General features: G+C 63.3%; 220 protein-coding genes, 6 tRNA genes and 1 pseudogene (1 of these 227 only partly in view). 147 read left to right on the forward strand and 80 right to left on the reverse strand.

What is annotated here, in order from left to right; genetic code table 11:
• Positions 1 to 244 precede the first annotated feature (244 nt).
• A tRNA-Asp gene (locus tag AC1RRJ_RS06505) sits at positions 245 to 321 on the forward strand.
• A gap of 113 nt (positions 322 to 434) precedes the next feature.
• On the opposite strand, the gene AC1RRJ_RS06510 is transcribed toward AC1RRJ_RS06505, so the two are convergent.
• The 4 genes from AC1RRJ_RS06510 to AC1RRJ_RS06525 all read right to left on the reverse strand — a co-directional run bounded on the left by AC1RRJ_RS06510 (position 435) and on the right by AC1RRJ_RS06525 (position 2131).
• Positions 435 to 665 (reverse strand): DUF2842 domain-containing protein, encoded by a 231-nt coding sequence (locus AC1RRJ_RS06510; RefSeq protein ID WP_493120944.1) that lies wholly within the window; start codon positions 663 to 665, stop codon positions 435 to 437.
• Positions 662 to 1255 carry a 5-formyltetrahydrofolate cyclo-ligase gene (locus AC1RRJ_RS06515; protein ID WP_493120945.1) on the reverse strand — a complete coding sequence of 198 codons (594 nt, stop codon included), beginning with the start codon at positions 1253 to 1255 and terminating at the stop codon, positions 662 to 664. Before AC1RRJ_RS06515 ends, AC1RRJ_RS06510 begins: the two co-directional genes overlap by 4 nt.
• A 230-nt stretch (positions 1256 to 1485) precedes the next feature.
• Positions 1486 to 1932, reverse strand: a complete 447-nt coding sequence (locus AC1RRJ_RS06520) for a cell division protein ZapA (RefSeq protein WP_493120946.1) — start codon at positions 1930 to 1932, stop codon at positions 1486 to 1488.
• Positions 1925 to 2131, reverse strand: a complete 207-nt coding sequence (locus AC1RRJ_RS06525; RefSeq protein WP_493120947.1) for a hypothetical protein — start codon at positions 2129 to 2131, stop codon at positions 1925 to 1927. The genes AC1RRJ_RS06520 and AC1RRJ_RS06525 overlap by 8 nt, the downstream gene beginning before the upstream one ends.
• A 180-nt stretch (positions 2132 to 2311) precedes the next feature.
• On the opposite strand from AC1RRJ_RS06525, the gene tkt reads away from it, so the two are divergent.
• The 5 genes from tkt (at position 2312) to AC1RRJ_RS06550 (ending at position 8163) form a co-directional block, all read left to right on the forward strand.
• Complete coding sequence (gene tkt, locus AC1RRJ_RS06530; RefSeq protein WP_493120948.1) at positions 2312 to 4279, forward strand: transketolase; 1968 nt, start codon at positions 2312 to 2314, stop codon at positions 4277 to 4279.
• 36 nt (positions 4280 to 4315) lie between these two features.
• Entirely contained in the window at positions 4316 to 5323 is a 1008-nt protein-coding gene (gap, locus tag AC1RRJ_RS06535) for a type I glyceraldehyde-3-phosphate dehydrogenase (RefSeq protein WP_493120949.1), read from the forward strand.
• 18 nt (positions 5324 to 5341) lie between these two features.
• The gene (locus AC1RRJ_RS06540) at positions 5342 to 6538 is read left to right on the forward strand and encodes a phosphoglycerate kinase (RefSeq protein ID WP_493120950.1); all 1197 of its coding nucleotides are present in this window, start codon (positions 5342 to 5344) and stop codon (positions 6536 to 6538) included.
• Between the two features lie 78 nt (positions 6539 to 6616).
• On the forward strand, positions 6617 to 7507 hold the full coding sequence (locus tag AC1RRJ_RS06545) for a fructose bisphosphate aldolase (protein ID WP_493120951.1): 891 nt from the start codon (positions 6617 to 6619) through the stop codon (positions 7505 to 7507).
• Positions 7507 to 8163, forward strand: coding sequence for an O-methyltransferase (locus AC1RRJ_RS06550; protein ID WP_493120952.1), 657 nt, complete (start codon positions 7507 to 7509; stop codon positions 8161 to 8163). Before AC1RRJ_RS06545 ends, AC1RRJ_RS06550 begins: the two co-directional genes overlap by 1 nt.
• 1 nt (position 8164) lies before the next feature.
• On the opposite strand, the gene AC1RRJ_RS06555 is transcribed toward AC1RRJ_RS06550, so the two are convergent.
• A complete protein-coding gene (locus AC1RRJ_RS06555) occupies positions 8165 to 8569 on the reverse strand; it encodes a hypothetical protein (RefSeq protein ID WP_493120953.1) in 405 nt (134 codons plus the stop codon).
• A 35-nt stretch (positions 8570 to 8604) separates the two neighbouring features.
• On the opposite strand from AC1RRJ_RS06555, the gene thiE reads away from it, so the two are divergent.
• On the forward strand, positions 8605 to 9243 hold the full coding sequence (thiE, locus tag AC1RRJ_RS06560) for a thiamine phosphate synthase (protein WP_493120954.1): 639 nt from the start codon (positions 8605 to 8607) through the stop codon (positions 9241 to 9243).
• Here the strand turns inward: thiE and AC1RRJ_RS06565 are convergent.
• Complete coding sequence (locus AC1RRJ_RS06565) at positions 9228 to 9401, reverse strand: hypothetical protein (protein WP_493120955.1); 174 nt, start codon at positions 9399 to 9401, stop codon at positions 9228 to 9230. The genes thiE and AC1RRJ_RS06565 overlap by 16 nt on opposite strands.
• Before the next feature lie 125 nt (positions 9402 to 9526).
• Here AC1RRJ_RS06565 and AC1RRJ_RS06570 point away from each other — a divergent pair, with 125 nt between their 5' ends.
• The 4 genes from AC1RRJ_RS06570 (at position 9527) to AC1RRJ_RS06585 (ending at position 13441) form a co-directional block, all read left to right on the forward strand.
• Entirely contained in the window at positions 9527 to 11485 is a 1959-nt protein-coding gene (locus tag AC1RRJ_RS06570) for an OPT family oligopeptide transporter (RefSeq protein WP_493120956.1), read from the forward strand.
• A gap of 109 nt (positions 11486 to 11594) precedes the next feature.
• Positions 11595 to 12158: an elongation factor P gene (gene efp, locus AC1RRJ_RS06575; RefSeq protein WP_493120957.1), complete on the forward strand. Its 564-nt coding sequence runs from the start codon at positions 11595 to 11597 to the stop codon at positions 12156 to 12158.
• A gap of 3 nt (positions 12159 to 12161) precedes the next feature.
• Entirely contained in the window at positions 12162 to 12620 is a 459-nt protein-coding gene (locus tag AC1RRJ_RS06580; protein WP_493120958.1) for a GNAT family N-acetyltransferase, read from the forward strand.
• Positions 12621 to 12622: 2 nt separating this feature from the next.
• A complete protein-coding gene (locus tag AC1RRJ_RS06585) occupies positions 12623 to 13441 on the forward strand; it encodes an inositol monophosphatase family protein (RefSeq protein WP_493120959.1) in 819 nt (272 codons plus the stop codon).
• 40 nt (positions 13442 to 13481) lie between these two features.
• Here AC1RRJ_RS06585 and AC1RRJ_RS06590 read toward each other — a convergent pair whose 3' ends face one another.
• Complete coding sequence (locus AC1RRJ_RS06590; RefSeq protein ID WP_493120960.1) at positions 13482 to 13973, reverse strand: YbjN domain-containing protein; 492 nt, start codon at positions 13971 to 13973, stop codon at positions 13482 to 13484.
• A 217-nt stretch (positions 13974 to 14190) separates the two neighbouring features.
• Between AC1RRJ_RS06590 and ndhC the strand changes: the two genes are divergently transcribed.
• From ndhC to AC1RRJ_RS06690, 20 genes are all read left to right on the forward strand, one after another.
• The gene (gene ndhC / locus AC1RRJ_RS06595; protein ID WP_493120961.1) at positions 14191 to 14565 is read left to right on the forward strand and encodes an NADH-quinone oxidoreductase subunit A; all 375 of its coding nucleotides are present in this window, start codon (positions 14191 to 14193) and stop codon (positions 14563 to 14565) included.
• A gap of 29 nt (positions 14566 to 14594) precedes the next feature.
• A complete protein-coding gene (locus tag AC1RRJ_RS06600; RefSeq protein ID WP_493121787.1) occupies positions 14595 to 15149 on the forward strand; it encodes a NuoB/complex I 20 kDa subunit family protein in 555 nt (184 codons plus the stop codon).
• Positions 15149 to 16000, forward strand: a complete 852-nt coding sequence (locus AC1RRJ_RS06605; RefSeq protein ID WP_493120962.1) for an NADH-quinone oxidoreductase subunit C — start codon at positions 15149 to 15151, stop codon at positions 15998 to 16000. Before AC1RRJ_RS06600 ends, AC1RRJ_RS06605 begins: the two co-directional genes overlap by 1 nt.
• 35 nt (positions 16001 to 16035) lie before the next feature.
• Complete coding sequence (locus tag AC1RRJ_RS06610; protein WP_493121789.1) at positions 16036 to 17253, forward strand: NADH-quinone oxidoreductase subunit D; 1218 nt, start codon at positions 16036 to 16038, stop codon at positions 17251 to 17253.
• Between the two features lie 177 nt (positions 17254 to 17430).
• Complete coding sequence (locus AC1RRJ_RS06615; RefSeq protein WP_493120963.1) at positions 17431 to 18099, forward strand: complex I 24 kDa subunit family protein; 669 nt, start codon at positions 17431 to 17433, stop codon at positions 18097 to 18099.
• A 3-nt stretch (positions 18100 to 18102) separates the two neighbouring features.
• Positions 18103 to 19392 (forward strand): NADH-quinone oxidoreductase subunit NuoF, encoded by a 1290-nt coding sequence (gene nuoF / locus AC1RRJ_RS06620; protein ID WP_493120964.1) that lies wholly within the window; start codon positions 18103 to 18105, stop codon positions 19390 to 19392.
• A complete protein-coding gene (gene nuoG / locus AC1RRJ_RS06625) occupies positions 19392 to 21404 on the forward strand; it encodes an NADH-quinone oxidoreductase subunit NuoG (RefSeq protein WP_493120965.1) in 2013 nt (670 codons plus the stop codon). The genes nuoF and nuoG overlap by 1 nt, the downstream gene beginning before the upstream one ends.
• Positions 21401 to 21538: a hypothetical protein gene (locus AC1RRJ_RS06630; protein WP_493120966.1), complete on the forward strand. Its 138-nt coding sequence runs from the start codon at positions 21401 to 21403 to the stop codon at positions 21536 to 21538. Before nuoG ends, AC1RRJ_RS06630 begins: the two co-directional genes overlap by 4 nt.
• The gene (gene nuoH / locus AC1RRJ_RS06635) at positions 21535 to 22578 is read left to right on the forward strand and encodes an NADH-quinone oxidoreductase subunit NuoH (RefSeq protein ID WP_493120967.1); all 1044 of its coding nucleotides are present in this window, start codon (positions 21535 to 21537) and stop codon (positions 22576 to 22578) included. Before AC1RRJ_RS06630 ends, nuoH begins: the two co-directional genes overlap by 4 nt.
• Positions 22575 to 23057 (forward strand): hypothetical protein, encoded by a 483-nt coding sequence (locus tag AC1RRJ_RS06640; RefSeq protein ID WP_493120968.1) that lies wholly within the window; start codon positions 22575 to 22577, stop codon positions 23055 to 23057. Before nuoH ends, AC1RRJ_RS06640 begins: the two co-directional genes overlap by 4 nt.
• Entirely contained in the window at positions 23054 to 23542 is a 489-nt protein-coding gene (nuoI, locus tag AC1RRJ_RS06645) for an NADH-quinone oxidoreductase subunit NuoI (RefSeq protein ID WP_493120969.1), read from the forward strand. The genes AC1RRJ_RS06640 and nuoI overlap by 4 nt, the downstream gene beginning before the upstream one ends.
• Before the next feature lie 12 nt (positions 23543 to 23554).
• The gene (locus tag AC1RRJ_RS06650; protein ID WP_088470722.1) at positions 23555 to 24166 is read left to right on the forward strand and encodes an NADH-quinone oxidoreductase subunit J; all 612 of its coding nucleotides are present in this window, start codon (positions 23555 to 23557) and stop codon (positions 24164 to 24166) included.
• Positions 24163 to 24468: an NADH-quinone oxidoreductase subunit NuoK gene (gene nuoK / locus AC1RRJ_RS06655; RefSeq protein ID WP_088470721.1), complete on the forward strand. Its 306-nt coding sequence runs from the start codon at positions 24163 to 24165 to the stop codon at positions 24466 to 24468. The genes AC1RRJ_RS06650 and nuoK overlap by 4 nt, the downstream gene beginning before the upstream one ends.
• A 4-nt stretch (positions 24469 to 24472) precedes the next feature.
• Positions 24473 to 26524 carry an NADH-quinone oxidoreductase subunit L gene (gene nuoL, locus AC1RRJ_RS06660; RefSeq protein WP_493120970.1) on the forward strand — a complete coding sequence of 684 codons (2052 nt, stop codon included), beginning with the start codon at positions 24473 to 24475 and terminating at the stop codon, positions 26522 to 26524.
• 26 nt (positions 26525 to 26550) lie between these two features.
• Positions 26551 to 28068, forward strand: a complete 1518-nt coding sequence (locus tag AC1RRJ_RS06665) for an NADH-quinone oxidoreductase subunit M (protein ID WP_493120971.1) — start codon at positions 26551 to 26553, stop codon at positions 28066 to 28068.
• Positions 28065 to 29495, forward strand: coding sequence for an NADH-quinone oxidoreductase subunit NuoN (gene nuoN / locus AC1RRJ_RS06670; RefSeq protein WP_493120972.1), 1431 nt, complete (start codon positions 28065 to 28067; stop codon positions 29493 to 29495). The genes AC1RRJ_RS06665 and nuoN overlap by 4 nt, the downstream gene beginning before the upstream one ends.
• Positions 29417 to 30220: a biotin--[acetyl-CoA-carboxylase] ligase gene (locus AC1RRJ_RS06675; RefSeq protein WP_493120973.1), complete on the forward strand. Its 804-nt coding sequence runs from the start codon at positions 29417 to 29419 to the stop codon at positions 30218 to 30220. The genes nuoN and AC1RRJ_RS06675 overlap by 79 nt, the downstream gene beginning before the upstream one ends.
• A 2-nt stretch (positions 30221 to 30222) precedes the next feature.
• Entirely contained in the window at positions 30223 to 31008 is a 786-nt protein-coding gene (locus AC1RRJ_RS06680; RefSeq protein ID WP_493120974.1) for a type III pantothenate kinase, read from the forward strand.
• Positions 31005 to 32639, forward strand: coding sequence for a ribonuclease J (locus AC1RRJ_RS06685; RefSeq protein WP_493120975.1), 1635 nt, complete (start codon positions 31005 to 31007; stop codon positions 32637 to 32639). The genes AC1RRJ_RS06680 and AC1RRJ_RS06685 overlap by 4 nt, the downstream gene beginning before the upstream one ends.
• An 11-nt stretch (positions 32640 to 32650) precedes the next feature.
• Complete coding sequence (locus tag AC1RRJ_RS06690; protein WP_493120976.1) at positions 32651 to 32911, forward strand: DUF1467 family protein; 261 nt, start codon at positions 32651 to 32653, stop codon at positions 32909 to 32911.
• 53 nt (positions 32912 to 32964) lie between these two features.
• Here AC1RRJ_RS06690 and AC1RRJ_RS06695 read toward each other — a convergent pair whose 3' ends face one another.
• A complete protein-coding gene (locus AC1RRJ_RS06695; protein ID WP_493120977.1) occupies positions 32965 to 35331 on the reverse strand; it encodes a coiled-coil domain-containing protein in 2367 nt (788 codons plus the stop codon).
• Between the two features lie 68 nt (positions 35332 to 35399).
• Between AC1RRJ_RS06695 and AC1RRJ_RS06700 the strand changes: the two genes are divergently transcribed.
• Positions 35400 to 35696 (forward strand): Hpt domain-containing protein, encoded by a 297-nt coding sequence (locus AC1RRJ_RS06700; RefSeq protein WP_493120978.1) that lies wholly within the window; start codon positions 35400 to 35402, stop codon positions 35694 to 35696.
• A gap of 165 nt (positions 35697 to 35861) precedes the next feature.
• Complete coding sequence (locus AC1RRJ_RS06705; RefSeq protein WP_493120979.1) at positions 35862 to 37148, forward strand: tetratricopeptide repeat protein; 1287 nt, start codon at positions 35862 to 35864, stop codon at positions 37146 to 37148.
• Positions 37149 to 37232: 84 nt separating this feature from the next.
• Here AC1RRJ_RS06705 and AC1RRJ_RS06710 read toward each other — a convergent pair whose 3' ends face one another.
• Positions 37233 to 37706 (reverse strand): Lrp/AsnC family transcriptional regulator, encoded by a 474-nt coding sequence (locus AC1RRJ_RS06710; RefSeq protein WP_088470710.1) that lies wholly within the window; start codon positions 37704 to 37706, stop codon positions 37233 to 37235.
• A gap of 183 nt (positions 37707 to 37889) precedes the next feature.
• Here AC1RRJ_RS06710 and AC1RRJ_RS06715 point away from each other — a divergent pair, with 183 nt between their 5' ends.
• The 4 genes from AC1RRJ_RS06715 to AC1RRJ_RS06730 all read left to right on the forward strand — a co-directional run bounded on the left by AC1RRJ_RS06715 (position 37890) and on the right by AC1RRJ_RS06730 (position 41993).
• Positions 37890 to 39551: a histidine kinase dimerization/phospho-acceptor domain-containing protein gene (locus AC1RRJ_RS06715; RefSeq protein ID WP_493120980.1), complete on the forward strand. Its 1662-nt coding sequence runs from the start codon at positions 37890 to 37892 to the stop codon at positions 39549 to 39551.
• An 18-nt stretch (positions 39552 to 39569) separates the two neighbouring features.
• Positions 39570 to 40616: a polysaccharide deacetylase family protein gene (locus tag AC1RRJ_RS06720; protein ID WP_493120981.1), complete on the forward strand. Its 1047-nt coding sequence runs from the start codon at positions 39570 to 39572 to the stop codon at positions 40614 to 40616.
• 55 nt (positions 40617 to 40671) lie between these two features.
• Positions 40672 to 40747: transfer RNA gene (locus AC1RRJ_RS06725), tRNA-Ile, on the forward strand.
• Between the two features lie 793 nt (positions 40748 to 41540).
• Complete coding sequence (locus AC1RRJ_RS06730) at positions 41541 to 41993, forward strand: ASCH domain-containing protein (RefSeq protein ID WP_493120982.1); 453 nt, start codon at positions 41541 to 41543, stop codon at positions 41991 to 41993.
• A gap of 263 nt (positions 41994 to 42256) precedes the next feature.
• Here AC1RRJ_RS06730 and AC1RRJ_RS06735 read toward each other — a convergent pair whose 3' ends face one another.
• A complete protein-coding gene (locus AC1RRJ_RS06735; RefSeq protein ID WP_493121791.1) occupies positions 42257 to 42610 on the reverse strand; it encodes a winged helix-turn-helix transcriptional regulator in 354 nt (117 codons plus the stop codon).
• Positions 42611 to 42741: 131 nt separating this feature from the next.
• Here AC1RRJ_RS06735 and AC1RRJ_RS06740 point away from each other — a divergent pair, with 131 nt between their 5' ends.
• Positions 42742 to 43350 carry an NAD(P)-dependent oxidoreductase gene (locus AC1RRJ_RS06740; RefSeq protein ID WP_493120983.1) on the forward strand — a complete coding sequence of 203 codons (609 nt, stop codon included), beginning with the start codon at positions 42742 to 42744 and terminating at the stop codon, positions 43348 to 43350.
• Between the two features lie 77 nt (positions 43351 to 43427).
• On the opposite strand, the gene AC1RRJ_RS06745 is transcribed toward AC1RRJ_RS06740, so the two are convergent.
• Positions 43428 to 43955, reverse strand: a complete 528-nt coding sequence (locus tag AC1RRJ_RS06745) for a winged helix-turn-helix transcriptional regulator (protein ID WP_493120984.1) — start codon at positions 43953 to 43955, stop codon at positions 43428 to 43430.
• 105 nt (positions 43956 to 44060) lie between these two features.
• On the opposite strand from AC1RRJ_RS06745, the gene AC1RRJ_RS06750 reads away from it, so the two are divergent.
• The 21 genes from AC1RRJ_RS06750 to AC1RRJ_RS06850 all read left to right on the forward strand — a co-directional run bounded on the left by AC1RRJ_RS06750 (position 44061) and on the right by AC1RRJ_RS06850 (position 66838).
• A complete protein-coding gene (locus AC1RRJ_RS06750) occupies positions 44061 to 45152 on the forward strand; it encodes an NmrA family NAD(P)-binding protein (RefSeq protein ID WP_493120985.1) in 1092 nt (363 codons plus the stop codon).
• A gap of 82 nt (positions 45153 to 45234) precedes the next feature.
• Positions 45235 to 45372, forward strand: a complete 138-nt coding sequence (locus AC1RRJ_RS06755) for a hypothetical protein (RefSeq protein ID WP_493120986.1) — start codon at positions 45235 to 45237, stop codon at positions 45370 to 45372.
• Entirely contained in the window at positions 45369 to 45866 is a 498-nt protein-coding gene (locus AC1RRJ_RS06760) for a DUF3617 domain-containing protein (RefSeq protein WP_493120987.1), read from the forward strand. The genes AC1RRJ_RS06755 and AC1RRJ_RS06760 overlap by 4 nt, the downstream gene beginning before the upstream one ends.
• 323 nt (positions 45867 to 46189) lie before the next feature.
• Positions 46190 to 46690 (forward strand): RNA polymerase sigma factor, encoded by a 501-nt coding sequence (locus AC1RRJ_RS06765; protein ID WP_493120988.1) that lies wholly within the window; start codon positions 46190 to 46192, stop codon positions 46688 to 46690.
• A gap of 65 nt (positions 46691 to 46755) precedes the next feature.
• Positions 46756 to 47676: a FecR family protein gene (locus tag AC1RRJ_RS06770; RefSeq protein WP_493120989.1), complete on the forward strand. Its 921-nt coding sequence runs from the start codon at positions 46756 to 46758 to the stop codon at positions 47674 to 47676.
• A 108-nt stretch (positions 47677 to 47784) separates the two neighbouring features.
• On the forward strand, positions 47785 to 51141 hold the full coding sequence (locus AC1RRJ_RS06775) for a TonB-dependent receptor domain-containing protein (RefSeq protein WP_493120990.1): 3357 nt from the start codon (positions 47785 to 47787) through the stop codon (positions 51139 to 51141).
• A gap of 57 nt (positions 51142 to 51198) precedes the next feature.
• A complete protein-coding gene (locus AC1RRJ_RS06780) occupies positions 51199 to 51804 on the forward strand; it encodes a biliverdin-producing heme oxygenase (protein WP_493120991.1) in 606 nt (201 codons plus the stop codon).
• Complete coding sequence (locus AC1RRJ_RS06785; protein WP_493120992.1) at positions 51788 to 52207, forward strand: YbaN family protein; 420 nt, start codon at positions 51788 to 51790, stop codon at positions 52205 to 52207. Before AC1RRJ_RS06780 ends, AC1RRJ_RS06785 begins: the two co-directional genes overlap by 17 nt.
• A 14-nt stretch (positions 52208 to 52221) precedes the next feature.
• On the forward strand, positions 52222 to 53016 hold the full coding sequence (locus tag AC1RRJ_RS06790; protein ID WP_493120993.1) for an energy transducer TonB family protein: 795 nt from the start codon (positions 52222 to 52224) through the stop codon (positions 53014 to 53016).
• Positions 53017 to 53866: 850 nt separating this feature from the next.
• On the forward strand, positions 53867 to 54568 hold the full coding sequence (locus AC1RRJ_RS06795) for an autoinducer binding domain-containing protein (RefSeq protein WP_493120994.1): 702 nt from the start codon (positions 53867 to 53869) through the stop codon (positions 54566 to 54568).
• Positions 54569 to 54792: 224 nt separating this feature from the next.
• A complete protein-coding gene (locus AC1RRJ_RS06800) occupies positions 54793 to 56151 on the forward strand; it encodes a TolC family protein (RefSeq protein ID WP_493120995.1) in 1359 nt (452 codons plus the stop codon).
• Positions 56151 to 57878 carry an efflux RND transporter permease subunit gene (locus tag AC1RRJ_RS06805; RefSeq protein ID WP_493120996.1) on the forward strand — a complete coding sequence of 576 codons (1728 nt, stop codon included), beginning with the start codon at positions 56151 to 56153 and terminating at the stop codon, positions 57876 to 57878. The genes AC1RRJ_RS06800 and AC1RRJ_RS06805 overlap by 1 nt, the downstream gene beginning before the upstream one ends.
• Before the next feature lie 63 nt (positions 57879 to 57941).
• Positions 57942 to 58115, forward strand: a complete 174-nt coding sequence (locus tag AC1RRJ_RS06810; protein ID WP_493120997.1) for a hypothetical protein — start codon at positions 57942 to 57944, stop codon at positions 58113 to 58115.
• A gap of 319 nt (positions 58116 to 58434) precedes the next feature.
• Positions 58435 to 60183, forward strand: coding sequence for a PAS domain-containing sensor histidine kinase (locus AC1RRJ_RS06815; RefSeq protein WP_493120998.1), 1749 nt, complete (start codon positions 58435 to 58437; stop codon positions 60181 to 60183).
• Complete coding sequence (locus AC1RRJ_RS06820) at positions 60180 to 60794, forward strand: response regulator transcription factor (protein ID WP_493120999.1); 615 nt, start codon at positions 60180 to 60182, stop codon at positions 60792 to 60794. Before AC1RRJ_RS06815 ends, AC1RRJ_RS06820 begins: the two co-directional genes overlap by 4 nt.
• 200 nt (positions 60795 to 60994) lie before the next feature.
• Entirely contained in the window at positions 60995 to 61594 is a 600-nt protein-coding gene (locus AC1RRJ_RS06825) for a helix-turn-helix transcriptional regulator (protein WP_493121000.1), read from the forward strand.
• A 108-nt stretch (positions 61595 to 61702) separates the two neighbouring features.
• Positions 61703 to 62167 (forward strand): hypothetical protein, encoded by a 465-nt coding sequence (locus tag AC1RRJ_RS06830; protein ID WP_493121001.1) that lies wholly within the window; start codon positions 61703 to 61705, stop codon positions 62165 to 62167.
• Between the two features lie 90 nt (positions 62168 to 62257).
• Complete coding sequence (locus AC1RRJ_RS06835) at positions 62258 to 63007, forward strand: fimbrial biogenesis chaperone (RefSeq protein WP_493121002.1); 750 nt, start codon at positions 62258 to 62260, stop codon at positions 63005 to 63007.
• A 58-nt stretch (positions 63008 to 63065) separates the two neighbouring features.
• On the forward strand, positions 63066 to 65549 hold the full coding sequence (locus AC1RRJ_RS06840; RefSeq protein WP_493121003.1) for a fimbria/pilus outer membrane usher protein: 2484 nt from the start codon (positions 63066 to 63068) through the stop codon (positions 65547 to 65549).
• Entirely contained in the window at positions 65518 to 66399 is an 882-nt protein-coding gene (locus AC1RRJ_RS06845) for a hypothetical protein (protein ID WP_493121004.1), read from the forward strand. Before AC1RRJ_RS06840 ends, AC1RRJ_RS06845 begins: the two co-directional genes overlap by 32 nt.
• Positions 66400 to 66604: 205 nt before the next feature.
• Positions 66605 to 66838, forward strand: a complete 234-nt coding sequence (locus tag AC1RRJ_RS06850; protein ID WP_493121005.1) for a hypothetical protein — start codon at positions 66605 to 66607, stop codon at positions 66836 to 66838.
• 309 nt (positions 66839 to 67147) lie between these two features.
• Here AC1RRJ_RS06850 and AC1RRJ_RS06855 read toward each other — a convergent pair whose 3' ends face one another.
• Positions 67148 to 68230: a sphingomyelin phosphodiesterase gene (locus AC1RRJ_RS06855; RefSeq protein ID WP_493121006.1), complete on the reverse strand. Its 1083-nt coding sequence runs from the start codon at positions 68228 to 68230 to the stop codon at positions 67148 to 67150.
• A 185-nt stretch (positions 68231 to 68415) separates the two neighbouring features.
• Between AC1RRJ_RS06855 and AC1RRJ_RS06860 the strand changes: the two genes are divergently transcribed.
• The 11 genes and pseudogenes from AC1RRJ_RS06860 to AC1RRJ_RS06910 all read left to right on the forward strand — a co-directional run.
• A complete protein-coding gene (locus AC1RRJ_RS06860) occupies positions 68416 to 69141 on the forward strand; it encodes a hypothetical protein (RefSeq protein ID WP_493121007.1) in 726 nt (241 codons plus the stop codon).
• 2 nt (positions 69142 to 69143) lie between these two features.
• Positions 69144 to 70250: a glycosyltransferase gene (locus AC1RRJ_RS06865; protein WP_493121008.1), complete on the forward strand. Its 1107-nt coding sequence runs from the start codon at positions 69144 to 69146 to the stop codon at positions 70248 to 70250.
• Positions 70247 to 70990: a DUF2334 domain-containing protein gene (locus tag AC1RRJ_RS06870; protein WP_493121009.1), complete on the forward strand. Its 744-nt coding sequence runs from the start codon at positions 70247 to 70249 to the stop codon at positions 70988 to 70990. Before AC1RRJ_RS06865 ends, AC1RRJ_RS06870 begins: the two co-directional genes overlap by 4 nt.
• Before the next feature lie 76 nt (positions 70991 to 71066).
• Entirely contained in the window at positions 71067 to 71987 is a 921-nt protein-coding gene (locus AC1RRJ_RS06875; protein ID WP_493121010.1) for a hypothetical protein, read from the forward strand.
• A complete protein-coding gene (locus AC1RRJ_RS06880; protein WP_493121011.1) occupies positions 71984 to 72505 on the forward strand; it encodes a DUF2141 domain-containing protein in 522 nt (173 codons plus the stop codon). The genes AC1RRJ_RS06875 and AC1RRJ_RS06880 overlap by 4 nt, the downstream gene beginning before the upstream one ends.
• Positions 72502 to 73677: a glycosyltransferase gene (locus AC1RRJ_RS06885; RefSeq protein WP_493121012.1), complete on the forward strand. Its 1176-nt coding sequence runs from the start codon at positions 72502 to 72504 to the stop codon at positions 73675 to 73677. The genes AC1RRJ_RS06880 and AC1RRJ_RS06885 overlap by 4 nt, the downstream gene beginning before the upstream one ends.
• Positions 73677 to 74876 (forward strand): LptF/LptG family permease, encoded by a 1200-nt coding sequence (locus AC1RRJ_RS06890; RefSeq protein ID WP_493121013.1) that lies wholly within the window; start codon positions 73677 to 73679, stop codon positions 74874 to 74876. The genes AC1RRJ_RS06885 and AC1RRJ_RS06890 overlap by 1 nt, the downstream gene beginning before the upstream one ends.
• A 348-nt stretch (positions 74877 to 75224) precedes the next feature.
• The gene (locus AC1RRJ_RS06895) at positions 75225 to 75803 is read left to right on the forward strand and encodes an RNA polymerase sigma factor (protein WP_493121014.1); all 579 of its coding nucleotides are present in this window, start codon (positions 75225 to 75227) and stop codon (positions 75801 to 75803) included.
• Positions 75787 to 76746: a FecR family protein gene (locus tag AC1RRJ_RS06900; protein ID WP_493121015.1), complete on the forward strand. Its 960-nt coding sequence runs from the start codon at positions 75787 to 75789 to the stop codon at positions 76744 to 76746. Before AC1RRJ_RS06895 ends, AC1RRJ_RS06900 begins: the two co-directional genes overlap by 17 nt.
• A 4-nt stretch (positions 76747 to 76750) precedes the next feature.
• Complete coding sequence (locus AC1RRJ_RS06905; protein ID WP_493121016.1) at positions 76751 to 79132, forward strand: TonB-dependent receptor; 2382 nt, start codon at positions 76751 to 76753, stop codon at positions 79130 to 79132.
• A gap of 126 nt (positions 79133 to 79258) precedes the next feature.
• A pseudogene (locus tag AC1RRJ_RS06910) lies at positions 79259 to 79375 on the forward strand (acyl-CoA dehydrogenase family protein); the annotation flags it as partial.
• Positions 79376 to 79481: 106 nt separating this feature from the next.
• Here the strand turns inward: AC1RRJ_RS06910 and AC1RRJ_RS06915 are convergent.
• The gene (locus tag AC1RRJ_RS06915; RefSeq protein WP_493121017.1) at positions 79482 to 80465 is read right to left on the reverse strand and encodes a DUF2726 domain-containing protein; all 984 of its coding nucleotides are present in this window, start codon (positions 80463 to 80465) and stop codon (positions 79482 to 79484) included.
• Complete coding sequence (locus tag AC1RRJ_RS06920) at positions 80431 to 81336, reverse strand: 3'-5' exonuclease (protein WP_493121018.1); 906 nt, start codon at positions 81334 to 81336, stop codon at positions 80431 to 80433. Before AC1RRJ_RS06920 ends, AC1RRJ_RS06915 begins: the two co-directional genes overlap by 35 nt.
• On the opposite strand from AC1RRJ_RS06920, the gene AC1RRJ_RS06925 reads away from it, so the two are divergent.
• Together AC1RRJ_RS06925 and AC1RRJ_RS06930 are read left to right on the forward strand one after the other, a co-directional pair.
• On the forward strand, positions 81336 to 81563 hold the full coding sequence (locus AC1RRJ_RS06925) for a DUF2274 domain-containing protein (protein ID WP_493121019.1): 228 nt from the start codon (positions 81336 to 81338) through the stop codon (positions 81561 to 81563). The genes AC1RRJ_RS06920 and AC1RRJ_RS06925 overlap by 1 nt on opposite strands.
• An 84-nt stretch (positions 81564 to 81647) precedes the next feature.
• Positions 81648 to 81818 carry a helix-turn-helix transcriptional regulator gene (locus AC1RRJ_RS06930; RefSeq protein ID WP_493121793.1) on the forward strand — a complete coding sequence of 57 codons (171 nt, stop codon included), beginning with the start codon at positions 81648 to 81650 and terminating at the stop codon, positions 81816 to 81818.
• Positions 81819 to 81829: 11 nt separating this feature from the next.
• Here the strand turns inward: AC1RRJ_RS06930 and AC1RRJ_RS06935 are convergent, their stop codons facing one another.
• A complete protein-coding gene (locus tag AC1RRJ_RS06935; protein ID WP_493121020.1) occupies positions 81830 to 82960 on the reverse strand; it encodes a tyrosine-type recombinase/integrase in 1131 nt (376 codons plus the stop codon).
• A gap of 168 nt (positions 82961 to 83128) precedes the next feature.
• Positions 83129 to 83218: transfer RNA gene (locus tag AC1RRJ_RS06940), tRNA-Ser, on the reverse strand.
• 212 nt (positions 83219 to 83430) lie between these two features.
• Between AC1RRJ_RS06940 and AC1RRJ_RS06945 the strand changes: the two genes are divergently transcribed.
• From AC1RRJ_RS06945 to mazG, 10 genes are all read left to right on the forward strand, one after another.
• The gene (locus AC1RRJ_RS06945) at positions 83431 to 84426 is read left to right on the forward strand and encodes a lytic murein transglycosylase (RefSeq protein WP_493121795.1); all 996 of its coding nucleotides are present in this window, start codon (positions 83431 to 83433) and stop codon (positions 84424 to 84426) included.
• A gap of 13 nt (positions 84427 to 84439) precedes the next feature.
• Positions 84440 to 85375 carry a septal ring lytic transglycosylase RlpA family protein gene (locus AC1RRJ_RS06950; RefSeq protein ID WP_493121021.1) on the forward strand — a complete coding sequence of 312 codons (936 nt, stop codon included), beginning with the start codon at positions 84440 to 84442 and terminating at the stop codon, positions 85373 to 85375.
• 11 nt (positions 85376 to 85386) lie between these two features.
• Complete coding sequence (locus AC1RRJ_RS06955) at positions 85387 to 86610, forward strand: D-alanyl-D-alanine carboxypeptidase family protein (RefSeq protein WP_493121022.1); 1224 nt, start codon at positions 85387 to 85389, stop codon at positions 86608 to 86610.
• Entirely contained in the window at positions 86607 to 87233 is a 627-nt protein-coding gene (gene tmk, locus AC1RRJ_RS06960) for a dTMP kinase (protein ID WP_493121023.1), read from the forward strand. The genes AC1RRJ_RS06955 and tmk overlap by 4 nt, the downstream gene beginning before the upstream one ends.
• A complete protein-coding gene (locus tag AC1RRJ_RS06965; protein ID WP_493121024.1) occupies positions 87230 to 88207 on the forward strand; it encodes a DNA polymerase III subunit delta' in 978 nt (325 codons plus the stop codon). The genes tmk and AC1RRJ_RS06965 overlap by 4 nt, the downstream gene beginning before the upstream one ends.
• 122 nt (positions 88208 to 88329) lie before the next feature.
• On the forward strand, positions 88330 to 89904 hold the full coding sequence (gene metG / locus AC1RRJ_RS06970; RefSeq protein ID WP_493121025.1) for a methionine--tRNA ligase: 1575 nt from the start codon (positions 88330 to 88332) through the stop codon (positions 89902 to 89904).
• Positions 89904 to 90680, forward strand: a complete 777-nt coding sequence (locus tag AC1RRJ_RS06975) for a TatD family hydrolase (protein ID WP_493121026.1) — start codon at positions 89904 to 89906, stop codon at positions 90678 to 90680. The genes metG and AC1RRJ_RS06975 overlap by 1 nt, the downstream gene beginning before the upstream one ends.
• Before the next feature lie 13 nt (positions 90681 to 90693).
• Entirely contained in the window at positions 90694 to 91458 is a 765-nt protein-coding gene (locus AC1RRJ_RS06980; protein ID WP_493121027.1) for an MBL fold metallo-hydrolase, read from the forward strand.
• On the forward strand, positions 91455 to 91631 hold the full coding sequence (locus AC1RRJ_RS06985) for a hypothetical protein (protein WP_493121028.1): 177 nt from the start codon (positions 91455 to 91457) through the stop codon (positions 91629 to 91631). Before AC1RRJ_RS06980 ends, AC1RRJ_RS06985 begins: the two co-directional genes overlap by 4 nt.
• Before the next feature lie 66 nt (positions 91632 to 91697).
• On the forward strand, positions 91698 to 92471 hold the full coding sequence (gene mazG, locus AC1RRJ_RS06990) for a nucleoside triphosphate pyrophosphohydrolase (protein WP_493121029.1): 774 nt from the start codon (positions 91698 to 91700) through the stop codon (positions 92469 to 92471).
• Here the strand turns inward: mazG and hflX are convergent.
• From hflX to dusB, 7 genes are all read right to left on the reverse strand, one after another.
• Positions 92449 to 93795, reverse strand: coding sequence for a GTPase HflX (hflX, locus tag AC1RRJ_RS06995; protein ID WP_493121030.1), 1347 nt, complete (start codon positions 93793 to 93795; stop codon positions 92449 to 92451). The two genes, mazG and hflX, sit on opposite strands and share 23 nt — an antisense overlap.
• Before the next feature lie 20 nt (positions 93796 to 93815).
• Positions 93816 to 94352, reverse strand: a complete 537-nt coding sequence (hfq, locus tag AC1RRJ_RS07000) for an RNA chaperone Hfq (RefSeq protein ID WP_493121031.1) — start codon at positions 94350 to 94352, stop codon at positions 93816 to 93818.
• An 87-nt stretch (positions 94353 to 94439) separates the two neighbouring features.
• Positions 94440 to 95819: a nitrogen assimilation response regulator NtrX gene (ntrX, locus tag AC1RRJ_RS07005; RefSeq protein ID WP_493121032.1), complete on the reverse strand. Its 1380-nt coding sequence runs from the start codon at positions 95817 to 95819 to the stop codon at positions 94440 to 94442.
• The gene (locus AC1RRJ_RS07010) at positions 95809 to 98100 is read right to left on the reverse strand and encodes a sensor histidine kinase (protein WP_493121033.1); all 2292 of its coding nucleotides are present in this window, start codon (positions 98098 to 98100) and stop codon (positions 95809 to 95811) included. Before AC1RRJ_RS07010 ends, ntrX begins: the two co-directional genes overlap by 11 nt.
• 103 nt (positions 98101 to 98203) lie before the next feature.
• Entirely contained in the window at positions 98204 to 99625 is a 1422-nt protein-coding gene (locus AC1RRJ_RS07015) for a sigma 54-interacting transcriptional regulator (protein ID WP_493121034.1), read from the reverse strand.
• Positions 99626 to 99630: 5 nt separating this feature from the next.
• Positions 99631 to 100725 (reverse strand): two-component system sensor histidine kinase NtrB, encoded by a 1095-nt coding sequence (locus tag AC1RRJ_RS07020; protein ID WP_493121035.1) that lies wholly within the window; start codon positions 100723 to 100725, stop codon positions 99631 to 99633.
• Positions 100722 to 101720, reverse strand: coding sequence for a tRNA dihydrouridine synthase DusB (gene dusB, locus AC1RRJ_RS07025; protein WP_493121036.1), 999 nt, complete (start codon positions 101718 to 101720; stop codon positions 100722 to 100724). The genes AC1RRJ_RS07020 and dusB overlap by 4 nt, the downstream gene beginning before the upstream one ends.
• Before the next feature lie 98 nt (positions 101721 to 101818).
• Between dusB and AC1RRJ_RS07030 the strand changes: the two genes are divergently transcribed.
• Both AC1RRJ_RS07030 and AC1RRJ_RS07035 read left to right on the forward strand, forming a co-directional pair.
• A complete protein-coding gene (locus tag AC1RRJ_RS07030) occupies positions 101819 to 103000 on the forward strand; it encodes a bifunctional 2-C-methyl-D-erythritol 4-phosphate cytidylyltransferase/2-C-methyl-D-erythritol 2,4-cyclodiphosphate synthase (protein WP_493121037.1) in 1182 nt (393 codons plus the stop codon).
• 51 nt (positions 103001 to 103051) lie between these two features.
• A complete protein-coding gene (locus tag AC1RRJ_RS07035) occupies positions 103052 to 103561 on the forward strand; it encodes a CinA family protein (protein WP_493121798.1) in 510 nt (169 codons plus the stop codon).
• Here the strand turns inward: AC1RRJ_RS07035 and AC1RRJ_RS07040 are convergent.
• On the reverse strand, positions 103504 to 103983 hold the full coding sequence (locus AC1RRJ_RS07040) for a type II toxin-antitoxin system RatA family toxin (RefSeq protein WP_493121038.1): 480 nt from the start codon (positions 103981 to 103983) through the stop codon (positions 103504 to 103506). The two genes, AC1RRJ_RS07035 and AC1RRJ_RS07040, sit on opposite strands and share 58 nt — an antisense overlap.
• An 8-nt stretch (positions 103984 to 103991) precedes the next feature.
• Positions 103992 to 104939 (reverse strand): lipoyl synthase, encoded by a 948-nt coding sequence (gene lipA, locus AC1RRJ_RS07045; protein WP_493121039.1) that lies wholly within the window; start codon positions 104937 to 104939, stop codon positions 103992 to 103994.
• 62 nt (positions 104940 to 105001) lie between these two features.
• On the opposite strand from lipA, the gene AC1RRJ_RS07050 reads away from it, so the two are divergent.
• The 3 genes from AC1RRJ_RS07050 to AC1RRJ_RS07060 all read left to right on the forward strand — a co-directional run bounded on the left by AC1RRJ_RS07050 (position 105002) and on the right by AC1RRJ_RS07060 (position 107040).
• Positions 105002 to 105643 (forward strand): carbonic anhydrase, encoded by a 642-nt coding sequence (locus AC1RRJ_RS07050; RefSeq protein ID WP_493121040.1) that lies wholly within the window; start codon positions 105002 to 105004, stop codon positions 105641 to 105643.
• Positions 105644 to 105656: 13 nt separating this feature from the next.
• Positions 105657 to 106238, forward strand: coding sequence for a DUF2846 domain-containing protein (locus AC1RRJ_RS07055; RefSeq protein WP_493121041.1), 582 nt, complete (start codon positions 105657 to 105659; stop codon positions 106236 to 106238).
• 100 nt (positions 106239 to 106338) lie between these two features.
• Positions 106339 to 107040, forward strand: coding sequence for a DUF899 family protein (locus AC1RRJ_RS07060; RefSeq protein WP_493121042.1), 702 nt, complete (start codon positions 106339 to 106341; stop codon positions 107038 to 107040).
• Here AC1RRJ_RS07060 and AC1RRJ_RS07065 read toward each other — a convergent pair.
• Both AC1RRJ_RS07065 and ettA read right to left on the reverse strand, forming a co-directional pair.
• On the reverse strand, positions 107037 to 107483 hold the full coding sequence (locus tag AC1RRJ_RS07065) for a PaaI family thioesterase (protein WP_493121043.1): 447 nt from the start codon (positions 107481 to 107483) through the stop codon (positions 107037 to 107039). The two genes, AC1RRJ_RS07060 and AC1RRJ_RS07065, sit on opposite strands and share 4 nt — an antisense overlap.
• Positions 107484 to 107488: 5 nt before the next feature.
• Complete coding sequence (gene ettA, locus AC1RRJ_RS07070) at positions 107489 to 109168, reverse strand: energy-dependent translational throttle protein EttA (RefSeq protein WP_493121044.1); 1680 nt, start codon at positions 109166 to 109168, stop codon at positions 107489 to 107491.
• Positions 109169 to 109683: 515 nt separating this feature from the next.
• Here ettA and AC1RRJ_RS07075 point away from each other — a divergent pair.
• Together AC1RRJ_RS07075 and AC1RRJ_RS07080 are read left to right on the forward strand one after the other, a co-directional pair.
• On the forward strand, positions 109684 to 109944 hold the full coding sequence (locus tag AC1RRJ_RS07075) for a hypothetical protein (protein WP_493121045.1): 261 nt from the start codon (positions 109684 to 109686) through the stop codon (positions 109942 to 109944).
• Between the two features lie 131 nt (positions 109945 to 110075).
• A tRNA-Pro gene (locus AC1RRJ_RS07080) sits at positions 110076 to 110152 on the forward strand.
• Positions 110153 to 110215: 63 nt separating this feature from the next.
• Here AC1RRJ_RS07080 and AC1RRJ_RS07085 read toward each other — a convergent pair.
• Positions 110216 to 111691, reverse strand: coding sequence for a M20 family peptidase (locus AC1RRJ_RS07085; protein WP_493121046.1), 1476 nt, complete (start codon positions 111689 to 111691; stop codon positions 110216 to 110218).
• Positions 111692 to 112253: 562 nt separating this feature from the next.
• Between AC1RRJ_RS07085 and AC1RRJ_RS07090 the strand changes: the two genes are divergently transcribed.
• The 5 genes from AC1RRJ_RS07090 (at position 112254) to AC1RRJ_RS07110 (ending at position 120058) form a co-directional block, all read left to right on the forward strand.
• Complete coding sequence (locus AC1RRJ_RS07090) at positions 112254 to 112559, forward strand: sigma factor-like helix-turn-helix DNA-binding protein (protein WP_493121800.1); 306 nt, start codon at positions 112254 to 112256, stop codon at positions 112557 to 112559.
• 124 nt (positions 112560 to 112683) lie between these two features.
• Positions 112684 to 115896, forward strand: coding sequence for an autotransporter outer membrane beta-barrel domain-containing protein (locus tag AC1RRJ_RS07095; protein ID WP_493121047.1), 3213 nt, complete (start codon positions 112684 to 112686; stop codon positions 115894 to 115896).
• Positions 115897 to 116128: 232 nt separating this feature from the next.
• Positions 116129 to 116647 carry an RNA polymerase sigma factor gene (locus AC1RRJ_RS07100; protein WP_493121048.1) on the forward strand — a complete coding sequence of 173 codons (519 nt, stop codon included), beginning with the start codon at positions 116129 to 116131 and terminating at the stop codon, positions 116645 to 116647.
• Positions 116640 to 117575 (forward strand): FecR family protein, encoded by a 936-nt coding sequence (locus AC1RRJ_RS07105; protein WP_493121049.1) that lies wholly within the window; start codon positions 116640 to 116642, stop codon positions 117573 to 117575. Before AC1RRJ_RS07100 ends, AC1RRJ_RS07105 begins: the two co-directional genes overlap by 8 nt.
• 2 nt (positions 117576 to 117577) lie before the next feature.
• Entirely contained in the window at positions 117578 to 120058 is a 2481-nt protein-coding gene (locus AC1RRJ_RS07110; RefSeq protein WP_493121050.1) for a TonB-dependent receptor, read from the forward strand.
• A gap of 96 nt (positions 120059 to 120154) precedes the next feature.
• On the opposite strand, the gene AC1RRJ_RS07115 is transcribed toward AC1RRJ_RS07110, so the two are convergent.
• Complete coding sequence (locus AC1RRJ_RS07115) at positions 120155 to 121294, reverse strand: acyl-CoA dehydrogenase family protein (RefSeq protein ID WP_493121051.1); 1140 nt, start codon at positions 121292 to 121294, stop codon at positions 120155 to 120157.
• 109 nt (positions 121295 to 121403) lie between these two features.
• The gene (locus AC1RRJ_RS07120) at positions 121404 to 122597 is read right to left on the reverse strand and encodes an acyl-CoA dehydrogenase family protein (protein WP_493121052.1); all 1194 of its coding nucleotides are present in this window, start codon (positions 122595 to 122597) and stop codon (positions 121404 to 121406) included.
• A gap of 171 nt (positions 122598 to 122768) precedes the next feature.
• Between AC1RRJ_RS07120 and AC1RRJ_RS07125 the strand changes: the two genes are divergently transcribed.
• Positions 122769 to 123845: an MBL fold metallo-hydrolase gene (locus tag AC1RRJ_RS07125; RefSeq protein ID WP_493121053.1), complete on the forward strand. Its 1077-nt coding sequence runs from the start codon at positions 122769 to 122771 to the stop codon at positions 123843 to 123845.
• Between the two features lie 22 nt (positions 123846 to 123867).
• Here the strand turns inward: AC1RRJ_RS07125 and yghU are convergent, their stop codons facing one another.
• Together yghU and AC1RRJ_RS07135 are read right to left on the reverse strand one after the other, a co-directional pair.
• Entirely contained in the window at positions 123868 to 124743 is an 876-nt protein-coding gene (yghU, locus tag AC1RRJ_RS07130; RefSeq protein WP_493121054.1) for a glutathione-dependent disulfide-bond oxidoreductase, read from the reverse strand.
• A 75-nt stretch (positions 124744 to 124818) separates the two neighbouring features.
• Positions 124819 to 125997 (reverse strand): CaiB/BaiF CoA transferase family protein, encoded by a 1179-nt coding sequence (locus AC1RRJ_RS07135; protein ID WP_493121055.1) that lies wholly within the window; start codon positions 125995 to 125997, stop codon positions 124819 to 124821.
• 224 nt (positions 125998 to 126221) lie between these two features.
• On the opposite strand from AC1RRJ_RS07135, the gene AC1RRJ_RS07140 reads away from it, so the two are divergent.
• Positions 126222 to 129452 carry an amidohydrolase family protein gene (locus AC1RRJ_RS07140; protein WP_493121056.1) on the forward strand — a complete coding sequence of 1077 codons (3231 nt, stop codon included), beginning with the start codon at positions 126222 to 126224 and terminating at the stop codon, positions 129450 to 129452.
• A gap of 91 nt (positions 129453 to 129543) precedes the next feature.
• Positions 129544 to 129633 (forward strand) — tRNA-Ser (locus AC1RRJ_RS07145).
• 69 nt (positions 129634 to 129702) lie between these two features.
• Here the strand turns inward: AC1RRJ_RS07145 and AC1RRJ_RS07150 are convergent.
• Positions 129703 to 130329 carry a Yip1 family protein gene (locus AC1RRJ_RS07150; protein ID WP_493121057.1) on the reverse strand — a complete coding sequence of 209 codons (627 nt, stop codon included), beginning with the start codon at positions 130327 to 130329 and terminating at the stop codon, positions 129703 to 129705.
• Positions 130330 to 130519: 190 nt separating this feature from the next.
• Between AC1RRJ_RS07150 and hspQ the strand changes: the two genes are divergently transcribed.
• Positions 130520 to 130909, forward strand: coding sequence for a heat shock protein HspQ (hspQ, locus tag AC1RRJ_RS07155; RefSeq protein ID WP_493121058.1), 390 nt, complete (start codon positions 130520 to 130522; stop codon positions 130907 to 130909).
• A 76-nt stretch (positions 130910 to 130985) separates the two neighbouring features.
• On the opposite strand, the gene AC1RRJ_RS07160 is transcribed toward hspQ, so the two are convergent.
• Complete coding sequence (locus AC1RRJ_RS07160) at positions 130986 to 131858, reverse strand: ABC transporter permease (RefSeq protein WP_493121059.1); 873 nt, start codon at positions 131856 to 131858, stop codon at positions 130986 to 130988.
• A gap of 124 nt (positions 131859 to 131982) precedes the next feature.
• Here AC1RRJ_RS07160 and AC1RRJ_RS07165 point away from each other — a divergent pair, with 124 nt between their 5' ends.
• Both AC1RRJ_RS07165 and AC1RRJ_RS07170 read left to right on the forward strand, forming a co-directional pair.
• Positions 131983 to 132678, forward strand: coding sequence for a GcrA family cell cycle regulator (locus AC1RRJ_RS07165; RefSeq protein WP_493121060.1), 696 nt, complete (start codon positions 131983 to 131985; stop codon positions 132676 to 132678).
• Positions 132675 to 133073 (forward strand): PaaI family thioesterase, encoded by a 399-nt coding sequence (locus tag AC1RRJ_RS07170; RefSeq protein ID WP_493121061.1) that lies wholly within the window; start codon positions 132675 to 132677, stop codon positions 133071 to 133073. The genes AC1RRJ_RS07165 and AC1RRJ_RS07170 overlap by 4 nt, the downstream gene beginning before the upstream one ends.
• Before the next feature lie 59 nt (positions 133074 to 133132).
• Here AC1RRJ_RS07170 and AC1RRJ_RS07175 read toward each other — a convergent pair whose 3' ends face one another.
• Positions 133133 to 133966, reverse strand: coding sequence for an outer membrane protein (locus AC1RRJ_RS07175; protein ID WP_493121062.1), 834 nt, complete (start codon positions 133964 to 133966; stop codon positions 133133 to 133135).
• 169 nt (positions 133967 to 134135) lie between these two features.
• Between AC1RRJ_RS07175 and parE the strand changes: the two genes are divergently transcribed.
• From parE to AC1RRJ_RS07190, 3 genes are read left to right on the forward strand one after another with little or no spacing between them, the layout of a single operon-like run.
• Entirely contained in the window at positions 134136 to 136115 is a 1980-nt protein-coding gene (parE, locus tag AC1RRJ_RS07180) for a DNA topoisomerase IV subunit B (protein WP_493121063.1), read from the forward strand.
• 30 nt (positions 136116 to 136145) lie between these two features.
• Positions 136146 to 136568: a GFA family protein gene (locus AC1RRJ_RS07185; RefSeq protein ID WP_493121064.1), complete on the forward strand. Its 423-nt coding sequence runs from the start codon at positions 136146 to 136148 to the stop codon at positions 136566 to 136568.
• Positions 136569 to 136578: 10 nt separating this feature from the next.
• A complete protein-coding gene (locus tag AC1RRJ_RS07190) occupies positions 136579 to 137892 on the forward strand; it encodes a serine hydrolase (RefSeq protein ID WP_493121065.1) in 1314 nt (437 codons plus the stop codon).
• A 44-nt stretch (positions 137893 to 137936) separates the two neighbouring features.
• Here AC1RRJ_RS07190 and AC1RRJ_RS07195 read toward each other — a convergent pair whose 3' ends face one another.
• The 7 genes from AC1RRJ_RS07195 to uvrC all read right to left on the reverse strand — a co-directional run bounded on the left by AC1RRJ_RS07195 (position 137937) and on the right by uvrC (position 144661).
• The gene (locus tag AC1RRJ_RS07195) at positions 137937 to 138728 is read right to left on the reverse strand and encodes a LysR family transcriptional regulator (RefSeq protein WP_493121066.1); all 792 of its coding nucleotides are present in this window, start codon (positions 138726 to 138728) and stop codon (positions 137937 to 137939) included.
• Positions 138725 to 139126, reverse strand: a complete 402-nt coding sequence (gene apaG / locus AC1RRJ_RS07200) for a Co2+/Mg2+ efflux protein ApaG (protein ID WP_493121803.1) — start codon at positions 139124 to 139126, stop codon at positions 138725 to 138727. The genes AC1RRJ_RS07195 and apaG overlap by 4 nt, the downstream gene beginning before the upstream one ends.
• Before the next feature lie 17 nt (positions 139127 to 139143).
• Positions 139144 to 140352 carry a trans-sulfuration enzyme family protein gene (locus AC1RRJ_RS07205; protein ID WP_493121067.1) on the reverse strand — a complete coding sequence of 403 codons (1209 nt, stop codon included), beginning with the start codon at positions 140350 to 140352 and terminating at the stop codon, positions 139144 to 139146.
• 4 nt (positions 140353 to 140356) lie between these two features.
• Entirely contained in the window at positions 140357 to 141403 is a 1047-nt protein-coding gene (gene leuB, locus AC1RRJ_RS07210) for a 3-isopropylmalate dehydrogenase (RefSeq protein WP_493121068.1), read from the reverse strand.
• Positions 141404 to 141594: 191 nt separating this feature from the next.
• Positions 141595 to 142332: a DNA repair protein RecO gene (gene recO / locus AC1RRJ_RS07215; protein ID WP_493121069.1), complete on the reverse strand. Its 738-nt coding sequence runs from the start codon at positions 142330 to 142332 to the stop codon at positions 141595 to 141597.
• Positions 142320 to 142712, reverse strand: a complete 393-nt coding sequence (locus AC1RRJ_RS07220) for a PaaI family thioesterase (RefSeq protein WP_493121070.1) — start codon at positions 142710 to 142712, stop codon at positions 142320 to 142322. The genes recO and AC1RRJ_RS07220 overlap by 13 nt, the downstream gene beginning before the upstream one ends.
• Before the next feature lie 14 nt (positions 142713 to 142726).
• Positions 142727 to 144661, reverse strand: coding sequence for an excinuclease ABC subunit UvrC (uvrC, locus tag AC1RRJ_RS07225; protein WP_493121071.1), 1935 nt, complete (start codon positions 144659 to 144661; stop codon positions 142727 to 142729).
• A gap of 72 nt (positions 144662 to 144733) precedes the next feature.
• On the opposite strand from uvrC, the gene AC1RRJ_RS07230 reads away from it, so the two are divergent.
• Together AC1RRJ_RS07230 and AC1RRJ_RS07235 are read left to right on the forward strand one after the other, a co-directional pair.
• A complete protein-coding gene (locus AC1RRJ_RS07230; protein WP_493121072.1) occupies positions 144734 to 145453 on the forward strand; it encodes an SDR family oxidoreductase in 720 nt (239 codons plus the stop codon).
• A 98-nt stretch (positions 145454 to 145551) separates the two neighbouring features.
• Positions 145552 to 145851 carry a GIY-YIG nuclease family protein gene (locus AC1RRJ_RS07235; protein WP_493121073.1) on the forward strand — a complete coding sequence of 100 codons (300 nt, stop codon included), beginning with the start codon at positions 145552 to 145554 and terminating at the stop codon, positions 145849 to 145851.
• 180 nt (positions 145852 to 146031) lie between these two features.
• Here the strand turns inward: AC1RRJ_RS07235 and AC1RRJ_RS07240 are convergent, their stop codons facing one another.
• The 8 genes from AC1RRJ_RS07240 to AC1RRJ_RS07275 form a co-directional block, all read right to left on the reverse strand.
• On the reverse strand, positions 146032 to 146574 hold the full coding sequence (locus AC1RRJ_RS07240) for a F0F1 ATP synthase subunit B family protein (RefSeq protein WP_493121074.1): 543 nt from the start codon (positions 146572 to 146574) through the stop codon (positions 146032 to 146034).
• Complete coding sequence (locus tag AC1RRJ_RS07245) at positions 146567 to 147067, reverse strand: F0F1 ATP synthase subunit B family protein (protein ID WP_493121075.1); 501 nt, start codon at positions 147065 to 147067, stop codon at positions 146567 to 146569. The genes AC1RRJ_RS07240 and AC1RRJ_RS07245 overlap by 8 nt, the downstream gene beginning before the upstream one ends.
• A gap of 85 nt (positions 147068 to 147152) precedes the next feature.
• The gene (locus AC1RRJ_RS07250) at positions 147153 to 147380 is read right to left on the reverse strand and encodes a F0F1 ATP synthase subunit C (protein WP_003044110.1); all 228 of its coding nucleotides are present in this window, start codon (positions 147378 to 147380) and stop codon (positions 147153 to 147155) included.
• A gap of 40 nt (positions 147381 to 147420) precedes the next feature.
• Positions 147421 to 148206 (reverse strand): F0F1 ATP synthase subunit A, encoded by a 786-nt coding sequence (locus AC1RRJ_RS07255; RefSeq protein ID WP_493121076.1) that lies wholly within the window; start codon positions 148204 to 148206, stop codon positions 147421 to 147423.
• A 69-nt stretch (positions 148207 to 148275) separates the two neighbouring features.
• Positions 148276 to 148596, reverse strand: a complete 321-nt coding sequence (locus AC1RRJ_RS07260) for an AtpZ/AtpI family protein (RefSeq protein ID WP_493121077.1) — start codon at positions 148594 to 148596, stop codon at positions 148276 to 148278.
• 222 nt (positions 148597 to 148818) lie between these two features.
• Positions 148819 to 149220 (reverse strand): YdbL family probable chaperone protein, encoded by a 402-nt coding sequence (locus tag AC1RRJ_RS07265; RefSeq protein ID WP_493121078.1) that lies wholly within the window; start codon positions 149218 to 149220, stop codon positions 148819 to 148821.
• A 17-nt stretch (positions 149221 to 149237) separates the two neighbouring features.
• Positions 149238 to 149453 carry a YnbE family lipoprotein gene (locus tag AC1RRJ_RS07270; protein ID WP_493121079.1) on the reverse strand — a complete coding sequence of 72 codons (216 nt, stop codon included), beginning with the start codon at positions 149451 to 149453 and terminating at the stop codon, positions 149238 to 149240.
• Positions 149450 to 152569, reverse strand: coding sequence for an intermembrane phospholipid transport YdbH family protein (locus AC1RRJ_RS07275; RefSeq protein ID WP_493121080.1), 3120 nt, complete (start codon positions 152567 to 152569; stop codon positions 149450 to 149452). Before AC1RRJ_RS07275 ends, AC1RRJ_RS07270 begins: the two co-directional genes overlap by 4 nt.
• Positions 152570 to 152819: 250 nt before the next feature.
• Between AC1RRJ_RS07275 and radC the strand changes: the two genes are divergently transcribed.
• Together radC and rnk are read left to right on the forward strand one after the other, a co-directional pair.
• Positions 152820 to 153497: a RadC family protein gene (radC, locus tag AC1RRJ_RS07280; protein ID WP_493121081.1), complete on the forward strand. Its 678-nt coding sequence runs from the start codon at positions 152820 to 152822 to the stop codon at positions 153495 to 153497.
• 367 nt (positions 153498 to 153864) lie between these two features.
• Positions 153865 to 154269, forward strand: coding sequence for a nucleoside diphosphate kinase regulator (rnk, locus tag AC1RRJ_RS07285; protein WP_493121082.1), 405 nt, complete (start codon positions 153865 to 153867; stop codon positions 154267 to 154269).
• 182 nt (positions 154270 to 154451) lie between these two features.
• Here rnk and AC1RRJ_RS07290 read toward each other — a convergent pair whose 3' ends face one another.
• Together AC1RRJ_RS07290 and AC1RRJ_RS07295 are read right to left on the reverse strand one after the other, a co-directional pair.
• Positions 154452 to 154889, reverse strand: a complete 438-nt coding sequence (locus AC1RRJ_RS07290) for an EF-hand domain-containing protein (RefSeq protein ID WP_493121083.1) — start codon at positions 154887 to 154889, stop codon at positions 154452 to 154454.
• A gap of 1 nt (position 154890) precedes the next feature.
• Entirely contained in the window at positions 154891 to 155157 is a 267-nt protein-coding gene (locus AC1RRJ_RS07295; protein WP_493121084.1) for a hypothetical protein, read from the reverse strand.
• 197 nt (positions 155158 to 155354) lie between these two features.
• Here AC1RRJ_RS07295 and purB point away from each other — a divergent pair, with 197 nt between their 5' ends.
• The 9 genes from purB to AC1RRJ_RS07340 all read left to right on the forward strand — a co-directional run bounded on the left by purB (position 155355) and on the right by AC1RRJ_RS07340 (position 163177).
• Positions 155355 to 156671, forward strand: coding sequence for an adenylosuccinate lyase (purB, locus tag AC1RRJ_RS07300; protein WP_493121085.1), 1317 nt, complete (start codon positions 155355 to 155357; stop codon positions 156669 to 156671).
• Positions 156672 to 156890: 219 nt separating this feature from the next.
• Positions 156891 to 157235, forward strand: a complete 345-nt coding sequence (locus AC1RRJ_RS07305; protein WP_493121086.1) for a lipopolysaccharide assembly protein LapA domain-containing protein — start codon at positions 156891 to 156893, stop codon at positions 157233 to 157235.
• Positions 157232 to 157906, forward strand: coding sequence for an orotidine-5'-phosphate decarboxylase (gene pyrF / locus AC1RRJ_RS07310; RefSeq protein WP_493121087.1), 675 nt, complete (start codon positions 157232 to 157234; stop codon positions 157904 to 157906). The genes AC1RRJ_RS07305 and pyrF overlap by 4 nt, the downstream gene beginning before the upstream one ends.
• Positions 157907 to 158017: 111 nt before the next feature.
• Positions 158018 to 158647 (forward strand): phosphoribosylanthranilate isomerase, encoded by a 630-nt coding sequence (locus AC1RRJ_RS07315; protein WP_493121088.1) that lies wholly within the window; start codon positions 158018 to 158020, stop codon positions 158645 to 158647.
• Positions 158644 to 159855, forward strand: coding sequence for a tryptophan synthase subunit beta (gene trpB, locus AC1RRJ_RS07320; RefSeq protein ID WP_493121089.1), 1212 nt, complete (start codon positions 158644 to 158646; stop codon positions 159853 to 159855). Before AC1RRJ_RS07315 ends, trpB begins: the two co-directional genes overlap by 4 nt.
• Positions 159852 to 160031 carry a hypothetical protein gene (locus AC1RRJ_RS07325; RefSeq protein WP_493121090.1) on the forward strand — a complete coding sequence of 60 codons (180 nt, stop codon included), beginning with the start codon at positions 159852 to 159854 and terminating at the stop codon, positions 160029 to 160031. The genes trpB and AC1RRJ_RS07325 overlap by 4 nt, the downstream gene beginning before the upstream one ends.
• A complete protein-coding gene (gene trpA, locus AC1RRJ_RS07330; protein WP_493121091.1) occupies positions 160024 to 160827 on the forward strand; it encodes a tryptophan synthase subunit alpha in 804 nt (267 codons plus the stop codon). Before AC1RRJ_RS07325 ends, trpA begins: the two co-directional genes overlap by 8 nt.
• Positions 160824 to 161675, forward strand: a complete 852-nt coding sequence (accD, locus tag AC1RRJ_RS07335) for an acetyl-CoA carboxylase, carboxyltransferase subunit beta (protein WP_493121092.1) — start codon at positions 160824 to 160826, stop codon at positions 161673 to 161675. Before trpA ends, accD begins: the two co-directional genes overlap by 4 nt.
• Positions 161676 to 161830: 155 nt before the next feature.
• Positions 161831 to 163177 carry a bifunctional folylpolyglutamate synthase/dihydrofolate synthase gene (locus AC1RRJ_RS07340; protein ID WP_493121093.1) on the forward strand — a complete coding sequence of 449 codons (1347 nt, stop codon included), beginning with the start codon at positions 161831 to 161833 and terminating at the stop codon, positions 163175 to 163177.
• Positions 163178 to 163234: 57 nt separating this feature from the next.
• On the opposite strand, the gene AC1RRJ_RS07345 is transcribed toward AC1RRJ_RS07340, so the two are convergent.
• Both AC1RRJ_RS07345 and AC1RRJ_RS07350 read right to left on the reverse strand, forming a co-directional pair.
• Positions 163235 to 164791: an AmpG family muropeptide MFS transporter gene (locus AC1RRJ_RS07345; RefSeq protein ID WP_493121094.1), complete on the reverse strand. Its 1557-nt coding sequence runs from the start codon at positions 164789 to 164791 to the stop codon at positions 163235 to 163237.
• Between the two features lie 142 nt (positions 164792 to 164933).
• Positions 164934 to 165371, reverse strand: coding sequence for a response regulator (locus tag AC1RRJ_RS07350; RefSeq protein WP_493121095.1), 438 nt, complete (start codon positions 165369 to 165371; stop codon positions 164934 to 164936).
• 155 nt (positions 165372 to 165526) lie between these two features.
• On the opposite strand from AC1RRJ_RS07350, the gene AC1RRJ_RS07355 reads away from it, so the two are divergent.
• Positions 165527 to 166378: a pseudouridine synthase gene (locus tag AC1RRJ_RS07355; protein ID WP_493121096.1), complete on the forward strand. Its 852-nt coding sequence runs from the start codon at positions 165527 to 165529 to the stop codon at positions 166376 to 166378.
• 5 nt (positions 166379 to 166383) lie between these two features.
• Positions 166384 to 166926 carry a 16S rRNA (guanine(966)-N(2))-methyltransferase RsmD gene (gene rsmD / locus AC1RRJ_RS07360; RefSeq protein WP_493121805.1) on the forward strand — a complete coding sequence of 181 codons (543 nt, stop codon included), beginning with the start codon at positions 166384 to 166386 and terminating at the stop codon, positions 166924 to 166926.
• Positions 166927 to 167032: 106 nt separating this feature from the next.
• Here rsmD and AC1RRJ_RS07365 read toward each other — a convergent pair whose 3' ends face one another.
• Positions 167033 to 168304, reverse strand: coding sequence for an MFS transporter (locus AC1RRJ_RS07365; RefSeq protein ID WP_493121097.1), 1272 nt, complete (start codon positions 168302 to 168304; stop codon positions 167033 to 167035).
• Positions 168305 to 168459: 155 nt separating this feature from the next.
• On the opposite strand from AC1RRJ_RS07365, the gene AC1RRJ_RS07370 reads away from it, so the two are divergent.
• Positions 168460 to 170265 carry a sensor domain-containing diguanylate cyclase gene (locus tag AC1RRJ_RS07370; protein ID WP_493121098.1) on the forward strand — a complete coding sequence of 602 codons (1806 nt, stop codon included), beginning with the start codon at positions 168460 to 168462 and terminating at the stop codon, positions 170263 to 170265.
• Positions 170266 to 170386: 121 nt separating this feature from the next.
• On the forward strand, positions 170387 to 172699 hold the full coding sequence (locus tag AC1RRJ_RS07375) for an ATP-dependent helicase (protein WP_493121099.1): 2313 nt from the start codon (positions 170387 to 170389) through the stop codon (positions 172697 to 172699).
• 16 nt (positions 172700 to 172715) lie between these two features.
• Here the strand turns inward: AC1RRJ_RS07375 and AC1RRJ_RS07380 are convergent, their stop codons facing one another.
• Positions 172716 to 173843: a DUF819 family protein gene (locus AC1RRJ_RS07380; protein ID WP_493121100.1), complete on the reverse strand. Its 1128-nt coding sequence runs from the start codon at positions 173841 to 173843 to the stop codon at positions 172716 to 172718.
• A gap of 31 nt (positions 173844 to 173874) precedes the next feature.
• Positions 173875 to 174594 carry an SDR family NAD(P)-dependent oxidoreductase gene (locus AC1RRJ_RS07385; RefSeq protein ID WP_493121101.1) on the reverse strand — a complete coding sequence of 240 codons (720 nt, stop codon included), beginning with the start codon at positions 174592 to 174594 and terminating at the stop codon, positions 173875 to 173877.
• 184 nt (positions 174595 to 174778) lie between these two features.
• On the opposite strand from AC1RRJ_RS07385, the gene AC1RRJ_RS07390 reads away from it, so the two are divergent.
• The 3 genes from AC1RRJ_RS07390 to AC1RRJ_RS07400 are packed head-to-tail and all read left to right on the forward strand — an operon-like array spanning position 174779 to position 177840.
• Positions 174779 to 176359 carry a phytoene desaturase family protein gene (locus tag AC1RRJ_RS07390; RefSeq protein WP_493121102.1) on the forward strand — a complete coding sequence of 527 codons (1581 nt, stop codon included), beginning with the start codon at positions 174779 to 174781 and terminating at the stop codon, positions 176357 to 176359.
• A gap of 24 nt (positions 176360 to 176383) precedes the next feature.
• On the forward strand, positions 176384 to 177541 hold the full coding sequence (locus AC1RRJ_RS07395; protein ID WP_493121103.1) for a nitrilase-related carbon-nitrogen hydrolase: 1158 nt from the start codon (positions 176384 to 176386) through the stop codon (positions 177539 to 177541).
• Positions 177542 to 177555: 14 nt separating this feature from the next.
• On the forward strand, positions 177556 to 177840 hold the full coding sequence (locus AC1RRJ_RS07400; RefSeq protein WP_493121104.1) for a hypothetical protein: 285 nt from the start codon (positions 177556 to 177558) through the stop codon (positions 177838 to 177840).
• A gap of 95 nt (positions 177841 to 177935) precedes the next feature.
• Here the strand turns inward: AC1RRJ_RS07400 and AC1RRJ_RS07405 are convergent, their stop codons facing one another.
• Both AC1RRJ_RS07405 and manD read right to left on the reverse strand, forming a co-directional pair.
• Positions 177936 to 179204 (reverse strand): MFS transporter, encoded by a 1269-nt coding sequence (locus AC1RRJ_RS07405; RefSeq protein WP_493121105.1) that lies wholly within the window; start codon positions 179202 to 179204, stop codon positions 177936 to 177938.
• A 31-nt stretch (positions 179205 to 179235) separates the two neighbouring features.
• Positions 179236 to 180444 carry a D-mannonate dehydratase ManD gene (manD, locus tag AC1RRJ_RS07410; protein WP_493121106.1) on the reverse strand — a complete coding sequence of 403 codons (1209 nt, stop codon included), beginning with the start codon at positions 180442 to 180444 and terminating at the stop codon, positions 179236 to 179238.
• Positions 180445 to 180543: 99 nt separating this feature from the next.
• Between manD and gcvA the strand changes: the two genes are divergently transcribed.
• Positions 180544 to 181476 (forward strand): transcriptional regulator GcvA, encoded by a 933-nt coding sequence (gcvA, locus tag AC1RRJ_RS07415; RefSeq protein WP_493121107.1) that lies wholly within the window; start codon positions 180544 to 180546, stop codon positions 181474 to 181476.
• On the opposite strand, the gene AC1RRJ_RS07420 is transcribed toward gcvA, so the two are convergent.
• The 10 genes from AC1RRJ_RS07420 to AC1RRJ_RS07465 form a co-directional block, all read right to left on the reverse strand.
• Positions 181460 to 182938, reverse strand: coding sequence for an aldehyde dehydrogenase family protein (locus AC1RRJ_RS07420; protein ID WP_493121108.1), 1479 nt, complete (start codon positions 182936 to 182938; stop codon positions 181460 to 181462). The genes gcvA and AC1RRJ_RS07420 overlap by 17 nt on opposite strands.
• Positions 182939 to 182944: 6 nt before the next feature.
• A complete protein-coding gene (locus tag AC1RRJ_RS07425; protein ID WP_493121109.1) occupies positions 182945 to 184054 on the reverse strand; it encodes a pyridoxal phosphate-dependent aminotransferase in 1110 nt (369 codons plus the stop codon).
• A gap of 7 nt (positions 184055 to 184061) precedes the next feature.
• The gene (locus tag AC1RRJ_RS07430) at positions 184062 to 185699 is read right to left on the reverse strand and encodes a thiamine pyrophosphate-dependent enzyme (RefSeq protein WP_493121110.1); all 1638 of its coding nucleotides are present in this window, start codon (positions 185697 to 185699) and stop codon (positions 184062 to 184064) included.
• A gap of 158 nt (positions 185700 to 185857) precedes the next feature.
• Positions 185858 to 186361 (reverse strand): flavin reductase family protein, encoded by a 504-nt coding sequence (locus AC1RRJ_RS07435; protein ID WP_493121111.1) that lies wholly within the window; start codon positions 186359 to 186361, stop codon positions 185858 to 185860.
• The gene (gene pcaD, locus AC1RRJ_RS07440; protein WP_493121112.1) at positions 186358 to 187149 is read right to left on the reverse strand and encodes a 3-oxoadipate enol-lactonase; all 792 of its coding nucleotides are present in this window, start codon (positions 187147 to 187149) and stop codon (positions 186358 to 186360) included. The genes AC1RRJ_RS07435 and pcaD overlap by 4 nt, the downstream gene beginning before the upstream one ends.
• Entirely contained in the window at positions 187146 to 187850 is a 705-nt protein-coding gene (locus tag AC1RRJ_RS07445) for a CoA transferase subunit A (RefSeq protein ID WP_493121113.1), read from the reverse strand. The genes pcaD and AC1RRJ_RS07445 overlap by 4 nt, the downstream gene beginning before the upstream one ends.
• Positions 187847 to 188752 (reverse strand): dioxygenase family protein, encoded by a 906-nt coding sequence (locus AC1RRJ_RS07450; protein ID WP_493121114.1) that lies wholly within the window; start codon positions 188750 to 188752, stop codon positions 187847 to 187849. Before AC1RRJ_RS07450 ends, AC1RRJ_RS07445 begins: the two co-directional genes overlap by 4 nt.
• Positions 188753 to 188778: 26 nt before the next feature.
• Positions 188779 to 189063 (reverse strand): muconolactone Delta-isomerase, encoded by a 285-nt coding sequence (catC, locus tag AC1RRJ_RS07455; protein WP_493121115.1) that lies wholly within the window; start codon positions 189061 to 189063, stop codon positions 188779 to 188781.
• 17 nt (positions 189064 to 189080) lie between these two features.
• A complete protein-coding gene (locus AC1RRJ_RS07460; protein ID WP_493121116.1) occupies positions 189081 to 190196 on the reverse strand; it encodes a muconate/chloromuconate family cycloisomerase in 1116 nt (371 codons plus the stop codon).
• Positions 190197 to 190377: 181 nt separating this feature from the next.
• The gene (locus AC1RRJ_RS07465) at positions 190378 to 192873 is read right to left on the reverse strand and encodes a TonB-dependent receptor (protein ID WP_493121117.1); all 2496 of its coding nucleotides are present in this window, start codon (positions 192871 to 192873) and stop codon (positions 190378 to 190380) included.
• Between the two features lie 439 nt (positions 192874 to 193312).
• Between AC1RRJ_RS07465 and AC1RRJ_RS07470 the strand changes: the two genes are divergently transcribed.
• The 10 genes from AC1RRJ_RS07470 to AC1RRJ_RS07515 are packed head-to-tail and all read left to right on the forward strand — an operon-like array spanning position 193313 to position 204175.
• Complete coding sequence (locus AC1RRJ_RS07470) at positions 193313 to 196510, forward strand: S41 family peptidase (protein WP_493121118.1); 3198 nt, start codon at positions 193313 to 193315, stop codon at positions 196508 to 196510.
• Positions 196511 to 196512: 2 nt separating this feature from the next.
• Positions 196513 to 197874 carry an amidohydrolase family protein gene (locus tag AC1RRJ_RS07475; protein WP_493121119.1) on the forward strand — a complete coding sequence of 454 codons (1362 nt, stop codon included), beginning with the start codon at positions 196513 to 196515 and terminating at the stop codon, positions 197872 to 197874.
• Between the two features lie 2 nt (positions 197875 to 197876).
• Complete coding sequence (locus AC1RRJ_RS07480) at positions 197877 to 199007, forward strand: amidase (protein ID WP_493121120.1); 1131 nt, start codon at positions 197877 to 197879, stop codon at positions 199005 to 199007.
• Positions 199004 to 200146 carry an acyl-CoA dehydrogenase family protein gene (locus AC1RRJ_RS07485; protein ID WP_493121121.1) on the forward strand — a complete coding sequence of 381 codons (1143 nt, stop codon included), beginning with the start codon at positions 199004 to 199006 and terminating at the stop codon, positions 200144 to 200146. The genes AC1RRJ_RS07480 and AC1RRJ_RS07485 overlap by 4 nt, the downstream gene beginning before the upstream one ends.
• A gap of 24 nt (positions 200147 to 200170) precedes the next feature.
• On the forward strand, positions 200171 to 200530 hold the full coding sequence (locus AC1RRJ_RS07490) for a hypothetical protein (protein WP_493121122.1): 360 nt from the start codon (positions 200171 to 200173) through the stop codon (positions 200528 to 200530).
• Positions 200527 to 201054, forward strand: coding sequence for a nuclear transport factor 2 family protein (locus tag AC1RRJ_RS07495; RefSeq protein ID WP_493121123.1), 528 nt, complete (start codon positions 200527 to 200529; stop codon positions 201052 to 201054). Before AC1RRJ_RS07490 ends, AC1RRJ_RS07495 begins: the two co-directional genes overlap by 4 nt.
• Positions 201051 to 202286 carry an aromatic ring-hydroxylating oxygenase subunit alpha gene (locus tag AC1RRJ_RS07500; protein ID WP_493121124.1) on the forward strand — a complete coding sequence of 412 codons (1236 nt, stop codon included), beginning with the start codon at positions 201051 to 201053 and terminating at the stop codon, positions 202284 to 202286. Before AC1RRJ_RS07495 ends, AC1RRJ_RS07500 begins: the two co-directional genes overlap by 4 nt.
• On the forward strand, positions 202283 to 202774 hold the full coding sequence (locus AC1RRJ_RS07505; RefSeq protein WP_493121125.1) for an aromatic-ring-hydroxylating dioxygenase subunit beta: 492 nt from the start codon (positions 202283 to 202285) through the stop codon (positions 202772 to 202774). The genes AC1RRJ_RS07500 and AC1RRJ_RS07505 overlap by 4 nt, the downstream gene beginning before the upstream one ends.
• The gene (locus AC1RRJ_RS07510) at positions 202771 to 203517 is read left to right on the forward strand and encodes an SDR family NAD(P)-dependent oxidoreductase (RefSeq protein WP_493121126.1); all 747 of its coding nucleotides are present in this window, start codon (positions 202771 to 202773) and stop codon (positions 203515 to 203517) included. The genes AC1RRJ_RS07505 and AC1RRJ_RS07510 overlap by 4 nt, the downstream gene beginning before the upstream one ends.
• A gap of 13 nt (positions 203518 to 203530) precedes the next feature.
• Complete coding sequence (locus AC1RRJ_RS07515) at positions 203531 to 204175, forward strand: CoA transferase subunit B (protein ID WP_493121127.1); 645 nt, start codon at positions 203531 to 203533, stop codon at positions 204173 to 204175.
• A gap of 11 nt (positions 204176 to 204186) precedes the next feature.
• Here AC1RRJ_RS07515 and AC1RRJ_RS07520 read toward each other — a convergent pair whose 3' ends face one another.
• Positions 204187 to 204408 carry a hypothetical protein gene (locus AC1RRJ_RS07520; RefSeq protein ID WP_493121128.1) on the reverse strand — a complete coding sequence of 74 codons (222 nt, stop codon included), beginning with the start codon at positions 204406 to 204408 and terminating at the stop codon, positions 204187 to 204189.
• Positions 204409 to 204468: 60 nt separating this feature from the next.
• Between AC1RRJ_RS07520 and AC1RRJ_RS07525 the strand changes: the two genes are divergently transcribed.
• Entirely contained in the window at positions 204469 to 204735 is a 267-nt protein-coding gene (locus AC1RRJ_RS07525; protein ID WP_493121129.1) for a hypothetical protein, read from the forward strand.
• A 48-nt stretch (positions 204736 to 204783) separates the two neighbouring features.
• Here AC1RRJ_RS07525 and AC1RRJ_RS07530 read toward each other — a convergent pair.
• Positions 204784 to 204859, reverse strand: a tRNA-Ala gene (locus tag AC1RRJ_RS07530).
• Positions 204860 to 204960: 101 nt separating this feature from the next.
• On the opposite strand from AC1RRJ_RS07530, the gene AC1RRJ_RS07535 reads away from it, so the two are divergent.
• The gene (locus tag AC1RRJ_RS07535) at positions 204961 to 205977 is read left to right on the forward strand and encodes an NADP-dependent oxidoreductase (RefSeq protein ID WP_493121130.1); all 1017 of its coding nucleotides are present in this window, start codon (positions 204961 to 204963) and stop codon (positions 205975 to 205977) included.
• 15 nt (positions 205978 to 205992) lie between these two features.
• Here AC1RRJ_RS07535 and AC1RRJ_RS07540 read toward each other — a convergent pair whose 3' ends face one another.
• Both AC1RRJ_RS07540 and AC1RRJ_RS07545 read right to left on the reverse strand, forming a co-directional pair.
• Complete coding sequence (locus AC1RRJ_RS07540; RefSeq protein ID WP_493121131.1) at positions 205993 to 207372, reverse strand: DEAD/DEAH box helicase; 1380 nt, start codon at positions 207370 to 207372, stop codon at positions 205993 to 205995.
• A gap of 130 nt (positions 207373 to 207502) precedes the next feature.
• Positions 207503 to 208012, reverse strand: coding sequence for a hypothetical protein (locus AC1RRJ_RS07545; protein ID WP_493121132.1), 510 nt, complete (start codon positions 208010 to 208012; stop codon positions 207503 to 207505).
• Positions 208013 to 208221: 209 nt separating this feature from the next.
• Here AC1RRJ_RS07545 and AC1RRJ_RS07550 point away from each other — a divergent pair, with 209 nt between their 5' ends.
• The 3 genes from AC1RRJ_RS07550 (at position 208222) to AC1RRJ_RS07560 (ending at position 211111) form a co-directional block, all read left to right on the forward strand.
• Positions 208222 to 209646 carry an FAD-binding oxidoreductase gene (locus AC1RRJ_RS07550; protein ID WP_493121133.1) on the forward strand — a complete coding sequence of 475 codons (1425 nt, stop codon included), beginning with the start codon at positions 208222 to 208224 and terminating at the stop codon, positions 209644 to 209646.
• Positions 209647 to 209757: 111 nt separating this feature from the next.
• Positions 209758 to 210537, forward strand: a complete 780-nt coding sequence (locus AC1RRJ_RS07555) for a SapC family protein (protein WP_493121134.1) — start codon at positions 209758 to 209760, stop codon at positions 210535 to 210537.
• 13 nt (positions 210538 to 210550) lie between these two features.
• Complete coding sequence (locus AC1RRJ_RS07560) at positions 210551 to 211111, forward strand: cytochrome b (RefSeq protein ID WP_493121135.1); 561 nt, start codon at positions 210551 to 210553, stop codon at positions 211109 to 211111.
• Between the two features lie 20 nt (positions 211112 to 211131).
• Here AC1RRJ_RS07560 and AC1RRJ_RS07565 read toward each other — a convergent pair whose 3' ends face one another.
• Positions 211132 to 211341, reverse strand: coding sequence for a DUF1674 domain-containing protein (locus tag AC1RRJ_RS07565; RefSeq protein ID WP_493121136.1), 210 nt, complete (start codon positions 211339 to 211341; stop codon positions 211132 to 211134).
• A gap of 92 nt (positions 211342 to 211433) precedes the next feature.
• Between AC1RRJ_RS07565 and AC1RRJ_RS07570 the strand changes: the two genes are divergently transcribed.
• Positions 211434 to 212690: an RsmB/NOP family class I SAM-dependent RNA methyltransferase gene (locus AC1RRJ_RS07570; protein ID WP_493121137.1), complete on the forward strand. Its 1257-nt coding sequence runs from the start codon at positions 211434 to 211436 to the stop codon at positions 212688 to 212690.
• A 57-nt stretch (positions 212691 to 212747) separates the two neighbouring features.
• Here the strand turns inward: AC1RRJ_RS07570 and AC1RRJ_RS07575 are convergent, their stop codons facing one another.
• Entirely contained in the window at positions 212748 to 214469 is a 1722-nt protein-coding gene (locus AC1RRJ_RS07575; protein WP_493121138.1) for a DUF885 domain-containing protein, read from the reverse strand.
• A gap of 128 nt (positions 214470 to 214597) precedes the next feature.
• Between AC1RRJ_RS07575 and AC1RRJ_RS07580 the strand changes: the two genes are divergently transcribed.
• The 4 genes from AC1RRJ_RS07580 (at position 214598) to AC1RRJ_RS07595 (ending at position 218804) form a co-directional block, all read left to right on the forward strand.
• Positions 214598 to 215902, forward strand: coding sequence for an MFS transporter (locus AC1RRJ_RS07580; RefSeq protein ID WP_493121139.1), 1305 nt, complete (start codon positions 214598 to 214600; stop codon positions 215900 to 215902).
• A gap of 152 nt (positions 215903 to 216054) precedes the next feature.
• On the forward strand, positions 216055 to 216726 hold the full coding sequence (locus AC1RRJ_RS07585; protein ID WP_493121140.1) for an RBBP9/YdeN family alpha/beta hydrolase: 672 nt from the start codon (positions 216055 to 216057) through the stop codon (positions 216724 to 216726).
• Positions 216723 to 217643 carry a cysteine synthase A gene (gene cysK / locus AC1RRJ_RS07590; protein ID WP_493121141.1) on the forward strand — a complete coding sequence of 307 codons (921 nt, stop codon included), beginning with the start codon at positions 216723 to 216725 and terminating at the stop codon, positions 217641 to 217643. The genes AC1RRJ_RS07585 and cysK overlap by 4 nt, the downstream gene beginning before the upstream one ends.
• Before the next feature lie 9 nt (positions 217644 to 217652).
• The gene (locus AC1RRJ_RS07595) at positions 217653 to 218804 is read left to right on the forward strand and encodes a cell wall hydrolase (RefSeq protein WP_493121807.1); all 1152 of its coding nucleotides are present in this window, start codon (positions 217653 to 217655) and stop codon (positions 218802 to 218804) included.
• 492 nt (positions 218805 to 219296) lie between these two features.
• Here AC1RRJ_RS07595 and AC1RRJ_RS07600 read toward each other — a convergent pair whose 3' ends face one another.
• The 5 genes from AC1RRJ_RS07600 to AC1RRJ_RS07620 form a co-directional block, all read right to left on the reverse strand.
• Entirely contained in the window at positions 219297 to 220436 is a 1140-nt protein-coding gene (locus AC1RRJ_RS07600) for a zinc-binding dehydrogenase (protein WP_493121142.1), read from the reverse strand.
• 183 nt (positions 220437 to 220619) lie between these two features.
• Positions 220620 to 221363 carry a 3'(2'),5'-bisphosphate nucleotidase CysQ gene (locus AC1RRJ_RS07605; RefSeq protein ID WP_493121143.1) on the reverse strand — a complete coding sequence of 248 codons (744 nt, stop codon included), beginning with the start codon at positions 221361 to 221363 and terminating at the stop codon, positions 220620 to 220622.
• Between the two features lies 1 nt (position 221364).
• Positions 221365 to 223281: a sulfate adenylyltransferase subunit CysN gene (cysN, locus tag AC1RRJ_RS07610; RefSeq protein WP_493121144.1), complete on the reverse strand. Its 1917-nt coding sequence runs from the start codon at positions 223279 to 223281 to the stop codon at positions 221365 to 221367.
• Positions 223281 to 224186 (reverse strand): sulfate adenylyltransferase subunit CysD, encoded by a 906-nt coding sequence (gene cysD / locus AC1RRJ_RS07615; protein ID WP_088471155.1) that lies wholly within the window; start codon positions 224184 to 224186, stop codon positions 223281 to 223283. The genes cysN and cysD overlap by 1 nt, the downstream gene beginning before the upstream one ends.
• Positions 224187 to 224269: 83 nt before the next feature.
• Complete coding sequence (locus AC1RRJ_RS07620) at positions 224270 to 225172, reverse strand: LysR family transcriptional regulator (RefSeq protein WP_493121145.1); 903 nt, start codon at positions 225170 to 225172, stop codon at positions 224270 to 224272.
• A gap of 100 nt (positions 225173 to 225272) precedes the next feature.
• On the opposite strand from AC1RRJ_RS07620, the gene AC1RRJ_RS07625 reads away from it, so the two are divergent.
• The 3 genes in view from AC1RRJ_RS07625 to AC1RRJ_RS07635 are tightly spaced (each overlapping or abutting the next) and all read left to right on the forward strand, a layout consistent with a single transcriptional unit that may run on beyond the window.
• Entirely contained in the window at positions 225273 to 226442 is a 1170-nt protein-coding gene (locus AC1RRJ_RS07625) for an isovaleryl-CoA dehydrogenase (RefSeq protein ID WP_493121146.1), read from the forward strand.
• Complete coding sequence (locus AC1RRJ_RS07630) at positions 226439 to 226789, forward strand: hypothetical protein (protein WP_493121147.1); 351 nt, start codon at positions 226439 to 226441, stop codon at positions 226787 to 226789. The genes AC1RRJ_RS07625 and AC1RRJ_RS07630 overlap by 4 nt, the downstream gene beginning before the upstream one ends.
• Positions 226786 to 226817: the start of a VOC family protein gene (locus AC1RRJ_RS07635; RefSeq protein WP_493121148.1), read on the forward strand. Its footprint extends 394 nt past the window's final position; 32 of the gene's 426 nt are visible here — the first part of the coding sequence; its start codon is at positions 226786 to 226788; the stop codon falls past the right edge of the window. Before AC1RRJ_RS07630 ends, AC1RRJ_RS07635 begins: the two co-directional genes overlap by 4 nt.

Below are 226817 nucleotides of genomic sequence, written 5' to 3' on the forward strand. Positions count from 1 at the left end.
GTGTAGCTCAGTTGGTTAGAGCGCCGGCCTGTCACGCCGGAGGTCGCGGGTTCGAGCCCCGTCACTCGCGCCATTCCCTGCCGAATTCGGCCGGAATGGGGCAACCTCTCTTCTAAAATTTGATATCGCAAGCACTTGGGTGCGCCCGTTGGCGCGCGCGCATTGCAACACATGTGCGATCCGCATCATGGCCTCGCTTGACAGGTCGGGGCAGGGGTCATATTGGCGCGGCTCCCAAGCGCAAGCGGGTGTAGCTCAGTTGGTTAGAGCGCCGGCCTGTCACGCCGGAGGTCGCGGGTTCGAGCCCCGTCACTCGCGCCATTCCCTGTCGATTCTGACCGGAATGGCGCAGCCTCTCTTCTAAATATTCGATATCGCAAGCACTTGGGTGCGCCCTTCGGCGCGTGCTTTGGCACGCTGGGCGATTCCGATTCCTAGTCGCGCCAGGTCCCCAATTCCATCCAGCGGAGCAGGGGCTTCAGCGGCATGATCCAGATCACCCCGGTCACCAGATAGAAGACGCCCTGCAACAGCACGTGCCAGGTGCCGACCCATGGTGACAAGCTGACGATGATGACCGCCCACACAGTGATCAGCAGCAGGATCAGGAACATGCCCGCGGGCTTGCGCCAGGTCGGCTGAGGGTTGGCGGGTTCATTGCTCACAGACGGTCTCCACAGATGACGAGTTCTTGTTCGGTCAGCACCGCGTCGAGTGCGATGTCGGTTGATTCGGATGGCACCGCGTCTACTTCCTGCACCGACCAGGCGATGCCGATCCGCAACGCGGCGGGGTGCGCGGCGAAATAGCGGTCATAGTGACCGCCTCCCTGACCAATCCGTCCCCCGTGGCGGTCGAATCCGACCAGCGGGCAGAGAATCAGGCCGGGGAGGGTCGCTTCGGCTGTGTCGGCGGGCTGGTGGGTGCCCCACGGCCCTTTCACCACTTCTGCGCCGCTTTGCCAGCGGCGGAAGGTCATGGTGTCGATGCGGCCAGCATGATGCGGCAGGGCGATGCGGCCTTCGTCGGTCCATTGCGCCAGCATCGGCAATATGTCGGGCTCGCCGTCGCATCCGGCATAGGCGCCGATGCTGTTATGTGCGTTCAACAGGTCGGCGAGCAGTGCCGGCGGCGCGCGGAACGCCAGAAGCTGCGTTATCTCGTCGAGATTCGCGGCGAAGTGGCGTCGGCGAAAGCGCAATTTCTCGCGCAATTTCTGCTTTTGCAGAGCGAGGTCGGCGGACAGGTCGGGCATCGCCTTCTCCGGGCCTCCTCACGACAGTTCAGAATCGGTTGGCGGGACCGCCGAGGTCGTTTGCTGGAAGATCCTCTGACGCCAGTAACGTCAGGTGGGAACCATGTGCGTCGGACCAGGGTCCGGGCAGGGACAGCTCCCTAGGATGATGTATCGCCTCAGGGATTTTCGCAAAAGCTCGTGCCGGGCAGTACCCGCCACCCCCTATGTAGGCGCGCAGGCGCGTCGGCTCAAGGGAGTTGCTCAACCTTTGTGGCCAGCGCCTCGATCCGGTCGGCGATTTGCAGCAGCGCGCGCTCATGCGCGGGGCGGACCTGCGCAGGCGCCGCCGATGCCGATTGCCTTACGGCTTCCAGTTCCTTCAGCGCCGCCTGTTCGCGCTCGATCGCCGAGCGCAGTTCGTCGCGTGCTGTGGCCTCGCGACTTTCGGCGAGGGCGACCGCGGCGCGGAGCGAGTCGGACTGGGGTTCGGCTTTTGCGATCTTGCCCTTGGTTTCCTGCGCTTCGTCGGCGAGCATCAGCGCCGCGAACAGCAGCTGGCGTACTTCGGTTCCGCCCTGAATGCCGCGCGCCTTCTCATCGACGACCGATGCCAGCTGGACCAGCTGTTGCTCCTGTCCGTCGGCGCAATGGACGTCATAAGGGCGCCCGGCGATAGTCAGTTTGACATCAGCCACGGTCAGCCTCCGCAATCAATCGGTCGAGTTCGCCGATGACGGCGACGACTTCGGCTTTCAGCGCCGATTGGTCGTCCACTTGAGCCGCTTGGGAGAGCGCGGGGCGGTTCGCCCGCTCGGTCAAAGCCCTTTCAATACGGCTGAGCGCGCGTTCGATCCGGCCAATGGCCAAGCTGGATTCGTCGAGATCGAGTTCCATATGCATGGGTTAGCAGCGCGGCGAAGCGCGTGCAATTGTCCAGTCGGTCCAAAATACGTCGATTTTCTGCCGCCAGCGGTTGACTCCTGACCCCCGCGCCGCAAAGGGCTGTGCGCATCCGATCCGGACGCCCAGAGTCTATTTGGGCCCGGGCGCTTACCCATCCATTCCGGGGGAATAATGACACAGCCCGAACGTCAGCTCGCCAATGCCATCCGCGCACTCGCGATGGACGCCGTACAGGCCGCAAACAGCGGTCATCCGGGGATGCCCATGGGCATGGCCGACGTCGCGACGGTCCTTTATTCGGACTATCTGAAATTTGATCCGACCGACCCGCATTGGGCCGATCGCGACCGATTCGTCCTGTCGGCGGGCCATGGTTCGATGCTCGCTTATGCGACGCTTCACCTCGCGGGCTATGCGCAGCCGACGATCGACGACATTCGCAATTTCCGCCAGCTGCACAGCCCGTGCGCTGGACATCCCGAGAATTTCGAGCTCGCGGGCGTCGAAACGACGACCGGCCCGCTGGGGCAGGGCCTTGCGACCTCGGTCGGTATGGCGATTGCCGAACGCCATCTGAACGCGCTTTACGGCGACGATCTGGTCGACCACCGTACTTGGGTGATCGCTGGCGACGGCTGCCTGATGGAAGGCATCAACCACGAAGCCATCGGGCTTGCCGGGCATCTCGGCCTCGGCCGCCTGACCGTGCTGTGGGATGACAACAAGATCACCATCGACGGATCGATCGACCTGTCGAGCAGCGAAGATATTGCGGCGCGTTATGTGGCGACCGGCTGGCACGTCGAAAGCTGCGACGGCCATGATCCCGCCGACATTCGCCGTGCGATCGACGCCACACTTGCCGACCCGCGCCCGTCGCTGATCGCGTGCCGCACGATCATCGGTTTCGGCGCGCCGAACAAGCAGGGCACGTCGGCCACCCACGGCTCGCCGCTGGGCTCCGACGAGATTGCCGCTGCGCGCAAGGAACTCGGCTGGACGTCCGAACCCTTCGTCATTCCGGCCGATATTGCCGCGACCTGGGCCGGCTTTGGCGCACGCGGCAAGGCGCTTCATTCCGAATGGAATGATCGCCTCGCAAGCAACGAAAAGAAAACGGAATTTTCTGACCGGATCGCCGGCAAGATCGTTCCGGGCGATGCGTTCAAGGCCTATCTCGACGGCCTCGTCGCCGAGCCGCCGAAGGTCGCGACCCGCAAGGCGTCGGAAAACACGCTCGGCGCGCTGACCGCCGATATCGCGGCACTGATCGGCGGCAGCGCCGATCTCACCGGTTCGAACAACACCAAAACTTCATCGACCAAGCCGCTGACAAAAGACGATTATTCGGGTCGCTATATCTATTATGGCATCCGCGAATTCGGCATGGCCGCCGCGATGAACGGCATGGCGCTGCACGGCGGCGTAGTGCCTTACGGCGGCACCTTCCTCGTCTTTGCCGACTATTGCCGCGGCGCGATCCGCCTGTCGGCGTTGCAGCAGCAGCGCGTCGTCTATGTGATGACCCACGACAGCATCGGGCTGGGCGAAGACGGCCCGACCCACCAGCCGATCGAGCATCTGCAATCGCTCCGCGCGATGCCGAACCTGCTCGTCATGCGCCCTGCCGACGCGGTCGAAACCGCCGAATGCTGGGCGCTCGCGCTGGCACAGGCTGATCGTCCGTCGCTGCTTGCGCTGACGCGTCAGAATCTTCCGGCGCTGCGTCATGACGTCAGCGAAAATCTTTGCGCGAAAGGCGGTTACCGCCTGCGCGGCGCGACCGCGGCCCGCAAGGTCGTCCTTGTCGCAACGGGTTCGGAAGTGTCGCTGGCGCTCGAAATCGCTGACAAGCTCGAGGCCGCAGGCCATGGCGCCGACGTTGTCTCGATGGTCTCGACCGAATTGTTCGACGAACAGACCGCCGCCTATCAGGCTGATATCCTGCCGGCGGGCGTGCTGACCGTTTCGATCGAAGCGGGCACGACCTTTGGCTGGGAACGCTACACCGGCCGCGACGGCCTGCGTTTCGGCATCGACAGCTTCGGCGCCTCGGCACCGATCGACGATCTTTACGATCATTTCGGCCTGACGGTCGAGAAGATCACCCCCCGGATCCTGGCCCGGCTCGGCGCATAAGCCGACCGATACTCTCTTCAGAAAGGATTTTTCGATATGGCAGTGAAAGTCGCAATCAACGGTTTCGGACGCATCGGCCGCAACGTGGCGCGCGCCATTCTGGAGCGTACCGACCATGATCTCGAACTGGTGTCGATCAACGATCTGGGCGATGCCAAGGCGAATGCCCGTCTGCTCCGCAATGACTCGGTGCATGGCGCGTTCAACGGGACCGTCGAAGTCGACGGCAACGACCTGATCATCAATGGCAAGCGCATCCAGGTGACCGCCGAGCGCGATCCCGCCGCTCTGCCGCATGCCGCAAACGGCATCGACATTGTGATGGAATGCACCGGATTCTTCACCAACAAGGCCGGCGGCCAGAAGCATCTCGATGCCGGCGCGAAGCGCGTGTTGATTTCGGCGCCCGCCAAGGAAGTCGATCTGACCGTCGTTTACGGCGTCAACGACGACAAGATCACCGCCGATCATCTGATCATCTCGAACGCGTCGTGCACCACCAACTGCCTCGCGCCTTTTGCCAAGGTGCTGCATGAGGCGATCGGTATCGAGCGCGGCCTGATGACGACGATCCACGCCTATACCAACGACCAGAAGATCCTCGACCAGATCCACGATGATCCGCGTCGTGCCCGCGCGGCCGCGATGTCGATGATCCCGACCTCGACCGGTGCGGCGGTTGCCGTTGGTCTGGTTCTGCCCGAACTCAAGGGCAAGCTCGACGGTTCGTCGATCCGCGTCCCGACCCCGAATGTCTCGGTCGTCGACCTCACCTTCACGCCGTCGCGCGAGACCACGAAGGAGGAAGTCAACGCACTGCTCAAGGCCGCCGCAGAAGGCCCGCTCAAGGGCGTGCTGGGCTATACCGAGGAGCCGCTGGTTTCGATCGACTTCAACCATAATGCCGACAGCTCGACCATCGACGCCCTCGAGACCGCGGTGATCGACGGCAAGCTGGTGCGCGTGCTCAGCTGGTATGACAATGAGTGGGGCTTCTCGAACCGCATGATCGACACCGCGGGCGTGGTCGCGAAGTTCCTCTGAGCTACGGAGTATAAGTCGATGACCGCGTTCAAGACCCTCGATGATATCGGCGACGTCACCGGCAAGCGCGTGCTTGTCCGTGTCGACCTGAATGTTCCGATGTTCGAAGGCGCGGTCAGCGACGCAACGCGGATACAGGCCGCCGTGCCGACGATCCGCGAGCTGTCCGAAAAGGGCGCGATCGTCCTTCTGCTCGCCCATTTCGGGCGGCCGAAGGGCGCGAAAAACCCGACGCAATCCTTGAGCCTCGTCATGGGCGGGCTCGAGGATGTGCTGGGCCATTCGGTGATGTTCATCCCCGATTGCGTCGGCGAGGGCGCGAAAGCAGGCCTCACCGTGCTCGCCGCCGGTGATGTCGCGGTGCTCGAAAACACCCGATTCCATGCGGGTGAGGAAAAGAACGATCCGGCGTTCGCCGACGCGCTCGCTGAAATCGGCGATCTCTACGTCAACGACGCCTTCTCGGCCGCGCACCGCGCGCATGGCTCGACCGAGGGCATTGCGCGCCGTCTGCCTGCTTATGCGGGCCGCGCGATGGAGGCCGAACTCAAGGCGCTCGACGCCGCGCTCGGCAATCCGGCGCATCCGGTTGCCGCCGTCGTCGGCGGCGCGAAAGTGTCGTCGAAGATCGACGTGCTGCGCAATCTCGTCGGCAAGGTCGATCATCTGATCATCGGTGGCGGCATGGCGAACACCTTCCTCGCCGCACGCGGGGTCAATGTCGGCAAGTCGCTTTGCGAGCATGATCTGGTCGATACCGCCAACGCGATCTTCGACGCCGCCGACAAGGCCGGATGCACGATCCATCTTCCCTATGACGTCGTGGTGGCAAAGGAGTTCGCCCCGAACCCGCCGACGCGGACCGTCAATGTCCATGAAGTCGCCGCCGACGAAATGATCCTCGATGTCGGCCCCGCCGCCGTCGAGGCGCTCGCCGACGTCCTCAAAAATTGCCGCACTCTCGTGTGGAACGGCCCGCTCGGCGCGTTCGAGACGCCGCCGTTCGACATGGCGACGGTTGCGCTGGCCAAGACCGCTGCGGCACTGACCCGCGAAGGCAGCCTGGTGTCGGTCGCCGGCGGCGGCGATACCGTCGCGGCGCTCAACCATGCCGGGGTCGGGCAGGATTTTACCTTTGTTTCAACGGCTGGCGGCGCCTTCCTCGAATGGATGGAAGGCAAGCCGCTGCCCGGGGTCGACGCCCTCAAAGCCTGAGTTTCGCGCGCATTTGCATCCCGTCGACGGGATGGCTATGCGCGCTGCCACATACGTATGCAAACCATCGGAGATGTTATGACCACCGCCAACGCCGCCATGCTCGAACAGATTAAATCGGGTCAGGGCTTTATCGCCGCACTCGACCAGAGCGGCGGATCGACGCCCAAGGCGTTGAAGGGCTATGGCATCGAAGAGGATGCTTTCTCGAACGACGAAGAAATGTTCGGTCTGATCCACGCGATGCGCAGCCGCATCGTCACCGCGCCCTGCTTCAACGGCGACAAGGTGATCGGTGCGATCCTGTTTGAACGCACGATGGACGGCGAAGCGGGCGGCAAGCCGGTTCCGGCGCTGCTTTGGGAGCGCGGCGTTGTGCCGTTCCTGAAGGTCGACAAGGGCCTCGAAGACGAAGCCGACGGTGTCCAGTTGATGAAGGCGAACCCCGAACTCGACGCGCTGTGCGAGCGTGCGGTCGCCAAGGGCGTGTTCGGCACCAAGATGCGCAGCGTCGTCAATCTCGCCAATGCCGCGGGCATCAAGGCGATTGTCGAACAGCAGTTCGCGGAAGCGAAGCGCATCGCGGCGCACGGTCTGATGCCGATGATCGAGCCCGAAGTGAACATCAAGAGTGCCGAACGCGACGGCGCCGACCGCCTGTTGCTGACCGAAATCCTGACCGCGCTCGAAAACTGGGACGGCGCACCCGTGATGCTGAAGCTTTCGCTGCCGACCGAGGCCGGTCTGTTCCAGCCGCTGGTCGATCATCCCAAGGTCTTGCGCGTCGTCGCGCTGTCGGGCGGCTTTGCGCGCCCCGAAGCCTGCGTAGAACTCGCCAAGAACCCCGGCATCATCGCCAGCTTCAGCCGCGCGCTGCTCGCTGACCTGCGCCACCAGATGAGCGACGACGAATTCGACGCCTCGCTTGGCGGTGCGATCGACGAGATTCACGCCGCATCGGTCGCCTGATGGCAGACGGCTGGCGCGCCGTTGACGATTATATCGCCGGGAAATTGCTCGGCGACGACGACGCGCTGGCCGCCGCACTGGCCCATAATGCCGCTGAGGGACTGCCGCCGATCGACGTGTCGGCGACGCAGGGCAAGATGCTGTCCCTGCTCGCGCAGATCAGCGGTGCGCGGCGCATATTGGAGATCGGCACGCTCGGAGGTTATTCGGCGATCTGGCTGGCGCGCGCGCTGCCCGAGGGCGGACAGCTTATGACGCTGGAACTCGAACCGCATCACGCAAAGGTCGCCCGCGAAAATCTCGAACGGGCAGGCGTGTCGACAAAGGTCGACATCCGCGTCGGCCCGGCGAGCGAAAGTCTTGCCGCGATGACGGGCGAAACGCCCTTCGACTTCATCTTCATCGACGCCGACAAGCAGAACAACGCCCATTATGTCGCCGAGGCGATCCGGCTCGGCCGTTCGGGTACGACGATTATCGTCGACAATGTCGTGCGCGAAGGCGGGATCATCGACGCCGACAGCGAAGATGAACGCATCGTCGGCACGCGCACACTGTTCGACATGCTGGCCGCCGATCCGCGACTCGACGCGACTGCGGTGCAGACGGTCGGTGCGAAGAAATGGGACGGCTTCGTCCTCGCGCGGGTGCTTTAACTCAATAACCGCCGTCGAAGCGGAAATCGAAGCGATAGTCGGCGGGTTTGATGACCTTGGCGGCACCTGATCGCTCCGGGGTGACGCGTTCGAGCAGGATCGATCCGTCGGCGAGCGGAGTGCGCTGCCCCAGCGTTACTTCAAATTCCTGCTGGCGGCCGCCCGAGCGAATCCACAGCATTTTGACCCGAACCCGTCCGGCCCAGACGCAGGCGACATTTGCGGGACAGCGGCTGTCCTCCAGCACTTCGACCGGCTGGACGATGGGGCCGTCGGCATAGGCCTGCTGACCGAGCGCGACATTCCTGGCCTCGGGAAGCGGCGTTTGCGACGTCGTGGTGGCGCAGGCGGAGAGGGCCAGCGCGGCGGCGGCCCCAGAAAGGGCGAGGCGGGGAGCGTTCTGCATTTGCTCGTATCTGACGGCGTCGCTATGAACCCGCCATGACCATACCCGATTGCCAGCTTTATCTGATCTCGCCGCTCGACGTCGGCGGCGATTTTCCCGCCCGTCTGGAAGAGGCGTTGAGCGCCGCGCCGGTCGCCGCCTTTCAGTTTCGCGTCAAGGACATGGACCAGCACGAGGCCGCGCGGCTCGCCGAACCATTGCAGGCGATCTGCGCGACGCATGACGTCGCCTTCATCGTCAACGACGATATAGCGCTCGCCAAGCGACTCGGCGCCGACGGCCTGCATCTGGGGCAGGATGATGGCGACCTGAAGGAAGCGCGCCAACTGCTTGGACCCGAAGCGCAAATCGGCGTAACCTGCCACAACAGCCGCCATTTCGCGATGGAAGCGGGCGAAGCGGGCGCAGACTATGTCGCGTTCGGCGCCTTTTTTCCGACGACGACCAAGACGGTCGAGCATCATGCTGACCCCGAAATCCTCGAATGGTGGCAGGGCATGTTTGAACTGCCGTGCGTCGCGATTGGCGGGATTACGCCCGAGAATGCGCCGGCTCTGATTGAAGCGGGGGCCGATTTCCTCGCCGTGTCGTCGGCGGTATGGGCGCATCCCGAAGGACCGGGGGCCGCCGTGCGCGCATTCGATGCGCTGCTGTCGCCTCAATCGGCCAGATAGTTGCGGTCGGACGGCTTCTCTGTCCGATCTTCCGCGCCCGAAGGCGCCTGGTCCTTGCGCCAGCCGAACAGGCCAGCGCAGGGGATCGGACGGCGGGGGGCGGCGTTCACCTTGCGGCGGGGCAGGGGCGTCAATTCTGGAAGATCGATGCTCATCATGGGGCCTCTAATGGCAGCGGTACCAGCGAACATATTGGATCGATGCGTCAAATCGGCTTCGCTTCGTCGCCTTTTGATTTGTGGAAAATGCGGCGTGTCGCAGCACCGCCGCCGGGGAAATATTTATGACTGACACCAGCACATCGGGCGCCAAGGTGCGTGAACTGACGCTGCGCGCGATCCTGCTCGGCGGCGTTCTGACGCTGATGTTCACCGCGGCGAACGTCTATCTGGGGCTGAAGGTCGGATTGACCTTCGCGACCTCGATCCCCGCGGCGGTGATCTCGATGGCGCTGCTGCGGCTGATGTCGGGCGGCACGATCCTCGAGAATAATATCGTCCAGACGATCGCCAGCGCGGCGGGAACGCTCGCGGCGATCATCTTCGTTTTGCCGGGGCTGGTGATGGTCGGCTATTGGCAGGGTTTCCCGATGGTTACGACCACCGCGATCACGATGCTTGGCGGAATATTGGGGGTGCTCTTTTCGGTGCCTCTGCGCCGCGCGCTCGTTGTCGATTCGGATCTTCCCTATCCCGAAGGCCGTGCCGCTGCCGAAGTGTTGCAGGTCGGTGCGGGGAGCGCCGAGGGTGCGGCCGAGAATCGCGCCGGATTGTCGGCGCTGCTGTGGAACAGCATCGTTGCGGCGGGCTTTACCCTGCTCACCCAGATGAAGCTGGCGGGTGCCGAAGTCGCGCGCTGGTTCGCCGTTGGCACCGGTGCAACGGGGGTTGCGGGCGGGCTTGCCTTTGCCCTGTTCGGGGTCGGCCATCTGGTCGGCCTGTCGGTCGGCATGGCGCAGCTTGTCGGCCTCATTACCGGCTGGTGGGTGTTGCTGCCGATCCTGACGCAGGGCGGCGTTGGCGATCCCGAGACGCTGGCGAACACGGTGTTCCGCGCCGATGTGCGCTTTTTTGGCGCGGGCGTGATTGCGATCGCCGCAATCTGGACCTTGATGAAGATTGCGGGGCCGGTGCTTGGCGGTATCCGTTCGGCGATGGCCGCATCGCGCGCGCGACAGGGCGGTCATGCGCTGGCCATAGAAGAACAGGATATGCCGATCGGCTGGGTGTTCGGCGGATCGGTGGCCTTGATGCTGCCGATCGGCTGGTTGCTCTGGTCGGTGCTGGCGGGCGGACCGCTCGCCGGATCGTCGATGACTTTGATTGCGGGCGCGATCCTGTTCATTATCGTCGTGGGTCTCATGATCGCGTCGGTCACCGGCTATATGGCGGGCCTGATCGGCGCGTCGAATTCGCCGGTGTCGGGGATCGGCATCCTCGCGATCATCGCTTCGTCGCTTCTTCTTCTCGGCCTGCTCGGCCGTGCCGGCGGTGAGGAAGAGATTAACGCGATGGTCGCCTATGCGCTGATCGTCACGGGTCTCGTGTTCGGGATCGCGACGATTTCCAACGACAATCTTCAGGACCTCAAGACCGGCCAGCTCGTCGGCGCGACGCCGTGGAAACAGCAGGTCGCGCTGATTATCGGCGTGATCTTTGGCTCGCTGGTCGTCCCGCCGGTGCTCAATGTGCTCAACGAGACATTGGGCTTTGTCGGCGCGCCGGGGGCGGGGCCGAACGCGCTTGCCGCGCCGCAGGCGGGATTGATCTCTTCGCTTGCGCAGGGCGTGCTCGGTGGCAATCTCAACTGGACGATGCTCGGCTATGGCGCGTTGGCGGGTGTCGGCTTCATCATCGTCGACGAACTGCTCGGCCGCGCGGGCAAGCTGCGGCTTCCGCCGCTCGCCATCGGTATCGGAATTTATCTGCCGATGTCGGTGATTCTGCCGGTGATCATCGGTGCGGTTGGCGGCTGGTTCTACGACCGCTGGGCATCGAAGCGGTCGAACGCGGGCTTTGCGCACCGCATGGGCGTGCTGACCGCAACGGGGATGATCGTCGGCGAAAGCCTGTTCGGCGTTCTTTATGCCGGGATCGTCGCGGGGAGCGGCAGCGATGCGCCGCTCGCCGTGGTCGGCGAGGGCTATGCGCCTTATGCGCCGTGGGTCGGATTGCTGCTGTTCGTCGGTCTCGTCTGGCACAGCTATCGCCGCACGCGGCGCATGGTCGTCGCGACGCCGTGATGCGGCACCTTGCCCTTCGGCGTCTGCGCGGCTAAAGGCGCGCACCTGATAGCTGCGCCCGAAGGGGCGCTGCTCTGCTCTTTCCATCCTTGTCTAGTGAGTGTGCGCGATGAAAATCACCGGTGTTGAAATCCGTCCCGGCAATATTATCGAATATGAAAAGGGGATCTGGAAGGTCACCAAGATCCAGCACACCCAGCCGGGCAAGGGCGGCGCCTATATGCAGGTGGAAGCCAAGAACCTCATCGACGGGCGCAAGCTCAACAACCGCTTCCGTAGCGCGGATACGGTGGAAAAGGTCCGTCTCGACACCAAGGATTTCCAGTTCCTTTACGCCGAGGGCGACGATCTGGTGTTCATGGACAAGGACACGTTCGAACAGATCAATATCTCGAAGGATGTCGTCGGCGACGCGCATGAATTCCTGCAGGACGGCATGGACGTCGTTCTCGAGCTTTGGGAAGAGCGCCCGATCTCGGTCGAACTGCCCGAAACGATCGAAGCGACGATCGTTGAGGCCGATGCGGTGGTGAAGGGGCAGACCGCATCGTCGTCGTACAAGCCCGCGATTCTCGACAATGGTGTGCGCGTGATGGTGCCGCCGCACATCACCGCCGGCACGCGCATCGTGGTGCATGTCTATGACCGCGAATATGTCCGTCGCGCAGAGTAAGTCGTGACCGATATACCGGACATACGAAAGGCGGCGCTGAGCGACCTTGAAAGCGTCGCGCCGCTTTTCGATCTGTACCGGCAATTTTACGGACGTGCCGCCGACCCGACCGGGAGCGCGGGCTTTATCAAGGCCCGGCTGACTCGGGGCGACTCGGTCATATTGCTCGCGGAGTGGCAAGGTCGGGCGGCTGGGTTCACCCAGCTGTTCCCGAGCTTCACCTCGGTTGGCATGGCTCCGATCTGTATTCTGAACGACCTGTACGTCGCGGACGAAGCGCGCGGCAGCAAGGTCGGGAAGGCATTGATCGACGCAGCGGTCGAACATGCACGGGGGCAGGGCGCCGTCAGGCTGACCCTGTCGACGCAAACGACCAACATACGCGCGCAGCATGTCTATGAAACGGGCGGCTGGCAGCGCGAAGCCGATTTTTATACATATAACCTCAAACTAGTGGATTGATCATGGCCATATCCGGCATCATCACCGTCATGGAACGCGCCGCACGCAAGGCCGGCACCAAGCTCCGCCGCGATTTTGGCGAAATCGAGCATCTGCAGGTCTCGCAAAAGGGGCCCGCCGATTTCGTGTCGAAGGCCGACCAGGCTGCCGAGCGCACACTCTATGAAGAATTGAGCTATGCGCGCCCCGGCTGGGGCTTCCTGATGGAAGAGGCCGGCGAGATTGAAGGCGATCCGGGCAAGCCGCGCTTCATCGTCGATCCGCTCGACGGCACCTCGAACTTCCTCCACGCCATCCCGCATTTCGCGATTTCGATCGCGGTGCAGGAACCGAAGATCGGCGGCGGCTGGGGTGATGTCACCGCGGCGCTGGTGTATCAGCCCGTCACCGACGAAAGCTATTGGGCCGAGCGTGGCCGCGGCGCATGGCTTCACGACCGTCGCCTGCGCGTTGCGTCGCGCCGTTACCTCAACGAATGTCTGATCTCTACCGGCATCCCCTATATGGGCCACGGCAATATGGGTCAGTGGAGTCGCATTTTCGGCGCCGTCGCGCCCGAAGTCGCCGGCATCCGCCGCTTCGGCGCCGCCAGCCTCGACCTCGCATGGGTCGCCGCGGGCCGCTACGACGGTTTCTGGGAAAGCGATCTTCAGATTTGGGATGTCGCCGCGGGCATGCTGCTCGTGCGCGAAGCCGGCGGCTTTGTCAGCGATTTCCGTGGTGGCGATCGTGCGATCGAACGCAGTGAATATATCGCCGGCAGCGCCGCGGTGCATTCGAAGCTGCAAAAGCTGGTGGCGGGCGCGCTGCGTAACGCCTGACGACTGGCCCCTCCCTCGATGAGGGAGGGGCGGTCTGTTCCTATTCTTCTTCTTTTCCGAAGACATACTCGCGATAGCTGTCCATCAGCGAGGCCCAGGTGTTGAGCGTTTCGCCGACATTTTCACGCGGGATGCCCGCAAAGTCGAGATCGACGTCCATTTCGAGCACCGGATCGCCCGCATCGTCGCGATATGCGCGGGCAAAGCGCTTGTCCTTGTTCCACTGATTCAGCTTTTCGATCGTGACGTCCTTCGCGTCGCTGAATCCCATATAATATTGCAGCGTCTTGCAGTTCTTGTTGTCCTCGCAGTTCATGAACAGGACGAGGAATTTCAGGCCGTTGCGATTGCTTTCGATATAGGGGTCGTCGTCCGCCTTGGTGATCAAGGTCGCGGGCCAGCCCTGCGACTCGACGATCTCCTTGATTTTCGCCGGGTTCTTGGCGTTGATCAGTTCGGCCTGAGCCGGCGCTGCTGCGAAAATGACGGCTGCGCCCAATGCGAAAGCAGCGCGAGAAATATATGATTTCATGGAAACTCCTCAATTCGAAGCGGCGCCGAAAATGCGCAGCGAACCGACCCACTTTGGCCCGCGTATCACAGGCTTGGGGCCTGTCACCAGCTTTTGGCCATCGGGGGCCGAAATTTCCTGCCCGCAATGCTTGCGAGGCGCGGCGCGCTGGCCTAAAGCGCCCGCAACAAGGGTGCCAAGACACTCCGTTTATGAACAACTGAACTGCGAGCCCCCCATGGTCGATCTGACGCAATATCTGCCGATCCTGATCTTTCTTGCGATCGCGCTCCTTCTGTCCTCCGCCTTCGTCTTTTTGCCGATGGGTGTGGCGAGGCTGACGGGCGCGCACCAGCCTGATCCGGCGAAGCTGACCGAATATGAATGCGGCTTCCCGGCGTTCGAGGATGCGCGCAGCCAGTTCGATGTCCGCTTCTATCTTGTCGCCATCCTCTTCATCATCTTCGATCTTGAAGCGGCCTATCTGTTCCCGTGGGCGGTCAGCCTCGAGAATATCGGCTGGGCCGGTTGGGCCACGATGATGATTTTCCTCGCCGAGCTTTCACTCGGCCTTGTCTATGCCTGGAAGAAAGGGGCTTTGGATTGGGAATGAGCAATTCGAGCATCCTGATGCCCGGCCAGATGCCGGTGGCCGCGGGGACCAACCCCGGATTGATGCCAGTGGCGCCGGGGACAAACCCCGACGCCGGCTTTTTTGACGACCTCAACAGCGAAGTCGGCGACAAGGGCTTCCTTGTCACCTCGACCGAGGATCTGTTCAACTGGGCGCGCACCGGCTCGCTCTGGTGGATGACCTTTGGTCTCGCTTGCTGCGCGGTCGAGATGATCCACGTCAACATGCCGCGCTATGACATGGAGCGTTTCGGCGCTGCGCCGCGTGCCTCGCCGCGCCAGTCGGACGTGATGATCGTCGCGGGCACACTGTGCAACAAAATGGCCCCGGCGCTGCGCCGCGTGTACGACCAGATGTCGAACCCGAAATATGTGATTTCGATGGGCAGCTGCGCCAATGGCGGCGGCTATTATCATTACAGCTATTCGGTGGTGCGCGGTTGCGACCGGATCGTGCCCGTGGATATTTATGTCCCCGGATGCCCGCCGACCGCCGAAGCCTTGCTTTATGGCGTGATGCAGTTGCAGCGGAAGATTCGCCGCACCGGGACGATCGAACGCTGATGGCTCACAATGCTCCCCTCGTCGCACCCCGTTCGGGGCTTGGCGACGCGATCAAGGCTGCGCTTGGCGCCGACCTGCTCGTCCATGTTTTCGCTGCCGATGAAGACAGCATCACCGTCGAACGCGAAGCGATCGCCGGGGTGATGATCGCGCTGCGCGACAAGCTCGAATATCAGCAGCTGATGGAAATCGCGGGCGTGGATTATCCCGACCGCGCCAACCGCTTCGAAGTCGTCTATCACCTGCTCAGCGTCACCAAGAACCATCGCCTGCGCGTCCGGGTCTGCACCGACGAAGCGACTCCGGTGCCGAGCATCGTGCCGGTGTGGCCGGTCGCCGGCTGGCTCGAGCGCGAAGTGTTCGACATGTATGGCGTGATGTTCGCGGGCAATCCCGATCTGCGTCGCATCCTGACCGACTATGGTTTTCAGGGGCATCCGCAGCGCAAGGACTTCCCGCTGACCGGCTATACCGAGCTGCGCTACAGCGAAGAAGACAAGCGCGTCGTTTACGAACCCGTGCGGCTGGCGCAGGATTTCCGCAACTTCGACTTTATGTCGCCGTGGGAAGGCGCCGATTATGTGCTGCCGGGCGACGAAAAGGCCGGCGGAACGGGCGAAGCGCCGGGGAAGGGCGCACCGACCCCGATGACCGCAGCGCAGGTGAAGGCCGCCGACGACAAGGCGAAGGCTCCGCCGCCGCCGACCCCGAAAACCACCGAAAGCCCCGCGCAAACCGGTGCCGGCGCCAAGGTCGATAAGGCCGCGGCCAAGCCGAGCAAGGATGGCGCGAAGGTCAAAGCTCCGGCCAAGCCGCGCGCTCCGCGCAAGCCCAAGGGAGATAAGGCATGACCGAGTCCCCGAACATCAAACATTACGGCGGCGACATGTTCGAAGGTTATCCGGTCGATACGGCCGATACTGCGGGCGATCAGGCCGTCACCAATTACACGATCAACTTCGGCCCGCAGCATCCGGCGGCACACGGCGTGCTGCGTCTGGTGCTCGAACTCGATGGCGAGATCATCGAGCGCGTCGATCCGCACGTCGGGCTGCTCCACCGCGGCACCGAAAAGCTGATCGAGTATAAGACCTATTTGCAGGCTCTGCCCTATTTCGACCGGCTCGATTATTGCTCGCCGCTCGCGATGGAGCATAGCTATGTCCTCGCGATCGAGAAGCTGCTCAACCTCGAAGTTCCGGCGCGCGGCCAATATCTGCGCGTGCTGTTCGCCGAGCTGACGCGCATCTGCAACCACATGCTCAACATCGGGTCGCACGTCATGGACGTCGGCGCGATGACCCCGAACCTGTGGGTGTTCGAACTGCGCGAGGATTGCCTCAACTTCTTCGAACGCGCCTCGGGCGCGCGGATGCACAGCGCTTATTTCCGTCCCGGCGGCGTCCATCAGGATGTGCCCGAACGGCTGCTCTACGACATCGGCGAATGGGTCGAAAAGCGCCTGCCGAAGCTGTTCGGCGACGCGATGAGCCTGGTCATCGACAACCGCATCTTCAAACAGCGCAACGTCGATATCGCGACGGTGAGCAAGGAAGATGCGCTGGCCTGGGGCTTCTCCGGCCCGCTGATCCGCGGCAGCGGGATCGCATGGGATTTGCGCAAGTCGCAGCCCTATGACGCCTATGCCAGGATGGAATTCGACATTCCCGTCGGCACCCGCGGCGATTGCTATGATCGCTTCATGGTCCGCGTCGAGGAAGTTTATCAGTCGGCGAAGATCATCAAGCAGTGCCTGCGCGACATGCCCACCGGCCCCGTCGCCAGCCTCGACCGCAAGGTCGTGCCGCCAAAGCGCGGCGAGATGAAGCAGTCGATGGAATCGCTGATCCATCACTTTAAACTCTATACCGAGGGTTTCCACGTTCCCGCGGGCGAAGTCTATGTCGCGACCGAAAGTCCCAAGGGCGAATTCGGCGTCTATCTGGTCAGCGACGGCACCAACAAGCCGTATCGCTGCAAGATCCGCCCGACGGCATTCTCGCATCTGCAAGCGATGGAAATGATGTCGAAGGGCCATATGCTCGCCGATACCACCGCGATCATCGGCGCCATTGATGTGGTGTTCGGGGAGTGCGATCGGTGATGCGCCGGTTCAAGTCTCAAAATTCGGCACGCATGCTTGGCGCCATGGGCGTTTTTGCGGCAGGGCGGCTTTTGGCTTTGGTAGAGCCACTCGCCGGAGAATTTGTTAGCGCTATTGGAGCTGCTGCGGCTGTCTGGTTCGCCGCTCTAGCGATGCGCGATTTTCGGAAATTGAGTAATGGCTGACGCACCCCAAATCCCCGACGAAACCGAAGTCCGCGCGCGCTGGGGCGCTTTTGCATGGACGGCGGAAAATGCCGAAAAGGCAAAGGCGATCATCGCGCGCTATCCCGCAGGGCGTCAGCGCTCGGCGGTGATGCCGCTGCTCGACCTCGCGCAGCGCCAGGTCGGTGCCGAAACGCAGACACAGGGTTGGTTGCCTGTGCCGGTGATCGAATATGTCGCGGCGCAGCTCGATATGCCGTACATGCGCGCCTATGAGGTCGTGACCTTCTATACGATGTACAACCTCGTGCCGGTCGGCCGTTATCATGTGCAGGTGTGCGGCACGACGCCGTGCCTGCTGCGCGGGTCGGACGATGTCATGGCGGCGTGCAAGAACCGCGGCATGACCAAGGGCAAGACGACGCCCGACGGGCTGTTCACGCTGACCGAGGTCGAGTGCATGGGCACCTGCACCAACGCGCCGATGGTCCAGATCAACGACGATAATTTCGAAGATCTTGATTATGACAGCATGACGCGCATCCTCGAAGCGCTGGCGGCGGGCGAACAGCCCAAGACCGGCACGCAGAATCCGAAGCGCCTGACGAGCGATCCCGAAGGCGGCCCGACGTCGCTCAAGGATATGGTGTCGGCCAACCACGACTATCGGAAGGAGTGGTAAGCGATGCTCGCCGATAAGGACCGCATCTTCACCAACCTCTATGGCTATCAGCCGTGGAATCTGAAATCTGCGCAGGCGCGTGGTGACTGGGACAATACCAAGGCGCTGATCCAGCGCGGCCAGGACGCGATCATCGAAGAGATCAAGGCGTCGGGTCTGCGCGGCCGCGGCGGCGCGGGCTTTCCCACCGGCCTGAAATGGTCGTTCATGCCGAAGGAGCCGCGCGCCGATCGCCCGAGCTTCCTCGTCATCAACGCCGACGAATCCGAACCCGGTTCGTGCAAGGACCGCGAGATCATCCGACACGATCCGCACAAGCTGATCGAAGGCGCGCTGATCGCGGGTTTTGCGATGCGCGCGCGTGCGGCGTACATCTATATTCGCGGCGAGTTCATCCGCGAGGCCGAGACGCTCTTCGCCGCGGTGCAGGAGGCGTATGACGCCGGCCTGCTCGGCAAGAATGCCGCGAAATCGGGCTATGATTTCGACGTCTTCGTCCACCGCGGCGCCGGCGCCTATATCTGCGGCGAAGAAACCGCGATGATCGAAAGCCTCGAAGGCAAAAAAGGCCAGCCGCGCCTGAAGCCTCCGTTCCCGGCGGGCGCAGGCCTTTATGGCTGCCCGACGACGGTGAACAATGTCGAGAGCATCGCGGTCGTTCCGACGATCCTGCGGCGCGGCGCGACCTGGTTCTCCGGTTTCGGGCGGGAAAATAACAAGGGCACCAAACTCTTCCAAATCAGCGGCCATGTGAACACGCCGTGCGTCGTCGAGGAAGAGATGAGCATCACCTTCCGCGAACTGATCGACAAGCATTGCGGCGGCATTCGTGGCGGCTGGGATAATTTGCTCGCGGTGATCCCCGGCGGTTCATCGGTTCCGCTGGTTCCGGCAGCCGAAATCATGGATTGTCCGATGGATTTCGACGGCCTCAAAGCCGTTGGATCAGGTCTCGGCACTGCCGCCGCGATCGTCATGGATAAATCCACCGACGTTGTTCAGGCGATCAGCCGGATCAGCTATTTCTACAAGCATGAAAGCTGCGGTCAGTGCACCCCGTGCCGCGAAGGCACAGGCTGGATGTGGCGCGTGATGGAACGGCTGCGCACCGGCGACGCCGACATCAGCGAAATCGACACGTTGTTTGACGTCACCAAGCAGGTCGAAGGCCACACCATCTGCGCGCTCGGCGACGCGGCGGCGTGGCCGATCCAGGGTCTGATCAAGCATTTCCGTCCCGAGATCGAACGCCGCATTCGCGAGAATGGCGGCGCTCTGGAGGCAGCCGAATAATGCCTAAAGTTACCGTAGATGGCGTAGAACTCGAAGTTCCGCAGGGCGCAACCGTTCTGCAGGCGTGCGAGCTGGCGGGGAAAGAAATTCCGCGTTTTTGCTATCATGAGCGCCTGAGCATCGCCGGCAATTGCCGTATGTGCCTCGTCGAAGTGTCGCCGGGACCGCCGAAGCCGCAGGCTTCGTGCGCGCTGCCGACCGCCGAGGGGCAGGTGATCAAGACCGACAGCCCGATGGTGAAGAAGGCCCGCGAAGGGGTGATGGAGTTTCTGCTCATCAATCACCCGCTCGACTGCCCGATCTGCGATCAGGGCGGCGAATGCGATTTGCAGGACCAGTCGGTCGCCTATGGTCGCGGCGCGACGCGCTATGACGAGAATAAGCGCGCCGTCACCGAGAAATATATGGGCCCCATCGTCAAGACGGTGATGACCCGCTGCATCCAGTGCACGCGCTGTGTCCGCTTTGCGGAGGAAGTTGCGGGCGTCGAAGACATCGGCGCGATCGGTCGCGGCGAGAATATGCAGATCACGTCCTACCTCGAGCGCGCGGTTGCGAGCGAGTTGTCGGGCAATGTCATCGATCTGTGCCCCGTCGGCGCGCTGACGTCGAAGCCCTATGCTTTCGAAGCGCGGCCGTGGGAACTCACCAAGACGCTCGGCATCGACATGATGGATGCCGTCGGCACCAACGTCCGCATCGATGCGCGCGGCCGTCAGGTCCTGCGCGTGCTGCCGCGGGTCAACGACGACGTGAACGAGGAATGGGCGAGCGACAAGACGCGCCACCATGTCGACGGCCTGATCCGCCGCCGCCTCGACCAGCCCTATGTCCGCAAGGACGGCGCGCTCCAGCCCGCAACATGGGCCGAAGCGTTCGAAGCGATCAAGGCTGCGAACGCCGGAGCTTCGGTCGCCGCGATCGCGGGCGACATGGCCGATTGCGAAACGATGTTCGCCGCCAAGGCGCTGGTCAACGCGCTCGGCGGCAACCTGCTCGAAGGTCGTCAAACCGGGCTCGACTATGACGTCACCAGCCTGGCGGCGGTCAATTTCAACACGACGATCGCCGAGGCGGAAAATGCCGATGTGATCCTGCTCGTCGGCACGAATCTGCGCTGGGAAGCACCGCTCATCAACACGCGCGTCCGCAAGGCGGCGTGGAAGAAGGGCGCAAAAGTGTTCGGCATCGGTGCTGAAACCGACCTGACCTATAAGGTCGAATGGCTGGGCAACGACGCTTCGCTGGTCGCCAAGCTGCCCAAGGCCGCGCTCGATGCGCTCAAGAGCGCCGAGCGGCCGATGCTGATCTTCGGCGGCGGCGCGCTGTCGGTGCCCGGCGTTCATGGCGCAGCGCTCGACCTCGCGAAGTCGGTCGGCGCGATCAAGGACGGCTGGAACGGTTTTAACGTCGTGCATTTCTCGGCCGCGCGCATGGGTTCGCTGATGCTCGGTTACGGGCTGCCCGGCGGGATCAAGGATGTGGTTGCGGCCAAGCCGAAGCTCGCCTTCTTCCTTGGCGCCGACGAAGTCGACTTCACGAACTTCGCCGACACGCTGAAAGTCTATGTCGGCCATCATGGCGACAAAGGCGCGCATGCCGCCGATGTCATCCTGCCGGCAGCGGCATGGACCGAAAAGGACTTCACGACGGTCAACACCGAAGGCCGCGTCCAGCGCAGCGACAAGGCGGTGTTCGCACCGGGTGACGCACGCGAGGATTGGAGCATTTTCCGGGCGCTCGCCGATACGCTGGGCGTGGCGGTCGGCTTCGACAGCTTCGACGCGTGCCGCGCGGCGATGGTTGCCGCGGTGCCGGCGCTCGGCGTCGAAGGGCTCGCCGATTATGGCTGGGCGCCGCCGAAGCTTCCCGCCAAACCCGAGGCGCGCGAAATTCCGTCGCCGATCAAGGATTTCTACCTCACCAACGCCATCTGCCGCGCGTCGCCGACGATGAACCGCTGCTCGGAGGAAATCCTCCATGGCGCCGACTATGCGGAGGCCGCAGAATGACCCCGGTACATGCCATCGCCACCATCCTGCTTTCGGGCATGGGCTATGCCGTCTGGCGCGGGTTTAACCCGCGCAAATCGGAGAAGCCCGGCCCGCATAATGGCTGGCGGAACCAGGACGGGGCAGGGAAATGACCGAATTTTTCCAAAGCCTTGGCATGCCCTATGAATGGGCGTGGGGCGTTGCGACCGTTGCGGGCATCTTGCTGATCGCGCTGCCGCTGATGCTCAGCGTGGCGATGATCATCTATGCCGACCGCAAGATCTGGGCGGCGATCGCGCTGCGCCGTGGTCCGAACGTCGTCGGTCCCTTCGGCCTGCTGCAGAGCTTCGCCGACGGCCTGAAAGTCTTCCTTCAGGAAACGATCATTCCGAGCGGCGCCAACAGGGGCCTGTTCCTGATCGCGCCGATCATCACCTTCACCGTGGCATTGCTCGCATGGGCGGTGATCCCGTTCAATTCGGGCGCGGTGCTCGCCGATATCAACGTCGGGCTGCTCTACATCCTCGCGATTTCGTCGCTGGGCGTGTACGGCGTGATCCTGTCGGGCTGGGCGTCGAACTCCAAGTACCCCTTCTTCTCGGCGATGCGCGCTTCGGCGCAGATGATCAGCTACGAAGTCTCGATCGGGTTCATTCTCGTCGGTGTCGTGCTCTTCGCCGACAGCTTCAACATGAACGAGATTGTCAAGGCGCAGCAGGGCCACGGGCTCGGCATCGTCAACGCCTTCGGCTTCAACCTGCTGCTCTTCCCGCTCGCGGTGATGTTCCTGATCTCGTCGCTCGCCGAAACCGCGCGCGCGCCGTTCGATCTGACCGAAGCGGAAAGCGAACTCGTCGCGGGCTATCAGACCGAATATTCGTCGATGGCCTTCGCGCTCTTCTGGCTCGGCGAATATGCCAACGTCCTGCTGATGTGCACGCTCAACGCGGTGCTCTTCTGGGGCGGCTGGCTGCCCCCGATCGACTGGGCGCCGCTCTATGCGGTTCCGGGCGTCGTCTGGCTGTTCGCAAAGATCCTGTTCTTCTTCTTCGTCTTCAGCTGGGTCAAGGCAACCGTCCCGCGCTATCGCTATGACCAGCTGATGCGGCTGGGCTGGAAGGTTTTCCTGCCGATTTCGCTTTTCTGGATCTTCCTGATCTCCGGCTATCTGATGCTGACGAGGTACGGGTGAGTACGCTGGCTGTTCTTGCAGCGGCTGTTGCCGCTAACGGGGGCCCGCCCGTAGCGAACCTGCTGCTGGCGCGTCCGTTGGAGTCCTTCACTTGTCGTCTGCACGACATGGAAGGCCAAGTTTATCCCTTTGCCTTTCGGGTAACAGGTGGGCGGGGGATATTGTCTCGGGACGGATTGCAGGGCTGGACACCGCGCCGGATTGAGGTCACCGAGGATCCGAAGAACCTCGCCGGGAACTATCCTGAACAATATCAGGATCGGGCGGGCATCGATCGGGGCGAAGGGCAGCAGAGCCTTGGCTGGATCGAAAACGGCGAATTCCGTCAAGGACTGCATATCGAAGCAAGGAAGATTGGAAACGGGGACGTTTCCGTGGCCGTTTATGGCGGTTTTTCTGACAAATTCTCCGCGATCGGCCTCTGCAAGCATAGCTCTGTCGATCAGAAGCCCATCGAAAAAGAATCGAACGACCAATGAGCACCATCGCCCATCTCGTCAAAAGCTTCACCTTGTGGGAGTTTGTGAAGGCACACGCCCTCACGCTGCAATATTTCTTCAAGCCGAAGGCGACGATCAACTATCCCTTCGAAAAGAACCCGCTGTCACCGCGTTTCCGCGGCGAGCATGCGCTGCGTCGCTATCCGAACGGCGAGGAACGCTGCATCGCGTGCAAGCTGTGCGAAGCGGTGTGCCCGGCGCAGGCGATCACGATCGAGGCCGAACCGCGCGATGACGGCTCGCGCCGCACGACGCGCTACGACATCGACATGACCAAGTGCATCTATTGCGGCTTTTGCCAGGAAGCATGCCCGGTCGATGCGGTGGTCGAGGGGCCGAATTTCGAATTCGCGACCGAAACGCGCGAAGAACTGCTTTATGACAAGGCTAAACTGCTCGCCAATGGCGACAAATGGGAACGCGCGATCGCGGCGAATCTTGCCGCCGACGCGCCCTACCGCTAGGGGGCGGCGCATATGATTCAGCTAGCTGCCTTTTATCTCTTCGCGACGCTTGTGATCGCGTCGGCCGCGATGGTTATCTTCGCGCGCAACCCGGTCCACAGCGTCATGTGGTTGATCCTCGCCTTCTTCAACGCGGCGGGGCTGATGCTCCTCGCGGGGGCCGAGTTCATCGCGATGCTTCTGATCATCGTCTATGTCGGCGCGGTCGCGGTGTTATTCCTGTTCGTCGTGATGATGCTCAACATCGATTTCGCCGAACTGCGCGCCGGTTTCGTCCGCTATCTGCCGCTGGGCGCGCTCGTCGCGATCATCTTGGTGGCGGAGCTGATCTTTGCGCTGGGCGCGTGGAGCGCGGGCGGGATCGACCTTGCGTCGCGTGCCGCTCCGGTGGTGACCGACAAGAGCAATATCGAGCAGGTCGGTGAGCTTCTTTATACGCGCTATATCTTCCTGTTCGAGGCGGCGGGTATCGTCCTTCTCGTCGCGATGATCGGCGCGATCGTGCTGACGCATCGCCAACGCGGCGGGGCGCGCACCCAGAATATCTCGGCGCAGAATCGCCGCCGCCCGCAGGATGCGACGCGGCTGGTCGATCCGGGCGTCGGGCAGGGGATGGAATTGTGATTTCGGTCGGCCATTATCTCGCCGTTTCGGCGGTGCTGTTCACGCTGGGCGTGCTGGGCATCTTCATCAACCGCAAGAATATCATCGTCATTCTGATGGCGATCGAACTCATCCTGCTGGCGGTGAACATCAACCTTGTCGCGTTCAGCGCCGCGCTCGGCGATCTTGTCGGGCAGGTCTTCTCGATGTTCGTGCTGACGGTGGCCGCTGGTGAAGCGGCGATCGGGCTCGCCATCATCGTCATTTACTTCCGCGGCCGCGGCACGATTGCCGTCGACGATGCCAACCGGATGAAGGGATAAGCCGGTGATTCAGGCGATCGTTTTCCTGCCGCTGCTCGCGGCACTTGTCGCAGGGCTTGGCCAACGTGCCATCGGCCCCTTTGCGTCGAAACTCATCACGACGGGCGCGCTGTTCACCAGCTGCGCCCTGAGCTGGCCAATTTTCCTGTCGTTCGTGACGGGCAGCGGCGAAGCGACGGTGACCCCGGTGCTCCATTGGGTGTCGTCGGGCGCGCTCCAGTTCAACTGGGAATTGCGCGTCGACACGCTGACCGCGGTGATGCTCGTCGTCATCACGACCGTCTCGGCGCTCGTCCATCTGTATAGCTGGGGCTATATGGAGGAAGACCCGGACCAGCCGCGTTTCTTCGCTTATCTCTCGCTCTTCACCTTCGCGATGCTGATGCTCGTGACCGCGAACAATCTGGTCCAGATGTTCTTCGGCTGGGAAGGCGTCGGCCTCGCATCCTATCTGCTCATCGGCTTCTGGTATAAAAAGCCCAGCGCCAATGCCGCCGCGATCAAGGCGTTCGTCGTCAACCGCGTCGGCGATCTGGGCTTCATGCTCGGCATCTTCGGCACGTTCCTCGTGTTCGGCACCGTCTCGATCCCCGAGATTCTGGCTGCCGCACCGGGCATGGCGGGTTCGACGATCAGCTTCCTTGGCATGCGTCTCGACACGATGACGATCCTCTGCCTGCTGCTGTTCATCGGCGCGATGGGCAAGTCGGCGCAGCTTGGCCTGCACACCTGGCTTCCCGACGCGATGGAAGGCCCGACCCCCGTGTCGGCGCTGATCCACGCCGCGACGATGGTTACTGCGGGCGTGTTCATGGTTTGCCGTCTGTCGCCGATGTTCGAAACCTCGGACGTCGCGCAGGGCGTCGTGATGTTCGTTGGTGCTGCAACCTGCCTCTTCGCCGCGACCGTCGCGACGACGCAGTGGGACATCAAGCGCGTTATCGCTTATTCGACCTGTTCGCAGCTAGGTTACATGTTCTTCGCTGCGGGCGCGGGTGCTTATGGCGCGGCAATGTTCCACCTGTTCACGCACGCTTTCTTCAAGGCATTGCTGTTCCTTGGTGCCGGTTCGGTCATCCATGCTATGCACCACGAACAGGACATGCGTTATTACGGCAATCTGCGGAAGCAGATCCCGATCACCTTCTGGGCGATGATGCTTGGTACGCTGGCGATCACCGGCGTCGGTATCGCCGGCGTTGCAGGCTTTGCGGGATTCTATTCGAAGGATGGCATCCTCGAGGCCGCTTTTGCAAGCGGCGGCGGCGGGGTAGCGGCTTTCTGGGTCGGCATTTTCGTCGCCTTCCTCACCAGCTTCTATTCGTGGCGCCTCGTATTCCTGACCTTCTATGGCAAAGCGCGCTGGGAACAGAGCGAGCATATCCAGCACGCGGTTCATGACGATCACGGCCACGGCCATGACGATCATGCCCATGCTGCGCACGGTGATCACCATCATCACGACGCGCACAGCGACGGCACGGCGGGCTATCACCCGCACGAAAGCCCGATCAGCATGCTGATCCCGTTGGTCCTGTTGTCGGTCGGCGCTGTGTTTGCAGGCATCGCCTTCCACCACCAGTTCATCTATCCCGAAGAGGGGATGGCGTTCTGGAAGGGCAGCATGCTGGCGTTCGACGAACATCTGATGCACGCCGCGCACGAAGTGCCTTTGTGGGTTAAATGGACGCCGTTCACGGTGATGGCGATCGGCCTTTTCCTCGCGTGGAACAGCTATATTCGCAACACCACGCTGCCGGCGCGTTTCGTCGCGCAATTCGGACTGCTCCACAAATTCCTGTTCAACAAATGGTATTTTGACGAGCTGTACAACATCATTTTCGTCAAGCCGGCGTTCGCGATCGGCCGCTTCTTCTGGAAGCGCGGCGATGAACAGACGATCGACCGCTTCGGCCCAGACGGCGCCGCGGCGCTCGTCCAGGGCGGAACGCGGCTCGCGGTGCGGCTGCAATCGGGTTATGTTTATGGATATGCGTTCGTGATGCTGCTGGGTCTTGTCGGGCTCGCCAGCTGGGCCATGGTGAATTTCCTGTGAGCGGCGGGGTGGGAATCCTTTCGCTGATGCTGGCGGTCCCCGCGGCCGCCGCCATCGCCTGCCTGTTCGTCGGCGACAAGTCGGCGCGCTGGGTCGCACTCGGCGCGACATTGATCGACCTTGCACTGGGCATTGCCCTGTGGGCGCAGTTCGACATCGGAGGCGCACAGTGGCAGTTTGTCGAGCGTATCGACCTGTTCGGCCGCTTCCAGTGGGCGCTCGGCATCGACGGCATGGCGCTCATGCTGATCATGCTCAGCGTCTTTCTGATGCCGCTGTGCATCCTCGCCAGCTGGGAATCGATCAAGAAGCGCGTCGGCCTCTACATGGCGATGTTCCTGATCGTGGAAGTCGTCATGATCGGCGTCTTCATGGCGCAGGATTTGCTGCTCTTTTACATCTTCTTCGAAGCCGGCCTGATCCCGATGTATTTCATCATCGGCATCTGGGGCGGTGCGAACCGCAAATATGCGGCGTTCAAATTCTTCCTCTACACGCTGCTCGGATCGGTTCTGATGCTGATCGCGATCATTGCGATGATCGCAGAAGCAGGCACGACCGATATTCCGACGCTGCTGAACTATGATTTCCCGGTTCAGATGCAGACGTGGCTGTGGCTTGCCTTCTTCGCCAGCCTTGCGGTCAAGATGCCGATGTGGCCCGTCCACACCTGGCTTCCCGACGCGCACGTGCAGGCGCCGACTGCAGGCTCGATGATCCTCGCGGGCGTGTTGCTCAAGCTTGGCGCATACGGCTTCATCCGCTTCATGATGCCGATGTTCCCCGACGCGTCGGCGCAGTTGATGTGGGTTGTCTTTGGCCTTTCGATGATCGCGGTGGTCTATACGAGCCTCGTCGCGCTGGTGCAGAGCGACATGAAGAAGCTGATCGCTTACTCGTCGGTCGCCCACATGGCGATCGTCACCGCTGGCCTGTTCGCCTTCAACCAGCAGGGCATCGAAGGCGCGCTGATCATCATGCTCAGCCATGGTGTCGTCTCGGCTGCGCTCTTCTTCTGCGTCGGCGTCATCTATGACCGGCTCCACACGCGCGAGATTGACCGTTACGGCGGACTTGCGGTGAACATGCCTGCCTATGCGCTGTTTTTCATGCTGTTCACCATGGCGTCGATCGGCTTGCCAGGCACCAGCGGTTTCGTTGGCGAATTCCTGAGCCTCGCGGGCATTTACGAAGCCTCGAGCTGGGTTGCCTTCGTCTGCACCACCGGGATCATCCTGGGGGCCGCCTATATGCTCTATCTCTACCGCCGGATCATATTCGGCGAACTGACCAAGGACGATGTGAAGGCGATGCCCGATCTCAACCCCCGCGAATGGGCGATCCTGGCGCCGCTGGCCGCCGTGGCGCTGTGGATGGGTGTCTATCCCGAAAGCTTCCTCGCGCCGATGCGCGGTGATGTGACCACGGTCGTCGCGCGCCTCGCGCCTGCGAAGCCTGCGGGTGACGCGCATCTGGCCGCTGGCAAACCCAAGGCTGCGGAAGCCCCTCACGGCGAAGCGCATCATGCGGGAGGCGTCCAATGACCGCCGATCTCATGCTCATCTGGCCAGAACTGATCCTGACGATCGGCGGGCTTGTCACGCTGATGCTTGGCACCTTCATGGGTGACCGTCAGGTCGGTATCTATCAGCTCAGCGCCTTGCTGACGCTGGCCGCCGCTGCGGCTGCCGTCGTCGCGCTGTTCGGGGTCGAAACCTCGGTCTTTTCGGGCACGCTGTCGGTCGACAACTTCGGCGGTTTCACCAAGTTGCTCATCTATGCTGCGAGCTTCGTGTCAATCCTGATCGCCCCGCGCTTCTTTGCCAGCGGGATGCGCGCCGAATATCCGGCGCTGATCCTGTTCGCGACGCTGGGCATGGGCATCATGGCGTCCTCGCGCGACCTGATGACGCTTTATGTCGGGCTCGAGCTCAACAGCCTTGCCGCCTATGTCCTCGCCAGCTTCATGCGCAACGACGAGCGGTCGAGCGAAGCGGGCCTTAAGTATTTCATCCTCGGCGCGCTCGCATCGGGCATGCTGCTTTACGGCATTTCGCTGCTCTACGGCTTTTCGGGCACAACCGCTTTTGCCGGTATCGCAAAAGCGATGGGTGGCGAGCTCAACATCGGGCTGATCTTTGGCATCGTCTTCGTGCTTGCGGGCCTCGGCTTCAAGGTCAGCGCCGTGCCGTTCCATATGTGGACGCCCGACGTTTATGAAGGAGCGCCGACCCCGGTGACAACCTTCTTCGCCAGCGCGCCCAAGGTTGCTGCCATGGCGCTGATGACCCGCGTCGTGATCGAGGCGATGGGCCCTGCGATCGGCGCGTGGCAACAGATCGTCATCTTCCTTGCGCTCGCATCGATCATTCTCGGCGCGGTCGGCGCGATCGGACAGAAGAATATCAAGCGCCTGCTTGCCTATTCGTCGATCAACAATGTCGGCTTCATCCTCATCGGCCTTGCTGCGGGAACGCAGGCGGGCGTGCAGGCGGTGCTGACCTATTTGCTCGTCTATGTCGTGACGACGATCGGTTCGTTCCTCGTCGTGCTGCAATTGCGCGATGCTCAGGGCAACCAGATCGAAAGCATACCGGCGCTTGCGGGGCTGTCCGAATATCGTCCCGGGCTTGCCGCGGCGATGGCGGTGTTCCTGCTCAGCCTCGCAGGCATCCCCCCGCTCTTCGGTTTCTGGCCGAAGTATCTGGTGTTCGAGGCAGCGGTGAATGCGAACCTCGTCCCGCTGGCGGTCGCAGGTATCGTCGCCTCGGTGATCGGTGCTTTCTATTATATCGCGATCATCAAAACGATGTACTTCGATGACCGGTCGGACGTCGAAGTCACCGGCGGCGGCAATGCCGTCGAGGGCGCCATCGTCGGCGCGAGCGCGATGTGGCTGTCGGTCATCGGCTATTTGTTCATCCCTGTGCTGGCGGTGATTTCGGCCAGCGCCGCGTCGGTGCTCTTCTGATCCCGCCGATAGAGCGGATCGCGCAGACAGGTTCGACCAACGCCGACCTGCTGGCGCGGCTGGCAGGCGGAGAGCATGTCGGGGAAGGGCATTGGCTGGTCGCCGACCGCCAGACCGCCGGGCGCGGCCGTCTAGGCCGCGCATGGGGCGACGGGCTCGGCAATTTCATGGGATCGACAGTGGTTCATCTGACCGCGGGCGATCCGTCGCCGGCGGGGCTATCGCTCGTCGCCGGTGTCGCGCTGGCGAAGGCGGTCGCCACATTGGCCCCCGACGTCGATGCAAAGCTCAAATGGCCGAACGATCTGCTGATCGAAGGCGTCAAATGCACCGGCATCCTGCTCGAGCGGGTCGGCGACAGCATCGTCATCGGCATGGGCGTCAATCTGGTGTCGTCACCCGAACTGCCCGATCGTCCGACTGTCTGCTTCGCCGACAAGGGCGTGACGATCGACCGCGACCGCTTTGCCGAAGTGCTGGCCATTGCGCTGACCGATGCGCTGTGGACGTGGCGGAACGCGGGAATTGATCGTATCGTCGCAACGTGGACCACGCAGGCACACCCGATCGGGACTCCGCTGCGCGTGTCCGAACAGGGTATCGACGGCACATTCGATGGCCTCGCGCCCGACGGGGCGCTGCGCTTGCGCCGCGCGGGCGGAGAGGTCATGTTGATCCATGCGGGTGATGTCGAATTGCAACGACCCGTGTCGGGAAGGAATTGACGATGCTTCTCGCGATCGATGTCGGAAACACCAACGCCAAATTCGCACTGTTCGAGGGCGCAGAGATGCTTGCCCGCTGGCGCATTGCAACCGACGACCGCCGCACCGCCGACGAATATGCGGTCTGGCTCGACCAGTTGCTGCGGATCGAGGGTTATGAGCGCGGCGATGTCGATGCGGTGATCATCTCGACCGTCGTGCCGCGCGCACTGCACAACCTCCAGCTGCTGTCGGTCAAATATTTTGGCGTCGACGCGCTTGTCGCCGGGCGCGCGCCAGTGACCTGGGGGATCGCGCTCAAGGTCGACGAGCCGCAGTCGGTCGGCGCTGACCGCGCGGTCAACGCGATCTCGGCGCAGGCTGCCGCGCCGGGAACCGACAAGCTTGTCATCAGTTTCGGCACCGCGACGACGCTCGACCATATCGGCCCCGACGGCGCCTATATGGGCGGGATCATCGCGCCCGGGGTCAATTTGTCACTCGAGGCGCTCGTTGCTGCCGCGGCCAAGCTGCCGCGCATCGCAATTGAAGCGCCTGCCACGAATAGCGTTATCGGTCGCACTACCGAGAGTCAGATGCTCATTGGCGTCTATTGGGGTTATGTATCGATGATGGAAGGGCTGATTGGCCGTTTGAAGGCCGAGATCGGCAAGCCGCTCACCGTCATTGCGACGGGTGGCCTGGCGACCCTGTTCCAGGAACAGGCGCATTTGTTCGACCGGATCGAACCCGATCTGACGCTGAACGGATTGATGCACCTCTACGCACAGCGGGGGGCCGCAGTATGACCGTTCCCGGCAAAGAACTTCTTTTCCTCGCGCTCGGCGGATCGGGCGAGATCGGGATGAACGCCAATCTTTATGGCTGCGACGGCAAATGGATCATGCTCGACCTCGGTGTGACCTTTGGCACCCATGATTATCCCGGCATCGACATCATCATGCCCGACCTCGAATTCATTGAGGATCGCAAGAAGGATCTGCTCGGTATCATCCTGACCCACGGGCATGAGGATCACATCGGGGCCTTGCCCTATCTTGCAGCCGACCTCGGAGTACCGCTTTACGCCAACCGCTTCACTGCGGGGCTGATCGCGCACAAGCTCGCCGAAGAAGGGCTGGAGAAAGAGGTCAAGATCCACACCGTCGACATCGACGCGCAGTTCCAGCTTGGTCCGTTCGGCATCCGCCTAATGCCGCTCGCCCACTCGATCCTCGAGATGAGCGCGGCGGTGATCGACACCCCTTATGGCCGCGTGTTCCACACGGGCGACTGGAAACTCGACGCCGATCCGGTGCTCGGCACCCCGTCGAGCGCTGCGGCGCTGACCGCGATCGGTGATGAGGGCGTCGACGTTCTCGTCTGCGATTCGACCAACGCGTTCAACGCCGAAGCGTCGGGCAGCGAGGGCGACCTCCACGACGGTCTGCTGAAAGCGGTGGGCGAGGCGCGCGGGCGCGTCATCGTCACCACCTTCGCCTCCAACGCCGCGCGACTGGCAACGCTGGGCCGGGTCGCGGTCGAAACCGGGCGTACGCTGTGCGTCGCGGGGCGTTCGCTCGACCGCATCCTCGGCGTCGCGCGCTCGGCTGGCTATTTGAAGGATTTCCCGCCGACGGTCGATTTCGACGACGCGATGCGGCTGCCGCGCGACAAGTTGATGGTTATCGCGACAGGCGGGCAGGGTGAAACCCGCGCGGCACTCGGTCGCATGGCGTCCGACGGGCACCAGATCAAGCTTCAGGCCGGCGACACGGTGATCTTCTCTTCGAAGCAGATCCCCGGCAACGAGGTCGCGATCGGACGGATCATGAACCAGCTCGCCGCCAAGGACGTGCTGACCGTGACCGAGAAACAGGCGCATATTCATGTCAGCGGCCATCCGGGCCAACCCGAACTGGCGGCGCTCTATGGCTGGCTGCGTCCGAAGCTGGTGCTGCCGGTGCATGGCGAGATCCGCCACATGCACGAACAGGCGCGCTTCGCGCTCGAACGGGGCGTACCCGGCATGCTGGTGCAGGAAAATGGCGATCTGTGCCGCCTGTCGCCCGGCCCGGTGAAGATCATCGAGCGCGTCCGCTCGGGTCGCCTGATCCTCGACGGCGACGTGATCATGCCGGCCGATGGCGAGACGATCAACGAACGCCGCAAGATCGCGCTGCACGGCCATATTGCGGTTGCCGCGATCTTCTCCAAGAAGCGCTTCGTCGAAAGCTCGGTCAGCTACCGCGGCGTTCCGGTCGAGGATGAGCGCGAAGCCTTCATCGACGAAATGCGCGAAGCGGTGCAGAAGGCCGCAACCGCGCCGGCGAAGGAGCGCGACCGGCTGCGCGAGGCAGTCCGGCTGGCGGTGCGCCGCGTCGCGACCGACTGGACGGGCAAGAAACCCATTGTCGACGTGATGCTCGTCGATATCTGAGGACAGACGCAATGAATGTGACTTCGGCGTTCGCCATCTATCTGCTCTTCTGGGCGCTCAGCGCGTTTCTCGTGCTGCCTTTTCACGGCCGCCGCGCGAGCGATGACAATCAGCCGATGGTGAGCGGACAGGATGCGGGCGCGCCCGCAATCTTTCGTCCGGGGCGCGTCCTGCTCCAGATCACGATCGTCGCGACAGGCCTTTTTGTGGTCTATTATATCGCCTTCACGAATGGCTGGGCCGATCCAGACGTGTTCAGCGGACGGACGTAAAGCTACTCCTCGTTGCGACCCCGGGGAAAGCCGGGTCGCAACGAGGGAGTTGACTATCCCCGCAGGCGGTCGATCGCCTGCGCCAGCGCGACATACAGCTTGCCGATATCCGACGACAGCAAGGTGACGCTGATCGCAGACCCGTCGCGCGCGCCGATCAGCACGCGCAGCATCGCTTCGAAATCATGAATGAACTGGTTGACCGCGGCGTGGAAACCCTCGTCGCCTTGGTACAGGCGCAGGACTTCCTTCGCCTCGCCATTTTCGATCAGCTTGACCGCACGCCGGGCAAAAATGCCGCGGTCGCCCTTCAGATAGGCATCCCAGGCGGCATCGCTGACTTCGCGCGACAGGATCTTGGTGACATCGATCGCGGTCGATTTCAGCGCTTCGGTCAGCAGGCCGACCTGTTTCGCCAGTGAATCGCGGTCGGACGCCGCGATCGCCTGTTCGGCCTCGGCGACGCGTGCCTCGACGCTCGCGCTCGTGTCCATCACCGTGATCAGCTGGCGCATCAGCCGGTCGGCGGCGGCATTCGCGGCGGCGACCGCACGCTGCGAGGCCTCCTCGATCGCGGTGAGCTGCGCCATGATTTCGGTCTTGAACGCGGCATCGACAGCTTCTCTTGCAGTTGCTTCCATCGTGTCGCGCGCGCCGGTGACGAGCCGGTCGAGCGTCTGGCGCGCCTCGTCGGCGGCCGCCTCTGCGGTCGAGCGAACCTCGTCCAGCGTCGCGATCATCCGGGCGCCACTCTGGTCGGAGAAGTCGTCAGCTCCGCTGCGCAGCTTTGCCAGTGCATCATCGGCGTTGGCCAGTGACGCGTTGATCCGTTCGACCAGTGCTTGCTGGCTGGTGGCCTGATCGCTCATCTGCGCTTCGTTCGTCTGAAGCGTCGCGTGTACCGCATTGACGTGCGACAGCGTCGATTGCGCGACCAGTTCGGATGCGTCGAGCAGCGGACGCAGTTGCGACAATGCGGTCTGCGTCGTCGTACCGTGCGCGGTGATGCGATCGAGCGCATGTGGCAGGGTTTCGTCGATCTCGCGGGTCACGGCATCAAGCGCAAGCAACAGCGATTCGGCATGAGTGATCAGCTGATGCGCCGATGCATTTCCGCTCTGGACCTCGCCCGTGAAGGCGGTGAGCTGCGTCCTGGTATCTTCGATCGCGCGGCCGATCACGCCGGTGCTTGCCGAAACGCTGACGTCGAGAACTTCGAGCTGCTGTTCGACCTGCTTGACATGCGCCGCGATGCGCGATGCCAGCGCCTCGCTGGCGTCGCCATGCGCCGCGAGCTGGGCGCTCATCGCATCGCCGGCTTCGCGCGCGGTGGCCAGACGGGCGTCCATTAACGTGGCGGCGTCGTCCACGCCTTCGCGGAACTGCTGCCAGGTCGTGCCCATCTGTCCGGTCAGCGTCGCGACCGTCGCGTTCATATCGTCGCGTGCCGAAGCGGCGAGCTTCGTCATCTGTGCCAGCGCCGCGCCATGCGCGCCGGTAACCTGTGCCGATGCGGTGAGCAGCCCGGTTTCGGCCAGCTTGGCTTGTTCCTCAAGGGCATACATGGCTTCGTGCAGGCTCGCCGCCGATGCTTCGCCGGTCTCTGCCGTCTTTGCGGCTTCCTCGGCGAGCGATGCCAGCTTGGCTTCGAGATTCGCGCCCTGCTGATGCGCAACGAGCCCGGCTTCGCGGAAATTGACCGCCAGCCGCTGCGCGACATCGTCAATGCGCGGCAATCCGGCGAGCAGGCCGTCCATCCGTTGCAACGCCACATCGCCCGATCGCGCGAGCTGGTCATGGGCATTGGCAATGACCGAGGCGTTGCCGGCAAGCTTGTCGCTGCTTTCGTTGAGCCGCGCGACGGTATCGAGCCCCATATTCTGGATGAGCCTTGCCTGTTCGCCAAGCTGGCGTTGGGCATCGACCAAGTGGAGACCCAGCGAATGCATCGACTGGTTGAGCGCCATATTCTCGTTGCGCAGGGCCTTTGCGACACGGGCGAACCGCGCCTGCTCGGAGCGACTCGAGCGCAACAAAGCCATCCACAGCACCGTGAGCAACGTCAGCGGCATCGCGATGACCGCGAGCAGCCCGGGCCATTCGGAAAATGCAGGACTCCGCGCGAAATTTCCGGTCGAGGCCGCCAGCGCAAAACCGGTCCAGCCTATACCGAGCATCAGCAGCAGCGCGGGTGCGGTGCGATCGCGCCATTGCGATGGCGCCGCTGTCTCTTCGGATGCGTCCGCGGCGTCGGTTTCGGCGAGGGCCGACATGTCGAGCCAGTCGCGATCGGCAGGTGCGGGGGCGTCGGGTGCCGACACGGATTCGGGCGCCGCGGCCTCCGCCGGCGCCTGCATGTCGGCTTCCTGGCTTGCCGCGGATTCCCGCCACAATCCGACGATTTTCTTTTCTCCGGTCATCGTGCCATTCTAGCATCAAATGCTTTGCGCGAAACGGAAACTTAACTGCACAATGTCAATCCTGTGGAATGTCGTTCGATAGCGGGCCCCTTGACCGGTATTTGGCCGCCGCGATCGGGGACGATCCGGCGATGGCGATGGATTTGCGTGCCGTATTTGCAGCGAGCGCACGCGATCTTGCCGACCTGATGCGCCGAGCCCGCTGCGACGCCAACTGGAACGTTGCTGCGCTGCGTCTGAAGGGGCTCGCTGCCACCTTTGGCATCATATCGCTGATCGAACTTGCCGAAGAGGCGATGGCGGGCGCACCGGGCGATCCCGCCGTGCTTCGCCAGATCAACGCGGCGATCGATGCCATCGCCTGAACCCGCCGATACGGGTTCAATTGCCGTTCAGCCGCTCGGTAACAGGGAAATATCAACAACCGCTGTCTTGCCATGGCAACGCGACGCGTTTAGCCGCGTTTAGGAACCGCGGCCGAACCCGTAACTGCGTTCAGGCGAGGCGGCCGATACAAAGGAGAGTTTTCGATGTTCAACCGTTTCCGCCTGATGCCCGCGACGGCGATGGCCGCTGTGCTCGGCCTCGCGCTGATGGCGCCCGCAACCCCCGCCGCCGCAAAAGAAAAGCCGAAGAAGCAAGAGACCAAAAAGGGCGGAATGAGCGCCAGCAAGGAGTTCTCGCCTGCGGTCAAGAAGATGATGGACGCGACGGCGGCGAAAGACGCCGCTGCGTTGCAGGCGGCGCTGACCGAAGGCCAGTCGACGGCCACGACTCCGGAAGACAAATATCTGCTCGCCAATTATCAGTTGCAGCTCGGCATTTTGAACAAGGACCAGACGCTGCAGGCGCAGGGTCTCGACGCCATGATCGATTCCGGACTTACGCCGCCGGAAAGCGTGGCCGTCTATAACTTCTTCTCGGGCAATTTTGCCTATGGCGCCAAAAATTATGCAAAGGCGATCCAGCGGCTGGAGGCGGCGCGCACTGCCGGTTCCACCGAGGCGGGCCTGTCGGCCATGTTGATGGACAGCTATCTCAACGCCGGACAGGTCGATCAGGGCTGGGCGATCGCCAAGGCTGCGATCGAGGCCGATCGTGCAGCGGGCAAGCGTCCGTCGGAAGAATTGTTCGTCCGCCCGGCGCAGGCTTTCCAGAAGGCCAAGCGGACGAATGACATGATCGACGCGCTGACGATGCGTGTTCAGGATTACCCGGCCCCCGCAACGTGGCGGAATCTGCTCTATATCATGTTGCAGCAGGCAGGCGGCGACAAGGATCTCAACCTCGACGTTCTGCGCCTGATGCGCGCCACCGACTCCATGACCGACCGGCCTGAATATGCCGAATATGCAGCGCTTGCGATCGATGCCGGCTATCCGAGCGAAGTGGTTGCTGTCGTGAAGCAGGGGCAGGCCAAAGGCGTTATCCCGAAGAGCGATACCCATTTTACCGGTATCCTGAGCTCGCAGGAACCCCGCGCGGCAAGCGATGCCGCTGCGGTGACCGCCGACGCCGGCAAGCCTGCAACTCTCAGCAATCCGAAGGCAGCGCGTGCCACTGCCGATGCTTTGGTTGGCAATGGTCAGGCGGCGAAGGCCATCCCGCTCTATGAAGCGGCGCTGAAAGCGAGCGGCGGGTCCGACCCGCTGGTCCTGTATCGCCTTGGCGTCGCCCAGGCGCTCGCGGGCCAGAATGACGCGGCGCTCGCCAGTTTTGCCAAGGTACAGGGGCCCCGACAGCGGCTCGCCCAGCTGTGGACGATCCACGTCAAGACCAAGGGCGCTCCGGCGGCCGCACCGGCAACGGGCGGCTGAGCCCACTTCGTTTCGGCAGAAAAATGAAAAGGGCGCCGCTCCCGATGGAGCAGCGCCCTTTTCTTTGGTGTCAACGCCGTGCGGTTATGATTCGACGGGAATTCCGGCGAGTTGCTTCGCGGTGCGAATCGTCAGCGATGTCTTCACGCTGGTGACGTTGGGCGCCGACGTCAGATGTGCGGTCAGGAAAGACTGGAAACTCTGAAGGTCGCGCGCGACGACTTTCAGCAGAAAGTCGATTTCGCCGTTGAGCATATAGCATTCGCGCACCTCGGCGAGTTCGCCGACATAATCTTCGAACGCTTTCAGATCGGCTTCGGCTTGGCTGCGCAGGCTGACCATCGCAAAGACAGTGATGCCATAGCCCAGCTTCGCCGCGTCGAGGTCGGCATGATAGGATCGGATCACTCCCGATTCTTCCAGCGCCCGCACCCGGCGCAGGCAGGGCGGGGCAGTCAAACCGACCATCTGGGCCAGCTCGACGTTCGTCATTCGTCCGTTCTTCTGGAGTTCGCCGAGTATCTGTAAATCGATCTGGTCGAATTTCTGGCTTGCCATCTTTGAAACATCCGCTTTCTAAAACTGCGGTGACCATAATATTATTTCAGCCGATTGCAATTGTCCCACAATGTGACGCGCAGGGCGAAGGCACTTTCACGACTGGCGGATTCACGCTAGCCGCTAATTTTACGCTAACCAACGTTAAGAGTGTGGGGCCGACTTTGCGTGACTGCTGACACGATGATCGCGACTATCTTGCGCCAGGCGCCAGCGGATCGACGCGCCAGCATTGCTGTGTGGCGCCAATTAACCGATATTCTCGCACAGCGCGGCAATCAACTGGGTGATGATGATATTCGCCGCAGTTTCCATGCGCTCTCGGCTTTGCGCCCCCAGGTTCCCGAAAATATTCGCCGGGATTGCGCGCAGGCGGTTTCGCGCCACGGCCGTTTCGCGCCGCTTGTTGCCTTTTATGCAAATGATGTGCCCGCCGTTTCGGCCGCGATGCTGCGCCAGGCACGACTCTCCGATGCTGACTGGACGGCGCTTCTGCCGGCAACGGGGGCGATGGCGCGCTCGATTCTCGCGGGGCGCAACGACCTGTCCGACGCCGTACGACGCGCGCTGGTCAGCCTGGGTGCAGGATCGGTCGCGCTGCCGCAGGCGGAGGAGGCGAGCGAGGTCGCGCCGCCCGTCACACAGGCCGTTGCAGCCGCGGTACCGGTCGACACCGGGCCGAGTCAGATCAGCGAGCTGGTCCGTCGCATCGATAAATATCAATCAACGCGCAGCCAGCCGTCGATGCGGACCTCAAGCGCTTCGCAGGAGCAGCAAGTCCCACGTGCGGCCTTTCTGTTTGAAACCGGCCCCGACGGAGTCATCAACTGGATCGACGGAATCATGCGCGGTGCGGCGATCGGCCTGTCGATCGCCGAGGCGGCATTCGGCGATGAGCCGGGCACCGATGGCGTCGCCGCGGGCGCTTTTCGGCATCGCGCCGAAATCATCAGCGCACGCATGGTGCTGGAGGGCGCGGCTGCCGAATCGGGCGAATGGCGTTTTTCGGCCTTGCCGTGGTTCGATCCGGCGACCGGGCAATTCCGCGGCTATCGAGGAAGCGCGCGACGCCCGCGCGGTAATGAAATTCCCTATGGTCGGCCCGCTTCGGTCGATTCTGTCGACCCGGGCGATTCGATCCGTCAGCTGATCCATGAACTTCGTAGCCCGCTCAATGCGATATCGGGCTTTGCGCAAATTATCTCGAGCCAGATGTTCGGGCCGGTGAGTGGCACCTATCGTGCGATGGCCGAAACGATCGTCGCCGACTCTGCCTCGGTCGAGGCGATCATCGATGACCTCCACACTGCGACCCGTACCGGTCAGGAGGCGCCCGGCGCCCCGGCGACGGACGAAACGATCGATATCGGCATGGTCATGGCACATGTCGAAAGCGACCTTGCGCCCTTGTTGGCTGAACAGCACATCGACCTTAGTATTTCGCGCGTTGGAGGCCCCTTTCTTGCCCGGTCGGACGACGCCAATTCGCGGCGGATGATCGGTCGCCTGTTGACGGCGCTTGTCGACATTTCCGAACCGGGAACTGTCCTGGTCGGGCAATTGGTGACGGAACCCGGGCATGACGACATGCTGCAATTGCGCATCGTCCGTCCCGTCGCGATTCGTTTTGCAACGGCTGCGGATCTGCTCGATCCAGGGTTCAGTCCCGACGGCGAAGCACCGGGCGCCGCCATTCTCAGCCTCGGCTTCTCGCTGCGGCTCGTCGACAGCCTCGCGCGCAGCGCGGGCGGACGGCTCGACATTGGGCATAACGCCTTGACCTTGCATCTGCCCTCAGCCAACCCGGGCGGCAGTGTCGAGCTGGATGTCAAGCTGGGTGAATAGCGCTGGCCGGGGGCGGCGGTGCAAAAGGGGGGAGGCGCGGTGGAATCGGCGGGCAGTTTCTTTGCATATCCGGCCGCGCGCGATCGCGTCGTGTTGGCCGATGGCGAACGGCCGCGTTTCTGGGTTACCATAGACACCGAAGAGGATTTCGACTGGGACGCCCCCTTCGCGCGCACCGGCTATCGCCTTGATTCGGTCCCGGCGCTCGCCGAATGTCAGGCTTATTTCGACCGTGCTACGGTCCGGCCCATTTATCTCGTCGATTGGCCGATCGTTGCTGACGACCGCGCGGTGGAGATTCTGGGCGGCGCGCGAGCCGCAGGCCGCTGCGAAATCGGGGCGCAGCTTCATCCGTGGGTGACACCACCATATGATGAGGATGTGAACGCCTATAACAGCTACACCGGCAACCTTCCGGTGGATTTGCAGCGCGCGAAAATGGCGGTGCTGCATGGTGCAATCCGCGATCGTTTCGGAGCCGCTCCGACCGTCTATCGTGCCGGGCGTTACGGGCTGGGCCCTGACACGGCCGAAATGCTCGCCGAACTCGGTTTCCGCTGTGACACGTCGGTGCGCGCGGGCTTTGATTATCGCGGTGGCCATGGCCCCGACTATCGCGCGGCGTCGCTTCATCCGTGGCGAGTCCGGACAAATCGGGCTGCAGTGCTCGAAGTGCCCGTGACGACATTGTTCGGCGGCCTGCTCGGCCGCGTGGGGCCGGGGCTCTATCACCGCTTTGCTCGGCCAGGATCGCGTGCCGGGGCCGCGTTTGCCCGCTTTGGCCTCGTCGAGCGGATCGCGCTGACCCCTGAAGGCATACCGGCCGAGCGGGCATGCCGGGCGATCGACATCGCGATCGACCTGCGCCTGCCTGTCCTGACCTTCTCCTTTCATTCGCCGTCGCTGCAACCCGGCAATACGCCCTATGTCCGCAGCCCCGCCGATCTCGACCGTTTCTATCGCTGGTGGGACGTTGTGCTCGATCATCTCGCCCGCCGGGGCGTAGAAACGACGACGGCGGCGGAGATTTTGGCCATGGCCGACGCCAAAGCGGCGCCCGCCTGATCGTTGCGCTTGCCAATGCGCCATACGCTCCGCTATCGCCCGCTCATCCCCACGGGGGCCTGTAGCTCAACGGTTAGAGCTGGCCGCTCATAACGGCTAGGTTGCGGGTTCGAGTCCTGCCGGGCCCACCATTTTCTAAAAATTCAATGAAATAAATATTTATAGTGATTCGATTGGGCTAGGCTCAAGGTGATCGTGAAAACTACAACCTTTGTTTTCAATATCATAAGTGAGATTTCCTGGTTTTTCTGACGCAGTTTGGGGGTATTCGCGGCGATTTCGAGAAGCCCTGCGTTTCGGTTGTACGTAATAGAACGATGAAGCTCCAAGAGCGCCGGTTCATTCCATAAACTCCATGAGAAGATGCATCGGCGACACGCTCGATCTACAGCTGCTTTGCGCCCGATCTTGGCCGCAACCGGCGCCGGGACTTGCGCCCGAAAGCCCCCATTCGTTGCACGCGAGATGCGCTCTGCGCCCGCATTTGTAGGCCCGTAACCTTGTCAAGGGTGGGGGCGAGGGCTCGAATCCCTCGCCTTCTCAAGTATTTCTATTAAAAATCAGTTCCTTGCGCACATTTTGATCGGCTCGGCTCGGCTCGGCTCGGTCTTGGCTTTCGTCGTCAGGCAGGCAGCATCGAACTGCGTGAAATGGCGGTGTAGCGACGGCGGCTATATTCTCTTCGTCGGACATCTTGTGAACCTCCACAACCGGTCGTTAGCCGCCAAAGCAAAGCAGCGCATCACGAACGCCCGCTTCTCCCAATTTCCCGCCAAAAGCTGCCAGTCCGCAAGCGGCCAGTTTCTGCGTTAGGATAGGGGTCGGAGGGATGGTGATGCGTGGTTGATCCACACCGCATGATTATGGTGCGGGCATTATTGTTACCCAATTGAATATGAATGTGAGCGCCGCTACACGACATCAATGCACCCTTCCGTCATCGAACTTTGGAATGTTTATCGTGCAGCGAATCCCGCTGCGCCTGCTGATTGCCCGATCAGTTTCCACTTCTGCGACAATCAGGCTGACGCCGATCTCTGTGCCGAGTTGGTCGTAACGGAACGCAAGCGCGCGACCGCCATCTCTCTTGCCGAACTGGCGGGAGATCCGATACCTCGCCCCGGCGACTACGCCATTGTCACGAACTGGGCCGGCGAAGCGAAAGCAATTATTCGCACCATATCGGTTGAAATCAGGCGATTTTGTGAGGTCGATGCCGCTTTTGCCCAGGATGAGGGCGAGGGGGATCTCACCCTTGAATGGTGGCGGACGGCACATGAAGCATATTATCGGCGAGTGCTGGCTGGCAGTGCCTACATCGTCAACGACGACCTCGAAATTGCTTGCGAACGATTCGAACTGCTGCTGTCACGATAAAACGTCGACCTTCCCGGCGCGTTGTCGGTGTTTCTCGTGGGCGTCGGCTTCCAAGGCTCGATAACGGAACTGTCCGGTCGATTCCGATCATCGCCGGAGCATTGTGCGGAATGTCGGCTATCTTGATCTCCGGCTGGAGCTGTCTGACCGCAATCGGCCAACATCAGCGGTAAGTGCTCCGCCAGCAAGGGCGCGGGGTTGAGGGCTTGGGCGGGCGCCGTGAAGGGAAAGCCGCCTGCGGCCCATGGCCGGGCACTCCTGTCTCAGGCCGCTTGAGCGGCGCTGCGTGCAGCCTTGATCTGCGGATGATGGGTATCGGCCCAGACAACGAGCGCCTGCATCGGTTCCATAAAGGAACGGCCAAGATCAGTCAGCGCATACTCCACCCGGGGCGGCACTTCGGGGTAAAGGGTGCGCGTGATGAACCCGTCTTCCTCCAGCCGCTTCAGCGTTTTCGACAACATCTGCCGCGAAATATCGCCTATGGCGCGCAGAAGTTCGTTGAAACGCATCATCTTCTCGCCAAGCATGTTGAGCACGAGAAAGCTCCACTGGTCTCCGACCCGGTCGAGAACGCCCCGGATCGGGCAGACTTCTCTCAGATTCCTTACGTTCATCGACACCACACCTGCCGCGTCCCTTCCAAGGTCACTCCAAAGTGACTCCTTGTGACAATCATTTGACGATCATATCTGGGCACTGGTCCAGATTATGGACCTGATATAGAATGAAGACCAAGGAGTTTCAAATGGCCAATATTGCTTTGATCGGTGCGTCGGGACGCGGAGGATCACGGATATTGAAAGAGCTTTCCGATCGCGGACACCAGGTCACCGCTATCGCCCGCAACCCGGACCGGATTTCCGCACTGCCCGGTGTAAACGCGGTCAAGGGCGACGTATTCGACGAGGCCGGCCTAACCGGCCTGCTGCGGGGACACGACGCCGTGGTCAGCGCTGTGCACTTTACCGCAAGCGACGCGAATACCTTGATCGGCGCCGTGCGCGCATCGGGCGTGCGGCGCTATGTCGTCATGGGCGGCGCCGGAAGCCTGCTCGCCGGTGGTAACCCACTGATCGATTCGCCGGATTTCCCGGAAGCCTATAAGGCCGAAGCATCCAAGGGTGCGGAGTTCCTGGAACTACTGAAGCGCACGGACGATCTCGACTGGAGCTTTTTGTCGCCGTCCGCGGAAATTTTCGAAGGCGAGCGCACGGGCACTTTCCGTCTTGGCAAGGACGAGCTTCTCGTGGGCCCGGACGGTAGCCGCATTTCGTTCGAGGATTTCGCGGTGGCGTTCGTCGACGAGATCGAAAAGTCCGGGCACATTCGCCAGCGTTTCACCGTCGGCTATTGACGGCGCGCGATCACGAGACCTGTAAGTTCCGTCCCGCTAGTAGCCAGAACAGCCTTTGTCCGCCAGTCGTGTCGCTTTTATCGCTTCGTCTCTCCGACAGGCCGTTGGTCCGTAGTTTCGGCGCTGCGGGCGAGGCGCCATATCATGACCTCGTCCGCGCCGGGTCCCGGCGCGGCGGCGATTTGCGGGGACCTGATCAAGTCACCGGTTTCGGCGTTGATCACCGCGAGTTTCGTACCTTGGCCCGATCGGGCATCGATGAAGCGCAGCGGAGGCGCCTCTCCGCTCGCGCGCTTCCACCCGTCGCCAATCTGGACCATCGCCTGCATCAGCAAGCCGATGTCATATCCCTTTCTGGTAGGCACATATTCGAAGCGTTCGGGCCGCGTCTGATACCGCTGGCGGTCGACGAGGCCGTTCTCGGTGAGCTGTTTCAGCCGGTCAGACAGGGTTGCGTGCGTCGCACCCGTCGAACGCTGAAGATCATCATATCGTTTCAGCCCGAGCAGGATATCGCGCATGACGAGTATCCCCCAGCGATCGCCGAGGGCGCCCATGACGTCTGCGATCGAGCAGACCATACCGTCAAAACCTTTGGAGCGCATTCTGTCAGCCTTCGCATGAGGGATGATAGTAACTCTTATTATTGTAGCTTGTATGCTCCTATTATAAGAGTTACGTTCGCCGACATCAACTGCTGGAGTCGGCTCATGTCATCTCACAATGTCTCGAAAATTTTCGTCATCGGCGCGACGGGCGCGCAAGGGCTGCCCGTCGTGCGCGGGCTGGTCGGCGACGGCCGCTATTCTGTGCTGGCGCTCAGCCGCGATCCGGGGTCTGCGCGTGCCCGCGCGCTTCTCGAAATGGGCAATGTGGAAATCCTCGAAGGCACCTTCGCCGACGAAGAAACGCTGCGACAGGGGTTTCGCGCTTGCGACGGCGCTTATGTCAACATCGACGGCTTCAACACCGGTGAGAAGACCGAAATCTATTGGGCGATCCGCGCGTATGAGATCGCCCTAGAGGAGGGCGTCAAATTCTTCGTCTACGGCAACCTCGACTATACCCTGAAGAAGGCGGGATATGACTCGAAATTCCGCACCGGTCATTATGACGGCAAGGGCCGGATCGGCGAATGGGTCTTGATGCAGAATGAGGCCAACCATGAACGGATGGGCGCTGCGCTGTTCACCACCGGGCCCTATATGGAAATGGCCATTTCGAACGGCACGCCAATGACACCGCGGATTGAGGACGGTGTCGTGACGTGGCGGGTACCGCTCGGCGATGGCGCCGTGGTCCATGTCGCCCTTGAGGACTGCGCCTATTATGCGCGGTGGCTTTTCGATAATCCCGGGCGTGCGAACGGCATGAATCTCGAAGTCGCGATCGAGCCCGTCAAATATGCCGAACTCGCCGCTGCCTTCGAACGTGTGACCGGCCGGCCGGCGCGGTTCATCGATACCGATATCGCGGACTATTTCGGTGGCCCGCTCAAGGCGGCGGCCGACCTGCCGGCAGGATATAATGCCGACCCCGACGACAAGAGCACGATGACGTTCCGCGACAATTTCACCGGCTTCTGGAACCAGTGGAAATATGATGTCATCCAGCGCGACTATGCGCTGCTCGACGAAATCCATCCCGACCGGATCAGAAGCGCCGAGCAGTGGCTGCAACGCGAAGAAGAGCGTGGGCGCGAAGATGGCCGCGGTGGGCTTTGGGAAAGGCTGCAACCGGAAAATATCCGGAAGACTTCGGTTCTCAAGGTCAGTGAGGACCAGCGTCGCGGCAGGCTGTAGCGGCCGGGTCGTCGCATTCGGACAGAGCCGGGCGCTCCTCGTCTGGCAGCAGATCGCCTGAGCGCTCGAAAGGGCGAATGGTTTGATCGGCAACGACAAGTCGGGAAAGCGCGGCATCATCGACCGGAGGGAATCATTGACAAAAATGTCGGCGCTTGCCTTTGGCGCTCGCCTGTCGGAATTTTTTCGCAGCAAAAACATCGGCATGGAGAATGTATGAGTTTCTTTGATATCGGCCCGACGACCCGTTTTGCCGCCACGGGCTACTCGATCATGCTCATTTTTCTCGCTGTGCCCGCTGTCGTTTCTGCGCAGGCGCTGCAGCCCGGGGCTTGGAATATCAAGGGAACTGTCGTCGAACTCGTCTCGCCAGGCACGCCGGGTCTTTTGCTGAAAATGGCGCGCGGCCAATCGAAGACCGAGCGTATGTGCCTCGCGGCGGCCGACGCGAAGACCGGCGTGGCGGCGCTGCTGAGGCCCAAGCCCGAGATGAAATGCACGATCGTGAAGTCGGTAGTCGCAGGCGGTCGGATCGACGATATCATGTCGTGCCAAACCAAGAAAAGCGGGGCGGTTAGCATCGCCCGGACGGGTACCTACAATGCGTCAGGCTTCAGTCTGCGGCTGACCATGACCGGTCGGAATGAGAAGGGCGCAACGCGCGTGGTAGCCGATCAGGTCGCGAAATTTGGCGGCGCGTCATGCCGGAAATAGCCATCGCCGGCAGCTCGACAGATCGCACCGCAATGGGCGGCATCGATTTGCCGTCCAGATAACGGACTATTTGAAGGCGCATCCGACACGAAAATCAGCTTTTCCCGTATAATGCGGTGGTCGAGGGCGTTTCAGATTTCTCCCCCCCAAAAGAGAACAGTCTCAAAATGGCCAAAATGGTGCATTGTAGATGCGGTGTTCGCATCGCGGTTGTAGCATAATTTCCTTATTGCGATTAATTCGCAATACAGCTAGCTCGCAGGCATGCGTTCCTCCAGTCATCTTGTCGGGTTGTCCTGACCGATCGTCGCATCACCGGCGCGGTGCGCGAGCATCAGCGGGGGCTGGTGGCAAGCGTCGAGGCGCGCGTCCGCTCGCGCACCGATGCCGAGGATATCGTCCAGGAAGCGTGGATTCGCGCACTGGCGCAGGTGGCGGCCGAGGATGAGGCGCGGACGCCGATCCGCAGCCTGAAGGCCTATCTGCACCGCATCGCCGCCAATCTCACGATCGACCATCTGCGCCGCCGCAAGGTCCGCGCGCATCTCGAAGCGGCATCGATTGACGATGCCGCGCTTCAGGTGGCTTCCGACGCGCCGCTCGCCGACGCGATGCTGATCGAGGCCGAACGGCAGCGGAGATATGAAGCGGTGCTCCGCCGTCTTCCAGCGCGCGCGCGGCAGGTTCTGCTGCTCAGCCGGGTGGAAGGATGGACCTACCCCCGGATCGCGGCAAAGCTCGGCATCTCGGTGCGCACGGTCTCGAACGACCTTGAGCGCGCCATCGCGCAATGCCTGACCATGCTGGTCGAGGACGAGCTGTGACCCGCGTTGCAGGATCGGGGGTGCCAGTGCGTCTGGGAATAAAGAAACAAGCGCGCGAGGAGAGCATGGGGTCAGCGCCGACATTGTCCGAAGTCGATCAGGCGGCGCTTGGCTGGTTCGTTGCGGCACGCGGCGGCAATGTCGACGCGGCCGCGCTGGCCTCCTGGCGTTCTGCGGATTCGCAACATGAACAGGCCTACGCGCGGATCGAGCGCTTATGGGGCTCGGTCGCTTTCGCCGGGGCCGTGAAGCGTGCGCGGCCGCGTACGAGGCGGACGGTGGCTGGCGCGGCGGCGATGGCGCTCTGTCTTACAATTGCCACTGCAGGATCGCTCCGGTTGTCGGGCACGACGCTGGCCTGGCCGGCGGATCATTCGGCGCCGGTTGGTGAGATCGCTGCGATGCGGCTCGACGATGGCACGCGGCTGATCCTCGATAGCGGCTCGGCGATCGACGTATCGATCGACCGTGATCGCCGCGACATCCGGCTGCTGCGAGGCCGCGTGTCGATCGCGGTTGCCGACGACGAACGCCCCTTGCGGCTTTTGAGCGGAGACGCCGTCATTCGCGACATTGGGACCCGCTTTTCCGTTTCGCGCGATGAAGATGGCGAGCATGTTGCCGTCGCAGAGGGCATTGTCGACATGCGGGTCAGCGGCGAAAACCCTGCGCTGATCCTCGGGGCAGGCGAGGGCGGCGCGTTGAAGAACGGCCATCTCGGATCGGTGCAACGGATCAATGAGCTTGAAACCTTTGGCTGGACCGATGGGCGACTTTATTTCTCGAACCGGCCGCTGGGCGAAGTGGTCGAGGAACTGCGCCGCTATCATCGCGGCTGGATCGTCGTGACGAATGATCGCGCTGCCTCGCTTCGTGTCAGTGGGGGGCTCAGCCTTGATGATCCCGTGATCGCGATGAAAGAATTGGCGCGCCTTTCGGGCACGCGGCTGTCGCGCGTAACCGACCGCCTTTTGATCCTCCGCTGAAAAATTCGGAAAAAATTGCAGGATCACCCATCTTCCCGCGTCTCTTTTATGAGACTGACTTGCATTAGCATTGCCGAAGGGGCGATGCGGTCCGTCAAGGGGAAGATCATGATCGCGTCGCATGTCCGTCTGGCCGCTGCATTGCTGGCTGGCGTCGCACCTGTCGCGGTGCCGCTCGCGCACGCCCAGGCCCAGCGGAGCATCGCCATTGCCGCACAGCCGCTCGACACGGCCGTCCAGCAACTGATGGCCCAAACTGGCCTCCTGATCAGCTATCCCAGCAGCCTTTCCGTGGGCAAAAGATCGTCCGCGATTTCCGGCGAAACCTCGGCAGTAGCAGCTCTGTCGCGGTTGCTCGCTGGCACGGGGCTGACCTATCGCAAGACGGGCCAGAACAACTTCACGCTCGAGCCCGCACCGCAGGCGAGCGAAGGGTCGATCCAGCTTGGCACGCTGCGCGTTGAAGGGAGCGCGGACGCAAGCGCCGGGGGCGCCGGCAGCCGTGCGGGCTCCTCGCGCGAAACCGCCGCGATTGAGCCCTACCGCACGCCCGGCAGCGCCGCACATGTCAGCCGTGAGCAGATCGACCGCGTCCCGCCGAGTTCGACCGGCGACATTTTCCTGAGCACACCGGGGATCGCGTCCGCCGGCAATCGCAACGGCCAGTCGCTCGATCTCAACATCCGCGGGCTTCAGGGCATGGGCCGCGTCGCGACGCTGATCGACGGCGCTATGCAACAAACCAGCACCTATCGCGGCTATGGCGGCACCAGCAGCCGTACCTTCATCGATCCCGATCTGATCGGTGGTATCGATATCAGCAAGGGGCCCTCGGACGGCGCCTATGGTGCAGGTGCGATGGGCGGCGTGGTCAATATGCGGACGATCGTCGCGCATGACCTTGTCGGCGAGGACAACAAATTCGGTGTGCGCCTCAAGGCGGGGATCGGCGACAACAGCCTCGAACCGCCGGCCACGGGCACACGCGTGCAGCGCTTCGAGCGCGGCGGCTTCACGACCGATGCAAGAAACCTCAGCATCGCGGCCGCTTATCGCGGCGAGAATTTCGAACTGGTGGGAGCCTTCGTCGAACGGCGCAACGGCAACTACACCGCGGGCACCAAAGGCAATGATCGAACCGAGCTGGTGAGCCGCACCGGCGTCGTCACGGAGCATCCGATCTCGCTCTACAAGAAGGGCGGAGAGGTGTTCAACACCTCTCGCGACACGCAGGCCGCCCTGCTTAAGGCGACCGCCCGCTTCGGCGACGGTCATGCGATCGAGCTTGGATATATTCGCTACGACAGCAAGCACGGCGAGGAATATCCCGACGCCAACAATCCGTTCAGTCAGTGGTCGTGGATCGAGCAAGCGCCGCTCAGCGACGTTCTTTCCAATGTCTACACCGCCAAATATCGCTGGAAGCCCGCCGACAACGAACTGATCGACTTGCGCGCCGAGGCATGGGTCAGCGATGTGAATGACTATTGGGGCGCTTACAATCTGAGGTCGGAAAGCGTCACCAAGGGCGTAGATATCTGGAACCTGTCGCTGATCGGAACGCCACTCGGCGAACTGGCGCTTAAATATGGCGGGCAATATTCGGTTGAAAACAGCTCGAACCGGACCGAGCCGGTCCCCCCTTGGGGCGACAACCTCTTCTTTGATGGAACTCGCAAGCTCGGGCGCGTTCATGCCAATGCCGATCTCGACCTCACCGACTGGGCCCGACTCTCGGGCGGGCTCAGCTACGAATGGTTCCGGACGAGCGGCGTCAACTGGCGCGGCGATGACGAACTGAGGCTGAAGGGCGACAGGGTGAACCCGCGTGCGGCTTTCACCGTCACGCCGTCGGACGGCATCCAGCTGTTCGTGACCTATGCCCAAGGCTGGCGTCCGGCCACCTTGCGCGAAACCTTGCTCGACATGGATTCGCTGATCCGGCCCAACCCGCTGCTGCGCCCCGAAAAGTCGCGCAACATCGAACTCGGTATCAATGTTCTGCGCGACGGCGTGTTCGGTGATGATCGATTGAAGACCAAGCTGGTCTATTTCGACAATCATTACTCTGACTTCATCATGCGCGAATATGGCACCGCTTTCGGGCTGCCGACCAATTACCGCACTTACACCAACATTCCCGAGGTGAAGTTCCGCGGGATCGAGGCGTCGGTCGATTATAACTGGCGGGGCCTGTTTCTGCAGGGGCAGTTCAACTATTACACCGACGTCCAGTTCTGCAATCCGACCGGCGAGAACAGCTATCTGCCGTGCGGCCATTTCACCAGCGGCGAAGATTACAAGTCCGAGGCGGTGCCCGCGAAATATTCGGGAGCGGTCACGCTGGGCGGCCGTTTACTGTCGGATCGCCTGACGCTGGGCGCGCGCACCGTGTTCGCCGGCAAGCGCGCCGTCGGTCGCCGGGCTCTCTACAATGGCAGCAGCGTCGCGTCGGAATGGTCGCCCTATGCGGTGTTTGATTTGTTCGGTAATTTCGATATCGGCGAGCATCTGACGCTCGGCGCGAGCGTCGAGAATATCGGCAATCGCTATTATCTCGATGCATTGAGCCGTGCGCGCACGCCCTCGCCGGGCCGCCTCGTTCGTCTGAGCGTGACGGGCCGCTTCGGCGGGCCGCAGCGCTCGAACGAACGCGACGCCTTGCCGCACCAGTCGCGGCTGGAGGCTTTCGACGGCGACTGGTCCGGCCTCTATGTGGGCGCCGTTTCGGGCTATGCCGATGTCGATGCGAGTTCGGTTGTGGTGCGAGAAAATGGTGCTGCCTCGCCCGAGAGCGGGCGTTTCGACGATGGCGGCCTGACCTTCGGCGGAGTCGCCGGCTACAACTGGCAACTCGCGAGTGGTCTCGTTTTCGGCCTGGAAGGCGACTTTGGCAAAGGCACCTCGAAGGGCAGCAATAATTATCTCGCTGCCGAGAGCAGCATCCTTGCCAACTTCAACAATGTCGAGGCGGTCTACCGGGGCAGCAACGTCTGGCATGGAAGTCTGCGGGCCCGCGTCGGGCAGTCGTTGGGCCGGATTCTTCTATACGGAACCGCAGGCCTGACCTGGCGGCGCGATGCGGTCGAGCGCCAACAATTCGTCGGCGCCACAGCAGTCCAGAATCCGAGCCGCACCATTCTCAGCTTCGCCGAAGAAGATCGCAGAACCCATATGGGCTGGGTCGGCGGTCTTGGCGGTGAGCTCGCGCTCAGCGATCGCTGGTCGGTGCGCGCCGAATATCTGCGCAGCGATTTCGGCCGCAAGGAATATCGTTTCGATGACGCGCGGGCGGGGGTGATGCCGAACTATATCCAGCGGCAGACGGTCGTCGACCCCGTGACCGGTGTTCGCACCGTCGTCGAAACAACGGTCACCCGGTCCGCCTCGGTTGTTGATGGCCGACGCGCCAGCCGGGATCCCGTCAGCCAGTCGGTCCGCGTCGGCATTGCCTATCGCTTTTGAGGTGGCGGCCTTCCTGTCGAAGGCCGCACCCATCGTCTCCATCAGAAGGCTGTTTTCATGATTCTTGTTTCCACTCTCGACATATCGTCCGAGCTGCCACGCTCAAAGCGGCTGAAGGCGCAGACCCATCAAATGCACGACCGGCTCGACCGCTCGATCATGGCGGCGGCGGCGTTCGACAGCCTTGAGGGCTATGCACGCTTCGTCGAGGTCCAGTTTCTGTTCCACCGCGATATCGAGGCGCTTTATGACGATGGCGCGTTGCAGGCGCTTCTCCCCGGTCTGGAGACCCGCCGCCGTCTTGCCCTGATTGCCGCCGATCTTGCCGATTTGGAGCGTGCCGTCCCGGCGGAAGACTCCGAACCCGCATTCAGGCCGGGGAGCATCGACCCGGCAACCGCCCTCGGCTGGCTCTATGTCGCGGAAGGATCGAATATGGGCGCCGCCCTGCTGCGCAAGGAGGTCGCCAAAATCGGCTTGTCCGATCAGTATGGCGCGCGCCATCTTGCCCCGGCGCCCGAAGGTCCGGCAGCGCACTGGCGGGCGTTCACCGCGGGTCTCGATGCGACGAGCCTGACGCCCGACGAGGAAGCGCGCGCGGTGGCCGGCGCCAATGCGGCGTTCGCGCGCGTGCAGGCGCTCGCCGATGTCCGTCTCCGTTAAGCCCGGTGCCGGCGCCGTGCGGCGAGGACGCGCGGCACGACTGGCCTGGCTGACTCTTGGCCTGCTGCTCGTGGGCGTGGGCTTCGTCGGAATGGTCGTGCCCTTGCTTCCGACGGTTGACTTCATGCTGCTCGCGCTGCCCTGCTTTGCAAAGTCGTCACCACGCCTGGAAGCGTGGCTCCTCGGCCATCCGCGTTTCGGACCCGGCCTGCGCGCGTGGCGCGAGCGCCGGGCGGTGCCGCGCCGCGCCAAGATTTTGGCCAGCCTCGGCATGGCTGCGGGCTTCGCGATTTTCTGGCTGCACGTCCGGCCCGGCTGGGCTGTCTCGTGCGCGATTGGCATCTTTCTTCTCTTCTGGGCGGTCTGGATCGCGCGGCGGCCCGAACCGGTCGCTGTGTCGTGAGGAGTGCGGCGTTGTTGGACGAAGGGACCCGTGCGAGCCCGGTGGCTGCTTCGCCCCGGCCCGACGCGGACATTGGCGGGATCGTCGATACTGCTGGCATTGTGGCGGTTCGAGGCCGGCCCATGGATCACGTCTATCAAGCTGCAGATTGGCGTTCGCGGCTTGCAGGGACAGGTGGCACCGCCGCGGTCTTGCTCACATTCGTTGCCGCGGCCTTTCTGAGCCTGCCTCGCGTTCCCGCGATGGTTGCCGCGACCCAACCCTTGACCGTCGTGAACCTCGAACGCCTCGAGGCGCCTGCCGAACCTGTCCGTGAGGTTCCTGAGGGACCCGAACAGATACAGCGCGTCGCAAGCCCGCCAAAATCGCAGGACAAGCTGCCGCAACCCGATACACCGCTGCTTCCCGTGCCCGGCAATTCCGCGCGGCAACCGTCCGAGCAGGCAAGAGCCGTCGAGCCTGTCACCGAGACGACGGCGCCCAAATCGGTGCCCGCGCCTCCGGCCAGCCGCGCCGCCACAAATGTGAAGTCGACGTGGCAGGCGTTGTTGCTTGCCCATCTCGAAAAATTTCGCCGTTATCCGGCGGCGGCCCGCGCGCGCGGTCAGCAGGGCGTGGCGCAGGTGAGGTTCCGGATGAACCGGCAGGGCCGTCTGCTATCGAGCCGCTTAAGCCGGTCTTCCGGCTCGGCCATGCTCGATCGCGCGGCCATCGACACGCTCAAGCGCGCGCAACCTCTTCCTGCCATTCCGGATGACATGCCGGCGGAAATCGAACTGAGCGTCGACATTGAATTCTTCACGCATTGACGAGCATAAAAATCTGCCCCTTTGGACGAGCGTCCTTCTAGCCTGTTCGGCAAGAGAGTAGTGACTGACAACAAGTCAGTTCGCCGCAGACGCCCTAGTGCGATACTCCTGATCCGCCGTGTTGAGGAACCGAAGCCGACAAACCCGAGCAAACGGCGCTCCGAAAGCGCAGGAGGTCCGAGCGGCACCGTCCCGATCGAACAGCCTGACGGGAGGGCCGAGGCGCTCGGCCTCTTGATGCCCGCCTGGCTTCTGCGTTGGCGAGCTTGGCCACTCGGGCGGCCAGGACCGCGCGACAAAATGCGGGTGCAATATCGATTCCCAGAGCCCGCCTGCCGCGAGAGAGATCCAGCAGCATTGAGCCGATACAGGAGGGCAGTGCGTCCATCCATCTGGTGACGCGTTTCACCGCAGATACAGTTAGTTTCCTCATGGCTGATTCTCTCCCGCATCTCGTCCCGATGTACAAATCGACCAGCCGGGGTCCCGGGGCGTGCGTGGGGGCCAGAGTGCCGAATAACCCTTTAGGATAAGGGCTATTTATTGAACGGCTCAGGATGTGTTGAGACAGGCATTTGGCGGACAGGGTGGGTTTCGAATTTCAAACCCATGTAATTGTAATGCTTTTACAATTACATATCCGCGAGACGTTGTCCCACACATCTGCAAGAGCGTGATCCAGACTGCCCTGTTTGCATGCCATTAATGCCGAAATTTGTCGATCCTTTTCTACCATCCGGTTGCGGCGGCAGCGGGAAGCAGTTCTCGACCGGGCGATGGCGAAGCAGTCGGTTAGCTGATGTCATAAAGTAGTAACAATCCCCAGTCTGGTTCTATTCGCTGAATATATTTGAAATATATCAAAGCCATTTGCATCATCGCGCGGCTAATCGATCGTCTGGACCAGCGGCGATCACCGTCGCTGGCGGGTCGCCTGGTTGAGAGGGCTGGCCCGTCGGCATCGACGAGGGGCAGTGCGGGCCGCTGGCTTGGCGACACCGGCCTCGCACTGCCATGGGTCGCAATGCCGACGATCGATGCCGCGCACGCTTTCGCGCATGCGGTTATGCGGGTGAAAGATCAGGCCGGTCTGAATGACCTGCTGCAAGACGCTTGCGCGCGCGTCGGCTGCTCCTGGTTTGCGCTATCGCATCATATCGATTTTCTCGCGGCGCCCGAGCGGGGCATCCGCATCCACAATTACCCCGAGGAATGGGCGCGCTGGTTCGACGAGCGGCGGCTCGGTCTGTCCGATCCCGTTCATCGCGCGAGCCAGAGGAGCTTGTCCGGCTTCTATTGGCACGATCTCTCGCGCTACACCGCGCCGCGGCCTGACGATGATGAAATATTGTCCGAGGCGCGCCGGCACGGGATCGGCGACGGGCTGACCGTTCCAGCCCATATTCCCGGCGAGGCGCATGGTTCGGTCTCCTTTGCCTCGGCGCCGAAAGCCGCACTGCGCCCCGAAGCGCTGCACTTCATCCAGATGATCAAGCGCGCGCATCGTCGCGCGCGTTGTTCGGGGTCCAGTTCCTCGCGGAGAGTCGGTTGATCCGGGCCTGGCTGGGGGGTGGCCTGATCACCGCTGGCGACGTGCTCATTGCGATTGCCCGCATGATAGGGGAAACAGGGCGTCCGCCGTTGTCTTCCGCGGTGCGGGTCTCGTGTTCTGGCGGCGTCAACGCCCCAATGTCGAAACGGGACATTCTCATATATCCGAATGATGGTGAGCTGTTATGGGTGAGTTGCTAGACACGAAGGGGGTATCGTTCGAGCATGACCAAGCGGTTCTGGACCTCGACGGCGCTGTTGCTGTTCTTGCCACTGGCGGCATGTGCTCACTATGAGCCGCGGCCACTCCTCGCCAACCCTCTTGCTGCGCCGTCGCTTCAGGCGCCGCTGAACGATATTGTGTCGCGCGATGCGGCGACCATTGTGCGACCTTATCTGAAGCCGGTCGCGCTCGATTTGTCGGCGCCACTCGATCCCAACGGCGTTGCAATCCTTGCGGTGATCGCCAATCCCGATCTCAAAGCGCAGCGCTCCCGTGCCGGGGTGAGCGACGCACAGGTCTTTGCTGCCGGACTTCTTCCGGACCCCAGCTTCAGCTTTGGCGTCGATCATATATTGTCGGGCCCTGACCCGCTCGACAATATCACGGGGGCGCTGGGCTTTAGCCTCAGTGCGCTCCGCACGAAAAAAGTGCAGCGCGCCCAAGCCGTCGCCGAGGCGCGGCAGGTCCGGCTGGACTTGGCCTGGTCCGAATGGCAGACCGCGTGCAATGCGCGGCTGCAGGCGGTGCGCGTACTCGCGCTCGAGCAGGCGCTCGCCAATAGCGCGACCAGCGCCGATGCCAGTGAAGCGCTGTTCGAACGCTATTTGAGGGCGGCCGGCCGCGGGGATATTTCGCCCGATCAGGCCCAGTCATCGCGTATCGCCGCGCTCGATGCCCAGAGCAATTATCGCAGCGCCCAGACCAATCTCGCGGCCGCGCGTTCCGAGCTTCATCTCCTGCTTGGCTTGCCGCCGGATTATGCACTGCGGCTGGCACCTGCACCGATGCCGGCGGACGTGCCCGATGCCGATCGCCTCTTTGCGATCGCTCTTGCAGATCGCAGCGACCTCGCCGCATTGCGCGCGGGCTATGATGCACAGGAAGCGGCGGTCCGCCGGGCGATCCTCGATCAGTTTCCGAACCTCGATCTCACGATAAACGGCGCGCGCGATACCGGCGGCAACAAATTGTTCGGGCCCTCGATCGGTTTCACCCTCCCGCTCTGGAACCGCAATCGCGGCGGCATCGCAGTCGCTGAGTCGACGCGACAGGCGCTGCATCAGGAATATGATGCGCGCCTGTTCCAGACCCGCGCCAATATCGCCGCTGTCGTGTCTGGTCTCGCGATCGCGCGCGGGCAATATGAATCGCTGCTAACGAGCATGCCCGCCATCCAAGCCTTTGCGCTCGCGAGCCGGCGCGCGGCGGAGCGCGGCGATCTGGCGCTTGCGACCGCGGAGGTCGCCGAGCAGAGTCTTCGCGACCGCCAGTTGCTCCTCCTCCAGTCCGAACAGGCGATCGCCGAACAGACCATCGCGCTCGAATTGCTCGTCGGCGCCCCGCAGGAATCCTGGACTTGATGATCAACCGGAAATCGCTCACCCTGACGCTCGCCTGCGGTCTCCTTGTGAGCGGTTGCCAGTCGCCCAGCGACAGCAATGCGACCGCCGATCCGGTTGCGACGATCGATGTCGCGCCTGTGACCACGGGTGATATCGACGAGAAGGTCACGCTTTACGGCGCGGCGGAGGCCAATGGCGCGGGCAAATATACGCTGTCGGCGCCGATCGAAGCGCTGGTCCAGTCGGTGGACGCGCCGATCGGAAGCCGTGTCGCACGCGGTCAGGTGCTGGTGCGGTTGAATCCGAGTCCGGCCGCGCGGCTTGATCTTGTCACGGCCACGGCGAACGCCAACGCTGCCGACCTTGCGCACGCCAGGGCGCGGCGGCTCCGCGCCGACGGCTTGGTGAGCGATGCAGAGGTCGAAACGGCGCGCGCCGCCAAACAGGCCGCCGATGCCTCCCGCGCTAGCCTCTCGCGGCGCACCGGGCTCCAGCTTGGCGGGGGACTGACCGAAGCCGACGAGGGCGATTATTTCATTCGCCTCAAGGGCGGCTCGCGGCGCGATATTGAAGCGGTAATGACCGACATGCGCGACAAGATCGCGGCCGAAGTGCCGGGTCTCGAAGTCGAGCTGATCCAGCTTATGGAAGATCTGATCGGCGACCTGACTGCCGTTCCGCAACCAATCGAAGTCAAATTGTTCGGCGACGATACAGCCGCGCTTGAAGTGGCGGCAAAAGCGATCGGAGAGCGCATCGGCAAGATATCGGGCGTCGTCGAAATGATTGATGGCCTGCGTGTGGCCGGCGATGCGATCAGCATCGCGGTCGATCCCGGCGCCGCGGCGCAATATGGCCTCGATCCCGACAGCATCGCCTCGCAGCTCGAGACCGCGGTCGGCGGCGCGCCGGCGACGCAGCTGCGCATCGGCGCCCGACTCATCGATGTGCGCGTGCGCGCGCCGCAGGATTTGCGCAGCGACGTCGCACGCATCGAAAACCTGCCGCTCGTCGCGCCCGATGGGAGCGGCATCCGGCTTGCCGCGGTTGCAACCGTGTCGGTCCAGGCCGGGCAGAAGCAGCTCACCCGCGAGAATCTTGCTCCCTACATCGCCGTGACGGCGCGGCTTGACGGGCGCGATCTCGGATCGGCGATGACCGAGATCAAGGGCGCGGTCAGCCAGCTGAAGCTGCCCGCCTCGGTCCGCGTCGATTATGGCGGACTTTATGCGGAACAGCAGAAGAGCTTCGCCGATCTCTCGCTGGTATTTGCCGCCGCCTTGCTGCTCAGCGCCTTGCTTATCACCCTGTTGTTCGAGCGGGCCAGCTGGACGGTCGCGGCAATTGCCACGGTGCTGCTCACGGCGGCGAGCGTGATAATCGGGCTGTGGATCATTGGGATCGAACTCAACATTTCGGCGCTGATGGGTCTCACCATGGTCGTCGGCATGGTCGCCGAGCTCGTCATCTTCTTTCTCGCCGAGATCGATCGCGACCAGCCCGTGACAGCCGTGACCTTGCTTGAGGCCGGCAAGAAACGGCTGCGTCCGATCCTGATGTCGGCCCTGATCGCCGTCCTCACTCTTGCGCCATTGGCGCTTGGGCTCAGCCGCGGCGCCGGCCTTCAGCAACCGCTTGCGACGGCGATCATCTTTGGTCTGATCGCTGCGGTGCCGCTGGTGCTACTTTTTCTTCCCGCGGTGCTGCTGGCGCTCACGCGGCGCGAACCGAGGCCGGTCGGATGACGCCGGCGTTCAGATGCGCTTTCCGGCTTTGGAAGGCCGCTCGCGTTCACACAGGATAATCCCTTGCTGCTCGCGCCGCCAAGGGGGGGGGGCAGCTACCGCGAGCCGGCCTTGAACCGCGATGCCCTCGCCAAGCTCTATCATGATATCCGGATGGTGCTCGATGAGGCAGACGCTGTGATCGACCTGGATCAGGCGGCACGTACCGTCGCATCGCCGCCCACATCGGCAATTTGAGGGTTGTGCCGATCGCGAAGGTCTCCTGTGGTCGGCGACCCGGCGTCGAGCCCAGCATTTGACGGACCGTGGCGGCAGTCGGTCGTTTTCCTGATTTCTCACCATATCGCTCGTTGCCAGGTGAAGCTATGATGCTGGTCTCGGACGGGCTGGTGTAGGGGCAAGCCATGCATGCGTTCGGGGGGAGGCCGCGCTGACTATGCTGTCATTGCACCGATCCTTTCCTGTCCGGCTTGCCTTGGCTCTCGCCATGGTCGGTGCGGCAGCATTGTTTCGTTATGCGCTTGACCCCTGGCTCGGCGGCGCGGCGCCCTACATAATGTTTACATTGGCTATCCTTGGCGCGGCGGTCGCGACGGGCCCGGCAGCGTCCTCCATTGCCCTCGTCCCGGCATCGTTGTTCGGGCTCTATTTTGCGGGCGTTCGGGACACAGAAGCGGTCAACATCGTGGAAGCCGCGGTCTTCCTGGCGTCGGCCATTGCGATCATCTGGCTGGCCGCGACGATGCAACGCTCGCAAACACGCGTTGCAGATAGCGATCGCCGCGCCGCGCGTCACGCGGCCCAGGCCGATGTCGTGACGGAAGAACTCAACCTCCTGATCGACGGGGTTCAGGGCTATGCGATTTACCTGCTCGATGCGGATGGCCGGGTCACCATTTGGAACGAAGGGGCGGAGCGCCTTACCGGATGGTCAGAGGCTGAAGTCATCGGACAGAATGCCGCGATCTTTTATCCTGCGGACGCGGTGCGGGACGGCAAGCCCGAGAGAGATTGCGCTCGCGCGGTGGAGCAGGGGCGCGTCGAGGAGGAGGATTGGCGGGTCCGCAAGGACGGAACTGAGTTTCTCGCGGCGATTTCGATCACGGCGTTGCTCGGGAGCTGGGGAGAGCTGCGCGGCTTTGCCAAAATCGTGTCCGATATTACCGACCGGAAAGCGGCCGAGGAGGCGATCCGTTCGCAGGAAAGCCACCTCCGCTCGATCCTGTCGACCGTTCCCGACGCGATGGTTGTGATCGATCACGAAGGCCATATTCTGTCGTTCAGCGCCGCGGCCGAGCGATTGTTCGGCTATCGCGAGGCCGAACTGCTCGGCATCAATGTCAGCCAGTTGATGCCGTCGCCCGATCGCGAGCGGCACGATGCTTATATCAGGCGCTATCTCGAAACCGGGGAAAAGCGCATCATCGGCGTTGGCCGCGTCGTCTTTGCCCAGCGCAAGGATGGCTCGACCTTTCCCATGGAGTTGTCGATCGGCGAAACGACGGGCGGCGTTCAGCGCCTCTTTACGGGTTTCGTTCGCGACCTGACCGAACGGCGCCGGACGGAGGAACGGCTTGAAGCCTTGCAATCCGAGCTTCTTCACGTGTCGCGGGTCAGTGCGATGGGGACGATGGCATCGACTTTGGCCCATGAACTCAACCAGCCGCTGACCGCAGTGACCAATTATGTCGAGGCCATACGCGACCTTCTGGTGCAGCCGAGCCAGGATGACCTGCCGATGATCCGAGGGGCGCTGGACGAAACGGCAAAAGAGGCATTGCGAGCGGGCCATATCGTTCGCCACCTGCGCGATTTTGTCGCGCGCGGCGAAGTCGAAAAGACGATTGAAAACTTGCCCGCGCTCATCAACGAATCCGCACTGATGGGATTGGTCGCTGCGCGCGAAAAGGGAAGCGAACCCCGCTTCGACCTTGATCCCCGTGCGTCGCCGGTTCTTGTCGACAGAATCCAGATCCAGCAGGTGGTGATCAATCTGGTGCGCAACGCCGTCGAGGCGATGGCCGACAGCCCGGTCCGCCAGTTGACCGTGTCGAGTCGCCCCGACCAGCCAGGCTTTGTCCGTGTTATCATTGCCGATACGGGACCGGGCATCGCCCGGGGGATGAATGGGCAGCTTTTTACCGCATTTGTCAGCACCAAGAGCGACGGAATGGGCCTCGGCCTTTCTATCTGTCGTACGATCATCGAAGCCAATGGCGGCCGCATCTGGATGCAGGCCGGCGCTGGGGGGGGCTCCGAATTTCATTTCACGCTGGCGCGCGCCGAGATGGAGGATCGCGAATGACACCCCAAGAACTCGTTCACATCGTCGATGACGAAGATGCGATCCGTCGCTCGGTCGGTTTCATGCTCAAAACGGCGGGATATGCGGTCCAGACATGGCCGACGGGCGTCGCGTTCCTCAAGGACATCCGAAATATTTCGCCGGGGTGCGTTCTTCTCGACGTTCGCATGCCCGAACTGGATGGTCTCGAGGTCCAGAAAATTCTGTCCGATCGCGGAGTCGCGATGCCGGTCATCGTTCTGACCGGTCATGGCGATATTGCGATCGCAGTGCGGGCGATGAAGGATGGCGCGGTCGACTTTCTGGAAAAGCCCTTTGAAAGGGTCGCGCTTCTGGGCGCGATCAAGGCGGCTTTCGAGCGGATGGAGGTCGCCGACGGCGCCGTGGCCCGGACGACGCAGGCCCAGACTCAATTGGGGGTGTTGACGCTCCGCGAGCGCGAGGTTCTTGACGGGCTGGCACGGGGGCTGCCGAACAAGACGATCGCCTATGATCTGGGTATTTCGCCGCGAACCGTCGAAGTGCATCGCGCCAATCTTATGTCCAAGCTCGACGCGCGCAGCTTGTCGGAGGCGCTGCGCCTCGCGTTCGCGGCCGGCATTGGCGGTTGATCATAGACCTTATCGGGTTACGCCCCGGGCGCCTGCAGGCATCAACATTTGGCGTCATCGAAATTAACTACGTATCTGTACGAATATCCCGGCATCGAGGTCGGCGGTACTCGGGCGTCCTGATTTGGGTCGTGTAATCGGATTGCACCGCGTCAGGTTCCGGAAAGGGCCGACGCCAATGCGGAACAAGAGGGTAACCGATGAGTAGCGCCATCCGAATGGATTCCGGGGGGATCCCCGCGATCAGTGACTATGCAGCGTGGTATGACAATGACCACACGGCGCGTTTCGTCGCTGATGTGGACAAGACCGTTCTGGCAATGAACGATGCGGCCCATGTTCTGAAGAGCGACGGCCATATTCAGATTGATGGTCAGCGACGCCTGCATCTGCCGCCGCTCCGGCGAAGGGCAAATGATCCTATTCAGCAAGGGGTGATGGGCCGGGAGGGGCGGCATATCTATCGAATCGCTCCGGAATTTGTTCTGGCGGTGGTCGTCGAGCCGATCCGGCAGGAGCAATTGGCGCTCCATATTTCCGCCGCCAAAGTGGAATTGAATCGACCGGTCGATCTTGCCTCGATCGTTGACGATTTCGGGATCACCGAATGCGAAGGACTCGTCCTCAACGGCTTGGCGCAAGCCGTATGTCCGAAGGAAATATCACGATCCTTGGGGCTCTCAATTCACACAATAAGGTCACATCAAAGGTCGATATATGCAAAAATTGGAGCAAGATCTTCGGCGGAAGCGCAGAAAATAATATTGAGTATGTGCATAATATCGCAATTACTCATCTAAATTGACCACAAATCATGGTAGTGAATATTGGCGAAGACATAATTACACTATTTAACTATTTCATAATTTCCGTCGAGTTGGCGGAAATGAGATGAAAAGGAATGTGACATGTCTGTTTCCAGGATTATCGCTGTCGCCATTCTGGCAAGTGCAGGACTTGCGGGCACCGCCAATGCCGGTACGCTGACCACCACGGGCACCATCGTGCCGGTTTGCCAGGTCGATGTGACGCCGCGGACGTTCGATCCCGCCAAATCCACCATCCAGAATATCGCCGGCGTGCTGGTGAAGTGCAATCAGGCGGGCAACAAGGCGGTCACCGTCGATGCCGCCAATGGCTATTTCGCCGGACCCGCCGCGACCCAAGTCGATTATACAATGACGATGGATCTCGACGGCAACCTGCTGCCGTTCAATGCCGTCAACCTCGGGCCGGCACCCGTCAGTGCACCGATCGGCGCGCCCGACGCGAATGTTGCTGCGGGCCTTCCGGGTGATTTCTCGGTGCAACTGCTGAGCACCCCCTACCTCGCAGGCGCTTATACGGAATCGTGGAATATTACGGTCGGCTGACTCCCCCCTCTCCGACCGTGCCGGGGGCCTCTACCGCATCGGGGGCTCCCGGCCCCTCCGCCTCCATCATCGGCCCTGGAAAGGATTTTTATGCGGCGATCTCTTTATGGACTGGGCCTGGCTCTGGCGGTGGTGCCGGCATCGCTTTGCTTCGCCTACAGCGTCCAGCCGATGATCTATACGCTGACGCCCGGCGGTTCGGGCGCGAGCGTTCGGCTGACGGTCCAGAATTCGCGCGAAGGCCTGCTCAATGTGGAGGTCGAACCCTATGCGGTGACCGCGGACGAGGCCGGTGTGCGGACCTTCACGCCGGCGACCGATGATTTTGTCATCTTCCCGCCGCAGGCGAGTGTCGCGGGTGACAAGGCGCAACTGTTCCAGGTCCGCTATATCGGCCCCTCGACGCTGCCCAAGGGACGGGTCTATGTTCTTCGCGTCCACCAGACGAATACGGTCGAGGCGGTTCGTCCGGACGCTGCCGCGACGGCCCAGACCCATCTTGCGCTGTCGCTCAATTTCAACACCACGGCCATCGTCCAGGCCAAACAGATGAAACCCGATGTCACGGTCGTAGCCGAGCCTGCGCCCGACGCCCAGGGTCTGTTGCACGCACGCCTGATCAATCAGGGCGATGGCGTCGCGGATCTGACCCGTATCGGCTGGGGCCTCGATCACGGCGGCAAGGTCGACCCTCTCAGCATCTCGGACATCAAATATGGCGATGCGATCTTCCTCGAGCCCGGACACAGCCGCGACATCACATTGTCGGGAAAAATCAAAGCTCCCGCTCGCCTTGTGCTGGACCAGATGGGAGATGATCGTGGGGCAAAGCGCGACTAGGTCTGCACGACTTCCCAAAACTGGCCGCCTCCTGGCCCACAGCGTTGCGGCGGGATTGTTGCCGGCTGCGTTCGTCTTTCCGTTTCCGCTCCGCGCGCAGGCGCCGCAGTTCGCCGCGGGTGTGTCGAGCGACGCCATGGCGCGGGCGGCTGCATCGACGAGCCATGCCGCCGCGGTTTCGGACGATCCGGCGTCGGCTCCGGCCTCGCTCGTCCCGCGCGGACTGGTCGATATTGAGGCGCCGCTTCTCGTGAACGATCGCTTTGTCGGAGAGATTGACGTTCGGGTCGATGCCAATGGTGCGGGGGACATTGATGCGGCCCGCTTTATGCTGCTCGTCGGCCCGCTGCTCGATCCACCGCTTCGCACGGCTTTGAGCGGGAAGATCGCCGGTCGCCCGCGCGTGCCGTTGGCCGATCTGTCGGTGCCGCCGCTCTCCGTCGTCTACGACCCCGCCGCGCTCGAAGTCCATGCGACGCTGCCCACCGATCACATGCAAACGCAGGAGATGAGTTTTCGCGGCTATGACAAGCCCGATCCCACCCGTTTCACACCGCAGGCGGGATATGCCGGCGGTGTCGCGATTGGCGTCACGCAGCGCATTTTGGAAAGCGGTCCGGATCGGGGGCGCGCGCCGCTGACGATCAATGCCGATGCGTTCGCGACCATCGGGTCTTTCCCGGGCGTCACGCTGCGTGGCGGCGGCATCTTTACCGAGAATCCGGGGCATGGTTTCACATTCGAGCGGCTTCAAACGCGGCTCAGCTATGACAGCTTTCCCGACGCGATTCATTTTGTGGCCGGTGAATTCAATCCTGTGCTGACCGGTTTCCAGGGCGGCGCGCCGCTGTTGGGCATCGGCATTGCGCGCGATTATGCGGGCATTCGTCCTTTCGACAATATCCGTCCTTCCGGGCGCGGCGGTGTGACGCTCGATCGTCCATCGACGGTGATCGTCGAGGTCAACGGCATCGAAACCCGCCGGTTGCAGCTCGCTCCCGGTCGCTATCAGTTGACCGACCTGTCGTCGGTGTCGGGCGCCAATGACGTGCGCCTGTTCGTCCAGGATGATCTGGGCCGCCGCGAGGTCGCGTCGAGCAGCTTCTTCACCGCCACCTCGATGCTCGCGGAAGGGCTGACCGATTTCGGGGCGGCCATCGGCAAGCGCGAAAGCCAGCCGACATATTATGGCGGCCCGCTCACCGCGACGGGCTATATCCGGCACGGCTTTACGGGCAATCTGACGATCGGTGCGGGCGCGCAATATGCCGCCGGCGACTGGCAGGCCGACGGCGAGGTCGTGGTTGGAACCCCGGTCGGATTGTTCCGGACCCAGGGCAGCGTCAGCAATGTGAACCGCCACAGCGGCTATGCTGTCAGCCTCGACTGGCTGCAAAGCTTCCAGAAGGGACCGTCAACGTGGAGCTTCACGCTCTTGTCCAGCCTGTATAGCCGTGATTTCGCATCGCCATTCGACCGGGATGGCCGGGTGAACGACGAACGGTGGCGGATCGACGCACGGGCCGACTGGCGCCGCGATGCGATCGGATTGGCGCTGGTCGGCAGTCTGGCCCGGACGCGGTCGAACAGCGAGCGCGAAGGGATGGACCTCACCGCCTTTTACACCTGGGGCCGGCTGGCCTTCACCGGAACCGCCGGATGGGAGCATGAAGGAGGCAAGGCTTGGGGACCGCGCGCCTTGCTCGGGGTGTCGCTCCAGATCGGCCACCATGCCAACGCCTCGTTGCGCGCCGATAGCAAGCGCGGCGCGACAGTCGCCGAGTTTAATCGCTATCCGGTTGACGAGGTCGGCGATCTGTCGGGGCGTATCCAGCTGACGCACGATGACGACCGCCTCGGACTGGCGGGCGAAGCGCGCTATTTCGGCAACCGGTTCACGGCGCAGGTGGAACAGAATCTCTATTATGCCCAATCTCCGCTGGGGATCGGTACGCGCGAGACAGTGTTGCGCGCCGCGACCTTCATCGGTGTCGCCGACGGCGCGGTCGCGATCGGTCGCCCGACGTCCGGCAATTTTGCGATTTACGATCGCCATCCGTCGTTGCGCGATTCCAGCGTCGAGGTGCGGGATGAGGCCGGGCTTGTGGTTGGCAAGCAAGACTGGCTCGGCGCGGCGCTGGTGCCATTCAACCGCGCCTTCAGTCCGGTCTATCAGACCTATGACGTCGACCCTCTTCCCGCCGGCTATGATCTTGGCGAAAGTCGGCTCGCGGCGCTGCCTGGTTCCTATTCGGGGTATCGCGTGCCGGTTGGGTCCGACGATTCACGCATTGCGATCGGCTATCTGCTGGCCGCCGACGGGCCGATCGCGGAAATGTCGGGCATGGCTGAGCGGGTCGATGGCGGCGCCGACGCCCAGCACCCCTTCTTCACCAACGCTGCGGGGCGCTTCGCAATCGATCGTCTGGCCCCAGGAACCTACCGCCTGATGATCGACACGCGCGAAGTCGCGCGCATCACGATCACCCCCCAGAATGAAGGAATGGTCGATGTCGGCAAGATTCAGGTTCGCGCGCAATAGCCTCATCGGCCTTTGCCTGTTCGGCGCCGTGCCGGCGGATGCTTGCGCGATCCGCCTCGGGCCGATGCAGACCGCCGTCATTGCCTATGATCCCTTTACCACGTCGGCGACCGATGGCTGGGTACGCGTGACCGCCGATCTGGTCGACGGCGATCGCTGTTCGGAAACCGTCATATTGACCGACGAAAGCGGTCAGCCCGTGCGAACAATCGCCTTTGGCCCGTCGGGATCGGTTTCCTTTCGTCCCGAGTTACGCGCCGGGGCGGGGGTCAGCGATGCGCGCGACGGCGGCGGGGCGGGTATCGAGCTGACGGCGGAGCATCCGCATATCGAGATCGCCTGGCATCTTGCGCCGCTCAGCGATGCGGTGCTTGCGCCGGGCGATTATACCCAATCGCTGCGCGTGGCGATCGACCGCGGCGGTGCGGATCAAATCAGCCCCGGCGTATTGACGTTGCACAGCATAGCCCGCGCGCAGGCCAATCTTGCCGGCGCAGCCGGAAACTTCGAGGCGGGAAGCAATGCCGCGGTGATCGATCTGGGCGAACTGAAAACTGGCGCCACAGGTCATGCCTTTCTGCAACTGCGGGGGAATACCGCGGCGCACATTAGCTTCCGTTCGGAGAATCGCGGCATGCTGGTCAATGGAACCGCGCCGCAATCGGCCATCCGCTATGGCCTCGCGTTGGCAGGAATGCCGGTCGACCTGTCGACCACGACCATTCGCACCGTCGATCCGCCTGCTTCCTTGCACGGCAGCAGCATGGAATTGGGTGTCACCGTAGGCGACGTCACCGGCGCGCTAGCGGGACGCTATAGCGATACGATCACCATCGACGTTTCGCCTTGATGTCGCGGCGAGCGGGCTGGCGGCCCTGAAGCGGCCCGTGAGGATTACGATATTGTCATGTCGCGGCCATGCCCTGGATGGATCGGAGGGCGTAGACAGGAAATGTCCAAGGCGGGGCCATCCCCTGACTCTCTCCGCCCCGGTTCCCGCCTGGACACCCTGTTTCCCCCTCGGCCTCCGCCGCGGATAGTAAGGAGTGAAGAATATGGCACGCTTTCATACTCTTGTCGGCCTTGGCCTTGCATCGACGATGATGATCACCGCCCCGGTCTTTGCCTCAACCAGCACCGCCGCGAAGCCCGTCGCGCAGGGCATGGCGAAACCGGCCGCTGCTCCGAAGGCGGTAACGGCCGCAACGTCCAAGCGGGCGGCACCGGCCCGGCATCATGCGCATCATGCCAAGGCTGCATCGCATAAGGGCAAGAAGACCGCCCGCTGATTGCCGCCTTACGGGTCTTGAAAACAAGCTGGCCTGCAAGCTCTGATCCTCCCTCTTGCACCCGGCTTGCCGACTGGCCGGTTCCCTGACCTCAGGGGACCGGCTGGTTCGTTTGCGGTGCAGCGAGATTGCGGCCTCCAGCCAAGGGATGGGCCGTTATTCAAAGCGCGACCCCATTCCCTGCGTTGGCGCCATTGATTCAATCACCGTTGGGAGCTGGCGATGGTTCTCGTCTTTCTTTCCGCCACGCTGCTGGCGCCCAGGCGGCGCGAACCCACGCCGACGCCCTAAGACGCGGGGACCGCCCGATCAGCCAAGCGAGCGGTGTCGCGGCGAGTGGGGGGCGAGCGCCTGGGTCAGGCGATAGGTGACACCATAGCCGACGTGGTCGGACAGCATCGTGCCGTCGCGTTCCCGGCCGAACGGTACCGCCATTGCGATCGCCTGGATCGTGGCACGATATCCCGACGAGAAAAATTGCCAATCGCGTCCCCGCTGGAAAACCGTTGCAGCGATGGCTGGCACAGTGCGACCACAGGGCGCGTTGGATTTGAGACAATGCTGGAGCGCATTATCGATCGGAAGCCGGCGCTTGGTGGTCCAATTGGCAGCACTATGGGCGGTGAGGTAGGTCCGTCGTTCGGCCGAACTTGCATTGAAATCACCCGCGAGGATGACCGGCAGGTCGGGGTTCCGGTATCGGGCGAGAAAATGGTCGATCACCTCAACTTGCCGCCTATAGGCGTAAAGCGAGCGCGTCTGGCTGACGCCTGAGGATGTCTTGCTGTTCATATGTGTGGTCACCACCGTCACCGGCGTCGCACTTCCCGGGACCGCGAGCGTCGCCATCAATATGCCCTTGTTGGCGAGGCAATCATAACCCGCGCAGGCAAAGGCGGGAAATGCCTCACGGCGTACCGACAGGATCGGATAGTCAGAGGCGAGGAGAAGGCCCGACGAAAGCTGCTTTCCCGATCGCTCACCCTTCAGGAAACTGGCGCCACCAATGAAGGGGCGATCGCTCGATCGCGGCTGTGCCGGGCTCGAAAGATCGCGCGATGGCCCCTCGACGACATAGCGATAGCCGCTGCGCCGCGCGATCGCCCTCGCGGGCGCGGTAAAGGCTTCCTGGAGGATCACGACATGCGGCTGCACTCCGTGCGCGCGCATCGCGAGAAGTCGCGCCTCGATATGGTCGAAATCAGCCGTGCGATCAGAGGTAATGGGCCAGGGTAGTCCTTTGACATTGTACGTCATGATCGAAAGCGCCGCCGTCGCGCGTGCCGGTGAGGATCGAGGCGGGGCAGCGGCAGCGATCGGCGGGACCATCGCGCCAAGCATAATCGGCATCATCGCGATCAGCTTGGCCATGCCTGCCACCCTCATGCTCATCGGTGCTGCTCCTTCCAGTTCGAGATCGGCAGGTTGACGCCGCGGTGCACCGCGACCCGCACTTCATGGAGGAAGATGCGGAAAAGTCGGGACCATGGCGTCTGATCCTCCAGGCGCCTGACTGGCAGGCACGCCGCGAACCTGGGGGAAATGTGATGAGGGCCTTAGCGACCCGCGCCGCAGCAATGATCACCCTGCTGCTGCCATGCGCCTTGATGGCGCAAGAGGCAGTGCCGAACATTGCCGTCACCCATGCTCTTTCCCGCTCCAGGCGACCGCCGACGCGCGCCCTCCTTCCGATCGTTCCGGTCGATCATTCGACAACAATCTCGCCCCCGACGATGACGCTGAGCGGCGACGTCGCGATGCTCGGGACGATCAAAAGCCAATCGGGCGGCACTGAGTGGGCGGGCGGAGCCTTCCATCTTGCAGCGATGCGCGCAAATTTGCTTTCCGCGACGACGGCGGCGCAGAGTTTTGAATATGGCCGCTTTGCGATGACGGCGGTGGGCGCCGACCTGATTCAGACTATCTCGGCGCGCGACACGCTGACGCTTGCGGCGACATATGCTGCCAAGCGGCGGCGGCCGGCGTTTATCATCAACTCGCAACCAAATTACCGTACCGACGAGCGTATCGCCGCTCTGCACTGGACCCACGATGATCGCCTGGATCTGGCCGGCACCCTGTTCGACACCGGTCCGGCGAATATGCGGACGGTCATCGAGCGCATTGCCGATCTTGCCGGCGGCGCGCCCCGCGCGGTTCACGGCTGGGGACTGACAGCCAGCCTTTATCCCACGGGGGAACCCGGACGTTTGTCGGTCGGCATCGATTTTCGCGACCAGCAAGACCGCGACATCCAGCGCCGGGAGGCGTGCGTCCAGATCTTCCTGAGACAGAAATTCTGACCATGTTCACAGCCAAACATATCGCGATCATCCTTCATGATTTCTCGACCGGGGGCAGCGAACGCATCGCCATTCGTCTCGCCAATCGCTGGGCGGACATGGGACGGCGGGTGACGATCATCTGCGGAACGCAGACGGGCGCCGCACGCGCGCTCGTCGGCCCCGGCGTCGCTGTCATGACCTGCTCGCCCGAAACATTGCGCAGTCCCTGGTCGCGTGTGCAACTCGGGTGGCGCATGGCGCGGATTGTGCGGACCGAGGCGCCCGATATCATCTTTTCGCCGGGCAATTTCCACCTCATCATTCTCGCCTTTCTGGCCCGCCAGCGTTTCGCCAAACGGCCGGTCTTTGTCAGCAAGCTCAGCAATCCGATCCGCTGTGCGGGGCTCCGGCATTCCCTGTACGGATTGGCCGATGCGGTGATGCGCATGGTGGCCGCGCCAACGGATATGTTGGTGGCGATGTCGCCCTCATTGCTCGCCGAGGCTCAGGCTGTCCTTCGAGGCCATGCCGTGACCGAAATCGCCGAACCCATCCTCGAGGATGATATCGTCGCACCGCATAGCCGAGCGGGTCTCGAACCGGCGCCGCTCATCCTCTGCGCGGCGCGCCTGGCGCCGCAGAAGGATCTGCTTACCGCCATCCGCGCCTTCGCCGAACTTCCTTCGGCGCTTAAGGCGAAGCTGTTGATCCTTGGCGAAGGCCCAATGCGCGGACGGCTGGAACGCGAAGCCGAAAGGCTTGGCGTCGCGGCGCGCGTTGAGATGCCGGGCCATGTTCCCGATATCGCGCCTTATCTTGCGCGCGCCGACCTCTATCTGATGAGCTCGCATTATGAAGGCTATCCCGCGGTCCTGATCGAAGCGATTGCGGCGGGAGTGCCGATCGTGACGACCGATTGTTCGCTCGCCTTGCCCGAAATCTTCCCGTCGCCCGAGCTTGGGGCAATCGTCCGCCAGCGTCAGCCCGAAGCCATTGCCGCGGCGATCGTCGCGCAGCTCCGCCGATCACCTCCTTCACCATATGCCGCGCGCAAGATCATGGATCGCCACAAGCTCGGTGCCTCGGCAGCCCACTATCTGGCGCTCTTTGACCGGCTGGCCCTATGACCGCGCGTCGCCTCCTTGCCTCGATCCACGACGTCACCCCGGTTCATACCGCGCGGCTCGAGCGGCTCGTTCCGATCGTCGAGAAGGCGGTGGGGCCGGGATGCTATGCGCTCCTCGTCGTTCCCGATTTTCATCGGCGAGGGCTGCTGACAGGCGATCCGAAGTTCGCGCGCCGGCTACGCGGCTGGGCCGACGCGGGCTGCGAGATATTCCTGCACGGCTTCACCCATGTCGACGAGAGCCATCATGCGGGCGCCGCGGCGCGGTGGAAGGCTTCGCGCATGACGGCTGGGGAGGGGGAGTTTCTCGGCCTCTCAACGCGTGAGGCCGAGGCGCGAATAGTGGAAGGCCGCGACATGATCGAACAGTTGATCGGTCGGCCGATCGCCGGCTTTGTCGCGCCCGCCTGGCTTTACGGCGGGGACAGTCTCGCCGCGCTCGCCGCGCAGAATATCGGGTTGATCGAAGACCATTTTCGTGTCTGGAATCCGCAAAATTCAGCAGTTTTTGCGCGCGGTCCGGTTGTGACCTACGCGAGCCGGTCGCGCATGCGCATCGCCAGCTCGATCCTGTGGTCGCGCCTCGCAACGACGCTGCTCGCGCGCGCGGCGACGGTCCGTCTTGCGGTTCATCCGCATGACGTCGATTCGCCGCGGCTGATGCGCGAAATTGCGCGCGCGCTCGGTGCCTTTGCGCAGACGCACCAGCCGTCCGCCTATGCCGATCTGATACCCAGCTGATTTTCTGGAATCGCTAGTGCGGATTTGCCGGGCGCTTGGCGTCAGTCCCTCAGGAACCGCTGCCAAGAGGTGATCAATGGCTTCTCAAGCATTGGGTGTAACGCCAAATAAATGGGCAGAGCGCCTTCGCCCCCTCCTCCAAGACCAGCAGCCCTGGCAAAAATATATCTCCCTCATCCTGTCGCTCGCCCTCCTTGCGGCGCTCGGCTCAAAGCTCGCGAACATCGGTTTCGCCGAACTTTTGCGAGGTATTCCCGCGTCGCCCGTCTTCTGGATCGCTTTTGCCGCATATTATCTCGCGCTGCCGGCCTCGGAATGGCTGATATTCCGGCGTCTGTGGAACATCCCGCGCGCCGGCTTTGCCGCCCTGCTGCGTAAGCTCGTCAGCAACGAGATATTGTTCGGCTATAGCGGCGAGGCCTATTTTTACGGCTGGGCACGGCGCCACGCGAAGATGGCGGCGGCACCCTTTGGTGCGATTAAAGATGTCAGCATCCTGTCGGCGGTTGCTGGCAATCTCATGACCCTATTGATGCTCGGACTTACCTGGCCGGTCATTGGGCACGTCGCCCCCGAATTCCATGGCCGAACCGTCGCGTTATCGGCCGCGGCCATTATCGGGCTGTCGCTGGCGCTACTCGCCTTCCGCCACCGCATCTTCTCGCTGTCTCGCTCCGAGCTATGGATGATCTTCGGTGTGCATAGCGGCCGGCTTCTGCTGACCACCTTGCTTTCGGGTGTGATGTGGCACAGCGCGCTGCCTTCCGTGTCCCTGGGCTGGCTGCTTATCCTCGCCACGCTGCAATTGCTTGTGACCCGCTTGCCGTTCGTGCCGAACAAGGATCTGGTGTTCGCGAGCGTCGCGCTCTTCCTGATCGGCCACGACGGGGCGATTGGAGCGCTGATCGCGATGATCGCCGGGCTGATCCTGCTCGTGCATCTTATTCTCGGCGCGATTTTGACGCTGGCAGAGCTTGCGACGGCATATCGGTCATGAACGCCGCGATTGCACCCATGGCACTGCTGCTGGTCGCCGCAGCCCCCGTCAAACCCGACCCGTCGCTCGGTAAGGCCGAGGCCGTGTGCCGACCGAATGAAGCCGGTCCGGCGGTCCTGGTATCGGTGACGGGTCTCAAGGATCGCAAGGGCCTGGTACGCGCTGAACTTTATCCTGCCAACGATAGCGACTTCCTCGCCGACGATGCGGTGCTGATCAACGCGCGAAAGATATTCCGCCGCGCGGATCTGGACCTGCCCGCATCGGGGCCAGTCGTCCTCTGCCTGCGTGTCCCCGGCCCGGGCCGTTACAGCCTGTCGGTTCTGCATGACCGCAATCGCAATCTCAAATGGGACAAATTGTCGGATGGGCTCGGCTTCGGCGGCAATCCGAAACTTGGCTGGTCGAAACCCAAGGCGGCTGCCGCATCGGTCGTGGTGGATACGGGGCCGACGCGCACCGAGGTCGTCATGAATTATCTGAGCGGGCTCAAATATACGCCATTGGAGCGCAAATGAAGATCGTCGATGTCTGCGCTTTCTACACGCCGCACGGCGGCGGGGTAAAAACCTATATCGATCGCAAGCTCGCGATCGGCGCCGCGATGGGTCATGAGATCGTCGTCATCGCGCCCGGCTCGCACGATCATGTCGAGCGGCGAGCAGGCGGCGGCACGATCATCCATATTGCGAGCCCGCAATTGCTCGTCGACCGGCGTTATCGCTACTTCGAAGCTGCCGCCGCCGTTCATGCGCGCCTCGACGCCGAGCGCCCCGACCTGGTCGAAGCCTCATCGCCCTGGCGCACCGCTAATATCGTCGCCGACTGGCAGGGGGATGCTCCGCGAACCCTGATCATGCATGCCGATCCGCTGGCGGCCTATGCCTATCGTTGGTTCGGCCGTTTCGGCAGCCGCGAGACGATCGACAAGAGCTTCGACCTCTTCTGGCGCCATCTGCGGCGGCTCGGTGCGCGCTTCGATGGCGTCGTCAGCGCCAATCGCCATCTCTCGGCGCGGCTGCAGGCGGGCGGCGTCGCCGGGGTCGAGACGATTCCGATGGGGGTCGATCCGGGCCTCTTCTCGCCCGCGCACCGCGATGCCGGGTTGCGGCGCGATCTCCTTGCGCGTTGCGCGCTGCCCGAAAGCGCGACCCTGCTGATCGGGGTCGGTCGCCACAGCGGCGAAAAGCGTTGGCCGCTGGTGATCGACGCTTGCCTCGCGGCGTCGCAGCATCGTCCGATCGGGCTGGTTCTCGTCGGCGATGGCCGCGACCGGGCGCGCCTTGTCCGTCATATCGATAGCAATCCGCACGTTCACCTTCTGGCGCCGATCGCCGATCGCGTCTTGCTGGCAAAGGTGATGGCGAGCGCCGACGCGGTGATCCACGGCTGCGAAGCCGAGACCTTTGGCCTTGTCGCGGCGGAGGCGGCGGCATCGGGCGCCCCGCTGATCGTACCCGACGAAGGCGGCGCTTCGGACTTTGTTCGCAGCGACAATGGCGAGCTTTACGGGGCAGGGGATGCCGGCGCTGCGGCGCGTGCGATCGGGCGCCTCCTCGCGCGCGATCGGGTGCGGCTGGCTGCGGCAGCGGCCAGGGGCGCCAAGGATGTGCCGCTTATCGACGATCATTTTGCCGCGCTGTTCGGCCGCTATCGTGCGCTCGCGGCGCCAGTCCGCCGGGCCGCCTGATGTCCGCAATCGACCTCTATATCGCGCGGCGGCTTGCATGGCCCTTTCTCACCGTCAGCTTGGTGATTGTTTTGCTGCTCACGCTTGAGAACAGCCGTCGTCTGATGACCTTGCTCGGCAATGTCGAGCAGCCCGTCACCGTGCTGATCAAGCTGATGCTCTATCTTGTTCCCGAATATCTCGGGATCGGCCTTCTGATCGCGGCATTCGTATCGGTCGCGGTCGTTTTTCGCGGCTTCGCCCTGCAGGGCGAACTCGATATATTTGCATCAATCGGCCTCTCGCCGGCGCGCCTGTTGCGTGTGCCGCTGATGTTCGGGATGGCGATCGCGCTGCTCCATGCCGGCCTTCGCGCTTATATCGAACCAGCCGGCGAGCAGCGGCTCGATGCGCTCGGCACCTCGATTGCGCTGGGCAATCTTGGCCTCTCCATCGCGCCGGGCGAGTTTCTGCGTCCCCGACCTGGGACGACATTTCATGTCGACGCAATTGATCGGAGTACGGGTGTTTTTCATGGTCTTCTTGTGCAGAGTCGTACCCTGACGGCTGCTGCGCGCGAAGGGCGGGTCATCAACGGTGGGCGTGCGGGCGTTCGGCTGCGCCTCTTCGACGGCGATGTCGTCGCGACGCGTCCGAGCGGCCGCTTCGAAGTCACCTCCTTTCACGCCATGGCGATGCCCATCGAATTGATGGCGGCAAAGCCTGTTCATATGACGCCGCGGCACCGAAACGACCGGCTCATGTTTGGCGCTTTGTGGCGCGCCGCGTCACAGGCGCGAGCAGGGCCCGAGCGCGCGGCCGCCCGCGCGGCGCTGGGGAACAGGGTCGTGACTGCCGCCTTCATCGCGCTAATTCCACTTTTCGGCTTTGCGCTGGGGGTCCCGCCCAAGCGATCGACCTCCGCGCTCGGGCTGGGGCTTGGCATCCTGCTGATCGTCGGCTTCGTCCAAGCCATCGTTGCGATCGAGGACGGAGCCGGTGCGCTCGCGCCGCTCTTTCAGGTCGCTATCCTTCTCGGCTTTGCCTGTCTCGCCCTTGCGATGCTCCGTGCACAAAGTCGCCGCGGGCCCGGAGCCATCGAGGCGATGCTTGTGTCGGCGAGCCAACCCGTGCGCAATTTTTCGCGCTGGTTCCAGCTTGACCGCCTGATGATGCGGCTGCCCACCGACCGGCAGTCGATATTGTCGACAGGCCGATGACGGAAACGGGCCCGCAGCATGGCAATCCGCCGCATTTGTCCACGCAGCCGGATGAAGGCGCACGCAAAGCGAGTACCTTTCATTGGCTACCCCATGCCTCCGCTTGGTGGAACCTGCTGCGCTTCGCGACGCGCAACTGCCGCAGTTGAGGGCCGTCAGCCGGGAACTGCGGGTCGCGTGGACTTCGCGCTCAGCGAGTCAATGCTGGGCTTCGCATTGTGGCGGGTGATGGAGCGCGGGGCAGGAGTCCGCCGCCCGCCTGGCTCCCTCATATCTTTCATATTCGGACCATATGAGGCAGACACTATGCTTTGCCGTACAGGCGACGACGGAAGAGCGCAGCGTTCGATGACCAAAACCGGCGGGCTCGAAGCGATATTCATGGCCAATCGGCCGGCCTTGTCGCGCTATTTGCGCGTTCGTCTCCGCGGCGATGGCGATGGCGAGGATATTCTGCAGGAATTGTGGCTGAAGCTCGCGGCTATCGATGCGAGCCTGATCGCCGAGCCGCTTGCCTATCTCTATCGAGCGGCGGAAAATCTTGTACTCGACCGGCGCCGTTCGGCGCAGCGTCGCACCGCGCGCGAGCAGGAGTGGACGAAGGGGCATATCGAGGGCAGCATCGCCGCGCCGCGCGATGCACAGCCATCGGCCGAACGCATGCTCGTGGCGCGCGACCAGCTGAGGCGTGTCGATGCGGTGCTCGACGCCTTGCCCGAACGTACCGCCTTCGCATTCCGGGCGGTGCGGATCGATGGCGTCCCGCAGAAGCAGCTCGCCGCCGAAATGGGGATCAGCGTAAGCGCGGTCGAAAAGCATTTGCAACGTGGCTACCGCGCCGTTTTGGAGCTCAAACAACAGCTGGATGTGGATATCGACGCGCCGCAACGTCAAGTGGCCGAAGGAATTAATGATGGGGACCGGTAGCATCATGGACGAGGCCATCGCGTGGCATGTGCGGCTGCAAGGGCCGGCGGCCGATGGTGTGCTGTGGGCCGAGTTCACGGCTTGGATGGAAGTCGATCCGGCGCACGCCGACGCCTATGATGCCGTCGCGCTCGCCGACGAGCGCCTTTCGGACGAGCTGGCTGAAAGCGAATCCGGAATGCCGGATGTTGATGCGCCGCGCGCGATCAACGACAATGAGCCCGGGGTCCGCCCCTGGTATCGGCGCACAGCCTTTCTTGCGATCGCCGCCAGCCTCATCCTCGCACTGGTCCTGACGCCGATGCTCCTGCGGTCGCCGGGGATGGAAGTGATTACGACCCAGCCGGGCGAGACGCGCGAAATCGCGCTTGGCGACGGATCGACGATCGGGCTCAATGGAGCCACGACGATCCGACTCGATCGCAAGGCCGAGCGCTTCGCCCGCCTCGACAGCGGTGAGGCGATCTTCACGATCAAGCATGATGGTGCGCGGCCGTTCGTCGTCGAAACCGGAGACGGAACGCTCCGCGACCTCGGCACCATCTTCAATGTGCGCCAATCGGCGAACGGTCTTGAGGTCGGCGTATCCGAAGGCAGCGTTCAATATGAGCCGGGCGCCGAAGCGGTGACCCTGACCGCCGGCAAACAGCTCCACGTCCAACGCGGCAAGTCGAAGCCTGTCGTGACAAGCATCGATCCGGCCTCGGTCGGGGGATGGCGGCAGGGAAGGCTGAGCTATCATGACGCGTCGCTCGCGACGATCGCGCTCGATCTTTCTCGCTCGCTCGGCACCCCTGTGACGGTATCGCCCGATTTGGCGAGCCGGCGTTTCTCGGGCGTCATCCGCGTCGATCATGACGAAGCGAGGCTCTTCCGGCAACTGGAGTCCTTGCTTGGCGTCCGTGCACATCATAGTGCCAAAGGATGGCAATTGACGCGCTGATCAGGTGACCTGGAACCCGTATCTTGCTGCCACGGCAATCGCCATGGTGGCGGTAAGTCCGGTGGCTGCGGCCGAAAGCCGCGACTTTGATATTCCTGCCCAGCGCCTCGACAATGCGCTGATCGCACTTGGCAACCAGACGCAAATCTCGATCGGCGGCATCGACCAGCGGCTGGCAGGCGCGCGCAGCAAGCGTGTTCGCGGCCGGATGACCATCGCCCAGGCGCTCATCATAATGCTGCGCGGCACCGGCTTCACTTATCAGATTGTCGATGCCGAAACGGTCCACATCGTTCCGGCACCACCGCCGCGCATGCGGCCCAAGCCCTTGGCGGTTCCCAAGCCTGCCTTCGTCCAGCGGCATGTGGAGGCCCCGATACCCAGTCCCGCTGAAATCGTCGTGACGGCGACCAAGCAGGGCCAGCCGCTCGACAGTTATCCGGGCACCGCGCATATCGAATCGGTCGGCGGCATCGGCATGGGAGAGAGCCAGGGCACTGCCGCACTCGTTGCACGGATCCCGACCTTGGCCTCGACCAATCTGGGGCCGGGCCGCAACAAACTGTTCGTGCGCGGGATCGCCGACAGCAGCTTCTCCGGACCCACTCAGTCAACCGTCGGAATTTATCTCGGCGACCTCCGGCTGACCTACAACGCGCCCGAGCCTGACCTGCGCCTCTACGATATCGACCGCATCGAAGTGATCGAGGGTCCCCAAGGGACGCTCTATGGCGCGGGCGCGCTCGGCGGCATCATGCGGATCGTTCCGAAAATGGCAGACGCGGGCGGGCTTCACGCTTCGGCGGCCACGGGCCGATCTGTGACGCGCGGTGCCGAGCCGGGCTATGATCTCGGAGGAATGGTCAATATCCCGATATTGACCGACCGGGTGGCGTTGCGCCTCGTCGGCTATAAACAGGTCGAAGGCGGCTATATCGACAATAGCAGGCTGGCGACAGAGAATAGCAACCGGACGCGTATCGACGGCGCACGCGCGAACCTGCGGATCGAACCGGGCGACAATTGGACGATCGACGTCAACGCGTTGCTGCAGAATATCGACACGCGCGATGGCCAATATGCAGAAACCGATCAACCGCCGCGCACGCATGCCGCCAACATCGGCCAGCCGCACGACAACGACTTCAAGGCGGCCGGGGTCGAAGTCGCGAAGGATTGGGGTGACCTCAAGCTCATCTCGTCGACGGGGATCGTCGGCCATGACTTGTCGGAAGTCTTCGACGCGACGGGCTATGGCGGCAACTCTGCAGTCCAGATTTTCGAGGGGCATGAGGCGATCCGCCTGCTCACGCATGAGACCCGACTCTCGCATCGGGGGCCGTCAGGTAACAGTTGGGTCGCGGGTGTCGGCCTCGTCCGCAATATCGATCGTATCGATCGCCGCCTCGGCCCGCTCGACGCACCCGAAATGCTCGCTCGGCTGCGCAATCAGAAGACCGAGATCGCGGTCTTTGGCGAAGCGACGCAGCGTATCGCGCCGCGCGTGTCGGGGACGCTCGGTGCGCGCGTCGTCTTTGCCGAGACGATTGGCGAACTGATGGGCGGGGCGGGGGAGAACTTCGAACCGCGTCGCCGGCAAGTTCATTTTCTGCCCACCGCGGCGCTGTCGTGGAAAGCCAATTCCGATCTTCTGACCTTCCTCCGTTACCAGAGCGGTTTCCGGGCTGGAGGGATCGCGATCACCGCTGGTCAAGCCAATGCCGCGCAGCGTTTCGATTCGGACTCGATACACACAGCCGAACTCGGAATCCGGCTCGGGAGCGAAAGCGATACCGCCAGCCCCCGCTTTTCGGGCGGCATCACGACCTTCTATTCGATCTGGACCGATATTCAGGCTGACCTGATCGGATCCGACGGCCTGCCGTTCACCGAAAATATCGGACGGGGGACTGTCTATGGTGCTGAAATCAACGGCCGCTGGCATGCGAGCGATCATTTGTTCTTCGACGGTGCGCTGTTCGTAAATCGCAGTGCACTGACAAATCCTTCTGTGGGGCTCGAGGAGGCCGATGAGCGACCGCTGCCGAATATTGCGCGAACCGGTGCGCGTTTCAGCGCGGCTTGGGAAAGGCCATTATCCGCCAGCCTGACTTTCAAGCTTGACGGAACGGTCCGCTTGATTGGTGCATCGCGCCTCGGGACAACGGCGCCGCTCCTCCTGGAACATGGCGAAACGACGCAGGTCGATCTGTCCGCATCGCTTGTCGCATCGCAAGGGTGGGCAATCTCGCTCGACGCCACGAACTTACTCGATGCAAGCGGCAACACTTTTTCCTACGGCAATCCCTTTACCGTTGCCGAGGGCAAGCAGATCACGCCGCTGCGTCCGCTCGCGATCCGGTTGGGCGTTCGGGCGGGTTTCTGACGGGCGATAGCTGTCTGAATCGAATCTCGCATTCATATGGACGTCGCGGCAGCTTTGGCCATTCCTCGTCCAAAAGCCGCCCGTCCGTTATCGGCCATAAGTGATCGTCCAGTTTCAGATAGACGTTTTGGCATCGAACGCAAGTTCCGCGAAACGCGCCTCTATCAGGTCGCGCCGATCAGCACGAATATGATCCTGTCCTATGTGGCGGAGCATGTGCTGGGAATGCCCCGCAGTTATTGAGGCAGTTGGACATGCTCATTTGACGATGACCTCACCTTCCCGAGGCGGTTGCGATTTTGTAATCCAAGCCCTCTCAGCGCCCGAACGATCTTCATAGCAGGCGCGCTCAGACGATATTCGCTGAGGATTTCGGAAACGCCTGGCCCATCAACCAGCTGTCAGGTCCGCCCCATGACCGAAGAGGTCGGTACTCCGCCGCTAGGAGGCCGGCGATTTCTTCTTCGACCTCCTGCCTCGTTCGCAGTGTATGCGCGCCGTTGTTGAAGAGCCTTTCGAGCTCGTCGCAAAGGTCTTCTAGCATCATTCCTTCGCAATAATCGCTGAGCGCACTCCAACCGAAAGGGATTTCGCCTAATCGGCCAAGAGACGGGGTTCCGATGTCCAGTATTGCGCGGCCGAACGCGAAACCGTCCTCGATCGGGACGCTAACGAAACCGGCGAAGCTGGACGACCATCTTCCAAACATCGCCCCTGAAATCCCGAAATGATAAGGAAGGCCATCACTCGCCCGCGAGTTTCCCATGATCTTGTTCAATCGTGAGCGGGGAGGTCCGGAAAAATCAAATTGTGAATCAAAAAGATGCTTGGCGTCGGGTTTAAGAAATGCGCTCATCATGAAGGGCTCGGACGAATCCAATTCACCCCGTTCCTGCATCGCGGCGAAGGCGTTTCCCAAAAAATATGTGTGAACAAGATATTGGAGAAAGGTGAGTTGGCCTCTCGAGTGATTGAGAAGACGTTCATCGACCCGAAATAGCGCGAGACCGGCATCACGCGCGATTTGATCCTTAAGCGCATCATTCCGCGAGTCATGGCCGCCGCCGTCGAACTCGAGCGCAAACGCGGGCTGATGGTTCTCGTCGCAGATACAGAAATCGAAATGAGCCTGCAGCGCATATCGGCCTGCCGAATGCTTCGGCAAAAAGGAAATATCGACCACATCGGCTATTCTGACCTTGCGGTAGATATGCGCGCGATAATCCTCCGCCTCACCGACGATTTCGTCGTGAAGACGCTGTTCCCCAAGGTTGGATAGTTTCTTCAGCACGGTTCGATCACTGAGTGTTACTGCGTTGATAAAGCTCTGCAACCCAAGGCGAGTGATGGCCTTCCTGATAGACCAGACAAAGCTCCTTCCTGGGGCGAGTGGCACCAACGTAAAATAATCGCCGCGCTTCCCGCAGTCCACGTGCTGTCTTCTTGTCTCGCCAATTGGGGAGATCTCCGTCATTAATCCCATACAGTATCACGACGTCAAATTCCCGGCCTTTTGCGCTGTGGAGTGTGCTCAAATTGATCCGTCCAGTTCCCTCGATGCGACCGGAAAAGATATTGAGCGCTACGTCGAGACCATCGGCCGGGTTCGTTCTCTCCAGTAGCTCTGCGAGCACCTCCCATTCCTGTTGAGGATTGCGCGCCAATGCGCGCCATGGAGCCGCCAATTCATGTGCAAATCTATGCAACCAAGCGTGGGTAGTCTCGCCGCGGTCGATGCTGCTGCGCAAAAAGGAGATCAACTGCGTCGACAAGTTGAGTTTTTCGGCCTCGCTCGTTTGTCCCCCATAAACGATGGACAATGCTTCTCGTCTGAGCCGCTCATATCGCGGGTCAGCTTCGCGCCAACCACCGGTGCACCACATCGCGCACGCTTCGATGAAGCGCGCGAACCGCGAACTGCGCTTGATCAGAGCGTTGCCGTCCGCGCGAATATACGGAATGTCGGCTCCGTCGAGCACCGTGGCGACTTTGTTTCCCAGCCACGCGGCTCGGTACAATATTGCGATTTGCTCTACCGGGAAGCCGCGTGCCACGAGCTCCGGAAATATCTTGTGCACGATAACGTCGGCCTGTGCATCGAGGCCGAACTGAACAGGCCAGAGAGTAAGTTCACCCTCCGGCGCTCCATCAACGCCTCGACCCGCGACCTCCTCCTCGAACCGGTCGAATCGGGAGAATGGCAATGACAGGGCTCCGTCTTGGACCGATTGCCGAGGAAAAGCCGGTGAAGCTCACGCTCGAACTGTCCGGGACGCTCGCTCGCGACCTCGCCGACTATGCACGGGTCCATGCGAGGCTCACCGGCCTGTCGGCGCCGCTGACATCTGAGAAGCTCATCCCGCCGATGATCGAGCGCTTCATCGCCAGCGACCGCGAGTTCGGCAAGCAGCGGCGCAATCAGGGGACATAACGGAACGAACCGCACATGACCGATCCCTGCCAGCCCCTCTATCCGCTACACCCGTCATCGCCGCTGTCGATCGAACCAGTCAGCATGCGGATAGCGGATGCATGCCGGTTTACCGGCATCAGCCGGAGCACATTATATCTTCTGATCTCCAGGGGCGAAGTCGAGATCGTGAAGATGGGATCCGGCACCCTCGTGCTGACCCAGAGCCTGCGCGCGCTAATCGAGCGCCAGCGATCGGGACGGAGCCACCCTTAGCAAAAGCGCGATCAGAGGGGCGGGGAAGGAGCTTCGCAATAGGCCGCCCAATCCGCCATGAGCAGACGCCTCTTCTCGAGGAGATTGCCGCGTCGATAGGCCGCTTCCGTCTTGTTGGCCACGACATGGGCGAGAGCCGCTTCCGCAACATCGTTCTGATGATGGGTCTCCTCGCTTACCCAGTCGCGGAATGCCGACCGGAAACCATGTGCAGTATAGGGCTGTTTCATCACCTTCAGCAGCTTGGTGAGCGTCATGTCGGACAGAGGCTGGTTGCGTGTGCCCGGGAAAAGGATCGGGCAGTCGCCTGGGCGCAGTTGGGCGCAGCGTTCGATGATTCGGATAGCCCGATCGCAAAGAGGCACGACATGTTCCCGATCGGCCTTCATTCTTTCCTTGGGTATCGTCCAGAGCCGGGTGTCGAGATCGATCTCATTCCACGCCGCGCCCCGTACTTCGCCCGATCGCGCGGCGGTCAGGATCGCAAATTCGAGCGCGAGGCGGCTGAACGAGTCGCGCTGGCGAAGCTGCTTCACGAACGCCGGGACCTGATCATAGGGCATCGCCGCGAAATGCCCCGTCTTCTTCGGCTGAGGCGGCAGACCTTTGGTGATTGCGCGCATAGGCGCCTCGGCGTCCCGATATCCCGAAGCATAGGCCCAATCGAGAATCTTTCCGATCCGCTGCCTTACACGCCGCGCCGTCTCGGGCTTCGAAAGCCAGATATCCGCGAGCAGCCGATGGATCATGGGACCAGTGATCTCGTTCAAGGGGACATCACCGATGTGGGGAAAGGCATAGGCCTCGAGCGTCCGGAGCCACTGCCCCTCATGTTTGGAGTTGCGCCATGTCTTCCGATACATGGCCAGAACTTTGGCGGCCGCTACGCGAAAGGTCGGGATTCCTCGTTCCTTCTGGCGCTCGAAAATCGGGTCGAGACCCATGGCCACTTGCGACCGGACTTCGCGCGCAAGCTCACGGGCCTGCGCAAGACTCACCTTGGAAGCGCTCCCGAGTCCGATGTCGCGCCGATGGCGGTGCCGTTGGACTCGGCATATCCAGTTTTTGCTGCCGCTTGGCTGGACGACCAGATAAAGGCCATCACCGTCGCCGTGGCGGCCCGGCCTGGTGACGCGTTTCACAGCAGATACGGATAGTTTTCTCATGGCTGATTCTGTCCCACATCTCATCCCACACTTACAAATCGACCAGCCGGGATCCCGGGGGATGTGTGGGGACAAGAGTGCCGAATAACCCCTTAGAAAAAGGGCTATTTATTGAACGGCTCAGGATGTGTTGAGACAGGCATTTGGCGGACAGGGTGGGATTCGAACCCACGGTGAGCTTGCACCCACGGCGGTTTTCAAGACCGCTGCCTTAAACCACTCGGCCACCTGTCCGTTGCCCGACGCCATAGCGTCCGCGCGGCTTGCAGCAAGCAAAACCTTGCTGACTCCATCCGCCGCGCGAATGAATCGTCCTGTCCTGCTCCCGGGTGGCCAAGGTACGTGCATCTGTGCCAGACATTGCTTATGGGTGGGACATGACACGCGCTAGCCAATTCAGAACCGGACGTCTTTTCTCTTCTTTGGGCGTCATCCTTTCGGCGTGGATGCTCACCGCATCGGCGCCGCTTCACGCGCAAAGCGGCGATCCCGCTTTCGATAGCTATGTCCAGTCCCTGTGGCCCAAGGCGCAGGCGCGCGGTGTGTCGCGTGCGACCTTTGACCGGGTGACCGCAGGGTTGCGCTATAACCCGCGTGTTATCGCGCTCGACCGCGACAATCTGGGTAGCCCGCCAAGCAACAATACACCGATCCCGGCCTTCGCGCCCTATAAGGCGAAGCATGTCGACGCTGCGCGGATCAACGGTGGTCGCCGCGTTCACGACCGGCTTTTGCCTTTGCTGTCGCGGATCGAACAGCGCACCGGCGTCCCGACCAGCATCATGATCGCCATTTACGGGCACGAGACCGCCTATGGCCAGGTGACGGGCAATTTCGACCTGCCCGAAGCGCTGGCCACGCTAGCTTATGAAGGGCGCCGCCGCAGCCTGTTCGAGCCCGAATTCCTCGCGACGCTGCAGATGGTCGAGCGCGGTGTGCCGCGCAGCGCGCTAAAGGGCAGCTGGGCAGGGGCCTTTGGTTATCCGCAATTCCTGCCGTCGGTCTATTTGCAGGTTGCCGAGGATGGTGATGGCGACGGTCGCGCGAACATCTGGTCAAGCGAGGCGGATGCAATCGAATCGATCGGCGCCTATCTGCGCCGCGCCGGCTGGCGCGCCGGACAGCCATGGGGCGTCGCGGTGCGCGTTCCCGATGGTTTTAACCGCGCACGCGTTGCATCGCGGCTCGCGCCAACCCGCTGCGCGCGCGTGTTCGAGCGTCACAGCCGCTGGCGTTCGATGGCCGAATGGCGTGCCGACGGGATCCAGCCGGTCGGCGGCAACTGGCCCGACGGAAAAGTCCAGGCCGTGCTTCTCGAACCCGATGGCCCCGGAAAAACTGCCTATTTGTTGACCGGTAACTATCGTGCGATATTGGACTATAATTGTTCCAATTTTTACGCACTTTCTGTGGGGTTGCTGGCGGATGAAATCGATCGTTAGAGGCGGGGGTCTGATGGCCGGGGCGCTGTTGTTGCTCTCCGGCTGTGCAAATGTTGATGGCAAGCGTGATACTGGTCCGGTTCCGGCGACGAATGGCGTTGTCGATGGCGCCGCAACGCTTGGCGCGCCCTTCACGATCGGCGGCGTCACCTACGCCCCCGCCGACATTCCCGATTATGACGATGTCGGCTATGCGGGCATTTCTGGCGACGAACGCGCCGGGCAGCAGACCGCGAATGGCGAGAGTTTCGATCCCGCCGGGATAAGCGCTGCGCACAAAACGCTGCCGCTGCCGAGCTATATCGAGGTCACCGCGCTCGACACCGGGCGGACAATCCTTGTGCGCGTCAACGATCGCGGGCCGATGGTGAACGACCGGCTGATCGACCTGTCGCGCGGCGCAGCCGAACAGCTTGGACTCACCAGCGGAACTGCTGCGGTTCGCGTACGCCGTACCAACCCGCCTGCATCCGAGAAAGCGCAGCTGCGAGCGGGCAAGCCGGCGGTGGAGCGGATCGCCACCCCGGATTCTCTGCTCGCGATCCTCCGCAACAAGATAAAGGTGCTGCCGGTCCCCGCGAATGCGGCTACTCTGCCAATCGCCGCACCAGCCGCGGCCCCGATCGCCTCGGGGAAGGTCAAGCCCGGCGCCGATCGTTTCATCGTTGAAGGTCCGGCTGCCAAGCCTGCACCTCCCTCAAAACCCGCAACGCCCGTGACCAAACCGGCGACCGTGGCCACCGGTAGCCATATTGTCCAGGTCGCAGCGTTCAGCAGCGAGGCCCGCGCCAACGCCGCCGCCAAATCGGTTGGCGGCACGGTGACCAAGGCGGGCAATATGTGGCGGGTACGCATCGGCCCCTTCGCCAATGCCGCCGACGCGCGAGCCGCGCTTGCCAAGGCGAAGGCCAAGGGTTTCGGTGACGCTGTGATCATGCGCGACCGGTGACGATCCGGCGCATGCGACAAGCAAATATCATACTGAAGAGCGGAGCGGCGACGCTCGCCGCGCTAGCGCTTTCGGCCGCGCTGCCCGCGGCATCGGCGGGCAGCAAAAAGGCTCTCGGCGCGCCGGTCAGCCGCCCGCTCTATGTCACACAGGCGCCAATCGTGATGCTGAAGGATCTCGATTCAGGCGCGATCCTCTTCTCGCGCGGCGCCGACAAGCTCTTTGCACCCGCCTCGATGGCCAAGGTGATGACCGCCTATGTCGTGCTCGACCTGATCAAAAAGGGCGAGTTGTCGCGCGACAAGCAATTCACCATGACCGAGGCGATCTGGAAGAAATGGAACGGCAGCGGTGGCGGTTCGACCATGTTCCTGCGCCCCGGCGAAAAAGTGAGCGTCGACGAACTGCTCAAGGGGCTGATCACCGTTTCGGGCAATGACGCCGCGGCGCTCCTCGCGGTCGGGATCGACGGAAGCGAGGAAGAATTTGTCAAGAGAATGAATGCTGTATCGGGCAAGATCGGGCTGTCTTCGAGCCGGTTCGGCAACCCCGCCGGCTGGCCCGATGGCGGAGTGACCAAAGTCAGCGCCGCCGACCTCATCGCGCTTGCCGACCGGCTGATCCGCGACCATCCCGGCGGCTATGCGCGCTATTTCTCGATCCCCAAGCTCCAGCACGGCAAGGCGCTCGATGGCAAACCGATCGTCCAGTCGAACCGCAACCCGATTTTGGGGCGGTTTACCGGCGCCGACGGCCTCAAAACGGGGCATACGGCCGAAGCGGGCTATTGCTTCCTCGGTTCGGCCAAGCGCGACGGGCGCCGCCTGATCATGGTAGTCGCCGGCATGGGCAGCGAAAAATCGCGCCGTGACGAGGCCGAGCGGCTGATGACATGGGGTTTTGAGCAGTGGGAAGGGCGCGAACTCGTCCCCGCGGGTGCGAGCCTTGGCCGGGTCGATGTAGGGAAGGGGGGCACCCCGACCGTCGCTGCGGAAACCGGCTTGGCGGTCCGCATGACGGTTCCCAAGGGCTATGCCGGCGGCTATCGCGCCGTCATGCGCACCCAAGCCCCGCTCGCCGCGCCGATCGTGCGCGGAACGCCGATCGCCGACCTGATCGTCACCCCCGACGGCTTGCCGCCGCAGACGACACCCTTGCTCGCCGCCGCCGACGTCGGCACGGGTGGCTGGTGGGCGCGGACGCGCGCCGGACTTTACCGGCTCACCGGCCTGTGAGCGGACGCTTCATCACATTGGAGGGCGGTGAAGGCGTCGGGAAATCGACCCAGATCCGCGCGCTCGCCGGCGCGCTCGCCGCGCATGGCATCGAGGTCGTCGCGACGCGCGAGCCCGGCGGAAGCGCGGGCGCCGAGGCGATCCGTACGCTGTTGATGGAGGGCGCCGACGATCGCTGGGACGCGCGCAGCGAAGCCCTGCTCTTCGCCGCGGCGCGCGCCGACCATGTTGCGCGCACGATCCGCCCGGCGCTGGAGCGCGGCGCTTGGGTGCTGTGCGACCGTTTCGTCGACTCAACTCGCGCCTATCAGGGCGGCGGCGGCGGCATCACCGATGCCGACATCATGGCGCTCCACGGCTTCGGCTCGCAGGGCCTGCTCCCCGATCGCACCTTCCTGCTGACGGTCAGCGCCGACGAGGCCGCGCGGCGGTTGTCGGCGCGTGACGCCGACGGCGCCGACCGGATGGGCAGCAAGCCCGCCGATTATCAGGCGCGCCTCGCCGCGCGCTTTGTCGATATGGCGGTCGCCGAGCCCGATCGCTGGCGCGTTATCGACGCCCACGCCCCGGCGGACGCTGTGACGGCAATCATCCTCGCCGAACTCGCCGAGTGGCTGCCATGATCGGCCATCAGGATGCGACCAGCGCCTTTCTGGAGGCCTGGCAGGGCGGACGGCTCCACCATGCTTGGCTGCTCGCCGGACCGCAGGGGATGGGGAAGGGCGCCTTTGCCGCGCGCGTCGCGCGTTTCCTCGTCACCCATGGCAAGGCGGGCGGTGGACAGGCGGTGGCGCTCGACGATGTCGGCGAGGGCGCCGCGGCGCGCCTTGTCGATGCCGGCAATCACCCCGAGATATTGTCGCTGACGCGCCAGCCGAAGGACAAGAGCAAGGACCTCGCGCGCAACATCACGATCGATCAGGTGCGCCAGATGATCCGCCGCCTGCACCTGTCGCTCTCGCTCGGCGACTGGCGCGTGATCATCGTCGATGCCGTCGACGATCTCGAGAATGATGGCGCCAACGCATTGCTCAAAACGCTCGAGGAACCGCCCGCGCAGACATTGTTCTTGCTCGTCAGCCATTCGCCGGGGCGACTGTTGCCCACGATCCGGTCGCGGTGCAGAACGCTGCGTTTTCAACCCGTTGGCACTGACGTCATGACGACATGGTTGCATGAACTGCGCCCGATGCTCGAGATGCCCGAAGTGCGCGCGATCGCCGCGGCGTCGGGCGGGGTGCCGGGCAAGGCGATCGCGCTGATCGACAGCGACGTCGCGGTGATGGAAACGAAATTGCGCGCGATCGCGGCCACCGGCGATCCCGGCAACCGGCTGCGCGAGGCGCTGGCCCGCGAAGTCAGCGGGGTCGCCAACCGCACGCGGCTCGAACTCGTTATCGACATCGTGCCCGGCTTGCTCGCCGAACTGGCGCGCGAACGCCCGGTGACCGAGATCGGCCCGCTCCTCGCCGAATGGGACCGGGTGCAACGCACCGTTCGCGATGCGGTACGCGGATCCTACGACGGAGCGATGGTCGGTTTCGAGATCGGCAATTGCCTGGCCGAACTGGCACCGCGGGGAGTGCATGCGCGGTAAAAGCGTCGCCCCCGCGAAGGCGGGGGCCGTTGGAGAGGTAGCGTAAGGCCGACAGCGGCCCCCGCCTTCGCGGGGGCGACGATATACTTCCCCTCACGTGCGCCAGCGGCTAAGGCGCGCGCATGTCTGAACCATATTATATCACCACCGCCATCAGCTATCCCAACGGCCGTCCGCACATCGGGCATGCGTATGAGGCGATCGCCACCGACGTCATGGCGCGGTTCCAGCGCGCGCGCGGCCGCGACGTGCGCCTGATCACGGGCACCGACGAACATGGGCTCAAGATGGTCCAGACGGCGCGCGCCGCAGGGCGCGAAACGCTCGAGTTCGCTGACGAAATATCGGGATATTTCCGTGAGATGTGCGACGGGCTGAACATCAGCTATGACAATTTCATGCGCACTTCCAGTCCCGCGCATCACGCCGCGTCGCAGGCGCTGTGGCGCGCGATGGAGGCGAAGGGCGACCTGTATCTCGACCGGTACGAAGGCTGGTATTCGGTCCGCGACGAGGCCTTCTACGACGAAAGCGAGCTCACTGACGGCGAAGGCGGCGTTCGGCTGTCGCCGCAGGGTACCCCGGTCGAATGGACCGCCGAGGAAACCTGGTTTTTCCGCCTGTCGGCCTATCAGGACAAATTGCTCGCGCTCTATGCCGAACAGCCCGATTTCATGCGCCCCGACAGCCGCCGCAACGAGGTGCTGCGCTTCGTTGAGGGCGGGCTGAAGGACCTCAGCGTCTCGCGCACCAGCTTCGACTGGGGCGTCCCGGTTCCGGGCAGCCCGGGGCATGTGATGTATGTGTGGGTCGATGCGCTCACCACTTATTTGTCGGGCATTGGCTATCCCGATCTCGAGGGCGATTTCGCGCGCTTCTGGCCCGCCGACATTCACATGATCGGCAAAGATATTGTGCGTTTTCATACAGTTTACTGGCCGGCCTTTCTGATGAGTGCTGACCTGCCGCTACCCAAGCAAATTTTCGGTCATGGCTTCCTGCTCAATCGCGGCGAGAAAATGTCGAAGTCGCTTGGCAATGTCGTCGACCCGATGGTGCTCGCCGAGCAGTTTGGCGTCGATCCGATGCGCTATTATCTGCTCCGCGAAGTCAGTTTCGGGCAGGACGGCACCTTCTCGGCCGAAGCGATCGTGCGCGCGACCAACGCCGATCTCGCCAATAGCTTCGGCAATCTGGCTCAGCGCAGCTTGTCGATGATTTTCAAGAATTTGGACGGCGTTCTGTCCGCGGACTATGTGCCGTCGCAGGACGATATCGACCTGCTAGCCGACGTCGGCGACATGGCGCAGGTGCGCCTGCCGCGCGAATTCGAGCAGCTCGCTTTCTCGCTGGGGATCGAGGATTGGCTGCGCGCTGTGTTCGCGTGTAACCAATATGTCGATACGCAGGCGCCGTGGGCGCTGCGCAAGACCGATCCCGACCGCATGCGCGCAGTGCTGATGACCCTGTTTCAGGTCGTCCGCACGCTGGCGATCGCGATCCGTCCCGTTGTACCCGCATCCGCCGACAAGTTGCTCGACCAGATGGGCATCGCCGCCGATGCGCGCGATTTTGCAGCGCTGGCTGACGATGACTGGTTCGCAAAGCTCGCCGCGAGCGATTTCACCGTCGGCCAGCCAGTGCCGATCTTCCCGCGTCTTGAGCTTCCCGAGGGTGAAGGGGAAGGGGAGGTCTGATGCTCGTCGATTCGCACTGCCACCTTAATTACAAGGGCCTTGCCGAACAGCAGGGTGAGGTGCTGGCGCGGGCGCGGGAGCGCGGCGTCACCGCGATGCTTAACATAGCGACGCGCGAGAGCGAATGGGACGACGTGCTGGCGGCGGCCGAAGCGAACGCCGATGTCTGGGCGAGCGTCGGCATCCATCCGCATGACGCCGACCAGCACCCCGATATCGATACAGAAAAGCTCGTCGAGCGTGCCGCGCACCCGCGTGTAATCGGGATCGGCGAAACCGGGCTCGATTATTATTATGACAAGAGCGATCGTGTGCGGCAGCAGGACAGTTTCCGCCGTCACATCCATGCGTCGCAGCACACCGGGTTGCCGATCATCGTCCACACCCGCGATGCCGAGGCCGATACGCTGGCACTGCTCGGCGAAGAAATGGGCAGGGCGATCTTCCCCGGCGTGATCCATTGCTTCACCGCGAGCGACGATTTCGCGCGAAAAGCGCTTGACCTCGGCTTCTATATCTCGATTTCGGGGATAGTGACCTTCAAGAACGCCGCCGAGCTTCAGGCGACCGCGAAATGGTTGCCGCAGGAACGGATGCTGATCGAAACCGATTCTCCCTTCCTTGCCCCGGTTCCGCACCGCGGCAAGACCGGCGAGCCGGCGTTCGTTGCCGACACGCTGGCGTTTCTCGCCGACCTGCGCGGCGAGGATAAGGATGTGCTCGCGGCGGCAACAAGTGCCAATTTCTACACCCTTTTCAGCAAGGCGGCGGCATGACGTCACATAGCGCATGAAGGTCCGCATCCTTGGTTGCGGGACATCGTCAGGCGTGCCGCGCATCGGCAACGACTGGGGCCAGTGCGACCCCGACAATCCGCGCAACCTGCGCAGCCGCGCCTCGATCCTGATCTCCCTCGGTGGCTTTCGGCTGCTCGTCGACACCAGCCCCGACATGCGCTTGCAATTGCTCGATGCCGAAGTCGGGGAGGTCGATGCGATCATCTGGACCCATGAGCATGCCGATCATTGCCACGGGCTCGACGACCTGCGCCAGATCATGCATTTGCGGGGTTCGGCAGTGCCCGCCTATGCCCGCGACCATGTGCTCGATATCCTCAAATGGCGCTTCACCTATGCCTTTGCGGGCAATGCCGGATATCCGGCGTCGGTCGACCCGATCGAGTTGATGGACCATCAATCGATTGGCCCCATAGAAGTGTCGGCGATCGAAATGCCGCATGGCCCGATCAAGGCGACCGGACTGATCTTCAGTGACGGCGCGCACAAGATTGCCTATGCCACTGATTTCTCGAAGTTTACGGATGAGATGGTTGAGTTTTTCCAAGGCGTCGACCTGTTCGTGATCGACGCGCTGCGCCGCTATCCGCATCCGACGCATCCGCATCTGGCGATGTCGCTCGCGGCGCTCGACAAGATCGGAAATCCGCGTGCGGTCATTACGCACATGGACAATACGATGGATTATGACGATTTGGCGGACGAATTGCCGCCAGGCGTCGAACCGGGTTATGACGGGCTGGAGGTGCAGCTATGAGCGGTGACACAACGGTTCAGATGGTCTGGTTTGCCGGAGCTTTCGCGCTGGTGCTGAGTTCGCTGCTCGCGCGACGGCTGCCTATGAAGGACTGGATGAAGATGGCGCTCGCATGGGTCGCGATCTTCGGGCTCGCATTTCTGATGATCCGGACTTGGCAGGTGTTTGCCTGACACCAGGGGGCTTTTCGCAGCGCCTCATATAATAATTTAACATAATATATATTATCGGATAAACCTATGGCCGACGAGACCCCGCAATCCCCCATCGATCGTCTGCGCGCGATCATGCGCCAGTTGCGCAATCCCGACGGCGGCTGCGAATGGGATCTTGCGCAGGATTTCGAAACGATCGCACCCTATACGATCGAGGAAGCCTATGAGGTCGCCGATGCGATTGCCGGCGGCCAGCCCGAAGCGATTTGTGACGAGCTTGGCGACCTGTTGCTTCAGGTCGTCTTTCACAGCCAGATCGCGACCGACCGCGGCCTGTTCACCTTCGACGATGTCGCGGCGGCGATCGGCGACAAGATGGAACGGCGCCATCCGCACATCTTCGGTGATGCTAAGACGAACGACGTTCGCCTGCAATGGGAGCAAATCAAGGCCGCAGAGCGCGACGCCGACGGCCCGGCCAGCGCACTCGCCGGCGTAGCGCTATCGCTGCCCGCTCTATTGCGTGCACAGAAGCTTCAATCGCGCGCGGCACGCGTCGGTTTTGACTGGCCTGACGCCGAAGGTCCGCGGGGAAAGGTCATCGAGGAACTGGCCGAGGTGGAGGCCGCCAACGGCGATCAGGAACGGACCGAAGAGATCGGCGACCTGCTGTTCGCGGTCGTCAATTACGCACGGCACCTTGGCGTCGATGCCGAAGGCGCTCTCCGCGCCGCGAATGACAAATTCGCGCGCCGTTTCTCCGGCATCGAGGATCGTGTCGGCGGAAATCTGACCGGGCTATCGCTCGATGCACTCGAAGCGCATTGGCAAGCGGTCAAGGCGTCGGAGCGGAATTAGCCGTCGGCCACAACCGCTCGAAACGCGCGCGGTCGGCTGGGTCGAGCCGGACGGTCAGCCAATGGCCGTCGTCAGCGGGCTCGTCGGTCAGCACTTCGCCGCGCGCGTGCAGCCAGGCCATCGCCTCGCCTTGGCTATAGGTCAGAAATATCCGCTGGGTTTCGTGCAGCGCGGTCAATTGCGCCGCCATCAGGATCCGCGCCGCCTCGACACCCTCACCCGTCACCGCCGAAATCGCTGCGACGTCGGGGCGCCGTGCCGCCATGTCCTCGATCGCCGTGCGCTGGTCAGCGTCGGCGGTGTCGATCTTGTTCCAGATTTCGATCTGCGGAATGGCAGAGGGAGTGTCGCGATCCCCTTCCCCATCCTGGGGCCCGTTGACACCCAGCGAGTCGAGGATGGCGCGCACATCGTCATACTGCGCGTCGCTGTCGGGGTGAACGATGTCGCGGACATGGACGATCAGGTCGGCGGTCGTCACTTCCTCGAGCGTCGCGCGGAACGCCGCGACCAGCTCGGTCGGCAGGTCGGATACGAAGCCGACGGTGTCGGACAGGATCGCCTTGTCGATGCCCGGCAGGCGGATTTCGCGCATTGTCGGGTCGAGCGTGGCGAAGAGCATATCTTCCGCCATGACGTCGCTTCCCGTCAGGCGATTGAAAAACGTCGATTTTCCGGCGTTGGTATAGCCAACGAGCGCGACCACTGGCCAGGGTGCACGCTGCCGTTTCGCGCGTTGAAGCTGGCGCGTCCGCCGCGCATCCTCAAGGCTGCGCCGGATACGCGCCATGCGATCGCGGATCATCCGCCGGTCGGCCTCGATCTGGGTTTCGCCGGGGCCGCCAAGGAATCCGAAACCACCGCGCTGGCGTTCGAGATGGGTCCAGCTGCGCACCAGCCGTCCGGCCTGATAATCGAGGTGCGCGAGTTCGACCTGCAGCCGCCCTTCGGCGGTCGCGGCGCGTTCGCCGAAAATCTCGAGGATCAGCCCGGTGCGGTCGATAACCTTGGCCTCGAACGCGGTTTCCAGATTGCGCTGCTGGATTGCAGTCAGCGCGGCATCGACGATCACCAGCTGAACATTCTTCGCCGCGATATCGGGCTTGATCGCCTCGATCTGACCGACGCCGAGCAGGGTTGCGGCGCGCGTCTGCCGCAGGCGGAGCGGATGCACCGCAACCACATTGAGCCCGATCGCAACGGCGAGCCCCCGCGCCTCCTCGGCGCGTGCATCGAGGTCGCGCGAGAGGCGCTGGCTGCGCCATTCGGGCACAACCAGCAGCGCGGCGGCGCCGCGCGTAACCTCTTCTACGCTATCCGTCATCTTGGGGGTCTGGGGATCGATCAGGCGTCGTCCGCTTCGCCGTCAGCTTCACCACTATCGGTCAGGTTGATCGGGCCGTTCGGCTGCACCGTCGAAATTGCGTGCTTATAGACCAGTTGCACCTGCCGCTCGCGTTCGAGCAACATACAAAACAGGTCAAAGGCGACAATATCACCCTGCAACATCACGCCATTGACGAGGAACATCGTCACCGATTCATCCGACCGACGCACGGCATTCAGGAACACATCCTGCAGCGCCTTGCCCTTGGTGGTCGGGACCTCGCGTATATTGTTGCCAAGCAGCGACAGATCGAAGTCATGCGATGGCATCACGGTCGAAATTGCATGCTTGTAGACCAGCTGCGACTGTCCATCGCGGCGGAGCAGCAACGAGAAATTGTCGAACCAGGTGATGATGCCCTGGAGCTTGACGCCCTTGACCAAAAACATCGTGACCGGTGTTTTGCTGCGGCGCAGGGCGTTGAGGAAAAGATCTTGGAGATTCTGATTTTTATCGGACACATTGGTCTCCTGTTCTTGGCGGCAAAGCCGCATTGCGATTCCGGTTGATCCGGTGTCTTTGATCTTCTTGACGCATGCAATATGCTGCAAAGTGTGCCGCAGGTCTAGGGCTTCCGCGCCCTAGCCCTCGCTATCCGAACTCTCGGTAAGCCCCAAAAGTTTCAGTTTGCGGTGCAGCGCCGACCGTTCCATGCCGATAAAGGTCGCTGTCCGTGATATATTGCCCGAAAAACGGTTGATCTGAATACGTAAATACTCGCGTTCGAAATTCTCGCGCGCCTCCTTCAGCGGGATCGCGGTGATCGATTCGCTGTTGGGCAAAATATCGGTCCCGCCACGCACCAGCTCGGTCGGCAGCATGTCCGCGTCGATCCGCGCGAGTCGGTCGCTCGGCGCCAGGATCATCACGCGCTCAATGACGTTACGCAGCTCACGCACATTTCCGGGCCATTCATGCGCTTGCAACGCCGCCATTGCGTCAGAACTCACCTCGGGCGGCGGGACACGGCGATCAGCGGCATAGCGACGGATGAAATGGTCGCACAGGCTGGCGACATCGTCGCGGCGCTCGCGCAGCGGCGGGATGTGGACCGGGACGACATTGAGCCGGTAGTAAAGATCCTCGCGGAACCGGTTTTCAGCGATTTCAGTGACAAGGTCGCGCGCCGAACCCGAAATGATCCGCACATCGACGCGGATCATCGTCCGTCCGCCGACCCGATTGAAGCTCTGGTCGGTCAGCACACGCAATATCTTGCCCTGCGTCGTCAGCGGCATGTCGGCGACCTCGTCGAGAAACAAGGTGCCGCCATGTGCCTGCTCGAGCAGGCCGACGCGGATCGATCCATCGTCAGCTTCCGACCCGAACAATTCGATCTCGACCGTCTCCGGGTCCATACGCGCCGATGAAATGACGCGGAAAGGCGCATTTTGTCGCCCGCTCCAGCCATGCAGCACGCGCGCCGCGACTTCCTTACCGACGCCCGGAGCACCGGTGATCAGCACCCGGCTGCCGGTGCCGGCGACCCGTTTCAGCGTTGCACGGACATTGTTGATCGCGGCGCTGGTGCCAGTCAGTTCGTCGGACCGGCCCGATTTTTCGCGCAGCTGTTCATATTCAAATTTCAGCCGCTCATTCTCGGTCGCGCGTGCAACGAGGTGGAGCAGGCGTTCGGCCTCGAACGGCTTTTCGATAAAATCGAAGGCGCCGCGACGGATCGCGGCAACTGCGGTATCGATCCCGCCGTGCCCCGAAATGACGATGATCGGCAGCGTCGGGTCGAACGCCTTGATCGCCTCGACCAGCCCCAGCCCGTCTAGCCGCGATCCCTGAAGCCAAACGTCGATCAGCGCCAGCGACGGGCGACGCTGGCGAATGGCCTCCAGCGCGGCGTCACTGTCGGACGCGGTGCGTGCCTCATAGCCCTCGTCCTCCATGACGCCGGCCACCAGCTCGCAAATGTCCCGTTCGTCGTCGACAATCAAAATATCAAGCGCCATAATCTTCTCTATCCTGCCGGTTCCTGATCCGCCCCGGTACGGATTCCATCTGTCCTGTAGTCATATCGGCACCCTGCCCCGCAAGCGGCCGCAGCCGGTCGGGGTGGAGCGTCAGCGTTACGCGTGTCCCCCGCCCCTCCGGATTGTCGGCGAAATCGAGTTCGCCATAATGTTGTTCGACGATTTTCTTCACGATTGCGAGGCCAAGTCCGGTGCCGCCCTGGCGCGTCGTCATATAGGGCTCGGCGATCGCTTCGCGGGCTTCGGGAAGGCCAATGCCATCGTCGCTGACGCGGATGATCATCTCGCCGCCGGGTGTCAGATCAAGCTCTGCATGGATACGGCCAATGGGGATGGCATCTGGGTTTTTTGTTTTTTCTTCAATTGCTTCCACCGCATTTTTAACAATATTCGTTAATGCCTGCGAGAGAAGGCGACGATCGCAGACCAACGGTTCGATTTCGTCGGCTGTGCTGATGCTGAATGCAATATCGGGCTTCGCCACTTCGAACAGGAACAACGCCTGCCGCAGGATGTCGCGGATATCCTCTACCCCGAAGGTCGGCTTGGGCATGCGCGCGAAGCTGGAGAATTCGTCAACCATCCGCCGCATGTCATGAACCTGACGGATCACCGTATCGGTCAGCCGGCGGAAAGTCGCCTGATCGCCCTCCACCTTGTCGCCAAAGCGCCGCTGCAGGCGTTCGGCCGCGAGCTGGATCGGGGTCAGCGGATTTTTGATCTCGTGCGCGATGCGCCGCGCGACATCGGACCAGGCGGCGCGACGCTGGTCGAGCAATTGCTGCGTAATATCTTCGAAGCTGAGAACGAAGCCTTCCCCCTGCGCAACCGTCTTTGCCGCGAGAGTCGCGGGTTCGGCGTCCTTGCGCGCCAATTGCACAATGGCCTCGCGCTCGTCACCGGTAAGCAGGCGAGCGAGTTCGGGCGCGACACCCGCGAGCGATTGACCGGTCAGCGCCTCCGCCGACTGGCCGATCAGCCGCTCCGCCGCCGCGTTGACCAACAGGATGCGGTGGTCCTTATCGACCGAAACGACCGCCGACGACACGCCGCTGAGCACCGCTTCGATGAAACTGCGCCGGGCTTCCAGCTGCTCATTAACGCTGACCAGCGCTCCGGTCTGCCCTTGCAACTGTTCGGTCATGCGGTTGAAGGCGCGAGTGAGCACCGAGATTTCATCATTGCTGGCGGGCGGGGTCACGCGCACAGAAAGGTCGCCGCCCGCAGCGGTACGTGTGGCGCCGATCAACGTGCCAAGCGGACGGACAATGCGATCGGCGACGACAATCGCCGCGACGACCGCAAGCGCGAGGAGCAGGAGCGAGCCGAGGTAGAGCGCACCGTTGAACTGCAACTGCAATTGCTGCGATCGTTGAAATAGCCCATTGTAGTCGGCGAGCACGGTGCGTGCGCGTTCGAACTGCTGAAGGCCCAGCACATTGGCGTCGCGCGATGCATACAGATAGGCACGGCGTGGGCCGGGAAGCCGGGTGGCGGCCTCGATCCGGTCCGACTGGCGCGCAACCACGACCTCTTCGCCGGCGTCGAGGCGACTCACCATCGACGGCGAGATACGATTTTCGGCGGCGCGATTGTCGGGATCGATCATTGCCGGCGTGCGCGCGACCCCGTCGCTGCCAATCTCGATAATCGCCGATTCATTCAGGTTTCGGACGACCACCTGCTGGAGGTAATAGTTGGAGAAATCGGGATCATCGATCGGTACCCGCGACAGGAAATTGCCCAAATCCTTTGCCATGGCGATCGTGTTGGCGCCGACTTCGCGCTGATTTTCCTGATAATAGCCCTGGGCGAGGCTGGCGGCATTTTCGAACATGCCGCGCGACCGGTCGGAGAACCAGAAGTCCACGCCATATTGGAACAACAGCGAAGCAAAGATGACCACCAACAGCGTAGGCGCCGCGGCGATAAGCGAAAACAGCGCAACGAGCCTGACGTGGAGGCGACCATTGCCGCCCGCCATCGATCTCACCGCGCGGGCGCGGGCGACGCGACTGCCGACAAGCACGATCAGCGCCATGGCGGGAACAAGATTGGCGACCATGATGGCCGCAACCAGTGCCGGCGTGAGCAACCGCTCGCTCTGCGCATCGCCTGTAACAAAAATATAGGTCGCGATCGCGACGCTGATGATGACCGCCAGCGTGTAATATTCCGGCGCGGCGAACTGCCAGCCACTGGAGCGCATATCCGGGTCACCGGAATCACGGTCAACGGGCAAGGGGGCTAGGGACGCCATTGTTGCTGCAATACGACAATCCTGTTGCATAGAAAACACACAAAGTACGTTTCAGTCACGCGTCGCCGCAAATTGCTGTCAGTCGATCGGATTGCACCGATTTTCAGGGGTTGCCCGGGTCAATATCGAGCTGACCAAGCCGCTTGCGCAGCGTGTTGCGGTTGATCCCGAGGCGCCGCGCCGCCTCCAACTGATTGCCGCGAACATCGATGAGAACGCGGCGGAACAGCGCCGCCTCGACGATCGCTTCGAGCCGACTGTGTATATCCCCCTCTTGTTCGGCGCCTGCGAGTTGCTCGCGTGCCCAATCGTCAACCGCACGGGAGATGCAGTCGGCGGGGGCGGGCGGCAAGCCCCCTTCCCCGCTGGTGTAAAGCACCGCCTCAACATCGCGCGGGCTGACGACCGTATCGCGCGACAGCACCGCCAGCCGCTGAACGACATTGCCCAGCTCGCGGACGTTGCCCGGCCAGTCGTGGCGTTCGAGCAATTGCATCGCAGCGGGAGCGAACTGGCGATCGGGAAGCCCCGAATGGCGCCCGGCATCGACAAAATGCCGCACCAGCGCGCCAATATCGCTGCGCCGGTCGCGCAGCGGCGGCAGCGTCACCGGGATGACGTTGAGCCGATAGAACAGATCTTCGCGAAACCGGCCGTCGGCGACGAGCGTGCGCATGTCTCGGTGGGTCGCGGCGATGACGCGGACATTGGCTTTCAGCGCCTGGCTGCCGCCGACGGTCGAATATTCATTGCTCTGCAACACGCGCAGCAGCCGCGTTTGCGCCTCAAGCGGCATATCGCCGATTTCGTCGAGGAACAGCGAGCCGCCCGCCGCCTGCTCGAAGCGCCCCGCGTTGCGACTGTGCGCGCCGGTAAATGCCCCTTTTTCGTGGCCGAACAGCTCTGCCTCAATCAATTCGCGAGGGATCGCGGCCATATTAATCGCAACAAACGGCCCCGACCGGCGCAGGCCCGTCGCGTGGATCGCGCGCGCGACGACTTCCTTGCCCGTCCCGGACTCGCCCAGGATCAGCACGGCCAGATCGTTCGACGCGAGGCGGGCGATGGTGCGGTATACCGCCTGCATCGCCGGCGCGCGGCCGACCAGCCCGTGGCTGTCGGCCTGCGCCGGATCGGCCTTCGCCGCGGGTTCGGCGCGCACGCGCTGCAACGCCGCGCGCACGCTGGTCGTCAGTTCTTCCAGATCAAAAGGCTTTGGCAGGTAATCATAGCTGCCGATCCCCGTCGCACGCACCGCTGTATCGAGGGTATTCTGCGCCGACAGCACAATCACCGGGGTATCGGGATCGACCCCGGCGCCGGGCAGCAAGTCGATGCCGTCGCCATCGGGCAGGACGACGTCGGTGATGATCAGGTCGGGGCGATGATCGGCCAGCCAGGCGTTGCGTTCGGCGATGCTGGCGACCGCAGCGAAGATCGCGCACTCGTCGACCAGCGTCTCGCGGATGATCATTGTGATCGTCGGATCATCCTCAACCAGCAGGATCGTCTTGCCGTCGCTCAACCCGGTCACTCCTTGGTTGCCGAACCGCGCGCGGCGGGCAGGTGGACGCGAAAGCGCGTCCATTCCCCGTCGCGCATATGCTGGACCGTCCCGCCCATATCGCGCGCCAGTTTGGCGACGAGCGCCAGCCCAAGCCCCCGCCCCTCGCGCTTGGTGGTGACGAAGGGATCAAACAGGTCGCCGCGAATATCAGCGGGAACACCGGGGCCATTGTCGCTGACGCTGACCTCGATCGGCAACGCGATGCGGCCGCGTCCGTCGCCATTGTCGATCGACAGGCCGTGGCGATAGGCGGTGGCGATCCGCACCACCCCGTCGTCGCGCCCCGCGAGCACTTCGCAGGCGTTGGTGACGAGGTTAAGCAAAATCTGCACCATGGCGTCATGATTGCCGTAGACAAGCGGCAACGACGGATCGAAATCTTCGGCGAAACGGATGCCCGCAAGCTGGCGCGCACGCACCGCCTCCATCGCCTGGTGGATCGGCGGATAGAGATTGATCGGGGTGCAGGCAATCGGCTGGCCGCGCGAAAAATGCTCCATCTGGTCGATCAGCGTCGTGATGCGGTCGACCTCGGCACAGATCAATGTCGTGAAACGTTCGCCGTTCGCATCGGCATTGCGCGCGAGGAGCTGCGCCGCGCCCTTGATCCCGGCGAGCGGGTTCTTGATTTCATGCGCGAGCATCGACGCCGCCGCGCCCGCGGCGCGCCCCGAACGGCCGATCGCGCCGCCCATCAGTTCGGCTTCGCTTTGCGACGGCAGCAGCGCAAGGATGCGGTGGCCGCTCTGCCGATAGGGCACCATTTGCATGTCGACGAAGATCGATTTGCGCCCGCCGATGGTGATTTCGGCGCGATGCGCGAACAAGGCCGACGTCTCGGGATCGTTCATCCGCTGACGATAGCCGCGATCCATGCCGATGACGTCATAGACTACGCGCCCGACCATCGCCGACCGGCTGACATTACAAAGCTGCTCGGCGGCGGCGTTGACGAACAGGACGACGCCGCCCTTGTCGATCAACAGGGTCGCGACGGGGTGCGACTGGATGAGCTCATCATGGTCGAACATCGGGATGCTCGACGTGAGGGTGGTCACGCGGCCGCCTTGCTGAGGACCGGACCGTAAAATTCCTCGAGCGCGTCGAGCACAGCCTTGCTGTCGGGGATCTGGTTGACGCGGTTGCGGAACTCGGCCGAACCGTGGATGCCCTTGACGTACCAGCCGAGATGCTTGCGCGCCATATTGACGCCGGTCATCTCTCCATAATGCTCGATCATCGCACGATAATGCGTTGTTATGACTTCATATTGTTCGTCGATACCGGGGTCGGGACGATCGACCTCGCCGCGCAGCGCCGCCATCACCTGACCCAGCAGCCAGGGGCGGCCATAGGCGCCGCGGCCGATCATGACGCCATCGGCGCCGCTTTGTGCCAATGCGGTGCGGGCATCGTCCGCCGAGCAGATATCGCCATTGGCGATGACCGGGATTGATACCGCATCCTTGACCTTGCGGATGAAACTCCAATCGGCCTCGCCGCGATACATCTGATTGCGGGTGCGGCCGTGGACGGTGACGAGCTTTGCGCCCAGATCTTCGGCGATATGCGCAAGTTCGGGGGCGTTCAGACTGTCATGGCACCAGCCCATCCGCATCTTGACGGTCACCGGCACGCTCACCGCCTCGACGCAGGCCTTGATCAGCGCCGCGGCGAGCTTCAGGTCGCGCATCAGCGCCGAACCCGCATCGCCATTTGTGACCTTGCGCACGGGGCAGCCCATGTTGATGTCGATGATCGCGGCGCCGCGATCTTCGTTGAGCTTTGCCGCCTCGCCCATTTCATAGGGGGTGCAGCCGACAAGCTGCATCGACACCGGTTCTTCGACCGGATCCCATGCCGCTTTCTGGATCGACTGGCGCGTTTCGCGGATTGCAGCCTGGCTTGCGATCATCTCGGTGACGTTCAGCCCCGAACCATAGTGGCGGACGATCTTGCGGAACGGCAGATCGGTGACGCCCGTCATCGGCGCGAGGATCACCGGATCCGCGATGCTGATATTGCCGATCTGAATGGGCCGCAGCGGCGCCATGGCGAGCGTCTTTCCGAAAATTGCCTAAAAAATAAGCAGCGCCCTTACACGTTAAGCGGCTTTCCCGCAAGCCGCCGCTGCGCTAACCGGCGCGCACGATGAGTGAGTCTGCCATCCCTTCGGCCCCGCGTGTGGCCGTGCTGCTGTTGGCTGGTGGCCGCGGAACGCGCGCCGGCCTTGAAGCCCCGAAACAACTGGTGATGCTCGGCGGCAAGCCGGTGCTGCGCTGGAGCCTCGACGCCTTCGCCGCGCATGACGCCATCACGGGCGGTGTGCTGGTGGCAAGCGAGGAGGTCGTGGCGGCGGTCGGCGACCTTCCCGAAAGCTGGAGCTATGCCGCCGCGGGCGCCGAGCGCCAGCAATCGGTCGCAAATGCCCTCGCCCGCCTCGCTGATTGGGACGATGACGCCATGGTGCTGGTGCATGACGCGGCGCGCCCCGGTGTGACGGCGGCGGTGATCGACCGGCTGCTCGCAGCATTGCAATACGGCGCCAAGGCGGCGATCCCGACGCTTCCAGTGCCTGACACCTTGGTAGAACAGGACGGTGACGAAGCCGGCGAAGTCGTCGATCGCGCGGCTTTGGCGCGGGTCCAGACGCCGCAGGCGTTTCATTTGGGGACATTGCGGCGCGCCCATGCCGCCGCCGATGGCGCGACCGCGACCGATGACGCCCAGCTGGTACGCCGATTGGGCCTGTCTGTGGCGGCCGTCGCTGGCGAAACCGGACTCCATAAACTGACATATGCGGAGGATATGGATATCCTCTCTGGGCTCTTGGGGACGAAGGCGATGACACGAACCGCGGTGGGCATGGGCTATGACGTCCACCGGCTAGTCACCGACAAGCCGCTGTGGATCGGCGGACTGGAAATCGCGCATAGTCATGGACTTGAAGGGCATAGTGATGCCGATGTCGCGCTGCATGCGCTGACCGACGCGATCCTTGGCGCGCTGGCCGATGGCGACATTGGCGACCATTTTCCGCCGAGCGATCCGCAGTGGCGCGGCGCGGCGTCGCACCGCTTCCTCGCCTTCGCCGCCGAGCGCGTCGCGTTGCGGAGTGGACGGATCGACCATGTCGATCTGACGATCATCGCCGAAGCGCCGAAGATCGGACCGCATCGCCCTGCTATCCGCGCCCGCATCGCGGAAATCCTTGCGATCCCTGTGGCAAAGGTTAGTGTGAAGGCCACAACGACAGAACGGCTGGGTTTTACCGGCCGTCGCGAAGGGATCGCTGCGCAGGCCGTCGCGACCCTGCAACTTCCGGAGATTTGAACCGTGCCGTCCAACGATGAAACGCGCCTCACCGCGCGCGACGATCTTGCCATGAGCGTGCTGGCCAACAACCGCGCCGCGGGCCGCAGAGTCGCCGTCGCCGAAAGCTGCACTGGCGGTATGGTCAGCGCCGCGCTGACCGATATTGCCGGCAGCTCCGACGTGTTCTCCGCAGGCTTCATCACCTATTCGGGCCATGCCAAACAGGCGCAGCTAGATGTCAGCAGCGAAATCATCGAAACCTTTGGTGAAGTGTCGCTCGCGACCGCATGGGCGATGGCAGCAGGGGCTCTCGCGAACAGCGACGCCGATGTGGCAGTCGCGATCACCGGGATCGCCGGGCCCGGCGGCGGGTCAGAAAAGAAGCCCGTCGGCCAGGTCGTCTTCGCCCGCGCGCTACGGGGGCAGGACCCTGACGAATATTTCACCCAGCGGGTGCAGTTTGATTCAAAGGATCGCGCCGCGATCCGCCATCATGCAACGCTGTTCGCGCTCGACCTGCTTCAGCCCGACAGGGATTCGCTGCGGCCTTCAGAAGATATCGCCCTCCCCGCGCCGTAAAGATCATCGGCGCGCGTCTCGAACGCCGCGATCATCTTGCGCAGCGCCTTGTCGAACATCTGCCCCGCCAGCGCTTCGAACATGCGGCTGCGAAACGAGAAATCGACCATGAAATCGACGCGGCAGCCGCCATCCTCGGCGGGCTCAAAATGCCACTCGTTGCTGAGGTGGCGCATCGGACCATCAATATAGCTCACCGACACTTGGTTCGGGCGCTGCTTATGGACGCAGCATGAGAAGCTTTCGCGCAATCCCTTGAAGCCGACAATCATGTCGGCGACTGCCTCATGCTCGCTGTCGCTGCGCAAACGCAGCGCGATCACCCACGGCAGGAATTCGGGATAGCGCGCAATATCGGCCACCAGCGCGAACATCTGTTCGGCGCTATATGGCAGGATGCGGGTTTCATGATGCCGTGGCAAAGAAGGCGTCAGCCTGCCGCGCGCGCCAATTTCGCCTCACGCGCCGCGCGCATGCGTTCGAAATCGTCGCCAGCGTGATAGCTCGACCGGGTCAGCGGCGACGAAGCGACCTGCAGGAAACCCTTCGCGCGCGCGATCTGGGCATAGGCGTCGAACGCCTGCGGGGTCACAAAGTCCATCACCTTGGCGTGACGCGGCGTCGGCTGGAGATATTGGCCCATCGTCATGAAGTCGATATCGGCGCTGCGCATATCGTCCATCACCTGATGCACCTCCATGCGTTCCTCGCCGAGGCCGAGCATGATACCCGACTTGGTGAAGATCGACGGATCGCGGCGCTTGACGCTTTCGAGCAGTCGCAGCGAGGCATAGTAGCGCGCACCGGGACGGATCGTCGGGTAGAGGCGCGGGACGGTCTCGAGGTTATGATTATAGACATCGGGCCGCGCGTCGACGATCGCTGCGATCGCGCTTTCGGGCTTGTTGCGGAAATCGGGGGTCAGGATTTCGATCGTCGTCGTCGGCGTCTCACGGCGCAGCGCCTGAATGACCTTCACAAACTGGCTCGCGCCGCCGTCGGGCAGATCGTCGCGATCGACCGAGGTGATGACAATGTGGCTGAGCCCCATCTTCGCCGCGGCGATCGCGGTATGTTCGGGTTCGAGCAGGTCGACCGCGCGCGGCATCCCCGTCTTGACGTTGCAAAAGGCGCAGGCGCGGGTGCAAGTGTCACCCAGGATCATCACCGTCGCATGCTTTTTGGTCCAGCATTCGCCGATATTCGGGCACGCCGCCTCTTCGCACACCGTATTGAGGTTGAGTTCGCGCATCAGCTTGCGCGTTTCGGCGTAACCGGGGCTGGTCGGCGCCTTGACGCGGATCCAGTCGGGTTTGCGGGCGCGCTGACTCGGAGTGGTGGGGCTGGGAGTGGCGGCGGGCGATGCGGGAGTGCTCATGCCGCCCACATAGTCGTGCACGCGCCTCTTCTCAACCCGCGATCCTATGCTAAAGCGCGCGCATGACTCACTTTGCTGATTTGCTCGAGGGCTATGCCCGGTTCCGCGCCACCGGGTGGGCAGAACAGCATGAGCGATGGGAGCAGCTGGCCGAGGGGCAGTCGCCCAAGGTGATGATCATCGCCTGTTCGGACAGCCGCGTCGAACCCGCGCAGATTTTCGACACAAGTCCGGGCGAAGTTTTCGTCGTCCGCAACGTCGGCGCGCTTGTGCCGCCGTTCGAAATCACCCCCGGCCGCCATGGCGTTTCGTCGGCGCTGGAATTCGCGGTGCAAATCCTGCGGGTCGAGGAAATCGTTGTGTTGGGTCACGGCATGTGCGGAGGCTGCCACGCCGCGCTTCACCGCACGATGGAGGGCGCCGAGCCCGGCCATGGCGGCTTCATCGCCGACTGGATTTCAATGCTCGACGACGCCAGCGCCGAAGTACGCGCACGCCACACCGATCTCGACAGTTTCGAAGCCCGCCGCGACATGGAGTTTTCGGCGGTCGAGGTCAGCCTCGCCAATTTGCGCACTTTCCCCTGCATCCAGCAGAAGGAAGCCCGCGGCACCTTGTCGCTGCGCGGCGCCTTCTTCGCGGTCAGCGACGGCATATTACATCTGTTGGACGAAGCGACGGGGGAATTCAGCCCCGCCGCCTGAACGGGAGGGCGACATGAGCAAAAATGCACTGTGGCTGACGCTGATTTTCACAGCGGCCATTTTCGGCGCCCTGATGGGACCGTCGCTCGCCAGCCTTATGTCACCCGATAAATTGCTGATCCTTTCGGTCCTCTTGATCGGTGGCATTGTCATCTTCATTTTCTGGGCGCTTTCGAGCAACAAGGGCGGCGCCAAGGCCGATCCGGCTGCACTCACCAACGCGCGCGCGATGCAAGCGCCGACAGGGAAGGCGCGTATCTATATCAGCCGCCGCGGCTTCGTCGCCGCCTTGCAAGGTATGGACGTGACGCTCGACGGCGCCGTGAAGGGCCAGATCAAATCGGGCCAGATGCTGCTCGCCGACGTCGCGCCCGGCACCCATCATATCCATGTCGCGACCGCCAAGGCAAAGCTTGCACACCCTGCCGAATTGGAGATCGACGTCGGCGCGGGCGGCGTGGTCGTCATCGATGCGATGATTGAAATGGGCGCGCTGAAAGGTAGCGTGAAGCTGACCCGGCTCGATGCAGCAAAGGCGCGTGAGGATGTTCACGCAACCAAATTAATCCTGTGGGAAGTCCCGCCCGCCGGCTGAATCCGCCCCGCGCGACGAACCGACGCTGGGCTGCGGGCAACCGTGAAACACTTCGGCAACAATGGCGTTGATGACACGTTCTCCCCGAAAGGAGAATTTGATGGCCTTTCGCCAAACCCTGTCGGCTGCGCCGGCGCTTGCTTCCCGTCGCCGCGCCTTTCCCGGCGAAGATGAAAATTACGCCAAGGCCCGCAAATCGCTGCTCGCCGAAGAGATTGACCTGCGCCGCAAGATAGCACGGGTTGCTGCACAGCGTCGCGCGCTGCCGCCGGGACCGCTGATGGCGGATTACCGCTTCCACGATGCCGATGGTGCGGAAGGGGGCCTCGCCGACCTGTTCGGCGATCACGACACGCTCGTCGCCTATTTCTGGATGTACGGCCCCGAACGCGAACGCCCCTGCCCGATGTGCACCAACTGGCTGGGCGCGGTGAACGGCAATGCGAACGACCTCAAGCAACGCGTCGCGCTCAAGGTCATCGGTCGCAGTCCAGTCCTGCGGCAACAGGCGTTCGCGCAGGAGCGCGGATGGCAGGCGCTCGACTTCGTCCAGACCATCGGCGACGATTTCGCCCGCGACTTTGCGTTGCTCAATCCCGACGGCACTGAAAATCCCGCGCTCGCGGTCTTCAAACGCAATGGCAGCGGCATCCGCCTGTTCTGGAAGAACGACATGACACCACAAATGGCGGACCCGGGCCAGGATCCACGCGATGCGCCCGATGTGGCCAGCCTGTGGACGATCCTCGACCTCACGCCCGGCGGACGCGGCACCGACTGGTATCCGTCGCTGGAATATTAAGGGATGGCGTAGGTCACATTCGCCTGACCGACGGGCTTGTCGGCGTCATCAGTCCAGATCCGCACATCCATCACCGCGAGCCGTTTGCCGAGGCGCAGCATGTGCGCGTCGGCAAACAGCGGGCCCGGGCGGCACGGGCGCAGGAACTGATAGTTCAGCCCGCTCGTCACCGCCATCGCGACGGGACCGATATGCGCAAGGACGAGGGCATAGGCCGCCATGTCGGCAAAGCCCATTTGCGTCGGGCCCGAAATCAGCCCGCCGGGGCGCAGCGCCTTCTCATTCGGGTCCATCCGTGCCTGGATATGCCCGGGTACCGCCGACACCACATGACCGCGCGAGCCCGGCGTCGAATGGGGGAAGGCCTTTGCCATAAAGGCGTTGAGCGCGTCCGCATCCAGACGAATCGCGCTCGACGAGATGGGCGCTGCCTCCCCCGCCATATCGGTCAGCGCGACAGTTTCTTGTAGGTAGTGGCGTGCGGGCGCGTTGCGCCTTCGCCGAGGCGGCGAATCTTGTCTTCTTCATACGCCCCGAAATTGCCTTCAAACCATTCGACATGGCTGTCGCCTTCGAACGCCAGAATATGCGTAGCGAGGCGATCGAGGAAGAAGCGATCGTGGCTGATGACCACGGCGCAGCCCGCGAAATTCTCAAGCGCCTCTTCGAGCGCCGCCAGCGTTTCCGTGTCGAGATCGTTGGTCGGCTCGTCCAGCAGGAGGACGTTGCCACCCTCCTTCAGCATCTTGGCCATATGGACGCGGTTACGTTCGCCGCCAGACAGCTGGCCGACCTTCTTCTGCTGGTCGACACCCTTGAAATTGAACGCACCGACATAGGCACGGGTCTGCATCTCGTGCTTGCCGATGTTCATCATTTCGGCACCGCCCGAGATTTCCTGCCAGACATTGTTGTCGGACTTCAAATCGTCGCGACTCTGGTCGACGAAGCCGAGATGGACGGTGTCGCCGATCGTCACCTTGCCGCTGTCGGGAGTTTCCTGGCCGGTGATCAGCTTGAACAGCGTAGATTTACCCGCGCCGTTCGGGCCGATCACGCCGACGATGCCGCCCGGCGGCAGTGAGAAGGACAAATCTTCGAAGAGCAGCTTGTCGCCATAGGCCTTGGACACTCCCTCGACCTCGATGACCTTGCCGCCGAGACGCTGAGGAACCTGAATGACAATCTGCGCCTTGCCGGGAATGCGCTTTTCCTGCGCCTCAACCAGCTGGTCGAAGCTTTTGATACGCGCCTTTGACTTGGCCTGACGGGCTTTCGGCGATTGGCGAATCCACTCGAGTTCGTCCTTGATCGCCTTCTGGCGACCCGCGTCCTCGCGCGATTCCTGCTCGAGGCGCTTGCCCTTCTTCTCGAGATAGGTGGAGTAGTTGCCTTCATAGACAAAATAGCGGCCGCGATCGAGTTCGAGGATCCAGTTCACGACATTGTCGAGGAAGTAGCGATCGTGGGTGACGAGGATGACGTTGCCGGGATAATCGACCAGATGCTTTTCGAGCCACGCGACGCTTTCGGCGTCGAGGTGGTTGGTTGGTTCGTCGAGCAGAAGGATCGACGGCTTTTCGAGGAGCAGGCGGGTCAGCGCAATGCGGCGCTTTTCACCGCCCGAGAGATTCTCGACGCCCCAGTCGCCCGGTGGGCAACGGAGCGCTTCCATCGCGATTTCGAGCTGGTTGTCGAGCGTCCAGCCGTCGACCGCATCGATCTTTTCCTGAAGCGTGCCCATTTCTTCCATGAGCGCGTCGAAATCGGCGTCGGCGGGCGGATCGGCCATCAGCGTGCTGATCTCGTTGAAACGGTCCATCATGTCGGCAACACCGCGGACGCCGTCCATGACATTTTCCTTGACCGTCTTGGTCGGATCGAGCTCTGGCTCCTGCGCCAGATAGCCGACGGTGATGCCCTCGCCCGGCCATGCCTCACCCGAAAATTCGGTATCGATGCCGGCCATGATCTTCATCAGCGTCGACTTGCCCGTGCCGTTCGGGCCGACGATGCCGATCTTGGCATCGGGATAAAATTGCAGGCTCAGATCCTTGAGCGTCGGCTTTTGCGCGCCAGGATAGGTCTTGTTCAGACCCTTCATCACGAAACTATATTGGGCGGCCATGGAAATTTGCTCCGAAAGCTGACTGGCTCACGCGCGCGCGGCCATGAGGAATATGGAATTGGGGGCCGGTTAGCGAATAGGCTGCGCCTTGGCAATCGACGCGTGCGGGGCACAGCGCTGCGGCACACTGGTTGCGCCACGCGTCGAAGCGTTCAATCTCTGACGCGATGGCCCTCGCCATGCCCGCCCGCGACCACTATTCTGCGGCGCAGGACATCGGATAAATCCCATGCCATCGCGCCGGGAAATCATCATCCTGCCGGGTATAATGGCGATTCTCCCCAATCATGGCCCCGCTGTGAGGGCATGATTGTTTCCGGGAAATGACAGATTTCCGCGCGCTGCGGCCAACTCAATTATTTTTGTTGACGATTCATGCGGAAAGGCTAAATCCCGCGGCTCGCGGAACGGGAAAGTTTCCCCGACGCGGTAAGGCATTTTAGGGAGCCCACACACCATGAAGAAGTTTGCTGCTATCGCCGTTGCTGCCAGCATGTTCGCCCTCGCCGCTTGCGGTGAAAAGGCTGCTGAAGAAGCAACCACCGAAGCTCCTGCTGCTGAAGCAGTCGCAGAAGAAGGCGCCGACGCCGCTGCTGCTGGCGCTGACGCCGCTGCTGCTGGTGCCGAAGCTGCTGCAACCGGCGCTGAAGCCGCTGCTGCTGCTCCGGCTGACGCTGCTGCTGCCGCTGCTGCACCGGCTGATGCCGCTGCTGCTCCGGCCGCTGCTGCTGCTCCGGCTGAAGCAAAGAAGTAAGTCACAGCCCCTCGGGGCATGACTGAAACGAGATCAGGGCGGCCTTCCTTCGGGAAGGCCGCCTTTTTCTTTGCCTGATTTTCCCAAACTCGTCGTCTGAACACAGATGGCGGATAGACTTCGGCCGCCAGCCTGTTTAAGGCGCGAACCAGTCGGGGAGTAGCGCAGCCTGGTAGCGCATCTGCTTTGGGAGCAGAGGGTCGTAGGTTCGAATCCTATCTCCCCGACCATTTATCCAGCAAGGGTGAGCGATCAGGGCAATGGGCCCTCCACGCCCCCCTGTCCCATCCGCCCTACCCCGCCGACGTCGCGATCAGCCGTGCGTAGAAATCGATCATACGGCGAAAGCTGTCGATCTTCATATGCTCGTTGGTGCCGTGGATCATCGCCGATTCCTTGACCGTGAAGTGCATCGGCATGAAGCGGTAAATATCGTCCGACACAGGCTCCATATTCCGGCTGTCGGTTCCTCCCACGACGAGCATCGGCGCGAGCACCGCATCGGGCGCGTCGGCGCGGGCGGCGGCGGCGATCCATTTCCAGCCCGGTGAGGTGGTCGACGACACGCGCGAGGGTTCGCGCGGCGGCGTCACCCAGGCAAAGTCGACCGGCGTGTCGCCCACCGCGGCCTTCGCCCGCGCCAAAATGTCGGCTGAGCGATCCCAAGGCGCGATGCGATAATTGATCAGCGCATTTGCCGACTGCGGCAGGACATTCTCCTTCGGGCTGCCCTCCAGCATCGTCGGCGCGATCGTGGTGTGAAAGCCGGCGGCACTTGTCGGCGACGCGGCGAGCTGTTTCCTGACCTGCGATCCGAGCAGCCACTGGTTCGCCACCGCAATTTTGGTCGTGCCGCCCTTCGCCGCCGCGAGCGATTCGAGCATCAATGCACCGGGACCGCGTATCTCCATCGGGAAAGGCTTGTCGGTGATCGCAGTGATCGCGCGCGCGAGCGTTCCGACGCCGGTTTCGGCCGGGGGCATCGAGCTGTGTCCGCCCGGCGCATTGGCGGTGACCTTCAATGTCGCATAGCCTTTTTCGGCGATGCCTATGAGGATGGCAGGGCCACCGATCACTGGCGTGTCACTGAGGACGATGCTGCCTTCGTCCAGCGTGAAGATCGCCTTGACGCCGTCAGCCTTCAGCTTTGCCGCCGCCGCGACAGCGCCGGTGCCGCCGACCTCTTCGTCATGACCCGAGACGAGATAGATTCCGCGCTTGGGCCGGAAACCCGCCTTGGCCAGCGCTTCGGTCGCCTCGAACAGGCCGACCAGCGAACCCTTGTCGTCGACCGTGCCGCGGCCCCACACCGCCTTTTCGGCAATCGTCCCCGCAAAGGGCGGATATTTCCAGTCGCCCTCTGTCCCTGCGGTGACCGGCACGACATCCTGATGCGCCATGACGATGATCGGTTGCAGCGACGGGTCGGAGCCCGCCCAGTGATAGACAAGTGTGCGGTTGGGCAAGATCGTGCGCGTCATCGCCCCATGCGTCGCCGGATAGGTCGTCGCAAGCCAGGCGTGCAGCTTGTCCCATTCGGCCGTTTCATTTTCGACCGGGTTCTGATGCGAGACCGTCCGGAGTTGCACCGCGGCGCTGAGATGTCGGACCGCAGCATCCAGGTCATAGGCTGGCACCGCAGCGAGCCGTACATCGCTGCCATCGGCGACGCCTGCAGGCGCAAAAGTCGCGGTGCGAACCGCCACAACGCCCGCCGCAATCGCAACGACCGCCAGCCCGCCCAACAGGATATTCCGACGCTTCCCCATGTCTCTCTCCCTCTGTTGAGGGACAATGGACCGCCATAGCCCCTGAAAGGCAAGGGAAAATGGTGGGCCCGGCATCTCCAAAACGACTTGCAGTACGTCCAACGGCCTGATTGTACAGCGGGCACACTGTGATGGCATTCCGCGCCAGTTTCATAGCAATCGGATGCGCAGCGACTCGACCCCTCAATCGGGTGCCGTGGACCGGGGCCGGATTCTTCAACTTCCGGCTATACTTGGAGCATTTTCCGGCAGGCCTGTCTCTTTTTGTCCCCCTCGATCGTCTTGGCTCCATCGATGTAGCGGAGCATGATCGTGAGTCTGAAAGACAAGACGGTTGTTGTCACCAGTGGAAGCCGCGACCTTGGGCTGGGGCTGGTGGAAGGTGCTCGTCCATCAAGGCGCGAAGGTGACCGTCGTTGCACGCGGCGCCGAGGCTCTCGACTTGCTATGTGGCCGATCGAGCCCACAACCAGCATCGCCGACCCGGACAGCGCTGATCCTGCGGAGACAATGATGGCGAGAGGCTATCGAGACAGCGATATCCCGCTTCACCGACCTCCCCATCCTTCAACGCAGTGTCCTGATCCTGAAGGAGGTTCTCGACGAGCCCCGCGCCGAAATAGCCGCTCTCCTCGATCTCACCCCCGACTCGGTGAAGGCCCATCTGGCGAGCGCGTCTTCGCGAGATCAATCCGGCGGCCGGGAGGCCGTTGCTCGCTCTCGCCCCAAGCCAAGGAGGGAGAAACATCCACAAATTTCGATATCCGTGGCACAGAGGCTTGGCAGTCTGGGTCACATTCTTGCGGGTGTGTGGGACAAGGTGTCGCGGATATATGATTGTAAAGCCGTTACAATTTCTTGGATTTGAATTCAGAAATCCACCCTGTCCGCCATAATCCCTATCACGCATATTATTTCAAGGTCCGGCGGCCCTGGCTCCGTCTTGTGTTTGTCCCGGGAGGACTCCCGACCGAAATCACAAGAGGAAATCAATGCGCAAGATTTTGCTGGCCTCCACCTGCCTCGCCACCTTCGCTTCGCTACCCGTCCACGCTGAAACGACGATCACCACCGCCACGACGACGCCGGTTCGCACGTCGACGGTCAAGGCGGGCGCACCCGATGATGTGAAGATCACGTCAGCCGGGTCGGTGAAGCCCGGCAGCGGCACCGCGGTCACCATCGACAGCAATCACAAGGTCGTCAACGAAGGCACGATCGAGTTCAGCAACGTCGACGGCGCAACGGGCATCTTCGCCAACGCCGGGGTGACGAGCGGCATCAACAATGCCGCGTCGGGCAAGATCAACATCACCGAAACCTATGCGCCGACCGACATTGACAAGGACGGCGATATCGACGGCCCCTTTGCGGTCGGCAGCAACCGCGTCGGCATCGCGACGGGCGGAGCCTTCACCGGTGATATCGTCAACGCCGGAACGATCACGGTAAAAGGCAATGATTCGGCCGGCATCCGTCTCGGCGGCCCGGTGACCGGGAATTTCACCAACAACGGCACCGTTCAGGTCCTTGGCGACCGCGCGCTCGGCATCGGGTTGCAGGATGTGACCGGCAACGTCCGCCTTGCCGGCGAGATCAGCGGGACCGGTGTTGATGCGATGGCCGCGCGGCTTTCCGGTAACATCACGGGCGCGCTCGTCGTTCAGGGCAATCTGACCGCAACCGGCTATCGCACCGTTACCCCGCCGGCCGATCCGTCGAAACTCGACGCCGACGACCTGTTGATTGGCGGTCCCGCACTGTCGATCGAAGGCAATGTGACGGGCGGCATCGTTCTTGCCATTCCCCCCAAGGATTCGAGCACGACCGATAATGACGAAGACAAGGACGGCATCGAAGATTCCAAGGAAGGTAGCGCTTCGGTGCGCTCCTTTGGTTCGGCTGCCGCCATCCGGATCGGGTCAGCGACCCAAGCCGTGACGATTGGTCCCGTCGCAGGAACGGGTACCGGCCTTGGTCTTATCATCGACGGTTCGGTCATCGGTAACGGCGTCTATACCGGCAAGGATGGCAACGGCATGCAGATCGGCGGCCTTGGCGGTGCGGTGACCATCGCTGGCGGCATCGGGATCGGTGGCTCCGGCAGCGTTCAAGCGCTTTCGAAGGACACCGCCGCAACCGCGATCCGCATCGGCAATGGTGCAAGCACCCCCGAAATCCGTAACGCGGGCAAGATCGAGGCAACGACCGCCGGCAATGTCGCGGGTGCCGTCGCAACCGCCATCGTGATCGACGCGGGCGGCACTGTCCCGCTGATCCGCAACAGCGGCACGATTGCTGCCAAGACGGGCGGTGACAATGGCACCGCGCGCGGCATCGTCGATCTGTCGGGCAAGGTCACCACGATCGAAAATAGCGGCTCGATCAGTGCTACCGGCGCGCTTGCTTCGTCCGGCCGTAATATCGCCATCGACCTGTCAGCGAACACCACCGGGGCCACCGTCAAGCAGACTGCGGTCGCATCGGGGGTCACCGCGCCGACGATCGTCGGCGACGTCCGTTTTGGTAGCGGCAACGATGTCTTCGACATCGCCGACGGTTCGGTGAAGGGCGATAGCTTCTTCGGCGCCGGCAACAACAAGCTGGCGCTCTCGGGCGATGCCACTTTTGACGGCACCGCACGTTTCGGCAGCGGCAACGACAGCATTACGCTGGCCGGCACGTCGAAATTCGGCGGCGTTGCCGATTTCGGCGGCGGCAGCGACACGATGTCGATCGCCGGAACATCGAAGTTCTCGGGACGTCTGCTCAATTCGCAAGGGCTGGCCGTGTCGGTCAGCGGCGGCACCTTCGACGTTGTCGGCGCCGCGACCATTTCGTCGCTGTCGGTGACCGACAAGGGTATCCTTGGTGTCACCCTCGACGGGGACAACACGGGAACCGCACTGCAGGTCACGGGTAATGCCAGCTTTGGTGCCGAATCCAAACTTGCGCTCAAGCTGACCAGCCTCGACAAAGCCGAAGGCAAGCATGTCGTGCTGACCGCAGGAACGCTGAATGGTGCGAACAATCTGACCACCTCGTCGACGCTGCTGCCATTCCTTTACAAGGGCACGCTGACGTCCAACGCGACCCAGTTGATCGTCGACGTGTCCCGCAAGAGCGTGACGGAACTCGGCCTCAACCGGTCGGAAGCCGGCGCCTTCAATGCCGTGATCGACGCCTTGCCGGCGAACAAGAAGGTCGAAGGCGTGTTCCTGGGCATCGTCGATGGTGGCCAGTTCCGCAATCAGCTCGGCCAGATGCTGCCCGAGCACGAAGGCGGCGTGTTCGAAACCGTCACCTCGGGCTCGCGCGCGCTGTCGCGCTTCCTCCAGGACCCCAGTGCACCGTATCAGGACGAGGGCAAATGGGGCTATTGGGTGAACCAGGCCGTGTGGGGCACGTCGAAGAGCATCGGCGACACCGCAGGCTATGACGTCACCGGCTGGGGCATCTCGCTCGGCGCCGAAATCGAAACCGATGCCGGCAATTTCGGTGGCTCGGTCGCCTATCTGAACGGCAAGGACGGCAACAGCGCGAACGCCAATGAAGTCAGCTCGAACCAGTGGGAAGGCGCGCTGCACTGGCGTCTCCGTTCGGGTGGCCTTATTGCCCATGCCCGCGTTGCGGGCGCCCCGATCAGCCTCAAGGGAACGCGCATTTTCAGCGCCGAAGCCGGGGCGAACGATATCGAGGAAACCGTCCGCGGCAAATGGGACGCCAAGCTTTATTCGGCATCGGGCTCGGTCGCTTATGACACCAAGGCGGCGGGCTTCACCATCCGTCCGACGCTGGCGGTCGATTATTACAAGCTGAAGGAAGACGGCTATACCGAAACCGGCGGCAACGACGCACTGAACCTTACCGTTCTCAGCCGCGACAGCGACGAGCTGGCGGTGTCGGGCACCGTCGCGATCGGCCTGGAATTCGGCGGCGCCGACGAATATGACGGCTGGACCCGCTTCGAACTCGAAGGCGGCCGCCGCCAGATCGTCAGCGGTATGCTCGGCGCCACCACCGCGTCGTTCAAGAACGGCGATCCCTTCACCCTCACCCCTGATGACCGTACGAGCGGTTGGATCGGTCGTTTCCGCGGCACTGCCGGAAACTCCGCCTTCCAGGTCGGCGGCGAAATCTCCGCGGAAGAACAGCAAAGCCATATGGCCTGGGCTTTCCGCGCGAGCCTGCGGGTCGGCCTGTAAGCCCCCCTCGGCCGGCCCTGTGCAAGGGGGAAGCACCCCTCCTATCTCGCTTCCCCCTTGCCTTGGCTTCATGGACGAAATTGAAATGAACGCACTCGCCGCCCTTTCCCCAAACGCATCGCGGTTGCACGGCGCGGTGGTGACGCTATATGACGGCGGCATCAGGGGGGCGTGCGGCGCGCGCCGGGGCGGCGTTCATCCGCGAAACATGGCGTTCCAAAGCAAGCAATTCATGACCGAGGCGAAAGATCGAACCGACGCCCCGCAAGGCATTGAAGGCGTATTGCTCGCCAACCGCGACCGCATCGTGCGCTTTTTGCAGCTGCGCGGCGCGGGCGATGCGGCCGAGGATTTGTTCCAGGATCTGTGGATGCGGTTGACCGAACGCACAGCCGGCCCGGTCGCCGATCCGCTGCCTTATGTCATGCGCGCTGCGAACAATCTGATGCTCGACCGCTATCGTTCGGCGCGCCAGCGCGAATTGCGCGACGCGGCGTGGGGCGAAGCCATGGCGGTACAAAAGCCATCGGCTGAAACCGTGCTGATCTCGCGCCAGCAGCTTTTGCAGGTCGAACAGGCGATCGCGGCGACCGGCGATCGGTCGGCCCGCATCTTCCACCGCTTTCGCGTCGACGGACTGCCCCAGCGCGAGATCGCGGGCGAAATGGGCGTCAGTCTGAGCACCGTCGAGGCTGATTTGCGCAAGGTCTACGCGGCTCTGGTCGCAGTGCGGAGGCAGTTCGATGCATAATGACGCACGCACCGCCGCCGAAGCGCATGCAATCGACTGGCTGATCCGCCAGCGCGATTCCGCATTCGACGACTGGGACGGCTTTGCCGACTGGCTGGCCGAAGCGCCCGAACATTCCGAAACCTATGATATGGTCGCCAGCCTCGATCACGACCTTGATGGGCTGTCCCCCGCGGAGACGCCCGTCGTGACGATCGTCACCGAAATGCCCCGCCGCCCCTCGCGCCGCGCCTGGTTCGGCGGCGCGATTGCGGCCGCGCTTGCCGCCGCGGTCGTCCTGCCCAATCTGGGATTGTTCGGCGGCGCGCAGCGCATCGAAACCGCGGCGGGCGAGCATCGCACGATTAACCTTGCCGACGGGTCGAAAATCGAGATCAATGGCGCCTCGGTGATCGAACTCGACAAGGATCGCCCGCGTTTCGCCCGGCTGGAATCGGGCGAGGCGATGTTCCACGTCATCCACCGCGACACCGACCCGTTCATTGTCGAAGCCGGCGGAGCGAAGATCGTCGATCTGGGCACCGCGTTCAACGTCGTCCGCCGCAGCCGCCAGACCTCGGTGGCGGTGTCCGAAGGCATTGTGCTCTACAATCCCGACCGCGACAGTGTCCGTGTCATTGCTGGTCAGGGAATCGAGGCCCGCGACGGCGACACCAAGGCGCCGGTCGCCCAGCCCGTCGATATTGCCAGCGTTGGCGGGTGGCGATCCGGGTTGCTCGTCTACAACGGCACTCCGCTTGCCGTCGTCGCCGAGGATCTGAAACGCACCGCGGGGATGAGCGTGACGATCTCCCCCGAAGCCGCCGAGCTGTCCTTTCGCGGCGCACTGATTGTCGATGAAGACCGGAGCCGGACGGTTGCCGATCTTGCAGCATTGTCGGGAACGAAGGCGGCGCGGCGCGGCGATGGCTGGGTGCTGACGCGCTGAGCATGACCAGCCGCCTTCCCTTGGTCGTGGCAGCGGTGATGCTGAGCCTTCCGGTCCAGGCCGTGGCGGCGGAAGAGCGTGCGTTTGACGTCCCCAAGGGCAATTTGTCGAACACTCTGCCCGTCCTCAGCCGCCAGGCCGGGGTCAGTATCAGTGTTGTCGATGCGAAATTGTGGGAGGCGCGCGTCAAGCCCGTCCGCGGGCGGATGAGTGTCGAAGAGGCGATTCGCCGCATGCTCGCCGGGTCCGACGCTCGCGCGATACGGGTGAGCACGACGAGTTGGCGGATCGAGCGCCGACCATACCGGGTGGCGCGGCGTTCGACCTCGCCGCCTTCCCCGGTACTGCAACCGCGTACGCGCGAACCGGTGAGGGACACCATCGCCCGGCCGCAGGACGAGATCATCGTCACCGCGTCGAAAACCGACCTGCCCTACTCGCATCTCGCGGGCGTCGCCTCCATGCTGGACGGCGGCGATTTGGCGTTTGGCGGCGAGCGCGGAATGGATTCGATCCTGTCGCGCGTCGCCACCGTTTCCTCGACCCATTTGGGATCGGGACGAAACAAGCTGTTCATCCGCGGCATCGCCGATTCCAGCTTCACCGGCCCGACCCAAGCCACAGTCGGTCAATATCTGGGCGATATCCGCCTCAGCTATAATGCGCCCGACCCCGATCTGCGCCTTTACGACGTCGATAATGTCGAGATTCTCGAAGGGCCGCAGGGCACCCTTTATGGCGCCGGATCGCTCGGCGGTATCATCAGGGTGACCCCCAAGGCGCCCGACCCGCGCGCGATGTCGGTTCAGGCGATCGCGGGCATCTCGCTGACCCAGCACGGCGATCCCGGCGGGGACATTGCGACGATCGCGAACCTGCCGGTCGGCGACAATGGCCATGCACTGCGCCTCGTCGGCTATATGCTGACCGACGGCGGCTATATCGACAATCCGCTGCGCGGCCAAAATGACATCAATCGCGTTCACGTTCGCGGCGGTCGCGGGACGTTCCGTTTCGACGCGGGCAATGACTGGACCGTCGATCTGGGCGGCGTCTATCAGGCCATAGTCGCCGACGACGCGCAGTTCGTCAGCAAGGAGGCGCCGCCACTGAGCCTGCGCTCGATGGTCGAGCAAAATGCCACCGCGCGCTATGGCATGGGCACGGTGGTGGTGATGAAGGATTGGGACGGGCTGCATTTTCAGTCGTCCAACGCCTGGATCACTCACCGCCTGTTCGAACGCTTCGACGCCAGCCTTCGCAATCCGCCACCACCCGGCAATACCATCTCGGCGGGGATCGTTGACGTATCCCGGCTGTTCGCGCCGCTCGACATCCAGCCATTGGCCGACGTGCCGCGCGTGCTCGATCAGCATAATGCGACACGCATGTTCGTTAGCGAAAATCGACTGTCGCGCCCATATCATGACGGCCTGGGTTGGGTGATCGGTGCAAGTTTCGTCGATAACCGGACGCGGCAGAAGCGCGAGTATGGCTATGGCGGCCTCCGCGCGATCCTCCCCGGCGTCACGAACCAGATCACCGAATTCACCGGTTATGCCGAAGCGACAGTCGAACTGATGCCCGACCTGATCGCATCAGGCGGGCTTCGACTGTCGCGCGCACGCCTCGGTGGCAGTGCCGAGGGCGTCGCCTTCGATGTCGAAGAAGCGGGCCGCGCGACGACCGCCTATCGCAACGAAACCGATCTGTTGCCGTCTTTCTCGCTGCTCGCAATGCCGTTCGATCTTGTCCGGCTATACGTGCGTTACCAGGAAGGGTTCCGACCCGGCGGTCTGGCGATCGACCGCGATTTCGTGCGCCGGTTCCGCAACGATCAGGTCCGCACATGGGAAGGCGGCATTCGTGTCGGGCAAAGGGGCGAAACGCCGTTCGACGCCAGCGTTTCAATATCCCACAGTGACTGGCGCGATATCCAGGCCGACTTCATCGATGGCAATGGCTTCCCCACCACCGCAAACATCGGCGACGGGCGGATCACCAGCTTGTCGGGCGCGGTTGCAGTTCGGCCGACCAATGCACTGACCTTCGAACTTGGTGCGGTTTACAATCACAGCCGGGTCGGGAAGCTCGCGCCCGCGATCGCACTGGTTGCGCAGGCTGCGCCCGGCCGCCTCGGCCGCATTCCCAATGTTGCAAGTCATGCGGTGCGCGGTTCGGTCAACTATGTGACGCTGATCGGGGACGAGGATTTACGGCTGAACGGCTGGGCCAATTATGTCGGTCCGTCACGGCTCGGCATCGGACCGGTGCTTGGCGAAAGCCAGGGCGACTATATCGACACCGGACTAGCGATGCGTGTCGGCAATGCGCGACGCGGCCTGTCGTTCACCCTGACCAATCTCTTCGATTCCCGTGGCAATCGCTTCTCGCTCGGGACGCCGTTCGTCGAAGGGAATGAAGGCTTTATGACGCCGCTGCGCCCGCGCACACTTCGGATCGCCGTCGACGTCGCCTATTGAGCTCTAAAATCACCCCAGTGTTGCAGGCATGGGAGGTGGCGGCGGTTTAGCCGATGGTCACCCTCCCCATCGCAGCGCGACAGGGAGGGCCGTGCGTCATTCGCCGAGCGTCAATCGCTCGTAACGCTCCATATGATAATCATGGCTTCCGAACTGGCTCTCGATCATCGTCGCGCGCTTGAAATAATGGCCGATCGCCAATTCCTGCGTGATACCGATGCCACCATGGGTCTGCACTGCGTTCTGACCCACGAAGTTCGCGCCGCGGCTGACCTTCGCCTTGGCCGCCGACACCGCCGCCATGCGCTCGTTCGCCGGCAAGTCGAGCTTCAGCACCCCCATGATCGTCATCGAACGTGCCTGTTCGACCTCCATGAACATGTCGACCATGCGGTGCTGCAGCACCTGGAACTTCGCAATCGGTACGCCGAACTGCTTGCGCTGCTGGGTGTATTCCAGCGTGCCTTCGTGCAGCTTCTGCATCACGCCGGTCGCCTCGGCGCAGGTCGCGACGGTGGCTTCGTCGACGATCTGTTCGATCAGTCCCAACCCGGTGCCTTCGCCGCCGAGCAACGCATCGCCTGGGATCGCGACATTTTCGAAATAGATTTCCGAAGCGCGGCTGCCGTCGACAGTCGGATAGTCGCGGCGGACGATGCCAGGCAGGTTCGCGTCGATCAGGAACAGCGACACGCCATCGCGCTCGCGCTGCGAGCCGCCGGTGCGCGCGGTAACGAGCAGGTGGGTCGCCCAAGGGGCTGCATAAACGACACCCTTATGGCCGTTCAGTACATAGCCCGCGCCGTCCTTCTTCGCGGTGGTGCGCAGGTTGGCGAGGTCGTAGCGGCCCTGCGGTTCAGCATAAGCAAAGGCGATGATCGCATTGCCGGCGATGATCTCGGGGATCATTGCGTCGGCCTGCGCCCCGCCCACGGCCTTCAGCGCGCCGCCGCCGATCACGACGGTTGGCAGATAGGGCTCGATGCCCAGCACCTTGCCCAGTTCTTCCATCACGATCGCATTTTCCAAAGCGCCGCCGCCAAGGCCGCCCTGCTCTTCGGAAAAGGCTGCACCCAGCATGCCGAGTTCCTGCGCCAGCGACTGCCAGATGCCGGGGTCGCGCCCGGCATCGGATGCGGTGAACTTTTGCCGCGTTTCGAAATCATAGGTGTCGGCCAGGAAGCGCGACAGCGTATCGCGGATCATGTCCTGCGTTTCGGTGTAGGTGAAATCCATTATCTTCGTTCCTGATCTTCATCGTTCCCCGGCGTAAGCCGGGGCCCATTTCCGCTCGCGGTCCTCACGGCCGCCCGAGACCCCGGATCACGTCCGGGGTGGTTTTGGATCAGAGACCCAAAACCATCTTCGCGATGATGTTGCGCTGGATCTCGTTCGACCCGCCATAGATCGTCGTCTTGCGCGTGTTGAAATAGGTCGGCGCGGCGCGATGGGCGTAATCGGGCCCGATCGGATGCTGATTGTCCCCCTCTCCGAAGCCGCGGAAATAAGGCGCGCCATAATGGCCCACTGCTTCCAGCACCAATTCGGTCAGCCGCTGCTGGATTTCGCTGCCCTTGATCTTGAGCAGGCTCGATTCCGGCCCCGGACCACGGTTCGCATTCGGACCGGCAAGGCTGCGCAGCTCGGTGAACTCGAGTGCGGTGAGGTCGACTTCCAGCTCGGCCACCTTGCGCTTGAAGAAGGCGTTGGCGAGCAACGGCTTGTCGCCGTCGACTTCGGTGCGGGCGATGTCCTTGACCTTTTCGATCGCGCGCTTCGATGCCGCGACGCCAGCGATGCCGGTGCGTTCATGCGCGAGCAGGAACTTGGCGCAGGTCCAGCCCTTGTTTTCCTCGTAAACGCGCTGCGACTGCGGAACGCGGACGTCCTCCAGCCACACTTCGTTGACTTCATGCTCACCGCCCAGCGTGATGATCGGGCGCACGGTGATGCCAGGCGACTTCATGTCGATCAGAAGGAATGAAATGCCTTCCTGCTGCTTGGCGTCCTTGTCGGTGCGGACAAGGAAGAAACCCCAGTCGGCATGCTGCGCCAGCGTCGTCCAGGTCTTCTGGCCGTTGACGATATAATCATCGCGATCGCGAACCGCCGTGGTGCGGAGCGAAGCAAGGTCGGACCCCGAACCAGGTTCCGAATAGCCCTGACACCACCAATCCTCGCCCGACAGGATGCGCGGCAGGAAATGGGCTTTTTGTTCGGGCGTACCAAAAGTGTAGATCACCGGACCGACCATCGCGAGGCCAAAGGGCATCAGGCGAATGCAGTCGGCGCGCGCGGTTTCCTCGGACCAAATGAAGCGCTGTGTCGGCGTCCAGCCGGTGCCGCCATATTCGACCGGCCATGCGGGCGCGACCCAGCCCTTCTTGTGAAGGATGCGGTGCCAGGAGAGGAAATCCTCCTTGGACATCTCTTCGCCCTCGTCCTGCCGTTCGCGCAGTTCGGGCGGATAATTTTCGGCGATGAACTGGCGGACTTCCTGCTGGAAAGCCAGATCTTCGGGGCTGAACTCCATGTCCATGACGATTCTCCCTTGGGCAATGGCGCCCTTATACTAAGCGCTCACCTTTACGTAAACGGTAAGTTGCGGGCTGCAACCCTTTCCTTGCCGCCCAGAATGCGCGCAAGCCCACGGCTTGTCCAGCGCCCCCACCCGGCCCATGATGCGCGAAAGACCGTGGGGGGATGAACGATGATCAAAGGCAAGCGCGTCGCGCTGTGGGGACTGTTGCTGCTCGGTATCGCAGGGGCTGCCGCCTTCCTTTTTCAAAGACCGATCGGAGCGTGGCTGTTCGAACGCGGGGTCGAGCGGAATATGGCGCGCGATCCGCTCGCCAGCTTGCCCGACGGACTGCACATCGCGCTATGCGGCACCGGATCGCCCCTGCCCAACCGCAATCGCGCCGGACCATGCACCGTCGTCATAGCGGGCAAGGCGATGTTCGTCGTCGATGCCGGCGAAGGCGGCGCGCGCAATATTTCGCTGATGGGCCTGCCAAACGGGCAAATCCGCGCGCTGTTCCTGACCCATTTCCACTCGGATCATATCGACGGCATGGGGCCGATGATGTTGCTGCGCTGGACGGGGGCAAACCACAAGAGCCCCCTTCCCGTCTATGGCCCGACCGGCGTCGACCGGGTGATTTCGGGCTTCAATGCCGCCTACGCCGCCGACAATGGCTATCGCACCGCGCATCATGGCATCGTCAATACGCCTCCCGAGGCCGCGGGGGCGACCGCGATGACCTTTGGCGATCCCGACAAGCCCGTCGTCGTCTATCAAGCCGACGGACTGACGGTCACCGCCTTTCCGGTCGATCATCGTCCCGTCCACCCCTCGGTCGGCTATCGCTTCGACTATAAGGGACGCAGCATCGTGCTGAGCGGCGACACTGCGCCGTCAAAGTCGGTCGAAAGCGCCGCCAACGGTGCCGACCTGCTCGTCCACGAAGCGCTGGAGCCGGTGATGGTCGACGAACTCGTCCGCGGGCTGGCTAAAGTCGGCCGCAAACAGACGTCAGAAATCATGCATGACATTCTCGACTATCACGCCAGCCCGGCACAGGCGGCCGCCAGCGCGAAGACCGCGGGCGTGAAGATGCTGGTGCTGAGTCATATCGTACCTCCGCTGCCGTCGTCCTATTTCAACGCCGCCTTCCTTGGCGACGCCTCGAAGCGTTTCGACGGTCCGATCATCATCGGCGAGGACGGGCAATATTTCTCGCTTGCCGCGGGAAGCAAGGAGATCGAACGCGGCAGCTGGTTCTAACGCTGCCGCGTTCCGACCCCGCCTATTCAGCCGCCTCAAGCTTGTCTTGCGTGCGCAAATCGAAATCGGACGCATCGTGCCGCTCGTGGAGCTGGCTTGCGGGATCGCCCATCACGCGATTGACCATGCGGCCGCGCTTCACCGCTGGCCGCGCCGCGACCTGGTCGGTCCAGCGCTGGACATGCTTATAATCCTGTACCTGCAAAAACTCGCCCGCGTCATAGACCAGCCCCTTGGCCAGCGCGCCATACCAGGGCCAGATCGCCATGTCGGCAATCGTGTAATCGGCGCCCGCGATATATTCGCTTTCCGCGAGGCGGCGATCGAGCACGTCCAGCTGGCGCTTCACCTCCATCGCATAGCGATCGATCGGATATTCCATCTTATACGGTGCATAGGCATAGAAATGGCCAAAACCGCCGCCCAGAAACGGCGTACTACCCATTTGCCACATCAGCCACGACAGCGCTTCAGCGCGCTTCGCGGGATCGGTTGGCAGAAATTCACCGAACTTCTCGGCGAGGTGAATCAGGATCGCCCCCGATTCAAACACCCGGATCGGCTCAGGGCCGCTGTGATCGACAAGCACGGGGATCTTGCTGTTCGGATTGGCGGCGACATAGCCGCTCGAAAACTGGTCGCCCTCGTTGATGCGGATCAGCCAGGCGTCATATTCGGCGCCTTCATGCCCCGCCGCGAGAAGCTCCTCGAGCATTACCGTCACCTTCACCCCATTGGGAGTCCCGAGCGAATAGAGCTGCAACGGATGCCTGCCGATCGGCAATTCCTTGTCGTGCGTCGGCCCCGCGATCGGGCGGTTGATATTGGCAAAGCGCCCGCCGCTTTCCTTGTCCCAGGTCCAGATTTTCGGCGGCACATATTCTTGACTGTCGGTCATTGGGGGCTCCTGGGCTGAATTTTGTACTGATCGGTAACGTAAGTACCTATCGCCGCGCCGTCTACCCTCGTCGGCTCAAATAATCCTATCTGCGCGCAAAGCCGAAATCGCGTCGTCGTCATAGCCAAGCTCCGCAAGGATCGCGTCAGTATGTTCGCCGACCTGCGGTGCGCGTTGTGGCGGGACCTTATCGGTACCGGACAATGTCATCGGCGCACGGATCACCGGTATGGCACCGGGGGTACCGGGATAGACGACCGGCTCGACCAGCCCCATCGCCGCAACCTGCGGTTGCGCCAGCACTTCACCCGCGCGCAGCACTGGCGCCGCGGGAACGCGCGCAGCGCCCATCTCGGCGATCGCATCGGCGCTCGTCCGCTCGGCGCACCAGCGCCGCATGATCGCGCTCAGCTCCTCGCCATTATCGCCGCGTAAGATGTCACTGACATAAAGCGGATCGGCGACAAGCTCGGGCCGCCCCATCAGTTCGGCCCAGCGCACAAAAATGCCATTGCCGACGATCTGGGTGACGATCCAGCCATCGCGGGTGCGAAAAATGTCGGTCGGGCCCGAGCTGAAGGCGCGGTTGCCGATCGGCTGGCGCTCGATCCCGTTGAGCGCATGGTCGATCGTCAGCGCGTTGGTCATGGTCAGCGCGGTGCCGAGCAGCGATCCCGACACGCATTGCCCCTTCCCGGTCACCTCGCGTTCGCGCAGCGCCACCATGACGCCAAAGGCGCTGTGCAGTGCGGTGCCGAAATCGACATAATTGACCTGTGCACGATAGGGCTGGTCGAGGGTTCCGGTCAGGTGCACCGCGCCCGACATCGCTTGCCCGACGGCGTCGAAGCCTACATTTTGCGCCAGCGGCCCTTCGCTACCAAATGCTGATGCCGTGGCAAGGATGATGCGTGGATTGGTCGCCGACAGGCTGTCATAGTCGAGTCCCAGCTTGGCAAGCGCGTCATGTGGCAGGTTGGCGATCACGACATCGGCGGTTTCAAGCAGTCGGCGGACGATCTCGCGTCCCTGCGGACTGCCGGGTTTCAGCGACAAGCCTCGCTTCCCCCGGTTCATCTGCATGAACATCGCGCCCGATCCATCGTCGGCGACCGGGACCGAAAAGCGATCATCGTTGCCACCCGGCGCCTCGATGCGAATGACGTCGGCGCCATAGTCGGCGAGAAGCGCGGCGCAATAAGGCCCTGCAATATAGCGGCCGAAATCGAGTACCCGGATTCCTGTCAGCGGCACGCTTAGCTCTCCCTCACCCTCGTCACCCCGGCCTTGATCCGGGGCCTGCCTGTCTTGGAGAAGAAGGCGAAGGCGATGCCGGGTCAAGCCCGGTATGACGACAAAGGGAAATCTACCACTCGCCGTCACCCGTCGACGCTGCCAGTTCTTCGTCGAAACCTGTCACTTGCATGTTGGCGCTCGCACCATATGGTCACAGCAATATTTCAACCGGGGACAATTTCATGACGCGCTTCACCCTCGCCCTTGTGACAGCCTTGGCCTGTTCCACCTCCGCCTTCGCGCAAACCGCACCTGTGGCGGAAACCAAGCCCGAAAAATGGGACGTCAACGCCCCGCCCGGCCTGACGACGCGCAAAGTGCCGATCGCGGTCGACGAGGGCAGCTGGATGAATATCGACGTCGCTCCGGACGGGCGGACGATCGCCTTCGACCTGCTCGGCGACATCTACACCATGCCGATCGAGGGCGGCACCCCGACGCGCATCGCTGCAGGGCTCGCCTTTGAGCATCAGCCGCGCTTTTCGCCCGACGGCAAGCGCATCGCCTTCGTCTCCGACGCAGGTGGTGGCGACAATATCTGGCTGATGAACCGCGACGGCAGCGACCGGCGCCAGCTGAGCAAGGAGGATTTCCGCCTGCTCAACCAGCCGAGCTGGACTCCCGACGGCCAGTTCATCGTCGCCAAAAAGCATTTCACCACCGGACGTTCACTCGGCACCGGCGAAGTGTGGATGTATCATGTCTCGGGCGGCGCAGGTGTGCCGCTGGTCAAGAAGCCCGATGAACGCCACCAGAAGGAACTCGGCGAGCCCGTGGTCAGCCCTGACGGCAAGGGCGTCTATTACACCCGCAACGTCACCCCGGGCCCGATCTTCGAATATGCGCAGGACAGCAACACCGACCTGTTCCACATCGAACGCTATGACCTTGGCGACGGCACGGTCACGACGATCGCTGCGGGGGCCGGCGGCGCGGTCCGCCCGACGCCGTCGCCCGACGGCAAACGCCTCGCCTTCGTCCGCCGCGAGGGCGCGCACTCGAAACTCTACGTCAAGGATCTGGCCTCGGGCGCCGAGCGCAAAGTCTATGACGCGCTCGATCAGGATGTGCAGGAAACCTGGGCCGTCACCGGCGTCTATCCCAATATGGCGTGGACTCCGGACAGCGGCGCTATCTTCTTCTGGGCGGGCGGCAAGCTGCGCCGTGTCGGCGGCAATGGCGGCGAAGCGCGGATCATCCCCTTCACCATCAACGATGATCGCGTGATTATCGACGCGACCCACCCCGCCGTCGAGGTCGCTCCCGACAGCTTCACGACGCAAATGCCGCGCTGGGCCGAAGTGTCGCCCGACGGGCGCAGCGTCGTCTTCGAAACGCTCGGCAAGCTGTGGATCAAGCCCGCGACCGGCGGCGCCGCTCGGCGGCTGACCTCGGCCAAGGACGATGCCTTCGAACTCTGGCCCAGCTGGTCGCGCGACGGGCGTTCGGTCGTCTTCGTGCGCTGGACCGACGCCGGGCTCGGTGAAATCCATGTCGCTGGCGCCAGTGGCGGCACCTCGCGCAAAGTCACGGCGGTTCCTGGCCATTATGCCGAACCGCGCTTCTCGCCCGACGGCAAGACGATCGCCTTCGAACGGCGCAAGGGCGGCAGCCTGCGCTCCGAACGCTGGGGCGAGAATCCCGGTATCTACCGCATTGCCGCGACCGGCGGCACTGCCGAGCGGGTCAGCAACGACGGCGCCAAGCCGCAATTCGGCGGCGCAAGCGACCGCATCTTCATGGTCACCGCCGCCGACGGCAAAAGCCAGCTCGTCAGCACTGACCTGAACGGTCAGGACAAGCGCATCCATGCCGGCGGCGAGCTGGTCAGCGACTATGAAATTTCGCCTGATGGCCGCACGCTGGCGTTTCGCCAGAATTACGACGCTTATGTCACCCCGCTGATGCCCGGCGGGCAGGATGTGTCGCTGGGGACGAAGAGCGGCGCGCTTCCCGTCACCCGCGTCAGCGGCAGCGGCGCCGACTATATTCACTGGTCGAACGGCGGCAACCGCCTCCACTGGAGCCGCGGCGCGACCTTGTTCAGCGCCGACCTCGCCAGCCTGTTCGCTAGCGCGCCCACCGACGACAACGCGCCCAAATTCACTCCGCCGACCGAAGGCGTCTCGCTGGCGATGGTGCAGGCGGCAGCAAAGCACAAAGGCACCGTCGTCATCACCGGCGCGAAGATTGTCACCATGGCGGGTGCCGACGGCGGCACCATCGAAAACGGTATGATCCTGATCGAGGGTGACCGCATCGCCGCGATCGGCCCCGCGGGCGCGATCGCCGTCCCGGCGGGCGCGGTGACCATCGAGGCCACCGGCAAGACGATCATTCCGGGCTTCGTCGATGCCCATGCCCACGGCCCCCATGGCGACGACGAACTGGTACCGCAGCAGAACTGGTCCGAGATCGTCAACCTCGCGATGGGAACGACGACCAGTCACAATCCATCGTCGCGTGCGTCGGAAATCTTCGTCTCGTCAGAAATGCAACGCGCCGGTCTGATCCTCGCCCCGCGCATCTTTTCGACCGGCGAGATCATCTATGGTGCGAAGGCGGCGGGGGTCTATGCCGAAATCAACGGCTATGACGACGCGCTCGCGCATGTCCGCCGCCTGAAGGCGCAGGGTGCACACAGCGTCAAAAACTACAACCAGCCGCGCCGCGAACAGCGCCAGATGGTCGTCAAAGCGGCGCAGGCCGAGGGGATGACCGTCGTGCCCGAGGGCGGCTCGCTCTTCACACAGGACGTGACACTGATCCAGGACGGCAATTCGACCGTCGAGCACAATATCCCGCTCGATATCTTCTACAAGGATCTGGTGCAGCTCTGGGGCCAGACGAAGGTCGACTACACCCCGACCCTGGTCGTCACTTACGGCGGCCCGGCGGGTGATCCCTATTGGCGCGCCCACACCAATGTCTGGGAGCAGCCGATCCTTTCCCGCCATATCCCGCCCGCCGAACTCGCCGCGAACAACAAGCGCCGCGTGATCGCGCCCGAGGGCGATTATGTCGACGATGATTCGGCGCGCGAGGCAGGCAAGATCGCCGCCGCAGGCCGCAATGTATCGATTGGCGCGCACGGCCAGCAGGCCGGCGTCGGCGCCCATTGGGAAATCTGGTCCTTCGTGCGCGGCGGCTGGAGCAATATCGACGCGCTGCGCGCCGCAACGATCATGCCCGCGACCGCGCTCGGCTATGCGAAGGATGTCGGCTCGCTCGAGGTGGGCAAGCTCGCCGACCTGCTGATTCTCGACGCCGATCCGACCACGAATATCCGCAACAGCGAACAGATCCACCGCGTCATGCTTGGCGGGCGGCTCTACGATCCGCTGACGATGAACGAGACCGAGACCGGGAATCGCAAGCGTCCCGCCTATTGGTGGGAGGCCGAGAAGCCCTGAGCTGTTTCCGTATTTTAGCGGGGGATCGCGATTTTGTGACGAGAGGGTTGCAACATCTTCAGACCCCCGCTAGGGGCGTCAGCCTCAGCGAGGAGAGTTGGCTGAGTGGTCGAAAGCGTCGCACTCGAAATGCGAAGTGCCGGCAACGGTACCGAGGGTTCGAATCCCTCACTCTCCTCCAGTTTTTCCATTTTCGACCGATGGATAGACGGCACGCCGTCCCGGATCACTCCGGGACGGCTCCGCCCCCTTACATAAACGCCAGGGGCGCCGCCAGGCTGGCGACGATCACGCCGACAATCAGGAAAATCACCACTGCGGCGATGACCACGACTATCGTGTAGCCCGCCGCTTTATCTTCCGGCACCTTCATCAGTACCGGCAGCCCGAGATAGAGAAGATAAAGGCCATAAAGGCCCAATATGCCGAGGATAGCCAGCGCCGGGATGAGCCCGAATATGCCGGCAAGCCACCCCGCCGTCGCGGAATAAGCCGCAACCTTCAGCGCCTGAATCGGATTCTTTTGCCCGCCGAAGTTCGGCGCGAGCGCGTCGATGATCAGCGAAAGGACGAAGACGCTTGCCAGCGCCAGCCCGTAGGACAGAACAGCCGATACCAACGCGGAACCCAGCGATGGGCGGAAGGTCACCCCAAAGGCGCCATAGCCAAAGGCCTGCCCGCCTATAAGCTGCGCAATCGGACCGATCGCCGCAAGCAGCACGACATAAGGCACATAGATTGATTGCGCCGTCGCCGGCTCGGTGTCGATCGCGGCCCAGGTCTCTTTCGGTTTGACGATGATATTCTTGGCGCGCTCGATAACGCCGGATGCCGGAGTTGCCGGCGGCGTGGGGTTGCTCGACGGAGTTTCGCTCATCAGATGCCCTTCCCTTGTTGCCAATCAAGACGGTCCCGATCCCGACCCGGATCGGGTAGAGGTCGCAAGGGCAGGCTAGCCCAAACGGCCAACAGCTCAGTAATCTGCATCACAGCCGGATTCGGCTTGTCATCCGGACGCCCGAGTGTAACGGGCTTGAAACAAATATAAACAGCCATAAATTGAGTATATGAACACAAAGTCCACACCCGATTTTGGGGACTCGATCCCGTCGAAAGCCGTCACCGCACCGCTGATCGAGCGCGCGCGTTTCGCGCCGGGCGATATCGTGCGGCACCGCATGTTCGATTTTCGCGGGGTCGTATTCGACGTCGATCCGGTCTTTGCGAACAGCGACGAATGGTATGAGGCGATCCCGGAGGATATCCGTCCGGCGAAGGAACAGCCCTATTACCACCTGTTCGCCGAAAACGACGATTCGTCCTATATCGCCTATGTCAGCCAGCAGAATCTGGTCGTCGACCCCGATGGCGGGCCGATCGATCATCCGCAGGTCGAGGCGATGTTCGACGGGCTGGGCGACGGCCGCTACCGCGTCCGCGCCATTCACCGGCACTAGATTTTAATCCTCCCTGTCGCGATGCCATGGGGAGGTGGCAGCAAGAAGCGCCGACAGAGCGCAACGGCGCAACGCGTCAGGCCTTCAGCTTCCATCCCGACACGAGCAGGCGATAGGTCACCAGGCCAAGCGCGATATTGACCGCGACCAAAGCCAGCGCTGCGGTCGCCACGGGATTGGCGATCGTTGAATCGACAGTGCCGATGAAGCCATAGCGAAAACCCATGATCGCATAATAGACCGGGTTCGCATGTGCGACCGTCTGGAACCAGGGCGCGAGCCGGTCGACCGAGTAAAAAGTACCCGAAAGCAGCGCCAGCGGGGTAACGATGAAGTTGGTCACCGCTGCGGCATGATCGAATTTCTCCGCCCAGATCGAGGTGATCAGCCCCAGGAAGCCGAGCATCGCGGCTCCGAGGACGCCAAAGAGAGCCACTGCCCACAGATGCGCGGGCGTCACATGCACGCCGGGCCACAGCAGCATGGCGAGCCACAGCGCCGCACCGACAAGGAGTGCGCGCGTGATCGCAGCGCCCACCAGCGCGATCATCAGCTCGCCCACCGCGAGCGGCGGCATCAGATAATCGACGATCGTCCCCTGAATCTTGCCGACCAGCAGTGAAAAGCTGGAATTGGCGAAACTATTCTGGAGCATCGCCATCATGATCAGTCCCGGCGCGATGAAATCGGCGAAGGGCACGCCGATCACCGTGCGTCCCGCGCCGCCCAGTGCGACGGTGAAAATAACGAGGAACAAAAGGGTCGTGATGGCGGGGGCCCAGATAGTTTGCAGCTGGACCTTGAAAAAGCGCCGCACCTCCTTGACATATAGGGCCTGCATGCCCGGCACGTTCAGTGTCCGGATGTGCGGTACGCCGGGTTCCGCAAAGCGCGGGGGTGCGGCGAAATCGCTGGAGTCGGGGTTCGAAATTTGGGGCTGGTCGTTCATAGCGTTCTCGCCTATCGCCTCCCCGATATTACCGCAAGCTGGGCAATGACGACGCGGACCCGCAAAGGGTCGCCCTGAGGATCTTGATGACCGCCTGCGGCGTGAAATGATAAGGAATTGAAGCATGTCATGGACCGATGAGCGCATCGAAAGCCTGCGCACCATGTGGGAAAAAGGCCTGACCGCCAGCCAGATCGCCGACGAACTCGGTGGGGTCAGCCGCAATGCGGTGATCGGCAAGGCGCACCGGCTCGGGCTGAAATCGCGCCCCTCGCCTGTCAAGGCCGCCGAAAAGGCAAAGCCTGCCGTCAAGGCCGCACCCGCCGCGCCGAAGCCAGTCTCGCCATCGCCCGCGCCGCGCGTTGCGGCGGCTGTTGCCCCTCGCCCGGTCGCGCCAACGATGGCACCTGCTCCGCGTCCCGCCACAGATGCATCAACGGACGACGCTGCGCCCGCCGAGGCTGCACCGCCGCGCCCCGACACTCCGCGGATCGTTTCGATCGGCCCCGGCGGCTTCATCCGTCAGGGTCCCGGCGATCAGCAAGCGCCGATTCCGCCCGCACCGCCGCGCCGCATGGTGCCCGCGAAGCCGAGCCCGGAAATGGCCAACAAGACGAGCCTGCTCGACCTTAACGACCGCATCTGCCGCTGGCCGATGGGGCATCCGGGCGAACCCGACTTCCATTTCTGCGGCGTTGCCGTGAACCCGGGCTTCCCCTATTGCGTCGAACATTGCGGCCGCGCCTATCAGGCGCAGCTGCCGCGTGGTACGCGCCGTCCGCCCCCGCCGCCGCCCTTTGGTGGTCCGCGCGTTCGGTGAGGCCTTTCGGACAGGATTTCGAGTTCGCACGCGCGCTCGGCCTTCAGATGATCGAACGCGGCGACGGACGTTGCCGGATGGCGATCGACATCGAAGCCAAGCGTCATTTTAACCCGAATGGCGTCGCCCATGGCGGCGTCGCCTATTCGCTCGCCGATACCACAATGGGCGGCGCGCTGATGAGCACGCTCGAGGGCGGGCTGGTATGTGCAACGCTGGAGATCAAGTTCAACTATCATGTTGGCGTTAGCGAAGGTCTGCTGACCTGCGACGCGACCGTTCTGCATCAGGGCAAGCGAATCGCGAACATCGACGCGCGCCTTTTCCAGCACGACCGGCTCGTCGGGAGCGCCAACGGCAATTTCGCGATCTTCGCGATACCAGCTGGCCGCTAGCAAGGAAAAGGCGCCGGACCTTCGGGTCCGGCGCCTCCCCTTTTCCCTCACGGGATATTTCAGAAGCGAAAGCCGACCGTGCCGCGCACACTGTGTGTGCGCATATTGGCGCTGCTGCGCTGAATATCGGTCCCGCCGCCATTGAGCAGGAACGGATTGGTCGGGGGTGCGGTTCCTGCACCGACATTAACGACATAATCATCGTCCTTGACGTCGGTGTAGAGATATTCGAGCCCGATCGAGACTTTCTTCGTCACCATGATCTCGGCGCCGCCACCCGCAGCATAACCCCAGCCATTGGTCTTGCCATTGTCGCTGAAGCTGTTCGCGGTATTGGTCGTAACGAACTTGTTGTTGAGCCGCGCATAGGCCGGACCGCCGGTGACATAGAAGAGTGCGCCGCCGCCCGGCGTGTAACCGGCCCGCAGGCGCGCGCTGGCCTGCCAATCGGCCTCGCGGCTCATCGTATAGCTCGCCGGGGTGCTCGAAAAGCCGCTGACGCTATCGCGCGCTTCGCTGCGTCCGCCTTCGATCACGGCGCCGAGGACGAAATTTCCCATGCGCTTGTCATAGCCGGCGCGTGCGAAATACTCCGGGCCGTCCTTGTCGTTGCGGCATCCGACATTGGCGGTGCCGGTTGCAGCACCGTTGCAGAAGCCCGGCGCAAAGGCGTCGGCGCCCCCGGCTGTATTGACCGGGTCGCCATAGGTTCCGTCCCGGTTGGTGTCGAAGACCAGTGTTTCGCCGCGGTCGCTGCCTTGCAACGTGCCGCCGCCGCCGATAGCGACATAGGGTCCATTGAAATCCTGCGAACGGTCATGATCGTCTTGGGCCATTGCCGGCACAGCCAGCATGGTTGCCGCCGAAGCGGCAAGGAGAGAGGCGAGTTTCATTTTTATTCTCCACTTTTTTAGGGCTTTGCACCCAGAGTAGAAACCCGCCCCGTCATTTCAAAGTTCCTCCCTGCGGCATAAATGCGATGAACCGAGCTTCGCGCGAGACGCGCAATAGGGTCTGAAACCCCGCTTGCCAGCGACCTTTCCCGCCCCCTATAGCTGGCGCATGAGTCACGATTTGTTCGACGGCAACGCGCCCATCACCGAAAGCTATAACGCCTCGCAGATCGAGGTGCTTGAAGGGCTGGAACCGGTCCGTCGTCGCCCCGGCATGTATATCGGCGGCACCGACGAGCGCGCGCTCCATCACCTTGCCGCCGAGGTTATCGACAACAGCATGGACGAAGCGGTTGCGGGTCACGCCAGCCGCATCGAAGTGATCCTAGACGTCGGCAATCGCCTGACCGTTATCGACAATGGCCGCGGCATGCCGGTCGACCCGCATCCGAAATTCCCGGGCAAGTCGGCGCTCGAGGTCATCATGACCATGCTCCATTCGGGCGGCAAGTTCGAGGGCAAGGCCTATGCGACCTCGGGCGGCCTCCACGGCGTCGGCGTCAGCGTCGTCAACGCGCTGTCGATTGAAACTGTGATCGAAGTTGCGCGCAACAAGCTGCTGTACCGTCAGCGTTTTTCCCAGGGCACCCCACTGGGCGGGCTCGAGGAACTCGGTCCGACGCCGAACCGCCGCGGCACGAGCGTCTCCTTCATTCCCGACCCCGAAATCTTCGGCGACCATGGGCGGTTCAAGCCGCAGCGCCTCTATCGCATGGCGCGATCAAAGGCCTATTTGTTCGCGGGCGTCGAAATCCGCTGGAAATGTGCCGCCGAGCTGATTGGCGACGACACCCCGACCGAGGCGGTGTTCCAGTTCCCCGGCGGCCTCGCCGACCATTTGAAGGAACAGATCGGCACCCGCGAATGCGCGACAGCCGAGCCCTTCGTCGGGCGTCAGGATTTCCCGGGCGATCAGGGCCGCGCCGAATGGGCGATCGCCTGGCCGCTCTGGTCCGACGGCTCGTACAGCTGGTATTGCAACACCATCCCGACCCCCGCCGGCGGCACCCACGAAGCGGGCTTGCGTGCTGCGCTGACCAAGGGATTGCGCGGCTTTGGCGAGCTGATCGGCCAGAAAAAGGCCGCGCAGATCACCCCCGAGGATGTCTTCAATGGCGGCGAGATGATGCTGTCGGTCTTCATCCGCGATCCGCAATTCCAGAGCCAGACCAAGGACCGGTTATCGAGCCCCGAAGCCGCGCGCCTCACCGAAAATGCGGTGCGCGATCATTTCGACCATTTCCTGTCGGACAATATGGACCGCGGCCGCGCGCTGCTGGGCTTGGTCCTCGACCGGATGGACGAGCGGCTGAAGCGCAAGGCCGAGCGCGAAGTAAAGCGCAAGACCGCGACCAGCGGACGCAAGCTGCGCCTCCCCGGCAAGCTCACAGATTGTGCGAATGACGGCCCAGAAGGCACTGAATTGTTTATCGTCGAAGGCGACAGCGCCGGCGGCAGCGCGAAGCAGGCACGCAACCGCAAGACGCAGGCGATCTTGCCGATCCGCGGGAAGATTTTGAACGTCGCAAGCGCCAGCAACGACAAGATCCGCGCCAATCAGGAAATCGCCGACCTCGCGCTCGCGCTCGGTTGCGGAATGCGCAAGGATTGCGATGCCGACCGGCTACGTTACGAGAAGATCGTGATTATGACCGACGCCGACGTCGACGGCGCGCATATCGCAACCTTGCTGATGACCTTCTTTTTCCAGGAAATGCCCGACATCGTGCGCAAGGGCCATGTCTATCTGGCGCAGCCGCCGCTTTACCGGCTGACCTCGGGCAATGTGACAACCTATGCCCGCGACGACGCGCATCGCGCTGAAATTGAAGCAAAACAGTTCAAGAACAAGAAGGTCGATGTCGGCCGCTTCAAGGGGCTGGGCGAGATGAACCCCAACCAGCTCAAGGAAACGACGATGGACCCGGCGACGCGCTCGATGCTGCGCGTCACGCTGCCGCAGGAATATGAGGAACGGCATCTGGTCAAGGATCTGGTCGACCGGCTGATGGGCAAGCACCCCGAACACCGCTTCCAGTTCATCCAGGCCAATGCCGCGACGCTGGACGAGGCGGCGATCGACGCCTGATACGGGCTTCAAGTCGGAGAGGGACCTCTGGTGAGCAAAGGATATAGCGGCGGATGCCTGTGCGGGAGCATCAGATTCGAAGCCGCCGGGACCGCCGCCAATGCCCACACATGTTCCTGCAAAATGTGCCAGCGGCATAGCGGCGCCTTGACCGTCGCCTGGGTCGAGTTTTCCCGGGATGAGGTGAACTGGACGGGGCCCGGCGGCGCTCCCTCCACATGGCGATCGTCGGATGTTTCAAGCCGCGCCTTCTGCCCCGCCTGCGGAAGCACCTTGGGCGCGATCGATGACCAGCCGGTTGTCGCGCTGGTTCTGGGCGCTTTCGACAGACCAAATGGCGAGGAACTCATGCCCGTGGCGCACGCCTTTCCTGATGGACGCCCGAAATGGTGGTGTGTCGATGCAAGCGACGCAGCCTCTGCGAAACCTGCGCCTCTTGCACCCCGGGATTGAGGAAAGGGCCGTGCAATCCCTCCTCAAAGGATTGACCGTCGCCGCGATGCTGACGGCTGCCCTTCCCGCCTCCGCCGTCCTCGCCCGGTCCCTTGAAACAGTCGTTCCGGCACCGGCTACCGCTTTCGACCGTCGCGCCGCGCAACTGATCGACCTGCTGGAGGGCCGCACCAGTTTCGCCGACTTTTTCGCCCCGTCATTCCGGACGGCGATACCGGAGGCGCAGTTCAAAACGATCTCCACCAGTCTGATCACCCAATATGGCCGTCCGCTGGAGGTCGAAAAGACGACTTCGGCTAACGGGCGCTCGGGCACTATCCAGCTCCGCTTCGAAAAGGGCGTCGCGACCTTCTCCCTCGACATCGACACCGACGGACGCGCAATCGGACTGCAGCTCACCCGCTTCGCGATGACCGGCGACAGCTTCGCTGCGGTCGCGGCCGAACTGGCGGCCCTGCCCGGACGGACCGGTTTCCTCGTCGCCGAACTCGACGGCAAAACGATCCGCCCCCTCGCCCCGGCAAGCCCCGATACCCAATTCGCGGTCGGTTCAACCTTCAAACTCTACGTCCTCGACGAGCTTGCGGCGCAGATCGCGACGCAGCGGCGTAGCTGGAGCGATGTCGTCCCGCTCTCGCACCTCAGTTTCTCCTCGGCGGGAACCGGAAACTGGCCAAAAGATACGCCAGTCACGCTGCAAACGCTCGCCAACTGGATGATCTCGGTCAGCGACAACGGCGCGACCGACACGCTGATCCACCTGCTCGGGCGCGAGGCGATCGAGGCAAGGATGCGGATCGCCGGGCACCGCGATCCCTCGCGCAACATCCCGCTGCTGACGACGGTCGAGGCCTTCGCGCTCAAGGGCAATAATTTCGCCGCCGAACGCACCGCCTTTATCGCGGGCGACGATCGTGCGCAGCGCAAGCTGGTCGACGCCAACCGGCGCCGCCTGATCCTCGCCAACGTCGACGGGATCAGCTTCACCGACGGCCCGCGCTTCATCGACAGCCTCGAATGGTTCGCCAGCCCGAACGATATCGCACGTGCGATGGCCGACCTGCGGGCGCGCGGCTCAGATCCCGCAATGGCGGCGATGGCCATCAACAATGGCGTCGGCCCCGCCGCCGCGACGGATTGGAGCTATCTTGGTTACAAGGGCGGGTCGGAAAATGGCGTGTTGTCGATGAGCCTGCTCGGCCAGCGCAAATCAGATGGCCGATGGTATGTCGTCACCGCGAGCTGGAACAATCCGAAAGCCAATGTCGCGACCGAAGACTTCGTCGGGAGGGTAACCCGGCTGCTCGCGCTGGCAGCGAAATAGCGAAAAATCATCGCCCCCGCGAAGATGGAGGGAGGCGAACCGCCCTACGCCGTCAGCGCCGCCACCAGCGCCTTGACCTTCGCCTGCCGCCACTGCGGCGTCGGCGCGACGAGCCAGTAACCGCGCTTGACGGCAAATTCGTCGCCAACCTGCCGTACGCGCCCCGACGCAATATCGGCCTCGGCGAGCATCGCCGGCACATTCGCCTGCCCCAACCCGTTCGCCGCGGCGTCGATCGCCAGCCCGGCATCGCCCAGCCGCAGCGCAGGCTCGCCCTCGGCAACGGGGCAACCCGGCCACGCGATCGGCGTCTCACTGCTACCGCCCGGTCCGGCGACGGTAACCATCAAGGCGTCGGCCAGTGCGACGCCCTCATGTTCGCCCGCACCGTCGGACCAGAAAATCGCAAGGTCGAGGTTGGCTTCGGTGAAATCGATCCCGCTGTCAGCCGACACCAAAGTAAAGCGCACATCGGGCGCTTGCTGGCTGTAGCGCGCAAGGCGCGGCGCCAGCCATTTGGCGGTCAGGTCGCGCGGCGCGGCGATCGTCAGCGACTGCGACGATTGCCCTGCCTGCATCGCGCGCACCGATTCTTCAAACTGCAAAAAGCCCTGACGCAGCGCGTCGAGCCCGGCATTGGCCTCGCCGGTCAGTTCCAGCCCCTTGGGCGTGCGACGGAACAGCACGACCCCCAGCATATCCTCGAGCGCACGAATCTGCTGCCCCACGGCGGCAGGCGTCACCGCCAGCTCGTCGGCGGCACGCGTGAAGCTCAGGTGCCGGGCCGCGGCATCGAACACGCGCAGGGCGTTGAGCGGCAGATGGGTGCGCTTCATGACGCAGTCGCCGGCGCGATGAGCGGGAAATGCGGGATGGCGACGAGCATCTGCGATCCGTCACCCATTTCCATGGCATAGCTGCCGACCATCGATCCTTCGGGGGTCGGCAACGGGCAACCCGACACATAATCAAACGACGCGCCGGGGCCGATCAGCGGCTGTTCGCCGACGACGCCTTCACCCTCGACCTCGCTGATTTGCCCACGTCCGTCGCTGATCCGCCAGTGGCGGCTGATCAGTTGCACCGCGACTTCGCCATGATTTTCGATCCGTATATGGTAGGCCCAGAACCAGCGGCCGAGCGCCGGATGCGATTGTTCGGGCAAATAGCTGACCGACACGCGAACCGTGATCGACCCCGTGGTCGCCGCAAAGGGAAAGAAGGAGTCGATCATCATCATGCCAGACTCGCCTAAAGCCCGACCTTGGTCAATGCTTGCTCCAGATCGGCGATCACATCGCGTGGATCCTCGAGCCCGATGTTGATCCGCAGCATCCCTTCGACCACCCCCATGTCGGCGCGCGCTTCGGCGCTGACGCCATAATGGGTCGTTGATGCGGGATGGCAGCACAGGCTGCGCGAGTCGCCGATATTGTTGCTGATGTCGACGAGTTCGAGCCCGTTGAGGAAGCGCATCGCCTGTTCGCGCCCGCCGTCGAGAATGAAGGAAAAGATCGGCCCGCACGCCTCCATCTGGCTCATCGCCAGATTGTGCTGCGGATGGCTGGCCAGCCCCGGGTGGAGCATCCGCGCGACGCGGCCCTCGATCGCCTTGCCGACCGCCAGCGCATTTTCCGACTGGCGCCGCGCGCGCAGGTCGAGCGTCTCGAGCCCCTTGTGCACCACCCACGCATTGAACGGCGACAGGTTCGGCCCGGTGTTGCGCTGGAACGGCAACAGCACCTCATTGATGAACTTCTCGGTCCCGCAGACGGCACCGGCGAGGACGCGCCCCTGACCTTCCATCAGCTTGGTCGCCGAATAGGCCACGACATCTGCGCCGAAATCCATCGGACGCTGGAGCACCGCAGTCGCAAAGGCGTTGTCGACGACGCTGGTGATGCCATGCGCCTTCGCCAGCGCGCAGACATGCTTCATGTCGACGATGTCCATCGTCGGGTTGGCGGGGGTTTCGAAGAAAAAGACCTTGGTGTTGGACTTGATCGCCTTTTCCCACGCGTCATTGTCGCGGCCGTCGATAACCGTCGTTTCGATCCCGAAACGCGGGCACAGATGATCGACCAGCCAGCGGCACGACCCGAACGCCGCCTTCGCTGCGACGATATGGTCGCCCGCCGACAGCTGACACAGCAGCGCGGCGGTCATCGCCGCCATGCCGGTCGCCTGCGTGCGGCACGCCTCGGCACCCTCGATCAGCGCAATGCGCTCTTCGAGCATCGCCACCGTCGGGTTCTGGAGGCGCGAATAGGTCATGCCGGCTTCTTCGCCGGCAAAGCGCGCCGCGACTTCCTCGGCGCTGTCATAGGTATAGCCCGAGGTCAGGAAGAGCGCTTCCGACGTCTCGCCATGCTCGCTGCGCCACGTTCCGCCGCGCACCGCCTGCGTCGCGGGGTGCCAGTTGCGCGTCGTTTCGCGATCAAAACCCGTCGTTTTTTTCATCGTCTTATCCGTTCAAAGCCGAAACCACCGCATCGCCCAATGCCGTCGTTCCCATATTGCCCCCCAGATCGGCGCCGCGGCACCCGTCTGCCAGCACCTTGGCCACCGCTGCCTCGATCCGCGCCGCGCTCGCCTCGTCGCCGCCCGAATGGCGCAGCAACATCGCGAGCGACAATATCATCGCCAGCGGGTTGGCGACGCCGTTGCCCGCAATATCGGGTGCGCTGCCGTGGATCGGCTCGTACAAGCCCTGCTTGCCTTCGCTCAGCGAGGCCGAGGCGAGCAGACCGATCGACCCGACGCACATCGACGCTTGATCGGAAAGAATATCGCCGAACAAATTGCCGGTGACGACGACATCGAACTGGCCTGGGTTGCGCACCAGCTGCATCGCAGCATTGTCGACATACATATGGGTCAGCGCCACGTCGGGATATTCGGCCGAAACTTCGATCACCACGTCGCGCCACAGCTGCGACGTTTCGAGCACATTGGCCTTGTCGACCGAGCACAGCCGCTTGTTGCGGCCCTGCGCAGCGCGGAAGGCGACATGCGCGATCCGGCGCACTTCGCTCTCGCTATACGCCATGACGTCATAGCCTTCGCGTTGGCCATCGGCGGTCGTGCGTGTGCCTTTCTCGCCGAAGTAAACGTCGCCGTTGAGCTCGCGGACGATCAGCAGGTCGATCGCCGACGCGACTTCGGGACGCAGTGCCGAGGCGTCTTCAAGCCCCGCGAACATCTTCGCGGGGCGCAGATTGGCGAACAGCCCCAGCGCGGCGCGCAGGCCCAGGATCGCCTGTTCGGGGCGCAGATGGCGTTCGACATTGTCGAAACGCGGATCGCCGGCAGCGCCGAACAGGATCGCATCGGCGGCCTTGGCCTTGTCCAGCGTTTCGGGGGGCAGCGGATGGCCGGTCGCCGCATAGGCGGCCCCGCCGACCAATGCGCGATCGAGCGTCACGGGCAGGGCGAGCGCCGCAAGCACCTTCTCGGCTTCGACCATGATTTCGGGACCGATGCCGTCTCCGGCCAGCAACAGGATTTTCAACGCTTCACCCTTTCGTATCTTGCGAGCCGCTTAGGCAGCGGCGGCGTTGTGCGCAACCACCCTGTTGATCGCGCAAGTACGCGCGCCCTTTCCCTGTTCGTCACCCCGGACTTGATCCGGGGTCCATTCCTCCGGTGCTGGATGGACCCCGGATCAAGTCCGGGGTGACGATGCCGTGAGTTTAGTGCGACCTACGCAACCGCCCGGTTCAGCCGATCGACCAACCGCGCCCGAACCCCCAGCAAATCTCGCGCCCGCCCATCGAGCAGCGACCGTTCCAGAAAATGCCCTGTAATCGCCAGCCCGTCGAGCGCATCGGCCAGCGACGGATCGCCATCACCCCCACGCAAAAAGGGCGGCAGGCGCAACAACCGCTCCTCATAACCCACCGCCGCGCCCACACTCACCGCGCCGCCCGACTTGGGGCTGACGAACCCCAGATCGACCCGCGCGCCCGTGACGACGCATTCGTCGAGATCGAGGCCAAACCCCAGCTCGGCGAGCAACAACAGTTCATAACGCGCCAGCGCCGCCGCCCATTGCCGCGCCGCCGCCGCCGCCTCGATCGCATCGAGCAGCGCCGACAGCGTACGAAACAGCGACGGATAGGGCTGGCTTTCGGGCAGTGTCGCCGCGGTCAGGCTGGTCACCCAATCGATCGCCGCCGCGGGCAGTGGCTCGGCGAGTAACGGCGCGCGGCTCGTCAGCAATTCGGCGGTCGCGCCCGCCAGCTGCTCCTCGGTCCGCGCGCGCAGTTCGAGCGCGATCAGATTGCCCGCCATCAAAATCGGCCGCAACCGCCGCGACCGACCGCCGCGCACATAGCCCGCGACCAGCCCAGCCTCTTCGGTCAGCGCACGCAAGATCGCGCCATGCTCGCCGTGCATGCGGACGGCACAGACGAGGGCGGGGGCGGTCAGGCTGGCCAAAGCACCAGCTGCGTCTGCGTCACCAGCGCGACTTCGGCGCCATCCTCGGTGCGGATGCGCGTCTGCCACACCGACACGCGCTTGCCGATCTTCACCGGGGTCGCCTCGCCGATCAGGATTGACCCGACCGGCCCGGCACCCAGGAAATTGGTCTTGCTCTCGATCGTCGTCGTGTTGCTCGCGCCCTCGGGCAGCGTCAGAAACGCCCCCACCGCGCCGAGGCAATCGGCAAAGGCCATGATCGCGCCGCCATGGACGATATTTCCGGCGGTGCAGATGTCGGCGCGCACCGGCATGCGGCCCGCGACGCGATCCTTGCTGCCCTCATCGATCGTCACGCCCAACGTTCCCGCCAGCGGCATCATGGCTCCGAAATCCATATCTCTCCCTTTCCTCACCCCTCCGGGTGATAAAAATCATAAACCGCCTGTGCGACCGCGGCGCTTACACCCGGCGCTTTTTGCATATCCTCCAGGCTCGCGTTGCGCACAGCCCGCCCGGTGCCGAAATGCATCAGCAGCGCCTTCTTGCGCGCCGGCCCGATCCCCGGAACCTCGTCGAGCGGTGAGCTTCCCATCGCCTTCGCACGCTTCTGCCGGTGCGCACCGATCGCGAAGCGGTGCGCCTCGTCGCGCAGCCGCTGGATATAAAACAGCACCGCATTGTTCGGCGGCAGCGTGAATTCGCGCCCGTCGGGATAATAAAAAGTCTCGCGCCCGGCGTTGCGGTCAGGGCCCTTGGCGACCCCGACATAGGGCAGATCGTCGATCCCCAGCGCGGCGAACACCTCCGACACCGCCGACACCTGCCCCTTGCCGCCATCGATCAGCACGAGGTCGGGCCACTCTCCCTTGGTGCGCTCGGGATCCTCCTCGAGCGCGCGCGCAAAACGGCGCTGGAACACCTCGCGCATCATCGCGAAATCGTCGCCGGGCATCGTCTCGGCGCGTTTGATGTTGAACTTGCGATACGCGCCCTTGATCCAGCCCTCGGGCCCCGCGACGACCATCGCGCCCAGCGCATTGGTGCCCTGAATATGGCTGTTGTCGTAGATCTCTATTCGTTGCGGTGACTGTTCGAGGTCGAACAGCTCGGCGAGTTCGCGCCCCAGCTTCGCCTGCGAACTGCTCTCGGCCAGCCGCCGGTCGAGCTCCTCACCCGCGTTGCGGACCGCTTGCTCGAGCAGACGCCGGCGATGCCCGCGCTGAGGCACGCTGATCTCGACCTTGCGTTCGGCCAGCGCGCCCAGCGCCTCGGACAACAAGGCACACTCCTCAGGCTCGCGGTCGACGAGGATCAGTTTCGGCGGCGGTACGCCTTCGTAGAACTGCATCAGGAAGCTTGCCATCACCTCGGCCTCGGGCACCCCGGAGACATGCGCGGGGAAGAAGCTGCGATGCCCCCAGTTCTGCCCGCCACGAATGAAGAAGCCCGCGACGCACAGCTGCCCGCCCTTCGCCGCGAGCGCGAAGACGTCGGCGTCGCCCAGCCCGTCGGCGTGCACCGACTGACTACCCTGGATGAAGGTCAGTGACTTCAGCCGGTCGCGGATGACCGCCGCCTGCTCATAATCCATCGCCTCGGCGGCCTTGGTCATCGCATCGCCCAGCCGCTTCTGCACCGCGGTCGAGCGCCCCTCGAGGAAGTCCTGCGCGTCGCTCACCAGCCCGGCATAATCTTCCTTCGAAATCCGGTCGACGCACGGCGCGCTGCACCGCTTGATCTGATAGAGCAGGCACGGCCGCGACCGGTTCGAAAAGAAGCTGTCGGTGCAACTGCGCAGCAAAAAGGTCTTTTGCAGCGCGTTGAGCGTCTGCGCCACCGACCCCGCGCTCGCGAACGGTCCATAATAGCGCCCCTTCGCCCGCCGCGCGCCGCGATGCTTCTGCACCCGAGGAAAATCATGATCGGTGCGCAGCAAGATAAAGGGGAAGCTTTTGTCGTCGCGCAGCAACACATTATACGGCGGGCGATAGCGCTTGATCAGTTGCGCCTCGAGCAACAGCGCCTCGGCCTCGCTCGTCGTCGTGATGATCTCCATCGCGCGCGTCTGCGACACCATCCGCTGCAGTCGCGACGGCAGTTTTGCAACCTGCGTGTAATTGGTCACCCGATTTTTGAGTGCCCGCGCCTTGCCGACATACAGCACGTCACCGCGCGCATCGAGCATCCGGTAAACCCCCGGGCGCGCGGGCAATTTGCGCACGACGCTGCGGATCGCCTCGGCCCCGCGCTCCAGATCGGGCTTGTCACCCTCCCCCTCACCGCCGCGCATGACATAGGTCGCCTTGTCCTCGTTGAATCGGTCGGGAGCATTGGGGCGGGCCATGAATTTGCATGTAGGCGAAGCCGCCGCGCGTCGCCATAGTGTCGGAGGTAAAACACACATGGGAGGGGTCTTATGGATGTTCGCGGAAAGCTCGCGCTGGTCACCGGCGGCAGCGACGGGATCGGGCGCGAGATCGCGTTGCAATTGCAGGCGAGCGGCGCCGACGTCATTGTCACCGGACGTTCGGCCGAACGATTGCAGGCGATGGCCACGCTGGGCTTCGGCACCATCGCCGGCGATTTGTCGCAGGAAGCCGGGATCGACGCGGCGGTGAACGGCGCCCACGGCAAGCCGCTCGCACTGCTCGTCAACAATGCCGGAGTCGGCAGCGAATATACGCCCGGCGACCCAGCCACGCTGCCCGACGCGGCGCGCTGCATCGACACCAACCTCTACGCGCCGATTGCACTCGCTACACGGTTGTTGCCGCAACTGATGGCGCAGCCTGAGGGCATGATCGTCAACGTCACCTCGGGCCTCGCGATCGCCCCGCGCGGCGGCGGCCCGATCTATTGCGCGACCAAGGCGGGGCTGCGCAGCTATACGCAGGCGCTGCGCTACCAGCTCAAGGACAGCGGCGTTCAGGTGATGGAGGCGCTGCCCCCGCTGGTCGCAACCAGCCTGACCGCGGGCCGCGGCGGCAAGATGATGTCAGCATCGGACTGCGCCGCCGAGATCGTGCGCGGAATCAAGGCGGGCAAGGCCGAGGTCAGCGTCGGCCAGACCAGGATGCTGCAACTGATGCACAGCATTTCACCGGCGCTCGCGCGGCGGATTATGATCAAATATTGAGGTGAAGGACAGAAAAGCCGCTCGCGGAGCGAGCAATCCCCCTCTCTCTTCGTCACCCCGGGCTTGACCCGGGGTCCCGCTATCCTGATCCTCAAACAATGGAACGCGAACGGCAGGGCGGTTGGGTCTACATCATGGCCGACCGCTATCGCGGCACAATGTACGTCGGCGTGACCTCCCATCTTTCCGCACGTATCCATCAACACCGCTCAGGCGACGGCTCCGACTTCTGCGCGCGCTACGGACTAACCCGTCTGGTCTGGGCGGAGCGTGGCGAGGATATGATCCGCTGCATCGAGCATGAAAAGCGCCTCAAACGCTGGCAGCGCCAATGGAAGTTCGACCTGATCGAGCGCGGCAACCCTGATTGGCAGGATATGTTCGACTTGCTGGCGTGAGAAAAAGCGGGACCCCGGGTCAAGCCCGGGGTGACGGAAAGTAAACGTCTGCAATCAGTCGTGTGCCGGCCCCCGCGCCGAAGGGCATCTCGACCTCGCTCGATGAGAACCCCACCCGCACAGCAAAACGCCCGCGGAAATCCGCGGGCGCTCTGTATTCCGGCACTGTTGCGAAAGGCTTTAGCCCTTGGCAACCGATGCGATCGCCTGATCGATCAGCGCCTTGTCCGACGACGCATCATGCTTGTCGGCAATCAGCGCCGCGGCAGCTGCGGTCGCGGCTTTCGCCGTCGCCATGCGGACTTCGGTCAGCGCGGTGGCCTCGGCCGCGGCGATGCGGTCTTCGGCCATCTGCTTGCGGCGTCCGATCAGTGCGGTGGCGTCGGCCTTGGCCTTGGCGACCAGCGTTTCGGCTTCTGCTTCGGCGCGGGTGCGCATGTCGTCGGCTTCGCGAGCGGCATCGGCGAGCTTCGCTTCATATTCCGCCTTCAGCGATTCGGCGTCGAGGCGGAGCTGTTCGGCTTCGTTCAGCTGCTTCGAAATCTCGGCGATCTTCTTGTCGAGCGAGGCGCCGATCATTTTCGGAACACCCTTCCAGACCAGGATGCCGAGGAAAGCGAGCATCGCGATCGAGACCCAGACCGTCGCGTCCATCCCGAACGCGGTCGGATCGGCATGGACTTCGCCCGCTGCCTCCGAGAGGATGATTGCGAAATTAGCCATGGAGCACCGCCTTTACCGCCGCCTTGGCATCCGCCGCGCCGACCTTCACGCCCGCCAGCTTGGCGACCAGATCGCCCGCTGCTTCGGCCGCAACCGATTCGATTTCAGCCATTGCCGAGGTGCGCGCTGCGGCGACATCGGCTTCGGCCGCGGTCAGCTTGTCCGAAAGTTCGGCATCGACCTTCGCCAGACGCTTTTCGGCGTCCTTTGCGGCCTTGTCCTTGGCTTCGGCGACCGCCTTCTGCGCAGCGGCGCGGCTCGCGTCGCTCTGCTGGCGGTAGCTTTCTTCGATGGCATCGGCGGCGGCGTGCGCTGCTTTTGCTGCCGCCAGATCGTCCGCAACCTTGCGGTCGCGGGCGTCCACCGTCGCTTCGATTTTGGGCAGCATGCCGCGGCCGATCACCAGGTAAATCCCGGCGAAGACGACCAGCAGCCAGAAGAGCTGCGAGGCAAGATACCAATTGTCAGCGGTTAGCTGGGCTATCTGGGGCATGAAAGACGGACCCTAAATTCTTGAAAAACCTGCAAAAGGTGAAACCGGTCCCCGAAAGGACCGGCGCCACCCAAATCGTCTGAAATCAGACGACGAAAAGCAGGATCATCGCAACGACGAATGCCAGCAGGCCGAGAAGTTCGGCAGCGGCGAAGCCGATGAACAGGCGACCCTGCTGGCCGTCAGCGGCGGCCGGGTTGCGCAGTGCGCTTTCGAGGAAGCTGCCGAAAACATTGCCCACGCCGATGGCGGCCATGCCGGCACCGATTGCGGCGAGACCAGCACCGATCAGCTTTGCTGCTTCTGCGTCCATTGTAATAACTCCTTGGTGTAAACGTTTGAAAGAAACGAACTTAGTGAAGGTTGACCGCGTCGTTGATGTACAGCGAGGTCAACAGGGCGAAAACATAGGCCTGGATGCCGGCGACCAGCAGCTCAAGCGCGCTGATCCCGATCATCAGGATGAAGCTCAAAACCGACACGATCGAGCCGAGCCACAGCGTCTCGGCATTAAAGCCGTTGATGACGAAGCCCGAGAGCACCTTCAGCAGCACGTGACCGGCGGTCATCGCAACGAAAAGACGCAGGCCGAGGCTGAACGGGCGGACCATGAACGACACGAACTCGATCGGTGCGATGATCGGGATCATCGGCAGCGGCGTGCCGTGCGGCACGAAGAGCGAGAAAAAGTGGAGCTTGTGGCGCCAGAAACCGACGACGAGGACGATCGCAAAGCTGATCAGCGCAAGAATGCCGGTGATCGCGATGTGGCTGGTGACGGTGAAGGGGTGAAGCCCCAGCACGCCCAGCGGCAACATGCCGAGCAGGTTGCAAAACAGGATGAACATGAAGAGCGAGAAGACATAAGGCGTATATTTGCGCCCTTCGGTCCCGATGTTCTGCATCATCATGCTCGAGATGAAGCCCGTAAAGCCTTCAACAGCAGCCTGCCAGCGACCGGGAACAAGCTGACGGCGCATGCCGCCCCACATGAAGATGCCCAGTGCGATGGCGGCAATCACCATCCACAGCGCACTGTTCGTGAACAGGATTTCGTGCCCGCCCAGATTGAAGCCGCCGCCAAGCGGCGTCACCTCGAACTGGTGCATCGGGTCGATTTTGCCGGATTCCGCCGCCACTATTCACTCCACGCGCATTGCGGAACGGCTTTGTCGGCCGCCCCGTCCAAAAATTACCTTGCGTCCCCGTTACTTACGGGGCGTCGATGCGATGCGGATGATGTTCCGAAAGGCAACGATAATGCCCAGAAACAACATCAACAACAAACCCCAGGGCGACGTGCCGGCGATGCGATCGATCAGCCAGCCGAACAGCCCGCCCCCGATCATACCGCCCAACAGTTCCGCCAGAACCCGATTTCCGAGCCGGTAATTGGCATCGGATTCCGGCCCGGCGTTCACCGCGGTCCGTTTCGCTTCTGCGGCTTCGGCCCGGTCCAATCGCTCTTCGAGCGAGACCAGGCGCGAATCCTCCGAAGTTGGTTCCGGATCGCTGCCGTTCCCCGTCATCTTGTGGCACCCTCCTGAAACAGAGCCGAAAGCCTTCGATTCTGCCTGCAAAAAAAGGCCCGAAAATTCGGGAGACCCCTAAGGCGCGGTCCGTTTAGGAATGACGCCCCATTAAGTCAATGCCTGCAACAATGTCTTTGCTGCAGCGCGCAAAAATGCCGCCGCGTTTAGGGGCGCGGCGGCATAAAAGGACCCGCAGGCCCCCCTTGGAAACTCGAATATTTACGGGCAGCGCGAATCCCGGACCGGCGGACTGCCGTCGCGGGTTTTCCAGCTGCCGTCCGGCGCCTGATATTTTTCGCCGGGCTTGGTCTGCGCGATCAGGTTGCATCCGCTGGTGAAGGCGAATTGCTCGACCGTGCTGCCGGTTGCCTGCGCGCGCTCGGTATAAGCCGCCTTGCGCTTGATGTTGAGATCCTGAACCAGTGCCCGGATCGCCGGGGTCGGGCTGGTGGCAAAGCCCAGATAGCCGTCGGGCTGCTCGCCGATCTGCCCGTCGGCGCGCGCCGCGGCATAGGCCGGATCGCGCTGCGCCATCGCCGACGGCACTGCAAATGCAACCGCAGCGGTGGCCGCAATCGCTGCCAGCGCCAGTCCGGTGGGTTTCCAATGTTTCAAACGCATATCCATTCCATTCCCTGTCAGAATATTCCGCTATTCTGCTCGATCAGCTTCTTGGCATCGCCATCCAGCCTGTACACGATTTCTTGCTTGATGTTGATGTTCAGGTTGATTTCGATCGGCTTGTCGGGCGTTTTGATCTGGACGCAGCCGGCCAGAGCCGCCGCTCCCGTCACTATCGCCAGACATTTCGCACCGATGGCCTGCCTCCTTGCTTGCTTGTTGATCATCTTCATTGCACGGGCTCGCTTTCTGGTGGCTGAACGGGTGCGACCGCACCCTTTTTGGCGGCTTCGGCCTCTTCCTGCGCGCGCATCAAGGCCGGTAGATTCTGTTCGATGAAGATCGCCGGGTCGTAAAATCCCTTTGCCGACGTCAAAAGCTGGCGGAAAGGCGCGGTGATCTTGATGTTGAACACCAGCGGCAGTTTCGCGATCTGGTTGGTCAGGAAATTGCGCGTCGCGCCCTCGCCCTGCCCCACGCCGCCAAAGCGGATATCGGTGATCATTTCGCCGTCGAGGTCACCGTTCATGATGATCGACAAATCGTCATATTTCAGGCTGCGCAGCGCGCCAAAGGCGAAATTGGCGATCGCGCCGAGATTGCGGTTCGACAATTCACCGACATAGGCGAGCGTGCCGCCGCTGCCGCGCGAATCGATCCGCCCCTCGACGATTCGTCCGCCCAGTCCGTCGAACTCGACCGGCAGCGTCCCGTCGAATACGCCTGTCGCGTTGATATTCTCGAACCCGAAGCTCTGCAGGAACACCGCGGCATCGACCCCGACGATGTCGAACGACAATCGCCGCGGTTCAGTGGCGTTGAAATCGAGCGTCGTGGGGTGGAGCAGCAATTGCCCGCCGGCAAAGGGCCAGCTGCCGCCTTCGACCCGAACCTTGTTGTCGCCGAGCAGACGATATTCGATCGTCCCGTCGACCACCGGAATACCTGGGTTAATCTCCTTGATCCGCGCGATCTGCCCCGGCGCGGTGCGCAGGTTGATCAGGTCGTCAAAGGTCAATGTCGTCGTCAGTCCGGTCACCGGGCCGAAGGCTGCAGCGAGGCTGGTGTCGGCGGTGGCAAAGGTGCCGCGACTCGTCACCCCGTCACCGGTCCAGTCGATACGTCCATCGCCGACGACAGCGCCCTGGACATTGGCGACGACGCCGAGTGCGAGGCGGGTCAGCTTGTCGGGCTGGAACGCATCGCCAAAGCGCAATTCCTTCACCGAAAGATCGGCAAAGCCCGTCGCATCGTCCAGCCGGTGGCGGATTACCGTGTCGAGGACCTTCGCCCCTGTCTTCTGTTCGCTGAACCCCGCCGTCGCGTCGATCACCCCGCCTGCGAAGCGCAGCCGCGCATCCTTGCTGACAAGCGGGAAGAAGCGCGGGTCCGGGTCGGCATCGGTCAGCACCAGCCCGCCGTCGAGCGTCAATGCGCCGCCCGCCCAGCGCCATTGCCCGCCGATCTCGTTCATGTTCAATGGCACCGCGCCGATCTTCCCGCTCGCGCCGACGAGGTCGCCCGCCATCCCCTGCGCCGTCCCGCGGCCCGATAGACTTTGGGCGGCGAATCGGGTCACGCTCTCGCCTTCTCCCAGCCGGACGTCGGCGCGCGCCAGCGACCAGCGCATCGCGGCAAGGTCGATTTGCGCCGGGCCGCTATCGAAAGCGAAGGGCGAAGTTCCGCTGGCCCCGCGCAGCTTGAGCCCGGCTATGCGGATGTCGCCGCGCAGTCCGCCCGGCCCGGCGCTGAGCAAGGGCGCGCCCGGGCGGCTGCACAGGTCGATCGCGGTCCGGGCGAGCCGGAACCCGGCGACCTCGACGCGCTCGGCAGCGACCCGGCTACACCCGCCGTTCAGCGCCAGTGCGCCCGTCGGCGCCAGAAAGCCGTTCAGCGGCACACGCAGCCGCTCGACACGTCCGCCGGCGAGCGGTCCCGACAGGTCGGCGGAGGTCGCAAAGCGCAAAAGCCCGTTGCGATTGCCCGAAAAGCGCACCGGCTCCAAAGTCAGGCGCGAACCCGCGGCACTATAGGGCTCGAGACTCGCGAGCCCCGTGACCGCCCCGTCGGCACTCCGGTCGAGGCGCATCGTCCCCGACGGAAGGTCGCCGCCGCCAAAGCTCCAGCGACCCGATGCCAGCACGGCAGGCTGTACCGCGCCATAAAGATAGCCGACGCGGCTGTCGGCGCTGCCGGTGAAATGCGCGCCGCTCGCGCTCGTCAATTGCGGCGCGATCAGGTCGATACGCGCCGACGGCCCTTCACCGAGCAGTGCGAATTCGGCGCTCCCGCTGGCGTCGGCCAGCACCCGGCTCAGCGCCAGACTGGCTTTTGCGGCCAGCGGTCCGATCGGCATCCCGCCAAGGCCGCGCGTAGTTTCCGCAATCGAGCGCCGAACCGCATCGCTGCCGCTCGCGCGGGCAAAGCGGATCCGGCCATCGAGCCGCGGCGCTCCGCTGCCGACGAGGCCCCTGGCGTCAAGGCTGACCGTTTCGGCCGCGAAACCGGCGCCCCGCAGCCGCGCCATATCGGCATCGATCGCGATCCTCGTTTGCACTGCGGTCCCGTCGAAGCGCGCCAGCACGCCCAGCCGATCGGCCCGCGCCGGCCCGGCGACCAGCTGCGCGATGCTTGCGTCGGCCGTCCCCTTCCAGCTTTGCAGATTTTCAGACAAGGACAGGTCGAGCGCGATCTGCGGCGATGCCGCGCGAACAGCGCCGTTGGCGCAGACAAGGCTCGCCCCGCGCAGCGGTCCGACCAGCTGCGGTCGCACGTCGCGCACCAGCACCGTGCCATAAAAGCTGACGCCATCCCCGCGACACCCCGCCGCCACGACATGCGGCGCGACGAGCGCGAGCTTGCCGGTGAAGTCGGTGCGCAAATTTCCGCCGCCGTTCAGCGCCGCACCGATATCGCCCCACGGCGTCTCGACCCGCGCCCGCGCATCGCGCAGCACCACGGCGAGGTCGGGCAAGGCAAAGGGGTCTTTGCTCGTCGGGTCGCGAAATTTGTCAAGCGAACCAAAGGACAGGCGCCCGTCGGTAAAACGGCCGTAAACCCGCACGCCGTCCGCCCTGATTCCCGAAACATAGGGCCCCGACCAGCCATAGCCGAGCGTGACGGTCACCGACTTGGCGGTCAGGTCCGGCGCCGCCGGATCGCCGATGACGATATTCGACAGCCGTTCGCTGCGAAAACCAATTTCCTCGATTGTATAGCGCGCGGGAACGCTGCGGTTCTCGAGCTGATCACGAATGAAGGTATCGGCGATCGGCTCGCGCGCCAGCCAAGTAACCGCAACGAGCACACCAACCGCACCGGCGGTCAGCCAGCGCTTCCTGAACAACATGGTTCTGTGCCGCCACCTGGGCTTCGGCGCCTCGTGCGTGTCGATCATGGGATGGCCGCGACAGCCTGTACGCCGCGAAAAAGGGAAACGGACGATGACGTCATGGCGTAGATATATCGTCCTCCGGCCCGCATGGCATTCAGGGCAGCAACGCAGGAAATCCCGTTTCGCTGCAAGAAATTGCTCCGGATTGCCATCATCCTTTCCTATGACCGTTGAGTGCGGCTCACAAGGCGGTTATTCCCTTCTCATGGGGGATGTACCGGATCATCAGGGACACCGCGCGCGGCTGCGCACCCGCCTTCTGGCCGACGCCGGGGGGCTGGCCGACTACGAGCTGGTCGAATATCTGCTCGCCCTCGCCATCCCCCGCCGCGACACCAAGCCGCTCGCCAAGGCGCTGTTGAGCGAATTCGGCTCGCTGGCGCAGTTGATCGCCGCCGATCCCGAATCCTTGCGCCGCATCGACGGCATGGGCGAAACCGCGATCGCGGCGCTGAAAATCGTCCAGGCCACGGGCCTCAGGATGCTCAAGGGCGAATTTCGCGACAAGCCCTTGCTCTCCAGCTGGGATGCGCTGCTCGACTGGCTGCGCGCCGACATGGGGCCGATTGACGTCGAGCGCGTGCGCGTCCTCTATCTCAATGCGCGCAACATGCTGATCCGCGACGAACTGGTCAGCGAGGGATCGATCGACCAGTCGGCGATCTACGTCCGCGAAGTCATCAAGCGCGCGCGCGAACTCGGCGCATCGGCGATCATTCTCGTCCACAACCACCCCAGCGGTAGCCCCGAACCCAGCCGGCAGGATATCGCCATTACCCGCGACATTGCCGAGGCCGCGGCGAAGCTGGGCATTAGCTTGCACGACCATATCATCATCGGCGGACCGGATCACCGCAGCTTTCGCGCAATGGGGCTGCTTTAGGCGGGCAAATCACGGTCTGGCACATCGTCACCCCGGACTTGATCCGGGGCCTGATTGCCTTGAAGAAAAAGGCGGGTGTCGGGTCAGTCCCGGCATGACAGGATGGAGGGAGCCCAACTCCAAATCCAGGCAATATCAACACCCCACTGTCACATCGTTTGACTTGTCGCAGCGTAGGCACCATCTTCCGCTTATGCAGATTCGACCGAGCCTTTTCCGGATCAACCTCCACGCGGGTCAACTTCTCGCGGGCATTTAGCCCCGGGTTCCGGTGCGTCTCGCCCCGAGCCCGGGGCGAAATCTTCATCCCGATTGTTGCTGGCAGGGCCGCCATTCCGCGCGCCCGCCCACCCGGAAAGCTATATTCATGACAAAGCGTAATGCGGCCAAGCGGCCGCCAATCCATATGATCGATTCCGAAGCCGACACCCTTACCGAATTGGCTATCGCGCGACAGGAGCGCACGCCGCAGGTCAGTGACCTGCTGCTTGAGGAAATCGGCCGCGCGAAAATCTATGTTGCCGCGAAAATTCCCGCGGATGTCGTCACGATGGGCTCGACCGTCGCCTTCGTCGACGATGCCAGCGGCGCGTCGCGCACGGTTCAGCTCGTCTATCCCGCAGACGCCGACATTTCGGCGGGTCGCATTTCGATCATGACCCCCGTCGGCGCTGGCCTGATCGGGATGCGCGAAGGGCAGGAAATACTGTGGCCCGATCGCGATGGCCACGAACGCAAATTATCGATCGTCACCGTCGTCCAGCCGAAATGACCGGGCGGCGCTTGCCTGGCCTTCCCGGTCGGCACGCCGCACATTTCTTTGTCTCTCGCCATTTTCTTCCCTTCTCTTGGCGGGAATGACGAAGAATATGCGAGATTGCTCATTCATAAACCGCGCAAAGCAATACGGCCGCCGGATCGCTCCGACGGCCGCACCATCTCGCTTGGGGCTTGCTAAGCGCCGCGCGACAGGAAGCCGGTCAATTCGGTCTTGCTGACGCTCTTCGACTTGTCGCCGTCCGCGGCGGCGAAGGCCTGACCGATCCATGTCTTCACATCGGCCGATTCGGGATCGACCGAGGGATCAGTGGCCGCGCGCAGCTTTTTCATCCACGCGCCAAATTCCGCCTCGTTGAGATCGCCGGTTGAATCGGCGTCATAGGTCGGAAATTCCTGATTGACGATCTGCGCCACCTGGGTCGGCGTTGCCGCCGTTCCAGACGGGGCCGGCTGGCCCGATGCGGGCGCAGGCTGCGTCGAGGCGTCAGGGGCCGGCGCGGGTTCTGAAGCCGGCGGGGGCGTCGCCGGATCGCTGGCCGGAGGTGCACCCTGCGCCAGAGCCGGGAAGCTTGCGGCGGCCGCGCCAATCAAAAGCAACTGTTTCAACATCATCTTACTCCTGCATCATCGCCTTGGGCTCGGCATCGGGCTCGGATTCCGTGTCGGGTTCCGGAGCAGGTGCCGGCTCGGCGGTCGGGGGGGCCGGCTCCGCTACCGGGGGCGTGTCGGTGGGTGCGGGGGTGGTGTCCGGTCCAGGTGCCGGTGCATCGGTCGGTGCGGGCTGCGACGTCGTCGGCTGATCACCCGCCGGTTCCGTCGTCTGTGCCAATGCCGGGAAACTTACGGCGGCCGCGCCGATCAAAAGCATTTGTTTAATCACTCATCTTCTCCTGTAACGGCGGCAGAGCTGGTTGCGACCCACCACCTTTTTGAAAGGGACATGGGGGCAACCGACGATGTTCGGCGAAAGTTGCGATGTCGCGGGATTTGGAGAAACGCCCCGTCCCTGCTACGGGGCGCCCCATCGTGGTTCCGCGCAGTTTCCGCGATAAAACGTCATAAAAGGAAGGAAAATCAATGGTTCCGCGTTACGCACGGCCGGACATGACCGCAATTTGGTCGGCCGAGAATCGCTTTCGCATCTGGTTCGAGATCGAAGCGCATGCGACCGACGCGCTCGCGGAGCTCGGCACCGTTCCCAAATCTGCCGCCAAGGCGCTGTGGGACTGGTGGGCCACCAACCCCGTCATCGACGTTGCCGCGATCGACGCGATCGAGGCGGTCACCAAGCATGACGTCATCGCCTTCCTGACCTGGGTCGCCGAAAATGTCGGCGACGAGGCGCGCTTCATGCATCAGGGCATGACCAGCAGCGACGTGCTCGACACCTGCCTCGCGGTTCAGCTTGCGCAAGCGGCCGACATCCTGCTCGCCGATCTCGACGCGCTGCTCGAAGCGATCAAGCGCCGCGCCTATGAGCACAAGCTCACCCCAACGATCGGGCGCAGCCACGGCATCCACGCCGAACCGGTCACCTTCGGGCTCAAGCTCGCGCAGGCCTATGCCGAGTTCGAACGCTGCAAGACGCGGCTCGTCGCCGCGCGCGCCGACATCGCGACCTGCGCCATCTCGGGCGCCGTGGGCACCTTTGCCAACATCGATCCGCGCGTCGAAGCGCATGTCGCCGCGAAACTCGGCCTCGCAATCGAGCCCGTCTCGACACAGGTCATCCCGCGCGACCGCCATGCGATGTTCTTCGCGACGCTCGGCGTCATCGCCGGCTCGATCGAACGCCTCGCGACCGAAGTCCGCCATTTGCAGCGCACCGAAGTGCTGGAGGCCGAGGAATATTTCTCGCCCGGCCAAAAGGGTTCGTCGGCGATGCCGCACAAGCGCAACCCGATCCTTACCGAGAATCTCACCGGCCTCGCACGCATGGTGCGCAGCGCGGTCGTTCCAGCGCTCGAAAATGTCGCGCTGTGGCACGAACGCGACATCAGCCACTCATCGGTCGAACGCTTCATCGGCCCCGACGCGACGATCACCCTCGACTTCGCGCTCGGCCGCCTCACCGGCGTCGTCGATAAGCTGCTCGTCTATCCTGCGCGGATGCAGAAGAACCTCGACCGCATGGGCGGCCTCGTCCATTCGCAGCGCGTTCTGCTCGCACTGACGCAGGCGGGCGCCAGCCGCGAGGAAAGCTATGTTCTCGTCCAGCGCAACGCGATGAAGGTATGGGACAGCGATGGCGCGCTTTCGCTGCTCGAACTGCTCAAGGCCGACACCGACGTGACCGCGAAGCTCTCGGCCGAACAGCTCACCGACCTGTTCGACCTTGGCTATCATATGAAGCATGTCGACACGATCTTCGATCGGGTCTTCGGGGCGGCATAAAGACACCAGGCCCTCTCCTTCAGGAGAGGACAGCGAGACTTGCGAACTTGTTCGCCAGTCGCAGCGGGTGGGGGCTATCGGCCTTACGCAAGGTCGATGGCCCCACCCCAACCCCTCCCCTGAAGGAGCGGGGCTTGGTTGCTGCCGACCCAAAGACTGGAAACCCGCGCCAAAGTCGCATAGGTAGCGGAACAGGGCCGATTGAGGGAGCAAGCCAAAGTGGGAATCCTGCGAACGATCATCTGGGTCTTGCTGACCGCCATTCTGGTAATTTTCGCGATGGCGAACTGGCTTCCGGTCACCGTCACCATCTGGCCTGGCGAGGTGCTCGACACGAAATTGCCGGTCCTGATCCTCGGCGCCTTCCTGATCGGCGCCGTACCGATGTGGATCGCACTGCGCACCGCGCGCTGGACGATGAAGCGCCGCCTTGACGCCAGCGAGCGCCAGCTTGCCGACCTCCGCGCCATGGCAAACCGCGCCGCCGAACCGGCACCGCCCATCGCTGCGCCCGCCACAACCCCCGCTAACGACAGCCCCACCCTACCGCTGGAGACACCATGAGTTCGCCGCTTTATCTCGCCATTGACACCCCGCAGCTCGATAGCGCGCTCGCGCTGGCGCAGAAGGTGCGGCATCATGTCGGCGGGCTGAAGCTCGGACTCGAGTTTTTCTGCGCCAACGGCCATCATGGTGTGCATGAGATGGGCAAGCTAGGCTTGCCGATCTTCCTCGATTTGAAGCTCCATGATATTCCGAACACCGTCGCCAAGGCAATCCAGGCGCTGCGTTCGCTCGAACCGGCGATCCTCACGGTCCACGCCGCAGGCGGTCGCGCGATGATGGAAGAAGCAAAGGCTGTGGCGGGGCTGAATACCAAAGTTGTCGCCGTGACGGTGCTGACCAGCCTCGACGCACCCGACCTCGACGACATAGGCGTCGGCGGCAACCCGCATGACCAGGTCGTGCGCCTCGCCGCCCTCGCCCGCCAATCGGGCCTCGATGGCATCGTGTGCTCCGGTCAGGAAGTGAAAGCGGCGCGCAAGGTCTGGCCCGGCGGCTTTTTCGTCGTCCCCGGCGTGCGTCCGGCGGACGGCAAGGCGGGCGATCAGAAACGCATCGTCACGCCCGCACAGGCGATGGCCGACGGCGCCTCGATCCTCGTCGTCGGCCGCCCGATCAGCCAGTCGCAAGATCCCGACCTTGCCGCGCGCGCCATCGAGGCGACGCTTTAATTCTTTCCATTCCCGTTCGTGTCGAGCGACGTCGAGATATCCGTCGAAGCAGCGCAAGATCGAGCGCCATCCCGACTTCGCTCGATGCGAACGAATAAACAGAGACCGATCATGTCCCCACTCGTCAAAATCTGCGGGCTGTCGACGCCCGAAACCATCGACGCCGCCATCGAGTTCGGGGCGACGCACATCGGCCTCGTCCATTATGCGCCGAGCCCGCGCCATGTCGACCTCAAGGCCGCCGTCGCGCTGCGTCAACGCGCCGCCGGACGCGTCAAGGTTGCGCTCCTGCTCGTCAACGCCTCGCAAAAGGAGACGAGCGACGCGCTCGCCGCGATACGCCCCGACATCATCCAGTTTCACGGCACCGAAACCCCCGAATGGCTGGCGACGGTCAAGCGTCTCGTCCCCGCCGAGATATGGAAAGCCGTCGGCCTCAAGGATGCCGGGACGCTCGACCGGATCGAACAATATCACGGCATCGCCGACCGCATCCTGTTCGACGCGCCCGCCGCTGCGATGCCCGGCGGCAACGGGACCCGGTTCGACTGGTCATTGCTCAAGAACCATCGTCACAGCATGGATTGGGGCATTGCCGGCGGTCTCTCTCCTGACAATGTCGCCGAAGCGATCGCCGAAACCGGCGCGCCGCTGGTCGATGTCTCGTCGGGCGTCGAAAGCGCGCCGGGTGTCAAGGATGTGGACAAGATCGCCGCTTTCCTTAAAGCGGCCGGGCTATGACAGACTTGCCCAACAGCCTTCGCAGCCAGCCTGACGAACGCGGCCATTTCGGTGACTTCGGCGGGCGCTATGTCGCCGAAACGCTGATGCCGCTGATCCTCGACCTCGAACGCCACTATCGCGCGGCGCAGGTCGACCCCGCGTTCAAGGCCGAGTTCGAATATCTGCTGAAGAATTACGTCGGCCGCCCGAGCCCGCTGTGGCTCGCCGAGCGGCTGACCGAGGATCTCGGCGGTGCGAAAATCTATCTCAAGCGCGAGGATCTCAACCACACCGGCGCGCACAAGATCAACAATTGCATCGGCCAGATCCTGCTCGCCAAGCGGATGGGCAAGCAAAAGATCATCGCCGAAACCGGCGCTGGCCAACACGGCGTCGCCACCGCGACCGTCGCCGCGCTCTTCGGCTTGCCCTGCACCATCTTCATGGGCGCGGTTGACGTCGCACGGCAGCAGCCCAATGTGTTCCGCATGAAGCTGCTCGGCGCCGAAGTGGTCGCGGTCGAATCGGGCGCGAAGACGCTCAAGGACGCGATGAACGAGGCGCTGCGCCATTGGGTCGCGAACGTTCACGACACTTTCTACATCATCGGCACCGTCGCCGGCCCGCACCCCTATCCCGAGCTTGTCCGCGACTTCCAGTCGGTGATCGGCACCGAAGCGCGCGAACAGATCCTCGAGGCCGAGGGTCGCCTCCCCGACATGCTCATCGCTCCCGTCGGCGGCGGATCGAACGCGATCGGCCTGTTCCACCCCTTCCTCGATGACGAAAGCGTCGAGATCGTGGGCGTCGAAGCCGCGGGCGAAGGCCTCGAAGGAAAACACGCCGCCAGCCTCGCGGGCGGCAAGCCGGGCATCCTCCACGGCAATAAAACCTATCTGCTCCAGGACGAAGACGGTCAGATTACCGAAGCGCACAGCATCTCGGCAGGCCTCGACTATCCAGGCATCGGCCCCGAGCATAGCTGGCTCCACGACATCGGCCGCGCACGCTATGTCCCCGTCACCGACGCCGAAGCGCTCGCGAGCTTCCAGCGCCTGTGCAAACTCGAGGGCATCATCCCGGCGCTCGAAAGCGCGCACGCGATCGCCGCCGCCGAACGCATCGCGCCGACGATGGACAAGGACAAGATCATCATCGTCAACCTGTCGGGCCGCGGCGACAAGGACATCTTCACCGTCGCCGACGCGTTGGGGGTGGAGCTGTGAACAGCCGTCAGAAATTCGCCCTGCTCCTGCTGTTCTTTGCAATCACATTCATTCTTGTGAGCCAGACGGGATGGGCCGCCAACGGCCTGGTTTTCTACGGGCTGATAGGCATTTTCATGATCCTGAATATTGCACTCATTTCTTTCAAACTGCGCCAGAGATCAGAGCATGAGTGACCGCTTCACCACCGCCTTCGGCAAGCCGCACCCCGCGCTCGTCGCCTTCATCACCGCGGGTGATCCGACCCCCGCCGACACCGGCGCGATCCTCGACGCGCTCGTCGCGGGCGGCGCCGATGTGATCGAACTGGGCATGCCCTTCACCGATCCGATGGCCGACGGCCCCGCGATCCAGGCGGCGAATTTGCGCAGCATGGCTGCGGGCACGAAGACCGCCGACATCTTCGCGCTCGCCGCCGCTTTTCGCGCGCGCCACGCCGACGTCCCGCTCGTCCTGATGGGCTATGCCAATCCGATGACGATCCGTGGGTCCGACTGGTTCGCCGCCGAATGCGCGAAAGCCGGCATCGATGGCGTGATCTGCGTCGATATCCCCGCTGAAGAAGACCCAGAACTTGGTCCCGCGCTGCGCGCCGCCGGGGTCGACCTCATCCGGCTCGCCACCCCGACCACCGATGCCGCGCGGCTGCCCGCCGTGCTCGAAGGCGCAGGCGGCTTCCTCTATTATGTCTCGGTCGCCGGGATCACGGGGCTGCAGCAGGCCGCGCAGGCGAGCATCGACGAAGCCGTCGCGCGGCTGAAAGCCACAACCGACCTTCCCGTCGCGGTTGGCTTCGGCGTCCGCACGCCGCAGCAAGCCGCCGACATCGCGCGCGTCGCCGACGGCGTCGTCGTAGGGTCGGCGCTGGTCGAAATCATCGCAAAGCATGGCGCCGACGCCCCCGCCCATGTCGAAGCCTTCACCCGTTCGCTCGCCGATGCTATTCACGGCGCAAAGGAGATCGCCGCATGAGCTGGCTCGACCGCGTTCGCAACGCCCTGCCCTTCGCCGCCAAGCGCGATACCGCCGACAATCTCTGGCACAAATGCCGCCAGTGTCAGCAGATGGTGTTCGTCAAGGAATGGGAAGATAATCTCAACGTCTGCCCGCGCTGCGAACATCATGACCGCATCGGTGCGACCGAGCGTTTCGCACAGCTGTTCGACGGCGGCATCCACGAACTGATCGCGGCGCCTGCCGCGCCCGAAGATCCGCTGAAGTTCCGCGACACCAAAAAATATGTCGACCGCATCAAGGCCGCGCGCACCGCGACCGGCGATCGCGACGCCTATCAGAACGGATTTGGCCGCATTTCGGGCCAGCCGGTCGTGATCGGCGTTCAGGATTTTGCCTTCATGGGCGGATCGATGGGCGTCGCCGTCGGCGAAGCCTTTGTCGCCGGGGTTGAACAGGCGATCAAACGCGGCACCCCCTATATCGCGATCACCGCTGCCGGCGGCGCGCGCATGCAGGAAGGCACACTGTCGCTGATGCAGATGCCGCGCGCGACCGTCGCGCTCGCGCGCCTGCGTCGCGCCGGCCTGCCCTATATCGTGCTGCTGACCGATCCCACGACCGGCGGCGTCACCGCCAGCTATGCGATGCTCGGCGACGTGCAGATCAGCGAACCCAAGGCGCTGATCGGCTTCGCGGGCCAGCGCGTGATCGAGAACACGATCCGCGAGAAACTGCCCGAAGGCTTCCAGCGCGCCGAATATCTGCTCGATCACGGGATGATCGACATGGTCGTCGCGCGCAAGGATCTGCCCGAAACGCTCGGCCGCCTCATCGGGTATCTCGCACCTGAAAAGGCTGCCTGACCAACGTCGCAACGAAGCGTCAGCTCTCTATTCTTGTCACCCCGGACTTGATCCGGGGTCCATGCAGCCTGTGCGGCAAATGGATGCCGGATCAAGTCCGGCATGACGAAAACGAGGGAGCCTGACGACAACTTCACGATCAAGGCTCGATATAAATGCCCGACCACGCTCACAGCACCGACCCCGCGGTCCAGACCCAGCTCGATCGCCTCGCCGCGCTCTCGCCGGGCCGCGACATTCTCGGCCTCGAACGCATCGCCGACATCTGCGAGCGCCTCGGCAACCCGCAAAACCAGCTCCCGCGCATCTTCCACGTCGCAGGCACCAACGGCAAAGGCTCGACCTGCGCCTATCTGCGCGCGATCCTCGAAGCGAGCGGGCGCACCGTCCATTGCTACACCAGCCCGCACCTCGTCCGCTTCAACGAACGCATCCGCCTCGCCGGAACACTGATCGACGATGCGCTGCTCGCTACGCTGCTCGAAGAAGTGCTCGACGCGGCTGCCGACCTGCACGCCAGCTTCTTCGAAGTTACCACCGCCGCCGCCTTGCTCGCCTTCGCGCGCATCCCGGCGGACGATGTCATCATCGAGGTTGGCCTCGGCGGCCGTCTCGACGCGACCAACATCATCCCCGCCCCGGCAGTCTGCGGCATCGCCTCGCTCGGCATCGATCATGAGGCCTTCCTGCTCGCGCCCGAGGCCGGAACCCCTGACGACCCCGCCGTCCGCATCGCGTGGGAAAAGGCCGGGATCATCAAGCCCGGCACCCGCGTCGCGACGCTCGCCTACCCCGCACCGCTGACCCAAATCATCGCCGAACGCGCCGCCGAAGCAGGCGTCACGCTTTTTTCAGAAGGCACCGACTGGTCGGTCGAACCCGAAACCGACGGTTTCCGCTGGACCTCAAACCTCGGCGATGTCGCCGAAACGCTCAGCCCGCGCATGACCGGCGCGTATCAGGCGCGCAACGCCGGGCTCGCGATCGCGATGCTCCACCTCGCCGAGCCGCGCCCCTCGGGCGCCGCCATCGCACGCGGCGCCGCCGATGCCTTCTGGCCGGGGCGGATGCAGCTGCTTTGCAACGGACCGCTCACGACGCGCATGCCCGACGGTCATAATATCTGGGTCGACGGCGGCCATAATCTCGACGCTGCGCATCAACTCGCCGCGCTGATCGGGCAGACCCTCGCCCGCCGCGAGCCGATCGACCTCGTCCTCGGCATGCTCGCCAACAAGGACGCCGCAGGCTTTCTGCGGGCACTCACGCCGCATATTGGCAAGCTCGTCGCCGTCCCGATCCCCGGCCACGAACACCACACCCCCGCCGATCTCGCCCAGATCGCCCGCGACGCCGGCATCGCGCATGTCTCGGCGCAGGACGATCTGCCCTCGGCCATCCGCGCGCTCTCGACCGACAGCCCGGCGCGCAACATCCTGATCGGCGGCTCGCTCTATCTCGTCGGGCAAGCACTTGAACTCAACGAGGAATGGCCCGCCTGAATCCGCCCCATCACTTTGCGACAGCGAGGATCAAAACGCTTCGCAAGCTTGCTTTTCCTATGCCGTCTCGGGCGCCTTGCCCTTCCACGCCAGCAGCATGCCGGCAACAAAAGCGGCAAGCGACACGGCGAGAATATGTCCCCCAAGGTCGAGTTGCTGATACAGCAGCACGCCGACGAGGCCGGCGACGATTGCCCCGAAACCGACGATGCGCCACGCACCGACCGGCTGCTTGAGCTCCTGCGCATCAACCACTTTGGTCTGACGGACACCTTCCACCACATAGCCCTTGTGCCACAACATCCAGAGCAGCAGCATCCCGGGGATCGCCGCCGCGACCGTGAAGCCCCAGAAGCCCACCCAACCGAGCTTTTCGGCCACGATCCCGGCAGGCCCGGCCATGAAGGTCCGTCCGACCCCGGCAAAGGACGACAGCAGCGCGAATTGCGTCGCGGTATAGGCGATGTTCGACAGGCCCGAGAGATAGGTGGCGAAGACCGTCAGACCGATGCCGCTGGTCAGATTCTCGGTCACGATCGCCGCAACCAGCATCCAGTAACTGTTGCCCGTGGCCGCCAGGATCATGAACATGACATTCGAAAACATCATCATCAGGCCCGAAATCAGCAACGCCCGGCCCATGCCGAGCCACAACAGAAAAGGTGCGCCCAGCGCCGACCCGACGATCAGCGCGCCAAAGCCCCACAGCTTGTTCGCCGAAATATAGTCGAGATCGGGAAAGCCCAGATCGACGATCATCGGCCCCAGCATCGTCTGCCCCATCGCGTCGCCGACCTTATAGACGAGGACGAAGCCAAGGATCAGGAACGCGCCGTGCCGCGTCAGGAATTCGCGGAACGGGTTGACGACCGCTTCGGTCAGCCATTGCCCCGCCTTCATGCCCCCGGCATGCTCGAACCGGTCGACGAATTTCCCCGGCCCCGCCCAAAGCGCACCGATGATCGCCGGAACGATACAAAAGGCGGTCAGGCCATAGGCCGTCGCCCACCCCAGCCCCAACCCTTCGTTCGATGCAAAATAGATCGTGCCGGCGCCGGCAATCAGATTGCCTGTGCGATATCCGAACTGGTTGGTCGCGGTGCCGTGCGCAAATTCGTCTTCTTCCAGTATCTCGATGCGATAGGCGTCGATGACGATGTCCTGCGTCGCGGACAAAAAGGCGGTGATCAGGGCCCAGACCGCAAACAGGCCGATGTCGCCGGGCTGCGGATTGCTCGCGCCCAACTGCCAGATCGCGACGAATAACAGCGCCTGGATGAAGAACAGCCAGCCGCGCCTTTGTCCGAACGTCTTGGTCAAAAACGGCAGTGGCAGCTTGTCGACCAGCGGCGCCCACAGGAATTTCAGCGTATAGGGAATGCCCAGCGCGACTGCGAAACCGATCGTCGCGGTATCGATCCCGACCTTGGCAAGCCAGAAGGTCATGGTCGCGATCAGGAGCGTCAGCGGAAAACCGCTCGATATGCCGAGCAGGAAGGTGATCATCGGGTTTTTGCGCAAATAGGGGCGGAACGCCGGAACCGACAGCGCGACGATCATCAACCCGCCCAGGATCGCAACGAAAATGATAAACCGACTCAGATCAACTGACATACCGTCGCTCCCCGCGCAGCCGCTTCGCGGATGCGATTGTTCCGAAGAATGGGCCTAAAGCCTTGGGGACAAATTGGAAGCGGGGAATTGAGGCCCGGCGATCCCGGTCTTCGGTTCGTCGCGGTCCGGTACGCGTTGCGGCTCAGGCGGCCTTCGGCTGCCAATAGGTCTGGAGCCCGCTCACCTTGCGCGGCGCCTTGTTCTTGCACAGCATCGTTTCGATCGCATGCACCGCGCCCAGCAGCGCCGAGGCGCTGTGTGGCTTGTTCAGGCATGCGAGCGCGATGTCGCTCGCATCATCGGGGCATTGGCCGGTCACGAGCAGCACCACGATGCCACGATCGCGCGCCAGCCGCGCCACATCGCGTCCGCTCATATGCCCCGCCAGATTGAGGTCGAGGACGATGGCGTCGAGTTGCTGGCTCGCGAGAATGCCGACCGCCGCCTCGCCCGAATCGACCGTCGCGACAACGTCATATCCGCCATGTTTCAGCGTCCGCTCATTGTCGAACGCGACCAGCGGATCATCTTCAATGATCAGCAGCCGCTTGATGCACGACGGGCGGGACGCGAAGAGCATTATGTACTCCCTTTAACGGCCCCATGCCGCGCTCCGGGCCTTCCTGCAAGATTGCTTCTGCTTGCCATCGACGAAGCGACATATTTCCGGCTATGAGCGTGATCACAAAGCCACAGTTTCGTGGCCATAATCACAAGAAAGCCGCGTCTGTACCGATGACGACCCGTCGCCCTCCCCGTTCCGCTCCCGATCGCGACGCTCCGCGCGACGCCCCCCGTGGCCGCCGCGCCGCCCGCGCCGACTCGCCCGCGCGCAAACCCAAGCCCGACGAGGGCGAACGCGAAGAGGAAGGTCCACAGCGCATCGCAAAGCTGCTCGCGCGCGCCGGTGTCGGCTCGCGCCGCGATGTCGAACGGATGGTCGAGGAAGGCCGCATCGCGCTCAACGGCCAGATCATCGTGCACCCCGCGCCGCTGTTGACGTCGCTCGAAGGCCTGACCGTCGACGGCGACCCGGTCGCCAAGCCCGTCTCGACGCGCCTCTATCGCTTTCACAAGCCCGCCGGCTGCATCACTGCCGCGCGCGATCCCAAGGGCCGCAAGACGATCTATGATCTTCTGCCCAAGGGCCTGCCGCGCCTGATGCCCGTCGGCCGCCTCGACTATAATACCGAGGGGCTGCTGCTCATGACCAACGACGGAGAGTTCAAGCGCCAGCTCGAACTTCCCGCCAGCGGGGTCGAGCGCACGTACCGCGCCCGCGCCTTTGGTGACATCAGCCAGACCCAGCTCGAGGAACTCTCGATGGGGATCGAGATTGACGGCGTGCGCTATGGCAAGATCGACGCCAACCTCGAACGCCGCACCGGGCGCAACCAGTGGGTCGAAATGACGCTGACCGAAGGCAAGAACCGCGAAGTGCGCAAGGTGCTCGAACATTTCGGGCTCCAGGTCAGTCGCCTGATCCGTACCCGCTACGGCGTATTCGAACTCGACGGCCTGCCGATGGGCGCGGTCGATGTCGTGCCGCGCGACGAGTTGTTCAAATTCCGCCGGCATCTCGGCTGATGGCGATGCGGGTTATTTCGGGTGAATGGCGCGGCCGCAAGCTGGTCGCGCCCAAGGGCGATACGACGCGTCCGACCGCCGACCGCACGCGCGAGACCCTGTTCTCGATGCTGACGAGCCGCCTCGGCAGCTTCGAAGGGCTGGTCGTTGCCGATCTGTTCGCAGGCTCGGGGGCGCTCGGGATCGAGGCACTGTCGCGCGGCGCCGCGCAATGCCTCTTCGCCGAACAGGATCGCGACGCGCTGGACATATTGCGCAAGAATCTGGGCTCGCTCGAGGCAACCCCGCGCGCGGATGTCCGCGCGTCATCGGTGCTCTCGCTCGGTCCGGCGAAACGCACTTACGACCTGCTGATGCTCGACCCGCCCTATGGCACCGGTGCCGCCAGCGTCGCGCTCGACAAGCTGAACCGCCTCGGCTGGATCGGCCCCGACAGCTGGCTCTCGGTCGAAACCGCGCATGATGAGGTCATCGACGTCGCGGGCTTCGCGATCGACGCCGAACGCAAGGTCGGCAAGGCCAAGCTGACGTTGCTGCGGGTCGAATAACCCTCACGTCTCAAATTTTGTCATCCCCGCGAATGCGGGGACCCAGACTAGGCAACGCAAGGCCTCACTGGGCCCTCGCTTTCGCGGGGATGACAATGAAAAGTGGCTAAGCTCTGGCGGCCTGCCGCTTTACCATCGTCAGCCCGACCCAGCTCAGCACCCCGGCGAGCGCCAGATACAGCCCGACCACCGCGGTCCCGCCCCGATCGCTCAGCGCCTGCGCGATGATCGGCGCCATCGCGCCGCCCAATATGCCGCCAAGGTTGAACGCCATCGACGCCCCGGTATAGCGCACGCGCACCGGGAACAAATCGGTCAGCCACACGCCGAGCGGACCATAGACCAGGCCCATCACGAACAGCGCGCTCGCCAGCCCCAGCCCGACGATCCACCATGACCCCGACGCCAGCGTCGGTCCGAACATAAAGCCGATCAGTATCGTCGCGCCGCACCCCCAGGTCAGTACGCGCTGCGCGCTCATGGCGTCGCTGGCATAGCCCGCAACGATGATTCCGACCGCCATGAACAGGATCGCACCAAGCTGGATCAGCAGGAACTGCTCTTTGGGATAACCCAGCACCGTCGTCCCGTGCGCCAGCGCAAACGAGGTCGCAAGATAGAAGATCGCAAAGCAGGCGACGACCGCGAAGGTCCCCGCGAGCGTCACCAGCACATGGTTGCGAAGCAATTCACCGATCGGAATCCCGGCGGGCGGCCCCTTCTCCATCGCCTCGGCAAAATCCGGCGTCTCGCTGATCTTCAAACGCACCCATAACCCCAGCCCGACGAGCACCGCCGACAGCAGAAAGGGAATCCGCCAGCCCCACGCGGCAAAATCGGCATCGCTAAGCGTCAGCCCAAGAATCAGGAACAGGCCGTTTGCGGCAATAAACCCGACCGGCGCGCCGAGTTGCGGGAACATTCCGAACCGTCCGCGCCATCCCGGCGGCGCATTCTCAACCGCAAGCAACGCCGCGCCGCCCCATTCGCCGCCCAGCCCGAACCCCTGACCGAAGCGCAACAGGCATAGCAGCAATGGCGCCACCCACCCGACCATCGCATAGGTGGGCAGGAAGGCGATTAGCAGTGTTGACGCCCCCATCAGCATCAGCGACGCAACCAAAGTCGACTTCCGTCCGATGCGGTCGCCATAATGGCCGAACACGATCGCCCCGACGGGCCGCGCGAAAAAGGCGAGGCCGAAGCTCATGAAGCTGAGCATCAGCTGCGCCGACGGCGATTCCGAAGGAAAGAACAAAGGCCCGAACACCAGCGCCGCCGCGGTACCGTAAATGTAGAAATCGTAAAATTCGACCGCAGTGCCGACAAGACTCGCGGTCAGGACGCGGCGATGCGCGCGATAGGGTGCCAGATCCATGGGCGATGCCTCTCCGCTTCTATTATCGGCGCCGCTTTGAACGCCTTCCCGTGCTCCATCAAGCGGAATAGGCGCCTGATGGAGGGGGACGCCTCACAACCCCGTCGAAACCGGGGTTAACCTCTTGCCAATTATCGGCTAGCTAGAACCCGACGATGCGTTTGGCTACAATCACCAACTGGGCTTACGGGGCAACCGTCGTGCTGACGATCGTGTCGAGCACGACCATGATCTTCGCGTCCAACGCCCAGGAGCATGAACGCGCAGCGGTTGAGCAGCGCTACGAACTCGATCAGGCAACCTCCGAACTGGGGATCGACATTTACGCGCTGAGCGACCGGGCGCGGCAATATGTCAACACCGGCGACCCGACCTATCTCGCCGCTTATCGCAGCGAGGCCGCGGCGCTCAAGACCGTCGAGGACCGCATCCGGCATATCGGCGACGCTGGCGCCATTCCGGGCGAACTCGGCGCGTTGAAAAAGGCGATCAGCCTTGCAGACCTGCTCCACGACGAGCAGGAGACCGCTCTTGCGGCTTACGAAAAGGGTGATGCTGGCGCGGCACGCCAGTTGCTGTTCGGCGCCGAATATGAACGCCAGCTCGACCGCGCCGAAATCGAGGTCCAGCGTTTTCAGGATCAGCTCGACGGCCGGATAGCGACACAAATTGGCAACGCGACCGATCTCGCCCGTTTGTGGAAGAGTATTTCTGAGATCGTCCTCGGCATGACCGCGCTGCTCGTCCTCTGCGTACTCTATTTCGTGTTCAAACAGCGCGTGCTTCACCCCGTGGTCAAGCTCAGCGATGTGGTCAACCGCCTCGCGGTACAGGATTTTGCCGCCGAGCCGCCCGAGGTCAGCCATATCGACGAGATCGGCGACATGGCGCAGGCGATACGCATTTTCCGCGAAAACGGCCTTGAACGCCAACGGCTCGAGGCCGAACGCGACGCCGACCGGATGATGCGCGACCTTCTGTCGCGGATGACGCAGCGCATGCAGGGGTGCGATACCCTCCACGACCTGAAAGAGGTCGTCCAGCGCTTCGTCCCCGAGATTGCGCCGCAACTGCCGGGGCGGCTCTATCTGCTCGACCGGCAGCGCAACGTTGTGGTCGAGGCGTGCAGCTGGCTCGACCCGGCCCGGTCGGGAACCCAGTTCTCGGCCGTTTCCTGCTGGGCGTTGCGCCGCGGTCTCCGCCATCGTCCGGCGGGCGGCCATGTCGATGTGCCGTGCGATCACATCGAGCGCGAGACCGGACAGCCGGTGGATACGCTGTGCCTGCCGCTCACCGCACAACGCGAGACGCTGGGCCTGCTGTATTTCGAGATGCCGGACGCCGACATGGTGCGCACCGCGGTGCCCGAAATCTATTTCGACATGCTGGCGGAAAATATCGGGCTGGCGATCGCCAATCTGCAACTGCGCGACACGCTGCGTGAGATGGCAATGGCCGATTCGCTGACCGGTCTCGCCAACCGCAGGCAGCTCGGCCACATCCTCGAAACCCAAATCGCGCAGGCCGAACGCCTCGGCGAACCGCTTGGGTGCCTGATGATCGATGTCGATCATTTCAAGCGCTTCAACGACGAACATGGTCATGAGGCCGGCGATGCGGTCTTGCGCGGGGTTGGACATGTACTCGCCCATGTCACGCGCGAATCCGGCCTCGCTTTTCGCTATGGCGGTGAGGAGTTCCTGATCCTGCTCCCGACCCTCTCGCCGGTGCAGGCAGAAGAGCGCGCGCAGGACATCCGTACCCGTATCTCTGCGCTCCGGCTCGGGCATGGCGACCGCGACCTCGAATCCATCACAGTTTCGATTGGCGCGGCGGTTGCACCGGACCATTGCAGCTTTGACCGGCTCGTCCGGACGGCGGACGCCGCACTGCTGCGCGCCAAGACCCTCGGCCGCGATCGCGTGGAAGTGGCGAAGACCCGGGATTCCCAGGCAGCTTAGGAAGAGGCGCGCGCAGCAACGGGCTCCCGCTTGTGCGGGGAGGAGAAAGCGAAGGGTGAGATGACGACCATCCCCCTCACCCCACTGGACAGCCCCGCCGCTGTTCCCTAATCGTTCGCGCGTGAACAGCCTCCCCACCTCGCCGCCTGATCTGCCTCCCCCCGGTCCCTCGGACCCGCCCTATCTGCAAGGCCTCAACGGGCCGCAGCGGCAGGCGGTGCTCACCACCGAAGGCCCGGTGCTGATGCTCGCGGGCGCCGGCACCGGCAAGACCGCGGCGCTCACTGCGCGGCTTGCGCATATCATGGCGACGCGACGCGCCTGGCCGTCCGAAATCCTTGCCGTGACCTTCACCAACAAGGCGGCGCGCGAGATGCGCGAGCGCATCGGCCGCATGGTCGGTGACGTCGTCGAAGGGATGCCCTGGCTTGGCACCTTCCACAGCATTTGCGCCAAGATGCTACGCCGCCACGCCGAACTGGTCGGGTTGCAAAGCAATTTCGCCATCCTCGACACCGACGACCAGCTCCGCGTCCTCAAACAGCTGATCCAGGCCGAAGGGCTCGACGAGAAGCGCTGGCCCGCGCGCCAGCTCGCCGGGCTGATCGACAAATGGAAAAACCGCGGCCTCGTGCCCGCCGACCTCGATGCCGGCGACAAGGAAGCCTATGCCGACGGCAAGGGCCAGCATTTCTACGCGCTCTATCAGGCGCGGCTGAAGACGCTCAACGCCTGCGATTTCGGCGACCTGCTGCTCCACATGCTGGTGATCCTCAAAAATCACCGCGACGTGCTGGAGCAATATCAGGAACGCTTCAAATATATCCTCGTCGACGAATATCAGGACACCAACGCCAGCCAGTATCTCTGGCTGCGCCTGCTCGCCCAGCAGCGCAAGAATATCTGCTGCGTCGGCGATGACGACCAGTCGATCTATTCCTGGCGTGGCGCCGAGGTCGCGAACATATTGCGCTTTGAAAAGGACTTCCCTGGCGCGACGGTGATCCGCCTCGAACAAAATTACCGCTCGACCCCGCAGATCCTCGCCGCCGCCTCGGCATTGATCGCGCAGAACAGCGGCCGTCTCGGCAAGACGCTGTGGACCGACCTCGAACCGGGCGACAAATTGCGCGTCGTCGGCGTGTGGGACGGGCCAGAGGAAGCGCGGCGGATCGGCGAAGAGCTCGAAAGCCTCCAGCGTCAGCGCACCTCGCTCGACCGCGCCGCAATCCTCGTCCGCGCGCAGTTTCAGACACGCGAGTTCGAGGACCGCTTTATCGCGATCGGAATGCCATACCGCATCGTCGGTGGTTTCCGCTTCTACGAACGCGCCGAAATCCGCGACGCGCTTGCCTATCTTCGCCTCGTCAACTCGGCCGCCGACGATCTCGCCTTCGAACGCATCGTCAACACGCCGAAGCGCGGCCTCGGCGACAAGGCGCTCCAGCGCATCCACCAATATGCGCGCCACGAACAGGCGTCATTGCTCCACGCCGCCGCGCGCCTCATCGAAACCGACGAGCTGACCCCGCAGGCCCGCCGCCAGCTCGCGAATTTCGTCGCGCAGGTGCGTGGCTGGCAGACCAAGGCGAACCAGCTCTCGCATCCCGAACTGACCCAGCTGATCCTCGACGAGTCGGGCTATACCGCGATGCTCCAGGCCGATCGCAGCGTCGAGGCCGCGGGGCGCCTCGAAAATCTCTCCGAACTCGTCCGCGCGATGGAGGAATATGAAACGCTCGAGGAATTCCTCGAACATGTCAGCCTCGTGATGGACCGCGACCAGAACGACACGACCGAAACCGTCACCATCATGACGATCCACGCCGCCAAAGGGCTGGAGTTCGATCATGTCTTCCTGGCCGGCTGGGAGGATGGCGTCTTCCCGTCGCAGCGCTCGATGGACGAAGGCGGCACCGCCAGCCTCGAGGAAGAACGTCGCCTCGCCTATGTCGCGATCACCCGCGCCCGCCAGCGCGCGACCATCTATCACGCCGCGAACCGCCGCATTTACGGCCAGTGGATGAGCAGCATCCCCAGCCGCTTCATCGGCGAAATTCCGCCCGAACATGTCGACAGCGAAAACAGCTTTGGCGGCGGCGCCAGCATGTGGCGCGCTAACTGGTCGGCGCAAAGTGATCCCTTCGCGCAAGTTGCCGAGCGTAACGCGACCCGCACGATGACACGCGGCCCGGCGTGGCAGCGCGCGGCGGTCAAATCCTCAACCGTCACCCGCGCTCCCGCCCCGACCGAAGGCGGCCGTGCCGCCTCGATCGGCGCCAAGGCACGAAGCGACATCGCGGTCGGGATGCGCGTGTTCCACGAGAAGTTCGGTTACGGCGCGGTCACCGACATCGATGGCAACAAGCTCGAAGTCGAGTTCGAACAGGCCGGGTCCAAGCGCGTTCTCGACAGCTTCATCAAGCTCGCCTGAGGCGCGGGCCTGTCGGTCAGCTCAACAGCTGGAACACCGCGACGCCAAAGAAATTGGCGATCGCCTTGCCGAGCATGCCCGTTGCGATTGCCGGGGTGACCAGCGACTTCCAGCCCTTCGACGTTGCAATCCCCGCCGCAGCAGCGGCGCCGACGATATTCGCTCCCGAACCGATGATCGCCTCGGCAAGGTCGGACTTGAGCAGGCGCGCGGCCACCAGCACGATCGCGACATGGACGAGGATGATGATCATTCCGAAGACGAAATAGACCGGCGCCGACGTCACGAACGCCGTCATGTCGGTGGTCGCGCCGATCATCGCGAAGAAAATATACATGATGAACATGCCCAGATCGAAATCGCCCTTCAGCGCGCGCATCGGACCCGGGAAGATATTCGCGATGGCAACGCCGATCAGGGTGACGATGAACAGGCTGTAGTGGCCAAAGCCGGTCGCATTGGCGATCCAGGTGCTGACCCAGCAGATCGCGGCGCTGAGCGCGAGCGCGAAGCTGATGTGGACGAGGTCGAGTGCGGGCCGAACCTCCTCGGTCGTCGCGGTCGCTTCGGTCTGCGCATCGCAGATGGCCGAAGGAAGCGGACGCCGCACCCACCCGATATTGGGCAGCGAGACGAGGATCATCAGCCCGATAATGCTGACCGGCGCGCTGGCGCTGACCGCGACAGCGAACACGTCGGGCGGCAAATTGGTAATCTCGGCCATCGCGACCATGTCGGTCATCCCGCCGATCCAGGCGGCGGCATAGGTCGCGGCGATGTGCGGGCCATATTGGCCAAGGTCGATCAGGCTGTTGGCGATGACAGCGCCGACGCACACACCGACAGCGCCGATGAAAAACAGCGGCAACACCCGACCGCTTTCGCCCAGAATGCGGGTGAAGGTCGCCTTGAACAGCAGCAGCGGAATGGCAATCGGCATGATTACCCCGCCGATAAAATCATAGGCGGGCGCCTGATGCGGAATCAGCCCAAAGTTGGACAGCAAGACCCCGCCGCCCAGCACCCAGACGACTGCCGGGATCTTCGAGGCGATCCGGTTCCGTTCGCTCCACAGGCCGATACAGACCAGTGCCAGCAGAACGGTCAACAGTGCTGCATGATTATCCGATGCGATCAACGCCATATCGCCTCACCCTTGTCCCAATATTGTCGGTTTATTCGCCCAGTCGCGGCTGCCAGTCGCTGCCCGTGACCTGACGCACCATCGCCTCGGACCGTTCGCCGCGATCGGCGCCCAGTGCCTCAAAGACTCGGACGGCGTCGACGCCGATCGGATTGCGGAAGGGCGCGTCGCCGCGCAAGATCGTATCGGCGATCTCCTGCGCGGCGATTTCGGGGGCGAGACCATCGGTCACCCCGGCAAATTCGGTTGCGACCCGTCCGGGTTCGAAAACCAGCACACGAATGCCCAGCGGCGCGAGTTCGGCGGCGAGGCTTTGGCTCAGGCCTTCGAGTGCGAATTTGCTGGCGGCATAAGCACCGTCGTCGGGCAATCCGACGAGGCCGGACAGTGAGGAGATCATGGCGATCGTCCCGCCGCGACGCATATGCGGCACCGCCGCCTTGGTCAGGCGCCAGGCGCCGAGCAGGTTAATGTCGAGCGTTTCCTTGAACGTATCCTGATCGAGCGACGCGACCGCGCCGGCAAGGTGGACGCCCGCATTGTTGATCAAAATATCGATGCCGCCATCAGCCGCGACGACCTGACGAACCGCCTCTTCGCAGCTGGGGATCGACCGGACGTTCAGTTCGACATCCTTCGGACCTGCGAGGTCGCGCGTGCCCGAAAACACCGAAGCGCCGCTGTCCCTGAAGGCGCCGGCCAGCGCCAAACCCAGTCCGCGCGATGCACCACTGATCAATACCGTCGACATCCAGGCCCTTTCCTTGAAGGCGGTCTCTTGCCGCCGCATCCGCCACTTTCATAGGGCGGCACGTCGAAAACTTCGGATGACAATTGCTAATCGCCCCCGTGAGTGAGCCTAATTTTTCAGGCCACCATCGCTGCCCTACCGTCGAGGCGACCCCAACAGGGACCAAAACGGATGAGGCAATAAGATGGCGGAAACGGAATTTGACGTTGTGATCGCAGGCGGCGGCGTGAATGGCCTGGCCTGTGCCGCGACGCTGGCGCGCAAGGGACTGCATGTGTGCGTCGTCGAGCGCAACCCGTGGGTCGGCGGCGGCGCAGTGACGCGCGAAGTGACCCTGCCCGGTTTCAAGCACGATCTTTACGGATCGTCGCACGTCTGGATCCAGTGTAATCCCGATTTTCAGGAAATCCGCCCCGAGCTGGAAAAAATGGGGCTCAAATATATCGAGCCCACCGACCATATCACCGGCCATCCCGACAAGAACGGCGGCCCCGGCATCGTCATTTATAAGTCGATCGAAAAGACCTGCGCCTCGATCGCCGCCTATTCGCAGGCCGACGCCGACCGCTATCGCGGCGTCTATGCCGATTTCGAACAGGTCCGCGAAGGCTTCATCAAGGCCTTCTTCTCTCCCCCCGCCGCCCCGTCGGCGCTCGCCAGCGCGCTCGAGACGAGCGAGGCCGGCCTTCGCCGCCTGCGCGAATTCTCGATGTCGGCGCGCGCGTGGGTCGAAGCGAATTTCGAGAATGATTTCGTCAAGGCAGTCATGCTCAACTGGGCGCTCGCGCCGCAGATCCTTCCCGATCAGGAAGGCGCCGGCCAGTCCTTCTACATCATGATCCCCGCGATCCATTATTATGGTCAGGCGATCCCCGAAGGCGGCAGCGCCGAGCTGCCGAACGCGATGGCGCGCTATATCAAGTCCAAGGGCGGCACCGTGCTCCGCGAAGCGCCGATCGCCGAAATCCTGATCGAGAATGAGCGCGCTGCCGGCGTCCGGCTCGAAGATGGCCGCGTTATCCGCTCGCGGCGTGCGGTGGTGTCGGCGCTCGAACCCAAGCAGACCTTCCTGAAATTTGTCGGTGAAGAGCATCTCGAACCCGGTTTCGCCAAGATGGTTCGCGGCTTTTCCTTCGGCAAGATCAGCATCTGCCGCGCGCAGCTTGCGCTGTCGGAAGCGCCCGAGTTTCTCAACGGCGTCGATATGAGCGCCGCGCCCTTCCACCGGATCGTCGATTCGATGGAGCAGATGATCAATTTCTACGCCGAACTCGCGACCGGCAAGCCGCCCAGCGACCCCTTCCTCTGGTCCGCCTGCTGGACCAAGCTCGATCCGACGCGCGCGCCCGAAGGCAAGCATACGCTGATCGTCGACACCTATGTCTCCAACTGGCTCGCCGATGGGCAGACGTGGGACGATATTGGCGAGGATTATGCCCGCAATGTGCTGATCCCCAAGCTTCAGCAATATGCGCCCAACATCAACGAAAAGACGATCTTGGGCATGCACGTCCAGCATCGCCACACGCTGGAGGACGCCAACCCCAGTTTCGTCGATGGCACGACCAACGGCGGCGAACGCATCGCGGCGCAGCTCGGTTCGTTCCGCCCCTTCCCCGGCTACGCCCATTATCGGGCGCCGGTTCGCGACCTCTACATGACCGGCCCGCACTGCCACCCCGGTGGCGGCATCTCGGCCGCCGGCACGATCACGGCCCGCGTGATGCTCGACGACATGGGCATCGAGCCCGCCGACTTCTGGTAATTTTTTCAGGCAAAGGAACAGCAAATGACGGTTTCGAAAAAGATCGACAAATATACCGCGCTGGTGATGCAGCCGCACGTTCACGTCGCAGAGGACCGCGACGGGATCACCAAGAATCTCGATCGCGCGCTCAACATGATCGACTTTGGCGTCGGTTATTTCTGGGAACTTCCGGCGAAGCTCGCCGTCTTCCCCGAATATTTCATGCAGGGCGTGACCACGCCGGGCAAGGGCGAGCATGGCATCGACGGCTTCATGAAAAAGGCCATCACCCTCGATGGCCCCGAAATGCAGCGCCTGGGTGACAAGGCCCGCGAATATGGCATGTATATCGCTGGCGGCGGCGTAATCGAACAGGTCCCCGAATTCCCCGATCGCTGGTTCAACACCGCCTTCATCATCGGCCCGTCGGGCGACGTCGTGCTGAAATATCACAAGTGGCACATCCCGGCCTCGATCGGCCTCGGCACCAGCCCGCACGACATTTTCGACGAATATCGCGAAGTCTTCGGCGGCGACATCAGCCAGCTTTTCCCGGTGATCGACACCGAAATCGGCAAGCTCGGCACGATGACCTGCCACGACGGCTGCACCCCCGAAGTGTCGCGCGCGCTGGGCTATAATGGCGTCGAAGTCATCTGCCACCCGGTCGCGCTGCAAGAGGTCGAGGGCGTTTCGGCTCCCTGGGATTTCTGGGAATTCACCCGCCGCACCCGTGCGCACGACAATATGGCCTATGTGCTGGGTTCGAACTGGGGCACCGTCGATTATGATTTCTATCCGAAGGCTTTCTGCCCCGGCGGCAGCTTCGGTATCGACTATACCGGCATGATGATGCGCCACGCGCCCTATCCGCAGGAACAGGTTCTCGGCGTCACCATCGACATCGAAGGGCTGCGCGAGCATCGTTCGCGTTGCAACCACAACACCTGGGTCGACGTCCGCACCGAAGGCTTCCGCCAGATCTACGAAAACCCGATCTATCCGGCGAACCAGTTCCCGAGCGGCCGTCCGCCGCGCACGCTGGCCGACAAAATGGGTCCGGTGAAGGAAGTGTTCCGTGACCTTTATGGCCGCGGCCAGTTCACCCCGCCCGCCGGCATGACCGTCGATGATATGGCGAACCAGCACGAGCGCCGCGTCAAGGCGGCGCAGGACATTGGCACGCTCAAGCGCGACTGACAGGGAGAATCGCGATGCGCGTAATCAGTTCGCTGGCCGATATCGATTTTTCCATCGGCCGCATCGCGCGCGCCGGGCGCGACCTGGTGATCGAGAGCAGCGCCGACAGCACGATTGAGACCAAGGTCACGGTCACGCCGCAGGACGCGCTGCGTTCGGTCGGCGCGCTGCTCACCAGCCCCTCGGTCTGGCTGTTCCTCCTCGCGCTGCCCCTTGCGCCTTTCCGCCGGGCCGCCGCCCGCAGCGGAAATGCGTGGGAGGAACGGCGCCAACGCACCGGGCTCAACAAGCCCTGGTAACGAATGCGGCGGGGGGGGGGGCGAGGCGCGCAGCAGCACCTCGCCCCCGCTGTTGTCCAGCACCGGCGATTCAGACCATTTATCAGCTGACGAAATTATAGCGACAGCTTGGCCGTTTCGGGGCGCCACCCGACCATCACCCCGGCCCCGAACAGCGCCACAGCCGCAATCGCAATCAACATCGCCGTCGCCCCGCCCGCCGCCATCACCGGTCCCATCAGTGCGGCGCCGAGCGACATGGTAATATTGCCGCAGACCATCGTGAAGGAAAATTGCGTCGCCGCGATCGCGCGACTGCACTGGCTCATCGTCGCGGCGAAAAAGGTGATGAAGGTGAAGACGATCAGCATTTCATAGGCGATGAAATAGGCGGTCGCCCCCGCCTGCCCCGTGAATAGCGCGAGCAGCAGGTTCGCGAGCGCGATCATCGACAAGGTCGCGACCAGCACCCGCCGATGGCCGAGGCGGTCGATCGCATAGCCGCCGACCAGCATCCCCGCGACCCCCGACGCCAGCTTCAGCATCGATCGATATTGCGCATAATCGGCCTGCGCCCAACCGAGCTGCTTGACCATCAGCACCGGCGCCAGCGCGCCCGTCATCCCGACGAGCAGCCCGATCGTCAGCGACAGCAGCACCAGCCGCATCGCGGCGGGCTGGCGCAACGCCCCGAACAGCTGGCGCAGGATCGCCAGCCATTTGTCCGACCGCTCAGCCGCGGCATCGGCCGAGGCGGTGCCACGCGTCCACGGCAACAGCCGCTCGCCCGGACGCTCGCGCACCAGCGCGACAAGGCCGAAAACCGCCAGCAGTGCCGCGGTGGCGGTCGCAGTCATCGCGGCGAACCCGAACACCGTCAGTATCCAGGCGCCGACACTCGCCGCCCCCGCGGTTCCCAGCGTCTTGGCACCCCACATGATGCCGTTCGCGCGCCCCTGCTCGCTCGGGGGGATCAGGTCCATCGCGGTCGCGTCGGTCGCGACGTCCTGAAACACCGTCGCCAGCGTGATCGCGAAGGCGCCCGCGGTGAACAGCGCGATATGCTTCACCGGATCGTCCAGCAGCGCCAGCGTCGCAAAGCTCGCGGCGATGCCGATTTGTCCCAGCATCAGCCACGGCTTGCGCCGCCCCATCGGCAGGAAGGCGATGCGGTCGATCAGCGGCCCGACGACCAGCTTGGCGGCATTGGGCAGCATCGCGGTCGCCAGAAACACGCCGATCACCGAAATGCTCGCGCCATGCGCCGCCAGAAAGGCGGGAAAGACGATCAGCACCATCGCGTCGGGGATGCCCTGCGCAGCATAGAGCGCGCCGAACATCGCGAACCGCAGGCGGCGATTGCCGCTGAGCGCCCGCCCGGTCATGACCGGGCGGGATGTTGGGCGAGGCCCGGGCTTACCAATGCCAGAGCGTCCCGTCCTCGAGCCGGTTCACGGGCAGATAGGCGGGCTGATACGGATATTTCGCCGCCAGCGCCTCATCGATGTCGACGCCATGCCCCGGGACGTCGCCCGGATAGAGCGTGCCCTTGTCGAACGTATAGGCGTGCGGGAACACCGCATCGGTTTCCTCGGTGTGGCGCATATATTCCTGCACGCCGAAATTGGGCACCGAAATGTCGAAGTGCAGCGCCGCGCCCATGCACACCGGTGACAGGTCAGTCGCGCCGTGGCAGCCAGTGCGAACCTGATACAGCGCCGCGAGGTCGGCGATCCGCTTTAAATGCGTGATGCCGCCGGCATGGACGACGGTCGCGCGGATATAATCGATCAGCTGGTTCTGGATCAGGTCCTTGCAGTCCCAGATCGTGTTGAAAATCTCTCCGACCGCGAGCGGCGTGACGGTGTGCTGGCGGATCAGGCGGAACGCCTCCTGATTTTCGGCCGGGGTCGCATCTTCCATCCAGAACAGGCGGTAAGGCTCCAGCGACTTGCCAAGGCGCCCCGCCTCGATCGGCGTCAGGCGATGATGCACGTCGTGAAGGAGATGATGGTCAAAGCCGAAGCGCGTGCGCAATTCCTCGAACAGCTTGGGCGTGTGATCGAGATATTTTTCGGTCGACCAGATATTCTCGGTCGGCAGCGCGGCGTCGGCCGGCTCATAATACATTTTGTCCTTGGCGACGCCATAGGTCGAGGCAAGGCCCGGAATGCCGGACTGGGCGCGGATCGCCTTGTAACCCATGTCGATATATTTCGCGACCTCGTCACAGGTTTCTTCGATATCGCGGCCGTTGGCGTGGCCATAGACCATCACCGATTCACGGCTCTTGCCGCCGAGCAGTTGGTACAGCGGCATATTCGCCGCCTTCGCCTTGATATCCCACAACGCCGTATCGACCGCCGCGATCGCACACATCGTGATCGGCCCGCGACGCCAATAGGCACCGCGATACAGATACTGCCAGATATCCTCGATCCGGTGCGCATCGCGCCCGATCAGGCACGGAATGACATGGTCGGTCAGATAGGAAGCGACGGCGAGTTCGCGACCGTTCAGGGTGGCGTCGCCGATCCCGTAGACGCCCTCGTCGGTTTCGATTTTCAGCGTGACGAAATTGCGTCCGGGGCAAGTGATAATGACGCTGGCATTGGTGATTTTCATGGATGCTCCGACCGCTTTGTGTATGAGGAATTCCATGCCTATGGGTCGGCCCGTGCGCTGACAAATGGCCGTTTATTATCGGGGCAATTAGCTCCCCTCATGATCGGGAAAATCATGCCGAGAAAGCTTCCTCCCCTGCTCGCGCTGCGCGTGTTCGAATGCGCCGCACGCCATCTGAGCTTCACCCGCGCCGCCGAGGAACTGTGCGTGACGCAGGCCGCGGTCAGTCATCAGATCCGCGCGCTCGAGGAATGGTTCGGTCAGTCACTGTTCCGGCGGCTGAATCGGTCGCTCAAATTGACCGAAGCTGGCGAGCGGCTGGTCGGGCCGCTCACCAGCGCCTTTGACACCATGGCCGACATCACCGCCGACGTCGCTGCGGGCGACGACCGGCAATCGCTCAATATCGCGGTGCTCGACAGTTTTGCGAGCGCGTGGATCCTCCCGCGCCTCACCAATTTCCATCAGCGCTTCCCCGACATCGACCTGCGTTTCGTCGCGCGGCCGATCGAGGAAGATGCGCTGACCGCGGGCGATGCCGACGTCGAAATCCGCTATGGTCAGGGCCATTGGCCGGGCATGCACGTCTATGAATTTCTGAAGGAAGATATTTTCCCGGTCTGCAGCCCCTCGCTATTCGAAGGGACCGAACCGCCGACCGAACTCGCCGACCTCGCGCGGTTCGAACTGCTCCACGACGTCATGTCGATCGACTGGCAGCATTTCCTCGCGCATTTCGGCGTGACGTCGGTGAACATGCGCCGCGGCTTTGGCTTCAGCCATTCGCATCTGGTCACGCAGGCGAGCATCGCGGGCAACGGCTTTGCGCTCGGCCGCGGGGCGCTCGTCGCCGACGCGCTCGAAAAGGGCGAGCTGGTCCGACCGTTCAAGGAAGTGATGCCGTCGGACCAGAGCTATTATATCGTCTGCCGCAACGAAGATGCCGACACCGCAGCGGTGAAGGCCTTTTCCTATTGGCTGATGGACGAGGTCGAAACGCTGGGAAAGCCGGACGTCACAGACGAAGCATGACCGATCGCTGCTCGGTGAAGGCCTGAAGCCCGACAAGGCCGTGCTCGCGGCCGATCCCCGAACGCTTCACCCCGCCGATCGGCATCGCCAGTTCGGGAATGCCATGGTCGTTGATCCAGATGATCCCGGCCTCGACTTCGCCCGCCAGTCGCAATCCGCGCGCGGCGTCGCGCGTCCAGATGCTGGCGGCAAGGCCGTAGCTGCTGTCGTTGGCGAGCGCCAAGGCATCGGCGTCGGTGTCGAACGGCGTCACGGTGACGACCGGCCCGAAAACCTCTTCCTGAATGATCGCGCTATCCTGCGCCGCACCGACGACGACCGTGGGCGCGTAGAAATGCCCACGCTCGCCGACCATTTCCCCACCGGTGACGATGTCGGCGCCATCCGAGCGCGCCTGTTCGACCATCGCGCCGACACGGCCGCGATGCGCCGCGCTGATCAGCGGGCCCATCGTGCTGGCGGGGTCGAGGCCGGGGCCAAGCTGGTAGGAACGGGCGATCGCCGTCACGCCCTCGACGACCTGATCGAAGATCGCGCGCTGGGCATAGATGCGCGACCCGGCGACGCAAACCTGCCCGGCATTCGAGAAGATCGCATCCGCCGCTGACGGGATGGCAACATCGAGGTCGGCGTCGGCAAAGACGATGAAAGGCGACTTGCCGCCGAGTTCGAGCGACAGGCGCGTGATATTATGCGCGCTGTCGGCGATCAGCTGCCGCCCGACCCCGGTCGATCCGGTGAAGGAGACTTTGGAAACGCCGGGGTGACGCACCAGCGCTGATCCGACATCGCGCCCGGCACCGGGAAGGATGTTGACGACGCCATCGGGCACGCCCGCTTCCAGCAACAGCTGGCCAAGGTAGAGCGTCGACAGCGGCGTCAGTTCGGCGGGCTTCAATATGCACGAACAACCCGCGGCAAGCGCCGGGGCGAGCTTCCACGCCGCCGACACCACCGCGCCGTTCCACGGCATGATCAGCGCCGCGACCCCGACAGGGTCTTCGCGCACGAAACCATGATATTGGCGCCCGGGAACCGACGGTTCGAACAGCTGGCCGCCGATCTTGGTCACCCAGCCGGCATAATAGCGGAAAGTTTCGGCCGCGTGCGGCACTTCGCCGTGCAGCGCGCTGCCATAAAGCTTGCCGCCGTTGACGGTTTCGAGTTCGGCCAAAATCTGCACATCGCGCATCATCAGGTCGGCGATTTTCAGCAGGATCGCCTGCCGCTCGGCGGGCGTCTTGCCGCGCCAGCGTCGGTCGTCGAACGACCGGCGCGCGCTTTGCACCGCCGCGTCGACGTCGGCGGCGGTCGCCATCTGCGCCTCGCCAATCTGCACCGCGGTCGCCGGGTCGAAACAGGCGAGCCGCTCCCCAGCCTGCCCCCCGATCCATTTCCCGTCGACAAGGAAGCTCTGGGTCGAACCCAGATAGGCGGAGGTGGGCGCAGATAGCTGGTGCATATGCAATTATCCCTGCATGTAGGCGAGAAGCGATGCAATCACGCGATCATTCTGGTGCGGCCGCCCGACGGTGATCCGCAGACAACCGGCAGGACCGCCGGCATGGACCGGACGCGGGATGATCCCGTCGGCTTCGAGGAAAGCCCCCGCCCCCGCCGCATCATGGTCCGCCCCGGAAAAACGGAGCAGATAGAAGTTGGCGGACGACGGGATGAACTCGATCCCGCTGCCAGCGAACGCCGCGGCGATGCGCGACAGTTCGATATTATTTTCCTGCCGGATCGCATCGGCATAGTCGGTGTCGCGAGCGGCGGCTTCGGCTGCTGCGAGCGCCGCCGCATTGCCGTTGAACGGCGTGCGGATACGCTGCACCGCGTCGACGATCCCCGCCGGGGCGTACATCCAGCCGATCCGCAGACCGGCAAGCCCGTAGAGCTTCGAGAAGGTCCGCGTGACCACGACATTGTCGCGTGCCTCGACATAGCCCTCGCCCGCGTCGAAATCATCGGCGTCGACATAATCGGCATAGGCACCGTCGAGCAGCAGGATGACGTCATCGGGCAAGCTTTCGACGAGCCGCGCCAGTTCGCGCGCCGGCAGATATTGGCCGACCGGATTGTTCGGGCTCGCGACGATCACCATCTTGGTCGCGGGGGTGACCGCGGCCAGAATGAGGTCGACGTCGGGGCGCAGATCGGGCTCGTCGGCGACGATCAGCCGCGCGCCTTGTGCGGTCGCGTGGATGAATGCCATCGCAAAGCTGTACTGGCTCAGCACAACGTCGTCGCCCGAGGTGACAAAGGCGCGGATGAGGAGCTGGATCAGCTCCTCCGACCCGTTGCCGCACACAATGCCATCGGCATTGAGCCCGTGAACCTCGGCCAGCGTCTCGCGCAATGCGCGCTGCGACCCGTCGGGATACAGCGCCAGCTTGCCCGCCATATTGCGATAGGCGTCGATTGCCTTGGGGCTGGGGCCTGCCATCGATTCATTCGACGACAGCTTCAGCGGGTCGGCAACGCCGGCGATCGCCTGCTTGCCTTGCTGATAGGGGGCAAGGCTGGCCACGCCGGCGGTCGGGACGGGCTTGATGCGGTCCGAAGTTTCTACGCTCATCTGCCTGTCATCCCTGCTGTTCGAAGACCGGCTTGCGGATGATGAAGGGCCATGGCGACGCCATATCGGGCGTCGGCACTTCGATCAGCGCTGGCTGGCGGCGTTCCAGCGCGGCCTTGACGGCGCATTCGAGGTCGGCGGGATTGTGGACACGCTCGCCGCGAATGCCAAAGCTTTCAGCATATTTGACGAAGTCAGGGTTGGTGAGGTCCGACGCGATCAGGCGGCCACCGAACCATTCCTTCTGCTGACGCTGGACGTTCTGGAACTTGTTGTTGTTGAACAGGATGGTGACAAGCGGCAGATTATACTGCGCCGCGGTCGCCATTTCATTGGCGGTGAACATGAAGCCGCCGTCGCCGACGATATTCACGACTGCCTTGTCGGGATGCGCTGCCTGGACGCCCAGCGCCGTCGCATAGCCATAGCCGAGCGTGCCCTGATAGCCGCAGTTGATCAGCGTGCGCGGGGCATAGACCGGCAAAGTGTACCACGACGCGTAACCGCACTGGGTGATCTCGTCGACGAACAGGCCGTCGTCGGGAAGCGCGCGGCGGATCGCGTCGAGATAGTCGAATTGCGGCTGCACCGTCGCCGCGATTTCGCCGCGGACGCGCTGTTTGACGCCCATCAGCTCTTCCTCACGCGAGGCCGCCGGGGTGGTGATGCGTTCGAGCGCTTCGATCAGCGCCGGGACCGCGTCGGCGGCATCGGCGTGAACGCGCACATCGGGAGTCTTGATGCGGTCGAATTCATCGCTGTCGATGTCGATGCGGATGATCTTCATGTCGGGACCGATGCCCCAGTAAAGATATTGCTGCTCCATGCGCGAACCGAGCCCGATGATGACATCGGCGGTTTTCCACAGGTCGTTGCCGGCGGGGAACATCTGCGACAAATGGCTGCGATCGCTGACGATGCCGCGGCCGCTGCGGAACGAGACGACCGGCGCCTGCAGGAATTCGGCAAGGCGTTCGACATCGGCGCCCGCGGCAAGCGAACCGCCGCCAGCGATGATCAGCGGACGCTTCGCACCGGCCAGCAACTTCGCGGCGGCGTTGATCGCATCCTGATCGAGAGCCGGGCCAGCGGGGATCACCGCGGCGGGCAGCGCCTGAACGTCGCTGGTCGCCGCCATGATGTCCATCGGCATTTCGAGGCTGATCGGACGCTGACGCCCACCCAGCATCTGGCGGAAGCCTTCATTGACCAGTTCGGGCGCCGCTTCGGGCGTCATCGCGCGGTCGGCCCACTTGGTCAGCGTGCGCATCGTCGCGAGCTGGTCGGGCAGTTCGTGCAGATAGCCGATGCCCTTGCCCAAGCCCGCGGTCGGGATCTGGCCGGTCAGGCACATGACGGGGGCGTTCGTCGCATAGGCCGAGCAGAGCGCAGCGGTGCTGTTGAGCACGCCGGGGCCCGGAACGACGGTGTAAACACCGGTCTTGCCGGTCGAACGCGCATAGCCGAACGCCATATAAGCGGCGCCCTGTTCGTGCCGCGTGCAGAACAGGCGGATCTTGTCGCCCGCATTGTACATGGCGTCGAAGAAATAATCGAGCTGGCCGCCGGGGAGACCAAAGATGGTGTCCACGCCATTGGCTTGAATCTGGGTAAGAAGTGCCTCGGCACCAGTCATTTTTGTCATGGTTTCTTTCAATCCCGTTCGATTGTCGGTTGCGCGCGAAGCCCATATTTTCGTGGGTCCGCGGCTCTCCCTGTCGTGTTGGTTTTTCGGCAATTGGCGCCGCCGGGACAATTGAAACAAACTGCCTCTACGGATTAGCCCGCCTAATTCGGACGCGCTCAGCCGAGCAGTTCGGCGGGCACGGCGTAGCTACGCTGGGCATAGATCAACGGCCGCCCCGCATCGGCGAAGCGAACCGCCTCAACCTCGCCAAAGACGACATGATGCGTGCCGACCTGGCGGTGTGCGGTGATGCGACAGTCGAACGAGACCAGCGCCCCGTCGAGCATCGGCGCGCCCGTCTCCCCTGCCCGCCAGTTCGCGCAGCCGAATTTGGCGTCGCCCTGCTCGCCCGAGCGTCCGGCGAACACGTCGGACACCCCAGCCTGCATTTCGCCCAGCACATTGACCGCGAAGACGCCGTTTTCGATGATCGCGGCGCCGCCGACGCTGCTCGCGTTGATGCAGATCAGCAGCGTCGGCTTGGGGGTGTCGGCCGAGACAGAGGTCATCGCCGACACCGTCAGCCCGGCGCGGCCCGCCGGTCCCGCGGTCGTGATGATATTCACCGTCGCCGCGGCGCGGCTCATCCCCTCGAGGAAATCGGTGCGCAAGTCGGTCATGCTGCTTCCTCCAGAAAGTCCGCAACCGCCGCGTTGAAAGCGAAGGGCTGTTCCAGATTGGCGAGATGCGCCGCCTCCAGCTCGACCAGCCGCGCGCCGCTGATGGTTTCAGCCAGAAAGCGCGCATGTACGGGCGGTGTCGCGGGGTCGCTAAGGCCGCCGATGACCAGCGCCGGAACGGCGATGCACGCCGCAGTGGGCCGCAGGTCCATGTCGCGGATCGCCGCGCTGCAACCGGCATAGCCCTGCGGATCCGTCGCGAGCAGCATCGCGCGCGCATGGTCGACGCGCACCGGATGCGCGCTCTGGAATTCGGGGGTGAACCAGCGTTCGATCACGGCATCGGTCAGCGCCGCCATGCCGTGCGCCGACACCGCCGCGATGCGGCTAGCCCAGCCCGCAGGCGGCCCCATATAGGCCGACGTGTTGGCGAGGACCAGGCGGCTCAGCCGTTCGGGCGCGCGATAGCCGAGCCATTGCCCGACCATCCCGCCCAGCGAAACCCCGGCGAAATGCGCGCGCTCGACGCTCAGATGATCGAGCAGTTCGACGACATCGCGCCCCAGCCGGTCGAGCGAATAGCCGCCAGCAGGAACATCCGACGCGCCATGGCCGCGCGGGTCATAGCGGAGGATCGAGAAACGATCGCTCAGCGCCTCGACCTGCGGCTCGAACAAATCCATCGTCGTGCCGAGCGACGGCGAGAGGACGAGCACGGGCCGCCCCGCGACCGGGCGATAGTCATAGGCGATGGCGCAGCCATCATCGGCCTGAAAATGCGCACTCATGCGTCGCGCTTCCGCACCGTCAGCTTCTCGATCCGGCGGTCATAATGCGCACCCTGCACGACGCGGCCGACATAAATGCCCGGCGTGTGGATCATGTCGGGGTTCAGCGCCCCGGGCTCGACCACTTCCTCGACCTCGGCGATCGTGACCGCGCCAGCGGCCGCCATCGGCGGGTTGAAATTACGCGCGGTCTTGCGGAATTGCAGATTGCCCTGCGTGTCGCCCTTCCAGGCGCGCACGATCGACAGGTCGGCGCGCAGCCAGCGTTCGCGAATATAGGTTTTGCCGTCGAACTCCTCGGTCGGCTTGCCCTCGGCGACCACGGTGCCGACGCCGGTCGCGGTATAGAAGGCCGGAATGCCCGCCCCACCCGCGCGGATCCGCTCGGCGAGCGTCCCCTGCGGGTTGAGTTCCAGCTCGAGTTTGCCTTCCAGATACAGCGTCTCGAACAGCTTGTTCTCGCCGATATAGGAGGAGATCATTTTGCGGATCTGGCCATTGGCGAGCAGGCTGTAGAGGCCGAAACCCTCCGCCCCGCAATTGTTCGAAATCACGGTCAGGTCGCGAACGCCATGCTGGCGGATCGCCGCGATCAGATTTTCGGGATTGCCAACCAGGCCAAAACCGCCCGACATGATCGTCATGCCGTCGAACAACAGCCCATCGAGCGCTTCCGCCGCCGAGGAAAAGACCTTGCTCATACCGATGCGCGCGGCCGGGCCGAAAAGGCTTCTTCGTCGGTCGATTCCGCGCGCTGCAGCACGAAATCGAACAGGATGACCGGATTGCCGCTGCTGCGGTCGGGAACCGGTAACAGGCCCTCACGCGTCCCGAAGGCGAAGTCATCATGCGCGTGCGGATCATCGCCAAAGTTGATCTGGGTCGTCAGCGTCCGGTAACCCGGCGCCTCGATGAAGAAATGAACATGCGCGGGCCGGTCACCGTGGCGGCCAAGCATCTGCATCAGCTGATCGGTCGGCCCCTGCGGCGGGACGCTGTAACCGCACGGCATTTTCGAATGGAAGGAGTAACGCCCGTCGTTGCCCAGCTGGATCCGGCGGCGGTTGTTATACGGCGACTGCTCGCCGGTGGGATCGAAATGCGAATAAAAGCCCTTCGAATTGGCGTGCCAGACGTGGAGCACCGCGCCGTTGACCGGCTCGCCGTCGGGGCCGCTGATCCGTCCCGACATCGTCAACTCGTCGGTATCGTCGGGGTCGGTCGTCAGATTGACGTCGTTGGTCGAGGTCAGGTCGCCATCAACCAACGGCGCGCCCGCAACATAGAGCGGCCCCTCGATCGTGCGCGGCGTCCCGCCGCTGCGCCCTGCGGCGGCATCCTTGGCATCGAGATGCAGGTCGATGAAATGCTCGATACCCAGCCCCGGAACGATCAGGCCCAGTTCGGGCGTCGCACGACCGAGGAAATCGGCCGCCTGCCAGAATTCATCTTCGCTGATGTCATGGCGTTCGATGATCACCATCAGCGCTTCCAGCACCTCACGCAGGATCGGCTTGAGCCGCAAACTTCCGCCCGCTTCGTCAACCCCGGCGGCGCGGTCGAGAAGCGCCTGGACGGCTTCGGATTTCACGATATCGGTCATATTCTTGGCTCCCGCTATGTATCGGATCAGTCGGCAGCGATGGCCGAGGGGTGGCGGCACAGCGCCGTGACGTGGACGTCCATGAAGGGGTAGAGCGGCAGGCTCATCATGATGTCGTGCAGCTCGCCAGCATCGGCGACGTCAAAGATGCTGACGTTCGCATATTGCCCGGCGACCCGCCAAAGGTGGCGCCACGTGCCCGCGCGCTGCAATTCTTCGGCGCGCGCCTTTTCGGTCGCCTTCAATGCGTCAAATGACGCGTTGTCGACGTCGTGCGGCACGTTGACCGTCATTTCGACCATGAACAGCATATCGTCTCTCCTCTTTTTCAATTTCGTGCGAAGCGGGCGAGCGCATCGCGGTCGACGCGCACGCCAAGGCCGGGGCCTGTCGGCACCTGCAGCGCGAAATCGCGGTAAATCAGCGGCTCTTCGAGAATTTCGTCAGCAAGCAGCAGCGGGCCGAACAGCTCGGTCCCCCACTCCATCGCACCAGCCGCCGCGAAAGCATGCGCCGACGCAGCGGTCCCGACCCCGCCTTCGAGCATCGTGCCGCCATAAAGCGCGATATGCGCCGCCCCGGCGATCGCGCAGACCTTGCCTGCCGCCGTCAGCCCGCCCGACTGGGCAATCTTGATCGAGAAGACGTCGGCCGCACCTTCGGTCGCATAACGCCACGCGCTCGCCGGTCCGGTCAGCGCCTCGTCGGCCATGATCGCGCAATCGAAACGCTCGCACAGCGCACGCATCCCGGCGATATCATCGCCCGCGATCGGCTGTTCGATCAGTACCACCCCGGCGTCCTGCAGCCGCGCGATGCCATCGGCCGCCTGCGCGCGCGACCAATATTGGTTGACGTCGACGCGGACCGAGGCGCGGCCTTCGAAAGCCCGCGCGATCGCGGCGACATGGTCGCAATCCTCGGCGACGCTGCGCTTGCCGATCTTGAGCTTGAAAATATTGTGCCGGCGTGCGGCCAGAACGGCCTCGCCCTCTTCGATGTCGCGCTCGGTCACGCCGCTTGCCAGCGTCCAGGCAACCGACAGGCTATCGCAGCGGCGACCGCCCAAAAACTCCGAGAGCGGCAGGCCGTTGCGCTGGCCCAATGCGTCGAGCAGCGCGGTCTCAATGGCGCATTTGGCAAAGCGGTTGCCGACGATATGCCGGTCGAGCAGCGCCATCGCCTGCGCCGGGAAATCGGGATCGACGCCCGCGAGCAGCGGCGCAAAATAGGTTTCGATCGCGAGCTTCACGCCTTCGGGACTTTCGTCGCCATAAGCGAGGCCGCCAATCGTCGTCGCTTCGCCGACTCCGACGATGCCGTCGTCGCGATGGACAAAGACAAGAACGACCGTCTGGGTGGTCATCGTCGCCATCGCCAGAACATGCTGACGGATCGTCGGCATGTCCGCGATTACGACTTCGATTTTGTCGATGCGCGCCATGATATCCTCTCTGCTTTCCCACGCTCTAACCCAAAGAGCCGCGCGGCCTGCCGAGAGAAGATTTCATGCGACCCATTCGCCGCGCTAATTGCGGAGGAACAGGACGCGCCGCGCGCAAAGAAATGGCCCGCCTCTTTCGAGGCGGGCCAAGTGAGAGAGATTGTCTATCGACGGGAGTTTATCAGAACTCGCTTGTCCACTTCACCGACCAGGTGCGCGGATTATAGGTGAGTTGCGGTCCGACGAAGCTGAAGCCTTCGCTCGCAGTGTAATATTCTTCGCCCAGGATGTTATCGACGTTGATCGACAGCTTGTTCTTGCCCCAATCCTGCGTGATGCGGAGGTTGAACAGGCTGATCGCGTCGATCGCCGCCGGGAAAGACAGCGACGATTGCTCGACGACACCCAGGCTGGTCTTGCCGCGATAGCTCCAGTTCAAAGCGACCGCCGCATCACCGCCCAGCAGCGGGAAACGCTGCTCGATGTTCGCCGATGCCGTCCAGCGCGGCGCATTGCCGATGCGCAGGCCATCGAGCGGCTGCAAGGAGCCGCCGATCAAACCTTCACCGCGCACGTACTTGGCATCAAGATAGCCAAGCGAGCCGTTGATCGTCAGGCTGTTGGTGACGCGTCCCGACGCGGAAAGCTCAAAGCCCTTCGACCGCGCTTTGGGCAGGTTGGTCACCGAATCGGCCTGAAGCTGGCGCGAGCAGGTTGACAGGTCGAGGTCGGGGGTGACGATGATCAGGTCGCCGCCGGCCTTGGGTACGCAAAGCGTCTGGCGCGAGGTGAACTGATAATCCTTCCAGTCCATGTAAAAGACCGCACCCTGCAACAGCAAGCGCCGGTCGAGCAGATAGGCGTTGCCGCCAACTTCATAATTCCACAGCTTTTCGCGACCGAACGACGACGAACCACCCAGACCGCCGTCAGGGTTGGCCTGACCGCCGGCGGGCTTGTAGCCCTTCGACACGCTCGCATAGATCGACGAATCGTCGTTGGGTTTCCAGTTGATCGCGATGCGCGGCGAGAAATCATGCGCCGATCCGGTTGCATAACGACCCGTGCGCTGTTCGTAACGACCGCCAGTGATCATGCCGTTCACGACAGGCAATTGCCCCTGCGCAGCGAGCAGCGCCTGTTCAGGCGTCAGTTCGCAAGGCCCGTTACCGTCGGCCACGGTCGACGTATCCAGCGGCGCGCCAACCGGGCGACGAGAGCAGGCAGCATAGACGTTGGACCAGCTGTTGGTGCCCTTGTCATACGAGTAACGGCCGCCAACAATCAGCGACAGATTCTCGGAAACATTCCACTCGGCGTTGGCGAACAGCGCCCAGCCGTTCAGCGAATTGTGAATGACATTCTCGTTGGCCTTGTCGCCGGGGAACCACGGACCCAGTACCGTTTCGATCTGGATCTCGTTGGTCGCCATCAACTTTTCCTTGTAGGCGATCCCGCCGAAGGTCCAGTCGATCGCATTGTCTTCGCCAATCGACGAAAAACGCGCTTCGATGCTGTGCGACTTGGTGCTGAAGGTACCCACGCGATTGATGGCGCGGATGCCCGAACGGTCGAGGTCGAGCATCTGATTCTGGCTGGATTCGGCGTAGCCGGCAACCGTGGTGAACGACATCACGTCGGCCAGCTCATGATAGACGCGGCCAATCACCAATGTCGTGGCATTGTTCGTGAAATCGCGGGTGTCCTGGTACAGCGAATCCTTGTTGTTGCGGAAATCCGAAGCATTGAGGCCGCCAAGCTGCGGACGCGTGCCGCCCGGGCCCGCTGCGACCCAATCGGTGAACGCGCCATTGGGGTTGTAGCAGCCGATGCCGCCCAGAAGCTCCGGCGTTGCGAGATTATAGGGAAGCCCGAACGCGCCCTGCTCGATGCAGCTGCCGATCTTCGGCTGCATGCCTGAATTGTCGATAGTGTGGTTGACCTGAAGATCGACCGTCGTCGCATCGTCGGGCTGCCAGCGCAGCTGACCGCGGACGTTCAGATAGTCGGCATCGGTGCCACCGCCGACCGCATGGCGGTTGCGCAGCGGGCCCTTGGTCGTCGATCCCTGGACCGACACGCGCGCCGACAATCCGTCGGCGATCTTGCCGTTGATGACGCCGCCGATTTCATAGGTGTCGAAACGCGCGACGCCGAAATCGATGCGGCCATAGAATTCTTCGGTCGGTTTTTTGGTGCGGATGTTGATCGCGCCGCCTTCCGAGTTGCGACCGAAGAATACGCCCTGCGGACCGCGCAGAATTTCCACCGCTTCGACGTCATAGATGTTGGGGTTGGCTTGCCCCGAAGCCAGCGTACCCGATGCGAATTCGTCGATATAGGTCGCGAAAGCGCTCTGCGTCAGGACTTTTTCGCTGCCCTTCAGATCGGAGATGCCACGAATGGCGATCACGATTTCGCGGGCGCCATTGCGGCCACCCTGCTGGAACGACACGTTCGGGGTCTGCAGCAAATAATCCTTGGCATCGCTATAGTTGCGATCTTCCAGCGTTTCCGACGAAAACACCGTCGCGCTGACCGGCACGTCGAGGATGGTCTGCAGCTTGCGCTGCGCCGTTACGACGATTGTACCTTCCCCGGCAGCCGCTTCCTGCTCGCTCGCTGCCGCAGCGGCGTCCTGCGCGCTTGCTGGCGTCGCCAGTGCAAGGGCCAGCATAGAGGCGCCCAGGACGCCATGAATTCGAAAACCGCGCACGCGCGCCGCTGTCCCACATTTGTCATATGTCATTGATAATTCCTCCCAAACCCCATCCGGTCCGCCTGAAAAGGGTTCAAGCCTCGCTCACATGGCCGCATCGCAGCTGCTTTTCAGCGCTGCGCATATCGGTCCTGCAGCTGGCCCAATCGCGGCCCCATCTGGATGCGCTTGAGTTATGAGAACGGCGCGAGATGCGACAAACGAGATAAATTAGGGGTGAACATGAGCCTCGCTTATGCCCGGCATCGCCCCAACATGCCGGATTAGATCAGGTCATACCTCCCCTTAGCAGCATTTGATTGTGACCCATGCCCCGCCCCCTAATTTGGTGGCGCTAGGGGTGTCCGGGCTCGCAATCAAGACGATGCCGGCGCCGCCATCGGGAGGGTCGCGGGCGATGAAATTCAGGAATGTTCCACTGATCGCCGGGCTGGCCGCAATGGCCGTCGCGATGAGTGTTTCGGCGCAGCCTGCGGCCGAAGAGGCGCGCCTGATGCGCTATCCCGATATCAGCGGCAAGCAGATCGGCTTCATCTATGCCGACCGCCTATGGGTCGCCGACGATGACGGCAGCAACGCGCGCACCATCGCGGTCCCGGGCAGCGAACTCAGCCGCGTCAGCTTCTCTCCCGACGGCAAATCGATCGCGCTGACTGCCAAGGTCGACGGCAATGCCGACGTCTATATCGTCCCCGTCGACGGCAGCGCGCCCGCTCGCCGCGTGACGCATCATCCCGCCGCCGATCTGGTCGTCGGCTGGCGCCCCGACGGCAACGCCGTGCTCTTCGCCTCGACGATGTCGAGCCCGCGTGCGACCTATGACCAACTCCACACCATCGCGGTCGGTGGCGGACTGCCCGAACGGCTTACCCTGCCCTATGGCGAGACCGCAACTTACAGCGCCGACGGCGGCGCATTGCTCTTCACCTATCAGCGCGATTTTCAGGAAGAGGCGTGGAAGCGCTATTATGGCGGCCGCGCGCCCGACATCTGGCGCTTCGACTTCGCGACCGGCGCAACCCAGAAACTGACGAGCCACCCCACGTCGGACTCCATGCCGATGATCGTCGGCGGGCAGACCTATTTTCTGTCCGAACGCGACGCAGCCGGACGGTCGAACATCTGGCGCCTCGGCGAAAAGAGCGCGGCGGATACTGCCGTCACCACCTATGTCGACACCGACGTCCGCCGCCCGGCGTCCGACGGCTCGCGCATCATCTACGAAGCCGATGGCCGGCTAGCCATCTTCGACCCGGCAATCGGCAGCTCGACAACGATCAACGTCCGCATCGACCGCGCGACCGTCGCAACGCCGCCGAAAGAAATCGCGGTCGGCGACCGCCTCACCAGTGCCGCGCTCTCCCCCAAAGGCGTACTGATCGAAGCCCGCGGCGATATTTTCGCTTACGCCGGCAAATCCGCCCGCAACCTCAGCGCGACCTCGGGTCAGGCCGAACGCTTCCCCCGCGCCAATGCGCGCGGCGACATCGCCTATGTCAGCGACGCCGACGGCGAATATGCCCTCTATGTGCGAAGCGCGGGCGACGGCAGCGCGCGCAAGATTGCCGATTTCGGCGCGGGCCTGCGCTACAATCCCTTCTGGTCGCCCGACGGTGCGCGCATCGCGATTTTCGATCATGAACAGGTCTTGTGGGTCGTCGATGTCGCGAGCGGCACCAGGACCCGCGTCGATCAGGGCAAGTGGGGCTATCACAACGACATGGTCGATGCGACCGCGTCCTGGTCGCCCGACGGCCGCTGGCTCGCCTATGCCCGCGGGCTCGACAATCGCAACAATGCGGTCTTCGTCTTTGACACAAGCACCGGCGAGCGGCACCAGCTGACGTCGGGCGCCTATAATGATTTCGCCCCGATGTTCGAGGCGAGCGGCCATTATCTGCTGCTCCTGTCGCACCGCAAATTCGCACCGACCTTCGGCGATCAGGCGTTCGACGCGACCTGGACCTACACCAGCGGCACCGTCGCGAGCGTCATCCCGCTGCGGGCCGGAGCCGCGTCACCGGGCGACAAGGGCTGGCGCATGCCCGCCGCGCAAAGCGGCGTCGCGATCGACCTCGACCATGCCGAAAACCGGCTGAAGATCCTGTCGCCCAAACCGGGTCAGCTCGCGACGATCCGCCCCGTCGACGGCGGCTATGTCCTCGTCCGACAGGATGAAGCCGGCCCGAACCAGCTCGAACGCTATGACTATGGCAAGGACGCCGCGCGCGTGCTGCAGTCCGAAAAGGGTCTGTCGCTCGCCGATGCCAATGATCGCCAGATCCTGACCCGCGCAGACACGCAGCTCTATCTGGTCGATGCCGCCAAGGGCCGCCCGGCAAAACTCGACGGCGCCAAACTCGTCGCGACCGTCGATCCCGCCGCCGAAGCGCAACAGATGTTCAACGACACCTGGCGCTATGGCCGCGATTTCTATTACGACCCCGGCAACCACGGGACCGACTGGGCACAGGTCCGCGCCCGCTTTGCGCCACTCGTCCCCTTCGTCACCAACGACGACGACCTGACCTTCATCGTTCGCGAGATGATGGGCGAACTCAACGGCGGCCATGTCTATGCCTCGGCCACCGCACCGCGCCCGCGCGGCGATGCCCGCAACGTCGGGCTGCTCGGCGTCGATTTCGCGCTCGAAAACGGCCAATACCGGATCGCCAAAATCTATCGCACCGGCGCGCGCGCCTTTGAGGTGCGCTCGCCGCTCGACGACGCGACGCTCGACGTCCGCGAGGGCGACACGCTGCTCGCGGTCAACGGCAAGCCGCTCGGCGAAAGCCCCGATCCGTGGAGCGCCCTCGCCGGCCTCGCCGATCAGGCGGTCGGCCTGACCATCGGGCGCGCCGGCGCCGCCGACCGCATCGTCACGGTCAAGACGCTGGCGAGCGAGCGCAAGCTGCGCGAACTCGCGTGGGTCGAGGACAATCGTCGCAAGGTCGACGCCGCCTCGAACGGGCGCATCGGCTATATCTACGTCCCCAATACCGGCGGCGAAGGCCAGAACGAGCTGATGATCCAGTACCGGTCGCAGGTCGACAAGGATGCGCTGGTCATCGACGAACGCTTCAACACGGGCGGCGCGCTCGGCGACCGGATGGTCGAACTGCTCAACCGTCCGCCGCTCGTCTATTTCCGCGCCCGCAACAGCACCGACTATCCGCTTCCCGAACTCGCGCACCGCGGTCCCAAAGCGATGATCGCCAATGGCTGGAGCTATTCGGGCGGCGACGGCTTCCCGCTGTTGTTCAAGACCGCAAAGGTCGGCCCGCTGATCGGCACGCGCACCTGGGGCGGCCTGATCGGTCCCGGCCTGTCGCTGCCATTGATCAACGGCGGCTTCATCTCGCCCGCGCCCCAGCGCGTCTACACGACCAACGGCGCATGGGCCGAGGGCAATGAGGGCGTGAAGCCCGATATCGAGATCGACAATGATCCGGGGCTGCTGGCACGCGGCACCGACCAGCAACTCGACGCCACCGTCAACCTGCTGCTGGGCCGCCTCAAGGACATGAAGCCAGTCTCCGTTCCGGCCTTTCAGGGCGCGAACGACTGGAATCCCGCCACTCGCAAGGAGAATTGATCGTGAAGAAACTCGCCCTTCTGGCCGCCGCCTGCGCCGCCATCGCCATGGCCGCCCCCGCCTACGCGCATCCCGACGGCTTCGGCCTTCCCGAAGCCGACCCGGCACCTGCCGCACCCGCGCGCGATCAGGTCAAGCTGGTGCAGGCCGGCTGGCTCCTCGCGATTCCGGGACAGCAGCCGCTGCGCGAACGGACGATCGTCGTCCGCAACGACCGGATCGAGCGCATCGACGATGGCTTTACCGCCGCCGCGACCATCGCCGACGCCGATGTCGAAGTCGTCGACCTGCGCAACCGCTTCGTTCTGCCGGGGCTGATGGACATGCACGTCCATCTGTCGATGAACAGCGGCGGCGAAGCGCCGTTCAAGATCAAAAACGTGTCCAGCGATCTCGAGGGCGCCACCGCGGAACAGCGCAACGACCTGACCCAGCTCGTCGACGGGATAGGCAATGCGCGCAAGACGCTGATGGCCGGATATACGACGGTGCGCGATCTCGGCAGCTATGGCTGGAACAATGTCGTGCTGCGCGATGCGATTGCCGCAGGCAAAGTCGAAGGCCCGCGCATCCTGACCGCAGTCAGCACTCTGCGCCCCAGCGCCGACACCGGCCCCGGCGCCTGCTCCGGCGTCGAAAGCTGCCGCACCGCGACGCGGCGTCAGATCGACATGGGCGCCGACGTGATCAAAATCTATGCGTCGTGCAGCGGCAGCCTGCCGTGCGGTCTGCAGGGCGCGCCGCCAACCTTCCTCGACGATGAACTGAAGGCCATCGTCGAAACCGCCCATTCGCGCCAGCTCCGCGTCGCGGCCCACGCGCACGGCGAAGACGCCATCCGCGCCGCCTTGCGCGCCGGGGTCAATTCGGTCGAACATGGCTCCTACACCCCCGCCGACGCGATCGAGACCTTCAAGAAGAACGGTGCCTTCCTCGTCCCGACGCTGTCGGTGCAGGACAATATCCGCAAGGACATCCTGACCGCCAAGGGCCCGATGCTCGCGGTGATGCAGAACTTCCTCGACAAGCATGGTCCGCGCATGATCGCCGCGTATCGCGCCGGGGTAAAAATCGCCGCGGGTAGCGATGCCGGCATCAATCCCCACGGCCATAATGCCCGCGAGCTTGAGCTCTATGTGATCCAGGGCATGCCCGCAGCCGACGCGATCAAGGCGTCGACGGTCAACGCCGCCGATCTGATCGGGCGCTCCAGGGATCTGGGCACGATCGAAACCGGCAAGATCGCCGATATCATCGCCGTCGGGACCGATCCGATCGCCGACATCAAGGCGCTGCAGAGCGTCTCCTTCGTGATGAAGGATGGCCGCGTCTTTCGCAACGAAGTCGCGGCTTCGGCACAATGACCATGACGCCGGCCCATCGTGCGATCTTCCTGACCGGCCCCTTTCCCGGCGACGGGATGCGGGTCGCGATCAAGGATTGCATCGATGTGGCCGGCGAAACGACCGCCGCCGGCAGCCGCGCGCTCGCGGATCGCCCGCCGGCGACGCACGACGCAGAGCTGGTCACGCGGCTGCGCGCGGCGGGCTGCACCATCGCGGGCCGCGTCGCGATGCACGAGCTTGCCTATGGCGTGACCGGGGTGAACGGCTGGACCGGAACCCCGATCAATCCCTTTTACCCGAGCCATGTCCCCGGTGGTTCGTCGAGCGGTTCGGCCGCTGCGGTCGCCGCGGGCCTCGCCGATATCGCAATCGGGACCGACACCGGCGGATCGATCCGCGTCCCGGCCGCCTGCTGCGGCGTCGTCGGCTTCAAGCCCGGCTTTGACCGCGTCAGCCGCGAAGGCCTGACCCCGGCATCGAGCAGCCTCGACTGCGCGGGCCCCTTCGCGCGGTCGGTCGCCGATATCGAGCGCGCGATGGCAATGCTCGTTTCCGACTGGCGCGCGGTGGATGCGTTCCCCGCGCCCCGCTTTGCCTTCATCACGACGTCGGCAGACGAAGCGATCGCCGACGCCGCGCTGACCGCTGCGAAAGCCGGCGCCGACGTCACCCTCGTTTCGCTCCCCGATATGGAAGCCGCGCAGCTCGCCGGTCTCCACATCATCGGACGCGAATGTTCGAACGCCTTTGCGCCGTTGCTCGCAAGCGGGCTGGTCGGCCGCGACGTTCACGACCGCCTGACCGCCGCCGCCCAAATCAGCGACGCCCAGATCGCCGAGGCCGAGGATGTTCGCACACGCTTTACCGCAGCCGTCGATGCGCTGCTCGCCGATTATGACGCGATCGCGTTGCCGACGCTGCCCTGCCCGCCGCCGACATTGCTCGACGCCGCTGATCCGGCAGCCGCGATCCCGATGACCGCGAACTGCCGCCCGTTCAACCTGTCGGGCCACCCCGCGATCGCGCTGCCCATCGGCGAAGCGAATGGCGCGCCGGTGTCGCTCCAGCTCGTTGGACGCCGCGGCGACGACGAAGCCCTGTGCGCGTTGGCGCGCGCCATACCCGTTTTCATCAAAGGAGAAACAGCGTGACGGAGACCCGGCCCTCGGGGCTTGCCAGCCCCCTTCTCCAGCCCTTGCTCGACGACATCCGCACCCGGCGGGCCGAGTTGCATCGGCTGGGACATGTTCCGCAGGATATTGTCGAGAAGTTCCAGCAGATCGGCCTGTACCGCGCTTTTGTGCCCGAACAGTTCGGCGGCGGCGCGATGACGCCGATGGAATTTCTGCGGCTGATCGAGATCATCTCGGCCGCCGATGGTTCGGCGGGCTGGGTCGCGAGCTTTGGCTTCGCCAGCAAATATCTCTCGTCGCTTCCCGCCACGACGCTCGCCGAACTCTATCGCGAAAGCCCCGATGTCGTGTTCGCCGGCGCGGTCTTCCCGCCGCAACTCGCGGCGCCCGATGGCGATGGCTATCGCGTCAACGGCCGCTGGGGCTTCGGCTCGGGCAGCATGGGCGCATCGCTGATCGGCGTCGGGATCAAGCTTGAGGGCGAAGGCGGCAACCTGCCCCGCATGGCGGTGATGCCGCGCAGCCAGGTCAAGATCGAGGAAAATTGGGACACGATCGGCATGTTCGCGACCGGCAGCCATGATCTGGTTGTCGAGGATGTGCTGGTCCCGCACGAATGGACGCTCATCCGCGGCGCCCCGCCGTCGATCGACACCGCGGCCTATCGCTATCCGACGATGGCAATGGCGGCGCAGGTGCTCGCGATCGTCGGCGCCGGGATCGCGCGCGAAGCGATCGACGAGGTCGTGAAGCTCGCGACGCGCAAAAGCTCGATCACCGGCGCGCCGTCGATGGCCGACCGTCCGGGGTTCCAGATCGCGCTCGCGCAGATGGAAGCGCAATTGCGCTCCGCGCGCGCCTGGTTCTTCGACGAAACCGCGGCGATGTGCGATCGCGTTTCGCGCGGCGACGAAGTGTCGCCCATCGACGTTGCGGGGCTCCGCATCGCATCGACGCATATCGCCAAGACCGGCGCCGACGTGACCCGCCGTGCGTTTGAAATGGCCGGAACGACGGGCATCTTCAAAGCCCATCCGCTCTCGCGCCTGTTGCTCGACGCCCTCGTCGTCGCGCAGCACGCCTTTATGAACGACGGAACATGGCAAGCCGGCGGCGCGGTGCTGCTCGGCAAGACGCCGCCCCCCGGATACCCCTGATCCCCCATTCGCAAGGACATCGACATGACCGACACAACCAGGAAAATTCGCGCTCTCTTCTGCGGCGCCGTGCTGCAGAATTTCTTCGACCTGCCCGGCAAGGATATTCCGACCGTGCTCAAGGCAACCGGCGGCATGCTGCGGACGATCCGCGAAATGCCCGGCGTCGACGTCCTCGGGACGTTCGATGACGATGAAACGATGGTCGGCACCTCGCCGAACGGCTGGCCGTGGACCTTCTATATCCTCGCCGACGTTCCCGATCGCGATACCGCCGTCGCCATCTGCGGCCTGTTCCGCACGATCGAGGTCGGCGAACATCGCCTGTGGAAATATATGCGCGTCGAGGCGCGTCTGGGCCGCGAACTGGTCATGCCCGAATGAGCGATGCCGCGATCCTCGCGCGGCTCGACACGCTGGAAGCCGAAGGGGCCATCCGGCGTGTCGTTGCGCGCTATTTCCAGATTTGCGATCACCTTGGCCCCGACACGCCGTTCGAAGAGCTGGGCGATCTGTTCACGCGTGATGCGCGGTGGCAGGGCGGCGGCCGCTATCGAGCGGCGTTCGGCGGCTATGAAGGCCGCGACGCGATCGTCGCGATGATCCGCAGCTATTGCGTGCCGCAGCCCCATTTCGCGATGACCGCGCATTTCTTTTCGGCCGAAAGCATCATGGTGACCGGCGACAGCGCGGTCGGCGAATGGATGATGCTCCAGACCTCGACCTACACCGCCGGCAACGCCGACCTGCGGAGCGCCGCGCTGACCCTCGGCTTTGCACGCGAGGACGGTCGCTGGCGGATCGCCGACTTTCGCACCGCGAACATCTTTTCGCGCCGCGTCGATCATTGGAACGACACGGCCGACATTCCCGTGCCCGAACGGGCCAGCAGTGGAGACAATAAGTGACTGCAAGTGATTTCGACGCGCTGGTCCTTCCCGACCGCGTCCACACCTCGCTCTATCGCGACCCCGCGATCTTCGAGGAAGAGATGGACCGCATCTTTAACCGCACCTGGGTCTGGGTCGCGCACGTCAGCGACATTCCCAAGCCGGGCGATTTCGTCACCACGCATGTCGGGCGCCAGCCGGTCATCGTGAACCGCACCAAGGCGGGCGAAATCCATGTCATGGTCAACCGCTGCCGCCACCGCGGCGCGACGGTGTGCGAAGCGCGCAAGGGCAATGCTGCGGGCTTCGTCTGCCCCTATCATGCGTGGACCTATGCGCAGGACGGCAAGCTGCGCGGCCTGCCGTTGCCCAAGGGCTATAAGGATTTCGACAAGGCCGACTATGGTCTGATCCAGCTGCGCGTTGAAGAATATAACGGCCTGATCTTCGCGACCTTCAACGAAGAGATCGAACCGCTCGACAGCTTCCTCGGCGGCGCCAAGCCGTGGATCGACCTGTTCATGAAACAGGGCGGCGGTTTCCCGGTCAAGACGATGGGCGAACATCGCTTCACCTTCCCGGGCAACTGGAAAATCCAGCTCGAGAATACGACCGACGCCTATCATTTCCCCGTCGTTCACAAGAGCTTCCTGACCTCGCTCGACGGCGATACCGAGGACCTCTTCTCGTTCATGGACGCCGGCGGCTATGTCGAGGATCTGGGCAACGGTCACAGCGTCATGGTGATGATCCCCGAACTGGTCGATCTCGACGATAATCTCGAAGCCGATATTCCCGAACGCTTCGCCGATATCGCCGAGGAACTGCGCAAGGATTATAGCGAGATCGAAGTCCGCCGGATCGTCCGTGCGGTCGGCGGGTCGGGGTTCAACCTCAACCTCTTCCCCAATATCGCCTGCTCGATGGCCTTTTTCCGCGTCCTGCGCCCGCTCGCGGTCGACGAGACCGAAATTCGCCATATCGCCATCGGCATGGACGGCGGCCCCGATATCGCCAACCGCGCGCGCCTGCGCCTGCACGAACATTTTCAGGGTCCGATGGGTTTCGGCACCCCCGACGATGCCGAGGCTTGGGAACGCGTGCAACGCGGCTCCGCCGGGACCGCGGATCCGTCGTGGATCATGGTCAATCGCGGCGAGGACAAGACCGCGACCAATGCGGGCGACGTCACGGCCGAAACCGGGATGCGCGCCGCCTATCAGATGTGGAAAAGGATGATGTCGGCATGACCCGGACAATCGATGCGATCGCGCTGAACGACGCGATAAACTTCATTTCGATGGAGGCCGACTGCCTCGACCATCGCGACTATGCCGCCTGGCTGTCGCTGTGGGCCGATGACGGCATTTACGCCATTCCGATCGACCCCACCGCCGACGATCTCGCCGACCTGCTCAACTATGCCTATGACGACGCGGCGATGCGCCGGATGCGCGTTTCGCGGCTGACCAGCGGAGAATCCATGTCGGCGCGCGACGCAGCCAATACGCTGCGCAGCGTCTCGCGTTTCCGCCTGCTCGACGCCGCCGCGGACGGGGTCGTACGCGTCCGCTGCGCGCAGCATCTGGTCGAGTACCGTCGCAACACCTTCCGCACCTATGCGGCAAACGTCACCTATGCGCTGCGCCGCGAGGGCGGCGAGATTCGGCTGACCGAAAAGACCGTTCGCCTGCTCAATTCGACCGACGCGCTCGCCGGCATGAGCTTCCTGCTGTGACGATCCCCGCCTGGCACAATGTTGCGATCGTCACCGGCGCCGCGGGCGGCCTCGGCCAGGTCATCTCGCGCCGACTAGCCGCCGACGGCTTCCGCGTCCTGATGACCGATATCGACGGCGACGCGGTGGCGCGCGCGGCAGATGCGTCGCCCGGCGACGTCGCGTCGCTGGCGATCGACGTTCGCGACCCCGCGCAGTTCGAGGCGGCCTTTGCCGCCGCCTCGGCGCGGTGGGGCGGCGTCGGTGTGCTCGTCAACAACGCCGCGCTGACCCGCACGACGCCCTTGTTCGACATTTCGCCCGAGGAATTCGATGCCGTCACCGCGGTCGCGCTGAAAGGCAGCTTCATCGGCTGTCAGGTCGCCGGGCGCATCATGCGCGCGCAGCATTATGGCCGGATCGTCAATATCGCGTCGCTCGCGGGGCAGAATGGCGGGTCGGCAACCGGCGCCCATTATGCCGCCGCCAAGGGCGGGATCATGACGCTGACCAAGGTGTTCGCGCGCGAACTCGCCAGCGACGGCGTGACGGTCAATGCCATCTCCCCCGGGCCGCTCGATCTCGATTCGGTCCGCGAGCTGCTGCCGCCCGAAAAGCTCGCTGCCGTCGTCGGCACGATCCCCGCCGGGACACTCGGCGACCCCGATTATGTTGCACGCCTCGTGTCGCTTCTCGCCGCCCCGCAAGCCGTTTCGGCGGTCGGTGCGACGTTCGACATCAATGGCGGGCTTTACCTGCGATAAGGACCGAACACCCATGCCCTGGACCCGTGACGAAATGGCGGCGCGCGCCGCCCGCGAGCTGCGCAACGGCTATTATGTCAACCTTGGCATCGGCATCCCGACGCTGGTGGCCAATCATATCCCCGACGGCGTGCACGTCACGCTGCAATCCGAAAACGGCATGCTGGGCATCGGCCCCTTCCCGTTCGAGGATGAGGTCGATTCCGACCTGATCAACGCCGGAAAGCAAACGGTCAGCGAACTGCCGCACAGCAGCTATTTCGACAGCGCCGAGAGCTTCGCGATGATCCGCGGCGGGCATGTCGATGTCGCGATCCTGGGCGCGATGGAAGTCGCCGAAAATGGCGACCTCGCCAACTGGACAGTCCCGGGCAAGATGGTCAAGGGCATCGGCGGCGCTATGGATCTGGTCGCCGGCGTCCGTCGCATCATCGCGGTGATGGATCATTGTTCCAAGGATGGCGCGCCGAAGTTTGTCGCACAATGCACGCTGCCGCTCACCGGCCAGAATGTCGTCGATATGGTCATCACCGACCGCGCGGTGTTCGAACGCCCCGCTCCCGGCCAGCCCTTCGCGCTCACCGAATTGGCGCCCGGCGAAAACGAAGCAGAAATCCGGTCGCTGACCTCGGCGCATTTTGGCGAACTGGCCGCCTGAGGCGGCATCTCTCATGTATTACATCTGGCGCACGTCCGGCCCGCCGCCATGACGAAAGTGTCATTCTGGAGCGTCGTTACATAGTCGAGCCGATTTCCATCATACACAGCGCCGATATCGGCCGCAGTCAGGAATCCGGCCCGAACCGCTTCGATCTTGCCGCGCCGGACGACGGTAGATTGATCCTTGAGCGGCGGGCTTAGGTTCCGATCACCAAGCAGTTCGCCAGGCATCTGGATGTCACCGAGGGCTTCTACATCCCGGTCGATAGCATCTGACAGGCATGGGAGAGGATGCAGGACAAGCTCAACCTGCCCGGAAACCGGGAAAGCGGCATGAAGCTGCCGCGCCGTTCGATGGCCTCGCTCGTGCGCGACCGAATCGGCGAGACGAATTATCCGCAGGTGAAGCGGTTCATGGGCCTCTCGCCGGCTGACGTGACCGACATTTATGCGCTGGCAAAGCCGGAGCAGCTGGGCATTGCGTTCGCAGCTATCGAGGAGATCGAAGCCCTCGCGCCTAGCCCTGCCGCAAATCTACCGCAAAATCTCTTGCGATAAGGAGCGTATCATGGGGACGAAAACCAAGGATATTCCAGGAAAGGTCGCTGGTGGAGCCGAGGGGAATCGAACCCCTGACCTCTGCAGTGCGATTGCAGCGCTCTCCCATCTGAGCTACGGCCCCGCGACCGGAGGTCGTCTTATCGACACGGTTTGACAGTGGCAACGGCTTTTCTGAGGATGGTCGGACGCCGCGGGTCGGGAAAAAGGAAACGGGGGGTTTCTATGGCCAAGGCATGGCATCTGGTCCGGCGTCCGCAAGGGTTGCCATCGACCGCCGATTTTGCGCTGCGAGAGCTTCCCGACCAAACGCTGGAAAATGACCAGATTCGCGTCCGCAACCTCTGGTTGTCGGTTGACCCTTACATGCGCGGCCGGATGAACGACGCGAGCAGCTACGCCGCCTGTTTTCCGCTCGACCAGCCCATGAACGGCGGTGCGATCGGTGAAGTCCTCGAAAGCCGTGTCGACGGTTTTGGTCCCGGCGATCTGATACTTCATATGGGCGGCTGGCGCGACGGCGGGGTCATCGGGCTCGACATGCTGCCCAACAGGCTGCCCGCCGGGTTGCTTGGCGCGGGCATGACGCCGCAAACCTTCCTCCACAATATGGGACTCACCGGCGGCACGGCGTGGATCGGGCTACTCAGGGTCGCTGCGGCCAAGCCCGGCGACACGGTCTTCGTTTCCGCCGCAGCGGGTGCGGTAGGATCCGCCGTGGTTCAGATCGCCAAGGCGCGCGAAATGACCGTCATCGGTTCCGCCGGCGGGCCAGAAAAATGTGTCTGGGTCAAGGAACTGGGTGCCGATGCAGTGATCGACTACAAGGCCGGTCCGGTTCTGCCCGCGCTCGCGCAGACGCTAAAATCTTTGGGTAAGCCCGGCATCGATGTCTATTTCGATAACGTCGGGGGCGAGCATCTCGACGCCGCCTTGGCTGTCTCCAATGATTTCGCACGCTTTGCGCTTTGCGGGATGATCGACGTCTATAACGACGGCAAGGCGCAGGAGATGAAATATCTGTTCCGTGCGATCGCGGCGCGGATCCGCATGGAAGGCTTTATCTACACCGACCAGTTCTTCGACTGCATGGAGGAATTCTATGCCGATATGGGCGGACTGATCGCCAGCCGCGCCGTGACGATCCGTGAGACGATACACGACGGGCTGGAAGAGGCGCCCCGCGCCTTCCTCGGCCTGTTTTCCGGAGACAACACCGGAAAGATGCTGGTCAGACTCTGACCAGCATAGTGCCGTTCAGCTACCGAACCCAACCGACAGGAAGCTCGGCATCGGCCCGTTCCAGCCATCATCGGGGCCATCCTGATCGTCGCGACGTGCAGGTGCAGGCGACTTGCGGCGGTCATCGGTCTTCTTTGCCTTCGCCGGCGTCGTTTCAGCGACAGTTTCACGTACTGGCTTGGCTGCGCCGCGACCACGGCCGCCGCGCTCCGGACGCGCACCACGCCGCGGCGCCTGCTCTTCTTCGGAGGCATCGGACCGAGCCGCTTCCGCCTTCGGCATGCCAGTGTCATGAACCGGAATCGTGTAGCCGGTCAGCTTCTGGATATTGTCGACCGCCTCATCATCGGACGGCGTTACCAGCGTGAAGGCGCGGCCTTGCGCGCCCGCGCGACCGGTGCGGCCGATGCGGTGGACATAATCATCGGGGTGCCAGGGGGCGTCGAAATTGAACACATGGCTGACGCCCTTGACGTCGAGCCCGCGCGCCGCAACGTCGGACGCCACCAATATGTTGATCGTGCCGTTCTTGAACCGGTCGAGTTCGGCGGTGCGGCTCGACTGATCCATGTCGCCCTGAATCTCGCCCGCCTGATAGCCGGCGCGCTGCAACGACTTCGCCAGCTCACGCACGGTGGTTTTGCGGTTGCAGAAGATGATCGCTGTGCCGACCTTCTCGGTTTCGATCAGGCTGCGGAGCGTGTCGCGCTTGCTGCGTTCTGACGTCTTGACCAGGAATTGCTCGATATTTTCGTTCCGACTTGCGGGACGCGCAACTTCGATCGTCTTGGGGTTCGACAGAAATTTGTCGGCGAGCTTCTTGATCGGCGGCGGCATCGTCGCGGAGAACAGCAAGGTTTGCCGATTCGCGGGCAATTTGGTGCAGATATTCTCGATGTCGGGAATGAAGCCCATGTCGAGCATCCGGTCGGCCTCGTCGATGACGAGCAAGTTGCAACCGGTCAGCAGAATCTTGCCACGTTCGAACAAATCCATCAGGCGACCCGGAGTCGCAATCAGAACGTCGACGCCCTTTTCCAGCGCCTTGACCTGATCGCCCATCTGGACTCCGCCAATCAGCAGCGCCATCGACAGCTTGTGATACTTGCCGTATTTCTCAAAATTTTCCGCAACTTGCGCTGCAAGCTCACGCGTCGGCTCGAGGATCAACGACCTCGGCATCCGGGCACGAGCGCGGCCGTGCGCCAGAATATCGATCATCGGCAGAACGAAGGATGCGGTCTTGCCGGTTCCTGTCTGGGCGATGCCGATCATGTCGCGCATCATCAGGACTGAGGGGATCGCTCCTGCCTGAATTGGCGTCGGTTCGTCATAGCCCGCCTCGGTGACGGCGCGCAGAAGTTCGTCGGAAAGGCCGATGTCGGCAAATTTCATAGGGTCATCATGTCCGGAAAAAAAGGGGCCAGCACCGCGTCCCACGCCAGCGCGTGCTGCGGCGCCCAATGGGGAAAGCGCGATGAAAAGTCAAGAAAAGGCGACGAAACGCCTTGAATATTCGCCAGCCTCAGTCCTCGTCGCGAGGGACCGGCACCATCAGGCGAAATTTGTCGACCTCACACTTCGCGCCTGTACGGGCGTGAATCTGATCGCGACCCGCGCAAAGCTGACCATCCTTATTGCCCTGCATATAGAAACCCGCATAGAAATCGAGTGCCCGGCAGCCACGATTGAGCTGGGCACGCAGACGCTGTTTTTGGCGCGTCATCAGGTCGATACTGTCACCCTGAGCCGCCTGCATTCCCATAATATTGCGCATCGCGACGCATTTGGGCGCCTTCTTTTCCTTCCACTCAACGGGCTGTTCGCGCAGCCTCAACTGAGGCGCCGGCCTTGCGGCAAAATTGTTGAGCGGTGAACGCTGCGCAGGTACGCGAATGATCAGCTGCTGCTCAATCACCACCTGCCAGTAAGGCGAAGCGGGCGGCACCGACATCGGCGGAACGATCCCCGCCAGCGACTCCGGCGGCGCAATCGGCAATTCGGTATTGGCGGACGGCGCGGCAGCCGCGATCAACAAGGCGGCAGCGCTCAACACGGCTGTGCGGTCGTCCCTTCGCCATCTTGGCGCAATATCCTGTTCACCCGTCGCTCCCGCATCATGCCGACTGGACGAACAGAGGCTATTCGTCCATCGCCCTCTTTAAGGAGCATGATTGAACACCAAATGAATTGCTGTCGACCCCTGCCCGCAAATCCCGCCGGAATTTTTCGGTGCAAACCGGCATGACGCGCGCACCGTCACCCGAGTTACTCGGCGCACTCAAGGCGTTGCTGGGGCCAAAGGGCTTCACCGATGACGCCGACGCGATGGCCCCCTGGCTAACCGACTGGCGTGGTAAATATCACGGTGCTGCGGCGGCGATGCTGTCGCCGGCCTCAACCGACGAAGTTTCCTCCATCGTCCGCCTTTGCTCCGAGGCCGAAGTGGCGATCGTGCCGCAAGGCGGCAACAGTGGCATGGTCGGGGGCGCGACCCCCGATGCATCGGGAACCCAGATTTTACTGAGCATGCGGCGGATGAACCAGGTTCGGGCGATCGACCGTGACGCGGGCCTCGCCGTAGCAGAGGCCGGAGTCATACTGGAGCATTTCCACGAAGCGGCGCTGGCGCAAGGCTTGCGCTTCCCGCTAACGCTGGGCGGCAAGGGATCGGCGACAATTGGCGGGCTCGTTTCAACGAACGCAGGCGGTACGCAGGTACTTCGCCACGGAACGATGCGTGCGCTTGTCGCAGGGATCGAGGCGGTGCTGCCAGATGGCAGTATTTTAGACGGGCTTGCCCCTCTCAAGAAGGATAATCGCGGATATGACCTGAGACACCTGCTTTGTGGGGCGGAGGGGACCTTGGGAATCGTAACAGCAGCTTGCCTGCGGCTTGTTCCCGCCGCTGCAGCACGGCGAACCGCGTGGATCGGACTCAAGTCGCCCGATGACGCCCTGTTGCTGCTGCGCCAACTCGACGGCGCAATCGGCCGCGAGCTGGAAGGATTCGAGATCGTTCCGCACGCCTGCCTCGATGCAGTGCTGCGCCACATTCCACAGACACGCGCACCGCTGGCGGACAGTCACCCCTGGTACGCGCTTGTCGAAATGGCGGGCGACAGTGGCGATTCGCTGGGCGCGGCCTTGCAGACCGAGCTTGCGGCCGCATTGGAGGCGCAGTTGATCGGCGACGCCGCGATCGCCAAGAGCGACCGTGAGAGCGAAGATTTCTGGCGACTGCGCGATTCCATATCAGAAGCCGAACGCGCCGAAGGCCCGGCGATCCAGCACGACATCAGCGTCCCCGTCGACCTGATGCCAAGCTTCATCGCTGACAATGCGCGGCGCCTTGCCGACACGTTTCCGGGCGTTCGCGCGCTCTCCTTCGGACATCTGGGCGACGGAAACGTCCATCATCATGTCCAGCCACCGGTCGACAGCGATGGCACTGCGTGGCTCGCCGCGCACGGCCAAGCCGCCAGCCGGCTGGTCTACGCCCATGTTATCGAGCTTGGCGGCTCCATTTCCGCTGAACATGGCATCGGCCAGATGAAACGCGACATACTGGCCGAACTGGACAGCCCGGCGCGATTGGCAGCCCTGTACGGCGTCAAGACCGGGCTGGACCCCAAGCACCTGTTCAATCCCGGCAAATTAATCGCCTGACCGTTACGCCACAGAGCGATCGGCCACTTGCGTCGTGGCGTTTAGCCCAATAAGGCGCCCCATTGCCCTTTCGTCCTGCCCCATCAGGGGGTCCTGTTTTGGAGTTCGATCATGGCCACTGCGCCCGCCAATGCCAATCTGCCGCTTTTCTACAAGGATCTCGTTCCGCTTTCGAGCGTCGACCATGTCGATTTTCATGCGCGCGCCCTTGATCGCGCCGATTTCCTGATCGATCAGCATGCGGTGCCGCTGACCAGCGACGAGCTCGTCGCCGCGTCGCGCTTTTACCCGATCGTATTCTCGGCAGGCGACAACCCGGTTCCCTTGGCGCTGATGGGCCTCAACGAAGGCATTAACACGTTCGTCGATGCGGAAGGAAAGCTGGTCAATCCGGTCTATGTCCCGGCCTATATCCGCCGTTACCCCTTCCTTCTCGCGCGCCTGCGCCCCGATTCAGAAGAATTGTCGCTCTGCTTCGACCCGACCGCGAACGCGGTCGGCAAGTTTGACGAAGGCGACGCCTTGTTTGCCGACGGAAAGCCGTCGGAAGCCACCAACGCCGTCCTGCAATTCTGCCAGAACTTTGAAGAAGCCGGTCAGCGCACCAGCATGTTCGTCGAAGAACTGAAAAAAGCCGACCTGCTGATGGATGGCGAAGTCTCGATCCAGCCTGAAGGCAGCGACAAGCCCTATATCTATCGCGGCTTCCAGATGGTCGACGAAAACAAGCTGCGCGAACTGCGCGGCGACGTGCTGCGCAAGATGATGCAGAACGGCATGCTGCCGTTGATCTTCGCGCACCTCTTCTCGTTGCAGCTGATGCGCGAAATCTTTGCCGAACAGGTGAAGAGCGGCAAAATGCCGTTGATTACGGAAGCGCCGACCGTCTGAGGAGACTGATCATATGGCCACCGCTGAAACCGTCGATGCCGGGGCAACCGGCCAAGCGCGTTACACAACGGTGGCCATTTGGCTCCACTGGATCATCGGTCTGGCGGTGATTGCCAATATCGGCCTCGTCATGCTGACCGAGGATATGCCGCGCGAAACGCACCGGGCGGCGATGAATATCCACAAAGCGCTGGGCATTTCCGTTCTGGCGCTGACCATCGTGTTGATCCTGTGGAGACTTGGGCACAAGCCGCCACCGCTTCCTGTCACGATGCCTGCGTGGCAGCGGCCGATCAGCAGGATCGTCCATTTCCTCTTTTATGCACTGCTGATATTATTACCACTGTCAGGGTGGGCTTGGATGTCGGCGGCGGACAGACCCGTCGATTTCTTTGGCCTGTTCACGATACCGTCGATTGTGACACCGAGCAAAGCCCTTGCCGACACGCTGCACGACCGGCACGAGCTGCTGGGCATCATGATGCTCGCGCTGGTGGTGCTGCATATTCTGGCGGCGCTGAAACATCAGTTCATCGATCGCACTGGACTTGTCGGGCGGATAAATCCCTTTTGATATTTTCGTCGTCCAAGACGTCAAAAATCGATCGCGAGGCCTTTAAGCTCCCAGTCGCCATAGCGGACAGGGTTGCGTCCACCCGGCTGATTTTCGGCACTGTCCTCGCGGATCGGCTCGGGCGCTGGTACCGGGGCGTTGCTCCACCCCGTTGGCGGCTTTATATGCGCTGGGCGCGTCGTCGCCCGTAGCGTGCCGCCAATCGTCTCATCTTCGCTTTTTCGGGTCATGCCATATCATAGGCCCATATGCGCCGCGCGCCAACCACTGGAATATCACTATGACTGATCGCCGACCGAACAAAAGGCGCCCCACGACGGAAATGGATCCGCCGGGTACGGCGACCCGCCGCGCTGCGCTCCGCCTGATCGATGCGATCCTCCGCCGAGGCGACCCACTCGACGTTGCGATGCACGCCGCGACACAGGGGCTTCAGCCCAACGACCGTGCCTTTGCTGTCGCGATCGTGTCGGAAACGCTGCGCTGGATGGCCGACATCGATGCGCTGATTGACAGCGCGACGGCGCAAATCCTGCCCGAGGACGTGAAATCGCGCGCGGTTCTGCGTATCGCACTTGCTCAGCTTCTCGTCCTGAAAAGTCCGCCCCATGCGGTTGTTGCGACGGCATTGCCGCTTCTAACGAGTGGACCGCGGCGGCTGGTTCACGCCATATTGTCGCGCGCGCAGCAAGATGCTTGGGAGCTTCCAGAACGCGCAAGCCTACCCTTGGGCACCGCCGAGCGCTGGGCCGAAGAATGGAGCCCCGAGATGGCCGACGATGCCGCCGCCGCCTGGAGCGCGGCGCCGCCGATCGATCTCAGCTTTGCCGCCGAACCCAATGCGGACGAATGGGCCGACGCGGTGGCGCTCGCGCCGCTCCATCTCCGCCTGCCGCGCGGTCAGGCGGTCGAAGCAATGCCCGGATTCCGCGAAGGCGGCTGGTGGGTTCAGGATCTGGCAGCCAGCCTTCCCGCCCGTCTGCTTGGTGCGGGCGAAGGCCGCCATGTGCTCGACCTCTGTGCCGCTCCCGGCGGCAAGACGATGCAACTCGCGGCGACGGGCTGGCGGGTTACGGCTGTTGATTCCAGCGCCAAGCGCCTGGGGCGGCTACAGGAAAATCTCGACCGGACGAACCTGTCTGCCGATATTGCGCAGGGTGACATCCGATCATGGGAACCCGAAGAACAGGCCGACGCCGTCCTGCTCGATGCGCCTTGCACGGCTACGGGTATTTTCCGTCGGCATCCTGACGTTTTGCATCGGATCGAACCCGCGCAGATCGCCGAAATGGCGCTCTTGCAGTCTGAATTGCTCGCCCGTGCGGCGGGCTGGGTCAAACCGGGTGGAACGCTCGTCTACGCGACCTGCTCGCTTGAGCGGGCCGAAGGCGAAGACCAGATAGCGGCCTTTCTCGACCGGCACAGCGGCTGGGTCATCGATCCAGCGCGAGTCGATGAACTGCCCAATGCCGTCACTCCCCACGCGAACGGCTTTGTTCGTACCCTGCCGGGAACACTCGCCGAGGTAGGCGGGCTCGATGGCTTCTTCGTTGCACGGCTGCGTGCACCGACTGCCTGAACAACTTCTCTAGGACCGGTCCTCGACTTAGAGGACCAGTCCTAGATGATCTCTGCCTTAGAAGACTGCCTTGGGCGCATCTTCCTTCATCATCGCGGCGCGCACCATCGGGATCGGCGGCCCGCCATAGGAGAGGAACTGGTCGTGGAAGGCCTTCCACTTCGTGCGGTCGCCCTTCGTCCAATCCTCGCGCAGCTTGCGGATCATCAGCTTGCCCATCGTGTAATTGAGGTAAAGTGGATCATAGGTGCCGCGCGCCGCCTGTTGCCGCGCATTGCCTTCGTCCTGATAGCATTGCTCCTTGAACAGCTTTTCCGAGTCCGCGACGGTCATGCCCTTGGTGTGGAGACCGATCGCCGAGAGATAGCGGCAGTTGCGGAGCAGCGCGTTCGATAGCTGGCCGATATGGGTTTCTGGATCGCCCTCGCCCAGCCCGGCATCCCACATCATCTCTTCGGTGTAATGCGCCCAGCCCTCGGCGAAGGCGTAGCCGACGAACAATTTGCCGAAGATACTCTCGGCGCGGTTCGAGTGAAGGAAGTTGAGGAAGTGGCCCGGCCATACCTCGTGCACCGATGTGAACATCAGATCCTTGCGCCCCGGCACGAAATCGGCCTGCGTCTTGGCGTCCCAGCTCGGATCGGGTGGCGAGATATAATAGACCGACGGCAGGCCTTTTTCATACGGCCCGGGAATGTCGATATAGGCGCTGTTCTGCCGGTTGTACGGCGGTGATTCCTCAACCTTTGCCTGTTCGGTGCCGGGGATGGTGACCAGATCCTTTTCGACAAGGAAGGCGCGGAGCGTCGGCAACTGGCGCCGCGCTTCGGCGACTGGGCCGTCCGCAGGCTTGTCGGCGTTCATCTTCTTCATGCAGTCGGCGATCGTCATCCCGGCGGCATACGTCGCGCACGCGGCCTTCAGCGCGTCCTGGTTGCGCTTGAGGTCGACCTGACCGATCCGTTCCAATTCGTCGAGCGGGGTGTCGACGCCTTCGTTGGTCAAGATCATCTTGGCGAACTTGTCGGCCCCCAGCGCATAGCCATCGGGCGTGCCCGGCTGCGAGCCGACATATTTGGCGAGGTCGGTCATCGCGGCGCCGGCCTTGGCAGCAACCTCGTCGAACTGCTTTTGCAGCGCCGGATCCTTGATCTCGGCAAAGGCGGCTTTGGCGTCGCCGGTATAATAGTCGGCAAAACCGCCGAAGCCGGCGGTGCCGAATTTGACGAAGGTCGCGGGCAGCGGCAGCTTCAAATTCGCCTTGATCTGCGCGGCAGCGGCGGGGACGTTCTCAGCATAAGCAATGAACGCCTTCATCCGCGTCGTCGCATCGGCATAGGGCCGCGCGATATAGACATTGGGGTCTAGCGCACCGACGTAAAAGGCCGGGTTCTTTTGTGCGAAGTCGGTGTCGCGGAGGAAGAACAGCTGTCCCTGCGCAACGTGGATCAGATAATCGCGCTCGAACTTTTCGGCGTCGCTCATCTTGCCGTCGAAGGCCTTTGCGTCGGCGATGGTCTTTTCGAGGAATGCAGCCTGCTTTTCGATCCCTTCGGGCGACCAATCGGGAAGCTTCCCGTCAAATTCATGCTTGCCCTGATAGACCGCGAAATTCGGATTTAGCGGGAAGTAGCCGGTCAGGAAATTGTCACGAAACTGGGTCCAGTTTTCGGCGCTCGCGGCGGATGATGATTTATTGTCCGAAGCGTTGCACGCAGTCAGAACGAGCAGTGTCGCGGCCATTGCTGCGCCGCCAAATCGAGCGAAGTTGCGTTTCATCCGGTGATCTCCCTGTTTCGATTGGCCGACCTTCTGCCACTTGAATTCATCCCTGACACCCGCAAATCGACGAACGGCGAGCGCGACGCCTCTGGACAGGGCGGAAAAGCGGGTTAGGGCAAGGCGCAATGGCGACCATCCTCCCTCCCGACGGACCGGCGATGCCGGATAGCTCCGCCAAGCCCCCTTCCCCGCTCAGCTTCGCCGACTATCGCTATTTCTGGCTCGCGCGCTTCACTGCGGTCATGGCGACGATGGCGATGGTCGTGGTCATCGGCGTCCAGCTCTATAATACCGCGCGCACCGACTATGGCATGTCGGTGCAGGAGGCCTCGTTCCAGCTGGGCCTGCTCGGCCTCTTCCAGTTCATTCCACTGGCGGTCCTGACGCCGGTGGCAGGATGGGCTGCCGACCGGTTCGAACGGCGCAGTGTCGCGATCTTCTCGAACCTCGTCGACCTTTGTATCGCGGCGACGCTCGGCTGGTTCACATGGACCGACGGGCTGACGCTTCCCCTGTTGTTCGGGCTTGCGGCGCTGCACGGCGTCGCGCGCGTTTTTTCCGGGCCGGCGATGAGCGCGATCGCGCCGAACATTGTCCCTCCCGCAGTCCTGCCGCGCGCGATCGCGATGAGCAGCATCGCTTGGCAATCGGCGTCGGTCATCGGCCCCGCTGCCGGCGGACTTATCTTTGCCGCGCATTCTGCGTCGGTCTATGTCTTCGCCGTTCTGTTGCTCGCAATCTCGGCCTTCACGATCAGCCGCGTCCGCCCCGTTCTGCCGCCGCCCTCCGAAGTGCGTCGCCACCCGTTGCGCGAAATGGCCGACGGACTGCAATTCACCTGGCGCGAACGCTTCCTGCTCGGCACGATTACGCTCGACCTGTTTGCAGTGATCCTCTCGGGTGCGACGGCGCTGTTCCCCGTTTTCGCCCGCGACATCTTTCATACCGGACCCGATACCGTGGGATTTATGCGAGCAGCGGTCGCGCTGGGGTCGGTGGCGGTGGGCGTCGGCTTGGCGATCCGCCCAATCGAACGCAACGTCGGCGTGAAAATGCTCTGGGCCGTGGCGGGATTCGGCGCCGGGACCGTTGCGTTCGGACTGTCGACGAATCTCCTGCTGTCGCTGGCGCTCCTCGTCGTGATGGGCGCGGCCGACATGTTCTCGGTCTTTGTGCGCAGCACGCTGATCCAGCTCAACACCCCCGACCATATGCGCGGCCGCGTCAGCGCGGTGTCGGGGCTCGCCATTTCGGCTTCAAACGAGCTCGGAGAAATGCGCGCGGGTTCGATGGCCGCGGCGCTAGGGCCGGTCAGCGCAGTCGTCATCGGCGGCGCAGCGGCAATCGGCGTTACAGCGCTGTGGGCCTGGCTGTTCCCCGAGCTGCGGCGTGCCCGCACCTTTGAGCCGCAGTTCAAACAGACCGATTGACGCGTTTCTGCAGCGGGGCGCCACGGCTCCATCAACTCGCCGCAAAGCTCCATCTCTTCGTCACAAAATTATTGTCAATCTAATCGATTGAGTTATTCAAGTGACACCCGTCACCACGGCTCCCCCTCACTCTCGACGACGGAGCGACCGCCATGCATGATACCACCATACGCCACAAAATCCTGACGATCCCGGGCCTGAACAACAGCGGGCCGACCCATTGGCAGAGCTTGTGGGAACATAAATTCTTCGCCTGCGAGCGAGTCGAACTCGGCCATTGGAACGAACCCGACAAGGATGAATGGGTCCGCCAGATTTCGGCCGCGATCGACGCCGAGGACGAGCCCGTGCTGATCGCGGCGCACAGCCTGGGCTGCCATGCCTTTGCGCACTGGTTCTCCGCCGCTGGCGGTTTCGCCCGATCGCGCATCGCTGGCGCGCTGCTCGTCGCGCCGCCAGACCTGTCACAACTTCGCCATGTTCCCCGGGTTGCAAGCTTTGCCGACGCGCCGTCTTTCACCTCGCGAACGCCGACGATCGTCGTCGCCAGCGACAATGACAGCTATGCAAAAACGGCACATGTCTGGCGTCTGTCGCGGCAATGGGACGCGCGTTTCGTCAACGCCGGGCCGTTCGGCCATATCAACGCCGACTCGGGCATAGGCGACTGGCCTTATGGACAGTATCTGCTGGCATCGTTACAACCTGTACCCACACCCGCCCTGGCGGACGAAGCGCAGTGGCTCCGCGCCGGAGACTGGCCCAATCGCTTCGCCCGGCGCGACCCCCGGCTCGAATATAAAGAAAGCGCGCACAGATCATGAAAGCCAATTCGATCCTCGAAACCATCGGAAACACGCCGCACATTCGTGTAGCCCGGCTGTTCCCCGACGCCGAAGTCTGGGTGAAGTCGGAGCGCAGCAATCCCGGTGGTTCGATCAAGGATCGGATCGGCCTTGCGATGATCGAGGCTGCCGAGAAAGACGGCAGCCTCCAGCCCGGCGGCACCATCGTCGAGCCGACGTCGGGGAATACCGGCATCGGCCTGGCGATGGCCGCGGCGGTCAAAGGCTATAAGCTCGTCCTCGTCATGCCCGAAAGCATGTCGGTCGAGCGCCGCCGTCTGATGCTCGCCTATGGCGCGACCTTTGACCTGACGCCGCGCGAAAAGGGCATGAAGGGCGCGATCGAGCGTGCGATCGAACTGGTCGAAACGACCCCCGGTGCATGGATGCCGCAGCAGTTCGAGAATGAGGCCAATGTCGAGGTTCATTTCCGCACCACCGGCCCCGAGATTCTGGCCGATTTCAAGGACACCCCGATCGACGCGCTGATCACCGGCGTCGGCACCGGCGGGCACATCACCGGGACGGCGCAGTTTCTGAAACAGCATTGGCCTGATCTGAAGGTGTTCGCAGTCGAACCGCTCGCATCGCCGGTGATTTCGGGCGGCCAGCCTGCTCCACACCCGATCCAGGGCATTGGCGCGGGCTTCATTCCGCGCAACCTGCACACCGACCTGCTCGACGGCGTGATCAAGGTCGACGCCGCCGATGCCAAGGATTTCGCGCGCCGAGCTGCGACCGAAGAAGGCATGCTGGTCGGCATCTCGTCGGGCGCCACGCTCGCCGCGATCGCGCAGAAGCTCGCCGAGCTGCCCGCGGGCAGTCGCGTCCTCGGTTTCAACTATGACACCGGCGAACGCTATCTGTCGGTCCCCGATTTCCTTCCGGAGATCTGAGACCCTGTGATGCGCCCCAATGGCGATCAAGCGACGTTGCCCCTGCGGCGCGACTGGACCGGCTGGACGTTTGTCCTGCTGGCCGTCGCGGCCGTTGCGGCGGTCCTCAACCTCAGCAATCCGACCGGACCCGATCGTTACGGGACTCGACCGCACCCGGTTGCGCCGCCCGCCGATGTCGTTCCGGAGGTGCTGCCCATGGAACTGGCGCCGATCGCCGAGGATGATGCGCGCGCGGCCAATGCCCGTATCCCGTTGGTCCTCAAGGGCTTTGTCGGAGCGCAACCCTTCAGCTATGCCGGCAATGGCGACAGCCGTGCCCGCGCGCGCGATTGTCTGGCGGCTGCGATGATTTACGAAGCCGGCGACGACACGCGCGGGCAGTTGTCGGTCGGTCAGGTCGTGATCAATCGGGCGCGGCACCCCGCCTTTCCCAAGTCGATCTGCGGCGTGGTATTTCAGGGTTCCGAACGCACGACCGGATGCCAGTTCACCTTTACCTGTGATGGCGCGCTGAATCGGCGTTATTCGGACGCGGCGTGGACGCGGGCACAGATGACGGCCGACCAGATGCTGGCCGGGAAGACCGACCCGACCGTCGGGCTCGCTACTCACTATCATACCGATTGGGTACGCCCCTATTGGAGCGACACGCTAGAGAAGATCGCGATCGTCGAAACGCATCTGTTCTTCCGTTGGCCCGGTTACTGGGGCACGCCCGGCGCGTTCCGCGGCGCGGTGTCGGGTAGCGACGCGCCGGTCGCCAAGATGGCGACGCTGTCGCCGCTGCACGCGGAAGCGCTGGGCTTGCCGACCGAGCTTGCTGGCGTCGATGCCAATGCCGCAGTGGGCGAAGCGCGCGTCGTGGTGGGCGCGGGTGAAGCGGCAGGACGCGACACTATCTATACCCAGCTCGACCGCAAAGCCGCGCCCGAGAGCTTTGTGACCACCGCGCTGCGGCTGTGCGGGGACAAGCCCTTTTGCAAGTTCATGGGCTGGACCAACCCGGTGCTGAAGCCCGACAGCGACGCAATGAACGACACGCAGCGCGCGGCGATGAGCTTTTCCTATCTGCGCGACGACAAGGCCGGGTTTGAAAAGGCGCTGTGGAATTGCAGCGAGTATAAGCGCGATGATGAGCGCCAGTGCATGAAGCGCTGATTTGAAAACGTCGGAATTCTGCGTAACTTCATTCTGAAATGCGTAGCGGCCACCTCTGGTCTGGACTTGGTTGGGGGCTAGGTTCACTCGCAAAAGGCAGGCGGACCCCGGATTAAGCCCGGGGTGACGAAGGTGGAGGCCGCTTGAGAAAAGTGACGGAAAACTGCGTAACTTCATTCGAGAAATGCTGTCACAGCATCCACAAAGCAACAAAAGCGACGGACGTTCGCATCGCATTTGTCTCTTTACGGTTAGCTCTCGCCCGTTGTTGCGAGCACAGCGAAACAATCTCTCGCCATCAACCTTCCGCAAGGCCAATGGCTGGAGATTGCTGCGTCGGCCCCTGTCCCTCACAATGATAAAGAGAGCGGCGGCGGTCCAAATGGTCCGGCCTTCCATCCATCAGGATGAAGCATAGCGGCGCCATGTAGGACAGCAATTTTTGAACTGGCGAACCCGTCGCTCTCCCTTCGCGGAGGCGACGGGCTACTTTCAGCCGTGCGGCTTGATCAGATATTTCTCGCCGGTGCGCTTCGCATTATAGGCCTGCGCCACGTCGAGCGACAGCGCGTCTGTCAGCGAGATTTCGTGGCTGTAGTGGCTTTTGAACGTCGTCGTCAGTTCGTCGATGACGCGTTTGCGGAGCCGCATGTTGGTTTCCATCCCGGCCTTTTGCAGGAAGGGCGTGAGGAGGAAGCCCGACAGCGACCAGGTCAGGCCGAAGCTGCGCGCCGAGAAGATCGTCGGCGACAGGTCGAGCGCGCCATAGATATAGACTTGTTTGAACGTGTCCGAGCCATAGCGGCTGTAGGTCGTCATGCGCTTGACCGCCGCAGCCTCCATCGCCGTCAGCACCTGTCCCGCCAGCTTACCGCCGCCGGTCGCGTCGAAGCCGATCGTCGCGCCGGTTTCGGCGATCGCATCGATCAGCCGCTCCATGAAGTCATCGGCGCTGCTGTTGACGATATATTTCGCGCCGAGGCCCTTGAGGAGTTCGACCTGCGCGTCGCTGCGCACGATGTTGACGAGCGGAATGCCGTCCTTGGCGCAGATTTTGACGAGCATCTGGCCGAGGTTCGATGCGGCCGCGGTGTGGACGATCGCGCTATGGCCTTCATTCTTCATCGTCTCGGTGAAGGCGAGACTGGTGAGCGGATTGACGAAGCAGGAGGCGCCGTCCTTCGGATCGGTTCCGTCGGGGAGCTGCATGCACATTTGCGCAGGCAGGCAGCGATATTCGGCATAGATTTCGCCGCCGATCAGCGCGACGGTCTTACCGAGCAGCGCCTGCGCCTCGGGCGACGATCCCGCCGCGACGACGGTGCCGCAGCCTTCGTTGCCGATCGCCAGCGCATCGCCGATGCGGCCGCCCATCGCGCGCATTGCCGGAGCGGGAATGTCGGCGGTGATGACGGGCAGGCCGTCGCGGGTCGAAGCGCGCGCGGTGGTCATGTCGGCGGCGCCGAACAGCAAGCCGAGGTCGGACGGGTTGATCGGGGTTGCGAGAATCTTGACCAGCACTTCGTGCGGCTGGGGCGTCGGCATCGGGCGGCGTTCGAGCGATACTTCCAGTTCGCCCTCGGGCTTGGCGAGGCTCAGCATGGTCAGGTTGGTGTCAGGCAGGTCGGTCATTGCGCTTCTCCCGTTTTCGGTTTCTTGATGCAACGGGTTACGCGAGAGATAAGCGCGTGACAATGGCGTGCCTGCCTATCTCTTCCCCGTTCGCATCGAGCGAAGTCGAGATGCCCCTCGGTACGGTAGGAGGCTGATGGGTGTCTCGACTTCGCTCGACACGAACGGGAGGAGAAGGTGGATTTAAGCGGGTGCATACTCCGCGGCCAGCCGCAGCGCCTCGTCGGCAAGCTCCTTCCGGCAGATCAGCAAGTCAGGCAGATAGGGGTTCGCATTATTGTAACGGATTGGCGATCCGTCGACGCGGCTGACGTGGAGCCCCGCCGCCTGCGCAACCGCCGCGGGGGCGCAATTGTCCCATTCATATTGGCCGCCGGTGTGGAGGTAGATGTCGGCCTCGCCGCGCACGACCGCCATCGCCTTGGCACCCGCCGAGCCCATGGCGAGCAATTCGGCGCCGATACGTTCGGCGACATGCACCGCCTCGGCAGCGGGGCGGGTGCGGCTGACCAGCATTTTCAGCGGCGTGTTCGCCGGGGCGAGCGGTGCGGGCGCTCCGGAGGTCAGCGTGATGCCGAGGCCGGGCAGCGCGACCGCACCGACGCTGGCGACACCATCGACCGCGAGCGCGACATGGACAGCCCAATCGCTGCGCTTCTCGCCATATTCGCGGGTGCCATCGAGCGGATCGACGATCCAGACGCGGCTGTGTGCGAGCCGCGCGGCGCTGTCCTTTTCCTCTTCGGACAGGACGGCATCGTCGGGACGCGCGGCGCGCAGTTCGCGGCACAGCATGGCGTTGGCGGCTTCGTCGCCCGCCTGCCCCAACGCCTTGCCCTCGAGACCGCCCTTTGCCTGCAGGTCGAGCAAAATCTGCCCCGCCGCCGTGGCGAGCCGTTCGGCGAGCTGTTCGTCACTCTCGCTCATATCAACCGAGCAGCCGGTCGATGATCAGGTCGGCGGCCTGATCGGGGGTCATTGTGGTCGTATCGATACGAATTTCGGGACTCTCGGGCGCCTCATAGGGGCTGTCGATGCCGGTGAAATTCTTGAGCTGTCCGGCGCGTGCCTTTTTGTAGAGGCCTTTGACGTCGCGCTTCTCCGCCTCGGCGAGCGGCGTGTCGATAAACACCTCGATAAACTCGCTTTCGGGCAGCATCGCGCGCACCATATCGCGCTCGACCCGGAAAGGCGAGATGAAGGCGGTGATCACGATCAGTCCGGCATCGGTCATCAGCTTGGCGACTTCACCGACGCGGCGGATATTCTCGATCCGGTCGGCCTCGGTAAAGCCGAGGTCGCGGTTGAGCCCATGGCGGACATTGTCGCCGTCGAGCAGGAAGCTGTGCCGGTTCATCCGGTGCAGCCGCTTTTCGACGAGATTGGCGATCGTCGACTTGCCCGATCCCGACAGGCCGGTGAACCAGAGCAAAGCGGGCTTCTGGTTCTTCAGATTCGCGCGCATGTCGCGGCTGATGTCGGTCGCCTGCCAATGGACGTTCTGCGCGCGGCGCAGGCTGAAGTGCAGCATCCCCGCCGCGACGGTCGCGTTGGTGAGCTTGTCGATCAGGATGAAGCCGCCGAGCGTGCGGTTGTCGCCATAGGCTTCGAACACGATCGGCTTGTCGGTGCTGAGTTCGACGACGCCGATGCCGTTGAGTTCGAGCGTCTTGGCCGCGAGATGGTCGAGCGTGTTGACGTTGATCTCGTACTTCGGCGGCTGGATTGTCGCCGAAACGCTCTGCGTCGCGAGTTTGAGCCAATAAGCGCGGCCCGCGATCATCGCCTCGTCGGCCATCCACACGAGCGTCGCTTCGAACTGGTCGGCGGCCTCGGGCGGCGTGTCGGCAATGGCGATCACGTCGCCGCGCGAGCAATCGACTTCGTCGGCCAGCGTCAGCGTGATCGACTGGCCGGCGACGGCTTCGTCGAGGTCGCCGCCCTGTGTCACGATACGGCTGACCGTCGTCGTCTTGCCGCTGGGCAGGATGCGGACCGCGTCGCCGGGTTTCACCGTTCCGCTGGCGATCTGACCCGAAAAGCCCCGGAAATCGAGGTTGGGTCGGTTGACCCACTGGACCGGCAGGCGAAACGGCTTGGCTTCATCGTCGCTGACCGCGACGTCGACATTTTCGAGATGTTCGATCAGCGCGGGGCCCTTGAACCACGGCGTATTGTCCGACAGCGCGGTGATATTGTCGCCCTTGAACCCCGAAATCGGGATCGGGGTAAAGTGGGTAATGCCGATTTCGGTCGCGAAGGCGCGGTACGACAGCACGATGCGCTCAAAGACGGCCTTGTCGTAACCGACGAGGTCCATCTTGTTCACCGCGAGCACGATATGCTTGATGCCGATGAGGTGCGCGAGGAAACTGTGGCGGCGTGTCTGGGTCAGCACACCCTTGCGCGCGTCGATCAGGATGACCGCAAGATCGGCGGTCGACGCACCAGTGACCATGTTGCGCGTATACTGTTCATGGCCGGGCGTGTCGGCGACGATGAACTTGCGCTTCTCGGTCGTGAAAAAGCGATAGGCGACGTCGATCGTGATCCCCTGCTCGCGCTCGGCGGCGAGACCGTCGACGAGGAGGGCGAAGTCGATCTCGCCGCCCTGCGTGCCGACGCGCTTGCTGTCGGCCTCGAGCGCGGTGAGCTGATCCTCGAAGATCATCTTGCTGTCGTAGAGCAGCCGTCCGATCAGCGTCGATTTGCCGTCGTCGACCGATCCGCAGGTGATGAAGCGGAGCAGCGACTTTTGCTGATGCTGCGCGAGATAGGCGTCGATATCCTCGGCGATGAGCGCGTCGGTGACGTAGACCGGATCGTTTTCGGAAGGATTTGGCATCAGAAATACCCCTCCTGCTTCTTCTTCTCCATCGACCCGTCGCCGGCATCCTTGTCGATCGCGCGGCCTTGCCGCTCGCTGGTGGTGGTGAGGAGCATTTCCTGGATCACTTCGGAAAGGGTCGTCGCCTCGCTCTCGACCGCACCGGTCAGCGGGTAGCAACCGAGGGTGCGGAAGCGGATCGAACGCTCTACCGGGGTTTCGCCGGGCAGCAGCGGGAAGCGGTCGTCGTCGACCATCAAGAGCAGGCCATCACGCTCGACCGTCGGGCGCGGCGCGGCGAAATAGAGCGGGACGATCGGGATATTCTCGCGGGCGATATATTGCCAGATATCGAGCTCGGTCCAGTTGCTGATCGGGAAGACGCGGATGCTCTCGCCCTTCGCTTTCCGGGCATTGTAGAGGTTCCAGAGCTCGGGCCGCTGGCGTTTCGGGTCCCAGCCGTGCGACGCGGTGCGGAAAGAGAAGATGCGCTCTTTCGCGCGGCTCTTTTCCTCGTCGCGGCGGGCGCCGCCAAAGGCGACGTCGAAACCATATTTGTCGAGCGCCTGCTTCAGCCCCTCGGTCTTCCACATATCGGTGTGGAGCGGGCCGTGGTCGAACGGGTTGATCCCGCGCTCCTTCGCCTCGGGGTTCTGATAGACGAGCAATTCCATCCCGCTTTCGGCCGCCATGCGGTCGCGCAGCTCGTACATCGCCTGAAACTTCCACGTCGTGTCGACGTGGAGCAGCGGAAACGGCGGCGGCGAGGGATAGAAGGCCTTGCGGGCGAGATGCAGCATCACGGCGCTATCCTTGCCGACGCTGTACAGCATCACCGGATTGGCCGCGTCGGCCATCACTTCGCGCATGATATGAATGCTCTCGGCCTCCAGCCGGTCGAGATGGGTCAGCGTATCGATCATGTCCCCGCCCTAGCCGCGCGCCGAAGCGCCAAGCAAACTGTATGGCCTTTTGCCCATGCAAGCCAGACTTGCAGGGCCAGATGTCATGCCGCGATGTCGACTTTGGTTTCACGCCATTCGGCGGCGATGCTTTTGATCGTTTCGAATGCGTGGGCCAGCCGGGGCTCGACCTCGGGAAGCGCGGCCCATCCCGGATCGACGACGAGCCCCAGTTCGCGCCGGAAATCATAGCCAGTGACTTTCAGCGGGACGATCCCGTCGATCGCGAGCGAAACGGGCGCCGTCGTAATGCCGATGCCCGCGGCGACCATGGCGAGGCAGCGATCGTCGCTGTCGCTGCGCAGCGCAAAGCGCGGGCGCACACCGTGGCGGGTGAAGAAGCGGCTTGTCGCGTCGAGATATTCGCACGAACGGCGCGCGATCATCGTTTCGGCGGCCAGTTCTTCGGGCGCGACCTCGATCCGGCCTGCCAGCGGATGATCGGCCGCGACGAACATCGTCAGCGGCTCCTCATAGAGCGACAGGATATGGCCGCCGCCCTCGCCCGCCCGCAGCGGGAGCAAGGCGATGTTGATGCGACCGCTGCCGATCGCAGCGCGCAATTCGGAATCGCCGTTTTCAACGAGCTCGATCGTGAAGCCCGGTCGCAGCGCCGCGACGATCGCGTGAAGCAGTTCACCCGAAACCGAGCGGATGATGCCGAGCTTGAGTTCGCTCGCGCGGTTGTCGGTGTCGCGGCCGAAGCCGTCAGCGGCGCGAAAGCCGCGCTCAAGGTCGCGGGCGATCGGCAGGAAGCGCCCGCCCGCTTCGGTCAGCCTTATCTGGCGACGGTTGCGGATGAAGAGCGGCATGCCGACGAGCTTTTCCAGCTCGGCGATGCCGGTCGACAGCGCCGGCTGGGTGACGCGGATGCGCAATGCCGCCTGCGTAAAGCTGCCGGCATCGACGACGGCGAGGAACTGGCGGATATGGGCGCGCTTAATCATAAATTTTGCTTATGCTAAATCTCCAATCGTTTCAATTTCCATATGCTGACATTTTGATGCAGTATCGCGCCCTGTCCTGCCCTCGATCGATAGGTTTCCCATGCGCGCCACCCCCGATTTCGACTTCGCCCTTGGCGAAACCGCCGACATGATCCGCGACACCACCGCCCGCTTCGCCGACGAACAGATTGCGCCGCTCGCCGCCAAGGCCGATGCCGACGACTGGTTCCCGCGCGACGAATTATGGACGCAGATGGGCGAACTTGGCCTTCACGGCATCACCGTCGAGGAAGAATGGGGCGGTCTTGGCCTCGGCTATCTCGAGCATGTCATCGCGGTCGAGGAAGTGAGCCGCGCGAGCGGTGCCATCGGCCTCTCCTATGGCGCGCATTCCAACCTGTGCGTCAACCAGATCCGCCGCTGGGGCAATGCCGAGCAGAAGGCGAAATATCTGCCCAAGCTGATCAGCGGCGAACATGTCGGCAGCCTTGCGATGTCCGAAGCGGGTGCGGGCAGCGATGTCGTGTCGATGAAGCTGAAGGCCGAGAAGACGGCCAATGGCTATCTTCTCAACGGCACCAAATTCTGGATCACCAACGCGACCTGCGCCGACACTTTGGTCGTCTATGCGAAGACCAGCCCCGAGGCTGGATCGCGCGGGATCACGGCTTTCCTGATCGAAAAGGATATGCCGGGGTTCAGCATCGGACAAAAGATCGACAAGGTCGGCATGCGTGGCTCCCCCACCGCCGAACTGGTCTTCACCGATTGCGAAGTCAGCGAAGAGCAGGTGATCGGGCCGCAGAATGGCGGCGTCGGCGTGCTGATGTCGGGGCTCGACTATGAGCGCGTCGTGCTCGCGGGGCTTCAGCTCGGGATCATGCAGGCGTGCCTCGACACCGTCATTCCCTATGTTCGCGACCGCAAGCAGTTCGGCAAGCCGATCGGCTCGTTCCAGCTGATGCAGGCGAAGGTCGCCGACATGTATGTCGCGCTCCAGTCGGCGCGCTCCTATGTCTATAATGTCGCCAAAGCATGCGACGCGGGCCAGACGACGCGCTTCGACGCCGCGGGTTGTATCCTGCTCGCAAGCGAAAGCGCCGTGAAGGTCGCGGGCGAAGCGATCCAGGCGCTCGGCGGTGCGGGCTACACCAAGGACTGGCCGGTCGAGCGTTACTGGCGCGATGCCAAGCTGCTCGACATCGGCGCGGGCACCAACGAAATCCGCCGCATGCTGATCGGCCGCGAACTCATTGGCGCCGGCGCGTGATCTGGCTGTGGCTGTCGGCCGCCTTCATGGTGACGACGGCCGCCGTCCACGGATTTCTGGGTGAAAAGCGTCTTATCAAGCCGCTAATGATGCTCGATCAGGGCATCATGGGCGTCGATCTGGCGCGCAGGGTTTTCCGCTTCGCATGGTACGCCATGTCGGTGCTGATGCTCGTTTCGGCAGCGGTCGTCGTATGGCCGGGCAGCCCGCGCGGGTTGATCCTGCTGACGGGCTGCGCATGGACCGGTGTCGGGCTGTTCGATGCCGTCTATACGCGCGGACGCCACATCGGCTGGCCGGTCCTGACCGCATCGGGCATGTTCGCGATATTGGGCGCCACAGCATGAGTACGCGCGGCCTTGTCCACCATATCGA

The organism is Sphingopyxis sp. GW821-FHT12C06 (assembly GCF_058807415.1).

Coding starts and splice junctions, on each gene's coding strand:
- AC1RRJ_RS06820 (WP_493120999.1), top strand. CDS start 60,180: ATGACACCCCAAGAACTCGTTCACATCGTCGATGACGAAGATGCGATC.
- AC1RRJ_RS06880 (WP_493121011.1), top strand. CDS start 71,984: ATGAACGCCGCGATTGCACCCATGGCACTGCTGCTGGTCGCCGCAGCC.
- AC1RRJ_RS07060 (WP_493121042.1), top strand. CDS start 106,339: ATGGCCTTTCGCCAAACCCTGTCGGCTGCGCCGGCGCTTGCTTCCCGT.
- AC1RRJ_RS07055 (WP_493121041.1), top strand. CDS start 105,657: ATGAGCAAAAATGCACTGTGGCTGACGCTGATTTTCACAGCGGCCATT.
- AC1RRJ_RS06680 (WP_493120974.1), top strand. CDS start 30,223: ATGCTTCTCGCGATCGATGTCGGAAACACCAACGCCAAATTCGCACTG.
- AC1RRJ_RS07565 (WP_493121136.1), bottom strand. CDS start 211,341: ATGACCCGAAAAAGCGAAGATGAGACGATTGGCGGCACGCTACGGGCG.
- AC1RRJ_RS06870 (WP_493121009.1), top strand. CDS start 70,247: ATGACCGCGCGTCGCCTCCTTGCCTCGATCCACGACGTCACCCCGGTT.
- AC1RRJ_RS07385 (WP_493121101.1), bottom strand. CDS start 174,594: ATGTCGACGGTATTGATCAGTGGTGCATCGCGCGGACTGGGTTTGGCG.
- AC1RRJ_RS06850 (WP_493121005.1), top strand. CDS start 66,605: ATGGCACGCTTTCATACTCTTGTCGGCCTTGGCCTTGCATCGACGATG.
- AC1RRJ_RS06945 (WP_493121795.1), top strand. CDS start 83,431: ATGCTCACCGCATCGGCGCCGCTTCACGCGCAAAGCGGCGATCCCGCT.
- AC1RRJ_RS07365 (WP_493121097.1), bottom strand. CDS start 168,304: ATGGATCTGGCACCCTATCGCGCGCATCGCCGCGTCCTGACCGCGAGT.
- AC1RRJ_RS07290 (WP_493121083.1), bottom strand. CDS start 154,889: ATGATGTTGAAACAGTTGCTTTTGATTGGCGCGGCCGCCGCAAGCTTC.
- AC1RRJ_RS07535 (WP_493121130.1), top strand. CDS start 204,961: ATGGCCAAGGCATGGCATCTGGTCCGGCGTCCGCAAGGGTTGCCATCG.
- AC1RRJ_RS07260 (WP_493121077.1), bottom strand. CDS start 148,596: ATGACGGGGAACGGCAGCGATCCGGAACCAACTTCGGAGGATTCGCGC.
- AC1RRJ_RS07250 (WP_003044110.1), bottom strand. CDS start 147,380: ATGGACGCAGAAGCAGCAAAGCTGATCGGTGCTGGTCTCGCCGCAATC.
- uvrC (WP_493121071.1), bottom strand. CDS start 144,661: ATGGCCCGCCCCAATGCTCCCGACCGATTCAACGAGGACAAGGCGACC.
- AC1RRJ_RS07380 (WP_493121100.1), bottom strand. CDS start 173,843: ATGGCGTTGATCGCATCGGATAATCATGCAGCACTGTTGACCGTTCTG.
- rnk (WP_493121082.1), top strand. CDS start 153,865: ATGACAAAGCGTAATGCGGCCAAGCGGCCGCCAATCCATATGATCGAT.
- AC1RRJ_RS07430 (WP_493121110.1), bottom strand. CDS start 185,699: ATGACAAAAATGACTGGTGCCGAGGCACTTCTTACCCAGATTCAAGCC.
- AC1RRJ_RS06805 (WP_493120996.1), top strand. CDS start 56,151: ATGATCAACCGGAAATCGCTCACCCTGACGCTCGCCTGCGGTCTCCTT.
- AC1RRJ_RS07435 (WP_493121111.1), bottom strand. CDS start 186,361: ATGACCGACTTGCGCACCGATTTCCTCGAGGGGATGAGCCGCGCCGCG.
- cysK (WP_493121141.1), top strand. CDS start 216,723: ATGAAAGCCAATTCGATCCTCGAAACCATCGGAAACACGCCGCACATT.
- AC1RRJ_RS06955 (WP_493121022.1), top strand. CDS start 85,387: ATGCGACAAGCAAATATCATACTGAAGAGCGGAGCGGCGACGCTCGCC.
- AC1RRJ_RS07115 (WP_493121051.1), bottom strand. CDS start 121,294: ATGGATTTCACCTACACCGAAACGCAGGACATGATCCGCGATACGCTG.
- AC1RRJ_RS07620 (WP_493121145.1), bottom strand. CDS start 225,172: ATGATTAAGCGCGCCCATATCCGCCAGTTCCTCGCCGTCGTCGATGCC.
- AC1RRJ_RS06615 (WP_493120963.1), top strand. CDS start 17,431: ATGGCTGACGCACCCCAAATCCCCGACGAAACCGAAGTCCGCGCGCGC.
- AC1RRJ_RS07575 (WP_493121138.1), bottom strand. CDS start 214,469: ATGAAACGCAACTTCGCTCGATTTGGCGGCGCAGCAATGGCCGCGACA.
- AC1RRJ_RS07540 (WP_493121131.1), bottom strand. CDS start 207,372: ATGAAATTTGCCGACATCGGCCTTTCCGACGAACTTCTGCGCGCCGTC.
- AC1RRJ_RS06930 (WP_493121793.1), top strand. CDS start 81,648: ATGCGGATAGCGGATGCATGCCGGTTTACCGGCATCAGCCGGAGCACA.
- AC1RRJ_RS06925 (WP_493121019.1), top strand. CDS start 81,336: ATGACAGGGCTCCGTCTTGGACCGATTGCCGAGGAAAAGCCGGTGAAG.
- AC1RRJ_RS06570 (WP_493120956.1), top strand. CDS start 9,527: ATGACTGACACCAGCACATCGGGCGCCAAGGTGCGTGAACTGACGCTG.
- AC1RRJ_RS06695 (WP_493120977.1), bottom strand. CDS start 35,331: ATGACCGGAGAAAAGAAAATCGTCGGATTGTGGCGGGAATCCGCGGCA.
- thiE (WP_493120954.1), top strand. CDS start 8,605: ATGACCATACCCGATTGCCAGCTTTATCTGATCTCGCCGCTCGACGTC.
- AC1RRJ_RS06865 (WP_493121008.1), top strand. CDS start 69,144: ATGTTCACAGCCAAACATATCGCGATCATCCTTCATGATTTCTCGACC.
- purB (WP_493121085.1), top strand. CDS start 155,355: ATGGTTCCGCGTTACGCACGGCCGGACATGACCGCAATTTGGTCGGCC.
- nuoN (WP_493120972.1), top strand. CDS start 28,065: ATGACCGCCGATCTCATGCTCATCTGGCCAGAACTGATCCTGACGATC.
- AC1RRJ_RS06710 (WP_088470710.1), bottom strand. CDS start 37,706: ATGGCAAGCCAGAAATTCGACCAGATCGATTTACAGATACTCGGCGAA.
- AC1RRJ_RS06705 (WP_493120979.1), top strand. CDS start 35,862: ATGTTCAACCGTTTCCGCCTGATGCCCGCGACGGCGATGGCCGCTGTG.
- dusB (WP_493121036.1), bottom strand. CDS start 101,720: ATGGCGCCGCTGCGGCCCATTCAGATCGGCAATATCAGCATCGCGGAT.
- AC1RRJ_RS07265 (WP_493121078.1), bottom strand. CDS start 149,220: ATGCGTTTGAAACATTGGAAACCCACCGGACTGGCGCTGGCAGCGATT.
- AC1RRJ_RS07340 (WP_493121093.1), top strand. CDS start 161,831: ATGCCCGACCACGCTCACAGCACCGACCCCGCGGTCCAGACCCAGCTC.
- AC1RRJ_RS07505 (WP_493121125.1), top strand. CDS start 202,283: ATGACCCGGACAATCGATGCGATCGCGCTGAACGACGCGATAAACTTC.
- AC1RRJ_RS07160 (WP_493121059.1), bottom strand. CDS start 131,858: ATGAACGACCAGCCCCAAATTTCGAACCCCGACTCCAGCGATTTCGCC.
- hfq (WP_493121031.1), bottom strand. CDS start 94,352: ATGCGGCTTTGCCGCCAAGAACAGGAGACCAATGTGTCCGATAAAAAT.
- AC1RRJ_RS07235 (WP_493121073.1), top strand. CDS start 145,552: ATGGAACGCGAACGGCAGGGCGGTTGGGTCTACATCATGGCCGACCGC.
- AC1RRJ_RS06610 (WP_493121789.1), top strand. CDS start 16,036: ATGTTCGAAGGTTATCCGGTCGATACGGCCGATACTGCGGGCGATCAG.
- AC1RRJ_RS07525 (WP_493121129.1), top strand. CDS start 204,469: ATGCAGGACAAGCTCAACCTGCCCGGAAACCGGGAAAGCGGCATGAAG.
- manD (WP_493121106.1), bottom strand. CDS start 180,444: ATGAAAATCACCAATGCCAGCGTCATTATCACTTGCCCCGGACGCAAT.
- accD (WP_493121092.1), top strand. CDS start 160,824: ATGAGCTGGCTCGACCGCGTTCGCAACGCCCTGCCCTTCGCCGCCAAG.
- AC1RRJ_RS06885 (WP_493121012.1), top strand. CDS start 72,502: ATGAAGATCGTCGATGTCTGCGCTTTCTACACGCCGCACGGCGGCGGG.
- AC1RRJ_RS06540 (WP_493120950.1), top strand. CDS start 5,342: ATGACCGCGTTCAAGACCCTCGATGATATCGGCGACGTCACCGGCAAG.
- AC1RRJ_RS06855 (WP_493121006.1), bottom strand. CDS start 68,230: ATGAGCATGAGGGTGGCAGGCATGGCCAAGCTGATCGCGATGATGCCG.
- AC1RRJ_RS07560 (WP_493121135.1), top strand. CDS start 210,551: ATGGCCACCGCTGAAACCGTCGATGCCGGGGCAACCGGCCAAGCGCGT.
- AC1RRJ_RS07085 (WP_493121046.1), bottom strand. CDS start 111,691: ATGGGGAAGCGTCGGAATATCCTGTTGGGCGGGCTGGCGGTCGTTGCG.
- AC1RRJ_RS06785 (WP_493120992.1), top strand. CDS start 51,788: ATGTCCGTCTCCGTTAAGCCCGGTGCCGGCGCCGTGCGGCGAGGACGC.
- AC1RRJ_RS06585 (WP_493120959.1), top strand. CDS start 12,623: ATGGCCATATCCGGCATCATCACCGTCATGGAACGCGCCGCACGCAAG.
- AC1RRJ_RS07220 (WP_493121070.1), bottom strand. CDS start 142,712: ATGGATTTCGGAGCCATGATGCCGCTGGCGGGAACGTTGGGCGTGACG.
- rsmD (WP_493121805.1), top strand. CDS start 166,384: ATGCGGGTTATTTCGGGTGAATGGCGCGGCCGCAAGCTGGTCGCGCCC.
- AC1RRJ_RS06770 (WP_493120989.1), top strand. CDS start 46,756: ATGGGGTCAGCGCCGACATTGTCCGAAGTCGATCAGGCGGCGCTTGGC.
- pyrF (WP_493121087.1), top strand. CDS start 157,232: ATGAGTTCGCCGCTTTATCTCGCCATTGACACCCCGCAGCTCGATAGC.
- AC1RRJ_RS07400 (WP_493121104.1), top strand. CDS start 177,556: ATGCGCGTAATCAGTTCGCTGGCCGATATCGATTTTTCCATCGGCCGC.
- efp (WP_493120957.1), top strand. CDS start 11,595: ATGAAAATCACCGGTGTTGAAATCCGTCCCGGCAATATTATCGAATAT.
- AC1RRJ_RS06545 (WP_493120951.1), top strand. CDS start 6,617: ATGACCACCGCCAACGCCGCCATGCTCGAACAGATTAAATCGGGTCAG.
- hflX (WP_493121030.1), bottom strand. CDS start 93,795: ATGACGGATAGCGTAGAAGAGGTTACGCGCGGCGCCGCCGCGCTGCTG.
- AC1RRJ_RS06775 (WP_493120990.1), top strand. CDS start 47,785: ATGATCGCGTCGCATGTCCGTCTGGCCGCTGCATTGCTGGCTGGCGTC.
- AC1RRJ_RS06665 (WP_493120971.1), top strand. CDS start 26,551: ATGCTGGCGGTCCCCGCGGCCGCCGCCATCGCCTGCCTGTTCGTCGGC.
- AC1RRJ_RS06890 (WP_493121013.1), top strand. CDS start 73,677: ATGTCCGCAATCGACCTCTATATCGCGCGGCGGCTTGCATGGCCCTTT.
- AC1RRJ_RS07245 (WP_493121075.1), bottom strand. CDS start 147,067: ATGCCCCAGATAGCCCAGCTAACCGCTGACAATTGGTATCTTGCCTCG.
- AC1RRJ_RS07065 (WP_493121043.1), bottom strand. CDS start 107,483: ATGGCGGGGGAGGCAGCGCCCATCTCGTCGAGCGCGATTCGTCTGGAT.
- AC1RRJ_RS07580 (WP_493121139.1), top strand. CDS start 214,598: ATGGCGACCATCCTCCCTCCCGACGGACCGGCGATGCCGGATAGCTCC.
- AC1RRJ_RS06760 (WP_493120987.1), top strand. CDS start 45,369: ATGAGTTTCTTTGATATCGGCCCGACGACCCGTTTTGCCGCCACGGGC.
- AC1RRJ_RS06745 (WP_493120984.1), bottom strand. CDS start 43,955: ATGCGCTCCAAAGGTTTTGACGGTATGGTCTGCTCGATCGCAGACGTC.
- AC1RRJ_RS07420 (WP_493121108.1), bottom strand. CDS start 182,938: ATGCACCAGCTATCTGCGCCCACCTCCGCCTATCTGGGTTCGACCCAG.
- parE (WP_493121063.1), top strand. CDS start 134,136: ATGAGTCACGATTTGTTCGACGGCAACGCGCCCATCACCGAAAGCTAT.
- AC1RRJ_RS06565 (WP_493120955.1), bottom strand. CDS start 9,401: ATGATGAGCATCGATCTTCCAGAATTGACGCCCCTGCCCCGCCGCAAG.
- AC1RRJ_RS07520 (WP_493121128.1), bottom strand. CDS start 204,408: ATGCCTGGCGAACTGCTTGGTGATCGGAACCTAAGCCCGCCGCTCAAG.
- AC1RRJ_RS06555 (WP_493120953.1), bottom strand. CDS start 8,569: ATGCAGAACGCTCCCCGCCTCGCCCTTTCTGGGGCCGCCGCCGCGCTG.
- mazG (WP_493121029.1), top strand. CDS start 91,698: ATGGCCGACGAGACCCCGCAATCCCCCATCGATCGTCTGCGCGCGATC.
- ndhC (WP_493120961.1), top strand. CDS start 14,191: ATGGTCGATCTGACGCAATATCTGCCGATCCTGATCTTTCTTGCGATC.
- AC1RRJ_RS06975 (WP_493121026.1), top strand. CDS start 89,904: ATGCTCGTCGATTCGCACTGCCACCTTAATTACAAGGGCCTTGCCGAA.
- AC1RRJ_RS06900 (WP_493121015.1), top strand. CDS start 75,787: ATGATGGGGACCGGTAGCATCATGGACGAGGCCATCGCGTGGCATGTG.
- AC1RRJ_RS06740 (WP_493120983.1), top strand. CDS start 42,742: ATGGCCAATATTGCTTTGATCGGTGCGTCGGGACGCGGAGGATCACGG.
- AC1RRJ_RS07480 (WP_493121120.1), top strand. CDS start 197,877: ATGACGCCGGCCCATCGTGCGATCTTCCTGACCGGCCCCTTTCCCGGC.
- AC1RRJ_RS07390 (WP_493121102.1), top strand. CDS start 174,779: ATGGCGGAAACGGAATTTGACGTTGTGATCGCAGGCGGCGGCGTGAAT.
- AC1RRJ_RS07035 (WP_493121798.1), top strand. CDS start 103,052: ATGAGCGTGCTGGCCAACAACCGCGCCGCGGGCCGCAGAGTCGCCGTC.
- AC1RRJ_RS07240 (WP_493121074.1), bottom strand. CDS start 146,574: ATGGCTAATTTCGCAATCATCCTCTCGGAGGCAGCGGGCGAAGTCCAT.
- AC1RRJ_RS06835 (WP_493121002.1), top strand. CDS start 62,258: ATGCGGCGATCTCTTTATGGACTGGGCCTGGCTCTGGCGGTGGTGCCG.
- gap (WP_493120949.1), top strand. CDS start 4,316: ATGGCAGTGAAAGTCGCAATCAACGGTTTCGGACGCATCGGCCGCAAC.
- AC1RRJ_RS06600 (WP_493121787.1), top strand. CDS start 14,595: ATGCCGGTGGCCGCGGGGACCAACCCCGGATTGATGCCAGTGGCGCCG.
- nuoG (WP_493120965.1), top strand. CDS start 19,392: ATGCCTAAAGTTACCGTAGATGGCGTAGAACTCGAAGTTCCGCAGGGC.
- AC1RRJ_RS06780 (WP_493120991.1), top strand. CDS start 51,199: ATGATTCTTGTTTCCACTCTCGACATATCGTCCGAGCTGCCACGCTCA.
- AC1RRJ_RS07450 (WP_493121114.1), bottom strand. CDS start 188,752: ATGACCGATATCGTGAAATCCGAAGCCGTCCAGGCGCTTCTCGACCGC.
- tkt (WP_493120948.1), top strand. CDS start 2,312: ATGACACAGCCCGAACGTCAGCTCGCCAATGCCATCCGCGCACTCGCG.
- AC1RRJ_RS06860 (WP_493121007.1), top strand. CDS start 68,416: ATGATCACCCTGCTGCTGCCATGCGCCTTGATGGCGCAAGAGGCAGTG.
- AC1RRJ_RS07555 (WP_493121134.1), top strand. CDS start 209,758: ATGGCCACTGCGCCCGCCAATGCCAATCTGCCGCTTTTCTACAAGGAT.
- AC1RRJ_RS06830 (WP_493121001.1), top strand. CDS start 61,703: ATGTCTGTTTCCAGGATTATCGCTGTCGCCATTCTGGCAAGTGCAGGA.
- AC1RRJ_RS06550 (WP_493120952.1), top strand. CDS start 7,507: ATGGCAGACGGCTGGCGCGCCGTTGACGATTATATCGCCGGGAAATTG.
- AC1RRJ_RS07095 (WP_493121047.1), top strand. CDS start 112,684: ATGCGCAAGATTTTGCTGGCCTCCACCTGCCTCGCCACCTTCGCTTCG.
- AC1RRJ_RS07105 (WP_493121049.1), top strand. CDS start 116,640: ATGCATAATGACGCACGCACCGCCGCCGAAGCGCATGCAATCGACTGG.
- AC1RRJ_RS07120 (WP_493121052.1), bottom strand. CDS start 122,597: ATGGACATGGAGTTCAGCCCCGAAGATCTGGCTTTCCAGCAGGAAGTC.
- pcaD (WP_493121112.1), bottom strand. CDS start 187,149: ATGAGTGCGCATTTTCAGGCCGATGATGGCTGCGCCATCGCCTATGAC.
- AC1RRJ_RS07150 (WP_493121057.1), bottom strand. CDS start 130,329: ATGAGCGAAACTCCGTCGAGCAACCCCACGCCGCCGGCAACTCCGGCA.
- AC1RRJ_RS06980 (WP_493121027.1), top strand. CDS start 90,694: ATGAAGGTCCGCATCCTTGGTTGCGGGACATCGTCAGGCGTGCCGCGC.
- AC1RRJ_RS07030 (WP_493121037.1), top strand. CDS start 101,819: ATGAGTGAGTCTGCCATCCCTTCGGCCCCGCGTGTGGCCGTGCTGCTG.
- AC1RRJ_RS07205 (WP_493121067.1), bottom strand. CDS start 140,352: ATGAAAAAAACGACGGGTTTTGATCGCGAAACGACGCGCAACTGGCAC.
- AC1RRJ_RS07175 (WP_493121062.1), bottom strand. CDS start 133,966: ATGAAACTCGCCTCTCTCCTTGCCGCTTCGGCGGCAACCATGCTGGCT.
- AC1RRJ_RS07140 (WP_493121056.1), top strand. CDS start 126,222: ATGACGCGCTTCACCCTCGCCCTTGTGACAGCCTTGGCCTGTTCCACC.
- AC1RRJ_RS07570 (WP_493121137.1), top strand. CDS start 211,434: ATGGATCCGCCGGGTACGGCGACCCGCCGCGCTGCGCTCCGCCTGATC.
- AC1RRJ_RS06875 (WP_493121010.1), top strand. CDS start 71,067: ATGGCTTCTCAAGCATTGGGTGTAACGCCAAATAAATGGGCAGAGCGC.
- AC1RRJ_RS06590 (WP_493120960.1), bottom strand. CDS start 13,973: ATGAAATCATATATTTCTCGCGCTGCTTTCGCATTGGGCGCAGCCGTC.
- AC1RRJ_RS07495 (WP_493121123.1), top strand. CDS start 200,527: ATGAGCGATGCCGCGATCCTCGCGCGGCTCGACACGCTGGAAGCCGAA.
- AC1RRJ_RS07550 (WP_493121133.1), top strand. CDS start 208,222: ATGACGCGCGCACCGTCACCCGAGTTACTCGGCGCACTCAAGGCGTTG.
- AC1RRJ_RS07100 (WP_493121048.1), top strand. CDS start 116,129: ATGACCGAGGCGAAAGATCGAACCGACGCCCCGCAAGGCATTGAAGGC.
- AC1RRJ_RS07370 (WP_493121098.1), top strand. CDS start 168,460: ATGCGTTTGGCTACAATCACCAACTGGGCTTACGGGGCAACCGTCGTG.
- AC1RRJ_RS07595 (WP_493121807.1), top strand. CDS start 217,653: ATGCGCCCCAATGGCGATCAAGCGACGTTGCCCCTGCGGCGCGACTGG.
- gcvA (WP_493121107.1), top strand. CDS start 180,544: ATGATCGGGAAAATCATGCCGAGAAAGCTTCCTCCCCTGCTCGCGCTG.
- trpB (WP_493121089.1), top strand. CDS start 158,644: ATGACAGACTTGCCCAACAGCCTTCGCAGCCAGCCTGACGAACGCGGC.
- AC1RRJ_RS07195 (WP_493121066.1), bottom strand. CDS start 138,728: ATGAAGCGCACCCATCTGCCGCTCAACGCCCTGCGCGTGTTCGATGCC.
- AC1RRJ_RS07585 (WP_493121140.1), top strand. CDS start 216,055: ATGCATGATACCACCATACGCCACAAAATCCTGACGATCCCGGGCCTG.
- AC1RRJ_RS07460 (WP_493121116.1), bottom strand. CDS start 190,196: ATGGCGCGCATCGACAAAATCGAAGTCGTAATCGCGGACATGCCGACG.
- AC1RRJ_RS07625 (WP_493121146.1), top strand. CDS start 225,273: ATGCGCGCCACCCCCGATTTCGACTTCGCCCTTGGCGAAACCGCCGAC.
- AC1RRJ_RS06525 (WP_493120947.1), bottom strand. CDS start 2,131: ATGGAACTCGATCTCGACGAATCCAGCTTGGCCATTGGCCGGATCGAA.
- AC1RRJ_RS06845 (WP_493121004.1), top strand. CDS start 65,518: ATGTCGGCAAGATTCAGGTTCGCGCGCAATAGCCTCATCGGCCTTTGC.
- AC1RRJ_RS07345 (WP_493121094.1), bottom strand. CDS start 164,791: ATGTCAGTTGATCTGAGTCGGTTTATCATTTTCGTTGCGATCCTGGGC.
- AC1RRJ_RS07050 (WP_493121040.1), top strand. CDS start 105,002: ATGACTCACTTTGCTGATTTGCTCGAGGGCTATGCCCGGTTCCGCGCC.
- AC1RRJ_RS06750 (WP_493120985.1), top strand. CDS start 44,061: ATGTCATCTCACAATGTCTCGAAAATTTTCGTCATCGGCGCGACGGGC.
- AC1RRJ_RS06730 (WP_493120982.1), top strand. CDS start 41,541: ATGCACCCTTCCGTCATCGAACTTTGGAATGTTTATCGTGCAGCGAAT.
- AC1RRJ_RS07405 (WP_493121105.1), bottom strand. CDS start 179,204: ATGACCGGGCGGGCGCTCAGCGGCAATCGCCGCCTGCGGTTCGCGATG.
- AC1RRJ_RS06715 (WP_493120980.1), top strand. CDS start 37,890: ATGATCGCGACTATCTTGCGCCAGGCGCCAGCGGATCGACGCGCCAGC.
- AC1RRJ_RS07110 (WP_493121050.1), top strand. CDS start 117,578: ATGACCAGCCGCCTTCCCTTGGTCGTGGCAGCGGTGATGCTGAGCCTT.
- AC1RRJ_RS06685 (WP_493120975.1), top strand. CDS start 31,005: ATGACCGTTCCCGGCAAAGAACTTCTTTTCCTCGCGCTCGGCGGATCG.
- AC1RRJ_RS07470 (WP_493121118.1), top strand. CDS start 193,313: ATGAAATTCAGGAATGTTCCACTGATCGCCGGGCTGGCCGCAATGGCC.
- AC1RRJ_RS06815 (WP_493120998.1), top strand. CDS start 58,435: ATGTTTACATTGGCTATCCTTGGCGCGGCGGTCGCGACGGGCCCGGCA.
- AC1RRJ_RS07605 (WP_493121143.1), bottom strand. CDS start 221,363: ATGAGCGAGAGTGACGAACAGCTCGCCGAACGGCTCGCCACGGCGGCG.
- AC1RRJ_RS07395 (WP_493121103.1), top strand. CDS start 176,384: ATGACGGTTTCGAAAAAGATCGACAAATATACCGCGCTGGTGATGCAG.
- AC1RRJ_RS07600 (WP_493121142.1), bottom strand. CDS start 220,436: ATGACCGACCTGCCTGACACCAACCTGACCATGCTGAGCCTCGCCAAG.
- apaG (WP_493121803.1), bottom strand. CDS start 139,126: ATGATCGACTCCTTCTTTCCCTTTGCGGCGACCACGGGGTCGATCACG.
- ntrX (WP_493121032.1), bottom strand. CDS start 95,819: ATGGCGCTTGATATTTTGATTGTCGACGACGAACGGGACATTTGCGAG.
- metG (WP_493121025.1), top strand. CDS start 88,330: ATGTCTGAACCATATTATATCACCACCGCCATCAGCTATCCCAACGGC.
- AC1RRJ_RS06690 (WP_493120976.1), top strand. CDS start 32,651: ATGAATGTGACTTCGGCGTTCGCCATCTATCTGCTCTTCTGGGCGCTC.
- nuoF (WP_493120964.1), top strand. CDS start 18,103: ATGCTCGCCGATAAGGACCGCATCTTCACCAACCTCTATGGCTATCAG.
- catC (WP_493121115.1), bottom strand. CDS start 189,063: ATGCTGTTCATGGTCGAAATGACGGTCAACGTGCCGCACGACGTCGAC.
- cysD (WP_088471155.1), bottom strand. CDS start 224,186: ATGATCGATACGCTGACCCATCTCGACCGGCTGGAGGCCGAGAGCATT.
- nuoH (WP_493120967.1), top strand. CDS start 21,535: ATGACCGAATTTTTCCAAAGCCTTGGCATGCCCTATGAATGGGCGTGG.
- AC1RRJ_RS07125 (WP_493121053.1), top strand. CDS start 122,769: ATGATCAAAGGCAAGCGCGTCGCGCTGTGGGGACTGTTGCTGCTCGGT.
- AC1RRJ_RS07165 (WP_493121060.1), top strand. CDS start 131,983: ATGTCATGGACCGATGAGCGCATCGAAAGCCTGCGCACCATGTGGGAA.
- radC (WP_493121081.1), top strand. CDS start 152,820: ATGGGGGATGTACCGGATCATCAGGGACACCGCGCGCGGCTGCGCACC.
- AC1RRJ_RS06515 (WP_493120945.1), bottom strand. CDS start 1,255: ATGCCCGACCTGTCCGCCGACCTCGCTCTGCAAAAGCAGAAATTGCGC.
- AC1RRJ_RS07010 (WP_493121033.1), bottom strand. CDS start 98,100: ATGGCGTCCCTAGCCCCCTTGCCCGTTGACCGTGATTCCGGTGACCCG.
- AC1RRJ_RS07515 (WP_493121127.1), top strand. CDS start 203,531: ATGCCCTGGACCCGTGACGAAATGGCGGCGCGCGCCGCCCGCGAGCTG.
- AC1RRJ_RS06965 (WP_493121024.1), top strand. CDS start 87,230: ATGATCGGCCATCAGGATGCGACCAGCGCCTTTCTGGAGGCCTGGCAG.
- AC1RRJ_RS07315 (WP_493121088.1), top strand. CDS start 158,018: ATGTCCCCACTCGTCAAAATCTGCGGGCTGTCGACGCCCGAAACCATC.
- AC1RRJ_RS06800 (WP_493120995.1), top strand. CDS start 54,793: ATGACCAAGCGGTTCTGGACCTCGACGGCGCTGTTGCTGTTCTTGCCA.
- AC1RRJ_RS06650 (WP_088470722.1), top strand. CDS start 23,555: ATGATTCAGCTAGCTGCCTTTTATCTCTTCGCGACGCTTGTGATCGCG.
- AC1RRJ_RS07350 (WP_493121095.1), bottom strand. CDS start 165,371: ATGCTCTTCGCGTCCCGCCCGTCGTGCATCAAGCGGCTGCTGATCATT.
- AC1RRJ_RS07445 (WP_493121113.1), bottom strand. CDS start 187,850: ATGAGCAAGGTCTTTTCCTCGGCGGCGGAAGCGCTCGATGGGCTGTTG.
- yghU (WP_493121054.1), bottom strand. CDS start 124,743: ATGACCGACAGTCAAGAATATGTGCCGCCGAAAATCTGGACCTGGGAC.
- hspQ (WP_493121058.1), top strand. CDS start 130,520: ATGAACACAAAGTCCACACCCGATTTTGGGGACTCGATCCCGTCGAAA.
- AC1RRJ_RS07230 (WP_493121072.1), top strand. CDS start 144,734: ATGGATGTTCGCGGAAAGCTCGCGCTGGTCACCGGCGGCAGCGACGGG.
- AC1RRJ_RS06605 (WP_493120962.1), top strand. CDS start 15,149: ATGGCTCACAATGCTCCCCTCGTCGCACCCCGTTCGGGGCTTGGCGAC.
- AC1RRJ_RS06735 (WP_493121791.1), bottom strand. CDS start 42,610: ATGAACGTAAGGAATCTGAGAGAAGTCTGCCCGATCCGGGGCGTTCTC.
- lipA (WP_493121039.1), bottom strand. CDS start 104,939: ATGAGCACTCCCGCATCGCCCGCCGCCACTCCCAGCCCCACCACTCCG.
- AC1RRJ_RS06825 (WP_493121000.1), top strand. CDS start 60,995: ATGAGTAGCGCCATCCGAATGGATTCCGGGGGGATCCCCGCGATCAGT.
- AC1RRJ_RS07275 (WP_493121080.1), bottom strand. CDS start 152,569: ATGTTGTTCAGGAAGCGCTGGCTGACCGCCGGTGCGGTTGGTGTGCTC.
- trpA (WP_493121091.1), top strand. CDS start 160,024: ATGAGTGACCGCTTCACCACCGCCTTCGGCAAGCCGCACCCCGCGCTC.
- AC1RRJ_RS07355 (WP_493121096.1), top strand. CDS start 165,527: ATGACGACCCGTCGCCCTCCCCGTTCCGCTCCCGATCGCGACGCTCCG.
- AC1RRJ_RS07425 (WP_493121109.1), bottom strand. CDS start 184,054: ATGAGCGTAGAAACTTCGGACCGCATCAAGCCCGTCCCGACCGCCGGC.
- nuoI (WP_493120969.1), top strand. CDS start 23,054: ATGAGCACCATCGCCCATCTCGTCAAAAGCTTCACCTTGTGGGAGTTT.
- AC1RRJ_RS07270 (WP_493121079.1), bottom strand. CDS start 149,453: ATGAAGATGATCAACAAGCAAGCAAGGAGGCAGGCCATCGGTGCGAAA.
- ettA (WP_493121044.1), bottom strand. CDS start 109,168: ATGGCCGCCCAATATAGTTTCGTGATGAAGGGTCTGAACAAGACCTAT.
- AC1RRJ_RS07490 (WP_493121122.1), top strand. CDS start 200,171: ATGACCGACACAACCAGGAAAATTCGCGCTCTCTTCTGCGGCGCCGTG.
- AC1RRJ_RS06895 (WP_493121014.1), top strand. CDS start 75,225: ATGACCAAAACCGGCGGGCTCGAAGCGATATTCATGGCCAATCGGCCG.
- AC1RRJ_RS06700 (WP_493120978.1), top strand. CDS start 35,400: ATGTCGTTCGATAGCGGGCCCCTTGACCGGTATTTGGCCGCCGCGATC.
- AC1RRJ_RS06985 (WP_493121028.1), top strand. CDS start 91,455: ATGAGCGGTGACACAACGGTTCAGATGGTCTGGTTTGCCGGAGCTTTC.
- AC1RRJ_RS07465 (WP_493121117.1), bottom strand. CDS start 192,873: ATGCTGGCCCTTGCACTGGCGACGCCAGCAAGCGCGCAGGACGCCGCT.
- AC1RRJ_RS06630 (WP_493120966.1), top strand. CDS start 21,401: ATGACCCCGGTACATGCCATCGCCACCATCCTGCTTTCGGGCATGGGC.
- cysN (WP_493121144.1), bottom strand. CDS start 223,281: ATGCCAAATCCTTCCGAAAACGATCCGGTCTACGTCACCGACGCGCTC.
- AC1RRJ_RS06950 (WP_493121021.1), top strand. CDS start 84,440: ATGGCCGGGGCGCTGTTGTTGCTCTCCGGCTGTGCAAATGTTGATGGC.